The 230,686-nt window shown below is 52.4% G+C and carries 206 protein-coding genes, 8 tRNA genes and 3 pseudogenes (1 of these 217 only partly in view); 87 read left to right on the forward strand and 130 right to left on the reverse strand.

Annotation, left to right across the window (positions count from 1 at the left end):
• The 3 genes in view from AL515_RS07545 to AL515_RS07555 are tightly spaced (at most 19 nt apart) and all read right to left on the reverse strand, a layout consistent with a single transcriptional unit that may run on beyond the window.
• Positions 1 to 1,140 carry the 5' portion of a hypothetical protein gene (locus tag AL515_RS07545; RefSeq protein ID WP_061067451.1) on the reverse strand. The gene continues 1,005 nt to the left of window position 1, outside the view, so the window shows 1,140 of its 2,145 coding nt (coding positions 1-1,140); it begins with the start codon at positions 1,138 to 1,140; the stop codon falls past the left edge of the window.
• Positions 1,141 to 1,159: 19 nt separating this feature from the next.
• Positions 1,160 to 1,618, reverse strand: coding sequence for an NfeD family protein (locus AL515_RS07550; RefSeq protein WP_061067452.1), 459 nt, complete (start codon positions 1,616 to 1,618; stop codon positions 1,160 to 1,162).
• Positions 1,615 to 2,532, reverse strand: coding sequence for an SPFH domain-containing protein (locus AL515_RS07555; protein WP_003021835.1), 918 nt, complete (start codon positions 2,530 to 2,532; stop codon positions 1,615 to 1,617). Before AL515_RS07555 ends, AL515_RS07550 begins: the two co-directional genes overlap by 4 nt.
• A 330-nt stretch (positions 2,533 to 2,862) precedes the next feature.
• Here AL515_RS07555 and fetA point away from each other — a divergent pair, with 330 nt between their 5' ends.
• Both fetA and fetB read left to right on the forward strand, forming a co-directional pair.
• Positions 2,863 to 3,540 (forward strand): iron efflux ABC transporter ATP-binding subunit FetA, encoded by a 678-nt coding sequence (gene fetA / locus AL515_RS07560; RefSeq protein WP_061067453.1) that lies wholly within the window; start codon positions 2,863 to 2,865, stop codon positions 3,538 to 3,540.
• Positions 3,527 to 4,306, forward strand: a complete 780-nt coding sequence (gene fetB / locus AL515_RS07565; protein WP_003835795.1) for an iron efflux ABC transporter permease subunit FetB — start codon at positions 3,527 to 3,529, stop codon at positions 4,304 to 4,306. The genes fetA and fetB overlap by 14 nt, the downstream gene beginning before the upstream one ends.
• Before the next feature lie 45 nt (positions 4,307 to 4,351).
• On the opposite strand, the gene AL515_RS07570 is transcribed toward fetB, so the two are convergent.
• From AL515_RS07570 to tesA, 3 genes are read right to left on the reverse strand one after another with little or no spacing between them, the layout of a single operon-like run.
• Complete coding sequence (locus AL515_RS07570) at positions 4,352 to 5,206, reverse strand: co-chaperone YbbN (protein ID WP_048226259.1); 855 nt, start codon at positions 5,204 to 5,206, stop codon at positions 4,352 to 4,354.
• Positions 5,207 to 5,264: 58 nt separating this feature from the next.
• Complete coding sequence (locus AL515_RS07575; RefSeq protein WP_061067454.1) at positions 5,265 to 6,035, reverse strand: SDR family oxidoreductase; 771 nt, start codon at positions 6,033 to 6,035, stop codon at positions 5,265 to 5,267.
• A gap of 28 nt (positions 6,036 to 6,063) precedes the next feature.
• Entirely contained in the window at positions 6,064 to 6,690 is a 627-nt protein-coding gene (gene tesA / locus AL515_RS07580; protein WP_101741825.1) for a multifunctional acyl-CoA thioesterase I/protease I/lysophospholipase L1, read from the reverse strand.
• Between tesA and ybbA the strand changes: the two genes are divergently transcribed.
• The 6 genes from ybbA (at position 6,658) to AL515_RS07610 (ending at position 13,896) form a co-directional block, all read left to right on the forward strand.
• Positions 6,658 to 7,344, forward strand: coding sequence for a putative ABC transporter ATP-binding protein YbbA (gene ybbA / locus AL515_RS07585; protein WP_048233212.1), 687 nt, complete (start codon positions 6,658 to 6,660; stop codon positions 7,342 to 7,344). The genes tesA and ybbA overlap by 33 nt on opposite strands.
• Positions 7,341 to 9,755 carry a putative ABC transporter permease subunit YbbP gene (gene ybbP / locus AL515_RS07590; protein ID WP_061067455.1) on the forward strand — a complete coding sequence of 805 codons (2,415 nt, stop codon included), beginning with the start codon at positions 7,341 to 7,343 and terminating at the stop codon, positions 9,753 to 9,755. Before ybbA ends, ybbP begins: the two co-directional genes overlap by 4 nt.
• 188 nt (positions 9,756 to 9,943) lie before the next feature.
• Positions 9,944 to 11,077, forward strand: coding sequence for a porin (locus AL515_RS07595; RefSeq protein ID WP_048212385.1), 1,134 nt, complete (start codon positions 9,944 to 9,946; stop codon positions 11,075 to 11,077).
• Between the two features lie 256 nt (positions 11,078 to 11,333).
• Positions 11,334 to 12,164: a MetQ/NlpA family ABC transporter substrate-binding protein gene (locus tag AL515_RS07600; RefSeq protein WP_040232652.1), complete on the forward strand. Its 831-nt coding sequence runs from the start codon at positions 11,334 to 11,336 to the stop codon at positions 12,162 to 12,164.
• Between the two features lie 63 nt (positions 12,165 to 12,227).
• A complete protein-coding gene (sfbB, locus tag AL515_RS07605; protein ID WP_061067456.1) occupies positions 12,228 to 13,244 on the forward strand; it encodes a virulence-associated ABC transporter ATP-binding protein SfbB in 1,017 nt (338 codons plus the stop codon).
• On the forward strand, positions 13,237 to 13,896 hold the full coding sequence (locus AL515_RS07610) for a methionine ABC transporter permease (RefSeq protein ID WP_003021866.1): 660 nt from the start codon (positions 13,237 to 13,239) through the stop codon (positions 13,894 to 13,896). The genes sfbB and AL515_RS07610 overlap by 8 nt, the downstream gene beginning before the upstream one ends.
• Here the strand turns inward: AL515_RS07610 and mnmH are convergent, their stop codons facing one another.
• The 5 genes from mnmH to ppiB form a co-directional block, all read right to left on the reverse strand.
• Positions 13,897 to 14,982 (reverse strand): tRNA 2-selenouridine(34) synthase MnmH, encoded by a 1,086-nt coding sequence (mnmH, locus tag AL515_RS07615; protein ID WP_061067457.1) that lies wholly within the window; start codon positions 14,980 to 14,982, stop codon positions 13,897 to 13,899.
• A 96-nt stretch (positions 14,983 to 15,078) separates the two neighbouring features.
• Complete coding sequence (gene purK, locus AL515_RS07620) at positions 15,079 to 16,146, reverse strand: 5-(carboxyamino)imidazole ribonucleotide synthase (protein ID WP_061067458.1); 1,068 nt, start codon at positions 16,144 to 16,146, stop codon at positions 15,079 to 15,081.
• Complete coding sequence (purE, locus tag AL515_RS07625; protein ID WP_005125240.1) at positions 16,143 to 16,652, reverse strand: 5-(carboxyamino)imidazole ribonucleotide mutase; 510 nt, start codon at positions 16,650 to 16,652, stop codon at positions 16,143 to 16,145. The genes purK and purE overlap by 4 nt, the downstream gene beginning before the upstream one ends.
• Positions 16,653 to 16,770: 118 nt before the next feature.
• Positions 16,771 to 17,493 carry a UDP-2,3-diacylglucosamine diphosphatase gene (lpxH, locus tag AL515_RS07635; protein ID WP_061067459.1) on the reverse strand — a complete coding sequence of 241 codons (723 nt, stop codon included), beginning with the start codon at positions 17,491 to 17,493 and terminating at the stop codon, positions 16,771 to 16,773.
• 2 nt (positions 17,494 to 17,495) lie between these two features.
• The gene (gene ppiB, locus AL515_RS07640; RefSeq protein ID WP_003021875.1) at positions 17,496 to 17,990 is read right to left on the reverse strand and encodes a peptidylprolyl isomerase B; all 495 of its coding nucleotides are present in this window, start codon (positions 17,988 to 17,990) and stop codon (positions 17,496 to 17,498) included.
• A gap of 173 nt (positions 17,991 to 18,163) precedes the next feature.
• On the opposite strand from ppiB, the gene cysS reads away from it, so the two are divergent.
• Entirely contained in the window at positions 18,164 to 19,549 is a 1,386-nt protein-coding gene (gene cysS, locus AL515_RS07645; protein ID WP_061067460.1) for a cysteine--tRNA ligase, read from the forward strand.
• Between the two features lie 91 nt (positions 19,550 to 19,640).
• On the opposite strand, the gene AL515_RS07650 is transcribed toward cysS, so the two are convergent.
• The 3 genes from AL515_RS07650 to folD form a co-directional block, all read right to left on the reverse strand.
• Complete coding sequence (locus tag AL515_RS07650; RefSeq protein WP_061067461.1) at positions 19,641 to 20,165, reverse strand: metal-dependent hydrolase; 525 nt, start codon at positions 20,163 to 20,165, stop codon at positions 19,641 to 19,643.
• Between the two features lie 124 nt (positions 20,166 to 20,289).
• Complete coding sequence (gene ybcJ, locus AL515_RS07655) at positions 20,290 to 20,502, reverse strand: ribosome-associated protein YbcJ (protein ID WP_048212377.1); 213 nt, start codon at positions 20,500 to 20,502, stop codon at positions 20,290 to 20,292.
• A gap of 1 nt (position 20,503) precedes the next feature.
• The gene (gene folD, locus AL515_RS07660; RefSeq protein ID WP_005122057.1) at positions 20,504 to 21,370 is read right to left on the reverse strand and encodes a bifunctional methylenetetrahydrofolate dehydrogenase/methenyltetrahydrofolate cyclohydrolase FolD; all 867 of its coding nucleotides are present in this window, start codon (positions 21,368 to 21,370) and stop codon (positions 20,504 to 20,506) included.
• Between the two features lie 574 nt (positions 21,371 to 21,944).
• Between folD and fimA the strand changes: the two genes are divergently transcribed.
• From fimA to sfmF, 6 genes are all read left to right on the forward strand, one after another.
• Complete coding sequence (gene fimA / locus AL515_RS07665) at positions 21,945 to 22,499, forward strand: type 1 fimbrial major subunit FimA (protein ID WP_005122056.1); 555 nt, start codon at positions 21,945 to 21,947, stop codon at positions 22,497 to 22,499.
• 76 nt (positions 22,500 to 22,575) lie between these two features.
• Positions 22,576 to 23,109 (forward strand): type 1 fimbrial protein subunit FimI, encoded by a 534-nt coding sequence (gene fimI / locus AL515_RS07670; protein WP_048212376.1) that lies wholly within the window; start codon positions 22,576 to 22,578, stop codon positions 23,107 to 23,109.
• Between the two features lie 41 nt (positions 23,110 to 23,150).
• Positions 23,151 to 23,843 (forward strand): type 1 fimbria chaperone FimC, encoded by a 693-nt coding sequence (fimC, locus tag AL515_RS07675; protein WP_005122054.1) that lies wholly within the window; start codon positions 23,151 to 23,153, stop codon positions 23,841 to 23,843.
• 7 nt (positions 23,844 to 23,850) lie between these two features.
• A complete protein-coding gene (locus AL515_RS07680) occupies positions 23,851 to 26,472 on the forward strand; it encodes a fimbrial biogenesis usher protein (protein WP_061067462.1) in 2,622 nt (873 codons plus the stop codon).
• Between the two features lie 4 nt (positions 26,473 to 26,476).
• Positions 26,477 to 27,484: a type 1 fimbria D-mannose specific adhesin FimH gene (gene fimH / locus AL515_RS07685; protein ID WP_061068803.1), complete on the forward strand. Its 1,008-nt coding sequence runs from the start codon at positions 26,477 to 26,479 to the stop codon at positions 27,482 to 27,484.
• Between the two features lie 10 nt (positions 27,485 to 27,494).
• On the forward strand, positions 27,495 to 28,013 hold the full coding sequence (sfmF, locus tag AL515_RS07690; RefSeq protein ID WP_048212618.1) for a fimbria assembly protein: 519 nt from the start codon (positions 27,495 to 27,497) through the stop codon (positions 28,011 to 28,013).
• A gap of 50 nt (positions 28,014 to 28,063) precedes the next feature.
• Here sfmF and fimZ read toward each other — a convergent pair whose 3' ends face one another.
• From fimZ to fimW, 4 genes are all read right to left on the reverse strand, one after another.
• Positions 28,064 to 28,696, reverse strand: coding sequence for a fimbria biosynthesis transcriptional regulator FimZ (fimZ, locus tag AL515_RS07695; RefSeq protein ID WP_005122050.1), 633 nt, complete (start codon positions 28,694 to 28,696; stop codon positions 28,064 to 28,066).
• 589 nt (positions 28,697 to 29,285) lie between these two features.
• Positions 29,286 to 30,008, reverse strand: a complete 723-nt coding sequence (gene fimY, locus AL515_RS07700; protein ID WP_061067463.1) for a fimbria biosynthesis regulator FimY — start codon at positions 30,006 to 30,008, stop codon at positions 29,286 to 29,288.
• A gap of 23 nt (positions 30,009 to 30,031) precedes the next feature.
• On the reverse strand, positions 30,032 to 30,760 hold the full coding sequence (locus AL515_RS07705) for an EAL domain-containing protein (RefSeq protein ID WP_075551397.1): 729 nt from the start codon (positions 30,758 to 30,760) through the stop codon (positions 30,032 to 30,034).
• A 167-nt stretch (positions 30,761 to 30,927) separates the two neighbouring features.
• Positions 30,928 to 31,521 (reverse strand): fimbria biosynthesis transcriptional regulator FimW, encoded by a 594-nt coding sequence (gene fimW / locus AL515_RS07710; RefSeq protein ID WP_048212373.1) that lies wholly within the window; start codon positions 31,519 to 31,521, stop codon positions 30,928 to 30,930.
• Positions 31,522 to 31,557: 36 nt separating this feature from the next.
• On the opposite strand from fimW, the gene AL515_RS07715 reads away from it, so the two are divergent.
• Together AL515_RS07715 and AL515_RS07720 are read left to right on the forward strand one after the other, a co-directional pair.
• A complete protein-coding gene (locus AL515_RS07715) occupies positions 31,558 to 31,737 on the forward strand; it encodes a hypothetical protein (protein WP_040232627.1) in 180 nt (59 codons plus the stop codon).
• 39 nt (positions 31,738 to 31,776) lie between these two features.
• Positions 31,777 to 31,853, forward strand: a tRNA-Arg gene (locus AL515_RS07720).
• A gap of 148 nt (positions 31,854 to 32,001) precedes the next feature.
• Here AL515_RS07720 and uspF read toward each other — a convergent pair.
• From uspF to cusR, 5 genes are all read right to left on the reverse strand, one after another.
• Positions 32,002 to 32,430 (reverse strand): universal stress protein UspF, encoded by a 429-nt coding sequence (uspF, locus tag AL515_RS07725; protein WP_061067464.1) that lies wholly within the window; start codon positions 32,428 to 32,430, stop codon positions 32,002 to 32,004.
• Between the two features lie 145 nt (positions 32,431 to 32,575).
• Positions 32,576 to 33,379, reverse strand: coding sequence for an MBL fold metallo-hydrolase (locus AL515_RS07730; RefSeq protein ID WP_048212370.1), 804 nt, complete (start codon positions 33,377 to 33,379; stop codon positions 32,576 to 32,578).
• A gap of 161 nt (positions 33,380 to 33,540) precedes the next feature.
• On the reverse strand, positions 33,541 to 33,867 hold the full coding sequence (locus AL515_RS07735) for a hypothetical protein (RefSeq protein ID WP_061067465.1): 327 nt from the start codon (positions 33,865 to 33,867) through the stop codon (positions 33,541 to 33,543).
• Between the two features lie 143 nt (positions 33,868 to 34,010).
• Positions 34,011 to 35,462 (reverse strand): Cu(+)/Ag(+) sensor histidine kinase, encoded by a 1,452-nt coding sequence (locus tag AL515_RS07740; protein ID WP_061067466.1) that lies wholly within the window; start codon positions 35,460 to 35,462, stop codon positions 34,011 to 34,013.
• The gene (gene cusR / locus AL515_RS07745) at positions 35,452 to 36,135 is read right to left on the reverse strand and encodes a copper response regulator transcription factor CusR (RefSeq protein WP_048212367.1); all 684 of its coding nucleotides are present in this window, start codon (positions 36,133 to 36,135) and stop codon (positions 35,452 to 35,454) included. Before cusR ends, AL515_RS07740 begins: the two co-directional genes overlap by 11 nt.
• Positions 36,136 to 36,317: 182 nt before the next feature.
• Between cusR and AL515_RS07755 the strand changes: the two genes are divergently transcribed.
• The 4 genes from AL515_RS07755 to AL515_RS07770 all read left to right on the forward strand — a co-directional run bounded on the left by AL515_RS07755 (position 36,318) and on the right by AL515_RS07770 (position 42,605).
• Positions 36,318 to 37,700, forward strand: a complete 1,383-nt coding sequence (locus AL515_RS07755) for an efflux transporter outer membrane subunit (protein ID WP_048212366.1) — start codon at positions 36,318 to 36,320, stop codon at positions 37,698 to 37,700.
• 32 nt (positions 37,701 to 37,732) lie between these two features.
• Entirely contained in the window at positions 37,733 to 38,080 is a 348-nt protein-coding gene (gene cusF, locus AL515_RS07760) for a cation efflux system protein CusF (protein WP_061067467.1), read from the forward strand.
• Positions 38,081 to 38,157: 77 nt separating this feature from the next.
• Complete coding sequence (locus tag AL515_RS07765; protein ID WP_061067468.1) at positions 38,158 to 39,450, forward strand: efflux RND transporter periplasmic adaptor subunit; 1,293 nt, start codon at positions 38,158 to 38,160, stop codon at positions 39,448 to 39,450.
• Positions 39,451 to 39,461: 11 nt separating this feature from the next.
• A complete protein-coding gene (locus AL515_RS07770; protein WP_061067469.1) occupies positions 39,462 to 42,605 on the forward strand; it encodes a CusA/CzcA family heavy metal efflux RND transporter in 3,144 nt (1,047 codons plus the stop codon).
• Between the two features lie 40 nt (positions 42,606 to 42,645).
• Here the strand turns inward: AL515_RS07770 and rclR are convergent, their stop codons facing one another.
• Complete coding sequence (rclR, locus tag AL515_RS07775) at positions 42,646 to 43,500, reverse strand: reactive chlorine-specific transcriptional regulator RclR (RefSeq protein WP_048212362.1); 855 nt, start codon at positions 43,498 to 43,500, stop codon at positions 42,646 to 42,648.
• Positions 43,501 to 43,736: 236 nt separating this feature from the next.
• Here rclR and rclA point away from each other — a divergent pair, with 236 nt between their 5' ends.
• The 6 genes and pseudogenes from rclA to AL515_RS07805 all read left to right on the forward strand — a co-directional run bounded on the left by rclA (position 43,737) and on the right by AL515_RS07805 (position 48,320).
• Positions 43,737 to 45,062 (forward strand): reactive chlorine resistance oxidoreductase RclA, encoded by a 1,326-nt coding sequence (rclA, locus tag AL515_RS07780; protein WP_048212361.1) that lies wholly within the window; start codon positions 43,737 to 43,739, stop codon positions 45,060 to 45,062.
• Between the two features lie 50 nt (positions 45,063 to 45,112).
• Positions 45,113 to 45,262, forward strand: a pseudogene (locus AL515_RS07785) (YdgH/BhsA/McbA-like domain containing protein); the annotation flags it as partial.
• Positions 45,263 to 45,327: 65 nt separating this feature from the next.
• Positions 45,328 to 45,567 (forward strand): annotated as a pseudogene (locus AL515_RS07790) (DUF417 family protein); the annotation flags it as partial.
• 584 nt (positions 45,568 to 46,151) lie between these two features.
• Positions 46,152 to 46,847 carry a flagellar brake protein gene (locus AL515_RS07795; RefSeq protein WP_061067471.1) on the forward strand — a complete coding sequence of 232 codons (696 nt, stop codon included), beginning with the start codon at positions 46,152 to 46,154 and terminating at the stop codon, positions 46,845 to 46,847.
• Between the two features lie 21 nt (positions 46,848 to 46,868).
• Entirely contained in the window at positions 46,869 to 47,450 is a 582-nt protein-coding gene (locus AL515_RS07800) for a helix-turn-helix transcriptional regulator (protein WP_170927356.1), read from the forward strand.
• A gap of 102 nt (positions 47,451 to 47,552) precedes the next feature.
• Positions 47,553 to 48,320, forward strand: coding sequence for a putative bifunctional diguanylate cyclase/phosphodiesterase (locus tag AL515_RS07805; RefSeq protein WP_048212357.1), 768 nt, complete (start codon positions 47,553 to 47,555; stop codon positions 48,318 to 48,320).
• 194 nt (positions 48,321 to 48,514) lie between these two features.
• On the opposite strand, the gene AL515_RS07810 is transcribed toward AL515_RS07805, so the two are convergent.
• The 3 genes from AL515_RS07810 to AL515_RS07820 form a co-directional block, all read right to left on the reverse strand.
• Entirely contained in the window at positions 48,515 to 57,853 is a 9,339-nt protein-coding gene (locus AL515_RS07810; RefSeq protein WP_061067472.1) for an autotransporter outer membrane beta-barrel domain-containing protein, read from the reverse strand.
• A 196-nt stretch (positions 57,854 to 58,049) separates the two neighbouring features.
• Positions 58,050 to 58,628 carry a helix-turn-helix transcriptional regulator gene (locus AL515_RS07815; protein WP_061067473.1) on the reverse strand — a complete coding sequence of 193 codons (579 nt, stop codon included), beginning with the start codon at positions 58,626 to 58,628 and terminating at the stop codon, positions 58,050 to 58,052.
• A gap of 737 nt (positions 58,629 to 59,365) precedes the next feature.
• Positions 59,366 to 60,541 carry a DnaJ family molecular chaperone gene (locus AL515_RS07820; protein WP_061067474.1) on the reverse strand — a complete coding sequence of 392 codons (1,176 nt, stop codon included), beginning with the start codon at positions 60,539 to 60,541 and terminating at the stop codon, positions 59,366 to 59,368.
• 300 nt (positions 60,542 to 60,841) lie between these two features.
• Here AL515_RS07820 and AL515_RS07825 point away from each other — a divergent pair, with 300 nt between their 5' ends.
• The 3 genes from AL515_RS07825 (at position 60,842) to pheP (ending at position 65,702) form a co-directional block, all read left to right on the forward strand.
• On the forward strand, positions 60,842 to 61,924 hold the full coding sequence (locus tag AL515_RS07825) for a YncE family protein (RefSeq protein WP_061067475.1): 1,083 nt from the start codon (positions 60,842 to 60,844) through the stop codon (positions 61,922 to 61,924).
• A 59-nt stretch (positions 61,925 to 61,983) separates the two neighbouring features.
• Complete coding sequence (locus AL515_RS07830) at positions 61,984 to 64,182, forward strand: TonB-dependent receptor (protein ID WP_061067476.1); 2,199 nt, start codon at positions 61,984 to 61,986, stop codon at positions 64,180 to 64,182.
• 125 nt (positions 64,183 to 64,307) lie between these two features.
• Positions 64,308 to 65,702, forward strand: a complete 1,395-nt coding sequence (gene pheP, locus AL515_RS07835; RefSeq protein ID WP_061067477.1) for a phenylalanine transporter — start codon at positions 64,308 to 64,310, stop codon at positions 65,700 to 65,702.
• Between the two features lie 54 nt (positions 65,703 to 65,756).
• On the opposite strand, the gene AL515_RS07840 is transcribed toward pheP, so the two are convergent.
• The 4 genes from AL515_RS07840 to AL515_RS07855 all read right to left on the reverse strand — a co-directional run bounded on the left by AL515_RS07840 (position 65,757) and on the right by AL515_RS07855 (position 68,788).
• Entirely contained in the window at positions 65,757 to 67,001 is a 1,245-nt protein-coding gene (locus AL515_RS07840; protein ID WP_061067478.1) for a mechanosensitive ion channel family protein, read from the reverse strand.
• A 64-nt stretch (positions 67,002 to 67,065) separates the two neighbouring features.
• Complete coding sequence (nfsB, locus tag AL515_RS07845) at positions 67,066 to 67,719, reverse strand: oxygen-insensitive NAD(P)H nitroreductase (protein WP_061067479.1); 654 nt, start codon at positions 67,717 to 67,719, stop codon at positions 67,066 to 67,068.
• Positions 67,720 to 67,838: 119 nt separating this feature from the next.
• Positions 67,839 to 68,207 carry an MmcQ/YjbR family DNA-binding protein gene (locus AL515_RS07850; RefSeq protein ID WP_048212349.1) on the reverse strand — a complete coding sequence of 123 codons (369 nt, stop codon included), beginning with the start codon at positions 68,205 to 68,207 and terminating at the stop codon, positions 67,839 to 67,841.
• Complete coding sequence (locus tag AL515_RS07855; RefSeq protein ID WP_048212348.1) at positions 68,207 to 68,788, reverse strand: TetR/AcrR family transcriptional regulator; 582 nt, start codon at positions 68,786 to 68,788, stop codon at positions 68,207 to 68,209. The genes AL515_RS07850 and AL515_RS07855 overlap by 1 nt, the downstream gene beginning before the upstream one ends.
• A 191-nt stretch (positions 68,789 to 68,979) precedes the next feature.
• Here AL515_RS07855 and AL515_RS07860 point away from each other — a divergent pair, with 191 nt between their 5' ends.
• Positions 68,980 to 70,092: an MBL fold metallo-hydrolase gene (locus AL515_RS07860; RefSeq protein WP_061067480.1), complete on the forward strand. Its 1,113-nt coding sequence runs from the start codon at positions 68,980 to 68,982 to the stop codon at positions 70,090 to 70,092.
• A 17-nt stretch (positions 70,093 to 70,109) separates the two neighbouring features.
• Positions 70,110 to 70,451 (forward strand): RamA family antibiotic efflux transcriptional regulator, encoded by a 342-nt coding sequence (locus AL515_RS07865; protein ID WP_005122005.1) that lies wholly within the window; start codon positions 70,110 to 70,112, stop codon positions 70,449 to 70,451.
• Positions 70,452 to 70,473: 22 nt separating this feature from the next.
• Here the strand turns inward: AL515_RS07865 and AL515_RS07870 are convergent, their stop codons facing one another.
• Together AL515_RS07870 and AL515_RS07875 are read right to left on the reverse strand one after the other, a co-directional pair.
• Positions 70,474 to 70,722, reverse strand: a complete 249-nt coding sequence (locus AL515_RS07870; protein ID WP_061067481.1) for a DUF1158 family protein — start codon at positions 70,720 to 70,722, stop codon at positions 70,474 to 70,476.
• A gap of 66 nt (positions 70,723 to 70,788) precedes the next feature.
• Positions 70,789 to 71,907 carry a YbdK family carboxylate-amine ligase gene (locus AL515_RS07875; protein WP_061067482.1) on the reverse strand — a complete coding sequence of 373 codons (1,119 nt, stop codon included), beginning with the start codon at positions 71,905 to 71,907 and terminating at the stop codon, positions 70,789 to 70,791.
• Positions 71,908 to 72,050: 143 nt separating this feature from the next.
• Between AL515_RS07875 and AL515_RS07880 the strand changes: the two genes are divergently transcribed.
• Positions 72,051 to 72,755 carry a GNAT family N-acetyltransferase gene (locus AL515_RS07880; RefSeq protein WP_061067483.1) on the forward strand — a complete coding sequence of 235 codons (705 nt, stop codon included), beginning with the start codon at positions 72,051 to 72,053 and terminating at the stop codon, positions 72,753 to 72,755.
• A gap of 79 nt (positions 72,756 to 72,834) precedes the next feature.
• Here the strand turns inward: AL515_RS07880 and AL515_RS07885 are convergent, their stop codons facing one another.
• Genes AL515_RS07885 through AL515_RS07900 form a run of 4 tightly spaced genes read right to left on the reverse strand, consistent with a single transcriptional unit; the run spans position 72,835 to position 77,599 of the window.
• A complete protein-coding gene (locus AL515_RS07885) occupies positions 72,835 to 74,343 on the reverse strand; it encodes an FGGY family carbohydrate kinase (RefSeq protein WP_048212344.1) in 1,509 nt (502 codons plus the stop codon).
• 32 nt (positions 74,344 to 74,375) lie between these two features.
• Positions 74,376 to 75,794, reverse strand: coding sequence for an L-fucose/L-arabinose isomerase family protein (locus AL515_RS07890; protein ID WP_048212343.1), 1,419 nt, complete (start codon positions 75,792 to 75,794; stop codon positions 74,376 to 74,378).
• A gap of 34 nt (positions 75,795 to 75,828) precedes the next feature.
• Positions 75,829 to 76,776, reverse strand: coding sequence for a transketolase family protein (locus AL515_RS07895; protein ID WP_061067484.1), 948 nt, complete (start codon positions 76,774 to 76,776; stop codon positions 75,829 to 75,831).
• Positions 76,769 to 77,599, reverse strand: coding sequence for a transketolase (locus AL515_RS07900; RefSeq protein WP_061067485.1), 831 nt, complete (start codon positions 77,597 to 77,599; stop codon positions 76,769 to 76,771). The genes AL515_RS07895 and AL515_RS07900 overlap by 8 nt, the downstream gene beginning before the upstream one ends.
• A 316-nt stretch (positions 77,600 to 77,915) precedes the next feature.
• Here AL515_RS07900 and AL515_RS07905 point away from each other — a divergent pair, with 316 nt between their 5' ends.
• Positions 77,916 to 78,866 carry a sugar-binding transcriptional regulator gene (locus AL515_RS07905; protein WP_061067486.1) on the forward strand — a complete coding sequence of 317 codons (951 nt, stop codon included), beginning with the start codon at positions 77,916 to 77,918 and terminating at the stop codon, positions 78,864 to 78,866.
• 127 nt (positions 78,867 to 78,993) lie between these two features.
• Here AL515_RS07905 and AL515_RS07910 read toward each other — a convergent pair whose 3' ends face one another.
• From AL515_RS07910 to AL515_RS07935, 6 genes are all read right to left on the reverse strand, one after another.
• A complete protein-coding gene (locus AL515_RS07910; protein WP_048212339.1) occupies positions 78,994 to 80,082 on the reverse strand; it encodes an ABC transporter permease in 1,089 nt (362 codons plus the stop codon).
• 1 nt (position 80,083) lies between these two features.
• Positions 80,084 to 81,610 (reverse strand): sugar ABC transporter ATP-binding protein, encoded by a 1,527-nt coding sequence (locus AL515_RS07915; RefSeq protein WP_192575275.1) that lies wholly within the window; start codon positions 81,608 to 81,610, stop codon positions 80,084 to 80,086.
• Positions 81,610 to 82,218: a DUF2291 family protein gene (locus tag AL515_RS07920; RefSeq protein WP_048212338.1), complete on the reverse strand. Its 609-nt coding sequence runs from the start codon at positions 82,216 to 82,218 to the stop codon at positions 81,610 to 81,612. Before AL515_RS07920 ends, AL515_RS07915 begins: the two co-directional genes overlap by 1 nt.
• Positions 82,219 to 82,229: 11 nt before the next feature.
• Positions 82,230 to 83,171 carry a D-ribose ABC transporter substrate-binding protein gene (locus AL515_RS07925; RefSeq protein ID WP_048212337.1) on the reverse strand — a complete coding sequence of 314 codons (942 nt, stop codon included), beginning with the start codon at positions 83,169 to 83,171 and terminating at the stop codon, positions 82,230 to 82,232.
• A 117-nt stretch (positions 83,172 to 83,288) separates the two neighbouring features.
• A complete protein-coding gene (entD, locus tag AL515_RS07930; protein WP_061067487.1) occupies positions 83,289 to 83,951 on the reverse strand; it encodes an enterobactin synthase subunit EntD in 663 nt (220 codons plus the stop codon).
• Positions 83,952 to 84,001: 50 nt separating this feature from the next.
• The gene (locus AL515_RS07935; RefSeq protein WP_061067488.1) at positions 84,002 to 86,293 is read right to left on the reverse strand and encodes a TonB-dependent siderophore receptor; all 2,292 of its coding nucleotides are present in this window, start codon (positions 86,291 to 86,293) and stop codon (positions 84,002 to 84,004) included.
• A 252-nt stretch (positions 86,294 to 86,545) separates the two neighbouring features.
• On the opposite strand from AL515_RS07935, the gene fes reads away from it, so the two are divergent.
• Genes fes through entF form a run of 3 tightly spaced genes read left to right on the forward strand, consistent with a single transcriptional unit; the run spans position 86,546 to position 91,899 of the window.
• Entirely contained in the window at positions 86,546 to 87,763 is a 1,218-nt protein-coding gene (gene fes / locus AL515_RS07940; RefSeq protein ID WP_082759572.1) for an enterochelin esterase, read from the forward strand.
• A gap of 30 nt (positions 87,764 to 87,793) precedes the next feature.
• Positions 87,794 to 88,012 carry an MbtH family protein gene (locus AL515_RS07945; protein ID WP_061067489.1) on the forward strand — a complete coding sequence of 73 codons (219 nt, stop codon included), beginning with the start codon at positions 87,794 to 87,796 and terminating at the stop codon, positions 88,010 to 88,012.
• Positions 88,009 to 91,899 (forward strand): enterobactin non-ribosomal peptide synthetase EntF, encoded by a 3,891-nt coding sequence (entF, locus tag AL515_RS07950; protein WP_061067490.1) that lies wholly within the window; start codon positions 88,009 to 88,011, stop codon positions 91,897 to 91,899. The genes AL515_RS07945 and entF overlap by 4 nt, the downstream gene beginning before the upstream one ends.
• A 33-nt stretch (positions 91,900 to 91,932) precedes the next feature.
• Here the strand turns inward: entF and fepC are convergent, their stop codons facing one another.
• Genes fepC through fepD form a run of 3 tightly spaced genes read right to left on the reverse strand, consistent with a single transcriptional unit; the run spans position 91,933 to position 94,729 of the window.
• The gene (fepC, locus tag AL515_RS07955; RefSeq protein WP_005123456.1) at positions 91,933 to 92,736 is read right to left on the reverse strand and encodes an iron-enterobactin ABC transporter ATP-binding protein; all 804 of its coding nucleotides are present in this window, start codon (positions 92,734 to 92,736) and stop codon (positions 91,933 to 91,935) included.
• On the reverse strand, positions 92,733 to 93,725 hold the full coding sequence (gene fepG, locus AL515_RS07960) for an iron-enterobactin ABC transporter permease (RefSeq protein WP_048212332.1): 993 nt from the start codon (positions 93,723 to 93,725) through the stop codon (positions 92,733 to 92,735). Before fepG ends, fepC begins: the two co-directional genes overlap by 4 nt.
• Complete coding sequence (gene fepD / locus AL515_RS07965; protein WP_048212331.1) at positions 93,722 to 94,729, reverse strand: Fe(3+)-siderophore ABC transporter permease; 1,008 nt, start codon at positions 94,727 to 94,729, stop codon at positions 93,722 to 93,724. Before fepD ends, fepG begins: the two co-directional genes overlap by 4 nt.
• A gap of 109 nt (positions 94,730 to 94,838) precedes the next feature.
• On the opposite strand from fepD, the gene entS reads away from it, so the two are divergent.
• Complete coding sequence (entS, locus tag AL515_RS07970; RefSeq protein ID WP_061067491.1) at positions 94,839 to 96,074, forward strand: enterobactin transporter EntS; 1,236 nt, start codon at positions 94,839 to 94,841, stop codon at positions 96,072 to 96,074.
• 61 nt (positions 96,075 to 96,135) lie between these two features.
• On the opposite strand, the gene fepB is transcribed toward entS, so the two are convergent.
• The gene (fepB, locus tag AL515_RS07975) at positions 96,136 to 97,092 is read right to left on the reverse strand and encodes a Fe2+-enterobactin ABC transporter substrate-binding protein (protein WP_061067492.1); all 957 of its coding nucleotides are present in this window, start codon (positions 97,090 to 97,092) and stop codon (positions 96,136 to 96,138) included.
• A 188-nt stretch (positions 97,093 to 97,280) separates the two neighbouring features.
• On the opposite strand from fepB, the gene entC reads away from it, so the two are divergent.
• The 7 genes from entC to AL515_RS08010 all read left to right on the forward strand — a co-directional run bounded on the left by entC (position 97,281) and on the right by AL515_RS08010 (position 104,714).
• On the forward strand, positions 97,281 to 98,456 hold the full coding sequence (gene entC, locus AL515_RS07980) for an isochorismate synthase EntC (RefSeq protein WP_061067493.1): 1,176 nt from the start codon (positions 97,281 to 97,283) through the stop codon (positions 98,454 to 98,456).
• Between the two features lie 54 nt (positions 98,457 to 98,510).
• Positions 98,511 to 100,121, forward strand: a complete 1,611-nt coding sequence (gene entE / locus AL515_RS07985; protein WP_061067494.1) for a (2,3-dihydroxybenzoyl)adenylate synthase EntE — start codon at positions 98,511 to 98,513, stop codon at positions 100,119 to 100,121.
• A gap of 13 nt (positions 100,122 to 100,134) precedes the next feature.
• Positions 100,135 to 100,992: an isochorismatase gene (locus AL515_RS07990; RefSeq protein ID WP_061067495.1), complete on the forward strand. Its 858-nt coding sequence runs from the start codon at positions 100,135 to 100,137 to the stop codon at positions 100,990 to 100,992.
• Complete coding sequence (gene entA, locus AL515_RS07995) at positions 100,992 to 101,747, forward strand: 2,3-dihydro-2,3-dihydroxybenzoate dehydrogenase EntA (protein WP_048212325.1); 756 nt, start codon at positions 100,992 to 100,994, stop codon at positions 101,745 to 101,747. The genes AL515_RS07990 and entA overlap by 1 nt, the downstream gene beginning before the upstream one ends.
• A gap of 2 nt (positions 101,748 to 101,749) precedes the next feature.
• Positions 101,750 to 102,163, forward strand: a complete 414-nt coding sequence (gene entH / locus AL515_RS08000; protein WP_048212612.1) for a proofreading thioesterase EntH — start codon at positions 101,750 to 101,752, stop codon at positions 102,161 to 102,163.
• A 184-nt stretch (positions 102,164 to 102,347) separates the two neighbouring features.
• The gene (cstA, locus tag AL515_RS08005; RefSeq protein ID WP_016152202.1) at positions 102,348 to 104,453 is read left to right on the forward strand and encodes a pyruvate/proton symporter CstA; all 2,106 of its coding nucleotides are present in this window, start codon (positions 102,348 to 102,350) and stop codon (positions 104,451 to 104,453) included.
• A 63-nt stretch (positions 104,454 to 104,516) separates the two neighbouring features.
• Positions 104,517 to 104,714: a YbdD/YjiX family protein gene (locus AL515_RS08010; RefSeq protein WP_003022064.1), complete on the forward strand. Its 198-nt coding sequence runs from the start codon at positions 104,517 to 104,519 to the stop codon at positions 104,712 to 104,714.
• 98 nt (positions 104,715 to 104,812) lie between these two features.
• Here AL515_RS08010 and AL515_RS08020 read toward each other — a convergent pair whose 3' ends face one another.
• Positions 104,813 to 105,901: an oxidoreductase gene (locus AL515_RS08020; protein WP_061067497.1), complete on the reverse strand. Its 1,089-nt coding sequence runs from the start codon at positions 105,899 to 105,901 to the stop codon at positions 104,813 to 104,815.
• A gap of 132 nt (positions 105,902 to 106,033) precedes the next feature.
• On the opposite strand from AL515_RS08020, the gene AL515_RS08025 reads away from it, so the two are divergent.
• The gene (locus AL515_RS08025; RefSeq protein ID WP_048212323.1) at positions 106,034 to 107,194 is read left to right on the forward strand and encodes a pyridoxal phosphate-dependent aminotransferase; all 1,161 of its coding nucleotides are present in this window, start codon (positions 106,034 to 106,036) and stop codon (positions 107,192 to 107,194) included.
• 13 nt (positions 107,195 to 107,207) lie between these two features.
• Here the strand turns inward: AL515_RS08025 and AL515_RS08030 are convergent, their stop codons facing one another.
• The 4 genes from AL515_RS08030 to dsbG form a co-directional block, all read right to left on the reverse strand.
• Positions 107,208 to 107,825, reverse strand: a complete 618-nt coding sequence (locus tag AL515_RS08030) for an IbrB-like domain-containing protein (RefSeq protein ID WP_048212322.1) — start codon at positions 107,823 to 107,825, stop codon at positions 107,208 to 107,210.
• Complete coding sequence (locus tag AL515_RS08035; protein ID WP_061067498.1) at positions 107,810 to 109,033, reverse strand: phosphoadenosine phosphosulfate reductase; 1,224 nt, start codon at positions 109,031 to 109,033, stop codon at positions 107,810 to 107,812. Before AL515_RS08035 ends, AL515_RS08030 begins: the two co-directional genes overlap by 16 nt.
• Positions 109,034 to 109,164: 131 nt before the next feature.
• Positions 109,165 to 110,097 carry a DNA-binding transcriptional repressor CitR gene (gene citR, locus AL515_RS08040; RefSeq protein WP_061067499.1) on the reverse strand — a complete coding sequence of 311 codons (933 nt, stop codon included), beginning with the start codon at positions 110,095 to 110,097 and terminating at the stop codon, positions 109,165 to 109,167.
• Between the two features lie 225 nt (positions 110,098 to 110,322).
• A complete protein-coding gene (dsbG, locus tag AL515_RS08045; protein ID WP_061067500.1) occupies positions 110,323 to 111,069 on the reverse strand; it encodes a thiol:disulfide interchange protein DsbG in 747 nt (248 codons plus the stop codon).
• A gap of 374 nt (positions 111,070 to 111,443) precedes the next feature.
• On the opposite strand from dsbG, the gene ahpC reads away from it, so the two are divergent.
• Both ahpC and ahpF read left to right on the forward strand, forming a co-directional pair.
• Positions 111,444 to 112,007: an alkyl hydroperoxide reductase subunit C gene (gene ahpC, locus AL515_RS08050; protein WP_061068806.1), complete on the forward strand. Its 564-nt coding sequence runs from the start codon at positions 111,444 to 111,446 to the stop codon at positions 112,005 to 112,007.
• 187 nt (positions 112,008 to 112,194) lie between these two features.
• On the forward strand, positions 112,195 to 113,760 hold the full coding sequence (ahpF, locus tag AL515_RS08055) for an alkyl hydroperoxide reductase subunit F (RefSeq protein ID WP_061067501.1): 1,566 nt from the start codon (positions 112,195 to 112,197) through the stop codon (positions 113,758 to 113,760).
• Between the two features lie 122 nt (positions 113,761 to 113,882).
• Here ahpF and uspG read toward each other — a convergent pair whose 3' ends face one another.
• Together uspG and rnk are read right to left on the reverse strand one after the other, a co-directional pair.
• Positions 113,883 to 114,311 carry a universal stress protein UspG gene (gene uspG / locus AL515_RS08060; RefSeq protein WP_003022101.1) on the reverse strand — a complete coding sequence of 143 codons (429 nt, stop codon included), beginning with the start codon at positions 114,309 to 114,311 and terminating at the stop codon, positions 113,883 to 113,885.
• A gap of 183 nt (positions 114,312 to 114,494) precedes the next feature.
• On the reverse strand, positions 114,495 to 114,905 hold the full coding sequence (gene rnk, locus AL515_RS08065; RefSeq protein ID WP_005120853.1) for a nucleoside diphosphate kinase regulator: 411 nt from the start codon (positions 114,903 to 114,905) through the stop codon (positions 114,495 to 114,497).
• Between the two features lie 732 nt (positions 114,906 to 115,637).
• Between rnk and AL515_RS08075 the strand changes: the two genes are divergently transcribed.
• Complete coding sequence (locus AL515_RS08075) at positions 115,638 to 116,468, forward strand: alpha/beta fold hydrolase (RefSeq protein WP_061067502.1); 831 nt, start codon at positions 115,638 to 115,640, stop codon at positions 116,466 to 116,468.
• 96 nt (positions 116,469 to 116,564) lie between these two features.
• Complete coding sequence (locus AL515_RS08080; RefSeq protein ID WP_061067503.1) at positions 116,565 to 117,188, forward strand: flavin reductase family protein; 624 nt, start codon at positions 116,565 to 116,567, stop codon at positions 117,186 to 117,188.
• Positions 117,189 to 117,229: 41 nt separating this feature from the next.
• Here AL515_RS08080 and rna read toward each other — a convergent pair whose 3' ends face one another.
• From rna to citC, 8 genes are all read right to left on the reverse strand, one after another.
• Positions 117,230 to 118,036 (reverse strand): ribonuclease I, encoded by an 807-nt coding sequence (rna, locus tag AL515_RS08085; protein WP_105242154.1) that lies wholly within the window; start codon positions 118,034 to 118,036, stop codon positions 117,230 to 117,232.
• Between the two features lie 110 nt (positions 118,037 to 118,146).
• Positions 118,147 to 119,610 carry a citrate/succinate antiporter CitT gene (citT, locus tag AL515_RS08090; protein ID WP_048212313.1) on the reverse strand — a complete coding sequence of 488 codons (1,464 nt, stop codon included), beginning with the start codon at positions 119,608 to 119,610 and terminating at the stop codon, positions 118,147 to 118,149.
• A gap of 23 nt (positions 119,611 to 119,633) precedes the next feature.
• Positions 119,634 to 120,539 (reverse strand): triphosphoribosyl-dephospho-CoA synthase CitG, encoded by a 906-nt coding sequence (citG, locus tag AL515_RS08095; protein ID WP_061067504.1) that lies wholly within the window; start codon positions 120,537 to 120,539, stop codon positions 119,634 to 119,636.
• Positions 120,508 to 121,062, reverse strand: a complete 555-nt coding sequence (gene citX / locus AL515_RS08100; RefSeq protein ID WP_061067505.1) for a citrate lyase holo-[acyl-carrier protein] synthase — start codon at positions 121,060 to 121,062, stop codon at positions 120,508 to 120,510. Before citX ends, citG begins: the two co-directional genes overlap by 32 nt.
• A 3-nt stretch (positions 121,063 to 121,065) precedes the next feature.
• Positions 121,066 to 122,598, reverse strand: coding sequence for a citrate lyase subunit alpha (gene citF / locus AL515_RS08105; RefSeq protein ID WP_061067506.1), 1,533 nt, complete (start codon positions 122,596 to 122,598; stop codon positions 121,066 to 121,068).
• 9 nt (positions 122,599 to 122,607) lie between these two features.
• Positions 122,608 to 123,516 carry an aldolase/citrate lyase family protein gene (locus AL515_RS08110; protein ID WP_048212309.1) on the reverse strand — a complete coding sequence of 303 codons (909 nt, stop codon included), beginning with the start codon at positions 123,514 to 123,516 and terminating at the stop codon, positions 122,608 to 122,610.
• Complete coding sequence (citD, locus tag AL515_RS08115; RefSeq protein ID WP_005120843.1) at positions 123,513 to 123,809, reverse strand: citrate lyase acyl carrier protein; 297 nt, start codon at positions 123,807 to 123,809, stop codon at positions 123,513 to 123,515. Before citD ends, AL515_RS08110 begins: the two co-directional genes overlap by 4 nt.
• Positions 123,806 to 124,882, reverse strand: coding sequence for a [citrate (pro-3S)-lyase] ligase (gene citC, locus AL515_RS08120; protein ID WP_048212308.1), 1,077 nt, complete (start codon positions 124,880 to 124,882; stop codon positions 123,806 to 123,808). Before citC ends, citD begins: the two co-directional genes overlap by 4 nt.
• Positions 124,883 to 125,271: 389 nt before the next feature.
• On the opposite strand from citC, the gene dpiB reads away from it, so the two are divergent.
• Together dpiB and dpiA are read left to right on the forward strand one after the other, a co-directional pair.
• On the forward strand, positions 125,272 to 126,933 hold the full coding sequence (dpiB, locus tag AL515_RS08125; RefSeq protein WP_061067507.1) for a sensor histidine kinase DpiB: 1,662 nt from the start codon (positions 125,272 to 125,274) through the stop codon (positions 126,931 to 126,933).
• Positions 126,902 to 127,582, forward strand: a complete 681-nt coding sequence (gene dpiA / locus AL515_RS08130) for a two-component response regulator DpiA (protein WP_005120841.1) — start codon at positions 126,902 to 126,904, stop codon at positions 127,580 to 127,582. The genes dpiB and dpiA overlap by 32 nt, the downstream gene beginning before the upstream one ends.
• 149 nt (positions 127,583 to 127,731) lie before the next feature.
• Here the strand turns inward: dpiA and dcuC are convergent, their stop codons facing one another.
• Positions 127,732 to 129,114: an anaerobic C4-dicarboxylate transporter DcuC gene (gene dcuC, locus AL515_RS08135; RefSeq protein ID WP_061067508.1), complete on the reverse strand. Its 1,383-nt coding sequence runs from the start codon at positions 129,112 to 129,114 to the stop codon at positions 127,732 to 127,734.
• A gap of 457 nt (positions 129,115 to 129,571) precedes the next feature.
• On the opposite strand from dcuC, the gene pagP reads away from it, so the two are divergent.
• Complete coding sequence (pagP, locus tag AL515_RS08140; protein WP_048212304.1) at positions 129,572 to 130,135, forward strand: lipid IV(A) palmitoyltransferase PagP; 564 nt, start codon at positions 129,572 to 129,574, stop codon at positions 130,133 to 130,135.
• A gap of 172 nt (positions 130,136 to 130,307) precedes the next feature.
• Positions 130,308 to 130,517: a transcription antiterminator/RNA stability regulator CspE gene (gene cspE, locus AL515_RS08145; RefSeq protein WP_000034825.1), complete on the forward strand. Its 210-nt coding sequence runs from the start codon at positions 130,308 to 130,310 to the stop codon at positions 130,515 to 130,517.
• Positions 130,518 to 130,568: 51 nt separating this feature from the next.
• Here cspE and crcB read toward each other — a convergent pair whose 3' ends face one another.
• Entirely contained in the window at positions 130,569 to 130,952 is a 384-nt protein-coding gene (gene crcB, locus AL515_RS08150; RefSeq protein WP_043015566.1) for a fluoride efflux transporter CrcB, read from the reverse strand.
• 90 nt (positions 130,953 to 131,042) lie between these two features.
• Here crcB and AL515_RS08155 point away from each other — a divergent pair, with 90 nt between their 5' ends.
• Positions 131,043 to 131,831, forward strand: a complete 789-nt coding sequence (locus AL515_RS08155) for a deaminated glutathione amidase (RefSeq protein ID WP_061067509.1) — start codon at positions 131,043 to 131,045, stop codon at positions 131,829 to 131,831.
• Positions 131,832 to 131,959: 128 nt separating this feature from the next.
• Positions 131,960 to 132,163: a twin-arginine translocase subunit TatE gene (gene tatE, locus AL515_RS08160; RefSeq protein ID WP_048212302.1), complete on the forward strand. Its 204-nt coding sequence runs from the start codon at positions 131,960 to 131,962 to the stop codon at positions 132,161 to 132,163.
• 97 nt (positions 132,164 to 132,260) lie between these two features.
• Here tatE and lipA read toward each other — a convergent pair whose 3' ends face one another.
• The 10 genes from lipA to AL515_RS08210 all read right to left on the reverse strand — a co-directional run bounded on the left by lipA (position 132,261) and on the right by AL515_RS08210 (position 141,728).
• Positions 132,261 to 133,226, reverse strand: a complete 966-nt coding sequence (lipA, locus tag AL515_RS08165; protein WP_003022702.1) for a lipoyl synthase — start codon at positions 133,224 to 133,226, stop codon at positions 132,261 to 132,263.
• Positions 133,227 to 133,432: 206 nt separating this feature from the next.
• The gene (gene lipB / locus AL515_RS08170; protein WP_061067510.1) at positions 133,433 to 134,074 is read right to left on the reverse strand and encodes a lipoyl(octanoyl) transferase LipB; all 642 of its coding nucleotides are present in this window, start codon (positions 134,072 to 134,074) and stop codon (positions 133,433 to 133,435) included.
• A 113-nt stretch (positions 134,075 to 134,187) separates the two neighbouring features.
• Complete coding sequence (gene ybeD / locus AL515_RS08175; protein WP_000850547.1) at positions 134,188 to 134,451, reverse strand: DUF493 family protein YbeD; 264 nt, start codon at positions 134,449 to 134,451, stop codon at positions 134,188 to 134,190.
• A 106-nt stretch (positions 134,452 to 134,557) separates the two neighbouring features.
• On the reverse strand, positions 134,558 to 135,769 hold the full coding sequence (dacA, locus tag AL515_RS08180; RefSeq protein WP_048212300.1) for a D-alanyl-D-alanine carboxypeptidase DacA: 1,212 nt from the start codon (positions 135,767 to 135,769) through the stop codon (positions 134,558 to 134,560).
• Between the two features lie 142 nt (positions 135,770 to 135,911).
• A complete protein-coding gene (gene rlpA / locus AL515_RS08185) occupies positions 135,912 to 137,015 on the reverse strand; it encodes an endolytic peptidoglycan transglycosylase RlpA (protein ID WP_061067511.1) in 1,104 nt (367 codons plus the stop codon).
• 10 nt (positions 137,016 to 137,025) lie between these two features.
• Entirely contained in the window at positions 137,026 to 138,138 is a 1,113-nt protein-coding gene (mrdB, locus tag AL515_RS08190) for a peptidoglycan glycosyltransferase MrdB (protein WP_003022718.1), read from the reverse strand.
• Positions 138,139 to 138,140: 2 nt separating this feature from the next.
• Complete coding sequence (mrdA, locus tag AL515_RS08195; RefSeq protein ID WP_048212298.1) at positions 138,141 to 140,042, reverse strand: peptidoglycan DD-transpeptidase MrdA; 1,902 nt, start codon at positions 140,040 to 140,042, stop codon at positions 138,141 to 138,143.
• 30 nt (positions 140,043 to 140,072) lie between these two features.
• On the reverse strand, positions 140,073 to 140,540 hold the full coding sequence (gene rlmH, locus AL515_RS08200) for a 23S rRNA (pseudouridine(1915)-N(3))-methyltransferase RlmH (protein ID WP_003022725.1): 468 nt from the start codon (positions 140,538 to 140,540) through the stop codon (positions 140,073 to 140,075).
• A gap of 3 nt (positions 140,541 to 140,543) precedes the next feature.
• Entirely contained in the window at positions 140,544 to 140,861 is a 318-nt protein-coding gene (rsfS, locus tag AL515_RS08205; RefSeq protein ID WP_003022728.1) for a ribosome silencing factor, read from the reverse strand.
• 255 nt (positions 140,862 to 141,116) lie between these two features.
• The gene (locus tag AL515_RS08210; protein WP_061067512.1) at positions 141,117 to 141,728 is read right to left on the reverse strand and encodes an adenosylcobalamin/alpha-ribazole phosphatase; all 612 of its coding nucleotides are present in this window, start codon (positions 141,726 to 141,728) and stop codon (positions 141,117 to 141,119) included.
• A gap of 97 nt (positions 141,729 to 141,825) precedes the next feature.
• Here AL515_RS08210 and cobD point away from each other — a divergent pair, with 97 nt between their 5' ends.
• The gene (gene cobD / locus AL515_RS08215) at positions 141,826 to 142,920 is read left to right on the forward strand and encodes a threonine-phosphate decarboxylase CobD (protein ID WP_061067513.1); all 1,095 of its coding nucleotides are present in this window, start codon (positions 141,826 to 141,828) and stop codon (positions 142,918 to 142,920) included.
• On the opposite strand, the gene nadD is transcribed toward cobD, so the two are convergent.
• Genes nadD through leuS form a run of 4 tightly spaced genes read right to left on the reverse strand, consistent with a single transcriptional unit; the run spans position 142,895 to position 147,759 of the window.
• Positions 142,895 to 143,536, reverse strand: coding sequence for a nicotinate-nucleotide adenylyltransferase (gene nadD / locus AL515_RS08220; RefSeq protein ID WP_086523834.1), 642 nt, complete (start codon positions 143,534 to 143,536; stop codon positions 142,895 to 142,897). The two genes, cobD and nadD, sit on opposite strands and share 26 nt — an antisense overlap.
• 1 nt (position 143,537) lies before the next feature.
• Complete coding sequence (gene holA / locus AL515_RS08225) at positions 143,538 to 144,569, reverse strand: DNA polymerase III subunit delta (protein ID WP_061067514.1); 1,032 nt, start codon at positions 144,567 to 144,569, stop codon at positions 143,538 to 143,540.
• A complete protein-coding gene (gene lptE, locus AL515_RS08230) occupies positions 144,569 to 145,162 on the reverse strand; it encodes an LPS assembly lipoprotein LptE (protein WP_048212293.1) in 594 nt (197 codons plus the stop codon). Before lptE ends, holA begins: the two co-directional genes overlap by 1 nt.
• A gap of 14 nt (positions 145,163 to 145,176) precedes the next feature.
• Entirely contained in the window at positions 145,177 to 147,759 is a 2,583-nt protein-coding gene (gene leuS / locus AL515_RS08235) for a leucine--tRNA ligase (RefSeq protein WP_105242155.1), read from the reverse strand.
• Positions 147,760 to 147,994: 235 nt separating this feature from the next.
• Here leuS and AL515_RS08240 point away from each other — a divergent pair, with 235 nt between their 5' ends.
• Positions 147,995 to 148,477: a zinc ribbon-containing protein gene (locus tag AL515_RS08240; protein ID WP_005121423.1), complete on the forward strand. Its 483-nt coding sequence runs from the start codon at positions 147,995 to 147,997 to the stop codon at positions 148,475 to 148,477.
• 96 nt (positions 148,478 to 148,573) lie between these two features.
• On the opposite strand, the gene rihA is transcribed toward AL515_RS08240, so the two are convergent.
• The 10 genes from rihA to miaB all read right to left on the reverse strand — a co-directional run bounded on the left by rihA (position 148,574) and on the right by miaB (position 158,878).
• Positions 148,574 to 149,509 carry a pyrimidine-specific ribonucleoside hydrolase RihA gene (gene rihA / locus AL515_RS08245; RefSeq protein WP_061067516.1) on the reverse strand — a complete coding sequence of 312 codons (936 nt, stop codon included), beginning with the start codon at positions 149,507 to 149,509 and terminating at the stop codon, positions 148,574 to 148,576.
• A gap of 116 nt (positions 149,510 to 149,625) precedes the next feature.
• Entirely contained in the window at positions 149,626 to 150,351 is a 726-nt protein-coding gene (gene gltL, locus AL515_RS08250; RefSeq protein ID WP_003022754.1) for a glutamate/aspartate ABC transporter ATP-binding protein GltL, read from the reverse strand.
• Positions 150,351 to 151,025 carry a glutamate/aspartate ABC transporter permease GltK gene (gltK, locus tag AL515_RS08255; protein ID WP_003022757.1) on the reverse strand — a complete coding sequence of 225 codons (675 nt, stop codon included), beginning with the start codon at positions 151,023 to 151,025 and terminating at the stop codon, positions 150,351 to 150,353. The genes gltL and gltK overlap by 1 nt, the downstream gene beginning before the upstream one ends.
• Entirely contained in the window at positions 151,025 to 151,765 is a 741-nt protein-coding gene (gene gltJ, locus AL515_RS08260; RefSeq protein ID WP_003022759.1) for a glutamate/aspartate ABC transporter permease GltJ, read from the reverse strand. The genes gltK and gltJ overlap by 1 nt, the downstream gene beginning before the upstream one ends.
• A gap of 162 nt (positions 151,766 to 151,927) precedes the next feature.
• Positions 151,928 to 152,836, reverse strand: coding sequence for a glutamate/aspartate ABC transporter substrate-binding protein GltI (gltI, locus tag AL515_RS08265; protein ID WP_048212290.1), 909 nt, complete (start codon positions 152,834 to 152,836; stop codon positions 151,928 to 151,930).
• A 356-nt stretch (positions 152,837 to 153,192) separates the two neighbouring features.
• Positions 153,193 to 154,731, reverse strand: a complete 1,539-nt coding sequence (gene lnt / locus AL515_RS08270) for an apolipoprotein N-acyltransferase (protein ID WP_061067517.1) — start codon at positions 154,729 to 154,731, stop codon at positions 153,193 to 153,195.
• A 24-nt stretch (positions 154,732 to 154,755) separates the two neighbouring features.
• A complete protein-coding gene (corC, locus tag AL515_RS08275) occupies positions 154,756 to 155,634 on the reverse strand; it encodes a CNNM family magnesium/cobalt transport protein CorC (RefSeq protein WP_003847383.1) in 879 nt (292 codons plus the stop codon).
• A 96-nt stretch (positions 155,635 to 155,730) separates the two neighbouring features.
• The gene (gene ybeY / locus AL515_RS08280) at positions 155,731 to 156,198 is read right to left on the reverse strand and encodes an rRNA maturation RNase YbeY (RefSeq protein WP_048212287.1); all 468 of its coding nucleotides are present in this window, start codon (positions 156,196 to 156,198) and stop codon (positions 155,731 to 155,733) included.
• A complete protein-coding gene (locus AL515_RS08285; RefSeq protein ID WP_061067518.1) occupies positions 156,195 to 157,241 on the reverse strand; it encodes a PhoH family protein in 1,047 nt (348 codons plus the stop codon). The genes ybeY and AL515_RS08285 overlap by 4 nt, the downstream gene beginning before the upstream one ends.
• Before the next feature lie 206 nt (positions 157,242 to 157,447).
• Positions 157,448 to 158,878, reverse strand: coding sequence for a tRNA (N6-isopentenyl adenosine(37)-C2)-methylthiotransferase MiaB (miaB, locus tag AL515_RS08290; RefSeq protein ID WP_005121416.1), 1,431 nt, complete (start codon positions 158,876 to 158,878; stop codon positions 157,448 to 157,450).
• Positions 158,879 to 159,023: 145 nt separating this feature from the next.
• Between miaB and ubiF the strand changes: the two genes are divergently transcribed.
• On the forward strand, positions 159,024 to 160,199 hold the full coding sequence (gene ubiF / locus AL515_RS08295; protein WP_061067519.1) for a 3-demethoxyubiquinol 3-hydroxylase: 1,176 nt from the start codon (positions 159,024 to 159,026) through the stop codon (positions 160,197 to 160,199).
• A 5-nt stretch (positions 160,200 to 160,204) separates the two neighbouring features.
• On the opposite strand, the gene AL515_RS08300 is transcribed toward ubiF, so the two are convergent.
• From AL515_RS08300 to nagB, 13 genes are all read right to left on the reverse strand, one after another.
• A complete protein-coding gene (locus tag AL515_RS08300; protein ID WP_061067520.1) occupies positions 160,205 to 160,777 on the reverse strand; it encodes a hypothetical protein in 573 nt (190 codons plus the stop codon).
• Positions 160,778 to 160,897: 120 nt separating this feature from the next.
• Positions 160,898 to 160,972, reverse strand: a tRNA-Gln gene (locus AL515_RS08305).
• 36 nt (positions 160,973 to 161,008) lie between these two features.
• A tRNA-Gln gene (locus AL515_RS08310) sits at positions 161,009 to 161,083 on the reverse strand.
• Positions 161,084 to 161,126: 43 nt separating this feature from the next.
• A tRNA-Met gene (locus AL515_RS08315) sits at positions 161,127 to 161,203 on the reverse strand.
• 21 nt (positions 161,204 to 161,224) lie between these two features.
• A tRNA-Gln gene (locus AL515_RS08320) sits at positions 161,225 to 161,299 on the reverse strand.
• A 37-nt stretch (positions 161,300 to 161,336) separates the two neighbouring features.
• Positions 161,337 to 161,411 (reverse strand) — tRNA-Gln (locus AL515_RS08325).
• A 23-nt stretch (positions 161,412 to 161,434) separates the two neighbouring features.
• Positions 161,435 to 161,519, reverse strand: a tRNA-Leu gene (locus AL515_RS08330).
• 8 nt (positions 161,520 to 161,527) lie between these two features.
• A tRNA-Met gene (locus AL515_RS08335) sits at positions 161,528 to 161,604 on the reverse strand.
• A 223-nt stretch (positions 161,605 to 161,827) separates the two neighbouring features.
• Positions 161,828 to 163,492 carry an asparagine synthase B gene (gene asnB / locus AL515_RS08340; RefSeq protein WP_003835552.1) on the reverse strand — a complete coding sequence of 555 codons (1,665 nt, stop codon included), beginning with the start codon at positions 163,490 to 163,492 and terminating at the stop codon, positions 161,828 to 161,830.
• A 300-nt stretch (positions 163,493 to 163,792) separates the two neighbouring features.
• Positions 163,793 to 164,545 (reverse strand): ribonucleotide monophosphatase NagD, encoded by a 753-nt coding sequence (gene nagD, locus AL515_RS08350; RefSeq protein WP_048212284.1) that lies wholly within the window; start codon positions 164,543 to 164,545, stop codon positions 163,793 to 163,795.
• A 151-nt stretch (positions 164,546 to 164,696) separates the two neighbouring features.
• Positions 164,697 to 165,917, reverse strand: a complete 1,221-nt coding sequence (gene nagC, locus AL515_RS08355) for a DNA-binding transcriptional regulator NagC (RefSeq protein ID WP_061067521.1) — start codon at positions 165,915 to 165,917, stop codon at positions 164,697 to 164,699.
• An 8-nt stretch (positions 165,918 to 165,925) separates the two neighbouring features.
• Entirely contained in the window at positions 165,926 to 167,074 is a 1,149-nt protein-coding gene (nagA, locus tag AL515_RS08360; protein WP_061067522.1) for an N-acetylglucosamine-6-phosphate deacetylase, read from the reverse strand.
• Positions 167,075 to 167,134: 60 nt separating this feature from the next.
• Positions 167,135 to 167,935, reverse strand: coding sequence for a glucosamine-6-phosphate deaminase (gene nagB / locus AL515_RS08365; protein ID WP_003022803.1), 801 nt, complete (start codon positions 167,933 to 167,935; stop codon positions 167,135 to 167,137).
• A gap of 350 nt (positions 167,936 to 168,285) precedes the next feature.
• On the opposite strand from nagB, the gene nagE reads away from it, so the two are divergent.
• The 4 genes from nagE to chiQ all read left to right on the forward strand — a co-directional run bounded on the left by nagE (position 168,286) and on the right by chiQ (position 174,318).
• Positions 168,286 to 170,235 carry a PTS N-acetyl glucosamine transporter subunit IIABC gene (nagE, locus tag AL515_RS08370; RefSeq protein WP_061067523.1) on the forward strand — a complete coding sequence of 650 codons (1,950 nt, stop codon included), beginning with the start codon at positions 168,286 to 168,288 and terminating at the stop codon, positions 170,233 to 170,235.
• A gap of 187 nt (positions 170,236 to 170,422) precedes the next feature.
• The gene (gene glnS, locus AL515_RS08375) at positions 170,423 to 172,090 is read left to right on the forward strand and encodes a glutamine--tRNA ligase (RefSeq protein WP_061067524.1); all 1,668 of its coding nucleotides are present in this window, start codon (positions 170,423 to 170,425) and stop codon (positions 172,088 to 172,090) included.
• Between the two features lie 439 nt (positions 172,091 to 172,529).
• Positions 172,530 to 173,936, forward strand: a complete 1,407-nt coding sequence (gene chiP / locus AL515_RS08380) for a chitoporin ChiP (protein ID WP_048212279.1) — start codon at positions 172,530 to 172,532, stop codon at positions 173,934 to 173,936.
• Between the two features lie 49 nt (positions 173,937 to 173,985).
• Entirely contained in the window at positions 173,986 to 174,318 is a 333-nt protein-coding gene (gene chiQ, locus AL515_RS08385) for a ChiQ/YbfN family lipoprotein (protein ID WP_005121405.1), read from the forward strand.
• Positions 174,319 to 174,369: 51 nt separating this feature from the next.
• Here chiQ and tcuB read toward each other — a convergent pair whose 3' ends face one another.
• The 8 genes from tcuB to ybfF all read right to left on the reverse strand — a co-directional run bounded on the left by tcuB (position 174,370) and on the right by ybfF (position 180,636).
• Entirely contained in the window at positions 174,370 to 175,482 is a 1,113-nt protein-coding gene (tcuB, locus tag AL515_RS08390) for a tricarballylate utilization 4Fe-4S protein TcuB (protein WP_061067525.1), read from the reverse strand.
• Positions 175,469 to 176,872 carry an FAD-dependent tricarballylate dehydrogenase TcuA gene (tcuA, locus tag AL515_RS08395; protein ID WP_061067526.1) on the reverse strand — a complete coding sequence of 468 codons (1,404 nt, stop codon included), beginning with the start codon at positions 176,870 to 176,872 and terminating at the stop codon, positions 175,469 to 175,471. The genes tcuB and tcuA overlap by 14 nt, the downstream gene beginning before the upstream one ends.
• Positions 176,873 to 176,969: 97 nt before the next feature.
• Positions 176,970 to 177,896: a tricarballylate utilization LysR family transcriptional regulator TcuR gene (tcuR, locus tag AL515_RS08400; RefSeq protein WP_048212276.1), complete on the reverse strand. Its 927-nt coding sequence runs from the start codon at positions 177,894 to 177,896 to the stop codon at positions 176,970 to 176,972.
• Between the two features lie 128 nt (positions 177,897 to 178,024).
• Positions 178,025 to 178,471 carry a ferric iron uptake transcriptional regulator gene (gene fur / locus AL515_RS08405; protein WP_003022836.1) on the reverse strand — a complete coding sequence of 149 codons (447 nt, stop codon included), beginning with the start codon at positions 178,469 to 178,471 and terminating at the stop codon, positions 178,025 to 178,027.
• A complete protein-coding gene (locus AL515_RS08410) occupies positions 178,464 to 178,550 on the reverse strand; it encodes a ryhB-regulated fur leader peptide (protein WP_100247215.1) in 87 nt (28 codons plus the stop codon). Before AL515_RS08410 ends, fur begins: the two co-directional genes overlap by 8 nt.
• A 210-nt stretch (positions 178,551 to 178,760) precedes the next feature.
• A complete protein-coding gene (gene fldA, locus AL515_RS08415) occupies positions 178,761 to 179,291 on the reverse strand; it encodes a flavodoxin FldA (RefSeq protein WP_003022839.1) in 531 nt (176 codons plus the stop codon).
• 155 nt (positions 179,292 to 179,446) lie between these two features.
• Positions 179,447 to 179,734, reverse strand: coding sequence for a LexA regulated protein (gene ybfE, locus AL515_RS08420; RefSeq protein ID WP_005121400.1), 288 nt, complete (start codon positions 179,732 to 179,734; stop codon positions 179,447 to 179,449).
• 128 nt (positions 179,735 to 179,862) lie between these two features.
• Positions 179,863 to 180,636 (reverse strand): esterase, encoded by a 774-nt coding sequence (ybfF, locus tag AL515_RS08425; RefSeq protein WP_061068807.1) that lies wholly within the window; start codon positions 180,634 to 180,636, stop codon positions 179,863 to 179,865.
• A gap of 196 nt (positions 180,637 to 180,832) precedes the next feature.
• On the opposite strand from ybfF, the gene seqA reads away from it, so the two are divergent.
• A complete protein-coding gene (seqA, locus tag AL515_RS08430) occupies positions 180,833 to 181,375 on the forward strand; it encodes a replication initiation negative regulator SeqA (protein ID WP_061067527.1) in 543 nt (180 codons plus the stop codon).
• 24 nt (positions 181,376 to 181,399) lie between these two features.
• Positions 181,400 to 183,040, forward strand: a complete 1,641-nt coding sequence (pgm, locus tag AL515_RS08435; RefSeq protein ID WP_061067528.1) for a phosphoglucomutase (alpha-D-glucose-1,6-bisphosphate-dependent) — start codon at positions 181,400 to 181,402, stop codon at positions 183,038 to 183,040.
• Between the two features lie 99 nt (positions 183,041 to 183,139).
• On the opposite strand, the gene kdpE is transcribed toward pgm, so the two are convergent.
• From kdpE to kdpF, 6 genes are read right to left on the reverse strand one after another with little or no spacing between them, the layout of a single operon-like run.
• Positions 183,140 to 183,817 carry a two-component system response regulator KdpE gene (gene kdpE / locus AL515_RS08440; protein ID WP_005121396.1) on the reverse strand — a complete coding sequence of 226 codons (678 nt, stop codon included), beginning with the start codon at positions 183,815 to 183,817 and terminating at the stop codon, positions 183,140 to 183,142.
• Positions 183,814 to 186,498, reverse strand: a complete 2,685-nt coding sequence (gene kdpD, locus AL515_RS08445; RefSeq protein WP_048212273.1) for a two-component system sensor histidine kinase KdpD — start codon at positions 186,496 to 186,498, stop codon at positions 183,814 to 183,816. The genes kdpE and kdpD overlap by 4 nt, the downstream gene beginning before the upstream one ends.
• 10 nt (positions 186,499 to 186,508) lie before the next feature.
• The gene (gene kdpC, locus AL515_RS08450; RefSeq protein WP_061067529.1) at positions 186,509 to 187,075 is read right to left on the reverse strand and encodes a potassium-transporting ATPase subunit KdpC; all 567 of its coding nucleotides are present in this window, start codon (positions 187,073 to 187,075) and stop codon (positions 186,509 to 186,511) included.
• An 8-nt stretch (positions 187,076 to 187,083) separates the two neighbouring features.
• Entirely contained in the window at positions 187,084 to 189,132 is a 2,049-nt protein-coding gene (gene kdpB, locus AL515_RS08455; RefSeq protein ID WP_061067530.1) for a potassium-transporting ATPase subunit KdpB, read from the reverse strand.
• A gap of 20 nt (positions 189,133 to 189,152) precedes the next feature.
• Positions 189,153 to 190,832, reverse strand: coding sequence for a potassium-transporting ATPase subunit KdpA (kdpA, locus tag AL515_RS08460; protein ID WP_061067531.1), 1,680 nt, complete (start codon positions 190,830 to 190,832; stop codon positions 189,153 to 189,155).
• Positions 190,832 to 190,921, reverse strand: coding sequence for a K(+)-transporting ATPase subunit F (gene kdpF / locus AL515_RS08465; RefSeq protein WP_061067532.1), 90 nt, complete (start codon positions 190,919 to 190,921; stop codon positions 190,832 to 190,834). Before kdpF ends, kdpA begins: the two co-directional genes overlap by 1 nt.
• Before the next feature lie 308 nt (positions 190,922 to 191,229).
• On the opposite strand from kdpF, the gene AL515_RS08470 reads away from it, so the two are divergent.
• The 4 genes and pseudogenes from AL515_RS08470 (at position 191,230) to AL515_RS08485 (ending at position 194,612) form a co-directional block, all read left to right on the forward strand.
• Positions 191,230 to 191,436, forward strand: coding sequence for a YbfA family protein (locus AL515_RS08470; protein WP_005122569.1), 207 nt, complete (start codon positions 191,230 to 191,232; stop codon positions 191,434 to 191,436).
• A gap of 97 nt (positions 191,437 to 191,533) precedes the next feature.
• The gene (locus tag AL515_RS08475) at positions 191,534 to 192,088 is read left to right on the forward strand and encodes a DUF1722 domain-containing protein (RefSeq protein WP_048212269.1); all 555 of its coding nucleotides are present in this window, start codon (positions 191,534 to 191,536) and stop codon (positions 192,086 to 192,088) included.
• Between the two features lie 18 nt (positions 192,089 to 192,106).
• Positions 192,107 to 193,525, forward strand: a complete 1,419-nt coding sequence (phrB, locus tag AL515_RS08480; protein WP_061067533.1) for a deoxyribodipyrimidine photo-lyase — start codon at positions 192,107 to 192,109, stop codon at positions 193,523 to 193,525.
• Positions 193,526 to 193,685: 160 nt separating this feature from the next.
• Positions 193,686 to 194,612 (forward strand): annotated as a pseudogene (locus AL515_RS08485) (Rpn family recombination-promoting nuclease/putative transposase).
• Positions 194,613 to 194,662: 50 nt separating this feature from the next.
• Here the strand turns inward: AL515_RS08485 and dtpD are convergent.
• Positions 194,663 to 196,144, reverse strand: coding sequence for a dipeptide permease DtpD (gene dtpD / locus AL515_RS08490; RefSeq protein ID WP_048212266.1), 1,482 nt, complete (start codon positions 196,142 to 196,144; stop codon positions 194,663 to 194,665).
• Between the two features lie 289 nt (positions 196,145 to 196,433).
• Between dtpD and ybgI the strand changes: the two genes are divergently transcribed.
• The 8 genes from ybgI to nei are packed head-to-tail and all read left to right on the forward strand — an operon-like array spanning position 196,434 to position 202,727.
• Positions 196,434 to 197,177: a radiation resistance protein YbgI gene (ybgI, locus tag AL515_RS08495; RefSeq protein WP_105242157.1), complete on the forward strand. Its 744-nt coding sequence runs from the start codon at positions 196,434 to 196,436 to the stop codon at positions 197,175 to 197,177.
• A 15-nt stretch (positions 197,178 to 197,192) separates the two neighbouring features.
• A complete protein-coding gene (pxpB, locus tag AL515_RS08500; RefSeq protein ID WP_061067534.1) occupies positions 197,193 to 197,849 on the forward strand; it encodes a 5-oxoprolinase subunit PxpB in 657 nt (218 codons plus the stop codon).
• Positions 197,843 to 198,775 carry a 5-oxoprolinase subunit PxpC gene (gene pxpC / locus AL515_RS08505; RefSeq protein WP_061067535.1) on the forward strand — a complete coding sequence of 311 codons (933 nt, stop codon included), beginning with the start codon at positions 197,843 to 197,845 and terminating at the stop codon, positions 198,773 to 198,775. Before pxpB ends, pxpC begins: the two co-directional genes overlap by 7 nt.
• Positions 198,765 to 199,499 carry a 5-oxoprolinase subunit PxpA gene (gene pxpA, locus AL515_RS08510; protein ID WP_061067536.1) on the forward strand — a complete coding sequence of 245 codons (735 nt, stop codon included), beginning with the start codon at positions 198,765 to 198,767 and terminating at the stop codon, positions 199,497 to 199,499. Before pxpC ends, pxpA begins: the two co-directional genes overlap by 11 nt.
• 53 nt (positions 199,500 to 199,552) lie before the next feature.
• On the forward strand, positions 199,553 to 200,275 hold the full coding sequence (locus tag AL515_RS08515) for a DUF969 domain-containing protein (RefSeq protein ID WP_005122560.1): 723 nt from the start codon (positions 199,553 to 199,555) through the stop codon (positions 200,273 to 200,275).
• Positions 200,272 to 201,267, forward strand: coding sequence for a DUF979 domain-containing protein (locus tag AL515_RS08520; protein WP_048212260.1), 996 nt, complete (start codon positions 200,272 to 200,274; stop codon positions 201,265 to 201,267). Before AL515_RS08515 ends, AL515_RS08520 begins: the two co-directional genes overlap by 4 nt.
• Before the next feature lie 9 nt (positions 201,268 to 201,276).
• The gene (pcp, locus tag AL515_RS08525) at positions 201,277 to 201,921 is read left to right on the forward strand and encodes a pyroglutamyl-peptidase I (protein ID WP_061067537.1); all 645 of its coding nucleotides are present in this window, start codon (positions 201,277 to 201,279) and stop codon (positions 201,919 to 201,921) included.
• A 14-nt stretch (positions 201,922 to 201,935) separates the two neighbouring features.
• A complete protein-coding gene (gene nei / locus AL515_RS08530) occupies positions 201,936 to 202,727 on the forward strand; it encodes an endonuclease VIII (protein ID WP_061067538.1) in 792 nt (263 codons plus the stop codon).
• Here the strand turns inward: nei and AL515_RS08535 are convergent.
• From AL515_RS08535 to AL515_RS24085, 3 genes are all read right to left on the reverse strand, one after another.
• Positions 202,724 to 203,770, reverse strand: coding sequence for an AbrB family transcriptional regulator (locus AL515_RS08535; protein WP_061067539.1), 1,047 nt, complete (start codon positions 203,768 to 203,770; stop codon positions 202,724 to 202,726). The genes nei and AL515_RS08535 overlap by 4 nt on opposite strands.
• A gap of 174 nt (positions 203,771 to 203,944) precedes the next feature.
• Entirely contained in the window at positions 203,945 to 205,228 is a 1,284-nt protein-coding gene (locus tag AL515_RS08540) for a citrate synthase (RefSeq protein WP_048212256.1), read from the reverse strand.
• A 206-nt stretch (positions 205,229 to 205,434) separates the two neighbouring features.
• On the reverse strand, positions 205,435 to 205,488 hold the full coding sequence (locus AL515_RS24085; protein ID WP_418135082.1) for a hypothetical protein: 54 nt from the start codon (positions 205,486 to 205,488) through the stop codon (positions 205,435 to 205,437).
• Positions 205,489 to 205,925: 437 nt separating this feature from the next.
• Between AL515_RS24085 and sdhC the strand changes: the two genes are divergently transcribed.
• The 9 genes from sdhC (at position 205,926) to AL515_RS08590 (ending at position 216,819) form a co-directional block, all read left to right on the forward strand.
• Entirely contained in the window at positions 205,926 to 206,330 is a 405-nt protein-coding gene (sdhC, locus tag AL515_RS08550; protein ID WP_003831406.1) for a succinate dehydrogenase cytochrome b556 subunit, read from the forward strand.
• Positions 206,324 to 206,671 (forward strand): succinate dehydrogenase membrane anchor subunit, encoded by a 348-nt coding sequence (sdhD, locus tag AL515_RS08555; protein WP_061067540.1) that lies wholly within the window; start codon positions 206,324 to 206,326, stop codon positions 206,669 to 206,671. Before sdhC ends, sdhD begins: the two co-directional genes overlap by 7 nt.
• Positions 206,671 to 208,437 (forward strand): succinate dehydrogenase flavoprotein subunit, encoded by a 1,767-nt coding sequence (sdhA, locus tag AL515_RS08560; RefSeq protein WP_003022919.1) that lies wholly within the window; start codon positions 206,671 to 206,673, stop codon positions 208,435 to 208,437. The genes sdhD and sdhA overlap by 1 nt, the downstream gene beginning before the upstream one ends.
• Before the next feature lie 15 nt (positions 208,438 to 208,452).
• A complete protein-coding gene (gene sdhB, locus AL515_RS08565) occupies positions 208,453 to 209,169 on the forward strand; it encodes a succinate dehydrogenase iron-sulfur subunit SdhB (RefSeq protein ID WP_032948848.1) in 717 nt (238 codons plus the stop codon).
• 364 nt (positions 209,170 to 209,533) lie between these two features.
• Entirely contained in the window at positions 209,534 to 212,335 is a 2,802-nt protein-coding gene (gene sucA, locus AL515_RS08570; protein WP_061067541.1) for a 2-oxoglutarate dehydrogenase E1 component, read from the forward strand.
• A 14-nt stretch (positions 212,336 to 212,349) separates the two neighbouring features.
• Positions 212,350 to 213,573 (forward strand): 2-oxoglutarate dehydrogenase complex dihydrolipoyllysine-residue succinyltransferase, encoded by a 1,224-nt coding sequence (odhB, locus tag AL515_RS08575; RefSeq protein ID WP_003022925.1) that lies wholly within the window; start codon positions 212,350 to 212,352, stop codon positions 213,571 to 213,573.
• Between the two features lie 90 nt (positions 213,574 to 213,663).
• Positions 213,664 to 214,830, forward strand: coding sequence for an ADP-forming succinate--CoA ligase subunit beta (gene sucC / locus AL515_RS08580; RefSeq protein WP_003022927.1), 1,167 nt, complete (start codon positions 213,664 to 213,666; stop codon positions 214,828 to 214,830).
• Positions 214,830 to 215,699, forward strand: coding sequence for a succinate--CoA ligase subunit alpha (gene sucD, locus AL515_RS08585; protein ID WP_003022929.1), 870 nt, complete (start codon positions 214,830 to 214,832; stop codon positions 215,697 to 215,699). The genes sucC and sucD overlap by 1 nt, the downstream gene beginning before the upstream one ends.
• 226 nt (positions 215,700 to 215,925) lie before the next feature.
• A complete protein-coding gene (locus AL515_RS08590) occupies positions 215,926 to 216,819 on the forward strand; it encodes a PocR ligand-binding domain-containing protein (protein WP_061068808.1) in 894 nt (297 codons plus the stop codon).
• Here the strand turns inward: AL515_RS08590 and cobA are convergent.
• Complete coding sequence (cobA, locus tag AL515_RS08595) at positions 216,798 to 217,586, reverse strand: uroporphyrinogen-III C-methyltransferase (protein ID WP_061067542.1); 789 nt, start codon at positions 217,584 to 217,586, stop codon at positions 216,798 to 216,800. The genes AL515_RS08590 and cobA overlap by 22 nt on opposite strands.
• A 404-nt stretch (positions 217,587 to 217,990) precedes the next feature.
• Between cobA and AL515_RS08600 the strand changes: the two genes are divergently transcribed.
• Positions 217,991 to 218,893: a LysR family transcriptional regulator gene (locus AL515_RS08600; RefSeq protein WP_048212250.1), complete on the forward strand. Its 903-nt coding sequence runs from the start codon at positions 217,991 to 217,993 to the stop codon at positions 218,891 to 218,893.
• Positions 218,894 to 219,012: 119 nt separating this feature from the next.
• On the opposite strand, the gene cobO is transcribed toward AL515_RS08600, so the two are convergent.
• From cobO to glmS, 10 genes are all read right to left on the reverse strand, one after another.
• Positions 219,013 to 219,615 (reverse strand): cob(I)yrinic acid a,c-diamide adenosyltransferase, encoded by a 603-nt coding sequence (gene cobO / locus AL515_RS08605; RefSeq protein WP_048212249.1) that lies wholly within the window; start codon positions 219,613 to 219,615, stop codon positions 219,013 to 219,015.
• A gap of 9 nt (positions 219,616 to 219,624) precedes the next feature.
• Positions 219,625 to 221,277 carry a class I fumarate hydratase gene (locus AL515_RS08610; RefSeq protein WP_061067543.1) on the reverse strand — a complete coding sequence of 551 codons (1,653 nt, stop codon included), beginning with the start codon at positions 221,275 to 221,277 and terminating at the stop codon, positions 219,625 to 219,627.
• 93 nt (positions 221,278 to 221,370) lie between these two features.
• Positions 221,371 to 222,372 carry a glutaminase A gene (gene glsA, locus AL515_RS08615; protein WP_061067544.1) on the reverse strand — a complete coding sequence of 334 codons (1,002 nt, stop codon included), beginning with the start codon at positions 222,370 to 222,372 and terminating at the stop codon, positions 221,371 to 221,373.
• Between the two features lie 124 nt (positions 222,373 to 222,496).
• Positions 222,497 to 223,801, reverse strand: a complete 1,305-nt coding sequence (locus tag AL515_RS08620; RefSeq protein ID WP_048212246.1) for a dicarboxylate/amino acid:cation symporter — start codon at positions 223,799 to 223,801, stop codon at positions 222,497 to 222,499.
• Between the two features lie 167 nt (positions 223,802 to 223,968).
• Positions 223,969 to 224,286 carry a DUF4387 domain-containing protein gene (locus AL515_RS08625; RefSeq protein ID WP_005122536.1) on the reverse strand — a complete coding sequence of 106 codons (318 nt, stop codon included), beginning with the start codon at positions 224,284 to 224,286 and terminating at the stop codon, positions 223,969 to 223,971.
• Entirely contained in the window at positions 224,283 to 225,653 is a 1,371-nt protein-coding gene (locus AL515_RS08630; RefSeq protein ID WP_003022951.1) for an acyclic terpene utilization AtuA family protein, read from the reverse strand. The genes AL515_RS08625 and AL515_RS08630 overlap by 4 nt, the downstream gene beginning before the upstream one ends.
• A gap of 3 nt (positions 225,654 to 225,656) precedes the next feature.
• Positions 225,657 to 226,898 carry a methylaspartate ammonia-lyase gene (locus AL515_RS08635; RefSeq protein ID WP_005122534.1) on the reverse strand — a complete coding sequence of 414 codons (1,242 nt, stop codon included), beginning with the start codon at positions 226,896 to 226,898 and terminating at the stop codon, positions 225,657 to 225,659.
• Positions 226,898 to 228,343, reverse strand: a complete 1,446-nt coding sequence (locus AL515_RS08640; RefSeq protein WP_048212243.1) for a methylaspartate mutase subunit E — start codon at positions 228,341 to 228,343, stop codon at positions 226,898 to 226,900. The genes AL515_RS08635 and AL515_RS08640 overlap by 1 nt, the downstream gene beginning before the upstream one ends.
• A gap of 12 nt (positions 228,344 to 228,355) precedes the next feature.
• Positions 228,356 to 229,750, reverse strand: a complete 1,395-nt coding sequence (glmL, locus tag AL515_RS08645; protein WP_061067545.1) for a methylaspartate mutase accessory protein GlmL — start codon at positions 229,748 to 229,750, stop codon at positions 228,356 to 228,358.
• The gene (glmS, locus tag AL515_RS08650; RefSeq protein WP_003022963.1) at positions 229,750 to 230,199 is read right to left on the reverse strand and encodes a methylaspartate mutase subunit S; all 450 of its coding nucleotides are present in this window, start codon (positions 230,197 to 230,199) and stop codon (positions 229,750 to 229,752) included. The genes glmL and glmS overlap by 1 nt, the downstream gene beginning before the upstream one ends.
• Between the last annotated feature and the right edge of the window lie 487 nt (positions 230,200 to 230,686).

Consider the following 230,686-nt stretch of genomic DNA (forward strand, 5'->3'; position numbering starts at 1 on the left):
TTTGCTGGCATCGAGCTGCGCCTGGGTCAGCGTGGGTTTACTGTTGTTATCCAGACGCAGCGCGCGCAGCAGTTCGATATAGCTGACATGCGGTGCATCGGGGAATGCTTCTACCACGGACTGTTCGTAGAACGCCATACCGTAGACATTATCGTATTCGATGACAATTTCACGCAGTTGCCGAGCGTCAGCCGACTGCTGGAGCGTCTGCTCATACAACCCGGCCAGCTGCGGCCACGCCTGTAAATACCAGTTGATGCGACGCAGCATACCGCGCGCGGAGTCGGCATACAGGCCTTGCGGGTAACGTTGCAGATAGGCTTGCGCCTGCATCTGAGCCTGAGTCGCGTCCTCGCGGTTAATTTTTGCAATATCAAAATCGCCGTACTCGCCCACGCTGTTCTGGCTGCTCTTGTTCAGGGCCGCACGCATCAGCATGTATTGCGCGGTCTCTGCCAGCCACGGACGCTCACTTTTGGCAAGCTGAGTGAAATCCCGTTCGGCGCTGGCATAATCACCGGCATAGAAACTGGCGGCTGCGGCCAGATAATTTTTATAGGCCTGAGCGGGTGAATCCGCCGGGAGGGGGGCAAGCGAAGACTCAATTTGCTCGCGGGTTGCCCCGGATAGCAGCCCCGTACGTGCCTGGGCTAAGGCCTGGCGCTGTTCCGTCGTTAACGTCGAGTCGGCCAGCAGTGCGGCAAAAAACGCGCTGACGCTCCCGGTGTTATTCGAAACATGACGGTTCTCAAGCTCAGCGTCGTTGACGTTTATTTCGTCTGCGCTAATGTTCAGTTCGGCCATCTGTCGGGAGAGTGGGCTGTTTTCGCCGGATACTGGAGTAGCGGCTGGCGGCGGGGCAACGTCATCCCACTGCGGATGATAGGCAAAATAGAAATCCCGGGAGCGGGTGATATCCGCTGGCATTGATTGCACCGGCAGAGCAAATGATTTTTCCTGGCTCAGCAGCCGCAGCAGGTTATCGCGGCTGTCGTTTTCCGGATTAAAGGTCGGCGTGCCTTTCAGCAGGCAGCTGTCGTCGCTCCATTTGCAGTCTTCCATATCGAAAGAGGCGAATGCCTGCGGGGCGGCGGTCAGTAATGTGCAAAGGGCAAAGGCAAGGGGTGTCTTCCTGACCATAGTCTTATTTCCTGTCTTTTTAGTGTGATACCGCTTTAATAATCAGGGTTATCCCTTCAACGGCTATGACTTCAACCTGCGTTCCGGCGCTCAAATCGTCGCGGGCGCTGACGGGCCATGAGCTATCGCCGACGCGCATATGTCCACGGCCATTGACCAGGCCAGTGTCCAGAATAAATCGACGGCCAACCAGCTGCTGCCCGCGTTGGTTAAGATGGCTGTCGGCGGGTTTCTGCTCCTGAACGCGCCTTGCCAGCCATTTCCACCACAGCCACGCCGCCAGCAGGGTGAGGGCGGCGAACATCGCCCCCTGCCACGCCCAGTCAAGCGGGACCAGCCACACCACCAGGCCGGTAATTACCGCCGCTACGCCGCTCCACAGCAGATAGCCGTTACCGCCCAGCATCTCGGCGGCGAGTAGCAAACCGCCGAGGCTGAGCCAGAAGATGTGGGGGTGCACCAGAATCATCGCTATCATGATTTTTTCCGCTCGCTGGCGCTGTCCTTAACCAGTTCGGCAATCCCGGCAATGGAGCCCATCAGGCTGCTGGCATCCAGCGGCATCATCACCACTTTGCTGTTATTTGACGAACCGATGTGTTGCAGCGCTTCGGTGTATTTCTGGGCCACGAAGTAGTTCACGGCCTGAATATCCCCGGCGGCAATAGCCTCAGAAACCATCTGCGTTGCGCGAGCTTCGGCTTCTGCGGAACGTTCACGCGCTTCAGCCTGTAAAAACGCGGACTGGCGTTCACCTTCCGCTTTAAGGATCTTCGACTGCTTCTCACCTTCGGCCTTGACGATTTCTGCCTGACGGATCCCTTCGGCCTCAAGAATGTAGGCGCGCTTGGTACGTTCGGCTTTCATCTGCGCGTTCATCGCGTCGATAAGTTCTGCCGGAGGACGCACGTCGCGGATCTCGATACGGGTGATTTTGATGCCCCAGGGATTCGTGGCTTCATCAACAATATGCAGCAGGCGCGTGTTGATGTTGTCGCGCTGGGAGAGCATTTCATCGAGTTCCATCGAACCGAGAACGGTACGAATGTTGGTCATGGTCAGGTTGATAATCGCCAGTTCCAGGTTGCTAACTTCATAGGCCGCTTTCGGCGCGTCGATCACCTGAATAAAGCACACGGCATCAATGGCGACGTTGGCGTTATCTTTGGAGATGACTTCCTGAGAAGGGATATCAAGCACCTGTTCCATCATGTTGATCTTACGACCAATGCGGTCCATGAACGGCACAACAAGGCTTAAACCCGGTTGCAGGGTTTTGGTGTAACGGCCAAAACGCTCTACCGTCCACTGATATCCCTGCGGGACGATTTTGACGCCAGCGCCGACGATGACCAGCGCGACAAAAATAAGAATAGGAATAAAAATGAGCATTGATGAAACCTCCTGTTGTGCTGTCCTTTACTGCCTCATTAATCAAATTATACCCGATTAATCAAGGGGGGTTCCCTTATAATAAATTACAGGCATATACCCTTCATACTTCAAGTTGCATGTGTGTTAGCTACGTTAGCTCACCCCAGTCACATAGTTAGCTATGCTCCTGGAGATTAATGAGGGACATCCATGTCCCTCACCGGAGGCCAGCCTTAAGCTGGTCAAATTCGTTCCTGACGAATTTGTCGCTCACTTGCCGCCTTCATGCAACTCGAATTATTTTGGGTATAGACTGTCTGCATGAAAGAGGTAAAAAAGGGATATGTAATGGAAGAAAGCAGCATTCTGCTTCAGTTAAAAAATGTCGCATGGCAGGCAGGGGAGACGCAGGTTCTCAATAACGTCTGTTTTGATCTCCGCGCCGGAGAATTTAAGCTGATTACCGGCCAGTCTGGCTGCGGGAAAAGTACGTTACTCAAGATTGTGGCGTCATTAATGAGTCCGACTGCCGGTGAGATTCTGTTTGAGGGCAAGGATATAACCACCCTCAAACCCGAAGTGTATCGCCAGCAGGTCTCTTATTGCGCGCAAACGCCCGCTTTGTTTGGTGACACCGTTTACGACAACCTCATTTTCCCCTGGCAAATCCGTAATAAACGTCCGGAGCCGGATGCGTTTCTGAGCGATCTGGCCCGTTTTGAACTCCCCGAGACGATCCTCAGAAAAAGCATAAATGAGCTGTCCGGTGGCGAAAAGCAGCGCATCTCGTTAATTCGTAATTTGCAGTTTCTGCCCAAAATCCTGCTGCTTGATGAAATCACCAGCGCGCTGGATGAGGCTAATAAACGTAATGTGAACGAATTAATTCACCACTATGTTCGCGATAAGAATATTGCGGTGCTGTGGGTGACGCACGACAAAGATGAAATTACGCATGCGGATAATGTCATAACCCTTCAACCGCACGCCGGAGAAATGCAGGAAGCACGCAATGAACGAGCATAATATTACCAATGAGTCCCTGGCATTAGCGATGATGCTGGTGGTGGTGGCGATCCTGATTAGTCACAAAGAAAAACTGGCGCTGGAGAAAGATATTCTCTGGAGCGTTTGCCGGGCAGTGGTTCAGCTTATTATCGTCGGCTATGTGCTGAAATATATTTTTGGCGTTAACCACAGTATTCTGACCTTACTGATGGTGCTGTTTATCTGCTTTAACGCGGCTTATAACGCACAAAAACGCAGTAAATATATTGATAAAGCTTTCCTCTCGTCGTTTATCGCTATCACGGTGGGGGCGGGATTAACGCTGGCGGTGCTGGTTTTGTCTGGCTCTATCGAGTTCACGCCGATGCAGGTCATCCCGATCTCCGGCATGATTGCAGGCAATGCGATGGTGGCGGTGGGGCTGTGTTACAACAATCTGGGGCAGCGGTTTAACAGCGAACAGCAGCAAATTCAGGAAAAACTCAGCCTCGGCGCGACGCCGAAAGTGGCCTCCGCGCCGCTGATTCGCGACAGCATTCGCGCCTCGCTGATCCCAACGATCGACTCTGCTAAAACGGTAGGGCTGGTGAGTTTACCGGGGATGATGTCCGGGTTGATCTTCGCCGGTATTGATCCAGTAAAAGCAATTAAGTATCAGATTATGGTGACGTTTATGCTGCTTTCTACCGCCAGCCTGTCGACCATTATTGCCTGCTACCTGACCTATCGGAAATTCTATAATTCGCGCCACCAATTAGTCGTAACGCATTTGAAGAAGACGTGATGTGATGCCGGATGGCGGCTAGCGCTATCCGGCAAATGCGGCAGATTAGTACAACAGCGCGTACAGCTGGCGGCGGTATTTTGAGGCCAGCGCATCGCCGGTTCCGAGTGCGGCAAGGATCTCCTGGAAGGTCTTACGTGCCTGACCGTCGGCAGCAGTGAGATCTTTCTTCAGGTGGCTGAACAGCAGTTCCAGTGATTCCTCGTTACGTCCGACCTGATGTAACTGGATGGCCAGTTGAGTTGCCAGCGCCGCATCCTGCGGATTGCTGGCGACCTGCTGCTGCAGTTGCTGGATTTCCGGTGTATCCGCCGCCTGCTTCAGCAGTTCGATCTGTGCGATCAGCCCCTGATAACGGGTGTCCTGATCCTGCAACGGAATGGTTTTCAGCACCGCTTCGGCTTCGTCAGAGCGGTTCAGGGCGATTTGCGTTTCCGCCAGCAGCAGGCCAATTTCGCTGCTCTGGTTGGAGATCTGCCAGGCTTCTTTCAGCAGCGGCAGCGCGTCGGCGTGATTACCGGCTTCGATGAACTCGATTGCCTGACGCGCTTTCAGCTCTTCTTCGCTCGGCAACACTTTTTCCAGCAGCGCGCGGATAACCTCTTCCGGCTGCGGGCCCTGGAATCCGTCTACTGGCTGACCGTTCTGGAACAGATAAACCGTAGGGATGGCGCGTAGGCCAAACTGAGAAGCGATCATCTGCTCGGCGTCGCAGTCGAGCTTGGCGAGAATAAACTGGCCGTTGTACTGGGCGGCAAGGCTCTCCAGTACCGGCGTCAATTGCAGGCAGTGCTGGCTGCGCTCAGACCAGAAATAGAACAGGACCGGCGTGGTCATCGACTGTTCAAGGGTCTGCTGCAGGTTAGATTCGTTAATGTTAACAATATTCTGTGTGGACATGGAGTTACTCTCTTTTGTCGATTTCTTGTTACATGGGGGCTGACGCGCGCGCTTCAACTCAACCCTGTAAAATTTTGTCCATTATGCGGCCTGGCAACAGGCGTTTAAGTAGCATCACTGCCCAGGTCACCAGTGTAACCGGATAACGGAGCTTCGGTTTGTCGCTCTCAAACGCATGACGCACTTTAGCGACGACCGCTTCTGGTCCCAGCGTAAAACGCGCGGCAATGCCGGGGTTTTCCACGGGAGCATCGCTCTGGGTCTGGTTGACGTTTTCGGTAAAACGGGTGCGAATAGGGCCGGGTTCAATCAGGCTGACCTTAATGCCGCTGTGGCGCAGCTCCATACGCAGCGCGTCGGACCAGGCTTCCAGCGCATATTTGCTGGCGGCATAGGCGCCGCGTCCCGGCGTTGAGATCAATCCCATCACCGATGAAGTCATCACGATACGTCCTTCGCCGTGAGGGAGCATGGCAGGCAACAGGCGCATGGTAAGCTGATGTGCGCCAAAGAAGTTGGCGGAAAATTGCTGCTCCATTTGCTCGCGGCTAATGGTGGACAGCGGGCCATAGACGCCGTATCCGGCGTTGTTAAAGATCCCATACAAACGATTATCGGTCAGGGCGATCACCTCGTTGGCGGCGCGATCCACGCTTTCGGGTGAATCCAGATCCAGCAATACGCCAGTGAATCCCATACTGTTCATACGCGCGACATCGTCAGGTTTGCGACAGCCTGCCAGAATTTGAAAACCCTGGCGTTTAAGCTCAAGCGCACTTTCCAGACCGATTCCGCTGGAACATCCTGTTATTAAGACCGATTTTTGCATAACTTTACCTGTCAGGATCTCCGTTGAATTACGAGTCGTGATTTACTAAAGGGGTCAATTGTTTCGCCATCCAGTCGGCAATAAACGGCTGGGCGTCACGATTAGGATGGATACCATCATCCTGCATCCATTGGGGTTTCAGATAGACCTCTTCCATAAAAAAGGGCAGCAGAGGAATATCAAACTCTTTGGCAAGCTTGGGATAAATCGCGCTAAAGGTTTCATTATAACGGCGACCGTAGTTAGCTGGCAGATGAATTTGCATCAGTAGCGGTTCGGCATTTGCCGCTTTCACGTCTTGCAAAATGGTACGCAGGGTTTGTTCAGTTTGGGCTGGTGCAAACCCGCGCAGGCCATCGTTGCCGCCAAGTTCGACCAGCACCCAGCGCGGCTGGTGCTGCTTGAGTAATGCGGGTAGGCGGGCCAGACCCTGCTGAGAGGTATCACCGCTAATACTGGCATTTACCACCGGTGTTTTGCTGTGCCATTTATCATTAAGCAGTGCAGGCCACGCGGCGCTGGCGGACATACGGTATCCGGCGCTCAGGCTGTCACCCAGAATTAATAACGTGTCCGCTGCGGCGGCGCGGAAAGTTAACAGAACCAGGAACAGGAAAGGCCAATGCCAGCGGAAAACATTGTTGAAGTTCATCATCTTAAGAAATCCGTCGGTCAGGGTGATCAAGAGCTATCCATCCTTACCGGAGTTGAACTGGTTGTCAAACGCGCCGAGACCATTGCGCTGATAGGCGAGTCGGGATCGGGGAAATCCACGCTGCTGGCGATCCTCGCCGGGCTGGACGATGGCACCAGCGGTGAAGTCAGCCTGGTGGGGCAGGCGCTGCACACTATGGATGAAGAAGCCCGGGCGCAGCTGCGGGCGCGACACGTGGGTTTTGTCTTCCAGTCATTCATGTTAATTCCAACCCTCAACGCGCTGGAAAACGTCGAACTGCCCGCGCTGCTACGCGGCGAAAATAGCGGAAAAAGCCGTGACGGGGCAAAAACGCTGCTGGAGCAACTGGGGTTGGGAAAACGCCTTGATCATCTTCCGGCCCAGCTTTCCGGCGGGGAGCAGCAGCGCGTAGCGCTGGCGCGGGCGTTTAACGGACGCCCTGATGTGCTGTTTGCCGATGAACCAACGGGCAATCTGGACAGGCAGACCGGAGACAAAATCGCCGACCTGCTGTTTTCTCTGAACCGGGAACATGGCACCACCCTGATTCTGGTGACTCATGACCCGCAGCTGGCGGCGCGTTGCGATAGGCGTTTACGCCTGGTGAACGGACAGTTGCAGGAGGAGGCATGATTGCACGCTGGTTCTGGCGCGAATGGCGCTCGCCTTCATTACTGATTGTCTGGCTGGCGTTAAGCCTGGCGGTGGCCTGCGTACTGGCGCTGGGCAATATCAGCGATCGCATGGAAAAAGGGTTGAGCCAGCAAAGTCGTGAGTTTATGGCGGGCGATCGGTCGCTGCAAAGTTCGCGCGCCGTACCGAAAGCGTGGATTGACGAGGCGCGACAGCGTGGTCTGAAGGTGGGTGAACAGCTCACCTTTGCCACCATGACCTTTGCCCGGGATACGCCGCAGCTGGCGAACGTCAAAGCGGTGGATGATGTGTATCCGATGTACGGCACGCTGCAAACCAATCCGCCGGGGCTGAAACCGCAGCCGGGCTCAGTGCTGCTGGCCTCGCGTCTGATGGCGCTGCTCAACGTAAAAATCGGTGATTCCATCGACGTTGGCGATGCCACCCTGCGCATCGCCGGGGAAGTGGTGCAGGAACCGGATTCCGGTTTTAATCCTTTCCAGATAGCGCCGCGCCTGATGATGAACATGGCGGATGTCGAAAAAACGGCGGCGGTCCAGCCGGGAAGCCGGGTGACCTGGCGCTATAAATTTGGTGGTACGCCACAGCAACTGGAAGCCTATGAAAAATGGCTGCTGCCGCAGTTAAAGCCGGAACAGCGCTGGTATGGGCTGGAGCAGGATGAAGGGGCGTTGGGGAAATCTCTGCAGCGTTCGCAACAGTTCCTGCTGCTGTCGGCATTGTTAACGCTACTGCTGGCGGTTGCTGCCGTTGCCGTGGCGATGAATCATTACTGCCGTAGCCGTTACGATTTGGTGGCGATATTAAAAACGCTCGGCGCGGGCAGGGCGCAGCTGCGCAAGCTGATTATCGGCCAGTGGCTGATGGTGCTGGCGCTGTCTGGCGTGACCGGCGGCCTGTTCGGGCTGTTATTTGAGCGGGTGCTGGTGGTATTACTGAAGCCAGTTCTGCCCGGTGAGCTGCCGCCCGCCAGCCTGTGGCCGTGGCTGTGGGCACTCGGTACGATGACCGTCATTTCTCTGCTGGTGGGGCTACGCCCTTATCGCCTGCTGCTGGCGACACAACCATTGCGGGTACTGCGTCGCGACGTGGTGGCAAACGTCTGGCCGCTTAAGGTCTATCTGCCCGTAGCAACGATAGTTGTGGTTGCGCTGCTGGCCGGATTGATGGGCGGAAGTATGCTGCTGTGGGCGGTACTGGCCGGGGCTGTGGTGCTGGCGCTGCTGTGCGGCGTGCTGGGCTGGATGCTGCTCAACGTACTGCGTGGCCTGACGTTAACGTCGCTGCCGCTGCGTTTGGCGGTCAGCCGGCTGTTGCGCCAGCCGTGGTCAACGCTGAGCCAACTGTCGGCATTTTCGCTGTCCTTTATGCTGCTGGCGCTGTTGCTGGTGCTGCGCGGCGATCTCCTCGACCGCTGGCAGCAGCAAATGCCGCCGGAAAGTCCAAACTATTTTCTGATCAACATTGCCACTGAGCAAGTGGCTCCGCTGAAGGCTTTCCTTGCTGAGCATCAGGTGATCCCTGAGTCGTTCTATCCCATCGTGCGGGCGCGTCTGACGGCAATCAATGACAAAGCGACCGAAGGTAATCAGGACGAGGCGCTTAATCGTGAATTGAATCTGACCTGGCAGGATACCCGGCCGGATCATAACCCGATTACCGCCGGAAGCTGGCCGCCAAAAGCGGGTGAAGTGTCGATGGAAGAGGGGCTGGCGAAGCGGTTAAACGTAAAGCCTGGCGATCGTGTGACCTTTATGGGCGATACCCAGGATTTCAGCGCCACGGTCAGCAGTCTGCGCAAAGTGGACTGGGAAAGCCTGCGACCGAATTTCTTCTTCATTTTCCCCTCCGGTGCGCTGGACGGGCAGCCGCAAAGTTGGTTAACCAGCTTTCGTTGGGAGAACGGCAACGGCATGCTGACGCAGCTTAACCGCGAATTCCCGACTATCAGCCTGCTGGATATTGGCGCTATTCTCAAACAGGTGAGTCAGGTGCTGGAGCAGGTGAGCCGCGCGCTGGAGGTGATGGTGGTGCTGGTTACCGCCTGCGGTATGTTGCTGCTATTGGCGCAGGTGCAGGTGGGGATGCGTCAGCGTCATCAGGAACTGGTGGTCTGGCGTACGCTGGGCGCGGGCAAGAAGCTGCTGCGTACCACGCTGTGGTGCGAGTTCGCGATGCTCGGGATGGTCGCCGGCCTGGTGGCGGCCATCGGGGCGGAAACGGCGCTGGCGGTGCTGCAAACCCACGTGTTTGATTTCCCGTGGGAACCAGACTGGCGGCTGTGGGTTGTGTTGCCGCTTTGTGGGGCATTGCTGCTCTCTCTCTGCGGCGGATGGCTCGGTTCACGTCTTCTTAAAGGCAAAGCGTTGTTCCGTCAGTTCAGCAGTTAATTCATATTCGTGATGATTACGCACCGGTTTTTTTAAATCGGTGCGTTTTTTTATCTATGTAGCACAAATTGATAACTACTTGATATTTAACAGCACAAATCAATAAAAACCCGACAACACGAGTGTATTAATAAACGTTAATATTTGTATGCTGAATAATTGGCAGGCTATCTATCAAGGTACAAATAATGACTATAAAAAAAACGGCGCTGGCAGTATCGATCGGCGCAGCAGTGGCATTAACGACTTTCGCCTCCCAGGCGGAAATCACGGTCCTGAAACAAGATCCGCAAGCGGGCAATCCGCTGAGCCGTCTTAATTTCACCGTCGGCGGGAGTATTCGTCCGCAGTTCCAGAATATGGCTGGTGACGATGGGAAGAATGGCTACAAACGTAATGGCTTCGACGGCGGGACGCGTTTCCGCTTCGCCGCTGACTACTATCTGTTTGATGACATCAGTTGGGTGAGCTACTACGAGCTGGGTGTTAACTTCCCGGCGATGTTCAACTGGGACAATCACTATGCTAACGGTGCCAACGATACCACGCGTCGTATGCTGTACACCGGTCTGAAGAGCGCGACCTGGGGTACGCTGACCTTCGGTCAACAGAACAGCATTTACTATGATGTGGTGGGTGCGAAAACGGATATCTGGGACTACGACATGATCGGCCAGGCGCCAGGTAACGGTATCAATGGCGACTACGACGGTTCCTATCGTACACGTAAGTCACTGAAGTATAAAAATACGGTAGGCGATGTTGATCTTTACGCGTCTTATCTGTTCAGCGATGACTACAACCCGAATAACGGCCTGCGTTACAAACGTAAAGGCGGCGGCTCGCTGGGTGTGGATTATCACATTACCGATGACCTGACCTGGGGTACGGCGTGGAACTACACCCGCGCGGAAATGCGTGGTAACACCAGCAAAACCTACGATCAAAACATCGTCGGTACCGCGCTGAGCTGGAAACCGGACAACTGGACCTTCTCAATGGGCGGCGGCTGGTATCAGAACTTCATGACCACCAAAAAAGTCTCGGTTAACGACTACTTTGCCGGTGATGCCTGGGGTCTGGAATACTTCGCGGGTTACACCTTCCCGGTTGGTCAGTATGCGCTGAAATCCGTTCAGCCATACTTTATGGGTGATCGTATTGAATACGTGAATGGTCGTAACTACCTGCGCACCGACAACGGTGTGGGTATCAGCTTCCAGCTGGATTACGGTTTCCGTGTGGATTACGAACACGTCTTCACCTCCAGCACCGACAATCTGGGTGATATGAACCTGGTTCGTCTGCGTTACGATTTCTAATCAAACGCCCGCCGCCCGATGCGCTTATCGGGCCTAAGAAAGCTGTTGTAGGCCGGATAAGGCACTTGTGCCGACATCCGGCTTTTTCATGCCTTCTCTCATTTGAAAACACATTCTGCAACATCATGAATTAATTTCAAGGACAGCAGGTTGTGATCTGTGTCATGTTAACAATCAGCCTGTTAAACAGGTTAACAACAACAACGCCGCAAGAACGGCGTGAGACATGACACCACAACGTTAAAATGGAGAGATTATGGGATTGCGTCAGAGTTTACGCGTCGCGACCGGGGCGCTGTTACTGGCCTGTGGATTACAATTTGCTCATGCGAACAGTGATCCGCACACCATCGTATTTGGCGTCGCGCCTGGGCCGTACGGCGATATGGTAAAACAAGCCATTGCCCCTACGCTGAAAGAGAAAGGCTATAAGGTCGTGGTGCGCGAATTCAGCGACTACGTGCAGCCTAACATGGCGCTCTCCAACGGCAGCATTGATGCCAACCTGTTCCAGCACTCGCTTTACTTTGACAAATTCACCGCCGATAAAGGCCTGAAGCTGAGCAAGCTGATTGTGGTTCCAACGGCCGGGATGGGGTTTTACTCACATAAAATCAAAAGTCTGGATGAGTTGAAAAAAGGGGATGTGATCACGCTTTCCAACGATCCCACCAACCTGGCTCGCGGTCTGCGTTTCCTGCAGTCAATTGGCCTTATCACCATCAAAGATAACATCGACCCGACTAAAGCCTCTGAGCGCGATATCGCCAGCAACCCGAAAGGGCTGGTGTTTAAACCGCTGGAAGCGGCACAGCTGCCGCGCACGCTGGACGGCGTGACCGGCGCGCTGGTCAACGGCAACTTTGCCGTAGCGGCAAAACTGGATCTTGCCAGCGCCATCAAGCAAGAGCATCTGGATGAAAATCTTAAAAATATCATTGCGGTACGTAGTGAAGATGCGGATAAACCGTTCGCCAAAGATATTGTTGAGGCGGTGAAATCTCCGGCATATCGCGCCGTGATTGACGACCCGAAAAATATCTACAGCGCCTTCCAGAAACCGGAATGGATGTCGGCAGCCCAATAATCGCTGCGCACAAGGGTTAACAGGGGCAGCGACGACTGCCCTTTTCGCATTTCTGAGGTGGCTATGATTGAGATAGAAAAGGTTTGCGTGGACTTCGCCGCAGGCCGTGGACCATCAACCCGGGCGGTTGATGACGTCAGCTTGCGCATTGGCGCAGGTGAAATATTCGGTATTGTCGGAACCAGCGGTGCGGGAAAAAGTACGCTGCTGCGCACCCTGAACGCCTTAACGCGACCGAGCCAGGGAAGCGTGAAGGTGAACGGCGTAGAAATTTCCGCACTGGAAGGCGCGCATCTACGTAAAGCCCGTCAGCGTATAGGGATGATTTTTCAACATTTTAATCTGATGCATACCCGCACTGTGGCGCAAAACGTTGCTTTCAGCCTGAAGGCTGCGGGCTGGGAACGCAGTAAAATTGGCCCGCGCGTGAGCGAAATCCTGTCGCTGGTGGGGCTGTCAGACAAGGCGAACCGCTTTCCGGTTCAGCTCAGCGGTGGGCAAAAGCAGCGCGTGGGTATTGCCCGTGCGATTGCTAATCACCCGGATGTGTTGCTGTGTGATGAACCGACTTCCGCATTGGATCTGGAAACGTCAGCCACGATTCTGACGTTGCTTAAGCAGATCAACCAACAGTTGGGGATCACGATCGTGCTGATCACCCATGAGATGAACGTGATCAAATCCATTTGCGATCGCGTGGCGGTGATGTCCGGTGGCAAGGTAGTGGAGTCTGGTGAGGTGTTTGATGTTTTTGCTCACCCGCAGCACGCTTTCACTCAGCAACTGGTGTCGCATACTCTCAATCTGACGCTACCCGACCGTCTGCGCCAGCATCTGCCCGGTCAGTTGCTAAAAATTCTGTTCATCGGTGATTCGGCAGAACAGCCGGTGTTGTCAGAAGTGGCGGTTAAATTTGGCGTGGCGGTGAACATTCTGCACGGCAAAATTGAATATATCGGCGAACGTGCGCTGGGGATTCTGGTGGTGCAACTCACCGCGCCGCATAACCCTTCTGCGGTGGATGTCGCCGTGGAACATATTCGTCAACGTACTGCACAGGTGGAGGTGATTCGTGGATGATTTATTGCCGGATTTGACGCTGGCGTTCAATGAAACCTTCCAGATGCTGAGTATCTCTACGCTGTTGGCGATTATTGGCGGTCTGCCGCTCGGTTTTCTTATTTTCGTTACCGACCGGCATTTATTCTGGCAAAACCGTTTTGTGTATCTGCTCAGCTCCGTGCTGGTGAATATTATCCGTTCGGTGCCGTTTGTGATCCTGCTGGTTCTGTTGTTGCCGCTCACCCAGTTTTTGCTCGGCAATACCATTGGACCCATCGCGGCGTCGGTCCCACTTTCGGTAGCAGCAATTGCTTTCTATGCCCGTCTGGTTGATAGCGCGCTACGTGAAGTCGATAAAGGCATTATCGAGGCGGCGGAAGCCTTTGGCGCCAGCCCGATGCGCATCATCTGCACCGTTCTGTTACCGGAGGCGAGCGCGGGTCTGCTGCGTGGGTTGACGATAACGCTGGTGAGTCTGATCGGTTACTCCGCGATGGCCGGGATCGTTGGCGGCGGTGGAGTCGGCGACCTGGCGATTCGCTTTGGTTATTACCGCTACGAAACCCAGGTCATGATAGTCACCGTGGTGGCGTTGATTATTCTGGTGCAGGTCGTTCAGGTGCTGGGCGACTGGTTGGCGAAACGCGCAGACAAGCGCGACAGACATTGATTACTGTACGCTAAGCCAGTCAGCCACCTCCTGCCATGAGCCGCGAAAGACGATTTTCGCGGCTTTCTTTTCCAGCTGATAGCGATACATCGGGTCGTAATACTCGTTGAGCAACGGCACCAGCCAGCCCATATGAGCGTCGGTGCTGCCCGTTGCCTGCTGTTCGCGCAGAGCCACGTCGAGCAGGGTGGTCAGCTCGGCAAAACGCTGTAAACCCAGACGGCGGCGGATAGCAAACAGGCCGTGATGCAAATATTCACAGTACTCCTGCCAGCCCTGACTCTCGCCATAAGCGTGAGTGAAATCGTGGTGCATGCGTACAAAATACTCTTCGCGCAGCCGCTCCAGCCGTAGCTCAAAAGGATCGTCCACCACCGCAATAGATGCCTGGGTCATGCGCTCGCGCAGGCATTCGGGCAGATGATTAGCGCCGATCATGCGGCCTTCGTCCTCAAGTACCCACAGACGCAGATCCTGACGGCTGTCGGTTTTCAGCATTTCGACCGCCAGCAGGTTTTCAAAGCTTGCCTGGCTCAGCTGCGGCTCAACGGTGCGACCAAACGAGGAACCGCGATGGTGCGCCAGACCTTCAAGGTCAATGCCGTTCGGCTGCTGTTGCACCAACTGTGTTTTACCGTTCCCGGTACAGCCGCCAATTAAGACAATCGGTTTTTGCACCAGTTCTTCCGTCAGTTGAATCGCTGCCTGGCGCAATGCTTTATAACCGCCTTGTATTAGCGGGTAGTCAGTACCGGACTCGTGCAACCATTGCTGCACAATGTGCGAACGCTGGCCGCCGCGCGCGCAACATAAGTAGCCCGCAGGATTTTGACGACAGGCATTAAGCCATGCCTTCAGGCGTTGCTGGCGAGTCTCGCCACAAACCAGTTGATGGCCAAGCGCGAGGGCGGCCTCAGGCCCCTGACGTTTATAACAGGTACCTACGGCGGCACGTTCGTCATCGTTCATTAAGGGAAGGTTTATTGCGCCCGGCATTGCGCCCTGCTGAAATTCGACGGGGGCGCGTACATCGATTAAAGGCGTACCGGCGAGCAGAATCGCGCGATAGTCCGTTCCATCGTTCATGTTCAGTCCTGAAAATACAAAACAGCAATGGAGGGGATTTTACGCGCCAGGGGAGGGGCCGGGGAAGGATAAAATCCATTACCCGGCATTAATGGCTTATTTCAGCTTTGACTGCGCCCAGATAATGCCGCTGGCGTATTCCGGTGGCAGCAGGGGGATAAGCGCCTCCAGCGTCGCGCTAAGACGTGCAGTATCGCTGTCGCTCAGGTTCAGATGACCCACCTTACGACCTTCACGCACTTCTTTGTCATACCAGTGCAGGTGTACCAGCGGCAGCTTCAGCCAGTCGTAGTTCAGGTCGCTACCAATCAGGTTTACCATCACCGAAGGATTATTCACCACCGGAGTCGGTAATGGCAGGCTGGTAATGGCGCGCAGGTGCAGCTCAAACTGGCTGATGCTGGCGCCGTTTTGCGTCCAGTGCCCGCTGTTGTGCACGCGAGGCGCCAGTTCGTTGATCAACAGACCTTCCGGGGTGATGAAACACTCCATCGCCATCACGCCGACATACCCCAGTTCCTGCATGATGGCAGAGAGCATCGCTTCGGCCTGTTCTTGCTGTCTGGCGTTAGCCTGCGGGAAGACCACGCTGGTGCGCAGAATACCGTCCTGGTGCAGGTTATGGGTCAGCGGATAGAAGACGGTGCTGCCGTCGTGCGCACGAGCGCCTACCAGCGACACTTCACCAGAGAAATTGATTCCCTGCTCGACAATACACTCGCCGTAGCAATCATCCGGCAGTTGTTCGGTTTCATTGGCGCGTAAACGCCACTGTCCACGACCGTCGTAGCCGCCGACGCGACGCTTGACGATAGCCAGCGCGCCCAGTTTGTCGAATACCGCAGGCCACTCGCTTTTATCCGCCAACAGTTGCCACGGCGCAGTTGCCAGGCCGAGCTTGTCGAAAAGCTGCTTTTGCGTGAGACGGTCGGCAATAATCGGGAAAACGTCGCGGTTAACAAACGCCGGGTGGCGCGCCAGTTCGCGGGTTAACGCGGTTTCCGGCCAGCGCTCGATCTCAGCGGTAATGACGCTTTGCTGAAAGGGGACGGCGGCGGGCTCTGCATCCAGTCCGACGGGCCAGACCGCAATGCCCAGCGGCTCGCCGGCCTGACGCAACATGCGCCCTAACTGACCGTTACCGAGTACGCAGACCTGCTTCATGCCGCACCTCGCGGGTCCGGGTTCTCCAGTACCTCATCGGTTTGCGCTTTACGCCAGTCGCTCAGACGCTGATGTAATGCTTTGTCGTGTGTTGCCAGAATTTGTGCTGCCAGCAGGGCCGCATTGGCCGCACCCGCTTTGCCGATCGCCAGTGTTCCAACGGGAATACCGCGAGGCATTTGAACAATGGAGTAGAGGCTATCTACACCGCTCAACGCTGCGCTTTGCACCGGAACGCCTAAAACAGGCACCAGCGTTTTCGCCGCAATCATGCCAGGCAAATGCGCTGCGCCGCCAGCACCGGCAATAATCACCTGATAACCGTTTTCTTCAGCGCTTTCGGCGAAGCTGAACAGTTTATCAGGGGTACGGTGAGCGGAGACGACTTCAACATGATGCGGAACGTCCAGCATTTCGAAGATTTCGGCGGCGAACTGCATGGTAGCCCAGTCGCTTTTGGACCCCATCACGATGGCGACACGCGCCGGATTATTGCGGGAAGACATGCGTCTGAAAACTCCTGTGGTGCACTACACTCGACTTTTGAGGCCACCGAGAATAGCATAATTAACCTTCAAGGAAAACGATTGCGTCTATTCTGCGGCAGGTGTTTTTAAGCAGGAATTAAAAGGGAAAAGCGATCAGTTCAACGTCGTCAGGTGTGACTTTCACCATTGAGCCTTCGGTATGCCAGGCACCTAACACCACGCGGAAAGCGGGTTGCGCATTGGCCGTTACTTCGTGGACAGCAGGACGGTGTGTATGTCCGTGAATTAACCACTGGACCTGATGTTTTTCCATCTCGTTAATCACGGCCTGCGGATTCACATCCATGATTTCCAGCGATTTACTGCTGTTGGCGGCTTTACTGTTGGCACGCATTTTTGCGGCAATGCGCTGGCGAACAAACAGGGGCAGGGCGAGAAACAGCTTCTGTAGCCAGGATTGATGTACTTTGGCGCGAAATGCCTGATAGCCAGCGTCGTCGGTGCACAAGGTGTCGCCATGCATGATCAGTACCTTGCGACCATACAGGTTGAGCACTTTTTCCTGAGGTAACAGGGTCATGCCGCTCTCACGGGCAAAACGCTTGCCGATCAGAAAATCACGGTTGCCGTGAATAAAAAAGCAGGGAACGCCGGAATCCGTCAGCGCTTTTATCGCTGCGGCCATTTCACGATGTAGGGGATTGGGATCGTCATCGCCTATCCAGGCCTCAAACAGATCGCCAAGAATGTACAGCGCATCAGCCTTTCGTGCATCGCCGGCTAAAAAACGCAGAAAACCGGCGGTGATCGCCGGTTCTTCCGTGCAGAGATGAAGATCTGCAATAAACAGTGTTGTCACGATTACTCGCTGACGGTCACGTTTTCGATGATAACGTCTTCTTTTGGTACGTCCTGATGCATACCGCTGCGACCGGTGGAAACGCCTTTGATTTTATCAACGACATCCATACCTTCGACAACTTCAGCGAACACACAGTAACCCCAGCCCTGCATGCTTTCGCCGGAGAAGTTCAGGAAGTCGTTGTCGGCAACGTTGATGAAAAACTGAGCAGTCGCGGAGTGCGGAGCCTGAGTACGCGCCATTGCCAGCGTTCCACGGGTGTTTTTCAGACCGTTGTTGGCTTCGTTTTTGATAGCCTCTTTCGTGGCTTTTTGCTTCATGCCCGGCTCAAAACCGCCGCCCTGGATCATGAAACCATTAATAACACGGTGGAAAATGGTGTTGTTGTAAAAACCTTCGCGGCAGTAGTCCAGGAAGTTTTTAACTGTTTCAGGCGCTTTATCATCAAACGTTTTGATTACGATATCGCCGTGATTAGTGTGGAAAGTAACCATTTTTGCATCCTGTTCCGATAGAGTGGTGCTTCGACCCTGGTCAGGGTCACATGATAGGGGCTTGTTATAGCATAACCGCAAGGTTCGATCACCTTGCAAAGTGTGCTGCTTCGGGGCCAATTTATAGGTATTATAGGGCTTTGTTATCCACACACGTCTACACGGAATCTTCGATGTTAAAAATCTTTAATACACTGACGCGCCAAAAAGAGGAATTCAAACCCATTCATGCCGGGGAAGTCGGCATGTACGTGTGTGGCATCACCGTTTACGATCTCTGTCATATTGGACACGGGCGTACCTTTGTTTCTTTCGACGTTGTTGCCCGTTATCTGCGTTTCCTCGGCTACAAGCTGAAGTATGTGCGCAACATTACCGATATCGACGACAAAATCATTAAGCGCGCGAATGAAAATGGCGAGAGCTTTGTGGCGCTGGTTGATCGCATGATTGCGGAAATGCACAACGATTTCGATGCGCTGAATATTCTGCGCCCGGATCTTGAACCGCGCGCGACGCACCATATCGCCGAGATTATCGAAATCACCGAACAGCTGATTGCCAAAGGTCACGCTTACGTTGCTGATAACGGTGACGTGATGTTTGACGTGCCGACTGACCCGAACTACGGTCAACTGTCCCGCCAGGATCTGGATCAGCTGCAGGCGGGTGCGCGTGTTGATGTGGTTGATGTGAAGCGCAACCCGATGGACTTTGTGCTGTGGAAGATGTCCAAAGAGGGTGAGCCGAGCTGGCCGTCTCCATGGGGCGCAGGTCGTCCTGGCTGGCACATTGAATGTTCTGCGATGAACTGCAAACAGCTGGGTAATCATTTCGATATTCACGGCGGCGGCTCCGACCTGATGTTCCCGCACCATGAAAACGAAATTGCTCAGTCCACCTGTGCGCATGACGGTGAATACGTTAATTACTGGATGCACTCCGGGATGGTGATGGTTGACCGTGAGAAAATGTCCAAATCGCTGGGCAACTTCTTTACCGTGCGCGACGTGCTGAAATACTACGACGCCGAAACCATTCGCTACTTCCTGATGTCCGGCCATTATCGCAGCCAGTTGAACTACAGCGAAGAGAACCTGAAACAGGCACGCTCTGCGCTGGAGCGTCTGTACACCGCGCTGCGCGGCACTGACAAGTCCGTTGCTCCAGCCGGTGGCGAAGCCTTTGAAGCGCGCTTCATTGAAGCGATGAATGACGACTTCAACACGCCGGAAGCCTACTCCGTGCTGTTTGATATGGCGCGTGAGGTTAACCGTCTGAAGGGCGAAGATATGGCGGCAGCTAACGCTATGGCTGCGCATCTGCGTAAGCTGTCCGGCGTGCTGGGCCTGCTGGAACAGGAGCCAGAAGCCTTCCTGCAAAGCGGTGCGCAGGCGGATGATGGTGAAGTTGCTGAAATTGAAGCGTTAATCCAACAACGTCTGGATGCCCGTAAGGCGAAAGACTGGGCGGCAGCTGACGCCGCGCGCGATCGTCTCAACGAGATGGGCATCGTGCTGGAAGACGGTCCGCAGGGCACCACCTGGCGTCGTAAGTAAATCTCTATATTGCCGGATGGCGGCTAGTGCCTTATCCGGCCTACGATGGAATGATCGGTAGGCCTGATAAGCGTAGCGCCATCAGGCACTATTAATGACGTCTGTACCACCACAACACACCCATCATGACGGCTCCCGGCAGCCATACCCACATTAGCTCCGAAAGAATAACCTGATGCCCGTACGGCGTGGCGTAGCGTGATAGCGCAAACGGGGCGACCTTAATGACCTGCCACGGTGCGAAGAAGCGTTCATCTGACCACGGCCACAGCCAGCCGACGCCTTTTCCCCCGGTAGTGACAGAATCCAGCAGGCTGTGCGACAGCAGTGAAACCGTCAGGAATAACCAGCAGCGAATCAATCCCGCCTTAAACCATCGTCTGCCAATCAAAACACAGAGTAGTGGCACGACAAAGGCGAACAGCAGCGAGTGGGTAAAACCACGGTGACCAAATACGTTGCCGTAGGCGATGCCAAGCTTAAACGACAACACGTCGGCATCCGGCAACATAGCCAGAATGACGCCAGTAAACAGTAAGCGCGGGGGGATGACTTTAAGCCCGAGACCTAACCCTAAGCAGAGTGGCACGGCCGCGTGGGTAACAATTGTTGGCATGATGATCGCTTCGTATGGAAAAACGACATGCTAACAATTCACTGTGAAGTGGTGATGAAGTGATTATCTGAAAATGAGAGAGGAAGTGGCCGGACAGGGGGTTAGCCTCATCCGGCACCGGGGATCACGCCACGACGGTAATACTTTGGCCTTCAAAGCTTACGGTCTGTCCGGCAACGATTTTGCAGCGCTTACGCGTTTCTACTACACCATCGACCTTCACCAACCCTTCGCCAATGGCGATTTTTGCCTGGGCGCCACTTTCGCTCCAGCCTTCCAGCTTCAGCAGATCGCAGAGTTCAACATGTGGGTGTTTACCCAGTGAAAATGTGGCCATCTTAAACGTCCTTTACATCATGATATTCAACACACGCCTGCAGCGTGTTTTCGATAAGCGTGGCGACGGTCATAGGGCCAACGCCTCCCGGCACTGGCGTGATATATGACGCGCGTGCGGCAGCATCCTCAAAGACCACATCGCCAACAACCTTACCATTCTCCAGACGGTTGATGCCGACATCAATCACAATCGCACCTTCTTTAATCCACTCACCGGGAATAAAGCCTGGTTTACCGACGGCGACGATCAGCAGGTCAGCATGCTCAACGTGGCGACGCAGATCTTTGGTGAACCGGTGGGTAACGGTGGTGGTGCAGCCAGCCAGCAGCAGTTCCATGCTCATCGGGCGACCAACAATATTGGAGGCGCCAATCACCACGGCGTTCAGGCCATACGTGTCGATGTTGTAGCGTTCAAGCAGGGTCACGATACCGCGTGGGGTACATGGACGCAGGCGCGGCGCGCGTTGGCACAGGCGACCGACGTTATACGGGTGGAAACCGTCAACGTCTTTATCCGGTGCAATACGCTCCAGCACTTTGACGTTGTCGATACCCGCCGGCAACGGCAGTTGTACCAGGATACCATCGATGGTGGCATCTGCATTGAGCGTATCGATCAGCTCAAGAAGTTCCGCCTCGCTGGTGGTTTCAGGCAGGTCCCAGGAGCGGGAGACAAAACCCACTTCGTCACAAGCTTTGCGTTTACTTGCCACGTAAATCTGCGAAGCCGGGTTGCTACCTACCAGCACAACAGCCAGTCCTGGGGCGCGTAATCCAGCCGCTAAACGCGCCTGAACTTTTTGAGCAACCTCAGAGCGCACCTGCTGCGCAATCGTTTTACCGTCAATAATCTTTGCTGCCATCAGAGAGAGGATTCCGTCTGTTACGTTAAGTCGAAGGGGATGTCACTATTTTGTCAGAAGCGGGGCGTGCTGTCAGTTTTCGTTTGCGTTTTTACGTGCGGTGGAGTGTTTCGCATAGCCCGTGAGCGCGGCAACAGGTGTTGGACGTTGGTACGTAATTCATAAGCATGCTAACGAAACTTAACCTAAATGAAACAACTCATCACCCTGCTATTTTCATGGGTAATATCTCAGAAACCAGACTGTTACGTCTTGTTATGGCCGTTTTTGCCTCATTTCCATCCGGAATTTTCTTAGAGTCCAATAAGAATAAGCCAGGGTCATTAAAAGGAATTGCAGGTATTTTTCATTAATTGAAATGTTTAATTTATCCCGGTGACGAATTGTCATATTCGTGAAGATTAATTAGTGAATCAAATACTCAGGAGAGTGGGAGTACACGTTTCGCTAATTCTCTCTCGATATATATCTTTACAGGATGCAGAGATAATTTGCCTGACATTTAATGTCGATAATGATTCAAACGGATCCCGCAGGACGCTGGAGCCGGATGTGTGTAATTCAAGGGAAATCCATGAAACGTAAATTAATGACCTCTTCTGTTTTTGCCAGCATGATGTTAATGGCGGGCGCAGCGGTGGCGGCAGATCCGGTAAGCGTGAGCGGCGGTACGGTTCACTTTGAAGGTGAACTGGTCAATGCAGCCTGTGCAGTGAGCACTCAGTCAGCCGACCAGGTTGTCACATTAGGCCAATATCGTACCGCCAGCTTCACCGCAGTCGGTGACACCACGGCGCAAATTCCGTTTTCCATAGTGCTGAACGACTGTGACCCGAAAGTTGCTGCGACTGCTGCTGTTGCTTTCTCGGGCCAGACGGACCTCACCAACAACAGCCTGTTGGCTCTCTCCTCTTCGGATAACAGCACCACAGCGGGCGGCGTAGGGATCGAAATCCTGGACAACACCTCTACCGCACTGAAGCCAGATGGCGCGACCTTCTCAACCGCTCAGGCGCTGGTGGAAGGCACCAACACCCTGCGTTTCTCCGCGCGTTATAAAGCCACAGCAACCAGCGCCACGCCGGGTCAGGCAAATGCGGATGCGACCTTCATCATGAAGTACGAATAAGCCGTTTGATTCTTGCAGGGAAGACTACCGCCTCATGGGATGAGGCACTATCCGGGGATGATGAAGGATGTGGCAGATGATAGGGAAAGGCGTAGCGCTGGCGGGAATGGTCTGCGTAATGCCGGCGTTTGCTCACACCGTGATACTGGAAAGTGGCCGTCTTCATTTACGTGGGCAACTGGTTAATGGTGCCTGTACGGTTGCCACAGACAGCCAGAGCTTACGGGTGCAGATGGGGCAGTACCGCACTAACGCGTTTTCCGGGACGGGAAGTTTTGCTTCTACCAGCGTACCGTTTTCGCTGCGACTAACGTCGTGCAGTGCTGATGTTTATGACCATGTGGGGATTGCCTTTGCGGGCGTTACGCCAGCCGAAGATCCACAGGTCTTTCTTGCCAGCGGCGATGCGTCTGCGGTTTCGGGTATTGGTCTGGCGTTGTTTGATGAGCGACAGCGACAAATAATTCCGAATGCGCTGCCGCTTCATTATGCCCCGATTTTAACGCAAGAGATGACGTTTCATTTCACTGCTCGCTATCGGGCTGTCTCGGAATATATAACGCCGGGAACGCTTCGTTCAGATGTGTGGTTTACGTTGGTGTATCCCTGATTTATTTCCTAACGATAATCACGCCAAAGGTATTTGTAGCTATGTTTAATTATCTAAAATCAGGCTTTATCATTTTACTGGCCTTATTTTCTGCCACCAGTGTGCAGGCATCTGGTGGAATTGCATTAGGTGCAACTCGCGTTATTTATCCTGCCGAGGCTAAACAAACGTCCCTCGCCATTAGTAATAGTGATACCAAAGAACGTTTCCTGATTAATTCATGGATAGAGAACAGCGCAGGCGTCAAAGATAAATCGTTTGTGGTCACACCGCCGCTGTTTGTCAGTGAACCTAAAAGTGAAAACACGCTGCGTATCATCTACGCGGGCGAGCCGCTGCCCAAAGACCGTGAATCGCTGTTCTGGATGAATGTGAAGGCTATTCCGTCGGTCAATAAAAATAGCCTTGAGGGGAAAAACGTTCTGCAACTGGCGATTTTGTCGCGCATCAAACTCTTTGTCCGCCCAAATAATCTGCCACAAATCGCGGAAGATGCGCCAGGCATGCTGCAGTTTTCCCGTACCGGCAACCACCTGAAAATCACCAACCCGTCAGCGTATTACGTCACGCTGGTCAATCTCAATGTCGGAAATACGAAGATTGATAACGTTATGGTTGCGCCAAAAAATGACACGCAGGTCCTGTTGCCGACTGGCGTTCAGGGAAACGTTACGTTCCAGACGGTGAACGATTATGGCGCAGTCACCACCGCTAAAACGGTTAGCGTGCGTTGAGAAAACGATGAATAAGACAACGTATTTTCCTGGCCTGTTACCGGGGGTTACGCCACCGCTGGCGGGGGTGGCGTTGTCCACGCTGGCCGCGCTCTTTCCCTCCTTCAGCCAGGGTGAAAGCTATTTCAATCCGGCGTTTTTATCTGCCGATACCGCTACTGTGGCGGATTTGTCTCGTTTCGAAAAAGGGAATCACCAGCCTGAAGGCGTTTATCGTGTGGATATTTGGCGCAATGATGAGTTTGTGGCCACCCAGGATATTCGTTTCGCCACCAGCGCGGGGAAAGCCGGAGAAAAATCCGGCGGGCTGATGCCGTGCTTTGATCTCGACTGGGTTAAACGCCTTGGCGTCAATATCACTGCGTTTCCGGCACTCAGTCAGGATGCGAACAATACCTGTATTAATTTGCCAGAGGCGATTCCTGGTAGCGAAATTGCCTTCGATTTTTCTACACTGCGTTTAAATGTCAGCCTGCCGCAAGCCTCAATGTTGAACAGTGCGCGTGGCTATATTCCGCCAGAGGAGTGGGATGAAGGTATTCCGGCGGCGCTGGTTAACTACAGCTTTACCGGCAGTCGCGGCAGCGATACCGACAGCTATTTCTTAAGCATGTTAAGCGGCCTGAACTATGGCCCATGGCGGCTGAGGAATAACGGTGCATGGAACTACTCGAAAGGTGACGGCTACCATTCGCAAAGCTGGAAAAATATTGGCACATGGCTTCAGCGCGCGATTATTCCGCTGAAGGGTGAGCTGGTGATGGGGGACAGCAACACCGGCAACGACGTTTTTGACAGCATCGGTTTTCGTGGTGCTCGTCTCTATTCGTCCGACAGCATGTATCCCGACAGCTTACAGGGCTATGCGCCAACCGTCCGTGGGATTGCGCGTACCGCAGCGAAACTGACTATTCGCCAGAATGGCTACGTGATTTATCAAAGCTATGTTTCGCCAGGCGCTTTTTCGATAACCGATCTTAACCCCACCTCGTCGAGTGGTGACCTGGACGTAACGGTTGATGAGAAGGACGGCAGTCAACAGCGCTATACGGTGCCGTATTCCACGGTACCTCTGCTCCAGCGTGAAGGACGTTTCAAATATGACGTTGTCGCCGGGGATTTTCGCAGCGGTAATAGCCAGCAGTCTTCGCCATTCTTTTTCCAGGGAACGTTAATTGCCGGGTTACCAGAAGGTTACACCGCATATGGCGGCACGCAGTTAGCTTCACGCTACACCGCACTGGTGTTAGGTACTGGCCGCAACCTGGGTGACTGGGGAGCCGTCTCTGTCGATTTAACGCATGCCCGGAGCCAACTGGCGGATGACAGTACGCATCAGGGGCAATCGCTGCGTTTTCTGTATGCAAAATCACTGAACAACTTCGGTACCAACTTCCAGCTGTTGGGGTACCGCTATTCGACGCGCGGGTTTTATACCCTCGATGATGTGGCGTATCGCAGTATGGAAGGTTACGAGTACGAATATGACAGCGAAGGGAATCGCCACGATGTTCCACAGGTGAAGAGCTACCACAATCTGAGCTACAGCAAAAAGGGACGTTTTCAGATCAACATTTCGCAGAACCTTGGCGATTACGGATCACTCTATGTATCGGGTAGCCAGCAAACGTACTGGAACACCTCAGATACCAATACCTGGTACCAGCTGGGGTATGCCAGCGGCTGGCAGGGGATTAGCTATTCACTCTCCTGGTCATGGAATGAATCGGTCGGGATCTCTGATACCGACCGCATCCTGGCCTTCAATGTGTCTGTACCGTTCAGTCTGCTGACCGGGCGGCGCTACTCGCGTGATAACGCACTCGATCGCACCTACGCCACTTTCAATGCGAACCGTAACAGCAATGGACAAAACAGCTGGCAAAGCGGTATTGGCGGCACGCTGTTAGATGGACGCAATCTCAGCTACAGCGTTAATCAGGGACACAGCAGCTCCAACGGATACAGCGGGAGCGCTAACGCGAACTGGCAGGCGGCCTATGGCACGCTGGGCGTGGGTTACAACTATGACCGTGACCAGCATGACTATAACTGGCAACTCTCCGGTGGCGTCATCGGACATGCGGACGGCATTACGCTCAGCCAACCACTGGGCGATACCAACGTACTGATAAAAGCACCTGGGGCCCAGGGGGTGCGGATAGAAAACCAGACCGGCGTGCAGACCGACTGGCGTGGCTACGCGGTCATGCCGTATGCCACCGTTTATCGTTACAACCGCGTCGCGCTGGATACCAATTCAATGAATAACAACACCGATGTGGAAAATAACGTTAGCAGCGTCGTGCCCACGCAGGGGGCACTGGTACGTGCGGCGTTTGATACACGCATTGGCGTGCGGGCGCTTATCACGGTTAACCGGGATGGAAAACCGGTGCCATTTGGGTCGGTGGTTCGCGAAACCACGAGCGGCGTCACCAGCATGGTCGGTGAGGATGGACAAATTTATCTGAGTGGTCTGCCGCTCAAAGGCAACTTGTTGATCCAATGGGGTGAAGGCGCAAACGCACGCTGTGAAGCGCACTATACCTTGCCTGAAGAGAGCCTGAAACAGGCTGTAACGCTCACCAACGTGATGTGCCAACGACCGTCGGCACGACAGGGATAATATGATGAAACGACAAACCGGTTTGCTACTGGGAAGCGCTTTAATGCTTATAGCTAATACGTCATGGGCGACGGTCTGCCATAACTCGAACGGAACGCCAACGGACGTTTATTACGATCTGTCGAATGTGTTTAACAGCAGCAATAACCAACCGGGCCAGGTAGTGACATTGCCTGAAAAGTCAGGCTGGGTTGGGGTGAATGCAACCTGCCCGGCAGGGACGACGGTGAATTACACCTACCGAAGTTATGTGACAGAACTCCCCGTGCAAAGTACGGAAAATAACTTTCAGTATCTGAAACTCAATGATTACCTGTTGGGGGCCATGAGTATTACCGATAGCTACGCGGGGTTGTTTTATCCTCCACGTAATTATATCCGCATGGGGAATCACCCAAACGTTTCCAAACAGCAGCCTTTTGGCGTGATGGATTCGAAGCTGGTGTTTAAATTAAAAGTGATTCGTTCATTTATCAACATGGTGCCGATCCCGCGACAGACGATGTTCAGCGTCTATGTCACTACCAGTACGGGAGATGCGCTGAGTACGCCGGTTTACACCATAAGCTACAGCGGCAAGGTGGAAGTTCCACAAAACTGCGAGGTGAATGCCGGGCAAATCGTGGAGTTTGATTTTGGCGATATTGGTGCCTCGCTGTTCAGCAAGGCGGGAGCCGGTAACCGGCCCGAAGGTATCAATACGCAAACGAAAACGGTCGCCATAAAATGTACAAATGTTGCCGCGCAAGCTTATCTGACCATGCGGGTCGAGGCCGAAAAAGCGTCCGGGCAAATGATGATATCGGACAACCCGGATTTAGGTTTTATCGTGGCCGACAGCAGCGGTAAACCGCTGACACCCAACAATCTGTCCAGCACCATTCCCTTTCAGTTGGATGATAACGCTGCCGCGCGGGTTGGCATTAGAGCATGGCCAGTCAGCGTGACGGGCAATAAACCAGCGGAAGGGCCTTTCACCGCCCGTGGCTATCTGCGAGTTGATTATGAATAAGCAGAAAACAATGAGACGCCGTGCACTTTTCGTATTGATATCAGCAGTGTCAGCCAGTTCACTATGCCAGGCGGATACCTCGCTGGGTGAGATTAATATCGAACTGCACGGTAATATTGTGGACTTTACCTGTGCGGTTATTGCCAGTGACAATAATAAGTTGGTTGAACTAGGCACCTGGCCAACAAAACAATTAAAGACCACCGGGGATACGACCCAACCGGTTCCCTTCACGTTGAAACTTGAAGGCTGCCCGCCGGGGTCGGCCTCGATAACCTTTTCCGGCACGCCGGCAGCGGGTACCACGTTGTTGGCGCTGGACGATGCCGTGATGGCACAAAAGGTCGCGATTGAATTGCACGATAGCGACCGTACGCGATTACCGCTTGAACAAGCCAGCCAGACAGTAAGTATTGATGAAAATGGCAACGCTATGCTGACTTTTTTTGCCAACTATATTGCGCTGGCAGATGGCGTTCAACCGGGGATCGCGAAAGCAGATGCTACGTTTATGATTAACTACAATTGACATCATGCGCTGATAACGCACTCCCGAACGACGCCTCGCCGGGAGTGCGATCACATTAATTCATGCATCTTTGCATAATCAATTAGCTCAACAATGGTATGTAGTCCGAGCTTGGAATAGATGTTAGCTTTGTGAGCGCTGATTGTTTTATTACTCAATAAAAGTTGCTCAGCAATTTCTTTATTAGATAACCCATTCGCCAGATAACGTAAAACCGTTACCTCGCGGTTCGATAACGGCATGTCATTCAGCACACCTTTACGTATATTAATATTATTAATAAAGTTAAGCGTGTCTGAAGGGAAAAATGAATATCCTGATAAAATCATTTTCACCGCGTTATAGATATCATTGAGATCCTTTCGTTTGCTGACGAAGCCATTGGCACCGGCACGGATCGCCCGTCCGGCATAAAATGATTCAGACTTTGAGGATAGAAACAGTACCCGAGTTTTTTCCTGCAGAGATTTTATTCTCTTGAGTAATGTAAACCCATCGGAGCCAGGTAGTTCAATATCCAGAATGACCAGATCGACTGGATAAGTCCGTAGATGATCTATTGCTGCGCGGCTGTCATCGGTTTCCAGAACAACCTGAATATTACTATTCTTTTCGAGCAGTACTTCTATCGACATTCTGACAATAGGGTGTTCGTCCATAATGATAACGGATGCTGGTTTCATTGTTGTATGCCTCAAACTGTTTGTGTATCTTGCGATTTTGATAAAACATCAGGCGTTATAATATTGTCAAATAGCCAAGGATTGCTCTGGAAGAAGAACCGAATAAATATTATGTCATCCTTGTTTATTCGGTTGTTCTACGTCAGAACAATGAGTTTGTGGAATATCCATTTCACACCAGGGAAAACTTACAATTAATCAGAAAACAGTGAGGATTATACCTGCTCTGCACTTTCGGAAAAGGCTTACAGCACGTAAGTTCATAATGTCTGTTAGGATATCCTGAAAGATCAGGGCATGGTAATGACTATTGATATTAATCTCCTGCTGTTTGAATTATGGCAGATTGAAAAAATTTTTTAAATAGTAAAAACGACACAATGGACTAATTGTTTAGGTTTTGTTAAGGCGGCGAGGCAATTCTTTTTTGTCGAAATGTACTGAATCTGTCAGCTAAAGCAGGATACCTGCGCGACATATAATACCAGGAATAGTTGTAAATATTAAATGTTTGTAAAAATCACATTCGTTTTCTCAGTTGAAAATAAGTAATTTCCTATAAATTCTTATATCACAGAGGGTTAGGGTGTTAAATTAAATGGGGATAGGTAACGCTGAGGCGATGTATCAGATGCAAAAAACGCTGACGATGTGGCAACCCCAGCAGCGTGATCAGTTGGTTCAGGCGATAGATAACGCGGTGATAGGGTTGAGCCTGCAGCAGAGCAATCTTCTTTAACGATTTACCTTGTGACAGTAATGAGATCATCTCCCAGTCGGCCTGATTTATGTGCCCGGAGTGAATATGGTCCGGCGGCATAGATAATAAAGCATGGCGCATCTCCGGGAGGCGCTGACGGCGCGACAGGATATAGAATGGCCCAGCCATCGCAATAAAGTGCCTGAGCGCTTCGTGGCGACTGGGAAGTAATATGAAAATTTGAATATTATCCTGTTCTTTAATGAGTCGGCGAAGATATTCCAGAACATCGAAATATGAGCTTGATGCACCATCCATATCAACCACTAACTGACTCGCTTCAGACTCTTTCAACAGTGGCAGGGCCGATTCAATCGTCTGGAAGATGGCCGTGTGTGTACCAGAAAATAAATAGCGATTTAACGTATAGCCGAGATAGTTGTCTGTTGTGATAATCGCTTGAGATATTGTGTCGCCCGGTAATGTGTAATCAAGTTTTTGAGCCAGATACTCAATTCTGTCAAATTCCTGCGGCGCACAGTGATCATATTGCCAGGTACAGTGGGTGTTTCGTAAACGGCGATGCCGTTCCCGGCGTTTTACACTGCGCATCCTTCCTTTTTCCCTGTCCGTATCTATTGCGCCTGCTCTGGATAAATGGCTGGCCACAAATATCCCTGACCCAAATTTGCGCCAGCGCGCAGGGCAATTTCCTGCTGTTTTTGCGTTTCAATTCCTTCAACTACCACCAGGCTGGCGATTGCGCGCCCCATCTGAATAACCTGGCGGAGTTTTTCCGGCACATGACTGAGTGTCCAGAACGTATTTTTATCTAACTTCACCCCTGACAAATGCCAGTTGGCTGCGGTGAATGTGCCAAGCAGTTCCTCATTGACGTCATCCAGCCATATTGGGATACCATGGTCTTCAAGATGTTGAATTACGCCATAGACGATCGCCCGCTGGGGTGTACTTAAAGAATAAAACGTATTTGGATCTTGTATTTCGATAATCAAGCTGGACGGAGAGGGCGTAATCAGGGAATGGAATAGCGGCCAACTCAGAAAGGCTTGCATCGGTAAATTCAGTGAGTAGCGCAGTCCCTGTTGGTAGCACTTAATTTTGTCAATTTGCTGATAAAACAGATGCTGTCGATGCTGAACCGACAGTTGGTGAAAATATTTCTCACTGTTTATATTGGCGGGAAGATGTGTGAGGACCTCACAACCGTATCTCAACGCGGTAGACAAATCGACAATGGGCTCGAATTTAAGTGCGAATTGCAGGGGTTCTGCATCGCTGTTTTTGGCGGTAAAGACCGAGTACTCAGATTTATCATTCCATAATAGCAGGCTCGGTGCCACGATATCCCCCCTGGCGTCAGAGCAAATATTACCGAGTGTGTCTATTTGTTTCCCCGGAAATAATATACATAGGGTATTCTGGCAGCATGCGATTAGGTACAGTAGGTGCCGATACTTAATTGATGATGAGACATTTCTCAATAAAATGCCCGACCGCAAGATTCACTCTACTGTTGCAGAAAACTCAGGTGCGCCCTGATATACCTTAAAAATTGCTGATCATTTTTCACATCCAGCTTTTTCATAATACGGCGGCGAGTTGCTCTGGCCTGGATATCGCTGATGGAGAGAAGATGTGCTGTTTCAGCGAGCGTGTTACCGCTGGCAAGTAGCATTAAAAACTGGCGTTCCTCCACTGAAAAGTGGCGGGTGGTACAGTAATGGCAGATGGTTGCAGGCACACTGTGGCGGAGCGCGCGTTTTTGCAGAATCAGAATCAATTTTTGGGTTATCGCTTCAACATTATCTTCGCGATAGATCAGCGGCAGCATATACAGGCAGGGACGAAACATCAGCTTATCTTTATCGCCTCCGTTGCAGATGATAACCCGATGCTGGCGTCTGGTGTGGACGGGAACCTGATAACATCCTGCGCTGAGCCAATCGTCATCCAGTGAAATAAAGGCGATGTCTGCGCGATCGATATCTTCGGTAGGTAAAAAGCAGATGTCCTGATGCCACTCATTTGCCAGGCGGGAGATGATGATTTTCAGCCCATGTTCGAAATGACTATTTTCTTCCTTGATAGCGATACTTAACATTGACGAGGTCCTGAACAGCAGGGAAGGGGTTGGGGAATGTTAAGCAAAATCATTAATTTTCTAAATACTTGTAACCTTAAATCCCGCATTATGCTGGCTGAGTTATTACCAGGTGATTTCCTGGAACCCCATGAACGACCAGAAAAAAACAACATTCGTACACTTCGTCAGCAACCGGAACAAAAGGCATTGACTCAGCAGGCGCTGACCGTATAATTCACGCGTTTCATCTGCATGAAGTCATCACTTCTCTATGCGCCCTTAGCTCAGTTGGATAGAGCAACGGCCTTCTAAGCCGTAGGTCGTAGGTTCGAATCCTACAGGGCGTACCATTTCGATAAAATATCCTCCCGGCAAAGTTTTATTCCAGTAGGCATAACGTCTACATCAGCGGCTCTGAATTTAACTTTTTCTGCAGCGTTTTGGGGATATAAAAACGGGAGCCTGATCGCTCCCGTTTTCCTGTTTTTCTAACCAATATCACCGCACAACAAGTACGGGGCATTTGGCATGACGTACTACGGCAGCGGCGGTTGACCCCAACAGATAGGTGCTGAAACCCGGTTTATGGGATGCAATGACGATCAATTCGGCGTCCACGGCATCTGCCAGTTTAAGGATCTGATCTTTCGGTGGGCCATAAACCACATGGGTCTGCGTTCTGCCGGCGGGGATATTGAATTGCTTAACAATGTCGTCGAGCTTTTCGGTGGCTTTCGCCTGTATACCACTTCTGTCCGGGAACTCGTTGGAGTAGGCAAGCCCGAGTGATGCGTAGAACGGAACGGTAGGAATGACCGCTAAAAAATGGACCTTAGCGGTTTTTGCATGCGCTTCAACCTGCGGAATAACATGGCGAGTTAAATCGGCTTCAGAGATATCAATGGGCACCAGAATAGAGCGATACATATTCACTACCTCCTGTTTGTTTACCTCTGTCCTGAGTGTAGCGAACTTTATTTCTGTATAATAAGTGACCAGATCAAGATTGTGCGCGCATTTTGATATTCATGAATGTTATGTGATGAAGATACAACAACCACAATGGTGATTATTATTCGGCCAGCACAATAACATCTCCTGTCGCGGGGGCTTCTTGTCCTGGTAACCACAAACGTCCCCACGCGCCGGTGCAGTGGCAGCCGAGAAGTTTTTCTGGCTGCTGTTGTTTAATAAATCGTCGGGTTTGCCATAACGTATAGGGCGATGCGCAGCGTAAATGGAAGCCGCCGACCAGGGCATGAATTTTGCTGATGCCCGTTATTTGCTGGCAGTGAGCGACGATATTGGCGATGCCCCGGTGTCCGCAGCCGGTAATGATGACTAATCCACGGTCTGACTTGTAGATCAATACCCCTTCGTCAGTGATGTAGTCGCGTTGGGGAGGATTCTCATTGATGACACCGTAGGCCTGCGGTGCGGATACGGATATTTCTCCTGACCACAGAAAGCGTTCGCTAAGGGGCAAAGGCTCACGGGAGTACGCCATCTGCAGACGAGAGTAATCATTATCGCGCGATAATTTCTTGATTTTACGGGTATATCCTGCAAGCGTGAACGCAGCGTAACGTTCGCAGGCAATGTGTGGATGACAGATTATGCGGCTGTTATCGGGAAGCCACGGGACGCCGCCACAGTGATCATAGTGACCATGTGAGAGCACGACAGCGGTTAACTGAGACAAGTCTACGCCCATTAATGCGGCATTGTGCCTAAAACTGTCATCAGGCCCGGTATCAAATAATATCGTGGTAGTTTCATCCTGAACTAACAGACTTAATCCAGGTTTTGCCCGTAGGACTTTTTCTGCACCGCGGGCGCGCCTGTTTTCAAGTAACACCGTAAGGGTTAAAGCCATGCCTGACTCCAGCGTTAAAGCAGCATACTGTAACGCACGGAATGTAAGAACGCTGTGATCTCAGCGCTCTTTGGGACAGTTCAAATTGACACTAACCACGGGAAAGCGCGCAGGCTATGTTGCTATCCAGGCCCGCACGCGTGTCTTGGTGGAGAGATGGATTACCCTTGCGTTGCTGCCTGTTCGCGATGTTTTTTCGCCTGCAGCTCATGTGAATATGAATGACTGTTATTCATTGACTGATGAACGACCATCGCTTTTTCATGTTCATTCATTTGCGAAAAAGACGGTGCACTAGCCCGCGTGGATTGGCTATTCTGCACCTGTGCTTTATGTGTTTGTGCCATTTGCTGATGGGCAGGTGTATCGCTGTTATTCATCATCTCGTGAGCCATAGCTGCCTGCTGATGCGTTGTGGATGTTTCTGCCGCATTAACGCCAGCTGAGATAAAAAAGGCGATAGCTAAAAAGGAAGATATCTTATTCATCATATTTCTCCAGTGTCGGTTTACAGGAGAATTATAATAATCAGGGGCTGTCAGTGAGGTGACAGGATTATGACGATGATGTCAGAGAATAATAATATTAATATCAGGTTTAATCGATGGCGCATTAGCGCCACCAATAATTATTAAGCGGCATATTTGGGTAATGTCAGAATAAAGCGGGTAGCGCGAGCGTCGGATGTCACGGAGACTTTTCCCTGGTGGGCAATCACAATCGATTTCACTATCGCCAGGCCAATACCGCTACCTTCGCCTTTACGCTGTCGTGAGGGATCGACGCGATAAAACCGGTCAAAGAGTCGTGGCAGATGTTCCGCGGCTATTGGCGTACCAGGATTTTCCACAATAATATGCACGAGATCATCAGCCTCTTTCACTCGCACGGTGACAGATTCGCCTTTGGGCGTATAGCGCATTGCGTTAGAGAGCAGGTTGCTCATTGCCCGGCGTAACATTAACGGGTCGCCAGAAACCCGGCATGTCCGACCTTCAAAGCGCAGGCTGACTTCGCGTTCTTCCGCCCAGGCTTCGAAAAAGTCGAACACTTTACTGACCTCATCCGCAAGATTCAGCGCTGTTTTTTCCGGGATCAACTGATTATTGTCTGCCTGTGCCAAAAACAACATATCACTCACCATCTTCGACATACGCCCAAACTCTTCGAGATTAGAGTAGAGCACATCTTCCAGCTCTTTCGTGCTGCGGGGATGGCTGAGGGCAATTTCTGTTTGCGTGACCAGGTTGGTGATTGGCGTGCGGATTTCGTGAGCAATATCAGCAGAAAAATTGGACTGACGTTTAAACACATCTTCGATTCGTTCGATCATATGATTAAATGACTCGACCAGTTGCTCAAGCTCAATCGGCACGGCCTGCGGGTCCAGGCGAACATCGAGATCTTTAGAGGTGATATTTTGGATGCGCCGACTGACATTACGGATCGGTTCATGACCTTTATAGACGGCGAACAGCACAATAAAAACAATCATCATGCTAATTAACGATGCTGTCATGATCAGTTTGTTTTTCAGATCGTTAATATAGTGCAGATGAAAATCAATCGATAACGCCATAAACAACGTATAGGCCGGTTTTCCGTCTGGCAACTGCCCAATGGGTAAACGAATCATTCGCCAGTTGGAGGACGCGTTTTTCCCGTGCGCATGTTCTGATGTTTGCAGCGTTGGGCCGGAAATTAAAAAGACATTACGGGTATGTGCATTTTTATCCGGCGTTGCCGAGGCGATAAACTGACGAAGATCCGGCGCATTAGGTGAATGGAAAATGGCCCTCTGATTGGCATCTTCCAGAGAAATAATGACGTTAGAATAACCCGAAACTACGTTTTTTAGTGTTTCCAGCCGACGCGATTCCGGTTCGTTCGGGTGGTTAATAATACGCTCCAGCGTCGCGCTGATCTCTTTTAAATCATTGATATCCTGCTCTGCGAAATGGACTTTCACCGAGTGGATCATTATCCATGCGAAAGCGAAAAATGAGGCGATAGTCGCCAGACTGATAAAAAAGGTTAACCGTGTTGCCAGCGAAAAAGGGCGCTGTAATCGTTTAGTTGCCATCCGGCACCTCAAGCATGTACCCCACGCCACGCACGGTCTGAATCAGTTTCGGCTCAAAGTCATTATCGATTTTGGCCCGCAGACGCTTCACGGCGACATCAATCGCATTGGTGTCGCTGTCAAAATTCATATCCCAAACCTGAGAGGCAATCAGCGAACGCGGCAACACTTCTCCCTGATGACGCAGGAAAAATTCAAGCAGCGTAAACTCTTTACTGGTCAGGGTGATGCGTGTGCCGTTGCGGGTGACCTTTCTGCTGACCAGATCGACCATTAAATCCGCGACCTGAAACTGACTTTCGACAATGACCGCGGCTCCCCGTCGCAGCAGCGTTCTGACCCGCGCCAGCAATTCTGCAAAGGCAAACGGTTTAACCAAATAATCATCAGCCCCCAGCTCCAGACCTTTGACCCGATGCTCAATGGTACCCAGTGCGGTGAGTAGCAGAATGGGCATGCCTTTATTGGCGGTGCGCAGCATCCGCACGATATCCCAGCCGTTTACATCGGGCAGCATGATGTCGAGAATGAGCAGGTCATAATCACCGGTCATTGCCAGGTGATATCCGTTCAGACCGTTGTCCGCCAAATCCACAACAAAACCCGCTTCCGTCAGGCCTTTCGTCAGGTATTCGCCGGTTTTTTTTTCATCTTCGACAATCAAAATCTTCATGACATTCTCCATCACGCACTGGCTGTGCGGATTTTCAATTCTAGAGAAGGCGGATCGGATAGCAATCGGTTATTGGGAAAATGACAGTTTTGTCATTTTCCTGTCACCGCTTAAACAGAGTCATTCAGGTATAAATTCACACATCTTTTATGGTTATCAGTCCGGTCTGGACGAGAAGAACTATGTACAAATTTAAGCTTCTTACCCTCAGCGCTATTTTTGTTCTGGCTGGCTGCTCGTTGGCTCCGGACTATCAACGTCCGGCATTGCCGGTTCCGCAGCAATTCTCCTTAAGTCAGCACACGCTGGTTTCGGCCCCGACGGGATATCAGGATACGGGCTGGCGTAACTTTTTTGTTGACTCCCAGGTGAAGGCGTTGATTGGTGAGGCGCTGGTCAATAACCGTGATTTACGCATGGCGGTACTGAAGGTTCAGGAAGCGAAAGCGCAATACGGTGTGACGGATGCCGATCGTTACCCACAGCTTAACGCTGGCTCCAGCGGTACCTATAGCGGGAAATTAAAAGGCGATAGCAGCACCAACCGGGAATTTGAAGCGGGACTGAATCTCAGTTTCGATCTGGATTTCTTTGGTCGACTGAAAAATATGAGTGAAGCCGATCGGCAGAATTTTTTCGCCAGTGAAGAAGCGCGTCGAATGGTGCATATCTCATTAATTTCTAATGTGGCGCAAAGTTATTTCAACCAGCGTCTGGCTTATGCGCAACTGCAAATTGCCGAAGAAACGTTGCAAAACTACCAGCGCTCTTATGCGTTTGTCGAGAAACAGTTGATGACCGGCAGTACGAACGTGCTGGCACTGGAGCAGGCTCGCGGCGTGATTGAAAGCACACGCAGCGATATTGCCAAACGTCAAGGCGAACTGGCGCAGGCGAACAACGCACTGCAACTATTACTGGGGACGTACGGGAAATTACCGGACGACCGCGTGCGCAGTCGCGGTGATATAAAACCCGTGACACTGCCCCCCGCACTCCCATCGCAAATATTATTGCAGCGCCCGGATATTATGGAGGCCGAACATGGATTGCTGGCGGCGAACGCCAATATTGGCGCTGCACGAGCCGCATTTTTCCCATCGATTACGCTGACCAGCTCTGTATCCAGCAGCAGTGGCGATCTCTCCAGCCTCTTTAATGCGGCCAGCGGCATGTGGAATTTTGTCCCGAAAATAGACATTCCGATCTTTAACGCTGGACGTAATCAGTCAAATCTCGATTTAGCAGAAATCCGCCAGCAGCAATCGGTGGTGAATTACGAGCAAAAAATTCAGAACGCATTTAAAGAAGTTGCGGATGCACTGGTGTTGCGTCAAAGCCTTGCCGATCAAATTACCGGACAACAGCGTTATCTGGACTCATTACAAATCACGCTGCAACGCGCTCGTGCACTCTATCAACATGGTGCGGTTAGTTATATCGAAGTACTGGACGCCGAGCGTTCTTTATTCACTACACAGCAATCGTTGCTCGACCTTAACTATGCCCAACAGGTTAATGAAATTAAGCTGTTTGCTGCCTTAGGCGGTGGCTGGGTTGAATGATCTTTAATCTTAAATTCTCAGGAGTATATTGCATGAAAACTACCGCTAAAGCCGCTTTGTTTACTGTGTTATCTGTAGTCATGTTTAACGCTCAGGCCAATGAACATCAGCATGGCGAGATGATGAATATGGCGCCTGCGGCCCAGCAGGAGCAAGTGATTAGTGCGACAGGCGTGATTGAATCTATTGATATGGATAGCAAAAAAGTCACGATTAAACATGAACCTATTCCCGCAGTGAACTGGCCGGCAATGACGATGCGTTTCACGCTGGTATCTGATACCAGGGCCGACGATATTCAGCCAGGCGATAAAGTTGCATTTACGTTTGTTCAGCAGGGAAATCTCTCTGTCTTACGCGATATTCACATCAGTAAATAACGGATCTCGCTGGTCTCTTTTATTCTTGCCCGGGTTTTCCTGGACACGGGCGAGACTATCGCGCAATGGAAATCACTATGGCGTCTTTAAATATTAAAAATACCGCGCTTATTCTCGGCAGCATGATTGTCGGCGGAATTATTTCTGTCGGTGTGTATACCTATTATTCATCCGCAAAAGTATCGGCCGATACCGGCGCTGCTCAAAAAAAAGAAGAGCGTAGAGTTTTATTCTGGTACGACCCCATGTATCCCAATACGCGGTTTGATAAACCGGGTAAATCTCCGTTTATGGATATGGATTTGATCCCGAAATATGCCGATGAAGAGACGGCGAGTACATCCGCACCGGGTGTGCGTATTGACCCGACACAGACTCAGAATCTGGGGCTAAAAACCGAACCCGTGCGCCGTGGGCCATTGCAATATGCACAAACTTTCCCGGCGAACGTCAGTTATAACGAATATCAATTTGTCATTGTCCAGGCGCGTTCGGCAGGCTTTATCGAGAAAGTTTATCCGCTGACTGTGGGCGACAAAATTAAGCAGGGCTCGCCGCTTATCGATCTGACAATTCCTGACTGGGTAGAAGCACAAAGTGAATATTTACTGCTGCGGGAAACGGGCGGCAGCGCGACGCAGGTTGAAGGTATTCTGGAGAGATTACGCCTGGCGGGAATGCCGGAGGCGGACATTCAACGCTTGAAAGCGACGCGGAAAATTCAGACCCGCTTTACCCTGAAGGCCCCTATTGATGGGGTGATTACCGCGTTTGATTTACGTACTGGTATGAACATCTCAAAAGATAATGTGGTCGCGAAAATTCAGGGAATGGATCCGGTTTGGGTCAGTGCTTCAGTCCCGGAATCTATCGCCTGGCTGATTAAAGACGCCTCGCAATTCACCATTACCGTACCTGCCTGGCCGGGTAAATCCTTCACCATTAGCAAATGGAGTATTTTGCCGAGTGTGGATTCCACGACGCGCACGCTCCAGCTTCGTCTACAGGTTAATAACCCGGATGAGGCCCTTAAGCCGGGAATGAATGCCTATCTGCAGCTAAAAACGCAAAGCGAGCCGATGCTGCTGATTCCGTCTAAAGCGCTGATTGATACCGGTACCGAACAGCGGGTTATCACCGTCGATAATGAAGGACGATTTGTACCTAAGCAGATTGCCGTATTCCATGAGTCTCAGGGGTTAACGGCCATTCGCTCTGGTTTGAGCGAAGGTGAAAACGTGGTGTCCAGCGGTCTGTTTCTGATCGATTCCGAAGCGAATATTTCTGGCGCCCTGGATCGTATGCGCGCCCAGGCAAACGGGACGCTCGCTGTACCCGCGATGCCAGCCCAGGCGACCCATTCACACTGAGGACATGATAAATGATTGAATGGATTATTCGCCGCTCGGTGGCAAACCGTTTCCTGGTGATGATGGGGGCGCTGTTTCTCAGCATCTGGGGCACCTGGACCATTGTGAATACGCCGGTTGACGCACTGCCCGATCTCTCTGATGTGCAGGTGATCATCAAAACCAGTTATCCGGGGCAAGCGCCGCAAATTGTTGAAAATCAGGTGACCTATCCGCTGACCACCACCATGCTGTCGGTGCCGGGAGCGAAAACGGTGCGTGGTTTCTCGCAATTTGGCGACTCTTACGTATATGTCATTTTTGAAGACGGGACCGATCCTTATTGGGCGCGCTCCCGTGTCCTGGAATATCTCAACCAGGTGCAGGGGAAATTACCCGCTGGCGTCAGTGCTGAAATGGGACCGGATGCGACAGGGGTCGGCTGGATATTTGAATATGCGCTGGTGGATCGCAGCGGCAAACATGATCTTGCCCAATTACGTTCCCTGCAGGACTGGTTCTTAAAATATGAATTGAAAACTATCCCTAACGTGGCGGAAGTTGCCTCGGTGGGTGGTGTGGTCAAAGAGTACCAGGTTGTCATCGATCCGATGAAGCTGACGCAATATGGCATCAGTCTGGGTGAGGTGAAATCGGCGCTGGATGCCTCAAACCAGGAAGCCGGTGGTTCATCTGTCGAAATGGCAGAAGCGGAATATATGGTCCGCGCCAGTGGGTATCTGCAGTCCCTTGATGACTTTAATAATATCGTGCTGAAAACTGGCACAGATGGCGTTCCGGTCTATCTGCGTGATGTTGCCCGCGTACAAATTGGGCCGGAAATGCGCCGCGGGATCGCCGAGCTGAATGGCGAAGGCGAAGTGGCAGGCGGCGTAGTGATCCTGCGCTCCGGTAAAAATGCGCGCGAGGTGATCTCCGCGGTTAAGGCTAAACTTGAAACGCTGAAGAGCAGTCTGCCGGAAGGCGTTGAAGTAGTTACAACATATGATCGCAGTCAACTGATCGATCGCGCGATTGATAACCTGAGCTACAAGCTGCTGGAAGAGTTTATCGTTGTGGCGCTGGTGTGCGCGCTGTTCCTGTGGCATATCCGCTCGGCGCTGGTGGCCATTATTTCTCTGCCGCTGGGACTGTGTATCGCGTTTATCGTGATGCATTTCCAGGGACTGAACGCCAACATTATGTCGCTTGGGGGGATAGCCATCGCGGTCGGGGCGATGGTCGATGCCGCAATCGTGATGATTGAGAACGCGCATAAGCGGCTGGAAGAGTGGGGGCATCAGCATCCGGGTGAAACGCTGGATAACGAAACTCGCTGGAAAGTCATCACCAACGCCTCGGTGGAAGTCGGTCCGGCGCTGTTTATTAGCTTACTGATTATCACGCTGTCGTTTATCCCTATCTTCACCCTTGAAGGGCAGGAAGGGCGGTTGTTTGGTCCGCTGGCGTTTACCAAAACCTACGCTATGGCAGGTGCTGCGTTTCTGGCCATTGTGGTGATCCCGATCCTGATGGGATTTTGGATCCGTGGCAAGATCCCGGCGGAAAGCAGCAACCCGCTTAACCGTTTCCTGATTCGTATTTACCACCCGTTATTGTTGAAAGTGCTGCACTGGCCGAAAACGACCCTGCTGGTGGCGGTGCTGTCGATCCTGACCGTCATCTTCCCGCTGAATAAGGTTGGGGGCGAATTCCTACCGCAGATTAACGAAGGCGATCTGTTGTATATGCCTTCAACCTTGCCGGGGATTTCCGCAGCGCAGGCGGCAGATATGCTGCAAAAAACCGATAAGCTCATCATGACGGTTCCTGAAGTGGCGCGCGTGTTTGGTAAAACCGGTAAAGCTGAAACGGCGACCGACTCCGCGCCGTTGGAAATGGTGGAAACCACCATCCAACTGAAGCCGCAGGATCAGTGGCGTCCGGGGATGACGATGGACAAAATCATTGAGGAACTGGACAAAACCGTTCGTTTACCGGGGCTGGCGAATCTGTGGGTCCCGCCAATTCGTAACCGTATCGATATGCTCTCTACGGGGATTAAAAGTCCTATCGGTATTAAGGTTTCGGGTACCGTGTTGTCGGATATTGACGCCACGGCAGAGCAAATCGAAGAAGTCGCAAGAACGGTGCCTGGCGTGGCATCCGCATTGGCTGAACGTCTGGTCGGCGGACGTTATCTTAGCGTAGATATTCATCGTGAAAAGGCCGCCCGTTATGGGATGACCGTCGGCGATGTGCAACTGTTTATCACCTCAGCGGTAGGCGGTGCCATGGTAAGTGAAACGGTTGAAGGTATCGCCCGCTATCCGATCAATCTGCGTTATCCACAAAGCTATCGCGATAGCCCGGAAACGCTACGGCATCTGCCGATACTGACGCCAATGAAACAGCAAATCACGCTGGCTGATGTTGCAGATGTGCAGGTGGTTTCGGGGCCGTCGATGTTGAAAACCGAGAACGCGCGGCCAACCAGTTGGATCTATATTGATGCCCGCGATCGCGACATGGTGTCGGTGGTGAACGATCTGAAAAAAGCGATTGCTGAAAACGTCCAGCTAAAACCGGGAACCAGCGTGGCATTCTCCGGGCAGTTTGAGCTGCTTGAGCGCGCCAGCCACAAGCTTAAACTGATGGTGCCGATGACGCTGATGATTATCTTCGTGCTGCTGTATCTGGCATTCCGTCGTTTTGGTGAAGCACTGTTGATTATCACCAGTGTGCCCTTTGCGTTGGTAGGCGGAATTTGGTTTCTCTACTGGATGGGATTCCATATGTCGGTCGCGACCGGGACCGGATTCATCGCACTGGCAGGCGTGGCTGCCGAATTTGGCGTGGTGATGCTGATGTACCTGCGCCACGCCATTGAAGCAGAGCCTGCGCTGGAAAACCCGCAAACCTTTACCGTAGATAAACTGGATGAGGCGTTGTACCACGGAGCGGTACTGCGTGTGCGTCCTAAAGCAATGACTGTCGCGGTCATCATTGCGGGTCTGCTGCCGATTTTATGGGGAACGGGAGCCGGGTCTGAAGTCATGAGTCGTATCGCTGCACCGATGATTGGCGGCATGATCACGGCACCTTTGCTGTCACTGTTCATCATTCCGGCAGCGTATAAGCTGATGTGGCTACACAGGCATCGCACCCAGAAATAGCCCCTGGTAGCGCTCGCCTTCAATCCTTTGAAGGTGGGCGCTATGATTCCAGCGCCTTCACCCGTTTACGGTACTCACCAGGCGTACAGCCGAATTCACGCAGAAAAACTTTGTGAAAAGATGACTCGCTGGCATATCCCACCGATTCGGCAATCACGACCAACGGCTGGGCGCCGCGCGACAGCATCTGGGCGGCGAATTGCAGACGCAATGTAGTGAGTACGGCGAGCGGCGTGGAGTTTGAAACCTCGCGAAACAGTTGAGCAAAACTGGCCCGGGACATATGCGCGCGCTGCGCCAGTTCTTCAACACTCCAGGGATGTGCGGGTGATTCCAGCATCTGGAACACCACCGCTCCCAGTCGGGGATGTAATAGCAGATTCAGCACATTTTTAGCAGGGGGGGCCTGAGATAACCATTCGCGAACGGCAAGCGTGAACAGCGTGGCGCATTGCTGGCTGCACACAACGTTGGAACCGGGCAGCATGCTCAATGATTCCTGCTGCATCAGCCCGATCATCGCCTTAAGCCAGTGGTAAACGGGGCTATTTTCGCCAGGTGCCAGCAGCAAAACTTCCGGCAGCGCGGTTAAAAAATAGCGGGAGGATGTCTGTAGTTGCAGACTTCCGCAGACAATATGCGTTTGCTCTTCACCTGACTGGCACAACCGATGCGCGGAGTTTTGCGGCAAGATGACTACCGTACCAGGACGCAGTGTATAAGTGTTGCCATCAGGCATCTCCAGTAAAGCGCTACCCTGGGTTACCGTATGCCAGCGGATCACGGATAACTCACCTGCTGCATGAGGGAGTTGCCAGTCTCTGCTCAATACGCAGTTTTGATCAATAGAACCCTGCGGATCGTTAAGCATTAGCAAGCGGCTAAGTGCATCCATAAAGACTCCTGAACAATTTTTATTGTTGTTGATAGAACCGTAATTATCGCCATATTTTTATATTAAATTAATTTTATCAAATAGTTACTTTTTGTTTTGTTTGGCAGATTTTTGGTTTTTATTATTTGGTCTTAGACGATTGAACAAAAAATTGCGCGTTATGGATATGCTGGCCTGACAGGGCACTGCCTATAATCCAGAGTAACAAATGAACAATGACTTTGCGGAGAGGCAGCATGAAACAATATCAGGCGATCATTATTGGATTTGGCAAAGCAGGTAAGACGCTGGCGGCTACGCTGGCAAAGACGGGCTGGCGGGTAGCAATTATTGAGCAATCCAACACCATGTATGGCGGAACATGCATTAATATCGGCTGTATTCCAACCAAAACCCTGGTACACGATGCTGAGCTGCAGCATGACTTTGCAACTGCGATGCAGCGTAAGGCTTCCGTGGTCAGTTTTCTGCGCGATAAAAACTTCCATAATCTGGCCAATCTGGAAAATGTGGACGTGATTGAAGGGCGTGCTGAATTTGTCGACAACCATACCGTGCGGGTAATGCAGTCGACAGGAACGCTTGAGCTGAGCGGTGAGAAAATTTTTATTAATACCGGTGCACAGTCGACGATTCCTGATATTGAGGGATTATCCAGTACGCCGGGCGTCTTTGACAGCACCGGGTTGCTGAATTTGACCCAACGCCCACAGCGCCTGGGTATCCTGGGGGGTGGCTATATCGGCGTTGAGTTCGCGTCGATGTTTGCCAACTTCGGCAGTCAGGTCACTATTTTTGAGGCTGCACCGCTGTTTTTGCCCCGTGAGGACCGGGATATCGCCGATGCGATCGCTGATATTTTACGCGATAAAGGCGTAGAGCTGATCCTCAATGCTAAGGTGCAGTCGGTTTCGTCTCATGATGGCGCGGTGCAGCTACAGATGCCGGAAGGGGAACAGGTTGTTGACGCACTGCTGGTCGCATCAGGCCGCAAGCCGGCGACGGAACAGCTGCAACTGAAAAAAGCCGGTGTCGATGTGAACGATCGTGGCGGCATTATTGTGAATAAATATTTGCGGACGTCGGCGGATAACATCTGGGCTATGGGAGATGTAACAGGGGGGCTGCAATTTACCTATATCTCACTGGACGACTTCCGTATTGTGCGTGATGGCCTGTTAGGCGAAGGGGTGAGAAACACCGGCGATCGGCAAAATGTGCCATATTCCGTCTTTATGACACCACCACTTTCCCGCGTGGGGATGACAGAAGAGCAGGCCCGTGCCAGCGGTGCGGCGGTACAGGTGGTGACGCTTCCCGTCGCTGCGATTCCACGGGCGCGAGTCATGGATGATACGCGTGGTGTACTTAAAGCTGTGGTGGACACGGATACGCAGCAGATATTAGGTGTCTCACTGCTGTGTGTGGATTCGCATGAGATGATTAATATCATTAAAACTGTGATGGATGCTGGGTTACCTTATACCGTGTTGCGTGACCAAATATTTACCCATCCAAGTATGAGTGAGTCATTAAACGATCTGTTTTCTCTCGTTCAATAATAAATATAGAGTCTGCATCTTTGCCCCACCTGTGTGGGGGTTTTTTGGCCCACGTCAGTGTATCCGCTATTTCAGCGGCACCTTCTGATGTCGAAGAGGACATTGCTAAACTGGCGCAAGAAAAGCTGGCATCATCATGGAAAATTACTTCGATGAGAATTGATAGCAGTACTTATGTCACTGCAATTTTGTACAAGTAGGATTGCCGTCATGGAAAAATATCTTCGTTTACTGGGGCAGGGGGATCGAATTGGATTAACCTTGACCGATTAGCCGTTGGTCAGGATTGATGGGGGAAATTCTGGCATTTGCAACGCCGGTGGTCACCTTGTCGCTTTTAATTACCACACCAGAAGTATGGGTTATGCCATTGGGTGATTTACACTACGGCTTTCCGTATTTATCGGGGGCGGGACGTCTGGTGCTAAAAAACACGTTAATGTTGGCTGGGGCAGTGATGATAATTGCTGATTCTGCCCGGGCAATCGTTAAACAACGGTATTGAATTTTTAACGCTGTATCCTCTGTAAGAGAGTTTGCCACTCTAATTTAATTCGGTATTTACCGGGGCCAGCATCATGCTGGCCTTTTTATCACTTAAGTTAAATTACGATTAATATACCTGAATGATACATTCATTCCTGTGAAATGAGACGTAATGGTATTGGTATCAGTTGGCTAATGACCACCTGCTGGATATTGTGCCTATAGGTTCAGCACCCCCCGTCCACGCTCTGTATTGTCAACTCCTTAGTTTTACAGCATTTTTTCTATTTTATTTCTATACGATTATTGCTATTTATTATCTCAAAATCGCATTTTGAAAAGTCTTGTTATTCGCTTTTGTTATAGCTATTGCGTAGGTTTGCATGGTTTTAGGCATGGCTTAAGCTAAAATTAATTCTGATTAAATGTTTTTACGTATCAATAAGTGACGAAAGATAGTTAAAAACTTAAGTTTTAATCAACTGTTCGACATGGAATCCACTATGGTAATTAGGCACCAGGGGTGGATGCTGATCTCGCGTTTTTGTCTGTCATCAGACCGGGGTCGAGACATATCTTAAATATGGAAATAAGGGTTTTAGAATGAACTTTGGATTAGCAAAGGACAACAAGTTTGAGATCATAGCTATCCTTCGTGAAGAGCTGCATAAGAAGACGAAGCTGGAAGTTTTATGTGAAAACACCAGCGTCATCACGCAGTTAGAAAGGATCGATTTCGAACGCTTTGTGGTCACCGGTCATGAAGACATCATTCCTGAAAAGATCCAATACTTTATCCTGCACAGTGACAGCGGGATTATAAAATTTAGCGCCAGATTTGAAGCCACCCCATCAACAGGTGCTGAGGCAGGATTATCCTACCTCATCCCGGATATGATTTTCTTTGCCCAACAGCGACAGAATCAGCGGTTTTCTTTTCTGAAGGGGTTCGATTTTTTCTGTTTTGGTCGTTACAAAAACGGAGAGAACTACTCACTTAAGATTAAAAACATCTCTCAGGGTGGTTGTGCGTTAATCGCTAAAGATGTTAATGCCCGTTTTCTTTACAAGGATGCAGTGATTAAAAATGCTGCTCTGGATTTTGATACGTTCGGCAGTTTTCAGCTTGATCTAAAAGTCATTGATGTCGTCGCGATCAACGAATTTGATGAGGATAATCAATTGTATTCCTGTCATCAGGTTTCTTGCGAGTTCGATTTTAAGAACCGTCGTGAAGAGGCTGAAGTTGAGAAAACCATTATTAAATTTTTAATGAGTAATAAAATTAGAAGCTTATAAGGAGCGGTGAACAGGATGTTGATGTGTGGCAGTGATAATTTTGTGGGCAACGGTATGTTTGCCTACCTGACAAGCAAACATGTGCCGATAAAAACATTCCAGTTTGAGGATATGTTGCAGCAGTCGTCATTATGCCAGCATCAGACAATGGTTTTTAATATCATTAACAATGAACAGCCTTGTTCTGCCATTGTGCAGTTTTTGAATAAAAACCGGTTCAAGTTTTATAATAGCGTTGTCGTTATCGTTGCTGATAGTTTGGTGGCGAAATTATGTGTTGAATTATTATACGTTGAAAAAACCATAGTATTGACTGAGAAATCCTCATTGCGTGATTTTGCTCAGTTGGCTACGTTGTCGGTCGGGAAATGGAATCCCCGACTGTATCGTTCGCAGAAGAGATTGACGGAAAGAGAACAACAAATCCTCAATCTATTGGTAAGTGGTTATTCTGCCAAGGAAATCTCTGAGTTGGTTAGTCTGAACTATAAGACTATTCAGGCGCATAAGATGAGAGTTGTCGCCAAGCTGGGACTGACTAATACCTCTGATCTGAATAAACTGATTGTCAGATTTACCCACAGCATGTCTTTTTTACCCTAACCTGGCTATTCTTTTCTGATGTAACGCATTTAACAGCAGGTACAACTCGGGAGTGACTTTGACTGGTTTTTAATTTATATGATTTGTAGAGGGAGAGGGGGAATGTTTAATTCCGATGAGGTGCTCACCGCGCTTGAAAAGGCATTGAATACCAGTCAACTTTATATGGTTTATCAGCCTATTTTTAATTTACATACCGAGTGTATTAGCGGATTTGAAGCATTAATGCGGTGGAACAGCCCTCAGATGGGTATGATTTCTCCTGATGTATTTATTACGTTACTGGAAGACAGCGGCAATATATTTTCAATTGAAGATATGGTTGCCAGCCCGCCGTGGAATGTTGCGAGTACCTGGCCCGAACCTCTTGTATTATCAGTAAATATTTCTGCGCTTGAATTCTGCGATCCTCTTTTACCTCAACGAATCAGACAAAACCTGGCCGCTTCCGGCCTTCCGGTTCATCGCTGCCAGATTGAAGTAACGGAAACATCGCCGCTGTGTGACAGCCAAATAGCGGCGAAAAATATGACGGAACTGAAGGCAATCGGGGTCAAGTTAGCGCTTGATGATTTTGGTACCGGGCACGCTAATCTTAATTATCTGTTGAAATATCCTTTTGATACCTTAAAAATTGATAAAGAGTTTGTCACCGAAATAGAGCCCGACACTAAATCGACAAGGATTATTGAGGGTATCATTTCTTTAGCGCACAATTTTGGCATTGAAGTCCTGGCCGAAGGGGTTGAAACCCAGTCTCAACTTGATCGCCTGACGCAGATTGGCTGTGACAAAATTCAAGGCTTCTTCATTTCTCCCCCGGTGTTGGCAGAAGAGATTCCTTCACTCTTAGCGCAATATAGCCGTTAATCTCATCCCTCTTTGTTGTTCCCCTTAGTCTGAATTCTTTCGCGTTGTCGGGTGGCGGTGCCTGTGCCTTATCCGACCTGCAAGAACGAACACTAATCCGTAGGCGTGATAAGTGCAGCGTTTCAGGCAGCGCTGTATTCTGGAGCGACAAAAAAAGCCCCCTGTGAACAGGGGGCTTGCGAGTTTATGCCTGCTTAAAACGATTTCTTAAAGCCAATCGACGCATTGACCGGGGCTTCAACCTGCGATTTATTGCTGCCGTTGCTGAACTGTGTCCCCAGTTCGCCGTAGACCTGCAGATTACGGTCGATAGACCACGACAGACCCGCTGCAACCTCGGTGCTGGAGTACTGCTGTGAAGATTCCAGCGTGGTGGTGGCGACCGCGTTGCTGAAGTGCGTTTTATCTTTGGAACCCAGACCCTGCCATACGTTGACCCGGCCGTACGGCTGGAACTTGCCATGGTTGGTGTCGTAGTCCGCGACCAGACGCACGCCCAGACGCGCGGTAAACGAATCGGCGGTATCCATTTTCACTTTCGTTTGGGTCACACCATCCAGCGTGCTGTTATCAAAGTTGCTGTACTGATAGATCAACTGGGCCTGCGGTTCCAGGCTCCAGGCGCTGGCACCTAAACGGAATGCTTTACCCACTTCAGTTGAGGCCGTCAGCGTATTGCCTTTGACGGTGTAAGAGCCGTTGTTACCCGATGCTGACAGGCGGGATTTATGGTTCCCGTATTGCAGGACGTTATCGACATACATACCGTCACCAGAGAACCAGGTAGCATAACCGCCAACGTAAAATGCGTTGTCGTCGATGTTGCCGCCTTTGCCGTTGCTGCCCGTTTTACTGCCTTTTACATTGCTGTCGATATCCAGAATGCTGGTATACATACCGGCTTTCCAGCTTTCATTGGCGTACATATCGACGCCGACCTGAATACCCATGGTATGGGAACTGGTTTGCGTACCGGCTGCATCATCCAGTTTGGTTTTACCGGAATAACCAATCATTCTCGCCCAGGCGCGATTGTCTTCATCAATACCCGGTTTAACCTCATCACCCATACGCTGGTGCATGTTGCCCAACAGACTGATGTCCCCCTGGCGAACCACGCTGGCGAGACCGGAATACAGCATGGTTTCCGGACGATATTCACTCCTCAGGTACCAGTTTTCGCCCTGGCCCTGAGCGTTTCCGGCGTGGAGCTGATACTCAAAGGCACCCGCAGCCATACGTTCAGCGACAAGATGGAAGGCATCCCGTGAGGTTTGTGCCGTCGTCGTTGCACCGTTAAGCGCCGTGACCACTTCGATACCGTCACCCACGGTCGGTGCGCCAAGGCCGGAGCCGTCGACATCCAGCAGCGTGCTTCCGCTGGCTTTACCGCCATCAATAATCAGGCGATCAGCAATACCTGTGCCGCCGGCATTCTGCCGGGCAGCCATGTTGATAGTGCCTTGTTCGCCGCTGTAATCCCCTTTAACCGTTAAGGTTGTGCCTGGTTGCTGGCCGGTGAGCGACACATCGCCACCGTTGCTCAGCCCTGCGACTGTCTGGTTATAACCCTGGGTATTCAGGGTGGTGCCCGCGACAACATAGTGGTGCGAGGCGGCGCTCAGAGTATTGTTATCACCGGCTTGCAATACCCCGCTGGTGATGAGCGTTGCACCGCTGTAGCTGTTTTGGCCTTGCAGCTCCGTTGTACCGCTACCGGTCTGATGCAGTTGGCCTGCACCACTGATGTTTCCGCTTAACGCCAACGTATCGGCGCGATTAACGTTGAGCACGCCGTTATCAACGATATCCCCTTCAATACTCCCTATCGTACCGCCCGTGCCGAGCTGCAATACACCTTGTTCGATGGTGGTGCCACCGGTGTAGGTGTTATCCAGCGTCAGCGTCAGTGAACCTTTACCGGTTTTGGTCAGTTGACCGTTACCTTCGACTTCCGTCAGCAGGGACACATCATGTCCGTTGGTGTCGAATGTCCCACCACCAGATTCCAGCGTCACCTGACGGGCGGTATCAAACGCTTCACCATATTTCAGCGTACCGCCGTTAAAGGTGATTCCGGTCTCTGCTGCGCCGAGGTTGGTATCGCCTGCAACCTGAAGCGTCCCTGACGTGATAGTCGTGCCGCCGCTGTAGGTGTTGTTGCCCGTCAGAATTAACGTACCGAGGTCGCCTTTATTCAGACCACCGGTACCGCGGATCACGCTGTCAATGGTTGCGGTGTAGTTGACGCCATCGACCGTACCATCACCGACGCGAATCAACGTATTGGCGGTATCGGTAGTAATGGCTTCACCGCCGACGCGATAACCATCGGTAGCGAACTGCGCGCCGCTGATGATGACATCGCCTTTACTGTTATCGACGGTCACATTACCGGCTTCCCCCTGGAAGACGGCAAATGCGGCATCGGTAAACGGTGCATTCAGCGCGCCTTCTGGTGTCGATTCATCGGTGGTCCAGTTGTCGTTCCCCTGGCTGGATTGCCAGATACCGTCGCCGCCGTTGATGACGCCGTTGTTTTTCAGCTCGCCATTCTCACCGCCGGTGCCGTCCCAGAAGCGCAGCGTCAGTCCGGCATGGTTGACCAGGTTGACCTGATTTTTCACCGATGTTTGTACATACAGGCTGTCAGCCGCTTCCGGCGCGTTAGCAATATCCATCACATTGTTAGTCAATGTGCCGGTGTAGTTGATGACGCGATAGACACCAACATCAAAGCTACCGCCCGGTGAGGTTTCAATGTTGAGCTTACCGTCGAGCGTCAGGGAGCCATTCACGTCGATCAGGTCGTTGAAAGCACCGCCCGGGGTATAAGCCTGACCAAACTGATAATCCAGTTGGGCGTTATCGCTCAGCGTCAGTGAACCGGTGGTCAGTTTGCCCACGCTGTTGATGGCGGCACCGGCGGTAATATGACCGTCGTCCAGCACATCAACCGCGCCGCCGATAATACCGTTTCCGCCGAGGGTGGCACCCGATTTCACTGTGACCTGACCGGTAGAAGCAGACTGATTGCCGTTGACCAGCAGCACACCTTCGTTGACGTCCGTGGTGCCGGTGTAGGTGTTGTCGCCGGTCAGGATCAGTGTACCGTTACCGATTTTCACCAGGCTGCCGTCGTTGCCGCTGATAATGCCGCTGATGGTGTCAGGCTCCGGAAGCACCAGATTCCCCAGCGACAATTCTTTATTGCCCAGTTCGACATTACCCGCACCGGACAATGAACCGATGGAAGTCGCGCTGTTGACTGCGCTGACATCTACCAGACCGCCTGCAAGGTTTTTGACGACGGTATTCTCTGCCATTGCCTGGTCAGCAAAGGTCATCAGCCCGCTGTTAGTTACATCGGCATTGCCGCCGTTGGCGTTTTCTTCCAGCGCCAGTGTGCTGTCTTTTGCCACGCTGACCGTCGCGTTGCCCGCAGTGGCGTTATTGGTTAACAGCGCTTTCGCTGTGCCCGTCAGGTTCAGTTTGGCGCGGGCGGCTGTGACGGTATCCGCCAGCGTTAACAGGCTGTCGGCAATGTTCATGGTCAGTGATTGTAGACGGGTGTCTGCGCCGCTGATGTTGAGCGTTGCCCCATTATTAACCGTGATGGTGCTGCTCTCGTTGCTGCCGAACACGCCGGTTTTGCTGGCATTGACCGTCACATTGTTGCTATTACCGGTACCGGCAATTTCTGTGTCGCCTTTGTAGCTGTTGGCACGGTCGAGCGCCAGAATACTGCCGGCATCGCTTGAGCTACTGGTGACTTTCAGTTTGCCATCACCGGTAATCTCCCCGGTCGGCGTGAAGTGGTGCGAATTGAGATCGAATACGGCCGCATTAGCATTGGCGCCCAGCTCGATGGTGCGATTGCTGATCAAATCCGCGCCTAATTGTAGCGTCGAGGCGTTGTTAATCGCCAAATCGGTTCCGCTCTGTCCGAGGTTATTATCGGAGGAGATCTGCAACGTACCGCCATCAATGCGCGTCCCGCCGCGATACGCGTTATCACCACTGAGGATCAGACGACCGAGGTCGGTTTTCACCAGTGTCAGTTTGTCGTTGGTGCTGGCTTCACGAAGGATTGACTCAATGGTTGCCGTAAAGTTTTGTCCCGCACCGCCGGCGCCTACGCGCAGCAACAGTTCACCGGTCCCCGGCGTCTGCCCCGCATGGGTGGCATTTTCTGTGGTGGCCCAGGCGTTAAGTGCATCGCCTTTTACGACGTAACCATCGGCATCAAACTGCGCCCCGGAGAAGTTAACTTCACCTGCAGCGTTATCCACGGTAACGGTACCGCCTTTGGTGGTGAAGACGGCAAATGACTTCTGCGCCCACGGGGCGTTGCCCTCACCGGTGGATGTTGTCCAGTTGTTGTCGCCCTGAGCACCGATCGCCATCCATTCACCGTCGCCGCCGTCAATCTTGCTGTTGCCTTCGATGCCGGATGCGCCGTGACTCTGATTGACGGTTGCGCCGTCCCAGAACTGCAGGGTAACGCCGTTGGCATTCACCAGGTTGACCTGTTTGTCGATAGAGGTCTGGACAAAGATGTTGCTCTTATCCTGAGTGTCCGGTACAGCACCTAACTCCAGCGTCTGGTTATTCAGCGTACCGCCATAGTTATAAATACGGTACACACCAGGCCCGAAATTCCCGCCCGATGACGTGGTGACATCCAGAGTCCCGTCCAGTTGCAGATCGCCTGTGACGTTAATCAGGTCATTCAGCTTACCGCCCGGCGTATAGGCCTGGCCCAGTTCGAAGGCGGAAGTCGTTTTGCTGCCAAGCTGCAGATTACCGTTAATGGATAACGTACCCGCACCGCCGTCACCAGCGCTAATCGTTGTGGCGTCGTTCATCAACACGTTGCCGCCGATAATGCCATTCCCACCCAGTGTGGAGGTGCCGCTGACGGTGGTTGCGCCACGTGCCGCGCTTTGATCGCCATTCACCAACAGCGTGCCATGGGTGACAGTTGTGTCGCCGGTATAGGTGTTGTTGCCGGTCAGACGGGTAATGCCGCCACCTATTTGCTGCAGTGCCCCAATGCCGGAGATCACGCCATTGAGCAGCACGGTGTTAGCGCGGTTAATCGCCAGCACGCCGTTGTCGATGATGTCAGACACTTTGCTGACTTCACCTTCATTTCCGCCGTCACCTAACTGCAACGTACCTGTTTGCGCAATGGTGGTAGAGCCTGTGTAGCTGTTGTTGGCGGTAAAGACCGTGGTGCCGCCCGCCGCACGTTCAAACTTCCCGTCACCGCTGATAGTACCGTTATAGATTTGCGCCGCGGTGTTATCACCCAGGGTATCGAAGATAGCCCTGCTGCCTGCGCCCTGGGTTGTGACATTGTAGTCGCCAATACTGGCGGCAGTACTGGTTGGCTCGACATGGTCGCCGGTGCGCAGCGTTGCACCATTGTTTACAGCAATAGTTTTGCTTGCCAGACTCAGGTTTTCAACGATGCGGACATCCGCGTTTGACCCGCTGAGTGTCAGCGAATCCCAGCCGGTGCCAATATTCGTGCCGGTAGTCAGGTTGTCGCTGACCAGCGTTCCAATCTTCGCATCTTTTGTATCGGTGAAGGTGAGGGCGTTGCCCGTACCGGCAGCGGTAATGATGTGGCGCGTGTTCTCCAGCGTCACATTGCCGATGTTGGCTTTATTGTTACCGCCAGTACCGGCGAAATTCACTTCACCGGCATAGGTGCCGCTACGCCAGTTGAAGGTGTCCATACCTTCACCGGTATTGATTACGCCGCTGGTGACACCGCCGCTGATATCAATGGTGTCATTGCCTTTACCAGACTGAATGGCCACCGCAGTGTCGGTGATGGCCTGCAGGGTGCCGGTGTTGGTAATGGCTTTACTGCTGTCACCGCTGGCGTCGATTACCGGGGAGGTGGTGCTGGCAGAGATAATCTTGCCACTGTTGGTTAACGCGCTGACGTTTTTCGCGATGATTGCCGAACCGCCAGCGCTGTCGTGCACGTTAATGTCGGCCTTGGTGTCGATGCGGCCATCAGTATTGGCGCGGATACCGCTGCCTTCGCTGTTCAGTACCTCAATGGTATAGCCTTTGCCGATGGTCAGATTGCCCGTTACTGCGTCACCATTGCGCTGTTCAAAGGCGAAGCCGGTACCTTTACCGTTAACGTTAAGGATGTTGTTAAGCCCATCTTTCATGTTCAGGGCTACGCTGGTGCGGATCCCCGCGCCGTCGTTGGAATCGATGGTCACATTTTGCAGTGTGATATTGGTGTTGTTAGCATCGTTTTGAATGCCTGCGCCCGTGCCATCAGCACGGATCTTCACATGCTGCGCTGACAGGTCGCCGGCTTTATCTGCCAGGCGAATGCCATCAGCAGTACCGTTGGTGGTAATGCTGTCGCCACTAATGCCGTTAATCTGCAGGCTGGCCCCTTCCGTCAGTAATACGCCAGCGGTGCCATCATCAACCTTAACCTGGCCCAGTTGATTAATTTGCGCACTGGCACCCGACGCGCGAACGCCGATGCCGTTGCTGACATGCAGGGCGCTGGAGGAGTTGTTGGTTAAGCTACCGCCTTGTTGAACGTCCACGCCGATACTGTCGATGCTGGCCAGATCGATAATTGATTTGGTATCGAGGATCAGGTTACCCAGATTTCTCGCTATATAGGCGATCACTTCATTGCCACTGGCTTCAGAGGTGATCTTCGCGTTTGAAGTAAGCGTAGTGCTGGTGGCATTACCCTCTGCGCTGCCATTCAACCGATGCGCCTGGCCATCAACCACCCCGGCAACGGTACGTTCACCTGTTAAATTAATGGTGGTTTTGTCGCTGATATTACCGCTGGCGCCGCCTTCGATGACCAGTGCTGCGGAATCGCTACCCTGCACGGTAAATGTGGCTTCACCAGTATCGACTTGACTGCCTGCACCGGTAGCGAGAACGCCAACGGAGTTCTTACCGCTGAGGGTAAGGTCAAGGTTGGAGCTGGCCTGGCCGCCAGGAGGGGTGGTGTTACCGGCCAGCAATGCGCCATTGGCGATACGGAAAATGGTGGTGCGATCCTGACCGTTGTCATTCATCACCGCCTGACCAATATTGGCGATCGCGTCTTTCCCATACAGATAATAGCCAATCTGATCGGTGTTGTTGAACACCGGGCTACTCAGGCTATCAACGTTAGCAATGGCGTTATCACGCACGTGTACGCCGATGTTCCCGGCCTTGTCCAGCGTAATGTTGGAGTAGACGTTGACCACGGCCTGACCTTTGGCGCCTCCTTCAGCCCAGATGGCGTAGTTACGATCGTTGATGCCACCCGTACCGCCCACGATAATAGAGCCTGTGGCACTGGTGGTTACTTCGGCATTTTTGTTATTGGCGCTGACGTGGATCCCCACGTTATTCGTGCCGTTGACGTTAATCTTGCCGTCGTTGCGGATTTCCTGATTATTTTCCGTGCCGCTGTCACGCACGGAGATGCCGTAGTTCTTGTTGTTCCCCGCATCCCCATTACCATTGATGACGATGTTGCCCGTATTCAGTACGTTGCCTGTTGCGTTGCCGATCAAAATTCCTGCCGCGTTACGGACACCGGTACCCAACGTGATGAGACCGTTGTTAATCACCTCTTTGGCGCTTTTGGTCATAATTCCGGCGCTCAGGCTGGCACCACCTGGCATGATGACATCCTGGGTCAGGTTACTTGCGTCACGACCAAGGTAAATAGCGGCATCAGCACTGTTGGTAAAGGTCGCATTTCCGGCGACTTCCACGCCAAAGGCGGTGCCGTCACCGTAAGACGCGCCGTTTTTACGTCCGTCGACGACGTTAATATTGCCGTTATTGACACCTTTTGCCTCGCCGGACAACTGCATACCAATAGCCAACGTCAGCGAAGTATCAGGTTTATCCTTGCTCCAGGGATCGGCGGCAGATGCGGTGCCGAAGTTATCGGTGGTGATCGCCTGGTTGATGGTGCCTTCGTTGGTGATAACGCTGGTACCTTGTCCCTGCATACCGAATGCGCCGTAGCTGTTAACGTTCTGATTACCATCTTTATCAATGAACAGACCTGAGTTGATAGTCCCGCGGTTGGTTGCCTCGGCGTTTTGCGCCAACATGCCAATCGCCAGGCTTTGCCCGCCAGAACTGCGTAGCGCGTTCAGCTCGCCGAGGTTGTTGATAACTCCACCGTCAATGGCTTTCATGACGCCATTGATACTGCCGTCAACGGCAATTATCGCCTCTTTGTTCAGAGTACCGGTGGTGCCAGCGCCGTTGGCATAAATGGCATGCAACTCACCGCGGGCGGCAGTGGCGTTGTTGATATGTGACTTTCCATCGGTCCAGACTTTGTAGTCCCAGGTGAGTTCATCAGACGGCTGACTGGAATTAATTAAGCTATCGATATACCCGGCATACTTTGCTTGTGCTGCTGTGACGGTGGTGACCTCTTCAGCCTCCAGCCACAATTGGATTTGGCTGACCTTATCGCCATTGGCATTTTCTGCGGCGTCGGCACTTCTGCCCAACAGGAAGTCGTTAAAATCAGCCAACTCCTGCGTACTGGTAATGGTGAATGTGCGCACCCCGGTTTCGATAACCTTGCCATCTGCATCATAGCCATAAGTCATCAGCGACACATCATCGCCAAAGACAGAGGTTTGCGCTGAGCCGGTGAACGTTTGTGTGGGGATCACGGGTGCTGCGTTAAATTTTATATAGTTGTCAGACTGCCAGTTTACCTGGCTGTTGGCGCCTTGTGCTTCCAGTAAGGAGGAGTCTTTGGCCAGTAACTCGATGGTATTGGCTTTGTCGCGTACATTGAGGGTGTCATTACCTATGTTCAGGTTGGCCGTAGCACCATCGGTTGCCAGCGCGATACCAAACTGCTTATAGATTTCAGACCTGGTTGCATCATAAGTATTTAATACGGAATCGCCGATTTGCGATTTAGTAAGAAAGCTACTTAACACATTGGTATCATAGACCTTAATGGTTTCTGTGCCGTCCGGGAATGCCGGGTCAACCACCTCGAAGTTTTCGCTTTGAGAAGGCGTAGCCGATTGGTTATACGTCAGGTATTCCGCCAGCTCTTCTGCTGTGGTGATTGTTTTTGCACCCTGGCCTGGGCTGGTAGCCTGCAGCGTGATTTTTCCTGTTCGCAGTAACTCACTGATGGTGGTTGATTCTACAACGCCGCTTTGACCCGGATTAATCGTCGGGATTGCGCCGCTGATATTGAGTGTCTGACTGGCAGTATTATTTTCATATAAGAAGCCGTAGTCGTGGGGAACCTGATAAACGCCCGCAGAAATACCGTTCTGGAAGTCGTCAGAAATATTTCGATCGCCCGTAGTGGTAATCTGCGCAGCTGAGGCCATCATCGTAGCGCCACTTAATGCGCTGGCGGCCAGTACCGCAACAGTTTTACGTGAACTGCTTTTTTTCTTACCTCTGGTTAATTCAGAGACGACAACCCAGATGCCGAGTGCCGCGTTCCAAATAATGCTGTAAACCTTATTCATATATAACCCTCGTTTACATTCCTGTTATGTATGTGTTAATGCGTTGAGTTGTTGGCGATGGTTGGCACGCGGATGTGCTACCCGGTATGTCGATTTTCGAAAATAGCGATCCCTTCCGGGCCAGGCGGAATTAAAAAATGAGCCGAAAGAAAATCTGTTAATAATTAACTGTGATTACTATCCTTAAATAAGTCAGTTACGGCTGGCTATAGTGAGAAATGGTGTACTTGAGCCGGGTATTACTTTTACCCAGCTTTCTGGCAATGTTGCTTTTGTACGCCCCGATTGTTTTTTCGCTTTTTTGCGATACTCCGGCGATTTGTGCCAGTGACCACCCGCGGGCTAGCATCATCATCACATTGAATTCGTTGGTCGTTATTTTTGTTTGTAGTTCTTTGATATTGCGTGGATTTTTTCTGTCGATGATACGAGTGATTGTTTGCAATAGCTGATCAAGACTGGTGTCCTGATCGAGGAACTGCAGGGCCATTCCGCACACTGTTTGAAAAATAGAAAAAGTGGCTTCATCGGCTAACACGATGATCGTTGTGGATGGTCGTATAGCCATGTTGCGGATAATCCTGGCATATTTTAAAAAATCTGACTTGTCAGGATTAATAATGATGCAATCCGTTTCATAAGATAGCGTTTGGACGGCAGAAAGCGTCTGGGAGGAATGGTACGCGATATCAATATATAATGATGAGCCACGTAGGATTTCTCGCATGCCTAGCCAGGGGTAAATTGAGTCACCCAAAAAAATAGCTTTAGACATAACGATCTCCTTGAAATTTTGGTGCAAGCAGTCGCCTCTTTTTTTGGTTAAAAAAGAGTTTCTCGCGATGCATGAAATGTTAATTAATTCTCGTATGCCCTAAATAATTCAAGTTACAGGAAGTCCGGGGAGAGAATTCCCTGGCGTACAGATACTATGTGGCTGAGGTGAATTAACGCAGCCAACGCATATGTAACTTGAAGTATGACGGGTATATTTCGCTCTTTGCTTTGAACGTATCCTTATTTATTCGGATATCAACAGATAATATCTGTCTTTATTTAAATCATTAACTATTCTTAAAGTGGATATTACACTTTGTTAAAATTTAAGATAAATCGTTTATATCACCTCTGTGAAGATGATTGATAGATTTCGCTTATTGATCGGCGAAGTTTTGTGTCCGTCGATTCGATAATGACAGGGGATTCCTATAGGTTTAGAAGGGGAATACTGTTAATTGTTATTAATTTCAAACAGATATGTGGTTTTCTTAACGGGGTAGGAAACAACCAGGAGAATTCTTAATCAAAGGCCGGGCAGGGAAGGAGCTAAATGTTTGGAAGGAGAAAATAGTGTTTAATTTGAATTAATGGGCTGAAAATGAAAATAATTTAGATTTATATTCTTGTTTTGTTAGTGTTTTAAGGTGTTTAATCTGAAATAAGCTTTTTGTGCTTAATCTGAAAATCAGTCTTGCAGCCGCTTTTTTGTCTGCTTTTTGTACGCGCATTTTCTCAGCCAGCCAATAGTTCTTGCTCCACTTGTTGTACCTGCATTTCCAGCGTAGTGCGGATTTCGGTCAGTGCCCGTTGCTGATCGGAGAAGTAGGCTTCTTTGTCTGTCACTGAAGTAGCAAGACGCCAGGCGTTTTCCGCTTCCAGATCGCTAATCTCTTTGAGCAGCGCATTAATTTGCTCCCTGAGCTGATGAATCTTGCTACGTAAATGCTGCAGATCGTTTAATCGATCACTTGCCATCATCGGTTCGAGTCCGCTTTGTAACTGGGTCAGCAATGCCCGAACTGCGGCCAGATCGGCATTTTGTCGTGCCTGATTAAGCTGCACCATCATCTGATGGGCTTTCTCTTTCAGGTCATCCGCTACCACGTCCGGGTGACAAAGGCGACTGGCCTGACGCCACAGGCGTTTTAACTCATTACGTTCATCCGCTGAAAGCCGCTGGTCGCGGGTGTAGCGGTGCTGCGCATCCTGCTGTTGTTCCTGATATTCATCATATTCGTGGCTGGCTTCCTCCTGTGCCTGACGGGTCGCGCTGTCGTCCTGGCGAGAAAAGTCGTTTTCCAGTTCACGAATTTCCGCCAGCAGGGCGGTGATAAGCTCAGTCTGTTGCTGAATGCGCTGGCGAGTTTCCACGGATTCGCGGGAGTCCGAACTCAGATTTACCCAGTGCTGCTTGAGTTTCGCCAGTTGATCAACGGCCTGTGAAATATAGTGCAGACAGGACTGATAATCTTTTTCGCGACGTTTTCGTTCTGCTTCCTGCTTACGTTGTGCGCTGGCGGCCAACTGCTTACGCAGTTCGAGAATTCGGCTCATTAACGGTCCGAGGCGAAGATGATACAGGTCATTGAAATCATCGAGGATTTGAATGCGCGTGTTGCGCTTATCAATCAGATCACGCAGTTGGGTTTCAAGCGCTTTCAGTTCGAGCTTACTGGCGGCAATGCCGGGGTCCTGCCACGTTGATACTGCGCGCTGGGATTGTAGCCAGTGCGTAATTTCACGCAGGGCATCGCCGAAACGCCGTTCTTCAATCGCCTGCACGATGACGCCGGGAATGACTGGCAAAGGTTCATTTTTCAGATGCGCCAGCTGCTGGAAAATAATCTCTTCATCTTCCAGTTCGATGGCGCTTTTGACGATCTCAAGTCGTTTAATGATCTTATTCATGACAGTCGTTGCCTGGCGTGGTTCAAAAACGAGTGACTGAACCACGACAGGTTCACCCGTTTGAAAATGTTGGAAAAACAGTAAAGTGCATTCTGTGGCCTGCGATGCCTTTTCGTCCAGAATAATTAACTGTAATTATGAAAAAGCGGTACTGGCGCGCACTTCTTCATGTCTTTAAACCCTCGTTTCATCTTTTTTATTCACCGGCTAATTATTCTTGATCTGATAAAGATAATGCGTATAGTTCTCATTCTCTTTTGATATTAACAATCTGCGTGAATTCTGGTAAGGATCCTGACAATGAAAAAAACAACATCCGCTCTGGCATTGTTGGCTGCCGTTGCATTGAGCGGCTGCACAGCTAACGCCACGCCAGCCAGTAACCCGCTGGCACAGGAAAAAGCAATCGCACCGGCAGCAACGGATATTCAGCAACGCGCACTGGCTGACGGCTTGTATGAAATGGCGCTGAGTCCTGCGGGTGATGCGCTGTACGTCGCCAGCGCGGAAGGGTTCAAAGATGTTCAGGGTGGGGTGGTTTACAAGCTGGATCCGCAAACGCTGAAGACCATCGGTCTGAGCCACACCGATCTGAAAAACTTTGGTATGGCTATCTCGCCAGACGGTAAAACGGTGTATGTCACCAACTCTCTGGATGGTGGTCTAAGCGCGCTGAATGCCGCAGACGGCAAAGTGAAGAATCGCGTGCTGTTCCCGGAACGTAACCCGCAAGGTTTCCCATACGGTGCGCGTCAGGTACTGCTGCATAACGGTCTGCTCTATATTGGCGCCGTTGCCGATCCGGCGGTGATCTGGGTGGTTGATGCCGAAACGCTGAAACTAAAAACCCGGATTAAAAATACCGGTAAATGGATGACCGGACTGCATTACTCAGAAATGACGCAGCGTATTTATGCGGCAAATGGCGGCGGTGAAATCCTGGTTATCAACCCGCGTACTCAGCGCGTTGAAAAACGCTGGCAGCCGCTGGGCGATAAACCCGCGTTGCTGTTGAATATGGCGGAAGACCCGCAAACCGGTCGCCTGTTTGTCACCGACAATTCCAAAGCGAAAACGACATTGGTGTTGGATATTCATACGGGCAAGCTGCTCAAACAACTGGATATCGGGGATTCTCTGGCGGTGAAATTCAATGCGAAGCGTAATGAAATCTATATTACCCAGCGTGATTCCGGAAAATTGCTTAGCCTGAACGCAACGGATTACAGCGTGAAGAAAAGCTGGGAGCTCCTCCCCAATCCAAACAGCCTGTTGCTCTCTGCTGATGGCCAAACCTTGTTTGTCACCGTGAAACAGAAATTCAATAAAGACCACTCCACCTCCGCGCCAGATAACGTGGTGCGTATTGATCTGAATAAATAATAACAACATGTTGCCGGGGCGCTCTCCGGCAACGTCGTCAGACTTTTAATGGCATGGCTATGGACAAGACTAAAACATACGCACAATTAATGAGAAAAACTGTGCTGGCCGCTACTATTGGCGCGCTTTCCGGCACGGTGAATGCTGCTGAAACCCCGACAGAAGCGGAAGATACCATTGTCGTACAGGCTGCAGAGGGACGTGATTTTAAACCCGGTGGCGATACGTTACTGCCTGCTTTCCTCGACGGCCAGGTCGCCAATGGCGGCAGGCTGGGGATGCTTGGTCAGCAAAATGCCATGGATGTGCCATTTAACGTTATAAGCTACACCTCAAAACTGGTCGAAGATCAGCAAGCTAAGACCGTAGCCGATGTTGTCGCCAATGACGCGAGCGTGCAGGCGGTGCAAGGCTACGGTAACTACGCAGAGACATACCGTATTCGCGGTCTGAAACTTGACGGCGATGATATGACCTTTGGTGGATTATCAGGTGTGCTGCCGCGCCAGGTGGTGGATACGCAGATGATCGATCGCGTTGAAATCTTTAAAGGCGCGAATGGATTGCTCAATGGCGCGGCCGGTAGCGGCGTTGGCGGAATGATTAATCTTGAACCCAAGCATGCAGACGATACGCCGATCACACGCCTTGGTATGGACTATACCAGTGACTCACAGGTGGGAACGTCGCTCGATGCCGGACGTCGTTTTGGTGACAATAACCAGGTCGGTGCCCGTGTGAATCTGTTGCATCGTGAAGGGGAGGGGGCGGTTGACGACGATAAACGTCGTACCACGCTGGCATCGCTGGGACTGGATTACCGTGGCGACCGTTTCCGCAGTTCATTAGACGTCGGGTATCAAAAAAAGACGTTTCACGGCGGTAACATGGGGATCAATGTCTACTATGTGCCATTTGTCCCCGATCTGCCGAAAAATACGCACAACTATAGCCAGAGATGGGGTTATAGCGATATTGAAAATGAGTTCGGAATGGCGCGCACGGAATATGACCTGACCGATAACTGGACCGCTTATGCTGGTTTAGGTGCGCAGCACGCGCATGAAATTGGTTTGTACAGTGCCCCGGAAATATACAACCAGGCCGGTGACGCCAAAGCCGGACGCCTTGATACCAATCGTATTATTGATGCGTTCAGCGGGATGGCAGGGCTGCGCGGGAATTTTGATACGGGTTTTGTGTCACATAAGGTTAATGTAGGCTATTCCGCCGTCACTAAAGAAGACAAAATCGCCTGGCGCATGGGGTCACGTGCCGCACGTCCGGACGTCAATATCTACGATACGCAAGCTGTAGCAAAACCAGCGGTGACGGCGACGGGAGGTAACTACAGCGATCCGTTAACCAGTGGACGTACGCGTAGCCAGGGGTGGTTACTCAGCGATACGTTGGGCGTGCTTGATGATCAGCTTCTGTTTACCGTCGGTGCCCGCCACCAAAAGGTCGTGGTACGTGATTACAACAAAGAAACAGGCGCTGAAAACGTTAAGAACAGTTTTGATGACAGCCGCTGGATGCCGACGTACGGTGTCGTATATAAGCCGTGGCAGGAACTTTCTCTTTATGCGAATCATACCGAATCGCTACAGCCTGGCAGCACCGCGCCAAGCAGTGCGGTGAACTACGGTCAAAGCACCGGAATCATCCATGCAAAACAGAATGAGGTTGGGGTCAAAACAGACTTTGGGCGTGTAGGCGGTTCACTGGCGCTGTTTGAAATCAAAATGCCGGTTGCGCAGTTGGATAGCCAGACCCGGTATTACGCAATCAACGGTGAGCAGCGTAATCGTGGCGTGGAGCTGAATGTATTTGGTGAACCGGTGTTAGGACTGCGGCTGAACGCCAGTGCAACGTGGCTGGATGCGACGCTCAGTAAAAATCAAAACGGTGTCAACAACGGTAAGACGGCAATCGGCGTACCGGACTTCTATGCGGTGCTGGGGGCTGAATATGATATTAAACCTGTTGAAGGACTCACCGCGACGGCACGGCTGAACCATTCTGGCGCTCAGTATGCCAACGCGGCAAATACCAAGAAACTCGACAGTTTTACCACACTGGATTTAGGTGTGCGTTACCGTATGTCACTCAATCAAAATCAGAACCAGATGATTTTGCGTGCAGGGGTCGATAACGTCACCAACGAGAATTACTGGTCAGGTATTGATGATACCGGGACTTATCTGTTCCAGGGCGAGCCACGCACGCTGAAGGTTTCCGTCAGTTACGACTTCTGATTTTTTTCCTGGGCCTCGGTGCGTTGGGCAAGGATGCCCGGCGTATCCAAACGATTGCGCCTTGCGACAACCAGGTTGAAATGTTAAAAGAAGCCCCTTCAATAAAAACCACACAGGGGTAGGGCGTGAAAAACGCGTCAACTGCATCTGACACCAGCGTGTCTGATGCCGCGTCGACGAATGAACCGACGCTTCAGCGGGGGTTGCAAAACCGCCATATTCAGTTAATTGCGCTGGGCGGCGCAATTGGTACAGGCTTGTTTCTGGGAATCGGCCCGGCTATTCAGATGGCGGGACCTGCTGTATTACTCGGTTACGGTGTTGCCGGGATTATCGCGTTTCTGATCATGCGTCAGCTGGGCGAAATGGTGGTTGAAGAACCCGTTTCCGGATCGTTTGCCCACTTTGCCTATAAATACTGGGGTCCGTTCGCGGGTTTCTTGTCTGGCTGGAACTACTGGGTGATGTTTGTGCTGGTTGGCATGGCAGAACTCACCGCAGCCGGAATTTATATGCAGTACTGGCTGCCTGATGTTCCAACCTGGATTTGGGCCGCGGCTTTCTTCGTGATTATCAATGCGGTCAACCTGGTCAACGTGCGTCTGTATGGCGAAACGGAATTTTGGTTTGCGCTGATCAAAGTTCTGGCGATTATCGGCATGATTGGCTTTGGTATCTGGATGCTGGTTTCCGGCAACGGCGGCGAACATGCAAGCATCGATAACCTCTGGCGTTATAACGGCTTTTTCGCGACTGGCTGGAATGGACTGATCCTGTCGTTGGCGGTGATCATGTTCTCGTTTGGTGGTCTGGAACTGATCGGAATTACCGCTGCCGAAGCGCAGGACCCGCAAAAAAGTATCCCGAAAGCGGTAAACCAGGTGGTGTATCGTATTTTGCTGTTTTACATCGGCTCATTGGTGGTGCTGTTGGCGCTGTATCCGTGGGTGGAAGTGAAATCCAACAGCAGCCCGTTTGTGATGATTTTCCATAATCTTGACAGTAACGTGGTGGCTTCTGCGCTGAACTTTGTCATCCTGGTGGCTTCGCTGTCGGTGTATAACAGTGGCGTCTACTCTAACAGCCGTATGCTGTTTGGTCTGTCGGTACAGGGAAATGCACCGAAGTTCTTAACCCGAGTCAGCCGTCGTGGCGTACCGGTAAACTCATTGATTCTGTCCGGCGCGATTACGTCGCTGGTGGTGCTGATCAACTATGTGTTGCCGCAAAAAGCCTTCAGCCTGTTGATGGCGCTGGTGGTTGCGACGCTGCTATTGAACTGGATTATGATCTGTCTGGCACACCTGCGTTTCCGGGCGGCAATGCGTCGTAAGGGGCGTGATACTCAGTTTAAAGCGTTGTTGTATCCAGCGGGTAACTACGTGTGCATCGCCTTCCTTGGTATGATTCTGGTGCTGATGTGCACCATGGATGATATGCGCCTGTCCGCTATCCTGCTGCCGGTGTGGATCCTGTTCCTGTTCGTGGCCTTCAAACTGCTGCGTCGCAAGTCCCGCTAATATCTAACCGATCTCATCCTGGTGATGAGATCGGTCCTTTCTTCATGCTACCGATTAACGCTGAAAGACACCTGCCAGGGCGCGAATATCATTTCCGGTAGGGGATTGATGAATGCGTAAACCAAACTCTTCGACGACGGCAAAAATATGGTCGAAGATATCAGCCTGAATACTTTCATATTCCAGCCACACCACCGTATTGGTAAACGCATAAATTTCAATCGGTAAACCGTGGTCATCTGGTGCAAGTTGGCGCACCATTAATGTCATATCTTTGCGAATACGCGGGTGGTGGCGTAAATATTCGTTCAGATAAGCGCGGAAGGTGCCGATATTGGTCATCTGGCGATGATTCAATACGGACTCAGGCGCATCTAATTGCTGGTTCCACTCGCTGATTTCCTGGTGACGCGTGGTTAAATAGGGTTTCAGCAGATGCGCTTTATGCAATCGCTGGCGTTCATCTTCATCAAGAAAATGAATGCTGGTGGCATCGATGCTGATGCTGCGTTTAATTCTCCGACCACCGGAAGCCGACATCCCGCTCCAGTTTTTAAACGAGTCTGATACCAACGACCAGGTGGGGATCGTGGTGATGGTATTATCCCAGTTGCGCACTTTTACGGTGGTTAAGCCAATATCAATAACCGCACCATCTGCGCCGTATTTCGGCATTTCCAGCCAGTCGCCAAGCTTAAGCATGTCGTTGGCTGAAAGCTGTATTCCGGCCACCAGGCCGAGAATCGGGTCTTTAAACACCAGCATTAATACGGCAGCCATGGCACCCAGACCGCTTATCAGTATTGCCGGCGATTGGCCTATCAGCAGGGAAATCATCAGGATCCCGACGAGGATGGCGGCAATCAGTTTGATACCCTGAAATATACCTTTCAAGGGTAACTGGGATGCGGCAGGGAGTTTTTGCGACAGGTTGAGAATAACGTCCAGCAGAGAAAACAGGGACAGCAGGGCGTACATCATGATCCACAGCTGTGCGCAAGTCACTAATATATCTGCCGCTTCACTGCCTTTTTGTAGCCAGAGTGTGGCCTGTATATTGACGATGATACCTTGTAGCGTAAACGCCAGACGGTGGAATAATTTGTTCTGCGTGATAATTTGCAACCACAGACGGGAACTGGTGCTGGCACGTTTTTCAAATGCGCGTAATACCACCCAGTGCAAAATAACGTGAACAATAATGGCGGTGATAAAAATAATGCCAAAAATCATCACCAGCGAGGTGGTGTGATTTATTTCAATGCCGAGTTCTTCTACCTGAGATATCAATTCCTGCATAATGTCTCCTTAATAAACAGCGGTCTATGATGACCGCTGCGTGGAGCTTATGCAAATATGGGGATCAGACTTCTGTCAGCGTCGTTTCTTGCGGCAGACGTGATTTTGGCAGGGCGGCGTTGAAGTCTTCTACGCTGTGATGACCCACCGGGACCACGACAACGCTGGTGTAACCTTTTTCTTTCAGACCAAACTCTGCATCCATCACTGCCGCATCAAAGCCTTCAATCGGCACTGCATCCAGACCCATTGCTGCAACGCCCAGCAGGAAGTTACCGACGTTCAGGTACACCTGTTTTGCCATCCAGTGGTTGTCATCTTTCAGTTCTTTGCGATGCATATCAGCAAAGAAGGTACGACCTTTGTGGTTTGCGGCTTTGGCTTCAGGGGTGGCGAAGCGTCCATCGCGCTCTTCTTGATCCACCACGCGCTCCAGCCACGCATCGTCCATCGCCGTTTTGGCGCAGAACACCACGACGTGGGAAGCATCCAGCATTTTACGTTCGTTGAACACGAAGCCGCCGGCTGCGGATTTAGCCACCCGCGCTTTTCCCTCGTCAGTGCTGGCAACGATAAAGTGCCATGGCTGAGAGTTGGTACTGGACGGACTAAACTGCAGCAGTGTTTTTAATTTTTCGGCCTGCTCAGCGGTCAGTTTTTTAGTCGGATCGAATGCCTTAGTGGAGTAACGTTTTAAGGCGACAGAAACAATATCCATAACTACTCCTGGTGGTTTTTTATACCCTGCGGGTACGTTTTGTTTCAGCAGGGTACAGGGTTAGCGGGAAAATGATAAGACCGAAAAATGCAAAAACACTTATCGACGCTAACGATAAATCAGCCAGGCCGCAGGCGTTTTTGATCCCGCTTAGGCAGGCCGTCTACCACCCGATGCCATGAGTCGTTCACCAGGTCAGTCAGTAATGACTCGCTAATATCATCGCCGGGGTAGACGGATATCCAGTGCTTTTTATTCATGTGATAGCCCGGTTCGATACTGCGGTAAATCTGCTGATTCAGCAGTGATTTTTGTGGGTCTGATTTCAAATTAACCAACGGACGACCGCGCTGCTCTGAGACAATCATAAAAATCTTACCGCCGACTTTGAAGACATCGTATTCCGGGCCGAACGGCCAGCATTGCTCAGTAAAAGGCAGTTCGAGCGCAATACGTTTAGCACAAGCATGCAGCGTTTGGCCGTCCATTATTTTTCCTCGCGGGTCAGTGCGCGCCACATGGCCTCAAACCCCATCGAAATATATTCATTCGCGCGGGCAGGATCGCGGGCGGCAAATTCCATGGTTGTTTCTGCCAGTGAAAGAAAAAGCCCATCACCGAAGGCACGATATTCGTCAGACATAAATTCAGGGCGAACGGAACGATGACATAAATCGCGCAGTTCCGGGAACATATCATCAGCCTGCTGTTCGGTTTCTTTGCTGATCTTTTCGCTGACGGCCAGTTGGCGGATAGTGCGATGTCCACAAGTATGGTCCAGACCCCAACTGATGTAGCTGTTCCAGATGTAGTGAGTCATGGTTTTGGCATCGGTCACTGAGCGATCCAGATTTGCCATCATTGACTGGCAGAGGTCTTGCTTTAAATGGAGGTAAAGCTCGTTGATCAGATCATCTTTTGTTGCGAAATAGCGAAACAATGTTCCCTCTGCGACACCTGCATTGCGGGCAATTACGGCGGTAGAGGCCGCAATGCCTGATTGTGCAAATGCTGCGGTTGCAGCTTCCAGTAATGCCTGTTTTTTGTCTTCACTCTTCGGACGAGCCACTACACTTTACCCCTAAGTCTGTAAAAAAATAGGATTGAATCACGGCCTTTGCAGCACCGCAACGGCGAATGTCAAAGATTGAAAATCATCTTGACGACAAACTTTCGATTTCTATAATGAGTGCTTACTCACTCATAATCAAGAGTCAGTCGCGCAACCCAGCGGAAAGGGGGCGCGTTTAAGGTCAGGATATGAAGCGTCTCACAGTTTGTGTGGTTGTTATTATGCTCATTGCCGCAGCAGCAAGTTTACCGTTTGTCCTCAATGCCGGATTTGGTCAGGCGCCGCAAGGAGCACAACTGAGTCAGGTTGAACAGTCGCCACACTATCGTGATGGACAGTTTCATAATCAGGTCCCGACCCCGGGCTATACCGGCAACAAAGGTATGCTGGCGGCCTGGTGGGAGTTTCTGATCGCGAAGCGAGAAAACGCGCGACCCGCGCAGCCGTTACCACTGGTTGCGACCGATCTCGCCAGTTTATCGCCAGAGCAGGATACCCTTGTCTGGCTGGGACATTCCTCGTGGTATTTACAGTTGGCGGGCCAGCGTATTCTTATTGATCCGGTGTTGAGCAATTATGCCGCACCGTTTTCATTCCTGAATAAAGCTTTTGCTGGTGAGTATCCGTGGACCGCGCAGACGATGCCGGAGATCGATCTTCTTATTATCTCGCATGATCATTATGACCATCTGGATCTTGCCACCATCAAGGCCCTGATGCCGAAGATTAAGCGCGTGATTACGCCACTTGGCGTGGGATCGCACCTGCGTTACTGGGGAATGAACAGCGAGATTATTGAGGAACGTGACTGGAATCAATCCGTCAAAGTGACGGACTCGCTGATCGTCCATGTCCTGCCGGCCCGCCATTTTTCTGGCCGGGGGATTAAACGTAACCAAACGCTGTGGGCCAGTTTCATGTTTGAAACGCCGGAACAGAACGTTTACTACAGCGGTGACTCCGGCTACGGGCCGCATTTTAAAGCGATTGGCGAGCAGTTTGGCAAGGTCGATTTGGCAATCATGGAAAATGGTCAGTATGACCAGGACTGGAAGTTCATTCATATGATGCCGGAAGAAACCGCCCAGGCCGCGGCCGATCTCCACGCGAAAGCGGTATTACCCGGACATGCGGGTCGCTTCGTTCTGGCAAAACACACCTGGGATGATCCCTACAAAAGACTGGCACTTGCCAGTCGCCGCCAACATTACCGATTGCTGACGCCGATGCTGGGTGAGCCGGTAGCACTGTCCGAACCGGACCAACAGTTTACGGCCTGGTGGCAGCAGGCAACGCAATGAACAGAGGGGAGAGCATGATGACGATTTCTGCTCAGGTAATTGATACGATTGTTGAATGGATTGATGATAATTTGAACCAACCCTTGCGCATTGATGATATTGCGCGCCATGCGGGGTATTCAAAATGGCATCTGCAACGCCTTTTTCTGCAGTACAAAGGCGAGAGCCTCGGGCGTTATATCCGTGAACGTAAGCTATTATTAGCGGCACGCGATCTGCGAGATACCGACCAAAAAGTTTACGATATCTGTCTGAAGTATGGCTTCGATTCGCAGCAGACTTTCACGCGTATTTTTACCCGTACGTTTAGCCAGCCGCCTGGGGCGTATCGTAAAGAAAATCACAGCCGCACACATTAACGGTATACGGGTTCTCGCGGGTCTATTCTGCCAGCGAGAACCAACGCCGCCAGATGAAGCGCAGTACAAAATATTCAATCACCCCGAGAAGCAAGAACCACAGACAAAACAACAAAGTATAAAACTGATTAAGATCCATTAAATGAAAGGTTGTGACTAACTTTTGCGCCAACGCCAGGCCAAGCGAAGGGGCGGGCAGCAGCAGGCAGGAAAGCAGAGCCAACAGCAGTATCCCGGCGGCGGTCATCAGTGATTCAAGCGGGTGTTTCATGGCATTGTTAAACTTGAGTTAAAAAGCCATTGTCCGGGATCTCGTTGGTTAACGCAAACGTCGCGCTTAATGCCCCGCCCAGATCTCACAGTGTTTTTTCACCAGTCCACTCAGCGAGCCACCGTTTGCCACAAAATCACGCATGTGCCGCACCTCATTGTGACCCTTTTTCACCTGCTGATGTAAGGTGTGAACGGCACTCGCTGCCCCCACTTTTTCAGCCGACGCAGTGACAGTGTTCAGTAAGCGTAGCGTGTCATCCGCCAGGCAGTGGTGATCCCCGGTATTCACGTCGGTGAGTATTCCTTCCATACCAAAACGACAGGCCTGAAAACGGTTGAACTTGTACAACAGATAATCATTTTCCTGATGCCTGAATGGCCGTTCGGTGAGTAACCAGTGGGCGGTAGCCTGAATTAGACCGGCTATGTTGAGAGCATGCTCAAGGGTCAGCGGGGTATCCATCACCCGTACCTCTACCGTGCCAAAATGCGGACTGGGGCGGATGTCCCAGTGCAAATCTTTAATGCTGTCAATCATGCTGGTATACGCCAGTCGGCGAAAGAGCCTGGTAAATTCCTGCCAGTTGCTTACCCACGGCATCGGGCCATTATCGGGAAATCCGGAGAAAATGTTCAGCCGTGCGCAGGCAAAGCGTGTATCGGCAGCCTGCATATAGGGTGAGGCCGCAGAGAGCGCAATAAAGTGGGGGACAAATCGCGACAGGCCGTGCAGCAGGTAAATCGCATCGTCACCGTTGGCACAACCGATATGAACATGCTGACCGAAAACCGTTGCCTGCTGAATAAGGTAGCCGAAGTTCTCCAGGTTCCGCCGATAGCGTTCGTCATCACACACTTCCTGACGCTGCCATGTCTGAAATGGGTGCGTACCACCACCGCAGATTTCGAGGTGAAGCGTTTGGGCTGCGCGCAAAACAAGGTGTTGTATGGTGGAAAACTGCGCGGCCGCCTGGTCAACATTGCAACACACCCCGGTCGCCATTTCCAGCATACTTTCGGTGATATCGTGCTTCACCTCGCCGACAGTGAGTTCTGACTTCACGGCGTCAATCAACCTGGACGCGTCCTGACTCAGATCGTAGCCCGGAGGATTGATTACCTGCATTTCCAGTTCAATACCTAGCGTAAAGGGGTCTGAGACATGAAAATCGGGAAGTGACATAGTGTTCCCCTGAGCGTTGATTTTTAATCAGTATAGAAGGGCGGCGATTTTCTGTTCCGCGTGAGAAATCCCTGACCAGTGCTTTGAAGGTGAAATGGCGGGTGCTATAAATTGGTTTTTGCTTGCATAACAGGGGTTGAACAGTGCCAGAGATAAATCTGTATGGGCAAACGGTGGGTGATGCCCTACCGGACTGGAATGGCGCAACTGCGCTGCCACGGAGTGTGCTTATCGGACAATATTGCCGTCTGGAGCCCCTGAATGCTGACCGCCATGCCGCCGATTTGTTTGACGCCTACGCGCAGGCACCTGACGAACGTGACTGGACCTGGCTTGCCTGCACGCGTCCGGCGAGCGTAGAGGAGGCCGTGCGCTGGGTCACGGGTAAATCAACGGATGCCACTTTGGTTCCCTATGCGGTGATTGATTTACAATCCGGGCGCGCCGTGGGGTTAGTCTCATTTATGGCGATCGACCTTGTAAATGGCTCGGTCGAGATAGGCCATGTGACCTGGTCGCCACGAATGAAGAATACGGTGCTGGGTACTGAAACCGTCTGGCTGTTGCTGCGCCAGGCGTTTGCGCTGGGCTATCGCCGCGTGGAGTGGAAATGTGATTCCCTGAACATCGCATCCCGACGTGCGGCGGAGCGTTTAGGGTTTATCCATGAAGGGCGCTTTCGCCAAAAGATGGTGCGCAAGGGCCGTAATCGCGACAGCGACTGGCTATCAATGATTGACGATGAGTGGTCACAGTGTGACGCTGTTTTGCAGCGTTGGCTGGCTGTCGACAACTTTGATGAAAACGGGCTGCAGCGCCAGTCATTGGCGGCATGTCGGCAGCAATAGTACGCTTCAGAAAAATTAACGATGCGCCCGCAGTCAGTACAGTCATGGCATGGGCGCATTTATTATGGGTGCTGATTCACTAACGGGTTTGCCAGCGGGTACGTTCGACGGCGCTTTGCCATTCATGCCAGCGTTTTTGCAGTCTTCCATGGCGTACCATATCGGGCTGGAACGACACGTGATCGGGCAGGTAGTCGTGTAACTGGCTGGTTGCTATACCCAGCAGGTTCTTGCGTGCCAGCAGTCCTGCACCTATCGCGGAAAGTTCAGGGATATCGCTGCGCATGACCGGACAGCCCAGCAAATCAGCCTGATACTGCATCAGCCAGTCATTTTTTGTTGGTCCACCGTCAACCATTAACGCACTGAGTTGAAAGCCTTTGTGCTGGCGCATCGCGGATACAACATCGGCAATCTGATAGGTAATGGACTCTAGTGCTGCACGTACCAGATGTGCGCGCTTTACTCCGCGGCTAAGACCGTGAATCAATCCTCTGGCATCTTCATCCCACCAGGGGGCGCCCAGTCCGGTCAGTGCCGGAACAAAATAGACGCCCAGTGTCGAGTCAACCGTAGCAGGCAGTGTATTGAGCTCGTGCAGCAATTGCGCGTCCGGTAATTCGCTAAGACCTGTGCTATCGGCCATCCATGCGACGGCGTCCCCGGTATGCGGAATATTGCCCTCCAGACCGTAGACCAGGGTATCACCATCATGCCAGGCGATGGTCGTTGCCAACGCGTTCACCGCAGACTGTGTCGTGAATACAGGAGCCATAACGGAAGATCCGGTGCCATAGGTGGCTTTGACACAGCCTTCGGTCCCCAGTCCATGAGCAAACAGCGCGGCATGAGAGTCGCCGATCATCGCCAGAATAGGGATGCCATCAGGTATCGTCGCCAGGCCTTGTGTGACGCCAAAAGGGTAGCTGGAAGGGCAAATTTCAGGCAGTGCCTGTCGTGGGATACCAAACAGCGCCAGCATCTCGCTATCCCATTGGCCACTGTTCAGATTGAGCAATTGCGTACGCGAAGCGTTCGAGATGTCGCAACGAAATGACTGGCCGTGTGTCAGGTTCCACAATAACCAGCTATCGATGGTTCCGAGACATATTTCGGCTTGCTGTGCGAGCGCCATACCGTTGGGAACAGACTCCAGTAGCCAGCGCATTTTAGAGGCAGAAAAGAGCGGGGCGACGGGTAATCCGGTGGCGGATTTTATGTGTGCCTCTCGGCCCTGTTCACGTAATGCACGACAAAAATCGGCCGTCCGCGAACACTGCCAGGTGATGGCAGGGCCGATGGGGCGTCCGCTGGTACGATACCAGCCGATCGCCGTTTCACGTTGATTGCTGATCGCCAGCGCGGCGACGCGATGTGCGCCAACGGCAGCAATGGCTTGTGCTACCACAGCCAGCGATGCTTCCAGCAGCGCATCGCCCGACTGTTCAACCCAGCCTTCGCGGGGCGTGTGGATCGCCAACGCCTGGGAGAATTTCGCGACCACATTTCCCTGGCTATCCAGCGCGACGGCTTTGGCATTGGTGGTGCCTTCATCGAGCGCAACAATAATGTCTTTTTGTGCTGACATTGTTTTCTCCAGCCCCTCTGATTCCCTGAGCATTAGCGATGGAAAAAGGTGTCCACCCCGAGATAGCGGGTGAAAGCTTCATGCAGCACCTCGGCGCTGGCAGAATGGTTCATGGCCACGTGATGCTCAAAGCCGTTGCGACAGATCCAGGACAGTAGATCCTCCAGATGAGGCACCTGAATTACCGCGCGGCAGCCAACCGTATCCAGTGGATCGTCAACCGATTGCCCTTCCCCGACGTAGGCTTTGATTTCACCGGTTAAATCGTCGGTGCTCAGGCGGAAGTAGGTCAGCGCACCGCTTTTCATGCGTCCATGTACCGCACCACAGGTGTTCTCTTTTCCCACCGTGGTGCCGATGATATCTGCCGTGCCCATCTTCGGGTTATCCAGACTGGCTGATGCGAAGTTACCGCAGTGAAACAGGACACATTTGTCACGATCGTCGCCGAAATTATTATTCCAGTCAGCAATCGATGCAGGGCTTAAATTACTGCTGGCGAGCGCGTACATTGACAATGCACCCATCACGTCCACTTCGCAGGCGCTGGGCATTAACTGCCCGGACATTACGCTCATGATCGAACAGACATTGATACCCAAATTTTCCTGCAGCGAGGTCCAGCACTGGATGGCTGTCGTATCAATATCGTTGGCAACAACCCATTCGCTGATAACGACAAACAGTTTTGCCATTGTGACCAGTTTGTCAGTTGGAATGGTGCTGGCGTCGGCGTTATCCAGCAACAGACGTCGCTTCTCATCCACGCGAATATCGTCGTCGCGCAGTCGTTTGATGCGGGTAAAGACTTCAGACAGGTCCAGTGTTTCCACGGCGATCCCCAGCCTTTCGAGTAATTTTTCGCTGTAGCGGACGGTATTAAACCCGGCCGGACGTGCACCGATTGCGCCGACGCGTACACCGCGCATGCTGGTAACAACCCGGCAGATTTGTTCGAAGCGTTTCAGATCCTGTTCAAACACTTCGCCTGACAGATCGCAGACATGCTGAGTGGTCAGCGTAAACGGTATACCGTACTGGCGCAGGTTATTGCACAGGGAGATCTTGCCGCAGAAGCTGTCACGGCGGGTGGCCAGTCCCATTTTATCAAGATTGTCCTCCTGCGCCTGTACCAGCACCGGCACATTTAAACCAGAAAGACGCAGCGTTTCCGCTATCGCTTTTTCGTCGCCAAAGTTAGGCAACAGTACCACCACACCGTGAATGTCATCGCGGTGTGTGCGGAATAATTCAGCACAAATTTTCGCATCCTGACGGGTTTCAACCCCACCGAGCTCGGTCTGCGTATCGTCGAGCATAATGGTTTTAATGCCCAGCCGGTCAAAGAGTGCGCTGGCCTGTTCGCGGGCTTCAGCAACCAGATAGCTCGGGAAAAATCCCCGATTGCCAATGATGACAGCCATGGTCAGTTGTTGAGGAATTCGGGACATAGCTTTCTCCAGTAAGTGTTCTGTTATTATTGTTTTATCGTGTTGCCTGTAACAGCGTGGTGGCGTTTTTCACGACGCCCGCTGCGTCAATTTCGTGGCGCGCGCGTGTTGCCGCACGATCGGCGGCGATGGCATATTGGCCATCGCCAATGCCTAATCTACGCAGTGGAATAGCACTGCCTGCTTCTGCCAGCACTTCAGCCACCAGACTACCCACGCCACCATTCACGTTATGTTCTTCTACGCTGACCACAGCCTTGCAGTGGGCTAATGCCGCCAGCAACTGTTGGGTATTACAGGGGCGAATTGACGGTACACTGATTACGCTGGCATCAATACCAGCCTGTTCCAGCTGTGTGGCAGCCTCGACAATTTCATGCACGGTTGAGCCCATCGCGACCAGCGCAACATCTTTTCCTTCCCGCAGAATATCGATATTCCCCGGGGCGAAGCGGTAGTTTTCGTCGTGCAATTCGGGCAAGGCTTTGCCATCAAGGCGAATATAAACCGGACCAACGTGGCTTAAGGCATAGTCGATAATTTGTCGGCATTCCACTGGACAGGATGGGGCGTAAATCTCAATATTGCCAAAACCTCGCAGCACGGAAATGTCATCAATGCTGTGGTGCGTACTGGCGAGCGGGCCGTAGCTGGCCCCCGCGTTCAGACCAATCAACTTCACGTTGGTATTGTTGTAGCAAATGTCGACTTTAATTTGCTCATTAGCCCGTGAAATCAGGAAGGGCGCGGCGTTACAGGTGACGGCGATTTTACCGCCCAACGCCAGACCAGCAGCGGCGCCGACCAGCGTCTGTTCGGCAATACCTACGTTGACCAGACGGCCGGGAAATTCCTGCATAAATGGGGCGATTTTAGCTGTTGATGTTGAGTCGGCCACGACGGGCACAACATCCATCCCGCGTTTGACTGCGGCAATTAACGTGTTCACCATCACGGTGGCGAGGTGTTCGCTATTACGCATCTTTCAGTTCCTCCAGCGCCAGTTCAATTTCTTCTCCTTTTGGCACACGGTGATGCCATTCCGGGCGGCCCTGAATAAAGGAGATCCCGGCCCCTTTGGTGGTGTGTGCAATGACAACGTGCGGTTTGCCTTCGGGTGTTAATCCTTCCAGCGTGCGCACCACATCATTCATATCGTTCCCACGGCACTCTGTAACCTGCATGCCGAAGGCACGCCATTTTTCATCCAGCGGATCGGTGTTCATGATCTCTTTGGTTGCTCCGGCGAGTTGGAGGTTATTTTTATCGTTGATAATAATGAGGTTATCGAGTTTATAGTGGGCGGCGACCAGGGCCGCTTCCCAGTTACTGCCTTCGGCCAGTTCTCCGTCACCGGTGACGACAAATACCCGGCGCTTGCTATTGCTACGTTTAGCTGCCAACGCAATCCCTACTGCAACCGGTAGGCCGTGGCCAAGAGCCCCTGTGTTCAGTTCGATTCCTGGTGTTTTATGTTTTACCGGATGGCCTGGCAGATGCGAATCGGCGTGTTGGTAGGTCGCCAGCCAGTCCACCGGAATAAACCCCGCTTCTGCCAGTACACAGTAGTACCCCCCCACGGCATGACCTTTCGACTGGATGTAGATATCACGCTCGTCGCTCTCTTTAAGCGCCACAGAGCAGTTCAGGATGCGAAAATAGAGTGCTGTCAGCAGTTCAACCTGCGACAGGTCAGCGCCAGTGTGCCCGCCAGCCGGGCTTTCAGCATTCAACACGATTATGCGGCGACGCACGGCACGTGCTTTCTTTTCTAGCTCTGGTATTGAGAGCAAAAACGGATTCATAAGACACCTCTTGAATGTTTAATCTTAGTTGAATAAATATTCCGTGCGGGTGCAGTAGTGCAACTGTCTCTCTATTCACTGCGTAATCTGCAGATAAAACAGTCTGTCGTTATTGGTTAGAATAAATATTCACTACTGATTTATTATTCATTATTGAAGATATGCCTTGTCTGGCAGTTTGTCTACGGCTTGTGCCACCAAATTTTGGAGAAAAGAGAAAAGGATCACACTAACGAGTTAACAGGAAAGGTGCAGATGGCTTGTTATCTATTCAGGTATGAATAAAAATAACAGGTAGTTTACCAGGGGGAATGCCATGTCAAAGCAGGATGAACAGCGGTTGCTGGTTAAGATAGCCACACTCTACTATGCCGAAAATAAAAAACAGTCTGAGATCGCTACGCTGCTGCACTTGTCGCAGTCCTTTGTCTCCCGTGCGTTGACGCGTTGCCAGAAAGAAGGGCTGGTGAAAATCACCGTCGTACAGCCGACCAATATCTTTGTGGAGCTGGAAAAAGCCATTGAAGAGCAGTTTGGTATTCGCCAGGCGATTGTCGTTGATGTTGGAGATAACTCCAGCAGTACGCAAATCAAACATGCTATTGGCAGCGCGGCGGCACACTATGTTGAAACCCGCCTGCGTGCCGAGGACCTGGTTGGGATTTCCTCCTGGAGTAGCACCATTCGTTGCATGGTTGATGAGATGCACCCGCAAAATATCCGTGCAGCGGGCGTCATTCAGTTGCTGGGGGGCGTAGGGCCGAACGGCAACGTGCAGGCCACGATTCTTACCCAGCAGTTGGCGGCGCACCTTGGCTGTCCGGCCTGGCTACTGCCTTCACAAAGCATTGAACATTCGGTGGAGGAACGTACGCGGTTGGTTAACAGCCCGGACGTTGCTGCTGTGGTTGAAAAGTTTGCCGAAGTGGATGTGGCCATCGTCGGCATTGGTGAACTCGAGCCTTCTCAACTGCTGAAAAACTCAGGCAACTACTACAACGAAGAAATGTTGCGGCTGCTGGCCGAACGCGGCGCGGTCGGGGATATCTGTCTGCATTATTACGATGCAGCGGGAAATCCGGTACTTAACCATGAGGAAGATCCGGTCATCGGCATGGAGCTTTCGCAGATCCGCGACTGCAACCATGTGATTGCGCTGGCGGGCGGAGTGGAAAAACAGAATGCGATTCGCGGCGCACTGCAGGGAAATTATATTGACGTACTGATCACAGACTACCCGACAGCGCGTAGTCTGGTAAAAGGGTGATGTCGCGGCGAGTTCAGTTATAACCAGCCCCAGGGGCTGGCTATAGCCATCAGCGTTTTGTTAAGCGTAGTTTATCAGGCCTACTGTCATACGCGACGTAGGCCTGATAAGCACGGCACCTTGAGGGCTACTGCGTTTCCATCGCTGCTTTTTGCGCGACCACGGCGGCTTTTTGCTGCATGCGATTTTGCATCTGGTCGATGATGACTGCGACAATAATCACGATGCCTTTAATCACCATCTGCCAGAATTCGCTGACCCCCATCATGACCAGACCATCGGCCAAAAAACCGATGACGAAGGCACCAATTAATGTCCCTAAAATCGTGCCCCGCCCACCCGCCAGCGACGTACCACCAAGTACAACGGCGGCAATGGCGTTCATCTCAAATGCCGTACCGTTCGCCGGATGGCTGGCGGAAAGTTGCGCTGAGACCACAATACCGGCAATGGCGGCACACAGTCCTGACAGGGTATAGACCCAGATTTTCACCTGTTTTACTTTTACTCCTGACAGCTCAGCAGCGCGTTCGTTATCGCCGATGGCGTACACGTGGCGACCAAAAGGCAGGCGACGGGCGACGTAAGCAATGACCAGGGCCAGCGCTATCATCATCCAGATGGCCCATGGAATGCCAAACAACGTTCCAGCACCAATCTCATCAAAACCGGTATTACCGAGCTGAGGATTACCGGAAAGCCCTGGGAAGGTTTGCCCATCGGAGGTCAGCATTGCCGCGCCGCGCAAAACGTACATGGTGCCAAGCGTACAAATAAACGGCGCAACGTTATACCGGGTGATGATCCAGCCATTCGTCGCGCCAATCAGTCCACCAATCAACAGAACGACAGGTACAATTACCCAGACACTGGGAAAAATTGCTATGCCGAACATCGGTAATACAATACCTTTGGTGATAAGCCATCCGGCAATCATGCCGCACAGCCCCAGCGTAGCGCCAATCGAGAGATCAATCCCGGCGGTAATAATGACAAACGTGATCCCCAGTGCCAGAAATGCGTTAATGGCAATGTGCTTGATCATAATGACCATACTGCCGCCAGAAAGGAATCCCGGTACGGTAAAAGCAAAAAAGCCGACTATCAAAAACAGTGCAATAAAGGTGCGTAATTTTAGGATCAACAGCAGGATATTTTCCCGTGAGAAAGCGACTGTGGAGCGAGGCGCGACGACAGCAGATTGTAGTGTTTTCATGTCAGAACCCCTGAGCACTTGCGGTTACCAGCGCCGACTCTTCGGCACGATCGCGGGCGATATCGGCCGTTAGCTTGCCGCCGGACATCACCAGAATGCGGTCAGAAACCGCCATAATTTCTTTTAAATCCGAGGTGGAGAAGACCACAGCAATCCCCTGCTGTGAAAGTTGGACCATCATGCGGAACACATCGGCTTTTGCCCCGACGTCGATGCCACGTGTCGGTTCGTCAAGAAATAGAATTTTGGGATTGGTGAGCAGAGAGCGACCAATCACCACTTTTTGCTGATTACCGCCGCTCAGCGCCTGAATTTCCACATCGGGTGAGGAAACTTTTATCGACAGATTACCAATTGTGCTGGCGACTACCGCCTCTTCATCTTTACGGGCAATGGCAAAGCCGCGCTGCAAACGGCGCCACAGGCTGGCAATGGTCAGATTGGTGGCAACGGATGAAATAGGGAAAATCCCCGTGCGTTTGCGGTCCTCTGGCACCAGACTCATCCCCATACGGATGCGATCGGCGGTCGTTAAGCGTTGCGGGACCGGTTTGCTGTCGAGCCACAGTTTGCCGAGATAGTTGCGCTCAGTACCTAACAAGCACTCGAACAATTCAGTTCGTCCGGCTCCCATCAGCCCATAGATACCGACAATTTCACCCGCGTGAATGTTAAAGGTGACATCATTGACGACCGCGTTGCCCGCAGTATTGACGCAGGTAATATGTTCCGCTTCCAGAACCGGGGCGCCAAACGTGCGGCCAGGTTCGAGAAAGTTGCTCACCGGATCGCTGCCCAACATCTCGCGCACAATCCATGGCACATCGATCTCGCTCACCCTGGCTTCGGCCTGAAATTTACCATCGCGTAAAATGGTGATCACATCGCCAATCGACATCAATTCTTCGAGACGATGGGAAATGTAGATAATTGACACCCCCTGGCGGGTCAGTTCACGAATGACACGGAACAGGATCTCGACTTCAGTTTTACTGAGCGCTGAGGTGGGTTCGTCAAGGATCAGGATATCCGCATCTTCAGCCAGGGCCTTCGCGATTTCGACCAGTTGTTGCTGTCCCACTTTGAGATTGCCAACCAGATCGCGTGGTGATATTGGCTGATCGAGTCGGGTTAACAGTTCGGCGGTACGTTTTTCCTGTTCGGCCTCATCAATGGGAGCCATGCCCGTTTGAATTTCCCGACCGAGGAAAATATTTTCCGCGACGGTGAGGTTCTCAAACAGGTTTAGTTCCTGATGCACCATGCCAATTCCGTGTGCCGCTGCGTCCCGGGTATTGGCGAAGCGCACGGGATTTCCATTAAGCGACATCTCGCCGCTGCTGGGCTGCTGAACACCCGCGAGGATCTTCATCAGTGTGGATTTTCCCGCGCCGTTTTCACCAATAATCACGTTCACTTTGCCGCGCCAGACCTGATAATCCACGCTGTCCAGCGCAATCGTGCCAGGAAACAACATGGAAATAGCATGGGTGCGCAGGATGATGTCATCAGCTGAGGTATTGCGCATTAATGAGTCTCCTGTTCAAGCGTCAGCGCTGCCGCGTTTTCCGCTTTTCCAGCATTCAACGTCACGGCGAACAGCACTGTCGCAGTCTTCCCTTGCCAACTCGTGTCTACGGCGGATAAGTGTTTTGCCGCTTCGCGGTTATAGGCCCGTGAAAGTTGGGCAAACTGAACCTGATTAGTAAAATCTTCGAACTTGAAACCGCTGGCATCACGAATAGCATTGCCGCGCATTACCGGACCAATCTGGACTGTGACGGGCATGTCATTGACCTTCACCACGATGGTGCGTTCACGCCCATTGGTGGTGTCGATGCTATCAATCGTGCTGGTCAGGCGTACAAACACGCTTTCGGGAGCGGGTGAGGGGGCCTTCAGGCGAGTGGTCAGCGCTGAAGCATCCAGAGCATGTTGCTGCGCCGCCTCCAGAACACGGGATTGCCAGGTTTGTTGCGCGATCTGATCGGGAGTTTGGTTGTCGAAACTGGCTTTGGCCTGTGGATCGGCCGGGATGATGGGTTTGCCGTTTTCGTCGAGGTCAACTACCGTGCAGGCCGTCAGCAACAGGGCGGCGCACCCAACCAGTGCGGCACCCCATTGTGTTAACGACATAGTGCCTCCGTTTAGTGGCTCAAATTAAACGAGTTCAGCTTGCTGGCATTGGTTTCATCAATCAGCACGCAATCCATAAGCTGTTTTTCCTCTTTCTGGGCTTTGCCGTTTTTCAGGTAATAATCTGCCTGCTCAACCGCCATTTGTGCCTGTTGCCAGCCGGGTTGCAGCACGGTCGCTTTGATATTGCTTTTATTGATGATTGAATCGCGGGTGTAGTCGCTACCATCAAAACCGACCACGATGACATTATTTTTCCCGGCAGCCTTCAGTGCGGCCTCGGCACCCAGCGCCATAGTGTCATTCCCTGAGATCACCCCTACGATATCCGGGTTGGTTTGCAGAATGGATTCCATGCGGGTAAAGGCTTCGGTTTGGCTCCAGTTTGCCGTTTGTTGGGCCACCATTTTCATGTCCGGGTAATCGTCGAGTACATCGTGATATCCCTGCGAGCGTACATGAGCGTTGGTGTCGGACTGACGCCCCAGTAGTTCAACGTACTTCCCTTTTCCGTCCAGCAGTTTGGCGAACGTCTCCGCACCGAGCTGTGCGCCTTGATAATTATTCGACACGATTTGTGCGACGGCGATGCCGGTTTTATTGATTTCGCGATCGATCAGAAAGGCAGGCACGCCTGCTGCTTTGGCTTTTTCCAGCGGACCCACGGTGGCATCCGCACCCGCATTATCGAGAATGATTGCTTTCGCTTTACGGGCAATGGCGGTTTCAATCAGCTGGTTTTGTTTATTGACGTCATCATCATGAGAGGCAACCAGCGTGGTGTATCCCAGCGCTTTTGCTTTGGCAACCGCGCCGTCGGCCTCGGCTTTAAAGAACGGGTTGTCGTGGGAAGGGGTAATAATCGCAATCAATCCGTTGTCAGCAGCATACAGCGAACCCGAGGCGGTCAGGATCGAGGCCAGTAATACGGATTTAACCAGGGTCTTGTTCATCTTTTTCTCCACTTTGAATATTTATTCAAATATGATTTATTATTCAAGTTAACGATAAATCGAGATAATCGAACTGTCTACGATTTGCGCAGCTAATTTCTTAAAAGGAGAAAAGGATCACGATCCTGATGGCGAGGCCGGGCACAGCGTAATGATGTTGTTACCACGCTGAAACCAACGCACGTTGACGTCCTGATTGCCGAGGTTTGCCGAAAATGATGGCATAATTTGCAGGGTTATATGCTGAGTCGTGAGGGCGGTAATTTTTGCGCTGGCGAAACCAGGTAACCCGCTTGCCTGGGTGGAGAATGCCTTATACAGACTCTCTTTGGCGCTGAAGGCCAGGGTTAAGGCAAGTGGAAAGGGGAGTGACGCATGAAGCAAAACCTTTCTCTCAGTGTTGTCTATAATGCTGTCAGCCAGCTCAGCTGCGACCTGCGGCGAAAAAATAGCCTCAATATCCAGTCCGACGGGGTGGCGTGAGACGACAGCCAGTGCCGTTGTCGCGCTATGACTGATACTGCCAAAGAGGCCATGTGGCCACAGCGGTTGTCGCTGCTCGCCGATGCCGGGCACCGTTTTGATACCGTATTCACGTAAAGCATGTATTGCGGCGATACGTCCTGCCAGGTGCTCTGCTTTACGTTTACGTGCGCCAGCGGTTAGCTGGGCATGGTGAGGGAGCCAGAGCAGATCGTGCTCGTGAAAGCTGTTGGGATCAAATTCGATGATCTGCAGCGAATAGTCTGCGAAAGGCAACGATGTGTGTGTTGTACGCATGATTTTGTATCGTTTCCCTCTCCCCACCGGGAGGAGAGGGAACAACGCTATCAGAAGTGTGTATTCACGCTCATGAACCACGTACGACCCGGTTCGTTATAGGTGTACGCGCCAGCGCCCGCCATATAATTACCGGTAACGATATCGCCAGTGGTCTGGGCATTGCCTTCACGCCACAGACGTTTGTCAAAGACGTTATCCACGCCGCCGGTCAGGCTGACGTTTTTGGTCACGTCCCAGGTCGCGCTCAGGCCGACGATGCTGTAAGGACTCACTTCTTGTGCCGAGCTGCCGGTTACCGGTTTACCCTGGTAATCGTATTTCTTCGGCTGCTGTTTGCCGTACCAGGTAAAGGTGGATTGCAGTGACAGATCTTCACGCGCCTGCCAGCTCAATGTTGAGTTCAGCGTGTACTCAGGAATAATCGACAGACGTTCGCCAGTCTCTTTATTCTTGCTTTGCAGCATGTAGGTGATGTTGTTGGTCCAGGTAACGGTTTCGCTAACCGGCACGTTCAACGTTCCTTCCAGGCCTTCTACCACCGCTTTAGGAATGTTTTCCCACTGATAGATATCGGTGTAGGTTGTTGTAGTCTTGCCCGTTGTAGCGTTTTTCTTGCTGATAGAGGTTCTGTCAAACGGTACCGTACCCGCTTCAATCTTGTTTCGGTAATCGTTGCGGAACCAGGTGACGCCAGCCAGCCAGCCATCACGTTTGAACTCGAGACCAATCTCTTTGTTGATGCTGGTTTCAGCTTTCAGGTCATCGTTACCCATCATGTAGCAGCCAATACCGCTGGCAGAACCGGTGGCATAGCAGCCCTGGCCTTTACTGTACAGAATGTAATTCGGGTTGAGTTGGTACAGGCTTGGTGCTTTATAGGCGCGCGCGATACCCATTTTCAGTGTAAAGTCGTCGCCCAAACCTTGAGACAGGTTCAACGACGGGCTCCAGTTGTCGCCCACAATGCTGTGGTGGTCGAAACGCAGACCCGGTGTCAGCATGGTGCTGTCGGTCAGCTCCATGTTGTTTTCGGCAAACAAAGAGAAGATCTCGGCTTTTGAATATGGGCTGCGATCGGTGCTGCTGTAGCCTGGAATATTACCGCCCATAAAGGTCTGCGAGTTAGACAACATGTCCTTCATGCGCTGCTGGTTCCATTCAGTACCCAGCGTCAGGTTTTGATTGACCAGTAGATCCAACGGAATGCTGATCTCACTGTGCAGCATGACGTCATTCAGGTCGGCATCGACATATTTTTGTGAAGCAGTCGGGTCGAAGATCCCCTCTGTTCCACCGGCCAGACCTTCCGGCGTGCGAGAGTTCCGCGTATGTTCGTACTGCACCCAGTTGCTGGTGGTGACACCATTATCCCAGCCGCCGTTCCAGGTCAGCGAGTAGTTCTGACGGTACAGACGGTTAGTTTCTTTACCGTAGTTATCTTTCACCAACTGGTTAGTGTTGGTATTTTGCGTGTCGCCCGCGTACAGGTTGCCCTGGCGGCTATAACCCGCTTCCAGTTCAAGTGACTGAAGTGGGGCAAAATCCCAACGCACAATACCGTTGATGTCTTTGTTGATCACCCCTTCACGACCGGCGGGTAAGGTATTTGAATATGTGCCGGTACGTTCTGACTGATGACCCTGGTTGATGTCCCATGCGTCGGCCTGGGTTTTATCGAGATTACCGTACAGACGGAAGCTGAAATCTCCGCCCATTGGGCCGTTCAGGCTAAAGTTGGTGCGTTTGGTCGAACCTTCGTCTTTGTGTTCCGGGGCATTGAAATAGGTATCCCAGGAGCCGTGCCATTCACTGCTGCCTTTTTTGGTGATGATATTCACCACGCCACCCGCAGCACCGTTACCGTAGCGTGCCGCGGCTGGGCCGCGCAGCACTTCAATACGCTCGATCATTTCCGGCGGCACCCAGGCGGTATCGCCACGGGTATCACGCTCGCCGCGCCAGCCCTGACGCACAGAGTTGCGGCTGGTGACCGGCTTGCCGTCGATCAGAATCAGGGTGTTTTCCGGGCCCATGCCGCGAATGTCTATCTGACGGTTGTTGCCACGTTGACCGCTGGTTGAGTTACCGGTCAGGTTAACGCCTGGCATGGTACGGATGATTTCCGACACGTCGCGAGCCGGAGGGTTCTTACGGATTTCATCTGCGGTGATGGTCGAAACGCCTGGAGCCTGCAGGTTCTGCTGAGCGGCGGTGACGACGATGGTGTCTTCATGAGAGACGGCGGCGCTATCGGTTTTATCTTCTGCCATCGCGGGCAGGGCTACCCCGTAAATCCCTAAATTGACCAATAAGGCCAGTGAATGAATCTTGTTGTTCATTGTATGTCCTGCTTTCTTTTAGCCACGAGTACCCGTGTGCCGTTTTGGGCACCAGGCCTGATGTCGCCCGCATCTGCGTAAACCCCTCCGTTCCAGAAAAAGTACGCAGCGCCAGGTCGGTTTATAAGTGGTGAAAAACTGTGCGCGCTTCCCACAGCGCGTCAATACGCTATTGCAAATGCAAATAGTTATCAATAATATTATCAATATATTTCACGCTCAGATATAAAATTTCACAATAAACATGGGGTTATGGCGGTGACGACGTTAATGATGGGAAGCGAGGCGTGGTGGCAGTCGAAAAAAGGCCCGGAGTGGGAGCGTGAAGACAACGGAAATTATCGGGTAACGTTCTGGTGGCGTGACCCGCAGGGAACGGAAAAAGAGTCCGCCATTCGCCGCGTGTGGGTCTATATCACCGGCGTCACCGATCATCATCAAAATGCCGTACCTCAGTCGATGCAACGCATTGATGGAACAAATGTTTGGTGCTGGAGCATTTCTCTGAGCGCCAACTGGCGCGGCAGTTACTGTTTTATTCCAACAGAACGGAACGATATTTTTGCTACGCTGGCACCGGGTGAAACACCCGATCGCACTGTGCTACGCGAAGGCTGGCGACAACTGCTGCCACAGGCTATTGCGGATCCTCTCAATACTCAAAGCTGGAAAGGGGGCCGGGAGCATGCGGTGTCCGCGCTGGAGATGCCAGATGCTCCCGTACAGCCAGGATGGGATCGCCCTGAAAATCCCGACTTGCCCGCAGTATGCCTGCAATGGCACAGCGATCGGTTGGGTAATACGCGCCGGGTGTGGGTTTTCACCACCGGTGAAGCCAACCCGCAAGAACGTCCCCTGGCTATTCTGCTGGACGGACAATTTTGGGCACACAGTCTGCCTGTCTGGCCTGCGCTGACCTCACTCACTCATCGTGGCCAGCTTCCTCCCGCGGTATATCTCCTGATTGATGCCATTGATACGCCGCATCGCAGCCATGAGTTGCCGTGTAACGCTGATTTTTGGCTGGCAGTTCAGCAGGAATTATTGCCGCTGGTCAAAACCACGACGCCATTCACCGATGACCCGCAGCGTACGGTGGTTGCCGGGCAAAGTTTTGGCGGTTTGGCTTCGCTGTATGCTGGCCTGAACTGGCCGGAACGGTTTGGCTGCGTACTCAGTCAGTCCGGATCTTATTGGTGGCCGCATCGCGGTGGTCATCAGGATGGCGTGATTATTGAACAACTGAAGGCCGGAACGGTAAGCGTTCAGGGTCTACGTATTGTGCTGGAAGCCGGGACCCGCGAGCCGATTATTTTTCGTGCTAATCAGGCGCTATTCGCCCAATTTCCCTCTGCACCACAGTCTATTTTCTGGCGTCAGGTTGAGGGTGGTCATGATGCGCTTTGCTGGCGCGGCGGCTTAATGCAAGGGCTGATGACGCTCTGGCAACCGCTCACCGACACGCTTTAACCGGACGATGTTCCACGACAGGAGTTGAGTATGGAATTCAGTAACCCCTTCGATAACCCGCAGGGACAGTTTTACATTCTGCAAAACCCACAACGTCAATTCAGCCTTTGGCCTCAGCAGTGCTCACTTCCTGCTGGCTGGACGGTTGTGTGCGAACCGCAGTCGCAGGAAGTCTGCCAGCAATGGCTGGATGCGAACTGGACCACGCTGACGCCAGCGAACTATGTCGATGTACAGGAGGCGCAATGACTCAGCGCTTACCTTTAGTTGCGGCCCAGCCGGGGATCTGGATGGCAGAAAAGCTCTCCACATTGCCCTCGGCGTGGAGCGTTGCACACTATGTCGAATTAACCGGTGAACTGAATGCACCACTGCTGGCAAAGGCAGTCGTGGCCGGTCTGGAGCATGCGGATACCCTGCGGATGCAGTTCACTGAGGATAACGGTGAAATCTGGCAATGGGTTGATCCTACGCTCACCTTTGCTGAACCTGACATTCTCGATTTACGCAATGAATCCAGTCCGCACGAGGCGGCACGTGCGTTGATGCGGGCGGATCTGCAACAGGATCTGCGCGCTGACGGTGGCAAGCCGCTGGTCTTCCATCTGCTCATTCAGGTGGGAGATAAACGCTGGTACTGGTATCAGCGCTATCATCACTTACTGGTTGATGGCTTTAGTTTCCCGGCTATTACCCGCCAGATTGCTGCAATTTACACAGCGTGGCTGCGCGGTGAATCCACGCCAGCCTCGCCATTTACGCCGTTTGCCGAGGTCGTGGAAGAGTATCAACAGTATCGTCAAAGCGATGCCTGGCAACGTGATAGCGCATTCTGGGCTGAGCAACGCCAACAACTGCCGCCGCCGGCTTCATTGTCGAACAAACCGCTGCCAGGTCGCTCAGCCAGCGCGGATATTATTCGCATGAAGTTAACTGCACCTGAAGGTTCATTCCGCCAGCTTGCGTCACGTATGCCAGATGTTCAGCGTGCGGATCTGGCGCTGGCGCTGGTTGCATTGTGGCTCGGTCGTTTATGCAGCCGAATGGACTATGCTGCCGGGTTTATCTTTATGCGCCGTATGGGATCAGCTGCGCTTACCGCTACCGGACCGGTGTTAAATGTCCTGCCCTTTGGCGTGAGACTTGATGCAGCAGAAAGTCTCCCTGCGCTTGCGCAACGGCTGGCCGGGCAGATGAAGAAAATGCGCCGACATCAGCGCTATGATGCCGAACAAATTGTCCGTGACAGCGGGCGTGCGGCCGGGGCTGAGCCACTGTTTGGCCCGGTACTGAACGTGAAAATATTCGATTATCAGCTGAATATTCCCGGCGTACAGGCGCACACCCATACGCTGGCGACAGGACCGGTGAACGATCTGGAGCTGGCGCTGTTCCCGGATGAAAACGGTGGGCTGAGCATTGAAATTCTGGCGAATAAGCAGCGATATGACGCCGCTACGTTGGCGCAGCATGCCTCGCGTTTAATCGCGCTTATCGAGCAGTTTGCCGACAATCCGTCGCTATGCTGCGGCGACGCCGAAATGTTGTTACCGACAGAACATGAGCGGCTGGCGAAGATTAACGACACGAGCGTGGAGATCCCGTCCACTACGCTTAGCGCACTGGTGGCGCAACAGGCCGATAAAACACCGGATGCCCCGGCGCTGGCCGATGCCCGCTATCAGTTTAGCTATCGCGAAATGCGTCAGCAGGTGGTGGCACTGGCAAAACTGCTGCGCGAACGCGGTGTGCGCCCGGGGGACAGCGTGGCGGTTGCCTTACCGCGCTCCGTTTTCCTGACGCTGGCGCTGCACGGCATCGTCGAAGCGGGCGCAGCTTGGTTACCGCTGGATACCGGATATCCGGACGATCGTCTGCGGATGATGCTGGAAGACGCCAAACCTACGTTGCTTATCACCACTGATGAACAACGGATTCGTTTTAGCGGTATCCCTGGGCTGGAAAGCCTGTGCTACACCGCTCCGCTGCCAGAGCAAGATGACACACCATTCGCTTTATCACGACCAAATCATACGGCCTATATCATCTTCACCTCCGGATCGACGGGCAGACCAAAAGGAGTGATGGTGGGGCAAACCGCAATCGTTAACCGTCTGCTATGGATGCAGAATCACTATCCGCTGACGGCCGACGATGTGGTGGCGCAAAAAACGCCATGCAGTTTTGATGTTTCGGTCTGGGAATTTTTCTGGCCTTTCATTGCCGGCGCAAAACTGGTGATGGCTGAACCAGAGGCACATCGTGACCCGCTGGCGATGCAACAGTTCTTCGCGACGTTTGGGGTGACGACAACGCACTTTGTACCGTCGATGCTGGCGGCATTTGTGAGCTCACTGACGCCAGAAACGGCGCGGGAAAGCTGCTCCACGTTGAAACAGGTGTTTTGTAGCGGTGAAGCGCTGCCGGCAGAATTGTGCCGCGAATGGGAGCAACTGACCCACGCGCCGCTGCACAATTTGTATGGGCCAACCGAGGCGGCGGTAGATGTAAGCTGGTATCCAGCCTGGGGTGAGGAGCTCGCTGCCGTAACCGGCAACAGCGTACCCATCGGCTATCCGGTCTGGAACACCGGTTTGCGGATCCTCGATGCCATGATGCGTCCAGTGCCCATTGGTGTCGCCGGTGACCTGTACCTGACGGGGATCCAACTGGCGCAAGGTTATCTGGGGCGTCCGGATCTGACGGCGAGCCGTTTTGTTGCCGATCCCTTTAGCCCAGGCGAACGTATGTATCGTACCGGAGACGTGGCGCGCTGGCTGGAAAATGGTGCGGTGGAATATCTTGGGCGCAGTGATGACCAGCTAAAAATTCGTGGGCAGCGTATTGAACTGGGCGAGATTGATCGGGTGATGCAGCAACTACCAGATGTGGAGCATGCTGTTGCCCATGCCTGCGTATTCAATCAGGCGGTAGCGACAGGCGGCGATGCGCGCCAGTTAGTGGGCTATCTGGTGTCACAATCGGGTTTACCGCTGGATATTTCGGCATTGCGCGAGAGTCTGCGCGCAACCCTGCCTGCACATATGGTACCGACAGTGCTGCTGCAACTGGCGGAGCTCCCGCTCAGCGCCAACGGCAAGCTGGATCGTAAAGCGTTACCAATGCCACAACTGACGTCACGTCAGGAAGGGCGGGCGCCGCGAGCAGGGACTGAAACCACTATTGCTCAGGCGTTCACGGCCTTGCTGGGCTGCGAGGTCAATGATGTTGAAGCGGATTTCTTTGCGCTTGGCGGGCATTCGCTGCTGGCGATGAAGCTGGCCGCGCAGTTGAGCCGCATTTTTGCGCGCCAGGTAACGCCTGGGCAGATTATGGTGGCCTCGACCGTCGAACAGCTCAGCGCATTGCTGGATAGCAATGATGACGAGCAGTCGCAACGGCTGGGATTTGAAACGCTGCTGCCGCTGCGTGAAAGCGATGGTCCTGTGCTGTTCTGCTTCCATCCGGCATCGGGTTTCGCCTGGCAGTTTAGCGTGTTGTCACGCTATCTTCCTCCACAGTGGTCGATTATGGGTATCCAGTCACCGCGACCGGATGGCCCGATGCAGACAGCAGAAAACCTGGATGCGGTGTGCGAACAGCACCTGGCAACGATACTTCGTCAGCAACCTCATGGACCTTATTATCTGATTGGGTACTCGTTGGGCGGTACGCTGGCGCAGGGCATTGCTGCCCGATTACACGCGCGTGGAGAAACGATCGCGTTTCTCGGCCTGCTGGATACCTGGCCGCCGGAAACGCAAAATTGGTCGGAAAAAGAGGCCAATGGACTCGATCCGGAAGTGTTGGCGGAAATTGATCGTGAGCGGGAGGCGTTTCTGACTGCTCAGCAGAGCAATGCATCCGACGCATTGTTTAGTGCCATTGAAGGTAACTACGCCGATGCGGTTCGACTGCTGAGTACGGCACATAGCGTACCTTTTGCGGGACACGCGACGCTGTTTGTTGCTGAACGCACGTTACCGCCGGGAGTCAGCCCGGAACGCAGTTGGTCGCCGTGGATTTCCAGTCTGGATGTTTATCGCCAGGACTGCGCGCACGTTGATATCATTACGCCAATGGCTTTCGAGAAGATTGGGCCAGTCATGCGTGACTTGCTCAGCGATATCCAATAAATAGACTCGCCACCTCTGCGGAGGTGGCGCGATTTACCTGTTTGCAGTGCGTCCTAACGGAACCACTAACGGCGTTCCGGCAACCGGATCGTCGATAATCATACACCGTAGCCCATAGATTTTTTCAATGAGCTCTGCCGTGACAATCTCTTTCGGCGCACCCTCGGCGACGATCTTTCCATCACGAAGTGCAATCAGATGGGTGGCATAGCGACACGCCTGATTCAGGTCGTGCAGAACGGCGGCCAGCGTGTAACCTTTCTCCCGGTTTAGCTCACTCAACAGCTCCAGCAGATCAATCTGATGGCTGATATCCAGCCAGGTGGTCGGTTCGTCGAGCAGCATAATCGACGTTTCTTGTGCCAGTACCATCGCTATCCACGCGCGTTGTCGTTGACCGCCGGAGAGGGTATCCACACTTTGCGCCGCCAGATGTGTGATCCCCGTGGCCTGCATCGCGTGGGTTACCGCGATTTCATCTTCTTTACGCCAGCGGGTAAATAAAGGTTGATGTGGATAACGCCCACGAGCAACCAGCTCCTGCACGGTAATATCGCCCGGCGTGGTGGCATTTTGCGCCAGCAGACCAATTCTGCGTGCGACCTCTTTACTGGGGTAATGTTGAATATGTTCACCATCGAGCCAGACTTTGCCGTGCGCGGGCGTCATCAGACGACTCAATGTACGTAGCAGCGTGGACTTTCCACAACCGTTGGGGCCAATAATGGCAGTGAAGTGACCATCGGGGATCGAGACATTAAGGTTTTCTGCCACGGTAAACTTGCCATAACCCAGCGTTAACTGGTCGCCACGCAAACGGGCTACTGATTCGGTCATTTTTTGCGGGACTCCTGAATTAACAAGACGATAAGGTAAATACCGCCGAGGCTTACGGTGACAACGCCAACCGGAAGCTGATAAGGCATAAATAGCTGCTGAGCGCATAAATCGGCCATCAGCAGTAGCAGGGCGCCGCACAGCGCCGACTGCGTTAATCCCCAACGTGCCGTGCCGCTAAGCCGACGCGCGATGTGTGGGGCGACAAGAGCAATAAACGAGATAGGTCCTGCCAGCGCGGTGGCCGCAGCGGTCAACACCACGGCGACCAGCATCATCATTAAACGTGAACGCTCTACGCTGACTCCAAGCGCGCAGGCGCTGTCATCACCCATTTCCAGTAAACGCAGGCGGCGTACCAACAGCGCGGCGCACCCCAGCATCACGATAATTAGCGGCGCAGAAGGCCAGGTCTTCGCCCAGGTCAGACCGTTGAGCGATCCGGCGTTCCACAGCCCGGCGGTCAGCGCGGTTTCTAAGGACGCCTTCAGCAGCAGCCAGGTGTTGAAGGCCACCAGCATAGCGCGAATGCCGATCCCGATGATGATCAGCCGGAAGGTGTCGATGCCGTTGCGCCAGGCCAGCGCCCAGACCACCAGCGAAGTCAGGATCCCACCGAGCATTGCCGCCAGCGCGATGGCGGTAAGATGCTGACCAAACAGCACCATTGCCACCAGTACGCCGCTCCAGGCACCGGTATTGAAGCCCATCACGTCCGGGCTACCCAGCGGGTTACGCATCAATGACTGGAATATCGCGCCGCTAACGCCCAGCGCCGCGCCAATCAGCAGCGCCATCAACACGCGTGGTAATCTCCACTCGGTCACCACCAGCGTAATGCTACGCGGTGCATCACCGAACAGGGCGGCAATAATTTGCGGGGTCTCGAGCATAACGGCACCGCTACGCAGGCTCCACAATCCAACGGCCAGGCAACCGACGACCAGCAGCAGACAACTGACAATCAGGCGACGGGAGAGGTGCATCATGCGCCACCCCCGCGCGATTTACGGCGTACCAGAAAGATAAGCACCGGCGCGCCGATAAACGCGCTGACGACCGAGACGCGCAGCTCGCCGGGCACAATCAGACGACCGATGATATCGGCAATCAACAGCAGAGAAGGGGTGGCCAGCAGAGTGACGGGCAGCGACCAGCGATGATCTGCGCCCACCAGCCAGCGTGCCATATGCGGCATCATCAGGCCGATAAAGGCGATAGGGCCGACGATGGCGGTCGCACTTCCGCACAGTACGGTAATCACCAACAGGCCAATAAACTGGGTACGCGCAACTTTGCTCCCCAACGCCGTTGCGGTGTCGCTTCCCAGACTGAGGCTATTCAGAGCACGGCTGAGGAACAGCGCGACAGCACCGGCCATCAGGACCGGGATCAGCACGACTTTCAGCGTCTGCAGGCTGCGGATATCCAGTGAACCGGCTTGCCAGAAACGCAACTGGTCGTAGACGTCCGGGTTGAGCAGGGCGATGCCTGTGGATAATCCTTCCAGAACAGCACCCAGCGCAACACCGGCCAATGTCAGACGTACCGGGCTGAGCTGCCCGCCGCCCTGACTGCCGGTAAATGCCACGATCAGCGATGCGACCAGCGCACCGGCAAAAGCCATCAGCAGTTGTTCTTGCGCAGAGGAGAAGCCGAACAGTGCGGCCCCCAGCACAATAGCAAAGCTGGCACCAGAGTTGACGCCCAGAATACCGGGATCGGCGAGAGGGTTTCGCGTGAGCGTTTGCATCAGCGCACCCGCCAGGCCCAGTGCACCACCTGCGAGGAGCCCTGCCAGCGTACGCGGGAGTCGCGCGTCCAGCACGATGGTGCAATCGGCGCTTTGACAACTGCCGGTGAGTGCATCAAATACCACGGAGGTGGGCAGCGACTTTGCGCCAATAACCAGACTTAATGCCGTGGTGAGAACAAGTAGTAACAACAGTCCGGGCACGGCGAAGGCGCGTGTCACGGAAATAGAGCATGACATATCAACTTCCCTGATAATGATAGTAATTATCGTTATCGATCTTATTTGGATATGTTAGCATGTGCAGCCATTGAATGGATATTGAAAAAGTACCTGGTAAGGCTCTGTAATGAATCGACAATCCTGGCTGCTTAATCTCAGCCTGTTAAAGACCCATCCTGCATTTCGCGCCGTCTTCCTCGCCCGTTTTATTTCCATTGTCTCTCTGGGGCTATTGGGGGTTGCGGTCCCGGTACAGATCCAGATGATGACGCAGTCGACCTGGCAGGTCGGTTTGTCGGTTACGCTGACCGGGAGCGCCATGTTTATTGGTCTGATGGTGGGCGGCGTACTGGCCGATCGCTATGAGCGCAAAAAGGTGATCCTGCTGGCTCGCGGAACCTGTGGGATCGGTTTTATTGGCCTGTGTCTGAACGCGCTGCTGCCCGAACCGTCGTTGCTGGCTATCTATGTTCTTGGTTTATGGGATGGCTTTTTCGCCTCGCTGGGTGTCACTGCGTTGCTGGCGGCGACGCCGGCGCTGGTCGGGCGTGAAAATCTGATGCAGGCCGGGGCGATTACCATGCTGACTGTGCGTCTGGGATCGGTGATTTCGCCAATGCTTGGTGGGGTGTTGCTGGCGACCGGTGGCGTGGCCTGGAACTACGGCCTGGCGGCGGCGGGTACATTTATTACCTTGCTGCCGTTGTTGAGCCTTCCCGCATTACCGCCTCCGCCGCAGCCGCGCGAGCATCCTCTGAAATCGCTGCTGGCAGCATTTCGCTTTCTGCTTGCCAGCCCGCTGATTGGCGGCATTGCGCTGCTTGGCGGTCTGTTGACCATGGCGAGCGCCGTGCGCGTGCTGTATCCGGCGCTGGCGATAAACTGGCAGATGTCGAGCGCACAGATTGGGTTACTGTATGCGGCTATTCCCCTGGGCGCGGCCATCGGGGCTTTAACCAGTGGGCAACTGGCACACAGCGTGCGTCCGGGTCTGATTATGCTGGCATCAACTGTGGCCTCTTTCCTAGCTATCGGTCTGTTTGGCTTGATGCCCGTTTGGCAGCTCGGTGTGGTTTGTCTGGCGCTGTTTGGCTGGCTGAGTGCGGTCAGTTCTTTGTTGCAGTACACCCTGTTACAGACGCAGACGCCGGAAGCGATGCTCGGGCGAATTAACGGTTTGTGGACCGCACAGAACGTCACCGGCGATGCGATTGGCGCGGCGCTGTTAGGGGGGCTGGGGGCGATGATGACGCCTGCGGCCTCGGCAAGCGTCAGTGGATTTGGGTTGGTGATTGTCGGTCTTTTACTGCTGCTGTTGTTGGGAGAAGTGCGCCGATTCCGGCAGGTTCCCGTGAATGTCTGATCGCGTTATGCTCTACGGATTGTAGGCCGGATAAGGCGTTAGCCGCATCCGGCACTGACCATTAAAACAGAGCCGACAGACGTTGCAGCAGCAGCGTTGCGCTGTAGTAGTCGAGACGGAAGGTTTCCGTGCCCAGCGCATAGACGCGTCTGTTTTGCACAGCAGGCAGATGCGCCAGCAGTGGATTAGCGTAAATCGCATCGGCATCTTTGCTGTCGCCTGCAAACAGGAACAGCGCTTCGCCATTCAGACCCGCCGCCAGGTTTTCACCACCAAGCTGGATAATATCGTGACGTTTACCCTGGCTCTGGCTGGTATGTAGTCCGGCAGGTAGTGGTGCCAGCGTGAAACCGAGCTGTTCCATCAGCTTGCCTTGCGCGGACTCCGGCGTCCACAGGTTGGCGCTGTGTGCGGCTGCGGTATACACCAGCGCACTGACTGGCTGTGGCGGCAGGGTGATACGTTGCTTTACCGCGAGCAGTTGCTTATCAAACTCAGCAATACGCGCCGCTGCCTGTTGCTCCTGCCCGGTGATTTCACCTAATTGTGTCAGCAGTGACTGCCAGCTTTTGTCGTCGTAATTAATGATAAGCGTAGGGGCTATGGTGGACAGTTGATCGTACAGTGCAAGCGCGGAATCTCCCCCGGTGGCGCTGACCAGAATCAGATCCGGCATTTGTGCTGCAACGGCTTCGGCGCTCGGCTCGCCAATATACAGGCGGCTCAGTTTGCGTTCTTTGGCGACGTCGCTCCACTGGCGTAAAAAGCCCTGAGCATCACCAATACGGTTATTCGGTGTCGTGGCACCGCTGGCAATGATAGGCGCATCAATAGCGAGCAGAGAACCGGTGAGCGTGACGCTGGTGGACACAATGCGCAGTGGCTTATGTTCCAGCGTGTGCGTGCCGCGGCTGTCGGTAACCTGGCGTGGCCAGTCAGCGGCATGGCTTAAAGAAATTCCTGAAATAACGAGTCCAACCAGTAACAGCGCAGTGCGGTAAAACGCGGAAAATCTCACAAATAAGCTTCCTGTTATCAATGTGGTTAATGCTTCTCATTTTCATTGTTACGCGTCAGGGATGCAAGCCTAAGTCGCACATTGTGTTACCACAAGAGTTGACATACTGACGCTTTGCTTTTAGGTTAGCGACCGAAAATATAAATGATAATCATTATTAAAGCCTTTATCATTTTATGGAGGATGATATGGACACGTCACTGGCCGAGGAAAAAACGCAGACTATGGCAACTCTCGCTCCCGACAGTTTTTTCTTTATGTCGCCGTATCGTAGTTTTACGACGTCAGGATGCTTCGCCCGCTATGCGGAACCGGCAATTGATGGTGATTCACCAGACAGCCCATTCCAACAGAAAATGCACGCACTGTTTGCGCAGGCCAAATCGCAGGGCATCGCAAACCCCATTATGGTAGGGGCCATTCCCTTTGACACCCGCCAGCCCTCGTCGCTGTTTATTCCTAAATCATGGCAAAGCTTCTCACGCACGGCAAAGCAGCAATCAGCACGTTACTTTACTGCCCATCAGTCGCTGAATGTCGTTGAGCGTAAATCGATTCCTGAGCAGGATTTTTTCGAAGATATGGTCGCCAGAGCAGCGGCGCTGACGGCAACCCCGGAAGTCGACAAAGTGGTGCTGTCTCGCCTGATTGATGTGACCGCCGACGCCAATATCGACAGTGGTGCGCTGCTGGAGCGGCTGGTAGCGCAAAACCCGGCAAGCTACAACTTCCATGTGCCCATCGACGATGGCGGTGTACTGATCGGCGCCAGCCCAGAATTGCTGTTACGCAAAGAAGGCGACCATTTCAGTTCGCTGCCGCTGGCGGGATCTGCGCGTCGCCAACCGGACGATGTTCTGGACCGGGAGGCTGGGATCCGTCTGTTAGCTTCCGAGAAAGATCGCCATGAACACGAACTGGTCACCCAGGCGATGAAAGCGGTTCTGCGTGATCGCAGCAGTGAGTTGCAACTTCCTTCGTCTCCGCAACTGGTCACCACGCCCACGCTCTGGCATCTCGGTACCCCGTTTGAAGGTAAAGCCAATGCCCAGGAAAACGCACTGACGCTGGCTTGTCTGCTGCATCCAACACCGGCGCTAAGTGGCTTCCCGCATCAGGTCGCACGTAAACTTATCGCCGAACTGGAGCCGTTCGATCGCGAACTTTTCGGCGGCATTGTTGGCTGGTGTGATTCGCAGGGCAACGGCGAATGGGTCGTGACGATCCGCTGTGCGAAACTGCTGAGTAATCAGGTACGTTTTTTCGCCGGAGCCGGCATTGTGCCCGCCTCGTCACCGATTGCGGAGTGGCGTGAAACAGGTGCCAAGCTATCCACCATGTTGAATGTTTTTGGACTGCATTAAGCGCCTGGTCTACCAGGCTATTCAGGCCTTATCGACAGGCTCTAAGGAGCAATAATGAGTATTCCTTTCACCCGTTGGCCGGAAGAGTTTGCCCGCCGCTACCGTGAAAAAGGCTACTGGCAGGATTTGCCGCTGACCGACATTCTGACCCGCCACGCCGATTGCGACCAGACGGCGGTGATTGACGGGGAACGCCATCTTAGCTACCGCCAGTTAAATCAGGCGACGGATAATCTTGCCTGTAGCCTGCGTTGTCAGGGGATCAAATCCGGCGAGACCGCACTGGTGCAGTTAGGCAACGTGGCTGAGCTGTATATCACTTTCTTCGCACTGCTCAAACTGGGCGTGGCTCCCGTATTGGCACTGTTTAGCCATCAGCGTAACGAACTCAACGCCTACGCAGCGCAAATTAAACCGGCGTTACTGATTGCCGATCGCCAGCATGCGTTATTCAGTGACGACGAGTTTCTGAATACCTTTGTTGCCGAACACAATTCAGTGCGCGTGGTCCAGTTGCTCAATGATGACGGCGAACACAATCTGCAAACGGCTATAAGCCAACCCGCAACGGCGTTTACCGCCACGCCATCGCCTGCCGATGAAGTGGCGTATTTCCAGCTTTCCGGCGGCACGACCGGGACGCCAAAGCTGATCCCGCGTACCCACAATGATTACTACTACAGCGTGCGCCGCAGCAACGAGATTTGCCATTTCACTGGAGAAACGCGCTATCTGTGCGCTATTCCAGCGGCGCATAACTACGCCATGAGTTCGCCTGGCGCGCTGGGCGTTTTCCTCGCGGGTGGAACAGTGGTGCTGGCGGCAGACCCGAGCGCGACGTTGTGCTTTCCGTTGATTGAACAGCATCAGGTAAACGTTACGGCGTTGGTACCGCCAGCGGTGAGTCTGTGGCTGCAGGCAATTCAGGAGTGGGGCAGTAACGCACAACTGGCTTCGCTGAAACTGTTGCAGGTGGGAGGCGCGCGGCTTTCGGCTTCGCTTGCCGCTCGCATTCCGGCGGAAATAGGCTGCCAGTTGCAGCAGGTCTTCGGTATGGCGGAAGGGCTGGTGAACTACACCCGTCTGGACGACAGTCCCGAGCGCATCATCAATACCCAGGGCCGTCCGATGTGCCCTGACGATGAGGTTTGGGTGGCAGACGCTGACGGTAATCCTTTACCACAGGGCGAGACCGGACGCCTGATGACGCGTGGCCCGTACACCTTCCGGGGTTACTTCAATAGCCCTGAACACAATGCCAGCGCGTTTGATGCTAACGGATTCTATTGCTCTGGTGATCTGATCGCCATCGATCGGGATGGTTACATCACCGTGCAGGGGCGCGAGAAAGATCAGATTAACCGCGGCGGGGAGAAGATCGCTGCCGAAGAAATCGAAAACTTGTTACTGCGCCATCCGGCGGTGATTCATGCGGCATTGGTCAGTGTGGATGACGAACTGATGGGCGAGAAAAGCTGCGCCTGCCTGGTGGTGAAAGAGCCGCTGCGCGCGGTACAGGTGCGTCGTTTTCTGCGCGAACAGGGCGTGGCGGAATTCAAATTGCCGGACCGTGTCGAGTGCGTTGAGTCATTGCCGCTGACCCCGGTAGGCAAAGTGGATAAAAAACAATTACGTCAGTGGCTGGCATCACGTTCACCGGCCTGAAGGAGAAGAAGAAATGGCAATCCCTAAACTGCAGGCTTATGCGCTGCCAACGGCGCTTGATGTTCCGGCAAATAAAGTTGACTGGGCATTTGAACCAGAACGCGCCGCGCTGCTAATCCACGACATGCAGGACTATTTTATCGGCTTTTGGGGCGAGAACTGCCCGATGATGGAACAGGTAGTGGCCAACATCGCCGCGCTGCGTCAGTACTGTAAAGCACATAATATTCCGGTCTATTACACTGCGCAGCCGAAAGAACAAAGCGATGAAGACCGTGCGTTGTTGAACGATATGTGGGGACCCGGCCTGACGCGCTCGCCTGAACAGCAAAAAATCGTCGATGCGCTGGCACCGGACGAAGCGGATACCATTCTGGTTAAATGGCGTTACAGCGCGTTTCATCGTTCACCGCTGGAGCAGATGCTAAGAGACACTGGACGTAACCAGCTGATCATCACCGGCGTGTATGCGCATATTGGCTGCATGACCACCGCGACTGATGCCTTCATGCGTGATATTAAGCCGTTTATGGTCGCAGATGCGCTGGCGGACTTTAGCCGTGATGAACACCTGATGTCGCTGAAATACGTGGCGGGGCGTTCCGGTCGCGTGGTGATGACCCAGGAGTTACTGCCGACGTCTGTTCCGGACAGTAAAGATGCGCTGCGCAGCGTGATTCTGCCGCTACTCGATGAGTCTGAAGAGCCAATGGATGACGAAAACTTAATCGATTACGGTCTGGACTCAGTACGTATGATGGCGCTGGCGGCCCGTTGGCGGAAAGTGCATGGCGATATCGACTTTGTGATGCTGGCGAAAAAACCGACCATTGACGCCTGGTGGACGCTGCTCTCCCGCGAGGTGAAGTGATGGCCGGATTTGACTTCACAGGGAAAACCGTCTGGATAACCGGCGCGGGAAAAGGCATTGGCTACACCACGGCGCTGGCGTTTGTTGATGCCGGGGCACAGGTTACGGGCTTCGACCGCGAGTTCGCGCTGGCAGAGTATCCCTTTGCCACTGAGGTGATGGACGTGGCGAACGCGCAGCAGGTGGCGCAGGTATGCGAGCGTTTGCTGGCGAATACCGGGCGTCTCGACATACTGGTGAACGCCGCAGGGATCCTGCGTATGGGACCAACCGACGCGCTGAGCGTGGAGGACTGGCAGCAAACCTTTGCCGTCAACGTGGGCGGAGCATTCAATTTGTTTCAGCAGACGATGGCGCAGTTTCGTCGCCAGCGGGGTGGGGCAATTGTCACCGTCGCATCGGATGCGGCGCACACGCCGCGTATCGGCATGAGTGCTTATGGGGCGTCAAAAGCCGCGCTGAAAAGCCTGGCGCTAACCGTGGGACTTGAACTGGCGGGCAGCGGCGTGCGCTGCAATGTGGTTTCGCCAGGCTCGACCGATACCGACATGCAGCGTACGTTGTGGGTCAGTGATGATGCGGAACAGCAGCGTATTCGAGGGTTTGGCGAGCAGTTTAAGCTCGGCATTCCGTTGGGGAAAATCGCCCGGCCGCAGGAGATCGCCAACACGATTTTATTCCTCGCCTCCGATCTGGCCAGCCACATTACGTTGCAGGATATTGTGGTGGACGGCGGCTCCACGCTGGGGGCATGACGATGATCTGGAAACGTCATTTAACGCTGGATGAACTGAATGCCACCAGTCAGAACACCATGGTGGCGCATCTGGGCATGGTTTATACCCGACTGAGTGATGATGTGCTGGAAGCCGAAATGCCGGTGGATGAGCGTACGCATCAGCCGTTTGGTTTGCTGCACGGCGGCGCGTCGGCGGCTCTGGCGGAAACGTTGGGGTCAATGGCGGGTTATCTGATGACTCGAGACGGGCAGTGTGTGGTGGGAACTGAGTTGAACGCCACGCATCACCGCGCAGTATCGCAGGGGAAAGTGCGCGGTGTGTGCCAGCCGTTGTATCTTGGGCGACAGAATCAAAGCTGGGAAATCGTCATCTTTGATGAACAGGGGCGGCGCTGCTGCACCTGCCGTTTAGGCACGGCGGTGATGGGGTGAAGTCACCCGGCAAAGTAAAATGAAATTGCAGGGTTAACAGGTAAATGAAGTGATCTAGTTAACAATGCAATGTAAATACTCAGTGATACTTCGGGTTTGCATGGTTGTCAGGTTGTTAAATCTAGAAAAGATGTTATAGAAACAAAATGTAACATCTCTCTGGATAGGACAACGGATAACAACTATGAATAAATCAGGGAAGTACCTCGTCTGGACAGTGCTCTCCGTAATGGGAGCATTTGCCCTCGGCTATATCGCATTAAACCGTGGTGAACAGATCAACGCGTTGTGGATAGTCGTGGCGTCGGTCTGTGTCTACCTTATCGCTTACCGTTTCTATGGCCTGTACATCGCGAAAAATGTACTGGCGCTGGACCCGACGCGTATGACGCCAGCCGTGCGTCATAACGACGGTCTGGACTATGTTCCCACCGATAAAAAAGTACTGTTTGGTCACCATTTTGCAGCGATTGCCGGAGCGGGTCCGTTAGTAGGACCGGTGCTGGCGGCGCAAATGGGCTATCTGCCGGGGATGATCTGGCTGCTCGCCGGGGTAGTGCTGGCCGGCGCGGTGCAGGACTTTATGGTGCTGTTTGTTTCTACCCGTCGCGATGGTCGTTCCCTTGGCGAACTGGTGAAAGAAGAGATGGGCCCAACGGCAGGCGTCATTGCGCTGGTGGCCTGTTTTATGATCATGGTGATTATCCTCGCGGTACTGGCGATGATTGTCGTGAAAGCGCTAACCCACAGCCCGTGGGGAACTTACACCGTAGCGTTCACTATCCCGCTGGCGATTTTTATGGGGATTTACCTGCGTTATCTGCGCCCGGGTCGCATTGGCGAAGTGTCGGTCATCGGTCTGGTGTTCCTGGTATTTGCCATTATTTCCGGTGGCTGGGTGGCGGAGAGTCCTACCTGGGCCCCTTATTTTGACTTTACCGGTGTACAGCTGACCTGGATGCTGGTGGGTTACGGTTTCGTGGCTGCCGTGCTGCCGGTCTGGCTGCTGCTGGCACCGCGTGATTACCTTTCTACCTTCCTGAAAATCGGCACCATTGTGGGTCTGGCGGTAGGGATCCTGATAATGCGCCCGACGCTGACCATGCCTGCGTTGACCAAGTTTGTTGACGGTACCGGCCCGGTCTGGAGCGGTAACCTGTTCCCGTTCCTGTTTATTACCATCGCCTGCGGCGCAGTCTCTGGTTTCCACGCGCTGATTGCCTCCGGCACCACGCCGAAGATGCTGGCGAATGAAGGTCAGGCCTGTTTTATCGGCTATGGCGGGATGCTGATGGAATCCTTTGTCGCCATTATGGCGCTGGTAGCGGCCTGTGTTATCGATCCGGGCGTCTACTTTGCGATGAACAGCCCGATGGCGGTACTGGCACCTGCCGGAACCACCGATGTGGTTGCGTCAGCGGCACAGGTCGTGAGCAGTTGGGGCTTTGTTATCACGCCTGATACGCTGCATCAGATCGCGAACGATGTCGGCGAACAATCCATTATCTCCCGTGCAGGCGGCGCGCCGACGCTGGCGGTGGGCATGGCGTATATTCTGCACGGTGCGCTGGGTGGCATGATGGATGTGGCATTCTGGTATCACTTCGCCATTCTGTTTGAAGCCCTGTTTATTCTGACGGCAGTAGACGCCGGTACGCGCGCCGCGCGCTTTATGCTGCAGGATCTGCTGGGCGTGGTGTCACCAGGGCTGAAACGTACCGATTCGCTGCCAGCGAACCTGTTGGCGACGGCGCTGTGCGTACTGGCCTGGGGTTACTTCCTGCACCAGGGCGTGGTGGATCCACTGGGCGGTATTAACACCCTGTGGCCGCTGTTTGGTATCGCCAACCAGATGCTGGCCGGTATGGCGTTGATGCTCTGTGCGGTGGTGCTATTCAAGATGAAACGCCAGCGCTACGCATGGGTGGCGCTGGTGCCAACCGCCTGGCTGCTGATTTGTACCCTGACTGCCGGCTGGCAGAAAGCGTTTAGCCCGGATGCGAAAATCGGCTTCCTGGCTATCGCCAACAAATTCCAGGCGATGATCGACAGCGGTAACATTCCGGCGCAGTACACCCAGTCGCAGCTGACGCAGCTGGTGTTTAACAACCGCCTGGATGCGGGTCTCACCATCTTCTTCATGGTAGTCGTTGTGGTGCTGGGTCTGTTCTCCATCAAAACTGCGCTGGCAGCGTTGAAAGAGGACAAACCAACGTCGAAAGAGACGCCGTACGAGCCGATGCCTGAGAATGTCGAAGAGATCGTGGCGCAGGCGAAAGGCGCGCACTAATATTCTCTTAACCAATGAGCCCTCTCCTGAACGGGGAGGGCGTTTGTACGACAGGGAATCACTATGTTTGAAACACTCGCCAAAGCCGGGAAGTATTTAGGTCAAACCGCCCGGTTAATGATCGGTGTGCCGGATTACGACAACTATGTTGAACATATGCGCGTCACGCATCCGGACCAAACGCCAATGACCTACGAAGAGTTTTTCCGCGAGCGCCAGGATGCGCGCTATGGGGGGAAAGGCGGCGCGAAGTGCTGTTGATTTTTTGCCGGATGGCGTTAACGCTTATCCGGCCTACAACAATGCTTTGACCGTAGGCCTGAAAAGGCGAAGCCGCCATCAGGCAACCTGCACCATAGTCATACCGTAAACGACTCTACCTTTTCGAATGCTGCGCGCAGTGTCTCCGACGTTAACGTTACCGGCAGGGCGTGAATGGACTCCACCGGGCGCAGGGTGTGCGCAATCACTTTGTCGATTTCTGCGCGATTATTGATATCCACGTCCAGTTGAGCTAATCGGGTTGGCAGATTGAAGCGCTGATAGGCGGTAATTAACTGCGCCAGCACAGCATCTTGTCCCAACAACGCACTCTGCACCAGGATGCCGTACGCCACTTTAGTGCCATGTAAAAACTTCTCTGTTTGTGGGAGGACGGTCAGGCCATTGTGAACAGAATGCGCCGCCGCCACGCGGGTGTAGCGCTCGCCCAGACCACCAACCATACCACCGCCAGCAATGATCGCATCCACCACGTCGCAAAACGCACGGGTCAGTTCACCACGCTGCTTATCTGCCAGCGCCTGCTCGCTGCTTTCCAGTAGGATGTCGCGGATCGTCTGTGCGGCATTGATACCCAGACGAACAGTTAATGGCAGGTTTTCCGGCTGAGGCGCAAGTACGACGGCCTCGTACCACTTCGCTAGCGTGTCGCCGATACCTGCCAGTAGATATTCCTCTGGCGCATTGAGAACGATCTCGGGTTCGACCAGCACGAGGAAATTGGCATCAGGGAAAATTTCAAAATGCAGCGCCTGACCTGCATCGTTGTACCACACGGACAGCGGCGTCCAGGCAGCGCAGGTCGCCGCAATCGTAGGAATACCGACAAACGGCAAATCCAGACGACGGGCCAACGCTTTAGCGGTGTCGAGCAATGTTCCTCCACCCACGCCAATCACCACGCTGCGATTCTCTCCCGACTCTTTTGCCAGTTGAGTAACATCGGTTTCGCTGCAATGTCCCGTAAACAGTAGGCGCTTAGCCTCGGCAAGATGAAAGGCCTCTGGCAGATAAGGCCGGGCTGCATTGATGGCGCGCTCACCATATACCCAGACGGCGCGTGAGAGTTGATCCTTTGTGAAAAAATCGTTGAGTCTCGACAGGCTGCCGCGATGGGAAAAATAGTTAGCCGGGCCGGTGACGACGCGAATCTCGGTATTACTCATGTTGTGTTGTCCTTTTGGCTGTCCTGTCCAGGCAGGTTATTTTTATATGGACGTCTGAACGTCTTGATTGCCAAATACTAGCATCGTGCTATAGTGGCTTCAACCACAACATTACACGCTGGGATAACAATAATGAGTAATAACCCGCTGATTCCGAAAAGCAAACTGCCTAATCTGGGCACCACTATTTTCACGCAAATGAGCGCGCTGGCGCAGCAGCACCAGGCCATTAACCTCTCGCAGGGATTTCCTGATTTTGATGGTCCACTCTTTTTACAAGAACGTCTGGCGTATCACGTCGCGCATGGCGCAAACCAGTATGCGCCGATGACGGGCGTACAGCCGCTGCGAGAGGCCATTGCGGATAAAACCGCGCAGTTGTACGGCTATAGACCCGACGCAAATAGCGAAGTGACCGTTACTGCGGGGGCAACGGAAGCATTGTACGCCGCGATCACGGCACTGGTACGGCCTGGCGATGAGGTGATCTGTTTTGACCCGAGCTACGACAGCTATGCGCCCGCGATCGAATTATCCGGCGGCGAGGTTAAACGCATCGCGCTGCAACCGCCGTCTTTTCGCGTCGACTGGCAGGAATTTGCTGCGCTAATCAGTGACCGCACCCGGCTGGTGATCCTAAATACACCGCATAACCCCTCGGCTACGGTATGGCAGAAGGCGGACTTTGAGGCGTTATGGCAGGCTATTAACCGGCATGAGATTTATGTTGTCAGTGACGAAGTCTACGAGCATATCTGTTTTGCCACGCATGGGCATGCCAGCGTGCTGGCGCATCCGCAACTAAGGGCGCGCGCAGTTGCCGTTTCATCATTTGGCAAAACCTATCATATGACGGGCTGGAAAGTGGGGTACTGTGTTGCGCCACCGGCTATCAGCGCGGAGTTACGTAAGGTCCATCAGTATTTAACCTTCTCGGTCAACACGCCGGCACAACTGGCGCTGGCGGATATGCTGCGCGAAGATCCGACGCACTACCGTGAGCTGCCCGCGTTTTATCAGAGAAAACGTGATGTGCTGGTGAATGCGCTGCGTGACAGTCGGCTGGAAATACTACCCTGCGAAGGGACGTACTTTTTGCTGATTGATTACAGTGCTGTTTCTGATCTCAACGATGTGGCGTTTTGCCAATGGCTGACTAAAGAGGTCGGCGTGGCGGCGATACCGCTGTCCGTTTTCTGCGCCGATCCTTTCCCACATAAGCTGATTCGCCTGTGTTTTGCTAAGCAAGAATCGACGCTGCTGGCAGCGGCAGAACGCCTGGTTACGCTGTAGTGACGCGATTTCGCTACTTCACCGTCCAGGCTTTAGAGAATCGACGGTCGGCAAATAATTCTTGCAGACCGTTGATTTGCTTCAAACGTAAGACTTCGTCGCTATCCATTCCCAGTTCTTTACCGATTTTCTCTTCGCTCCAGCCTAATTGTGATAATTCACGAACGATTTCCGACATAGCATGGATTTGATGCCGCCCACGGGCACGATTGTGGCGGATTGTTGCCGCCATGCGCTCATGACGCCCGCGTTGCAGACAGGCAACGGGCAGATAACCTTTCAGGCGTGATTTTAGTGATGATTTGTTTTTGCCGATTTCATGTCGATGGAATCCGTCGACGATTTCATATTCTTCCGGGGTTGATTGAACCACGACGATCGGTTGTGTGAAGCCATCGGCTTCAATGGATTTCAGCAGTAGCTTTTTCTCCGGCGGCGCAACGTTATTTGGGTTGTAATCATTTGGCGAAATAGCGCTGTTTTTGATCCACAGAACGCAGTCTACCGGTTCTTCACGGAAAGGGCTGACGCTATGGATTGCCATCCTGAATTCATTGATTGCTTCAATTCGTTCTTCTTCTGAAAGGCCAGAAAGAAAACCGGTGAGTTCCTGAGTTAGTCGTCGTTGCATAAGATCCCCCATTCCTGGCGTTTGGTTTTCATACGTTCGTTATAACGCTGATAGTTTTTCATTTTTGTGGGACTGAATGAGAGTGCCCGACACCAGTAGTCATTATTCAGCAGTACTTTGCAGATCCGTCTCCATGAGGGGATATCTTTAGAACCAATATCGTTTTCCTGGGTTTGAGGAATATTATCGATCCCATTTTTCTTGTACCACTGTAAATAGACGGCAATTTTGTTGCGGTAGTGCTCTGCGGTCTGTTGCGGCATGCTGTCTAATAGCAGCATGGCGTACGCTTGCCAGCTTAAATGCTCAGGTTTTAATATTTTCCGGTGGCCGTAAAAATGGTTGTCATGGCCGGCGTATATTCCGCCGCTTTTAACGCCGCTAACCCGGGTGCACATGGCTGCCCATCGCTGTGGCTCAATAACATGATACAGCCACAGTCCCTGGCGTTGTTCCGGGCCAAAGGGTTCGCAAATGCGCATATATCGTGTTGGCACGCCAGCCTGGTACATCAGGTTATACAGGGGGTTGCATGGCATTTTTGTTTTCGCAAACCATGTCCATATATCGGCTGTTTTCCAGTCATACACCGGATAGATATACCAGGTGTGTCCTCCCGGTGCGGCGGTAGTCCACGGTTTGTCATCGGCAAAACGTTGCTTACGTGAATGGGCAATGGCGACAAAACGGTTATATGATTCGTCGGCACGGATGCCCACCATCATTGCCGCAGGACGTTTTTCTGAAAACCAGTCAGCGAACTCACGAACGAATTGTTCAAAGGTCATGCCGGGTTGGTAGAAATGAAAGAAACTGGGATCGGTAATCGCATCTGCTGGTGGTTGCCGCACCCATTGTGTATTGGGTTCCCAACACTGCCATTCCGGTTGAAATTGTGAGAGAGAATTTTGGGTGGTGAGCGGTATTGCTACCCAATAAAAACGTTCTATAACGTCAGAATAGTGTTCTCGTAGCGCTTCAACATAGTCGATAGTACAAGAGAACTGGGCTTCCCAGTCAATAAACAATACGCTTATTTTTTTATGTAACTGGCGTGCAAGAGTGGCGGTGAGATGCATCATGAGCCCGGAGTCTTTCCCTCCAGACAGTGAAACGCACACGCGAGGCAGTGTTTCCAAAGTCCAGGTAATGCGTTCCTGAGCGGCTTCCAGCACGCTCTGACTCAGAGGGATTTTGTAAACAGACATAGCAAGTCCATACTGAAAGAATAAAAGAGTAACATCTCTAATGTATACTTTGAATAAGATATGCCAATTTACGAAGCGTGCAACCTTTAAATACATTCACTTAATGTATTTAAAAAATTTTTTTATTTAGTTCATGTATAGTTCTTTGATGTGTCGCTTTTTTCGGTTTTTTTATTTATTTTTGCTATGGAATTCTCAAAGTTTTTGTTGTTAAGTGAGGCCCGGTTGTACATTAAAAATAGATTCATTGATGGTGGCTTAATATCTGTTTTGATTTTCTTTAAATTGAATAATGGTGAATATAATTCAAAGGTTGATTTAGGAATGAAACCAATGATATCTGTAATGGATATAATGTTGATAATTGACATCAGTGAATCACTAGAGAACCCGGTTTTACGATTGGCGAGAAAAGCATTTGTTTCCGACTGGTACTCTTTTACACCTGCATCGTCAGAGAGAAACCACGAAAACTGTTCTTCCAGTATTTCATTTAACGTTGTTTTTTCATTTATTCTGGGGTGGTTTTTGCCACAGACCAATACGGTCTCAATTGTCCTGAATGGGGTGCATATAATTGAGCGGTTAACGATCGGTGATGTCGTGATGACAACATCCGCTTTACGGTAGGCGAGTAAGTCTTCAGCGGTTTCCGATGTTATCAGAATATCACGATGTTCAATTTCAACATATTTGTCTTCCCTGATAGATTTAATTAACTCACTTATGTAGGCATTGTTGATAATTTGCGGACTGTAAATGACGAATTTTTTCTTCAGACTGGAGCTGTGCATGATATTTATTGTTTCTTCCAGACTGTTGAGATTGTTCTCAAGGTGATGGTGTAGATTGACCGCCGTTACGGTAGGCGTAATACCTTTCCCTGCCCGAATAAACAAAGGATCATTGAATTGAGTGCGAAGCCTTTGTAGCGACTGGCTAACGGCTGAGGGGGTAATAAACAGCGTTTCGGCGGCTTTGCTTATGCTCAGATTCTGATAGATACACTCGAAAATAACCAGCAGGTTCAGATCGAATTTTTTGAGGTCGTAAAGGTTAGCCATACGCTAATTCCTGTTTTAGTTTAGTTGTGAAATATTTCATTTTGTTATGTATAAGTTGTAATGCATTATCGTTTCATATACATGTAAAACTTAATGAATAGTTTACTACTACTTAAAATAGCACAGGCAGGGTTATTTTTTCGGTAAAAAGTGCTAACGGGTTAATTGATATAGAAAAGAAGAATGATTGATATGAAAATAATATCAATCATTCGTTGCGTATATTTATTTGGCTCCCATGATAATATCCAGCTTCTCTTTATCGGGCAAACCTACTGCCTGTTGCAGGGTATTATCTTTGCTCATGTAATAAATGGCGGGTGTGACATTGGCGCCTAAATCGTCCATTAGTTTTTGGTTGATATTCAGCGTCTTCATTTGCTCGGCAGGCGGGTTTGCTGGCAGTGCCAGCGTCATTTTGCCGCCGGAGGCTTCATAGTCGTACCAGGTTTTAGCGGGGTCCTTGCTTGCCAGAATGGCCGCAGCGGTTGCCGGGCTTTCGGGTTTTATTACGCCAACCAGCAACGTGCGCAGTTGGACTTTACCGGCGTCCACCCACGGGCGCGCCTGCTGCCAGAACTGTTTACAATAGGGACAGAAGGGATCGGCAAACACATACACAATAACTGGCGCGTCTTTTTTGCCATCCAGAATCCACGACGCTTTTTCCATGCGTTGCCACATCTCGCGCCCGGCAGGGGCATAGATCTCTTTTTCTATCAGCGCATTACTCAGGTTTTCACCTTTCTCGTTATACATATAGCCGGAGATCGCCTGTTTTCCATCAGGCGTCACATAGATAGTGACCCCCATGTCCTGATATTTGCCCAGATAACCTTTCATGCCTCCCGGGGCGTCGAACGACTTCAGAATCGTAATGCCCTGTTTCTCAATCGCTTTCACGGGGGCAGGAAGCTCTTCAGCGTGGACGACTGCAGGGAGCAGAGCTAAGAGTAATGTACGTTTAAACATTGATTTTCCTTATAAAATTAGAAGGAAAGGGAGTTAAGTTGCAAAACCTATCGCAGCCATAGGTAAGATCGACAGTCTGTCGATTGCCCTTTCGGTAGTTGGGTGATGTAATCCCAATCGCTGTTACGACCTTGGTTAAGGTAATGTAGAGCGCAACACATAGCCAGTTCTGCTGGCACTGAAGTTACTTGCGGGTAACTCGGGTAATGAGGCTCCCTGCAAAGGGAGCCTTTTTTACTTTTAGAATAGGGTTTACACCATGCGGTTGAGTCGGTTGTTAGTTAACGCTTATTGATTTGATAAAGGAAACGCATTAGCCCTTATCAATGATTTTCGTTAACTTATCCCTCAACGAAAACACGGAGGAAGTACAGATGTCTTTGATTAATACCAAAATTAAACCTTTCAAAAACCAGGCGTTCAAAAACGGTGAGTTCATCGAAGTAACCGAGAACGATACCGAAGGTCGTTGGAGTGTCTTCTTCTTCTACCCGGCTGATTTTACGTTCGTATGTCCGACCGAGCTGGGCGACGTTGCTGACCATTACGAAGAACTGCAGAAACTGGGTGTGGACGTTTACTCTGTTTCTACTGACACTCATTTTACTCACAAAGCATGGCACAGCAGCTCTGAAACCATCGCGAAAATCAAATATGCGATGATCGGCGACCCGACTGGCGCCCTGACCCGTAACTTCGACAACATGCGTGAAGATGAAGGTCTGGCTGACCGTGCAACATTTGTTGTTGACCCGCAGGGTATCATCCAGGCAATCGAAGTTACCGCTGAAGGTATCGGCCGTGATGCGTCTGACCTGCTGCGCAAAATTAAAGCTGCACAGTATGTCGCTTCCCACCCAGGTGAAGTTTGCCCGGCTAAGTGGAAAGAAGGCGAAGCGACCTTAGCGCCATCTTTAGATCTGGTCGGCAAGATCTAAGTCTGTTTTGCCTTGCGGCGCTGCGCTTGCATAGGCCTACGAAACCGTAGGCCGGGTAAACGAAGTGCCACCCGGCAATCAATGGGCGCAGACGCGCCCATTTCATTCCAGCACCATGACGCAAGTTGCATTGATGCGGCCCCGCGAATTCGGCTTGCATGATGATGTTTTCAGAGAGGGAAGAATAATGCTCGACACAAATATGAAAACCCAGCTCAAGGCTTATCTTGAGAAACTGACCAAACCTGTTGAGCTGATTGCTACGCTGGATGACAGCGCTAAATCGGCAGAAATCAAGGAACTGCTGACTGAAATTGCTGAACTGTCAGAAAAAGTCACCTTTAAAGAAGATAATACTCTGGCCGTACGTAAGCCATCGTTCCTGATTACCAATCCTGGTTCTCACCAGGGGCCGCGCTTTGCCGGTTCTCCGCTGGGGCATGAGTTTACCTCTCTGGTTCTGGCGCTGTTGTGGACCGGTGGTCATCCGTCAAAAGAGGCACAGTCACTGCTGGAGCAGATCCGCGACCTCGACGGGGACTTTGAGTTTGAAACGTATTATTCACTGTCCTGCCATAACTGCCCGGATGTGGTGCAAGCGCTCAACCTGATGTCTGTACTTAACCCACGCATCAAGCATACGGCGATTGATGGCGGTACATTCCAGAACGAAATTACCGATCGTAACGTCATGGGCGTTCCGGCGGTCTATATGAACGGCAAAGAGTTCGGCCAGGGTCGTATGACGCTGACTGAAATCGTAGCGAAAGTGGATACCGGTGCAGAAAAGCGCGCAGCGGAAGAGTTGAATAAGCGTGATGCTTACGATGTGCTGATCGTCGGTTCGGGTCCTGCCGGGGCAGCGGCTGCGGTGTACTCTGCACGTAAAGGTATTCGCACCGGTCTGATGGGCGAACGCTTTGGCGGTCAGGTTCTTGATACCGTTGATATCGAAAACTACATCTCTGTACCGAAAACCGAAGGCCAGAAACTGGCTGGCGCACTGAAAGCACATGTTGATGATTACGATGTTGATGTTATTGATAGCCAGAGTGCGAGCAAACTGGTTCCGGCAGCTCAGGAAGGTGGTTTGCATCAGATTGAAACGGCTTCCGGCGCGGTGTTGAAAGCACGCAGCATCATCATTGCTACCGGTGCAAAATGGCGCAACATGAATGTTCCGGGTGAAGATCAGTATCGCACCAAGGGCGTAACCTACTGTCCGCACTGTGATGGCCCGCTGTTTAAAGGCAAGCGTGTCGCGGTGATAGGTGGCGGTAACTCGGGTGTTGAAGCGGCTATCGATCTGGCGGGTATCGTCGAGCACGTGACGTTGCTGGAATTTGCCCCGGAAATGAAAGCCGATCAGGTTCTGCAGAATAAAGTCCGCAGTCTGAAAAACGTCGACATTATTCTGAATGCGCAAACCACAGAAGTGAAAGGCGACGGCAGTAAAGTCACCGGTCTGGAGTATCGTGACCGCGTCAGCGGTGATATCCACAATGTGGAACTGGCGGGTATCTTTGTGCAGATTGGCCTGTTGCCAAATACCAACTGGCTGGAAGGCGCCGTTGAGCGTAACCGCATGGGTGAAATCATCATTGATGCCAAGTGCGAGACCAGCGTGAAAGGTGTTTTCGCTGCCGGTGACTGCACCACCGTACCCTATAAGCAGATTATCATTGCGACTGGCGAAGGTGCCAAAGCATCATTGAGCGCGTTTGATTATCTGATTCGCACGACAACCGTATAAGAAAGTAAGACTCACCTGCAAAAGAAGCGAAATGCCCGATAGCACAAGCATATCGGGTCTACAAATGGGATATCATCGGTTTGTAGGAGAAAGAGGCTACCGGAAGGTAGCCTCTTTTTTTATTAGCGAACGACCAGCACCGGTAAGGTAGCGTGGCGGACAACGCTGGAGGCGTTAGATCCGAGCAGATGGGTGCTGATTGATGGGTTACGCGACCCAATGACAACGACATCTGCATTCAACTCTTCACCTAACTCGTTGACCACGTCACGGACGCTGCCAAAGCGGACGTGTTGCTTAATACGGGAAGGATCGATGCTGAAGTGACCGACCATCGTTTGCAGACGGGTTTCCGCTTCGTGTTGCAGATGCTCTTCAAAACGACGAACGTCAGCCGCAAAGCGGTGCAAACTTAGGCTCGCTGAGCCTGGCAGCACATGCAGCAGATGGATAACCCCTTTATCCTGGGCCAGAAATTCTGCATGGCGAATAGCCTTGTCGCTCAGTTCCATTTCGAATACATCAACAGGCATTATGATCGTGTTGTACATAAACATTCTCCTTGTCATTACATGAACACATAACAGCATAGTATTAAAAATGATTCTGTCAGTCACGACACAGATTTGTGTTTTGCGAACAGGAAAGAAAGCGAGGAGCAGGGAGATCTAACCGGAAAGAGGATGCGGATGCATCCCCTGTAAGATAAAGCGAGTCGCTTTGATAAGACAGAGTTAGCGCAGGTAGTCGCCTGCAGCTTCAGGCTGGTACTCAAGCTCGATGACTTCGAGGTGGGTCGATGTACCGCCCGGTAATTCCCAATGGATCGTATCGCCAACGCGCAGGCCCAGAAGCGCTGCACCGACTGGCGCCATTACCGAAAGCTGTGTACTGCTGTCAGTCATATTGGCCGGATATACCAGGGTACGTACACGCACTTCGCCATCGCTCAGATTGCGGAATTTCACGCGGCTGTTCATGGTCACCACGTCGTGCGGCATGGTTTCCGGGGAACACATTTGGGCGCGATCCAGTTCAGCGTTTAATGCGTCCGCTATCGGTAAACCAGCAAACGCAGGTTGCTCCAACAGGCGGTCAATGCGTTCCGCATCGAGGTCGTTAATGATAATAGTTGGTCTGGACATTTATTACTCCATGTCGTCGATACTGCGGATGCGCAGGTAAATAATCCCAAAAGAAAACCCTCACCGTCAGGCGGCAAGGGTTTAGCTTTTATGATGATACTGAGACTTACCCCATGTTTGAAGTGATTTAGTTCACATTCAGGCAAATCATCAATATTGTCGCGTATGGTGTAATGTCAGCCAGTTAAGCATTATAGGGAACATGTGATTCCGGCTCAGGGTTCCGTTCACTTCAGCGGCATCACTTTTCTGCGGCACAGCCCCCGTGAACGGGCAAGGGAGGCTCGCCGCCGCCTCCCTTGCAACCCAGGCTCCCGGCGGGAAAATCGTCGCTACGCGATGTATTCGTCTTATGCCGTCTGCCTGTCGGGTCGGGGCCGAGCCTACGTCCATGCAGGCCGTCCCCTCTGTCCGCATCCCTGCGGACAGACCCGGTCAGCCGTCAACGCCTCATCGATTTTCCGCCGGGAGCCGGGATTGTTAAGGGTACAGCGATAGTACCCTTAACACGTTCACAGGCAGTATGGTTTCAGAGAAGTGAAAAACATAAGGTGAACGGAACAATACACCAGAGGCAACAGGTTCATTACCTTTAGTTCGTAACTGACAAGCATTACGCGTATGGTGTGATTTTAGCCGAAAAACGTGATCGTTCTCAAATTTGCATTATGCTTTTTAAGCGCTCGCTGCGGGCGCGTCACGACAACTCAGTGTTCCTCGACAGGAGATCTCATGAGCCAGTACGACAAACTTACCTTAAAAGATGGCAGCTATTTGCATTTCAAAGACTGGGGAAGCGGCCAGCCCATTGTGTTCAGCCATGGTTGGCCGCTAACCGCAGATGCATTTGAAGATCAGATGCTGTTTCTCGGGTCGAAAGGATTTCGTGTGATAGCCCATGACAGACGAGGGCACGGGCGTTCGGCCCAGCCCTGGGATGGCCACAATATGGATCAGTATGCTGACGATTTGGCCGAACTTACCGCGTATCTCAATCTCAAAGATGCTGTGCATGTCGGGCACTCTACCGGCGGTGGCGAAGTTGCTCGTTATATTGGCCGCCATGGGACGCAGAGGGTCGCAAAAGCGGTACTCATTGGTGCGGTAACACCCATCATGATTAAAACCGACTTTAACCCGAATGGTGTACCGAGGGAGGTGTTCGATAGCATTCGTGAAGGCGTTGTGAACGATCGTGCCGCCTTTTTCTATGAGTTGACGGCCGCATTCTATGGCTACAATCGACCGGGCGCAAAAGAGTCGAAAGCCGTCAGGGAAAGTTTTGTTGAACAGGGTTTACAAGGCTCCATCAAAGCGTTGTACGACTGTATCCACGCGTTTTCGGAAACAGATCTGCGTGAGGACCTCAAAAAGATGACTATCCCGACGCTGGTGATCCACGGTGACGACGATCAGATTGTCCCGTTTGAAACCTGCGGCAAGGTTGCGGCAGAAATCCTACCAGATGCACAGTTGAAGGTGTATGCCGGAGGGTCTCACGGTATTTGCACCACCCATAAACAGCAGATCAACGCCGATCTACTCGACTTTATTCAGTCGTAATCGTTCGTGGATTGTTCTACGCTGATCCTCTTCCGTCAGGGGGATGAGCGAAGCACAATTTATGCTTAGCAGAGGTTAACTTCACCAGGGAAAACTATGTATTTCTATCAACCGTCACAGGGACACGGCCTGCCACATGACCCGCTCAATGCCATTATTGGGCCACGCCCTATTGGATGGATTGCGTCGAGTGACAGTAACGGTCGGCATAATCTGGCGCCGTACAGTTTCTTTAACTGTTTTAACTATCATCCGCCGATTATCGGTTTTGCCAGCAGCGGCTGGAAAGACAGCGTGCAGAATATTATCGAAACCGGTGAATTTGTCTGGAACCTGACGACTCTTGAGCTGGCCACTGCGATGAACGAAACGTCGGCCAGTCTGCCGCACGGCGAGGATGAGTTCTTTGCCGCAGGGCTTTGCAAAGCAGAGAGTCGGTTAGTTAACGTGCCGCGCGTGGCACAAAGTCCCGTCAATTTTGAGTGTCGTTTATCACAGAGCCTGCAACTGACGGCCGCAGATGGCTCACCGGTTGATACCTGGCTGGTATTGGGGGAAGTGGTGGGCATCCACATCGATGAAACGCTGCTGGAAGACGGCATCTATCAGACGGCGAAAGCGAAGCCGGTACTGCGCGCAGGTGGGCCAACGGCATATTATTCGATCAGTGAAACACACCGTTTTGATTTAGTTCGCCCGGACGCCCGAGCAAAACGCTAAGCTTACGGACCGACGCCGGCTTGCAGCGTCGGTCGCAAGTTTCAATATCCCACTTTGTCGATAATAAACTGTTTACCACAGCTACCTGGATGTGGTTGCGGTAAGAATGACTGTGCAGATAACGTCTGGTTGATGTTGTCGGCTTTCAGGGATAACTGGATCTCAGTGAGATACGCTGGATTGCCGTGGCAGCTTAGCTTCACAGCTTTGACGTTCTCTTTGCCCCAGCTTTTGGCAACTGCAGCGTCAAATGCGTTACGGCTGACGGTTTTGCCGTAGTTTTCCGCCAGGAATTTGCCCACCTCGCTGTTCTTAACCTCATTATTCAGCCGTACCATCGTGCCAAAGTACGCGTCGGGATCAAAACCGAAACACGCGCCATGTTTGGCATACTCGTAACGTTCCAGACAGGATCTCCCTCCAGCGCCGGGCATTACAGCGCTGAGTTTTGCTGCGCTTTCCAGCGACAGTCCGGTTTCGGGGGCCGCGCATTTACGGCTGGCACGTGCTTCAGGCAGGTTGGGAATTGGTCGCGTTGCGCAGCCAAAACGCATCCAGCGGCGGTTGTCTACTCCACGGGCGGCAATGGATTTAGGCAGGCTGGGCCATAAACCGTGAACGGTCAGGAAATCCGCTTTGTCTGCGCTCTCTTTTTGTAAACGACATTCGTCAGGCTCCTGACGATTACGCTCGTGTTGGCTCTGACAAAATCCGGTTTGCCAGGAGAGGGCCAGCACGTAACAGTCAAAATCAGCGTACTGTTTTGCCTGAAGTTCATCGGCCTGAGCTGCAGAAACTGGCAGCAGAAGCGCTGCCAGTAATGAAGAATAACGCCATGTTGATGTCATGATGATTTCGAATACTTATATAAATTATGAATATCATCTATTTAATCATAAAAAATGCCAGTCAGGTTTAGCTGACTGGCATCATTTTCATCAGGCGTGAACCGAAATGATTAGCTCCACATTGCCAGAATCGGCCAGCCGACCAGCAGAAGCATAGAGATGTAGATAACGCCGAAGATAGCACCCAGACGCCAGTAGTCTTTAGACTTCACATAACCACAGCCGTAGATGATAACGCCAGGGCCTGTTGCATACGGAGTCAGACAGCCCATGATACCGATGGACAGTACCAGCAGGATACACAGGTGTTCCATCGGCACGCCCGGGATACCTTTACCTACAGCCAGAATAACCGGCAGCATGGTGGCGGTGTGCGCAGAAAGGCTGGCAAACAGGTAGTGAGCAAAGTAGAACACCAGCACCAGCACGATTACTGTCGCGTTAGGCGAGAAACCTTCCAGATGCGTACTCATGGTGTTGGCGAACCAGTCGATAAAACCGGAACGGGTTAAACCGTTGGCCATTACTACCAGAGTGGCAAGGTTGACCAGGGTGTTCCATGCGCTGTTATAGCGGGTAATATCTTTCCACGGTACCACGTGCAGCGCTAGCATCAGGGAGACCGCCAGCAGACCCACTGCGGTAGCGTCAATCAGCTTGCCACCGAAAACCCACAGACCCAGGCTGAGCAGAACCAGACCGATCAGCGTTATCTCTTTACGGGTCAGTTTACCCATGGTTTTCAGTTCATCACCGGCCCATGCGGCAACTTCAGCACTGTGAGTGACTTCTGGTTTGTACAGAACGTATGACAACCACGGAGCAACGATCAGCAAAATAATACCGACCGGCAGGAAGCTGAGGAACCACTGCAACCAGCTGATTTGAATTCCGGCGATTTTGTTAACGAATTCCAGACCCAGTACGTTTGGCGCAGCGCCGGTCACGAACATAGAGGAGCTCAGGCTGGTACTGATAACCATCATCCACATCAGATATCCGCCGATACGGCGCGCGGAAGGATCGTTAGGGAAGGATTTAAACAGCGGCGGCAGGTTTTTGATAACCGGGAATACAGTACCACCGGTACGCGCGGTGTTGGACGGTGTAAACGGCGCCAGCAGAATGTCGATGATAACAATCGCATAGCCCAGAGTCAGGGTACGTTTCCCCATGAATTTCACCAGGAACAGCGCGATACGACGACCCAGACCGGTGACCTCATAACCCAGCGCGAAAATAAACGCACCAAACACCAACCACACGGTGGTGCTGGAGAAGCCCGCCAGACCCCATTTCAGCGCTTGCTTACCCGCTTTAAATGCCGGGTCGGCCAGTTCTGAAGCATCAAACAGCAGATAGTTGCTGCCGATAACGCAGATCGTTACGGCGATAAAGCTGATCGCTGTTGCCGGAATTGGCTCCAGGATCATACCGACGATCATCGCCACAAACACGGCAAAGTAGTGCCAGGCCTGTGGAGGCATTCCATCAGGGACGGGGATAAGAAACATGACGCCCATTACAACCAATGGGGCCAGTAACTTCCATATTTTATCTTTTGCTAAAGACATGTGTGATTCTCCGGAAAGGATCTTTAATTGTGATAATGATGAACTTGTGAAATCTGAGCTAAGAACCAGGTGACGATCAGCAGATCGGCGCAGCCTCCGGGACTGAGGTTGCGTTCAATGCACTGTTGGTCGAACTGGTGTAGGTATTCGAGATCGGCAGGGGTACGAATCCCCCCTTGCTGTATCAGGGCGGTGGCCTGCTGCTGTAGCCAGCGCAGACCTTCTGCGCCGCCACGTGAAGCCACGTTGGTGTCGCCGTTGATAGACATCAGCAGCAATAAAGTGTCGAGTAACGCCAGTTCAGGGTCGCGGCCCTGAGTCAGCAGTGCGCGGTAGTGCGGCAGGGCATGCTGGATGACGAGCGGGTATCCCGCTTCGGCTTCGCCCCGTGCGCCGGTTAATCCCAGTTGCTGATAAAGACGTTGGCCAGCCGTGAGTTGTTGATTGTTCTGGCGCAGTTCGCGCTCGGTCAGGCCCCGGCAAAATGTTGCTGCCGTAGAGCAAATGGTTTCAGCGGTAACAGTCAGTTGGAGCTGGTGCAGGCGGCCAATGGCGGCACACAGCAGTCCCAGAGAAAAGATGCTGCCTTTGTGGGTATTTACCCCAGCAGTGGCGCGAAACATATCAGCTTCGCAGGCCATACCCAGCGGACGCAGTCCTTTCAATACATCCTCAGGCGACAGCTGTGCGCTAAACGCCCCATATTCAATAAAACGTGGCAGCCAGGCCTGAATCGCTTCGGCGCTGCGATGAAAATCTTCCAGCGCCATATCTTTATGCGCACCATTATTAATGCGATCCACCAGACCTGGCTTGGGCGATAAGTTGACTTCAGTCAGCATGGCGCGCCAGGCAAGTGTTGCGTAGGCGTCGGGCAGATCCAGAGGAAGGACTGCGTTATTCGTCGATGTTGCGGGAATCGGCATCATGCAGCAGTGCCTCCATTTGAATGAGTAAGTCGGAAAGCGCGTGGGTTTTACCCCGCGCACATTCTGCAGCGCTTTGCTCGCACAACAGACAGCGGCGGGCAGGAAGCGCGAAATGACGCCGGGACAGAATTTCCCCTTCAGGGGTCAGGACATCGATGTCCCATAACCGTCCCAGCGGATGTGAATGCTCAAGCTCGATAGTGGCAAGCTTGAGGTCGTGGGCTGGTGCCTCGATGGACAACAGACCTTCCGGACCGCTGGCGGAGACCAGCGCAGTTTGCTCCCTGACAATCCAGGATGATTGTTTCGCCAGCGCAAGCAGGGCGATGACGCCGTGATTAAAGATGCGACGGGTTAATTCGCTGTCTTTGATCGGACCTGGCGCTACCACGGTAAAAGAGACCAATGGCGCGTGGTGACGCGTGAGCCAGGCATGTTGCCTCGCTTGTCTCTCATCACGGCTGGCGAGCAGCTCGGGAATGGAAACCGCGTGGCAGGTGGCGTGTTCAGGGAGCAGGTGCATGGCTTATTCCTTCACCTGATGCACAACGTCAATCACTGAACCGTCGCGATAACGCACAACGGCAATTACGCGGTCAGTAAATTCGATAGCGCGTGGCTGACCGGTAAGCTGCTGTGCACGTTCGCGCAACCATTCAATGGACACGACTTTCATACCCGCTTCTTGCAGACGTTCTGCCAGCTCAGGGCGCGCAGGGTTGACGGCGATACCGTGGTCAGTGACCAGGATATCAACGCTGGAACCTGGGGTTACGCAGGTCAGGACGTTATCAACCAGCGTCGGGATGCGCCCGCGAACCAGCGGTGCGACGATGATGGAAAGCGCTGCGGCAACAGCTGTATCACAGTGACCACCGGATGCGCCGCGCAGTACGCCGTCAGAACCGGTCAGTACGTTCACATTGAAGTTGGTGTCTACTTCTAATGCGCTCAGCACCACGACGTCCAGACGATCGACAGAGGCGCCTTTTGAGCCCCAGTTGGCATACTGGTTAGCACTGATTTCAATGTGATTTGGATTGCGGGCCAGGGACTCAGCCGCATTACGGTCGAAGCTCTGTACATCCAGCAGTTTGCGGATTAAACCTTTCTCATGCAGGTCAACGATGGTGGCAGTGATACCGCCCAGCGCAAAGTCAGCACGGATGTCGCGGCTGCGCATTTTGTCTTCCAGGAAACGGGTAACGGCCAGAGACGCGCCGCCGGTGCCTGTCTGCAGTGAGAAGCCTTCATTGAAGTAGCCGGAGTTAGCAATAACCTCTGCTGCGCTGCGGGCGATCAGCAATTCGCGCGGGTTGGTGGTCATGCGAGTGGCATCAGCACCAATTTTGTCCGCATCACCGACCTGATCGATCTGCACGATCAGATCCACCTGATCCTGGGTAATGCTGGCTGGATTATGCGGGTAGGTCAGCAGCTGTTCGGTCAGCAGGACAACCTGTTTTGCGTTTTCGGCGTCTACGCGGGCATAGCCCAGTGAGCCGCAGCACGCTTTACCGGTATAACCGTTGGCGTTACCAAACGGGTCACAGGACGGCACACCGAGGAAAGCGACATCAATGTTGAGCTCGCCGCTTTGTACCAGATGTACACGACCACCGTGAGAGTGGACCTGAACAGGTTCAGCCAGCAGACCGCGAGAGATCTCTTCTGCCAGCGGGCCACGCAGACCAGAAGTATAAATACGGCTGACGACACCCTGACGAATGTGTTCAACCAGCGGCGCATGGCAGTCGCTCAGGGAGCTGGAAGCCAGCGTCAGGTTTTTAAAGCCCATTGCAGCGATGGTATCCATCACCAGGTTGATCGTCAGATCGCCACCACGGAAAGCGTGGTGGAAGGAGATGGTCATGCCATCCTGTAAGCCTGAACGGCGAATGGCCTCTTCCAGGTTAGCGCACAGTTTTTTGTTGCGCGGTTTTTGCGCCTGTAATTCAACTTTTGCGGTGCTCTGATAAGCGGAAAGCTCGCTTTCTGCATGACGGCTCCAGGTCGCCACGCGATCCTGGCGTTGAGACTGTTCGATTTTCTGCGTCATTTTTTTGCCTTATTCTTCGCGAATGCCGGAAAGTTCTGCACGGGAGATAACCAGAAGGGCGCGCTCGATAACCGGGCTGTCGACCATCTTGCCGTTGAGGGAAACTACGCCACGGCCTTCACGGGCGGCGGCTTCAGCGGCTTCTACCACCAGACGTGCGTGAGCCAGCTCTTTGCGCGTCGGGGCATACAGGTTGTGCAGGAGTTCAATCTGACGCGGGTTGATGAGCGACTTACCATCGAAACCCAGTTGCTTGATGTGTGCGGCTTCGTGCAGGAAACCCGCTTCGTTATTGGCATCGGAATAGACGGTATCGAACGCCTGAATGCCAGCAGAACGCGCAGCCTGCAGAATTGAGCAGCGGGCAAACAGCAGTTCAGTACCTTCCGGGGAGCGTTCAGTGCGCAGGTTACGCACGTAGTCTTCTGCGCCGAGCGCAATACCGATCAGACGCTCGGAAGCATGGGCAATTTCTACCGCGCGGGTAATACCTAATGGTGATTCGATAGCGGCCAACAGACCGGTGCTGCCGGGTTCACGACCACAGGCTTTCTCGATGCGCAGGATTTCGCTTTCGATGTCGATGACATCCTGGGCGGTATCCGTTTTGGGTAAACGTACGATGTCAGCACCACCGCGTACCACGGCTTCAAGATCGTTGATGCCCCATTCGGAGTCGAGGGCGTTTACGCGCACGATAGTTTCAACGTCGTGATACAGCGGATGCTGCAGCGCGTGATAGACCATGCGGCGCGCGGTGTCTTTCTCACGCAGTGCGACGGAGTCTTCCAGGTCGAACATCAGCGCATCTGCCGGGTAGATGAATGAGTTGCTGACCATCGCGGCGTTAGCGCCTGGTACGAACAACATGCTGCGGCGTGTGCGGGATTTACGTTGTTGTAAAGAATCGGAAATCATTGGCAATCCTCCCATGGCAGTGCCGGAATGCCGCTGGCGCGGGCCAGTAATGCTTCCAGTCGCGCACGTAAAATGCAGTCCAGTGCGCCTTTATCATCAACATTTAATTGCACGCCGCGGACGTTATAGCGGGACAGAACGTCCAGAATGGTGGCCCTGATGGCATCACCGAACTGCTTTTCGACGCTACTGTTAACCTGCAGGTCAATATCCTGCGTATCGAGCGGGGCGATGCGGATCATCACATCACCGGACTCGAGAGTGCCTGCGACGGCTGCCTGGTTTATTTTCATTTTTCACCTGTTGCTAATGCGGGGGTATTTTGGCGGACTGCCGCAGCCGATGAGGTTCGCTCAACCATGCTTTGCAAGTAGTGCAGCGTGGCTTCGGGTACCAGGGATGCGATAGCCGTGAGATCTTTTTTAACCAGCAGCTTGCGCACCCAGGAGGCGGAAATCGGCATCTCCTGGAAACACAGCCGCTCAATTTCCACCAGTTCAATCGGCGGGGCGGGAAGTGTTGGGGTCTCCAGCCAGTAGCGCATATCGTTGTTGTACTGGGAGGTGACGGTGCAATATGGCTCAGTACCGACGAAACGGTGCGTAACGCCGAGTGCCGGGGCCAGGTACTGACGGAAAATTTTCAGGTCTATTTCGGTGTAGCAGTGGTTAATAACGCTCTGCTCTTTAATGAAGTAGCACGGGAACGTGGCGCGAGAGATGATGTATTCCGAACCGCGGTGTACGGTTAAACGTGGAATATCTTTTGTCCCTTTGAGGACCAGGTCCAGTCGGTCTTCATACGGGAAACGCGAAGTATCTTCTTTCACCAAAAACAGATGCAGCCAGTCGCACTGTGCGGCGGCTTGTTGGATCAGAAAACGGTGCCCGTTGGTGAAGGGGTTGGCATTCATCACGATACAGCCAATTTTTTTCCCTTCACGGCGCTGTTTTGCCAGTGATTCAGCGTAACGTTTCAGGCGAGTGGTGCTGTTTTCCATCAGTACCATAATGCCGGGCACGCTGGTCAGCGTCGAAAAGCCGCACTGCTTAAACAGTGACTCATACTCGGTTTTGGTATAGATGAAGAGATGGGTGCAATGCCGCTCGTAGGCGAGGTTGATTAACTCAGTCGCCAGCGTCAGCGCTAAGCCTTCACCGCGTACGGATTCACAGATCGCGACGCATTTAATGATATTGCCGGCGATGCCGCCACAGGCGATCAGACGATCGTTACGGGTGACGGTGATAAATACTTCGACGGTGGTGTCAACGCTCAAATCGTTCTCTTTCAGAAATTGAGCGATAACCGCCATCTTTTTATTTTCTGAGCGTTTAACTTGCGTGAATATATTATTACCGAACATAGTAAATAGAGCCCCGATGGTATATTTGTTACTGGGTTTCTGTTTTTGTTGCTCTGTTTAGCAACTTGATAACGTTTTGTTTGCAATTGAAGGGAATGTTTTTTTATTACGGAGTATTTCTTTTTTTCCCTGTTGCATACATCGTAAGGAGTATTTTGGCGGCAAATTTTGATTTATTTCACAATAAGTTAGATGGTTTTAATGTGTTTTATGGTTTTAAGTTTTTTAATTAATTTAACCCGAAAATAGCGTGTGGTTTTTATTTGTTTAATTGATTTAAGGTGGGGAATCTGTAACGATCCTATTTTAGGCCGTGACTTGTAAATAAAACATTTTTATTACATATACAACGAAAAATAAGTTTCGGTTAACGTCGGTGAGGAAAAAACATGTCAAAAAAGAAAAATAAAACACGGTTTCCTTTTTTTCGCAGCCTGGCGTTTCCGTTGCGTATTTTTCTACTCATTCTGGTCGTTTCTGTTTTTATCATCGCGGCGTTAGCACAATACTTTACCGCCAGCTTTGAAGATTATCTGACAACGCATGTCCGCGATATGGCAATGAATCAGGCGAAAATTATCGCTTCCAACGACAGCATTATTGCTGCCGTAAAGCACCGTGATTACGAGCGTCTGGCAACGATAGCGGATAAGTTGCAGAGCGGGACTGACTTTGACTATGTGGTTATTGGCGATACCCACTCGATCCGTCTTTATCACCCTAATCCGGATAAAATTGGCTACCCCATGCAGTTCACCAAACCCGGCGCGCTGGAGAAAGGGGAAAGCTACTTTATTACCGGTAAAGGATCTATCGGGATGGCGATGCGCGCCAAAACCCCTATCTTTGATGATGATGGTAAAATCATCGGTGTTGTCTCAATTGGCTACCTGATCAGTAAAATAGACAGCTGGCGCTCGGATTTCTTACTTCCGATGGCTGGGGTGTTCATTCTGTTGTTACTGGTGCTTATGTTACTTTCCTGGTTTTTTGCCGCCCATATTCGGCGTCAGATGTTGGGTATGGAGCCTAAACAAATTGCGCGGGTGGTACGTCAGCAGGAGGCGCTGTTTAGCTCAGTCTACGAAGGCTTAATTGCTGTTGATCCTGACGGGTGCATTACGGCGATAAACCGCAGTGCGAGAAAAATGCTGGGGCTCTCGTCGCCTGGACGTAAGTGGTTGGGTAAGCCGATTGCGGACGTCGTTCAGCCAGCAGACTTTTTTACCCAGCAGATTGCGGAAAAGCGCCAGGATGCGATGGTTAACTTTAATGGGTTGAGTGTTATTGCCAACCGCGAGGCTATCCGCTCAGGCGATGAACTGCTCGGGGCAATCATCAGTTTTCGTAGTAAAGATGAAATTGCTACCCTTAATGCGCAATTAACGCAGATCAAACAGTATGTAGAGAGCCTGAGAACGCTGCGCCATGAGCACCTGAACTGGATGTCGACCATCAATGGCCTGCTGCAAATGAAAGAATATGACAAGGTTCTGGCCATGGTGCAGGGAGAATCCCAGGCGCAGCAGCAACTCATTGATAGTCTGCGCGGCGCTTTCGCCGATCGTCAGGTTGCAGGCCTGCTGTTTGGCAAGGTACAGCGTGCGCGGGAACTTGGTCTCACAATGACCATTGTGCCTGGCAGTCAACTGCATAAACTTCCTGAGGGGTTGGATAGCACAGAGTTTGCAGCAATTGTTGGCAATCTGCTTGATAATGCTTTTGAAGCCAGTTTGCGTACCCAGCAGGGTAACAAGGTCGTTGAACTCTATCTGAGCGATGAGGGCGATGAGGTGATCATCGAAGTCGCCGATCAAGGTTGTGGCGTACCGGAAGCATTGCGCGAAAAAATATTTGAACAGGGTGTGAGCACTCGTACCGATGAACCAGGCGAACATGGCATCGGTTTGTATCTGATTGCAAGTTATGTGAGGCGCTGTAATGGGGTTATTACGCTCGAAGATAACGCCCCCTGCGGCACCTTATTTTCTTTATTTCTTCCGAAAGTGAAAAAAAACAATGACGGAACCATTAACGCTGTTAATCGTTGAGGATGAAACGCTACTGGCGGAAATGCATGCTGAATATATCCGCCATATACCCGGTTTTAGCCAGATATGGCTGGCGGGTAATCTTGCGCAGGCAAGAATGATGATTGAGCGTTTTAAGCCCGGTTTGATTCTTCTTGATAATTACTTGCCGGATGGCAAGGGCATAACTCTGTTACACGAGCTAACTCAGGCACGTTACCCTGGCGGCGTGGTGTTTACCACGGCAGCTAGTGATATGGATACGGTCTCCGAAGCCGTACGCAGCGGGGCGTTTGATTATCTGGTTAAACCCATAGCCTACGAGCGACTGGGGCAGACGCTTACCCGCTATCAGCAACGCAGAAGAATGCTGGCCGGTAATGACAGTGCCAGCCAAAAACAGATTGATGAAATGTTTAATGCCTATGCGCGCGGTGAGCCGAAAGGGGATTTGCCGACGGGGATCGACGCGCTAACGCTGAATGCTGTACTGAAGTTATTTGCTGATCCGACGGTACATCATACTGCGGAAACGATCGCCCAGGCGCTAACCATCAGCCGTACAACATCCAGACGCTACCTGGAGTACTGTGCCAGCCGCCATTTGATCATTGCAGAGATTATTCACGGGAAGGTAGGTAGACCGCAGCGTATTTACCACGGCGGCTAATACACGTCATCCTTTAAGCTGCCTCTTTGTTGGCTGCGTGCAGAAACCCCAGTCACATAGTTATCTATGCTCCTGGGGATGTCTTCACTTGCCGCCGCGATGCAGCATAAATGATTTTGTGTATTAAGGTCAGGTATTAACAGGTATCGTTAACCGCTAATCAGGGCAGACGTTGCCGGTACCATCACTTCAGTGGCGATAATCACAATCAGCAGTCCGACCATTACCGGAACAGAAGTTCGTTTTACGACTTCAAACGGTGAAATCTTCGCCATCCCCGCGACAGCCACAACCACACCGGATACCGGGGAGATTGTGCGTCCGAGGTTTGACGCCTGCAGCATTGGGATCGAAAGGTAGGCAGGATTGATACCGGAAGAGTGCGCCAGTTTTGGGATCATCTCAACGAAGGCGTAGAAAGGCGCGTTACCGGAGCCTGTGGTCATTGCGGCCAGCATGGTCAGAATCACCAGGACCAGCATCAGAATAATGCTCGCAGAACCAAATGAGGTGGCGATAGAGATCAGACTCTGAATAAAGCCAATGGTGCTCAGACCCTGAGCAAATACACCGGCTGCAACTAACAACATGACGACGTTAGCAAAGGCATCTGCCATTCCGCGGTAGGCGACTTCCAGACCTGAGAAAACCTTCTGGGTGTTGAATCCGCGGATGAACTCCAGCACTGCGGCAATAAGCATGCACAGCACCAGAATCGTGATAATGTGCAGTTGCGGGCCCCATTTACCATCAAAAATCAGTACACCGACGATCGGGGTAAACGGCAGAATGGCGTAAAACGAGGGAGCCGTAGTGGTGATTTCTGCCACATCTAACATTTCGTGAGAGATGTTCTCTTTTTTATCCAGATAGCGCTGCCAGAAGTAATGAGCAATCGCCATACCAATAATGGCAGCAATGGAAATCGGCAACGTGGTTTTAAACGCGAAGTCGATCAGTGGCATTTCCGCTGCTTTTGCAGCCAGCACGACATCCCCGGAAGTTGGAGAAAGAATGATTGCGGCAGGGGAGGCGCAAATGGCCGCCGCAGCACCACGACTGATCCCAACGTTAACCATGACTGGAAAGAGTGTCGCCATCAACAGCACGCCCAGCCCGGTTGCCGAAGAGACTGCCAGTGACATCAGGCAGGCAACAAAATAGGCGGCAATCATTAGCATGTAAGGCGAGTTGATATATTGCAGGGGCCTGGAGGCCAGCTTAACGACCATATCGTTCGCGCCGATATGCGTCATGTAGGCGGCAAAACCACACAGCATCATAATCATCATGCCGAGGTCGCCGCCGCGGCTCATCAGCAAAATTTTAATATATTCAACAATATCTGTCGCGGTGTAGCCGGTACTTTCGGCACTGCCGGGCAGAACTTTATGTCCCATCAGGGCGCTGATAATCAATAAAACCAGGCCCCCGACAAACAATACGCCGGTCGCGGAATAACCTTTAATGATGTAGCGAGCCACACCCACAATAACAACGACTCCAATAAGGAGTTCTATAAATGTCAACATTGTTTCCCCTGTCATATTGACGCCCAGAAAGTAAAAAAACTAAAAAAAGCATAAAGCGGTGTGAGAATGTGCCTAATAAACACCTGCCTCTTGCTGATTAAAATCAATAAAAATACGGATTCAACCGATGGCGCAGGCGTTTTTTCAACATAGCGGATGAAAAGGGAGTACGGCAATCAAAAACTGTGAAACACTCTGGTTTTATGTGTTATTTTGTTTTGTGATGATGCATTGATGTTAATTAATTGTAATTTATTTGGTGTTTTTGCGTAAGAGAAACCGGTTAATAGAAATAAGAGAACATGTCACATATAAAAACCACAATAAATATAATGACAACGATCTGAAATTTATATGTGGAGAATATTCTGATTTTTTATTAGCGCATCTTTGTTAAGCTAACATTAAGGTTTTGTTTGCTACAATTAATACTAACTCCCAGGATGGTAATTAAGTCGTGATTGTCGCTAAACGTTATTTTCTCATTTTTTCATTTCTTTTTATTCAGTTAGCCTTTATTCCTCAGGGTTTTGCTGAGGATAAAGGGTGGTTTGATACTTTTAAAGATAATGTCAGTGAAACCTGGCAGCAGCCTGAGCATTATGATCTGTATGTGCCGGCCATTACCTGGCATGCGCGTTTTGCCTACGATAAAGAGAAAACCGATCGCTACAACGAACGTCCCTGGGGGGCAGGATTTGGCCAGTCCCGTTGGGATGATAAAGGTAATTGGCACGGGCTCTATATTATGGCCTTCAAGGATTCCTTTAATAAATGGGAGCCGATTGGCGGCTATGGCTGGGAAAAAACCTGGCGACCGCTGGCCGATGATAATTTCCGGCTGGGGCTGGGCTATACAGCTGGTTTCACCGCGCGCGATAACTGGAACTATATTCCCGTGCCATTGATCCTGCCGTTGGCATCGATAGGCTATGGGCCGGCAACGTTCCAGATGACCTACATTCCGGGTACGTATAACAACGGAAATGTCTACTTTGCCTGGATGCGTTTCCAGTTTTGACAGGTAGATTATTATAAACCTGTTTAAAAACATATGGATACATTGTTTGTCCGAAAAATAACGCGACATTTATCACTTTTTGACAAAGTTCGACTGGACAAAGTGCATCACAATTGTTGTACTGATACCCGACACAGCATTTGTGTCTATTTTTCATGTAAAGGTAATTTTGATGTCTAAGATTAAAGGTAACGTTAAGTGGTTTAATGAGTCCAAAGGATTCGGTTTCATTACTCCGGAAGATGGCAGCAAAGACGTGTTCGTACACTTCTCTGCAATCCAGACCAATGGTTTTAAAACTCTGGCTGAAGGTCAGCGCGTAGAGTTCGAAATCACTAACGGTGCCAAAGGCCCTTCTGCTGCAAACGTAATCGCTCTGTAAGCATACGACAGCAAGCATTCAAAACCCGCTTAATTGCGGGTTTTTTTTCGCCTAGTGTGCAGGAGAGGCAGAAACCAGCCAGAATGCCAGAGCCGTCATCGCAAATGAACCCAACAGGTTAACCAGCACATTCACCATTGCCCAACCAAAGCGTCCCTCTTGCAGCAAAAACACGACTTCTGCCGAGAAGGTTGAAAACGTCGTCAGTCCTCCGCAGAAACCGGTGGTAATGAGCACTTTCCACATTGGATCAATGTTTGTCATGCGGTTAAACCACGCCAGCCCCATGCCAATAATAAACGCGCCAATCAGATTTGCTGCCAGCGTACCGAATGGGATGGCCTGATGCAGCGGATTGAACCGCATGCTTAACATCCATCTTGCTACGCTTCCTGTACCGCCACCGATAAAAACTGCTAAAAGGAGTTGTAACACTGCATAATCCTGCTATTTGATTGTATATAGCGTGAGTGTAACGCTGAATAATCGTTGTTGGCGAGCTTAACCCATTTTTCTGGAGGGAATATGTTTGTTGCAGCAGGGCAATTTGCCGTGGGCCCCTCGTGGGAAAAAAATGCGGAAACGTGTGTCAAGTTGATGTCTCAGGCCGCAGGAGAAGGCGCATCTCTGTTGGTGCTGCCGGAAGCGCTGTTGGCCCGTGACGATCTCGACCCCGATCTATCGGTGAAGTCAGCCCAGCTACTGGAAGGCGGTTTTCTGACGCGGTTACAGCAAGAGAGTGCGCAAAATGAGATGACGACGATTCTGACGATTCATGTTCCCTCTGTACCTGGCCGGGCGTTGAACATGCTGGTTGCGTTACGGAGAGGTCGGGTTATCGCCCATTACGCAAAATTACATCTCTATGATGCCTTTTCGATTCAGGAGTCGCGGAATGTCGATGCAGGTGAGGCTGTAGCGCCATTGCTGGACGTAGACGGATTAAAGGTAGGGTTAATGACCTGCTATGACCTGCGCTTCCCTGAGCTGGCATTGGCGCTCGCGTTACAGGGGGCTGAAATCCTGGTCTTACCGGCGGCCTGGGTGAGAGGATCGCTCAAAGAGCATCATTGGACAACGCTGTTGGCGGCAAGAGCTCTGGATGCAACCTGTTATGTGATTGCTGCGGGGGAGTGTGGTAACAAGAATATCGGTCAAAGCCGGGTTATCGATCCGTTTGGCGTGACGATTGCCGCTGCGGCGGAAACGCCTGCGCTGATAATGACGGAGGTTTCTGCTGAGCGGGTGAGGCAGGTCAGGGCGCAACTTCCTGTGTTACGTAACCGCCGCTTTGCGCCACCGCAATTATTATGACGTTTTTTTAAACAAGGCTTGATTCACCTTGTTACAGATTGCTATTGTGTGCGCGCGTCGAAAGGCCGTTAATATTCTCAGGTTAATATGGCGCTTTATGCAGCCTGGTTTAAGTTAAGAAGGTATCTATGGGTGAGATTAGTATTACCAAACTGCTGGTGGTTGCCGCACTGGTCGTTCTGCTGTTTGGTACCAAGAAGTTACGTACACTGGGTGGAGACCTGGGAACGGCAATTAAAGGCTTCAAGAAAGCGATGAACGATGATAATGCCGATGCTAAGAAAGATGCTGACGGTAGCGTTCAGACTGAGAAGCTTTCCCATAAAGAGTAATGTCAGGAGCACGATGCTCATACTGCATACTCTGCATGAAAAAAAACCGGCAATTGCCGGTTTTTTTATTGCTGAAATGTAAGTGAGTATTACACGATTACTTCACTTCCAGCCCTTTCGCCTGCATGTCCGCATGATAAGAAGAACGAACAAATGGGCCGCAGGCTGCATGGGTAAAGCCCATTGCCATGGCTTCAGCCTTCATCTCATCAAACTCGTCCGGGCTTACATAGCGCTGAACCGGCAGGTGGTGACGGCTTGGCTGTAAATACTGCCCCAGCGTCAGCATGGTCACGCCATGGCTGCGCAGGTCACGCATAACCTCAATGATTTCAGCATTGGTTTCACCCAGACCCACCATCAGACCGGATTTGGTTGGGATCTCAGGGTGCGCTTCCTTGAAACGTTCCAGAAGCTTCAGTGACCAGTTGTAATCAGCCCCAGGGCGTACGTTACGGTAAATACGCGGAACGTTCTCGAGGTTATGGTTAAACACGTCTGGCGGGGTGGCCGTGAGGATATCCAGCGCACGATCCATACGACCACGGAAGTCAGGTACCAGCGTTTCGATTTTAATCGACGGGCTTTTCTCACGGATTGCGGTGATACAATCCGCAAAATGCTGAGCGCCACCATCGCGTAGATCGTCGCGGTCAACGGAGGTAATGACAACATAGCGTAGCGCCATGTCCGCAATCGTCTGGGCCAGTTTTAACGGTTCGTTAGCATCAGGGGCAACCGGGCGACCATGGGCAACGTCACAGAATGGACAGCGGCGAGTACAGATTGCGCCGAGGATCATAAAGGTCGCGGTCCCGTGGTTGAAACATTCTGCCAGGTTAGGGCAGGACGCTTCTTCGCAGACAGAGTGCAGGCCATTTTTGCGCATCGCTGCTTTGATACCCTGGATGCGAGTGGAGTCCGCTGGCAGTTTTATTTTCATCCATTCCGGCTTACGCAGCAGGGCTTCGCGCTCTGTTGCTACATTTTTTACCGGGATAAGAGCCATCTTATCGGCATCGCGGTATTTAACACCGCGTTCCATCACAATGGGTTTACTCATAGCTTGCGTGTTCCAGTTGCGAATTACGAAGGAAAGCGTTTCAATTCAAGGGAATGTTGCATTTATCAACTATTTTTGAATTAGTGATACGCAGTATATCATTGAAACGGGCCAGAAAGCAGCCTGACAGGCTGGCAAAATGTAAAATAGTTGTTGTTTTGTGCCATTTGCCACAACATATGCTGCGGCAAACGATAACCTGTTTTTCAGTCTGCGATGTACTCGTGGGGGGGATTGCCCAACAGCGCTAAAATGTTAGCCAGCAGACGAGGACGCACGCTCTCGGTCGTGGCTGCGCTATCCCACTGCGATACTTTCGCCATCTCCATTCCGGCGTAACCACAAGGATTGATACGCAGGAAAGGCGACAAATCCATATCCACGTTGAGCGCTAAGCCGTGAAACGAACATCCTCTACGAATACGTAATCCCAAAGAGCAGATTTTCTTCTCCCCGACGTATACGCCAGGCGCATCAGCGCGCGGATGGGCGTCAATACCTATCTCCGCAAGCGTATTCACCACGGTTTGTTCCAGCAGTGTTACCAGTTCACGCACGCCCAGTTTGCGGCGTTTGAGATTCAACAGAACATACATAACCTGCTGGCCGGGTCCGTGGTATGTCACCTGACCGCCCCGATCGCTCTGGATAACGGGAATATCACCGGGCATCAGTACGTGCTCTGCTTTACCGGCCTGACCCTGGGTAAAGACAGGATAATGCTCTACCAGCCAGATTTCATCATGACTATTTTCATCGCGGGTATCGGTGAATTCGTGCATGGCCAGAGAGACTGGCTCGTAGGGCTGAAGACCGAGCTGGCGGACAAGAATTTTATCCTGATACAAAACGGCATCTCCGTAGATACTCACATAGAGTAGAGAATGTTAAAGAGGGGAAAAGTATATCACAGGGGGGAGGGGTTACCCGAGCGGGGATGCAGCGGGTAACCGACAGGCTTTTACAGCACCATACGTACGATATCGATATTACCTAATTCTTCGTACAGTGTTTCAACCTGCTCAATGTGTGTCGCATTAATAGTGATAGAGACCGAGTGGTAATTGCCTTTGCTGCTCGGTTTTACCGTTGGGGAGTAATCACCTGGCGCATGGCGCTGTACCACTTCAACCACCTGATCAACCAGCTCAGGCAACGCCTGCCCCATTACTTTGTAAGTAAATGGAGTAGGGAATTCAAGCAGTTCGTTAAGTTTGGTTTTCATGTCAGCTCCGGCGTTACATCAAAAAATAATAACTCCCACGGCGCGTGGGAGTTATCTGGATACCTAGTATATGGGGACGTAAATCACACTTTCAAGTGTTCGATTTTTAGCCAAACCAGTGATGGAACATTAATTTAATGTAATCAATGATTTTACCAAAGAAGTTGCCTTCCGGGATTTCCTGCAGAACCACCAGCGGACGCTGTTCAATGGTTTTGCCATCAAGCTGGAAGTTGATGGTGCCGACAACCTGGTTTTTCTGCAGCGGTGCATGCAGTTCCGTGGTGTTCAGAACATAGCTGGCTTTCAGATCTTTCATGCGGCCGCGTGGAATAGTCAGGTACACGTCTTTATCGACACCTAATGACGCACGATCGGTATTACCAAACCAGGCCGGTTCTGAAGCAAACTCTTTGCCGACTTTCAACGGGTTCACGGTTTCAAAGAAACGGAAGCCCCAGGTCAGCAGTTTTTTACTTTCAGTTTCGCGGCCTTTATAGGTGCGACCACCCATCACGGCGGAGATCAGACGCATCTGGCCTTCGGTTGCGGATGCAACGAGGTTGTAGCCAGCTTTGTCAGTGTGGCCGGTTTTGATACCGTCAACATTCAGGCTGTTATCCCACAGCAGACCGTTACGGTTGAGCTGGCGGATACCGTTAAAGGTGAACTCTTTTTCTTTATAGATAGAGTATTCGTTGGGCACGTCGCGAATTAGCGCCTGACCAATCAGTGCCATGTCACGGGCCGAGCTGTACTGACCGTCAGCATCGAGACCATGAACGGTCTGGAAGTGGGTATTTTTCAGGCCCAGCGCATTCACATAGCTGTTCATCAGACCGACGAAAGCATCCTGGCTTCCGGCTGCGAAGTCCGCCATTGCCACGCAAGCATCGTTCCCTGATTGCAGGTTAATACCACGGATCAATTGAGAAACAGGAACCTGCATGCCAGGTTTGAGGAACATCAGCGATGAACCTTTAAACACCGGGTTGCCCGTAGCCCAGGCGTCGTTGCCGACGGTGACCAGATCGGTTTCTTTGAATTTCCCGGCTTTCATCGCCTGGCCGATGACGTAGCTGGTCATCATTTTGGTCAGGCTGGCGGGGTCACGGCGAGAGTCCGCATTTTGTTCTGCGAGAACTTTGCCTGAATTGTAGTCAATCAGGATATACGACTCCGCATCGATCTGCGGAACACCCGGGATCATGGTTTTAATATTCAGGTCATCTGCATGGGCAGCAGAAAGAGAGGCTGCGCAGAGAGCCGCGGTGAGCGCCATGCGCTGCACGAAACGAGCGGAAAAAGTGGTCTTCATGGTCTGAACTACGACGTCCGTGGTGAAATTAAAAAAAGTGCCCTACTATAGCAAATGCATAACTGGCAGGCATCTGACTTTCCGCGTGACTTTGTTAATGTCATTTACAGAAATTGACAATTCAGATGCCTGGTTTACGTTATTACACGCCGGTGATGAAGGACTGTAATTGCGCCTCGGATTGCAGACGCTGCTGCAGTGTGGAGGCTTCAGCCTTGCTGGCGAATGGCCCCATCTGAATACGCCAAACGGCACCGTTTTGCACAACCCGGCCCGGAACGCCAAACTGCTGACTTAAACGCTTTTGATACTGCTGTGCACGCGCCTGCTCGCTTACCGCACCAACCTGAACGACGTAACGACCGTTGGCTGCAGCTGCCGGAGTGGCAACGGCGACGGCTGGTGCTGCTGCGACAGTCGGTGTTGTGGCTGGGGCAGTCACAGGGGCAGCCGGTTGTGGCGCTGGCGTCGGTTCGCTACCTTCAAGCACGCCGGAAGCGAGCGTAGTCGGCGCACCGAGGAATCCACCGCTGTTTACTGGTGCTCCGGTAGGGTCATCGCTTTTCAGCGTGGAATTGCTGATCGGGCGGATATCTCCTTGCGGCTGACCCGCATCCGGTGTAGCAGGCATGCTGCCACCGCCGCTTAAATCAGGGCGAGAGGGCAGGGCATAGGTTTGTTTGGCCACTGTCGTACAGGCCATACCTGGGCCGGACAGAGAACCATCCTGTGCGACAATGATAGGATCGATACGCACTTTCGTGTTGTTAGATGTGTTCAGACGATCGGCTGCTGCTCGCGACAGCGAAACGACGCGATCGTTGCCATATGGGCCACGATCGTTAATGCGTACGACGATCATTCGACCGTTTGCCAGGTTAGTAATTCTGGCATAGCTTGGAATGGGCAGCGTCGGGTGCGCAGCAGTCAGCTGCATCGGGTCGAACGCTTCACCTGATGCGGTCAAATTACTTCCTGGCTCCGCATCGTAAATGGCGGCCAGTCCAGCCTGGCTAAAGCGGGAGGGATCCTGGACTATCTTGTAGCTCTTACCGTCACGCTGATAGTCCTGATTCGCCGTTGGGTTCAGGGGTTCAAAACGCGGATCGGCTCCGCTGATTTCAACAATCGGACCATTACACACCGCAGGTTGCGGCGCGACGGCAGCCTGTTGCTGACCATCATCACTTGAACACGCCGCGAGCATTCCTGCTGCGATGCAGATTCCAATCCACTGCTTACGCATTGCGTACCCCTTACACGCTTTTTGACAACATTTTTCTATGGGTGTGGATCGACATGACAATCCCGAACCCGGCCATCAGCACGATCAGTGCAGAGCCTCCGTAACTGACCAGTGGGAGTGGAACCCCAACTACAGGCAGAATACCGCTCACCATACCAATATTTACGAAGACATAAACGAATAATATCAACATTAAACCACCGGCCATGACGCGACCAAAGGTCGTTTGTGCGTGGGCGGCGATCCACAATCCGCGCATAATCAGCAAAATGTACAGGGCAAGCAGAATTAAAATCCCTACCAGACCCAGCTCTTCCGCCAGTACTGCAAAGATAAAGTCAGTATGACGTTCGGGCAAAAACTCCAACTGCGACTGCGTACCATGCAACCAGCCTTTGCCGCGTAGCCCACCTGAACCAATAGCAATTTTAGACTGAATAATGTGATAGCCCGCGCCCAGCGGATCGGTTTCCGGGTCGAGAAGCATCATCACGCGTTGTCGCTGGTAATCATGCATCAGGAAGAACCACAGTATTGGAATAAATGCGGCCACCAGAACCACAGCAACGCCGATTAAACGCCAGCTCAAGCCGGAGAGGAACAAGACAAACAGGCCGGAAAGCGCAACCAGGATTGAGGTGCCGAGGTCAGGCTGCGCGGCAACCAGCAGCGTGGGCATAAAAATGAGCACCAGCGCTATAGCCGTATTCTTCAGCGAAGGTGGGCAGACATCGCGGTTGATAAAGCGCGCCACCATCAGCGGGACGGCTATCTTGGCGATTTCCGAGGGCTGAAAACGCACGATTCCCAAATCCAGCCAACGTTGTGCGCCTTTGGAAATGGCGCCGAAGGCATCGACAGCAACCAACAGTATGATACAGAAGATATAGAGGTACGGCGCCCAACCTTCATAGACTCTGGGAGGAATTTGCGCCATCACCACCATGATGACCAGCCCCATAGCGATCTGGCCGACCTTACGTTCCATCATGCCAATATCCTGGCCGCTGGCGCTCCAGATGACCAGCGAGCTGTAGACCAGCAGAGCCAGCAAGATAAGCAACATTGTGGGATCGATATGAATTTTGTCCCAGAATGTTTTTTTGTTCGGATTATCCGTCACGATTATTGGTCCTCACCTGCTGCAACCGCCGGGTTTTCAGCAGGCAGATTGGTGTTGTTGTCACCCAACATAATGTGGTCAAGGATCTGGCGCATGAGTGTACCTACAGCCGGACCGGCCCCACCGTTTTCGAGGATCATCGCGACAGCGACCTCGGGTTTGTCATAGGGCGCGAATGCAGTCATCAGTTTGTGGTCACGTAAACGTTCGGCGATCTTATGTGCGTTATAGGTTTCATTGGCTTTCAGGCCAAATACCTGCGCGGTACCGGATTTCGCCGCAATTTTGTAGGGTGCGCCAGCAAAATACTTGTGCGCAGTCCCATTAGGGCGATTCGCTACACCGTACATACCGTCTTTGGCGATTTCCCAGTAGCCAGAATGAATGTCACCGACAGGAGGCTCATGTGGCTGTACCCACGGCACTTGCTTGCCGTTTTCCGCTGTGCTCATCAGCAGATGAGGGACTTTCACCATGCCGTCGTTGATGAGGATCATCAGCGCTTTACTCATCTGGATAGGTGTTGCTGTCCAGTAGCCCTGACCGATACCGACAGGGATTGTATCACCCTGGTACCAGGGCTTTTTAAACCGTTTTTGCTTCCACTCGCGGGTTGGCATGTTACCGGCGCGCTCTTCAGCGAGATCGATGCCCGTATAATGGCCGTAACCAAACTTGCTCATCCACTCAGAAAGACGGTCAATCCCCATATCATAGGCGATTTGATAGAAAAACGTATCAGCGGACTCTTCCAGAGAACGGGTGATGTTCAGATGACCGTGACCCCATTTTTTCCAGTCACGGTAACGTTTCTCTGAACCGGGTAATTGCCACCAGCCCGGATCAAATAGCCCGGTATTGCGGGTAATAACGCCTGCGCTTAACGCAGAGACCGCAACATAAGGTTTAACCGTGGACGCCGGAGGGTAAACGCCTTGCGTGGCGCGGTTAACCAGTGGGGTATTGGGGTCATTGAGTAACCCGGAATAATCTTTGCTGGAGATGCCGTCCACGAACAGGTTCGGGTCATAGCTTGGCATAGAGACCAGTGCCAGGACACCGCCAGTACGCGGGTCTGTGACCACGACGGCGGCACGGCTACCCGCCAGCAGCGTTTCAATGTATTGCTGGAGTTTCAAATCAAGCGTCAGATAGATATCGTGCCCGGCCTGCGGCGCCACTTCTTTAAGCTGGCGAATAACGCGGCCGCGGTTATTGACTTCAACCTCTTCATAACCGGTTTGACCATGAAGTACGTCTTCGTAATAACGTTCAATACCCAACTTACCGATGTCGTGCGTCGCCGCGTAGTTGGCCAGCTTGCCGTCTTTATCCAGGCGTTCAACGTCTTTATCGTTGATCTTCGATACGTAGCCGATCACGTGGGTCAGTGCAGAGCCGTAGGGGTAATAGCGGCGTTTATAGCCTTTAACTTCGACGCCAGGAAAACGATACTGATTCACGGCAAAGCGTGCGACCTGAACTTCAGTCAGGTTGGTTTTTACCGGAATAGAGGTGAAGCGGTGTGAACGGGCGCGCTCTTTTTTGAAGGCGGCAATGTCATCGTCCGTCAGATCGACGACGTTACGCAGCGCGTCGAGCGTATCCTGAATGTTGTCGACCTTTTCCGGCATCATTTCTATCTGATAAATGGTGCGGTTAAGGGCGAGGGGAATTCCGTTGCGGTCATAAATGATGCCGCGGCTGGGGGCGATAGGCACCAGTTTGATGCGGTTCTCGTTCGAACGGGTCTGATAATCAGTAAAGCGAACGATTTGCAGATTATAAAGATTGGCGATTAGCACGCCAGTGAGCAGCAAAATCCCCAAAAAAGCGACCAGCGCCCGGCGCACAAACAGCGCAGACTCAGCCGTATAGTCGCGAAAAGAATTCTGTAGTTTCATCCGCTGCTTAATCTACTCAAGAATCAATGATCACTCACGGTGATAAGGATGGTTGGTGGTAATGCTCCACGCCCTGTACAGACTCTCTGCGACCAGCACCCGGACAAGAGGGTGGGGAAGGGTTAATGCAGAGAGTGACCAGCTTTGCTCCGCTGCCGCTTTACAGGCGGGGGACAGTCCTTCCGGTCCGCCAATCAACAGACTGACGTCACGACCATCCAGTTTCCAGCGTTCCAGCTCGGTCGCCAGTTGTGGCGTGTCCCAGGGTTTTCCTGGGATATCAAGGGTGACGATGCGGTTTTTGCCTGCGGCGGCCAGCATCTGTTCACCCTCTTTGTCGAGAATGCGCTTAATGTCCGCGTTCTTGCCGCGTTTTCCTGCCGGGATTTCGATCAGCTCAAAGGGCATGTCTTTCGGAAACCGGCGCAGGTACTCCGTAAAACCGGTTTGCACCCAGTCAGGCATTTTCGTACCCACAGCGACAAGTTGCAGCTTCACGCATTAACTCCAGAGTTTTTCCAGTTCATATAGGCGACGGCTCTCTTCCTGCATAACGTGGACAATCACATCACCAAGATCGACGACGATCCAGTCAGCTACGTTTTCGCCTTCTACGCCAAGCGGCAGCAGACCGGCGGTGCGAGACTCCTGAACAACGTGATCGGCGATAGACATGACATGGCGGCTGGACGTGCCAGTGCAGATAATCATGCAATCGGTGATACTGGATTTGCCCTGAACATCTAAGGCGATGATGTCTTGACCTTTCAGGTCATCAATTTTGTCGATTACAAAATCCTGGAGTGCTTTACCCTGCAAGTGTTCCCCCTGGGTGAAAAAGAGTTAAAAACGTCTGTTAGTATACCTGAACCAGAGGCGATATCGGGACAAATGTCTCCGAAAGCGCTTTTGAGGTGCGCTATCATCCCACCCCACGCAACAGAATGCATCGCCATTTTTGTAAAACAATTTCTGCAAAGCTCTGAAAGGCGGGAAAAGTCAGGTTGCGGAGAATAGCAGCCTGTCATAGGGTGTCAATGGGAGAGAGGCCCTTCGGCAGAAAAAACAGTGCATTCACTCACCCTCGTGCCACACGGCGCGACTATTGAGAACTTTCAGAACTGCAAAGTCGTCACAAAAATCAATGGCACTCCAGCATCCCTGTTCGATGCGAAAGTGCCACATGGCGGCCGTGGGCATGGACAGCAGCCGGGCCACCAGTACGCTCAGCACGCCCTGATGACTTACCACCAACAGATTTTTACTGTCTTTGTATTCAGCAAGCTGAGCAATGAAACGTTCAACACGCTGTGAAAATGCCTGAAATCCTTCGCCATTAGTTGGGGTTGCGTTCTGCCAGTCGTTACACCATACGGCATAATTTTCAGCGTCTTCGCGCGCAAGATCGCGATGATGGCGCATTTCCCAGTCGCCAAAGAACATCTCATTAAGTTCAGGCATGACACGCACAGGAACATCGCGTTCCGCCAGAATCAGTTGGGTTGTATGGCGGGCGCGTTCGAGTTCGCTGCACAGAACGTTGTCGAAAGGGACATTGCGTAGCAGCCCACTCAGTGATTGCGCCTGAACAATCCCCCGTTCCGTTAGCGGTGTGGGGGCATGACCGCTGTATAACCCAGCGACATTGGCTTCGGTTTCTCCGTGACGTACTAACCAGAGTCTCATTTTTTCCTCTTGGGGCTATTCGCACAAAATATGATGCTTGCCCTGATTGCGCAGAGATTTTTTCAATAAAATACCCCTTTTTAACTGGAGCGGCACGATGTCTTTATTGAAGAGCGCGCACGGCGGTAATACCCGAGAAGCCGCCGCATTGTTGGGCATCCCGCCTGAGCAATTGCTGGATTTTAGCGCGAATATTAACCCGCTGGGTATGCCCGCAACCTTAAAATGCGCGCTTATCGACAATCTGGACAGGGCTGAATGCTACCCGGACGTTGACTACACCCAGTTGCATGCGGCGCTGGCGCAGCATCACCAGATACCTGTTTCGTGGATCCTCGCGGGGAATGGCGAAACAGAATCTATCTTCACCCTGGTTAATGGGCTCAAGCCGCGTCATGCGATGATTGTTGCCCCTGGATTTGCTGAATACCGCCGGGCGCTGGAATGGGGAGAATGTGCGATCCATGAATTTGCGCTGCGCGAGGAGGATGGCTGGCAGCTCACCGCCACGATCCTTGATGTGTTAACGCCAGAGCTGGACTGCCTTTTTCTCTGTACGCCCAACAACCCTACAGGGCTATTGCCCGATGGTCATCTGCTTGCTGCGATAGCAACGCGCTGCGCTGAATTGGGGATTACCTTGATTCTGGATGAAGCCTTTATCGATTTTATTGCCGGGGAGGAGGGTTTTATTCCGCGGCTACAAGAGAATCCGCACATTTGGGTTCTTCGCTCGCTGACCAAGTTCTATGCGATACCGGGGTTGCGACTGGGTTATCTGGTCAATAGCGATGAACAGGCCGTGGCACGGATGCGCAGCCGACAAATGCCGTGGTCAATTAACGCATTTGCCGCGCTGGCGGGAGAGATGATTCTTAGCGATAGCGCCTACCAGCAGGCGACGTGGCAATGGCTGGCACAGGAAGGACAGCGATTTGATCAACAATTGCAAACACTGCCCGGCCTGACAGTCTATCCCGGTCGGGCTAACTATCGGCTGTTACGCTGCGATCGACTGGATATCGATTTGCAAAAATCACTGCTGGAACAACATGTTTTGATCCGCAGTTGTGCCAATTACCCTGGCCTGGACGCGCGTTATTACCGGGTTGCTGTTCGCAGTAAGGACGAAAATGACCGCCTGTTGGCGGCATTAAACAACACGCTTAGCGGTACAAACCCTGCTGGTTGATATAGTCGAGCACGGCGCGTGGCAGTAAGTCGTCGCACGGCTCGCCTTTTTCCAGGCGTTCGCGGATAAGCGTGGCGGAGATATTGAACCACGGCGTTTCGGCAAGGTAAATCTTACCTGCCGGCAGGTTATGCAGATCATCTGCCGTATGGGTCAGATGATTTTCCAGCCACTGCTGGTGCTGTTCCTGTGCCATTTCGAGCGGGTAACCCGGGCGTCGACACACGATAAGATGGGTGTTGTCCAGAATCGTGTCGTAGTCATGCCAGGAAGGAAAGGTCAGCAGTGAATCCTGACCAATAATGAATGCCAGCGGTGCATCCGGGCCTTGTTCCACACGCCACTCTTGCAGCGTTTGCGCGGTGTACGAGGCGGTATCGCGTTTTAGCTCGCGTTCATCCAGTGAAAACAAAGGTTTGTCGGCAATGGCCAGCTCAAGCATATGTTTACGCTGAGCGCTGGAGGCTTCCGGTTGCGCACGATGTGGTGGCACGTTATTGGGCATGACAATGACCCGAGAGAGGCCAATCAGATTAGCCAGAATTTCAACGGGTTTCAGATGACCATAATGCACCGGATCAAAGGTGCCACCGAACAGAGCCTGCAATGATTTCATATCAACCATCAATAAAAACATCTGCCAGTGATTTATGGCAAAGCAACAGGGAAAGTCCCTCAAGCTCTGCCCACACTGACTGACCATAGTCTTGTTTAAGCGTAATTTCCGTACGTGTTAACAGCGTGACCGCCTGACGTAACTGCGTGGGAGTCAGCCGGTTTAACGCTTCTCCCATCATGCCACGGCGATTTTGCCATACCCGATGTTTGTCAAACAATGCCCGTAATGGGGTATGGGCCGACTGCCGTTTCAGGTTCACCAGCAGTAATAATTCCCGCTGCAGAGTACGTAACAAAATAACGGGTTCACTGCCTTCAAGACGGAGCTGTTGCAGAATATGCAGCGCGCGTTTGCTTTTGCCCATCAGCAGCGCGTCCACCCAGTGAAACGGGGTAAAGTGCGCGGCATCGTTAACGGCTTGCTCCACACGAGGCAATGTTAATTTACCGTCAGGCCAAAGTAGCGACAACCGCTCCAGCGCCTGCGCTAACGCTAGCAGATTGCCTTCGTAGCAATAGCATAAGAGCTGGTTGGCGGCGTCATCCAACTGCAGATTATGATGTTTCGCCCTTGCGGCTACCCAACGCGGAAGCTGTGCCTGTTCAGGTGTCTGGCAACTGACCAGAACCGCGTTATTCGCCAGTCCGGTATACCATGCGGCGTTTTCCTGGGCTTTGGTCAGCTTGTTACCACGAACAATAAGCAGCAGATCGTCATGTAGCAGTGTGACGAGCGAGGCAAGTTGTTCGTTAATGGCGGTATTGGGGCCATTTTCTGGCAGCTGCAGGAGTAACGTTTGACGGCTGGCAAACAGGCTCATCGCCTGGCAGAGTGAAAAAATTTCCCCCCAGTCGGTGCTGTTGTCCAGGGTGAAAGCGTGGTGTTCTTCGAACCCTTGCGTTGCGGCAGCCTGGCGGATGGCATCCTGGCTTTCCTGCAATAAGAGGGGATCGTTACCTAAGAGTAAATACGCCGCGCGCAGCCCTTCATTGAGCTGTGCGCGGAGTTGTTCAGGGTACAACTTGAGCATCAGTTACCCAGCGTGGTGGAAACACGCGCCGGAGAGGAGGACGCTGGCGCTGCAGTTTTCACTGCAGGCTCGACGTCATCGCCGGATGACTGAACATCAGCAATATGTACGCTTGGCAGTTTACGAATCAACTGCTCGGCCGCCTTGTCGTACATCTCTTTAACGATCATCTCCTGCTCGTTATCCTTCGCCAGTGCCGCTTGCGGGTTGTCGAAGAATGAACGATAGACTTTAGCGCTGATCGGGTAAATATCATGGCCCGGGATCAGGACTGAAGCACTCACGGACATCACCATCTGGTATTCAGCGGTTTGACCGTTCTGGAACACGGAGGCGGTATCCTGCGAAATGCTGACCGCGCCAAGGCGTAAGGACGGAACGTCTTTGCGCGTTGAGCTGTCTTCCAGCAGTGTAACGCCATTCAAACGCAACTGATTACGCACCGCCCGGCTTAACGGGCCGTTCGGATCACCCGTGACCAGAATCATGGTTTTCATCGTGGGGGGAACCTGCGTAGTACTACGCAGATGCCAGCCACACCCGGCGGTGACCAGCACCGCCAGAGATAACAACAATGTTGTCAGAAATCGCACGCTTCCTCCCGCGCTTAGCCAACGACCAGATTGAGGAGTTTACCCGGTACATAGATCACTTTACGTACGGTAACGCCATCAAGATATTTTGCCACCAGAGGCTCCTGGCCAGCACGTTCACGAACCTGCTCTTCAGTGGCGTTTACCGGAACGGTGATTTTGCCACGTACTTTGCCGTTTACCTGAACCACAACCAGCGTTGAGTCTTCAACCATTGCGGCGTCATCAGCTACCGGCCACGGCGCATTGTCGATATCGCCTTCGCCTTTCAGCGCCTGCCACATCGTGAAGCAAACGTGTGGGGTGAACGGGTTGAGCATGCGTACAACGGCCAGCAGCGCTTCCTGCATCAGGGCACGGTCCTGCTCGTCTTCCTGCGGTGCTTTCGCCAGCTTGTTCATCAGTTCCATAATCGCCGCAATTGCGGTGTTAAAGGTCTGACGGCGACCGATATCATCAGTCACTTTAGCAATGGTTTTGTGCACGTCGCGACGCAGCGCTTTTTGATCTTCCGTCAGTGCAGCAACGTTCAGCGCCGGAGCATCACCCTGTGAAGTGTGCTCATAAACCAGTTTCCAGACACGCTTCAGGAAGCGGTTTGCCCCTTCTACGCCGGATTCCTGCCATTCCAGGGTCATATCAGCCGGAGAGGCGAACATCATGAACAGACGCACGGTGTCCGCGCCGTAGCGCTCAACCATGACCTGCGGGTCGATACCGTTGTTTTTGGACTTGGACATTTTGCTCATGCCGGTATACACCAGTTCATGGCCTTCAGCATCCTTCGCCTTAACGATACGACCTTTTTCGTCGCGCTCAACGATGGCGTCAACCGGAGAAACCCAGTTGCGTTCGCCGTTTGCGCCAACGTAGTAGAACGCATCGGCCAGCACCATTCCCTGACACAGCAGCTGTTTAGCCGGTTCGTCAGAGTTGACCATGCCCGCGTCGCGCATCAGTTTGTGGAAGAAGCGGAAGTAGAGCAGGTGCATGATGGCGTGTTCAATACCGCCAATGTAGATATCAACCGGCAGCCAGTAGTTTGCCGCTTCTGGGTCCAGCATGCCTTCGTTGTACTGCGGGCAGGTGTAGCGCGCGTAGTACCAGGAGGACTCCATAAAGGTATCGAAGGTGTCGGTTTCACGCAGGGCAGGCATACCGTTAACGGTGGTTTTCGCCCACTCCGGATCGGCTTTGATCGGGCTGGTGATACCGTCCATGACGACATCTTCTGGCAGAATTACCGGCAGTTGATCTTCTGGTGTCGGCAGTACGGTACCGTCTTCCAGCGTCACCATCGGAATTGGCGCGCCCCAGTAACGCTGACGGGAAACACCCCAGTCGCGCAGACGGTAGTTAACTTTACGCTCACCGACACCCAGAGCGACCAGCTTGTCGGCAATGGCGTTGAACGCGTCTTCGAAGGCCAGGCCGTCAAACTCACCGGAGTTAAACAGCACGCCTTTTTCGGTCAGTGCCTGCTCGGACAAATCCGGCTCTGTGCCTTCAGAAGTCAGAATTACCGGCTTGATGGACAGGCCATACTTGGTGGCAAATTCGTAGTCGCGCTGATCGTGACCCGGAACGGCCATCACCGCACCGGTGCCGTATTCCATCAGGACGAAGTTTGCCGCCCAAACCGGGATTTCTTCGCCAGTCAGCGGATGAACCGCTTTAAAGCCGGTATCGACGCCCTTTTTCTCCATGGTCGCCATTTCGGCTTCAGCAACCTTGGTGTTACGGCATTCGTCAATGAAGGCAGCCAGTTCCGGGTTATTTGCCGCCGCTTTTTGCGCCAGCGGGTGACCTGCGGCAACGGCCAGGTAGGTCGCACCCATAAAGGTATCCGGACGGGTGGTGTAGACGGTCAGCGTGTTGTCGTAACCGTTCACGTTGAAGGTGATTTCTACACCTTCAGAGCGGCCAATCCAGTTGCGCTGCATGGTTTTAACGGTATCAGGCCAGTGATCCAGGTTATCCAGATCACGCAGCAGTTCGTCTGCGTAAGCGGTGATTTTGATGAACCACTGTGGGATCTCTTTACGCTCAACTTTGGTATCGCAGCGCCAGCAGCAGCCGTCAATAACCTGTTCGTTCGCCAGTACGGTCTGGTCGTTAGGGCACCAGTTCACCGCAGAGGTTTTCTTGTATACCAGACCTTTTTTGTACAGTTCGGTGAAGAACTTCTGTTCCCAGCGGTAATATTCCGGGGTGCAGGTCGCCAGCTCACGGCTCCAGTCGTAACCAAAGCCCAGCATTTTGAGCTGGTTTTTCATGTACGCGATATTGTCGTACGTCCACGGTGCTGGCGCGGTATTGTTTTTTACCGCCGCACCTTCCGCAGGCAGGCCGAACGCATCCCAGCCAATGGGCTGCAGTACGTTTTTGCCCAGCATGCGCTGGTAGCGGGCGATCACGTCACCGATGGTGTAGTTACGTACGTGGCCCATGTGTAGTCGACCAGAAGGATAGGGAAGCATAGACAGGCAGTAATACTTCTCTTTGCTCTCGTCTTCGGTAACTTCAAATGTGCGCTTCTCATCCCAGTGAAGCTGTACTTTGGATTCTATCTCTTCCGGGCGGTATTGCTCTTGCATGGCAGCCAGTGGTCCTGTTTTCAATACAGCTACAAACGTAGCTCTAGATGTGGTGTTTCAGATCCGCATAGCATAGCCCAAACGCCCGCGTCAAAACAGCCTTTCGCGCATTCAGCGTTGAATTCCCGCAAGGATAATTCTGACACGAATTTACACACTCTGTGGACAGTCTTGCAAAGCGTAGCGTAAATAACGTCTATTATTATAGACAGTTAACGACCCAGGAGGCGAAGCGATGAACAAGGTTGCTCAATATTACCGTGAACTGGTGACGTCACTCAGCGAACGTCTGCGTAACGGCGAACGCGATATTGATGCGCTGGTGGAGCAGGCGCGTCAGCGAGTTATGCAGACCGGGGAGTTAACCCGAACCGAGGTGGAGGAACTCACAAGGGCCGTCAGACGCGACCTGGAAGAGTTTGCACTCAGTTATGAAGAAAGTCTCGATGAGGAGACAGACAGCGTCTTTATGCGGGTTATCAAGGAGAGTATCTGGCAGGAACTGGCCGATATTACCGATAAAACGCAGCTCGAATGGCGCGAAGTGTTCCAGGATCTCAGTCATCATGGGGTTTATCACAGCGGCGAGGTGGTTGGGTTGGGGAATCTGGTCTGCGAGAAGTGTCACTTCCATTTAGCGGTGTACACTCCGGATGTGCTGCCGCTGTGTCCGAAATGCGGACACGATCAGTTCCAAAGACGGCCATTTGAGCCGTAATCGCTTATTGCCGGATGGCGACGTGAAGCGTCTTATCCGGCCTACAAATTGCACGATTTTGTAGGCCGGATAAGCGTTAGCGCCGTCCGGCGTGTATCAGGCGTAAAACTTCAGCCGTTCCGCCAGCAGATCGACAAATCCCTGGCGATCAACGTCCACCATCACGGTGGCGTTTGGCTTATTGCCGCTCAGGAAGTAGTAGTCCACCACGGTCATGCCCTGCGTGTATTTGCCCTGAGTTTCCACACCAACCCAGCGATCAACGGTGGTAAACAGTTCCGGTTTCAGCAGCCAGGCAATAGTGCAGGGGTCGTGCAGCGGCGCGCCGATGAATCCCCATTTTTCGTCTTTGTGATATTCAAAGAAGAAGTCGAGTAGTTCAGCAACGATCGTTGAAACAGGATTGCCAATAGCGCGGAACCGTTCGGTATCTTCGCGATGTATTTGCGCTTTATGCGTCACATCCAGACCCGCCATTACCACCGGAATGCCCGACTGGAATACGATTTCAGCGGCTTCAGGATCCACGAAAATGTTGAACTCAGCGGCGGGCGTCCAGTTTCCGAGACCCATCGCACCACCCATTATCACGATACGGGCGATTTTAGCGTGCAGTTCAGGATGGCTATTCAGTAGCAATGCCACGTTGGTTTGCGGCCCGGTGGAGACAATGGTCACTGGTTCCGGGCTGTCACGCAGGGTTTTCGCCATCAGTTCCACAGCGGTACAGGTCTGTGGGGCAAAGGCGGGTTCCGGGAGCGCCGGGCCATCTAACCCACTCTCGCCGTGGACGTTATCGGCAATAATCAGATCGCGCATCAGCGGTTTCACAGCGCCACCGGCGACGGGAATATCACTACGATTGAGCAGTGTTAGCATGCGTAATACGTTACGCAGCGTTTTGTCGGGCGTCTGGTTCCCGGCTGACGAGGTTACCGCTTTCACATCCAGTTCAGGTGAGGCGAGGGCGAGAACAATTGCGATAGCGTCGTCATGACCTGGATCGCAATCAAACAGGATCGGAAGTGCCATTGTTGCTCCTTGTAAGTGGGACTCTGTGACAAGGTTAACGCTGGGCTGTATCTGTTTCGAGAAGTGAAGAGGTAAATCGTGAGGTGGCGCGCACATGGCGATGCGCGCCAGCAAGATTAGTGCAGGATTTTCGCGAGGAAGTCTTTGGCGCGGTCCGATTTCGGATTGGCGAAGAACTCTTCTTTCGGTGAGTCTTCAACAATTTTCCCTTCATCCATGAAGATCACCCGGTTCGCCACTTTACGCGCAAAGCCCATTTCGTGGGTTACCACCATCATGGTCATCCCTTCATTGGCCAGTTCAACCATGACGTCCAGTACTTCGTTGATCATTTCAGGATCAAGCGCCGATGTCGGTTCGTCAAACAGCATGGCGATAGGATCCATACACAGCGCCCGGGCGATAGCGACACGCTGTTGCTGGCCCCCGGATAGCTGGGCCGGGAACTTCTCGGCATGTGCTGACAGACCAACGCGTTCCAGTAACTTTTGCGCTTTGTCGCGGGCCGGCTTTTTATCGCGCTTAAGCACTTTTACCTGCGCCAGAGTCAGGTTCTCAATGATCGACAGATGCGGGAACAGTTCAAAGTGCTGGAACACCATACCAACACGAGAGCGCAGTTTGGCCAGATCGGTTTTTTTATCATTTACCACGGTGCCATCAACGGTGATGACGCCCTGTTGCACTGGCTCCAGGCCGTTTACCGTCTTGATAAGCGTTGATTTACCGGAGCCTGACGGGCCACAGACAACCACCACCTCACCTTTTTTCACTTCCGTGGAGCAGTCGGTCAGCACCTGAAAGTGACCATACCATTTAGAAACATTTTTCAGGGTAATCATTAAACTGTCCTTTTCTTCAAATAGCTGACCAACAACGATGCGCTCAGACTGAATACAAAATAAACGGCGCCAGCAAACAGGATCATTTCAACCTGCGTGCCGTCACGCTCACCAATGGTGGAGGCGGTACGGAAGAAATCTGCCAGACTCAATACATAGACCAGCGAGGTATCCTGGAACAGTACGATGCCCTGGGTAAGCAGCAGCGGCACCATTGCGCGGAATGCCTGTGGCAGAATGATCAGCTTCATCGACTGCCAGTGGGTCATCCCCAGCGCCAACGCGGCGCTGGACTGCCCACGAGAAATACTCTGGATACCGGCACGGATAATTTCGGAATAGTACGCGGCTTCAAACATCGAAAACGCCACCATCGCCGAGATCAGGCGAATATCGGTTTTTGGCGACAGGCCCAGCACGTTTTGCAGGAAACCGGGCACAATCAGGTAGAACCACAGCAGCACCATCACCAGTGGAATGGAGCGGAATACGTTGACGTAGCCCTTCGCAAACCAGGCAATCGGCGCAAAGCTCGACAGTCGCATGACGGCAAGGATGGTCCCCCAGACGATACCAATGACGACCGCTGTAACGGTGATTTTCAACGTGATGATCAATCCGTCCAGCAGATACGGCAGGGAAGGGACGATAGAACTCCAGTCAAATTCGTACATTATTTGCCTCCCAAATTGCCAGGCAGGCGGATTTTGCGTTCGACGAGATTCATCACCAGCATGATGACGGCGTTAATCAGGACGTAGGCCAGCGTGATGGCGGTAAACGATTCCCATGCGTGGGCGGAGTAATCCAGCAGCTTGCCCGCCTGCGCCGCCATATCCACCAGACCGATGGTGGAGGCGATTGCGGAGTTCTTCACCAGGTTCATCATCTCTGAGGTCATTGGCGGAACAATCACGCGATAAGCGTTTGGCAGCAGGACGTAGCGATAGGCTTGCGGCAGCGTCAGGCCCATCGCCAGCGCGGCGTTTTTCTGCCCGCGAGGCAGGGACTGAATCGCGGCACGAACCTGCTCACAGACGCGCGCGGCGGTAAACAGCCCCAGACAAAGCATGGATGAGAGGAAGAACTGAATGTTGGGATCCAGTTCTGACTTGAACCACATGCCAATGTTTTCCGGCAGCAGTTCAGGAATGACCAGATACCAGGTAAAGAACTGGACGATGAGTGGAACGTTACGAAACAACTCAACGTACAGCGTGCCGATTCCGGAAAGGAAACGATTTGGTACGGTACGTAAAATGCCGAATAAAGAGCCTATGAGGAAAGCGATAATCCAGGCGGTGATAGATAACGCGACCGTGACCTGGAAACCACTCCAGAGCCAGCCGAGATAGGTGGTGTTGCCGAACGGGGCCTGTTGTAAAAAAATACCCCAGTTCCAGTCTATAGACATAAATCTACTCCAGAAAAAAAAGGGTAGCAGCGCTACCCTCGAAGATTGTTATTCGGCGTTTTGCGGTTTTCAGGCCTGATGGGGAACGACCATCAGGCTTATAGTCTGTCCGTGCCAAGTAACAATCGAGAGGGCAAGGTGAACTCGCCCCATTTATTTTAGTTAGTTAAGCGCTTTATCATTCGGTGATTTGAACAGAGCCTTCATTTCGTCTGACAGTTCGAAATTCATGTTCAGGTTCTTCGGTGGAATTGGATTTTTAAACCACTTATCAAACCATTTCTCAGCTTCGCCTGAGGTCTGAGCCTGGGCAATGGTGTCATCCATCAGCTTTTTGAACTCAGGGTCATCTTTGCGCAGCATACAGCCGTAGGCTTCCTGAGATTGCGGCTTGCCAACGATCTCCCAGTTGTCTGGTTTCTTCGCTTTCGCGCGTTCGCCAGCCAGCAGGGCGTCATCCATCATAAAGGCAACGGCGCGGCCGCTTTCCAGAGTACGGAAAGAGTCACCGTGGTCTTTCGCGCTGATGATGCGCATATCCATTTTTTGTTCTTCGTTCAGCTTGTGCAGCAGGACTTCTGAGGTGGTACCTGAAGTCACGACCACGGCTTTGCCTTTCAGGTCAGCGAAATCTTTGACGTCACCGCCTTTTTTCGCCAGCAGACGGGTGCCGACAACGAAAATAGTGTCAGAGAAGGCTGCTTGTTTCTGGCGCTCAACGTTGTTGGTGGTGGAACCACATTCAAAGTCGAAGGTACCGTTTTGCAGCAGCGGAATACGGTTCTGAGAGGTAATTGGGATCAGTTTCACCTGCAGGTCAGGCTTGTTCAGCTTTTTCTTCACCGCTTCAACAATTGCGTTGGAGTAATCCTGTGAATAGCCGACCACTTTTTGCTGATTATCGTAGTAAGAAAACGGTACCGAGGATTCACGGTGTCCGACGACGATTACGCCATTTTTAGCGATCTTATCCAGCGTACTGCCTGCCGCTGGTGCTGCGTCTTCTGCGTGCGCCAGACCAGCGGACATTCCCATGACCAGCATGGCTGTGGCGAGCTTACGTAATTGCATATCCAACTCCTTTATCGTCTGCGCCGGTGACGCATTGATACCCATTGTGATGTTGTTATTGTTTGCTACTTAAACGTGCAGTCTTGTATATGTTTGTTAACATTTAGTTTGGATGAATGTAAAGAATTTGCTGTGTTATTGTTTATTTTTGCGAAGTGCGCCGCACCATTTGGGGGCAAAAATATCCTGTTGCACTTTTCGGGTGCTACCTTCGCTCAACTTTGGTGCGACCAGGTTGCACATTCAGCCAAAACAGCGTTTGCCTTGTAGAACAAAGCAATAGACGTGCCAGAATGAGATGTGGGAAATGTTTATGGGCCGGATAAGCAAAGCGTTATCCGGCCGGGGAGGGGAGGTTACTTACGACGTTGACGCAGGCTCATGACCACCGCACCAAAGCCAAACAGTGCGGTCAGCAGCCACAGCGGCCAGTTACCGGTACGGGCATAAGGGGTTAAGCCCGTGGTCGGCGTAACGCTGGTGGTCAGAACCTGACGGGTAAACTGCGGGATCATCGCCTGAATTTCACCCTGCGGGCCAATCACCGCGGTAATACCGTTATTGGTGCTACGCAGCAGCGGGCGTGCCAGCTCCAGAGAACGCATCCGCGCCATCTGGAAGTGCTGCCACGGACCAATGGACTTACCGAACCAGGCATCGTTGGAGATAGTCAGCAGGTAGTCAGTATCCGGACGGAAGTTATCCCGAACCTGTTCGCCAAGAATGATTTCGTAGCAGATGGCAGCCGTCAGCTTAAAGCCGTGCGCATGCAGCTGTGGCTGTACATAAGGTCCACGGCTGAACGAAGACATTGGCAGGTCAAAGAACGGCGCTAACGGGCGTAGGATCGATTCCAGCGGGACAAACTCACCAAATGGGACAAGGTGATTTTTGTTATAGCGATTGGTCGAGTCATAACTGTACGGACTGTCTTTACCCAACGTGATGATGGTGTTGTAGGTGTCGTAACGATTCTGTTTGTTCAGGCGAGCATCTACAATCCCGGTAATCAGCGTGCTGTTTTTCGATTTCAGCAGGTCATCCATCATGCTCAGAAAACGCTGCTGGTTAATTTCCAGATCCGGAATAGCAGATTCTGGCCAGATGATGAGCTGTGATTTACCCATCTCGGGCTGGGTGGCGTCGAGATAAATTTTCAGAGTGTTGAGTAACTGACCTTCATCCCATTTGAGCGACTGTGGAATGTCGCCCTGCACCATCGACACCTGCGTGGTTTTTTCCGGCTCCAGCGTATACCACTGGATATAGCGTAGCGGGAAGGGCAGCGCGAAAAGTATCACGGCCACGACCAGCGGACGCCAGTTACGGCTGACTAACGCCAGCACCAGCAGGCCGCTAACCATCATCAGCAGGAAGTTGATTGCCTCTACGCCCATTACCGGTGCAAGCCCTTTTAGCGGGCCATCAATTTGGCTGTAACCAAACTGCAGCCATGGGAAGCCGGTCAGGACCCAGCCGCGCAGGAATTCAGTTATCTGCCAGATAACCGGCGCGGCAATCGCTACCCGAATCCAACTGGTTTTCGGCCACAGACGCGACAGAATGCCAGCAAACAGACCGGTGTAGAGGGAAAGGTAGGCGGCAAGCAGAACCACGAGAAAAACGTTTACCGGCCCCGGCATGCCGCCAAATTGCGCGATGCTGACGTAGACCCAGTTGATGCCTGAACCAAACAGGCCCATTCCCCAGAAATAGCCAATGGCAGCAGACTGGAGAGGACGGCGGTTGAGGGTAAGAGCCTGCAGACCCATCAGCGAAATAATCGCGGCGGGCCAGATATCATACGGAGAGAAAGCCAGCGTCCCGCAGGCACCGAATAATAACGCCAGCAGCAGGCGCATGCGCTGGCGTTCAATTAATGGGGCAAATGCCATGTAGTCTATGATCCAGTTTCGGGTTTATTCGTCCAGTTTGGGCTGGGGTGAGTCGTCCGGAATTCTGACATGAACCTGAATAATACGACGGCTGTCAGCCATCGCCACTTTGAACTGGTAACCATCAATGTCGATGGTCTCACCGCGAGCGGGTAAATGACCAAAGGCCTGCATAACCAGCCCGCCAATGGTATCGACTTCTTCGTCGCTAAAGTGGGTCCCGAAAGCTTCGTTGAAGTCTTCAATCGACGCCAGCGCGCGAATAGTCCAGGTGTGGCGACTGAGCTGACGGAAATCAATATCGTCTTCTTCGTCGTACTCATCTTCAATTTCACCGACAATCAGTTCAAGGATGTCCTCAATGGTCACCAGACCTGAGACACCGCCAAACTCGTCGATGACGATAGCCATATGATAACGCTGGGAGCGGAACTCTTTCAGCATGCGGTCAACCCGCTTGCTTTCAGGTACGACAACCGCCTGGCGTAACACTTTCTCCATGCTGAAGGCTTCGGCATCGCTGCGCATAAACGGCAGCAAATCTTTGGCCATCAGAATCCCTTCAATGTGATCTTTGTCTTCGCTGATCACCGGAAAACGCGAGTGGGCAGACTCGATGATCACATCGAGACATTCGTCCAGGGTCTGGTTGCGTTTCAGGGTAATCATCTGAGAGCGAGGGATCATAATGTCGCGTACGCGTTGGTCCGCAATATCCATCACCCCTTCGAGCATATCGCGCGTATCTTCATCGATAAGGTCGTTTTGCCCGGAATCACGGATCAGCTCCAACAGTTCGTCACGGTTTTTCGGTTCACCGTGGAAAAGTTGGCTCAGTAACAGGGAAAAAAATCCCTTTTTGCTGTTTAAGGTGTCACTACTGTGTGAATTGTCGTCGCTCATGGCGTCGTATGGGTTCTCATGTTAGTTAATAGGTCGCTCAATGCGCGTAAACTCAGCGCACGGCTTTATGGGAAGCCCGGGCAGATGCCCGACGGCTTATTCCTTCTCGGCAATGTACGGATCCTCATAGCCCAGAGCAAGCATAATCTCTGTTTCGAGGGATTCCATCTCTTCCGCTTCATCGTCTTCGATATGGTCGTAGCCGAGCAAATGCAGGCTACCATGCACCACCATGTGCGCCCAGTGGGCTTCAAGCGGCTTACCTTGTTCCTGCGCTTCTTTCTCAACGACCTGACGGCAGATGATCAAATCACCCAGCAGCGGCATCTCAATGCCCGGCGGGGCTTCAAACGGGAAAGAGAGTACGTTGGTTGATTTATCTTTCCCGCGATAGGTCAGGTTCAGCTCGTGGCTTTCAGCATCGTCGACCAACCGAATCGTGACCTCTGACTCTTCCTGAAACTGCGGGATCACGGCATCCAGCCATCTCTGAAACTGACTTTCTGGTGGTAAGCCGGATTCGTTTTCGCATGCCAGCTGTAAATCGAGGATAACCTGACTCATTTTTGTTCCTGCTCCTGAGCTTCGCGCTTGCGTTCTGCAGCCTGCTCGGCTTTGCGTTTCTGTTCTGCTTCTTCCCAGGCTTCATACGCCGTGACGATACGAGCCACCACCGGATGGCGAACCACGTCTTCGCTATGGAAGAAATTAAAACTAATTTCGTCGACTTCAGCCAGCACTTCAATGGCATGACGCAGACCGGACTTGGTGCTACGCGGCAGATCAATCTGGGTGATATCGCCGGTGATAACCGCTTTGGAGTTAAAGCCGATACGGGTCAGGAACATTTTCATCTGTTCGATGGTGGTGTTCTGGCTCTCATCAAGAATGATGAACGCATCGTTTAACGTACGGCCACGCATATAGGCCAGCGGCGCAACTTCAATGACGTTACGTTCAATCAGCTTTTCAACCTTCTCAAAACCGAGCATTTCGAACAGCGCGTCATACAGCGGTCGTAAATAGGGATCGACTTTCTGGCTCAGATCGCCTGGCAGGAAACCCAGTTTTTCACCGGCTTCAACCGCTGGACGGGTTAGCAGAATACGGCGGATCTCCTGACGCTCTAGTGCATCGACCGCAGCGGCAACCGCCAGATACGTTTTACCTGTACCCGCAGGGCCAACACCAAAGGTGATGTCGTGGTCGAGGATATTCGCAATGTACTGTGCCTGATTCGGCGTGCGCGGTTTAATCACTCCGCGCTTGGTTTTGATATTCACCGCTTTGCCAAATTCCGGCACGCTGTCTGCGCTTTGCTCAAGCACACGCGCTTCTTTAATCGCAAGGTGAATTTGTTCTGGCTCGATGTCCTGTGTCTGGCCGCGCATTGGGGCCGTATCGACATACAGGCTGCGTAAAATATCTGCCGCAGCGGTGACACAAATTGGACGACCAGTCAGTTTGAAGTGGTTATCGCGGCGGTTAATTTCGATGCCGAGACGACGCTCCAGTTGTTTTATGTTGTCATCAAATGGCCCGCAAAGGCTCAACAGGCGGGCGTTGTCTGCGGGTTCAAGGATAATTTCGCGAGTGTCTATGTTCAAACTGTTCCTCTTATGCATGTCTCGCCGGACGCTGAACATTTACCGGCATCTAAGGAAATTATTCACGCCATGGGGGAAAGGCGCAAGCATTGCAATAAATATGGGGGTACCAGGGCAAATTACAAGGCCCGCCGGAGCAGCGAGCCAGGAAGTGTAGGCCCGATAAGCATGGCGCCATCGGGCATTGTTTGCGTTTTTCAGCAGGATTAAGGCTGATAAGTACCCACGCCCAGATCGTTTTCTTTGCGGGTACGCGCAATGACCGACTCAGGGGATTCTGCGATGCGCAGGCCCATTTCGTCTTCGGTACGCACCACTTTGCCGCGCAGTGAGTTGGTCCAGACATCGGTAATTTCAACATCAACAAACTTACCGACCATATCCGGGGTACCTTCAAAGTTCACCACGCGGTTATTTTCGGTACGCCCTGACAGTTCCATCACGCTTTTCCGTGACGTACCTTCGACCAGAATGCGCTGGGTCGTGCCGACCATACGACGGCTCCAGGCCATGGCTTGCTGGTTAATACGCTCCTGCAGGATGTATAAACGCTGTTTTTTCTCTTCTTCCGGTACGTCGTCAACCATATCGGCGGCAGGGGTGCCAGGACGCGCAGAGAAGATAAAGCTGTAGCTCATGTCGAAATTGACATCAGCGATCAGCTTCATGGTCTGCTCGAAGTCCTGGGTGGTTTCACCCGGGAAGCCGACGATGAAGTCGGAGCTAATCTGGATATCCGGACGTGCTGCGCGCAGTTTACGGATGATTGCTTTGTATTCCAGCGCGGTATGGGTACGACCCATCAGGTTCAGTACACGATCCGAACCACTCTGTACCGGCAGGTGCAGGAAGCTCACCAGCTCTGGCGTATCGCGATAAACTTCAACGATATCATCGGTGAATTCGATCGGATGGCTGGTGGTAAAACGGATACGGTCAATGCCGTCGATCGCTGCGACCAGACGCAGCAGATCGGCGAACGAGCCGGTGGTGCCGTCGTAGTTTTCACCGCGCCAGGCGTTGACGTTTTGCCCCAACAGGTTTACTTCACGCACACCTTGGGCTGCAAGCTGGGCGATTTCAAACAGAATATCATCCGCCGGACGGCTGACTTCCTCACCGCGGGTGTAGGGAACCACGCAGTAAGTACAATATTTATTGCAGCCTTCCATGATGGACACAAACGCGCTTGGCCCTTCAGCACGCGGTTCTGGCAGGCGGTCGAATTTTTCGATCTCCGGGAAACTGATATCAACTACCGGGCTACGGGTGGTGCTTCCACGCACTTTGTTGATCATTTCCGGCAGGCGATGCAGGGTTTGCGGCCCAAAAATAATATCGACGTAATGCGCGCGTTGGCGAATATGATCGCCTTCCTGAGACGCAACACAGCCACCAACACCAATGATGAGCTTGGGATTCTTCTCTTTTAACAGCTTCCAGCGACCTAATTGATGGAAGACTTTTTCCTGAGCCTTCTCGCGGATTGAGCAGGTATTCAGCAGCAGCACATCCGCTTCTTCCGCCACGTCGGTCAGTTGATACCCGTGAGTGGCATCCAGCAGATCGGCCATCTTCGATGAATCGTATTCGTTCATCTGACAGCCCCAGGTTTTAATATGGAGTTTTTTGGTCATCGACTTGCTCTTGCGAAATTGTGGCTGAAATGCAGGGCGCATAGTGTACTGCTTTGGCGCGGTTGTGACCAGTATGACGGATGTCAGCCTCAAGGGGGAAAAAATCCTGTAAACTTACACAATACATGTAACAGGATGATTGACCATGACAAATCAACCAACGGAAATTGCCATTGTCGGCGGGGGGATGGTCGGCGGCGCGCTGGCGCTGGGACTGGCGCAGCACGGATTTACGGTAACGGTTATCGAGCATGCCGTGCCCGCGCCGTTTGTGGCTGACGGACAGCCGGATGTCAGAATTTCGGCCATTAGCTCCGCCTCCGTGTCGTTGCTGAAAGGGCTGGGCGTCTGGGATACGGTTCAGGGAATGCGTAGCCATCCTTATCGTCGACTGGAAACGTGGGAGTGGGAAAATGCCCATGTGATGTTTGATGCCGCCGAGCTTAAGCTGCCTTTACTGGGCTATATGGTGGAGAACACGGTCCTGCAACAGGCGCTCTGGCAGGCGCTGGAAGTTCACCCTAAAGTTACGCTGCGCGTGCCGGCGTCGCTTCTCTCTTTGCATCAACATCACGATCGGCATGAACTTGAACTGGCAGACGGTGAAAAAATTAGCGCGAAGCTGGTCATCGGCGCCGATGGTGCCAACTCTCAGGTGCGAAAAATGGCCGGGATTGGCATTCATGCCTGGCAGTATGCGCAGTCCTGTATGTTGATTACCGTGCAATGCGAGAATTCACCGGGAGACAGCACCTGGCAGCAATTTACCCCTGACGGTCCGCGCGCGTTTTTACCGTTGTTCGATAACTGGGCCTCGCTGGTGTGGTACGACTCACCAGCTCGCATCCGCCAATTGCAAGCGCTAAATATGCCGCAACTGCAGGCGGAGATCGCTAAACATTTCCCTTCACGACTCGGTAACGTTACGCCTGTGGCGGCGGGGGCATTCCCACTTACGCGTCGTCACGCGCTGCAATATGTGCAACCGGGGCTGGCGCTGGTAGGTGATGCCGCGCATACCATTCACCCACTGGCGGGGCAGGGCGTTAATCTGGGTTTTCGTGATGTCGATGCGCTGATTGATGTTCTGGTGAGCGCCCGCAGCTATGGTGAGGCGTGGGCCAGTCAACCGGTACTGAAGCGTTATCAGAATCGTCGTATGACCGATAACTTCATTATGCAAAGTGGGATGGATTTGTTCTACGCCGGTTTTAGCAACAACCTGCAGCCGCTGCGTATTATGCGCAATCTCGGGCTCATGGCCGCAGAGCGCGCAGGTGTGCTGAAGCGTCAGGCGCTGAAGTATGCGTTAGGGTTGTAGTGCCGTTAAACCAGGCGCGAAAACAGTGTTTCTCTACCTTCTTTGCCTGGAAAAAATCCCTGATACCAAACACTTCCGGTGTTGGTTGTCAGGGTTTCACATTGCCATTGATGGGTGGCAACGCAATACAACGCTCTGGCGCTAATACCTGCGAAGATGAGCAGGCAAGCCAGCACAAACAGCGCCGCAACCGTATTTCCCCCATTGGCATAATCATGCGTCAGTATGGCAATACAGGCAATTTGCAGGCAGAGCTTGCCGCTAAACCCATAGATAAAAAACTGGCGAAGCCGTGCTTGTGAAAAGAAGCAGGGATTTTTCAGTACAGATCGCTGTTCCTGAGCGGGAAAACCGTGGATATAGACCATCCACTGAGTATTCTCCGTCAGCGTTAAGGCCGTACCGGCTTCATTAAGTCGGTGAAGATGCATTGACACAATAATCGGGAATACGATGCCAATCAGAACGAAGTAGGTTATCAGTGACGAAATGCCGATAAAGCTGAGACCAACCGCGAGAAGAAAAAACAACAGGGCAGTTATTCGCATGAATAACAGTGGGAAAATTTGATAATTCATCACAAGCTCCTTTTGCGCAAAAGCGGATTCTAGCATTAAGCTTTTGGGCGCTTGTGCAGGAGAGGGAGTTTTTAGGATTTTATAAAAGCAAAAAGCTCGCCGAAGCGAGCTTTTTTAATATGGCTGGGGTACGAGGATTCGAACCTCGGAATGCTGGTATCAGAAACCAGAGCCTTACCGCTTGGCGATACCCCAACGGGTGCACCCACAGAGTGGACGACTTTTTGAAATTGGCTGGGGTACGAGGATTCGAACCTCGGAATGCTGGTATCAGAAACCAGAGCCTTACCGCTTGGCGATACCCCAACAATTTTTTGGATTTACCGAACGAGTCGATACGTCCTTAATATGGTGGCTACGACGGGATTCGAACCTGTGACCCCATCATTATGAGTGATGTGCTCTAACCAGCTGAGCTACGTAGCCTGATACTATCATATTCTTCGATGGCTGGGGTACCTGGATTCGAACCAGGGAATGCCGGTATCAAAAACCGGTGCCTTACCGCTTGGCGATACCCCAATGACCGTCGCGGTGAACCGCTATATCGAAGAAAAAATGGCTGGGGTACCTGGATTCGAACCAGGGAATGCCGGTATCAAAAACCGGTGCCTTACCGCTTGGCGATACCCCATCCGTGCAACGCTTACGGGTGAATGGTGCGGGAGGCGAGACTTGAACTCGCACACCTTGCGGCGCCAGAACCTAAATCTGGTGCGTCTACCAATTTCGCCACTCCCGCAAAAAAGATGGTGGCTACGACGGGATTCGAACCTGTGACCCCATCATTATGAGTGATGTGCTCTAACCAGCTGAGCTACGTAGCCATCTTTTTTTCGCGTAACCTTATCGGCGTTGCGGGGCGCATTATGCGTATTGAGCCTTGAAGCGTCAACCCCTTTTTCATTGAAAATAGCTGGAATGTGACTGTTTGGTTAGGTTGCGAACAGTATGACGCAATATTCGGCAATTATTAGTTATTAATTGTTTTTTAGCACAGAAAACAGACATAAAAAAAGAGCCCCGCAGGGCCCTTTTCTAAGGATTAACTTATTTATAAGCGGACTGGTGTACGCCAACCGCGCGACCAGACGGATCGTTCATGGTTTTAAACGCTTCATCCCATTCGATCGCTTTGGCGGAAGAACAGGCAACAGAAGGGCCGCCCGGAACACATTCCGCAGCGCTGGCAACCGGGAACAGTTCTTCGAAAATCTCACGGTACAAATACGCTTCTTTCGACGATGGCGTGTTGTACGGGAAACGGAAGCTGGCGGTTTCCAGTTGTTGGTCGGAAACTTGCTCTGCAGCGACTTCTTTCAGCGTGTCAATCCAGCTGTAACCGACGCCGTCAGAGAACTGCTCTTTCTGCCGCCATGCGACGCTCGCCGGCAGGTAGGATTCAAAACATTCGCGCAGAACATGTTTTTCCATTTTGCCGTTGCCGCACATTTTATCCTGCGGGTTGATGCGCATCGCCACATCAAGGAATTTTTTGTCCAGGAAGGGCACGCGAGCCTCCACGCCCCAGGCTGACATGGCTTTGTTGGCACGCGCACAGTCGAACATGTGCAGCGCCTGCAGTTTACGCACGGTTTCTTCATGCAATTCTTTCGCGTCTGGCGCTTTGTGGAAGTAGAGATAACCGCCAAACACTTCGTCTGACCCTTCGCCCGACAGCACCATTTTAATGCCCATTGCTTTAATCTTGCGCGACATTAAGTACATCGGCGTCGAGGCACGAATGGTTGTAACATCGTAGGTTTCGATGTGATAAATCACGTCGCGGATAGCATCCAGACCTTCCTGCACGGTGAAGTGGATCTCGTGGTGCACGGTACCCAGATGGTTTGCTACTTCTTGTGCGGCTTTCAGATCCGGTGCGCCTTCGAGGCCGACGGCGAAGGAGTGCAACTGCGGCCACCAGGCTTCACTGCGTTCCTGATCTTCAACACGACGCGCGGCGTATTTTTTGGTGATTGCGGAAATGACCGAAGAATCCAGACCGCCGGACAGCAATACACCATAAGGAACATCTGACATCAGGTGGCTTTTCACCGCATCTTCCAGCGCCTGACGCAGCTCGTTTTTATCGGTAACGTTGTCTTTTACCGCATCGTATTCAAACCAGTCGCGCTGGTAGTACTGACGAATTTCGCCGTCTTTACTCCACAGATAGCTACCGGCCGGGAATTCTTTAATCGTACGGCAAACAGGAACCAGTGCCTTCATTTCAGACGCAACATAGAAGTTACCGTGTTCGTCGTAGCCCATATACAGTGGGATGATCCCGATGTGATCGCGGCCAATCAGGTAAGCGTCCTGCTCGCTGTCGTACAGCGCGAAGGCAAACATGCCTTGCAGGTCATCCAGGAACTCTGGGCCTTTTTCCTGATACAGCGCGAGGATAACTTCACAGTCGGAACCTGTCTGGAACTGATAGCGATCGCCGTATTCAGCGCGCAGCGCCTGGTGGTTATAAATTTCACCGTTAACCGCCAGGATATGCGTTTTCTTCACGTTGTACAGCGGCTGAGCACCGGCGTTGACGTCGACGATGGACAGACGTTCGTGTGCCAGAATGGCGTTATCACTGGCGTAAATACCCGACCAGTCCGGGCCGCGATGGCGCATCAGACGAGACAATTCCAGGGCTTTTTTACGCAGTTCAACTGCGTCAGTTTTAATATCGAATACGCCAAAAATAGAACACATAACCTTCTCCGTTAACCTGTTGCGTGATGCTTTTTATGTTTGCTTGATAAAGAAAATGCCGCAAAGCGGGAGAGGGCGCAAGCGAATTGCGGGTCAGAAAATAAAAAATGCAATGGTCATTGTGGATTGGTGAAAAAAGATTATGCAATGAACATTGTTATTGATGAATCAGCAATGAAATGGTGATTTTATTGAATGGATGAGATTCTGTAGGCTGGATAAGGCGTTTAGGTCGCCATCCGGCAATAACGCTGTAGAATTGCCGGATGGCGACGCGGGGGCTCTTATCCGGCCTACGGATTAAATGACGTCAATCTCGGCAACGGAGGGATAGATCCAGCTTGGTCTGAATGGCATGTTGTCAATATCGTCAAGTTTGGATACGCCAGACAGTACCAGGATAGTTTCCAGACCCGCCTGGAAACCTGCCAGAATATCGGTGCGCAGGTTGTCGCCAACAATGACAGTTTCTTCTGAGTGCGCCTGCATTTTGTTGAGTGCCGCGCGAATAATCCACGGGCTGGGTTTGCCGACATAAAACGGTTTACGGCCGGAGATCTTCTCAATACCGGCGCACAGCGCACCACAGGCCGGGTAAAAGCCGCGACCATGGGTATCCGGGTTAGTGGCGATAAAACGTGCGCCGTTAGCCACAAAGTATGCCGCTTTATGCATCATGTCCCAGTTGTACGAACGGGTCTCTCCGACAATGACAAAATCAGGGTTAACGTCGGTAATAGTAAAGCCAGCTTTATACAGCTCATGGATTAACGCACCTTCACCCACCACGTAGGCTTTTTTCCCTTCCTGACGACGGAGAAAATCAGCAGTAGCCATAGCGGAAGTATAAAAGACGCTATCGGGGACATTCACACCCGCGGTGGCGAAGCGGTTTGCCAGATCTTGCCCGGTCTGCGAAGGGTAATTCGTCAGCAGGACTAACGGTAAACCTTTCTCCAGAATGCCGGTCAGAAAGTCTGCCGCACCTGGTACGGCAACATTGTCGTGCATCAGCACGCCGTCGATATCACAAATTACATTCTTAATGGTCATGGACAATCCGACATTAAAAAAAGAAGGCATTACTATACACAAAATACACTACATCATTCGAGTTGCATCAAGGCGGCAAGTCTGCGAACTCCTGGAGCTTACTGAAATAAGTGACCGGGGTTCGCAGATGCAGCTTGAAGGATGACGTGTATTAGCTTTCCAGCAAACGCTGCAGCAATGTCCCGTTGAGCATTGCGCGTTTCACCAGCGCAAATGCACCAATCGCTGAACGGTGATCCAGCGTGGAACGTACCACCGGCAAATTGTGGCGAAACGCCTTCAGTGCCTGATTATTAATGCAGCTTTCTATTGCCGGAAGCAGGACTTTATCTGCTTCGGTAATCTCACCGGCAATGACGACTTTTTGCGGGTTAAACAGGTTAATTGCAATCGCGATGGTTTTACCCAGGTGTCGACCAACGTGCTCGATAACTTCTGCTGCCAGATTGTCACCTTTGTTGGCTGCCTTACAGATAGCTTTGATACTGCAATCATCCAGCGTGAGCCGACTTGGATAGCCTTGTTTTAGCAAGTTTTGTACGCGGTGTTCGATAGAAGCATTGGCCGCAATGGTTTCCAGACAGCCGAAATTACCGCAGTGACAGCGCTCACCCAGCGGTTCTACCTGAATATGACCAATCTCACCCACGTTGCCATTGCGACCGATAAAAATGCGGCCATTGGAGATAATCCCTGCGCCGGTTCCGCGGTGAACACGCACCAAAATGGAGTCTTCGCAATCCTGACTTGCCCCGAAATAGTGCTCAGCCAGCGCCAGGCTGCGAATATCGTGACCAACAAAGCAGGTGACTTTGAAGCGTTTTTCGAGCGCTTCGACCAGCCCCCAGTTTTCGACCTGAATGTGTGGCATATAGCGGATGACGCCGCTTTCAGGATCGACAAGGCCTGGCAGGATGACAGAAATTGCGATCAACTCGCGGATTTTCCGCTGGCAACTGTCAATAAAGGTGGCAATCGTATTGAGCAGCGCATATTCCAGCGTTTCCTGGGTGCGCTCCGGGAGAGGGTAGTGCTCTTCGGCGACCACTTTGCTGCTCATATCATAGAGCGTCAGCGTGGTGTCGTGGCGGCCAAGACGCACGCCAATTGCGTGGAAATTACGGGTTTCGGTGACGATGGAGATAGCGCGGCGGCCCCCCGTGGAGGCCTGCTGATCGACTTCTTTGATCAGCCCGCGTTCGATCAGTTGACGCGTAATTTTGGTTACGCTGGCGGGGGCAAGCTGGCTTTGCTCGGCAATCTGAATTCGCGAGATTGGCCCATGCTGGTCAATCAGGCGATAAACCGCCGCGCTGTTAAGCTGTTTTACGAGATCAACATTACCTATTTGAGCTTGTCCGCCTGGTGTCATTCTTTCTCTTACTCAGTAACGACCTCGTTGCCATTAACGATGGTCTTGATAATTTTAAAGTCGTGCGTGAACGCGGTCAGGTTGGCTACTTTGCCTGGCGCGATGCTGCCGAGTTGTTTGTCGACGCCAATGGCGCGAGCAGGGTAGAGCGTTGCCATGCGCAGGACTTCGTCCAGTGCGATACCGCAATGTTCAACCAGATTGCGTACACCTTCGATCATGGTTAATGATGAACCGCTCAGCGTGCCGTTCTCATCAACACACAGTCCATTGCGGTAGTATATTGTTTTACCAGCGAAAATGAACTGCTCAATGTTTGCCCCCGCCGGCGCGGTCGCGTCGGTGACCAGGCACAGCTTGTCGCCTTTCAGGCGTTTAGCATTGCGGATGTTGGCATAGTCAACATGCATGCCATCGGCGATGATACCGCAATAAATATCTGCCTCATCCAGAATCGCGCCTGCCAGACCTGGTTCGCGACCGGTAATATAAGGCATCGCGTTGAACAGATGTGTTGCAAAGGAAATGCCTGCACGGAAACCGATTTTTGCTTCCTTCAGCGTCGCGTTAGAGTGGCCCGCAGACACCACGATACCGGCATTCACCAGTTGGGTGATCACTTCGACAGGAACCATTTCAGGCGCCAGCGTCACTTTGGTGATGACATCCGCATTATCGCACAGGAAATCGACAAGTGCAGCGTCCGGTTGACGCACAAATCCCGGATTATGCGTACCTTTTTTCACCAGGTTCAGCCACGGACCTTCAAGGTGTAGCCCTAATGCTTGATTTGGATGCTTAGCGAGGTATTCACGCATCACGCGAACGCCCTGCTTCATCAGGTCATCGCTGGTGGTGATTAGCGTTGGCAGATAGTTGGTGCAGCCAGATTTTTCATTGGCTTTTTGCATGATTTCCAGCGTCTCAACGGTAACGGCTTCTGCCGTATCGTTAAACTGTACACCGCCACAGCCGTTTAACTGCACATCAATAAAACCGGGGGAGACAATGGCTCCATTTAGCGAGCGCTGTTCAATCCCTGACGGCAATTCAGACAGTGGGCAAACGCTATCGATCAGGCCATTGGCGACAACAATCGCATGGTCATCAAGAATTTCGTGACCGGTAAAAATCCGGCCCTGGGTTAAAGCATACATTCCGACCCCCGATTTCAAAAAAATGCCGCCCTGCACGTTTTCGACAGGGCGGAGACATCATTACAGACCTTTAATATTTTCCGCTTCTAACTCGTTAAAGTATTTCAGCGTCTTCACTTTCAGTTCCATAGTGGAAGGTTCATCGCAGACCACAACTGCTTTCGGATGAAGCTGCAGACAGCTGATGGTCCACATATGGTTAACGTTGCCTTCAACAGCCGCCTGCAGCGCCTGTGCTTTCTGGTGACCCAGCACTAGGATCATTACTTCTTCAGCATCCAACAGGGTGCCCACGCCTACGGTCAGTGCATATTTAGGCACCTGGCTTACGTCGCCGTCAAAGAAGCGTGAGTTAGCTACGCGGGTGTCGTGGGTCAACGTTTTGATACGGGTACGGGAAGCTAAAGAAGAAGCGGGTTCGTTGAACGCAATGTGTCCATCGTTACCTACGCCGCCCATAAACAGATGGATTTTACCGTAAGAACGGATTTTCTCTTCATACTGACGGCATTCTGCATCAATATCCGGCGCGTTACCATTGAGGAGGTTGATGTTTTCTGCTGGAATATCAACATGATCAAAGAAGTTACGGTGCATAAAGCTGTGATAACTTTCCGGATGTTCCTTCGGCAGGCCAACATATTCGTCCATGTTGAAAGTGACAACATGTTTGAAGCTCACCTGGCCCGCTTTGTGCATTTCGACTAATGCTTTATAGGCAGTCAGCGGAGTGCCGCCAGTCGGCAGGCCCAGAACGAACGGACGATCTGCCGTTGGTTTGAACGCGTTAATGCGGTTAACGATATGGCGAGCAGCCCATTTGCCGACTTGTTCAGCGGTATTCAGGGGGATCAGTCTCATTCTTCACCTCAAAAGTAAATGTAAGCAGTTGGCGGATTGAGTCTCTGTGCAGTATTAAGCGTAACCTGGTTTTGCATCGGTAAGGATCAATCCGTTTCGATTTTTTGAATGATAAAATAAGTTTTCGTAGTTAGCCAGTTTAAGGGAGGGTTAATAACGATATTTGGTGATTGGAATCACAAAAAACACGCTTTTAATTTGCGATACGAATTAATTTTTCACACACTCTGAATGTAGATGAATGGTTAATGTTGTTGTCCCAAAATCTCTTGCTGTTGCAGTTAGGAATGGTCGCACAATAAAAATATGGCTTCAAAGGAGCCTAATCGGGGTCTCGTAGGGGGAATAAAATGAATATTTTAGGTTTTTTCCAGCGGCTGGGTAGGGCGTTACAGCTCCCCATCGCGGTGCTGCCAGTCGCGGCACTGTTGCTGCGATTCGGCCAACCAGATTTACTGAACGTACCCTTCATCGCGCAAGCGGGTGGGGCTATCTTTGATAACCTCGCGTTAATTTTTGCTATCGGTGTGGCTTCCAGCTGGTCTAAAGACAGCGCGGGTGCGGCAGCGCTGGCAGGTGCGGTTGGTTATTTCATATTGACCAAAGCAATGGTTACCATTAACCCGGCGATCAACATGGGCGTGCTGGCGGGTATCATAACCGGTCTGGTCGGCGGTGCTGTGTATAACCGTTGGTCTGGCATCAAACTGCCTGATTTCCTGAGCTTCTTCGGCGGCAAACGTTTTGTACCCATCGCCACTGGCTTCTTCTGTTTGATACTGGCTGCTATCTTCGGCTACGTGTGGCCGCCGGTGCAGAATGCCATCCATGCGGGTGGTGAGTGGATCGTGGGCGCTGGCGCGCTGGGTTCTGGTATTTTTGGCTTCATCAACCGTCTGCTGATCCCAACCGGTCTGCATCAGGTGCTGAACACCATCGCCTGGTTCCAGATTGGCGAATTCACTAACGCTGCAGGTACCGTATTCCACGGTGATATCAACCGCTTCTACGCGGGTGACGGCACTGCGGGTATGTTCATGTCTGGCTTCTTCCCGATCATGATGTTTGGTCTGCCGGGTGCGGCTCTGGCGATGTACTTCGCCGCGCCGAAAGCGCGTCGTCCGATGGTCGGCGGTATGCTGCTGTCCGTTGCTATCACCGCATTCCTGACCGGTGTTACCGAGCCGCTGGAATTCCTGTTTATGTTCCTGGCTCCGTTGCTGTACCTCCTGCACGCCGTTCTGACGGGTATCAGCCTGTTCGTTGCGACGCTGTTGGGGATCCATGCGGGCTTCTCTTTCTCCGCAGGTGCTATCGACTACGTGTTGATGTACAACCTGCCGGCTGCAAGTAAGAACGTCTGGATGCTGGTCGCCATGGGTCTGGTGTTCTTCGTTATCTATTTTGTGTTGTTCAGCGCGGTTATTCGTTTGTTTAACCTGAAAACGCCGGGCCGCGAAGATAAAGAAGACGAGATTGTTACTGACGAAGCAAACAGCAATACCGAAGAAGGTTTAGCTCAACTGGCAACCAACTACATTGCTGCGGTTGGCGGTACGGATAACCTGAAAGCGATTGATGCCTGTATCACCCGTCTGCGTCTGACCGTTGGCGATTCTGCCCGCGTCAATGATGCGATGTGCAAACGCTTAGGCGCATCGGGTGTGGTTAAGCTGAACAAACAAACTATTCAGGTTATCGTGGGTGCGAAAGCTGAATCTATCGGCGACGAAATGAAGAAAGTTGTGGCACGCGGCCCGGTTGCGGCAGCGTCTACTGACAATGCCCCGACAGCGGCTGCCCCGATTGCAAAACCGCAGGCTGTCGCGAATGCGGTCGCCATTGAAGCGCTGGTTTCTCCGATTACCGGTGATGTGGTTGCACTGGAGCAGGTGCCTGATGAAGCCTTCGCCAGCAAAGCAGTGGGTGACGGCGTGGCGGTAAAACCAACGGATAAAATCGTGGTTTCTCCGGCAGCGGGTACTATTGTGAAAATCTTCAACACCAACCATGCGTTCTGTCTGGAAACGGAAAAAGGCGCGGAAATCGTGGTCCATATGGGTATCGATACCGTGACGCTGGAAGGTAAAGGCTTTAAACGTCTGGTTGAAGAAGGTGCGGTTGTTGCAGCAGGTCAACCGATTCTGGAAATGGATCTGGAATACCTGAACGCCAACGCACGTTCCATGATTAGCCCGGTTGTGTGCAGCAACAGCGATGATTTCGGTGCGCTGGTTATTAAAGCCGAAGGTCATGTGGTTGCCGGTCAGACACCGCTGTATGAGATTAAAGGTAAATAACTGCTCCTGAGTAAAGTGAGTTAAGTGCCTTAAGCGGCGGGGGAGATTCCTCCGCCGCTTTTTTTTGCAGCAAATACCCTCATATATCCTGTTGAAACACCTTTTTTGTGCAACTAATAGTTGTCTCCTGACGTCGCTTATAAGATCATGTTCCGTTATACGTTGTTTACGCTTTGAGGAATCCACGATGAGTGAGGCTGAAGCCCGCCCGAGTAACTTTATTCGTCAGATCATCGATGAAGATCTGGCCAGTGGTAAGCACACCACTATCCATACACGTTTTCCGCCGGAGCCAAATGGCTATCTGCACATTGGCCACGCGAAATCCATTTGTCTGAACTTTGGCATTGCGCAAGATTACCAGGGCCAGTGCAACCTGCGTTTTGATGATACGAACCCGGTTAAAGAAGATATCGAGTACGTTGAATCGATTAAAAACGACGTTGAATGGTTAGGTTTCCACTGGACTGGCGACATTCGCTACTCTTCGGATTACTTCGATCAGCTTCACGCCTATGCGGTAGAGCTTATTAATAAAGGCCTGGCGTACGTTGACGAACTGTCAGCGGAAGAAATTCGCGAATACCGTGGCACGCTGACTCAGCCAGGCAAAAACAGCCCGTACCGCGATCGCAGCGTTGAAGAAAACCTCGCGCTGTTTGAAAAAATGCGTAACGGTGGTTTTGAAGAAGGTAAAGCCTGCCTGCGTGCGAAAATCGATATGGCTTCGCCGTTTATCGTGATGCGCGATCCGGTGCTGTACCGTATTAAGTTCGCTGAACACCACCAGACCGGCAATAAGTGGTGCATCTACCCGATGTACGACTTTACCCACTGCATCAGCGATGCGCTGGAAGGCATCACGCATTCACTGTGTACGCTGGAGTTCCAGGATAACCGTCGTCTGTACGACTGGGTGCTGGACAACATCACTATTCCGGTTCATCCGCGCCAGTACGAATTCTCGCGCCTGAATCTGGAATACACCGTGATGTCCAAGCGCAAGCTGAACCTGCTTGTGACCGACAAGCACGTTGAAGGCTGGGATGACCCCCGTATGCCGACGATCTCTGGCCTGCGTCGTCGCGGTTACACCGCTGCCGCGATCCGTGAGTTCTGCAAACGCATTGGCGTGACCAAGCAGGACAACACTATTGAGATCGCTTCTCTGGAATCCTGTATCCGCGAAGATCTGAACGAAAACGCCCCGCGCGCGATGGCGGTTATCGATCCGGTGAAACTGGTTATCGAAAACTACCCGCAGGGCGAAAGCGAACTGGTCACCATGCCTAACCATCCGAGCAAGCCGGAAATGGGCAGCCGTGAAGTGCCGTTCAGCGGTGAAATCTGGATCGACAGGGCCGATTTCCGCGAAGAAGCGAACAAGCAGTACAAGCGTCTGGTGATGGGTAAAGAAGTCCGTCTGCGTAATGCTTACGTGATCAAAGCTGAGCGTGTCGAGAAAGATGCAGAAGGGAAGATCACCACCATTTTCTGCACCTACGATGCTGACACCCTGAGCAAAGATCCGGCCGATGGTCGTAAAGTTAAAGGCGTTATTCACTGGGTGAGCGCGTCCCATGCGCTACCGATTGAAATCCGTCTGTACGACCGTCTGTTTAGCGTGCCAAACCCGGGGGCAGCGGAAGACTTCCTGTCCGTTATTAACCCGGAATCGCTGGTTATTAAGCAGGGTTACGGTGAGCCTTCGCTACAGGCCGCTGTTGCTGGTAAAGCGTTCCAGTTCGAGCGTGAAGGGTATTTCTGCCTCGACAGCCGCTACGCAACAGCTGACAAATTGGTGTTTAACCGCACCGTGGGTCTGCGCGATACATGGGCTAAAGTAGGCGAATAAACCGTCGTTACGCATCATCTTTTCAAACGCCGCACTCTGCGGCGTTTTTTTTCGCCTGAAAATGGTTAGCAGACTCTATTTGCGCAGCGAAATAATTGTTATTCAGGAATGGTTTTTGCCGTTTATATTTTTCTAACAAAAACCTTGTTTTATCAGCCACTCTGGACTGAAACCGATTTCATCTTCATGGAAAACAAGCCTTTTTTCAATTTTTCAACGCTTTTTTAACTCCCAATGAAAATGTAACAGAAAGCAATGAAATATGTGCGGTTGCTCATGTTCTTACATACTGGTTACAAAAAGAGATTGATAATTCGCATCGCGAAAAATAGTCTATTCATTGTAGTCAATGAGGTTTTCTCAGCGCTACTTTTTTAATTTTTGCTTTTTCGCTGTCCGCTTTTATCGGCAGCATTTTTATGTCAAAGAGGATTAACATATGCGTACGTTTAGTGGCAAACGTAGTACGCTGGCGCTGGCTATCGCCGGTATCACAGCAATGTCGGGTTTTGTTGTCGCTCCACAGGTTCACGCCGAAGGTTTTATTGATGACTCTACCTTAACTGGCGGCATCTATTACTGGCAGCGTGAACGTGACCGTAAAGATGTGACCGACCACGACAAATACAAAACCAACCTTTCTCACTCCACCTGGAACGCTAACCTCGACTTCCAGTCCGGTTATGCGGCCGATATGTTTGGTATTGATATCGCAGCATTCACTGCTATTGAAATGAACGAAAGTAGCGAAAGCGGCCATCCAAACGAAATCGCATTCTCTTCAAAAAATAAAGGCTATGACGAAGATTACTCCGGCGATAAGAGCGGGATTAGCCTGTATAAAGCGGCAGCCAAATTCAAATTTGGCCCAACCTGGGCGCGCGCTGGTTATATTCAGCCAACCGGGCAAACTCTGCTGGCACCACACTGGAGCTTTATGCCTGGTACCTATCAGGGTGCTGAAGCCGGTGCCAACTTCGATTATGGCGATGCGGGTGCGCTGAGCTTCTCCTATATGTGGGCCAACGAATATAAAGCACCGTGGCATACCGAAGTCGATAAATTCTATCAGGCCGATAAAAAGACCAAAGTTGATTACCTCCATTCAATCGGCGCAAAGTATGACTTCAAAAATAACCTGCTGTTGGAAGCAGCATTCGGTCAGTCTGAAGGCTACGTCGATCAGTATTTCGCCAAAGCCAGCTACAAATTTGATTTAGGCGGTAACCCGTTTACCACCAGCTACCAGTTCTACGGTGCCCGCGATAAGGTTGATGACCGCACAGTTAACGACATTTATGATGGCACGGCCTGGCTGCAGGCACTGACCTTCGGCTACAAAGTGGCAGAAGTCGTTGATCTGCGACTGGAAGGGACCTGGGTTAAAGCTGACGGGCAGCAGGGCTACTTCCTGCAGCGTATGACCCCGACCTATGCGTCTTCAAACGGTCGTCTGGACGTTTGGTGGGATAACCGCTCTGACTTCAACGCCAACGGTGAAAAGGCCGTGTTCTTCGGCGCGATGTATGACCTGAAAAACTGGAACCTGCCTGGCTGGGCTGTGGGTGCATCATACGTTTACGCGTGGGATGCTAAACCGGCTACCTGGCAGCTCAACCCGGATGCGTACTACGACAAAAATCGTACTATTGAAGAGTCGTCTTACAGCCTGGATGCGGTCTATACCCTGCAGGATGGCCGTGCGAAGGGCACTATGTTTAAACTGCACTTCACCCAGTACGACAACCATTCAGATATTCCGAGCTGGGGCGGTGGTTACGGTAACATCTTCCAGGATGAGCGTGACGTGAAATTCATCGTTATTGCTCCGTTCACCATCTTCTAATGCCGACAGAGGCAGGCCGCAAGCCTGCCGTTTTGTTGAGGAATGTGTTATGAAAAAGCTGATACTCATCGCCGTCATGGCATCAGGGCTGGTTGCCTGCGCGCAATCACCCGCGCCGAAAGAAGATAGCCGTCTTAAGGAAGCCTATAGCGCGTGTATCAATACCGCGCAGGGTTCGCCGGAGAAAATCGAAGCCTGCCAAAGCGTGTTGAATGTGCTGAAGAAAGAAAAACAGCACCAGCAGTTTGCGAATGAAGAAAGCGTGCGCGTACTGGATTACCAGCAGTGTATCCAGGCAACGCGTACGGGTAACGATCAATCCGTTAAGGCCGATTGTGATAAGGTCTGGCAGGAAATTCGCAGTAATAATACGGCGAAATAAAACGTGGTATGAACAAGAACGGGCGGAGAGATTTCTTCGCCCGTTTGCATTTTAGCGTCGTTTCTCAATTGCCCACTTGAGTAATGCCGCACAACGGTAAAATCCGTGGGCAAATTTTCCGTATGGGATGGTCAGAAATAGCGCCATCACGACACCAAGATGAATAGCAAGCAAAATAGCCATCCCTGAGGTATCTCTGCCTGCCAACAACGCTAAGCCCGTCAGACTCGTCAGTAGCAGCAACAGGATAAAACCGCGATCCATCGGTTTTTGCCGTGCGTCGCCCTGTAGCGGTGAGCGCTTAAGGTTCAGCCATAACAAACCCGCTGGGCCGACAACCAGGCCAATGCCGCCTAATGTGCCCAGCATGACCGGAACGCTGAGGAACGGATAGGGCGCTTCTATGTCGGCAAAGTAGTGATAGCCCGTTGCCACCACGGTGGCGGCAAAGCAGAGCAGAAAACCGTAGAAGGTGAAGTGATGGAAACGGCGGCGCATCAGGGTGAAGGCATCATCTGCTTCGTTACACCCTTTGCCGTGCCCGCCATCGAGATATTTCAGCGTCAGCGCATTGTGAGAGGCTTCAGCAATGTCAGAGGAACGCGGCATCCCCGGAGAAATCTCCCGCCAGAAGCGGATAACGCCCGCCATCAGCAGACCCATCGCCAGAATAAAGACTGAACCAAACATCCATGCCAGCAGGTTATGCGGGAAAATTTGGTAGAAATCTCCGGCCAGCGGGGGATGGAGTAACGTGCCTGTTAAACCTATAGCGAGGAGTAAAAACAGGATCAGACCGAAAACCAGCGACAGCGTCACGGTGACGCCTGCACGACGATAAAGCGCGCCAAAGGCGGCGGGTTGCGCGTAGTGCTGATAGGTTTCCAGCCTTACTTCTGCCATTGCTTTCGGTACATTGATAGCAAATTCATGGGGCGGTGCGTATTGACACGCGTGCAGGCAGGCGCCGCAGTTATGGCACAAGTTGGCCAGATAGTTGATATCCGCTTTACCGAATTCCAGACGCTGAGTCATCGCCGGGAACACGGCGCAAAAACCCTCGCAATAGCGGCAGGCATTGCAGACTTGCATAACTCGTTCAACTTCCGCTTCCGGCTCGGTTAGCATTTTCGCTTCGATAATTAATTTCTCAAGCGGTTTCATGATGTGCCTCCTCACGTGCTGCCAGAGCGGCTTCTTTTCCGGCAATACGGCCAAAGGTGGTCCCAATCGACATGCCTACACCTGCGGTGTAGCCTTTTCCCAGCACGTTGCCCGCCATCATCTCCCCGGCGACGAACAGATTGCGACTTGGACGCCCGGCAAAATGCACTGCGGCGTGTTCATTCACCTTTAACCCCAGGTAGGTGAAGGTGATCCCCGGACGTAAGGCATAGCCATAGTAAGGTGGCGTATCCAGTGGTCGCGCCCAATGTGTTTTTGCCGGTGTCAGATTTTGTGTTGCACAGTTATCCAGAGTGGTGTGGTCAAAGTGGCCTGGCAGGCAGGCGCTGTTGTACTGCATGACAGTATGGGTAAAGCGCTCAGTATCCAGTCCCAACTGGCGTGCCAGCTCTGCTAACGTAGTGGCCTGTGCGCCTGGAAAAACCGGGGGCATGAAGTGACCGATGGCTTTACTGTCGATAATGGAGTAACCAATTTGCCCGGGCTGGTGGGCGACCAGACGTCCCCAGATGGCATAACGTTTGGGCCAGAAATCCTCGCCTTCATCATAAAATCGTTCTGCATCGCGGTTCACTACGATGCCAAGCGAAACACAGTCCACGCGGGTGCAAATCCCGCCGTCATATAAGGGGGCCCGGGCATCAATCGCCACGCAGTGTGACTGGGAGGGGTCGCCGATGATGTCCGCGCCGGCATCGATCATAAATTTGAGCAGTACGCCCTGATTAAAGCGCGTGCCACGAATGAGGAAGTTATCCGCAGGCCATTCACCGCGGGCGTTCTCACCCCAGGCTTCTCGCAGCCATTCGCGGTTAGATTCAAACCCGCCAGCGGCAAGCACGCAGGTCTTTGCCGGAATGCGCTCTGCACCAGCCAGCGCCGCTACGAACTCGCCGTTGTGCAATTCAAGCGCCTGTACCGGGGTGTTATAGCGGATTTGCACGCCTAACTTTTCTGCGCTGCGATAATAGGCATTCACCAGGGCTTTCCCGCCGCCCATAAAAAAGGCATTGGTTCGCGCCACGTGTAGAGCGCCTGAGAGTGGAGGTTGAAAATTGACGCCGTGCTGGCGCATCCAGTCGCGACACTGTGATGAGGTACGGATCACCAGACGTGCCAGGGCTTCGTTGGTATTTCCTTCCGTTACGCGCAGCAGATCTTGCCAATACTCCTCTTCTGGATAGCTCTCCACCAGTACATCCTGTGGCGCATCATGCATACAGCGTAAATTACGCGTGTGTTGGGAGTTTCCTCCGCGCCATTCACGCGGGGCTGCCTCAAGCAACAGTACCGAAGCGCCTTGCTCCCGGGCGGTTAAGGCGGCACATAGTGCAGCATTGCCGCCGCCAATCACCAGAACATCAACCATCGCATACTCCATTACCACTTAACCAATTGTTAAGTTTGTAATTAAAATGTATACGAGTAAGTTGTGTGGACGCTATGACGCGATGCTAAACAGCCCTTTAATTATTGTAAAGGATCGCACCTGGCCAGTGTCCAGATTCCACCAGTTGATGCATCACTTTGGCTAGTACCACACGGGCAGCGAGACCTGCTGGGGTGAGTTCATCGTCAGAAAGGCTGACCAAAAAGTTGGGGCGGCTAAGTATGGGATTATGGATGCCAATCACTCTTAATGTCTCTTTATCGAGATGGGAAATTGCCGCACCGGGCTGAAGTGTTGCACCGATTCCGCTGCGAACGGCGTGCATCAGTAGCGTCAGGCCGTCAATTTCTGTCGCGATCTCAATGTTCAGCGCATGCTCCTGGCTGATAGCATCCAGTCTGCCGCGCAGACCATGTCCTGGGCTTGGCATTATCAATGGAATACGTGCCAATTGGGCTGGAGCAATATTGTCATCGGTAATATCAGCCAGTAGGGCATGAGTACCAATTAAAAATAGCCGTTCTTCGAGAATCGGTCTGGCGCTCCAGCGCAGGATCTTTTCTTTTTGAAATACCACCGCCAGATCAATCTGGCGGGTATTAATCATTCGTTCCAGGTTACCAGAGAGGCTTTCCACCACATGCAGGCGGACATCACTATAGCTTTCCCGCATGGCGTTGATGAAAGGCATCCCAAGAACGGAAGCAGTACTGGGGGCCATGCCGACGCTGACGTGCCCGGAAAGTCTGGCCTCCCGTGCGGCGAGGATCGCATCGTCTGCGTGACGGAGCGCCAGCTGTGCCTGGGCGTAAAATGCCAGTCCAGCGCTGGTGGGCGTCACGCCACGCGAGGTACGTTGCAGCAGACGTATGGCGAGTTCGTTTTCCAGGCGGGTCATTTGCTGGCTGAGCGCCGAAACACCGATACTGAGGTCGAGCGCCGCGCTACCCATGCTGCCGGTTTCTACAATGCGCACAAAATAACGTAGCTGGCGAAGTTCCATTTCGACTCTCCGGAAGGGACAATTGCTTTTTACATTAAAGCAACACAAGAGTGGAGGGAAGGGGAAACACGCTGATAACGCGCATAAAAAAAGCCAACCGGATGGTTGGCTTTTCAGAGAGCATTACATTACTTGCCGTCGTGCGCGTGCTCATCTTCGCGGCAATCGCCTTCAGCGCAGTGACCGTACAGATAGAGGCTATGGTTAGTTAAACGAATGCCATGTTTAGCCGCAATCTCACGTTGACGCGCTTCGATGGAGTCATCGCTGAACTCGACCACTTTGCCGCAGTCAAGGCAAATCAGGTGATCGTGATGATGCTGTTGAGTCAGTTCGAAGACGGATTTACCACCTTCAAAATTATGGCGGGTCACGATACCGGCATCATCAAACTGGTTCAGCACGCGATACACGGTCGCCAGACCAATTTCTTCACCCATGTCGATCAGGCGTTTGTATAAGTCTTCCGCACTGACGTGATGGTTATCCGGTTCCTGAAGAACTTCCAGAATCTTTAAACGAGGAAGCGTTACTTTCAGGCCAGCCTTCTTTAATGCGGTATTGTTGTCAGTCATGCGGAATCTGTCCTGTAGCTAAACGGTTCACTTCATTAACAGAAGTGACAGAAATTGCACTTGAGATAATGCGTATCATTATAGAACTGCCATGCCTAAATGAAAACTGCAAGTCTCTGGCAAATATTGTTAATCAAAACGTGGTATCACCAACAAACACACTGTGCAATACCCGATTGGCATCCAGCCATTGTACAGGGTCAGGCGAAAAAGTTACAAATTTGTAGCAATTATTTTGATTGGTTCTATCTATTGATGCGGCGCAGATGAATATCTACGCCGCACGAAATCAGGCATTGATGATTTCGTCGAGGTGCAGCTCTTCAGAGATCTGCTTAACCCATTTTTCTACGCGTTCAGCGGTCAGTTCCGGCTGGCGATCTTCATCGATAGCCAGACCGACAAAGTGGTCGTCATCTGCCAGACCTTTAGACGCTTCAAAATGGTAACCCGCCGTTGGCCAGTGGCCGACGATGGTGGCGCCGCGCGGCTCAATGATGTCACGGATGGTGCCTAACGCATCACAGAAATATTCTGCGTAATCTTCCTGGTCGCCACAGCCGAACAATGCCACCAGTTTACCGTTAAAATCAATGTCTTCGAGAGTAGGGAAGAAGTCGTCCCAGTCGCACTGCGCTTCACCGTAGTACCAGGTTGGGATGCCGAGCAGCAGAATGTCATACCCTTCCAGGTCTTCTTTGCTGCTTTTTGCAATGTCATGTACATCGGCAACGTCTTTACCAAGCTGTTTTTGAATCATTTTTGCGATATTTTCGGTATTACCGGTGTCGCTGCCGAAAAAGATGCCAGTGATTGCCATGAGTAAAATAACCTCTTGAAACTTATTGAAATGGTGGTGGCGCATTGCCCACGGATAAGGGCAATCATAGCAGAACAGTCAGGCATGCGGAAACAGCAAACACGCAGGACTGCACTCTGTGCTACACGATTTATGATTTAGAGCAGAAATTCAGACTAAGCCTGACCGCGCAATGCGGTGAGTTGGTTCATCAGCATCTCTTCGATGAGTTCACTGCGACTCATGTTGCGTGCCTCGGCCAGCTCGTTCAGAGCGTCAACGGCATCGGCGTTCAGTTTCAGTTCGACACGCTTAAGCCCGCGAACTTTGTCGCGTTTAAGCTGATTACGTTTGTTAATACGTAACTGTTCATCACGCGAGAGCGGATTAGTTTTGGGTCGTCCCGGGCGACGCTCCTGCGCGAACAGATCTAATGTCGTACGGTCCGTTTGTTCTTTGGCCATGATCTTGGTGACTTCGGGGAAACAATCAGCCAGGCGTCCGCCCGGATGGATAGCGCGCCATAATACATCAGCAGGGGAGGCGCGCCAACGCCCACGCGCGTAATCACGCGCGGACGCTGAGTTTTTAATCAGTTAACCTGCTCGCTCAGATAACGACGGATGGCGCGCAGCACCGCATCGGGTTTTTCCGCATGTACCCAATGGCCTGCGCCGGCAATAACGTGTGCGCGGGCCTGCGGGAATTGCGCCAGTAGCTGTTCGCGATATGCTTCGGTCACATAAGGTGAATTACCGCCGGGGATAAACAGCGCCGGGTGTTCCCACGCCGGAATGGTCTCCCAACCGACGATATGAGGATATTGATCCCACAATACGGGAACGTTAAAGCGCCACTCGCCGTCAACAAAGGATTTCAGCAGAAACTGGATAACACCTTCCTCTTGCAGGTGCTGACGCATAACGCTCGCCGCCTGCTGGCGTGAGGACGCTTGTGCATCGGTTACGGCATTGATTGCCGCAAAAATCTCATCGTGGCGGCGAACATGGTAGTCAACGGGAGCAATGTCGATGGCGACCAGCCGTTCGACACGTTCAGGAGCCAGCGCAGTCAGCGCCATAACGGCTTTACCGCCCATCGAGTGGCCAATAAAGATCGCTTTTTCAATCTGCCTAGCGTCCAGCGTATCCAGCAGATCTTGCGCCATGGCCGGATAATTCATCTCAGGTGAACGAGGGGAGAGACCATGATTTCGCATATCAACCTGGATGATGTCGTGATCGGCCACGAGATCGCGTGCCAGGATCCCGAGGTTATCCAGACTGCCAAACAGGCCGTGAACCAGGACGATGGGAGAATTATTGTGCGGGTTTTGCGCAGATTGCGCTCGGATATTCAATTTCATGGCAAAGTTCTTTTTTTCACACTGACGGGTTAGGGTATCATGTTGACCATTCTGCCACATGGCTGCAACAACTACGGTTACTCCGAGTTTTGCTGGTCACCAGGCTTGACGCTATCCGCTGTTAGGATTTGCCTTTACACTACAGCGTGTAAAGTCCTGACAACTTGTATTCAGCCAAACATTGCACTGGATTAAGATGAAAACGATTGAAGTTGATGATGAACTCTATAGCTATATTGCCAGCCACACCAAGCATATTGGCGAGAGCGCATCCGACATTTTACGGCGTATGTTGAAGTTTTCCGCCGCATCACAGCCTGTCACTCCGGTAGTAAAAGAAGTCCGCGCGGTACAACCTGTCGTGGAAGCCAAGCCGGTCAACCCTACGAAAGACAAAGTGCGCGCCATGCGTGAACTGCTGCTTTCCGATGAATATGCGGAACAGAAAAAAGCAGTGAATCGCTTTATGCTGGTGCTGTCTACACTTTACTCACTGGATAACAACGCGTTCGCCGAAGCAACGGAATCGTTGCACGGACGTACGCGCGTTTATTTTGCAGCGGATGAACAGACGTTGCTGAAAAATGGTAATCAAACCAAACCGAAACACGTGCCAGGCACGCCATATTGGGTGATCACCAATACCAATACCGGCCGTAAATGCAGCATGGTTGAACACATCATGCAGTCAATGCAATTCCCCGCGGAGTTGATTGAAAAGGTTTGCGGAACAATTTAATCCTTGCATTAGAAGGACCAGGCAATGGCAATCCACAACCGTGCAGGTCAACCTGCGCAACAGAGTGATTTGATTAACGTCGCCCAACTGACGGCACAGTACTATGTACTGAAACCAACAGCAGGGAACGCTGAGCACGCCGTTAAGTTCGGTACGTCCGGACATCGCGGTAGTGCGGGTCGTCATAGTTTTAATGAGCCGCATATTCTGGCTATCGCTCAGGCGATTGCCGAAGAACGTGCGAAAAACGGGATTACAGGCCCGTGCTATGTGGGCAAGGATACCCACGCGTTGTCTGAACCGGCTTTCATCTCTGTGCTGGAAGTGCTGGCAGCGAACGGTGTTGATGTCATTGTGCAGGAAAACAACGGCTTTACGCCCACCCCTGCCGTGTCGAATGCTATCCTGGTCCACAATAAAAAAGGCGGTCCGCTGGCTGACGGCATTGTGATCACGCCGTCCCATAACCCACCAGAAGACGGCGGAATTAAATACAACCCGCCAAACGGTGGCCCGGCAGATACCAACGTCACCAAAGTCGTAGAAGACAGGGCTAATGCACTGTTGGCTGATGGTCTGAAAGGCGTGAAGCGTATTCCGCTGGATGCCGCGCTGGCGTCCGGTCATGTTAAAGAACAAGACCTGGTTCAACCCTTCGTGGAAGGGCTGGCAGATATCGTCGATATGGCGGCAATCCAGAAAGCGGGTCTGACGCTGGGCGTTGATCCACTGGGTGGTTCCGGTATCGAATACTGGAAACGTATCGCTCAGCACTACAACCTGAATCTGACCCTCGTTAACGATCAGGTCGACCAGACTTTCCGCTTTATGCATCTCGATAAAGACGGCGCCATTCGTATGGACTGTTCCTCCGAGTGCGCGATGGCCGGTCTGCTGGCGCTGCGTGACAAATTCGATTTGGCATTTGCCAATGACCCGGACTATGACCGCCACGGTATCGTAACACCGGCTGGACTGATGAATCCGAACCACTATCTGGCGGTAGCGATCAACTACCTGTTCCAGCATCGTCCGCAGTGGGGCAAAGATGTTGCCGTCGGTAAGACGCTGGTGTCATCGGCGATGATTGACCGTGTAGTGAATGAGTTAGGGCGTAAACTGGTTGAAGTGCCGGTTGGCTTTAAATGGTTTGTTGACGGTCTGTTTGACGGCAGTTTTGGCTTTGGTGGGGAAGAGAGCGCGGGGGCATCTTTCCTGCGTTTCGACGGTACACCGTGGTCAACCGACAAAGATGGCATCATCATGTGCCTGCTGGCAGCGGAAATTACGGCAGTGACAGGCAAGAACCCGCAGGAGCATTACAACGAACTGGCGGCGCGCTTTGGCGCACCGAGCTATAACCGAATTCAGGCTGGGGCCACCTCCGCGCAGAAAGCGGCGTTGTCTAAGCTCTCTCCGGAAATGGTGAGCGCCAGCACGCTGGCGGGCGACCCGATCACTGCGCGTCTGACGGCAGCGCCAGGCAACGGCGCATCGATTGGCGGCCTGAAGGTGATGACCGATAACGGCTGGTTTGCTGCGCGTCCTTCTGGTACCGAAGATGCTTACAAGATCTACTGCGAAAGCTTCCTCGGTGAGGAACACCGCAAGCAGATCGAGAAAGAAGCGGTCGAGATTGTCAGCGAAGTGTTGAAAAACGCATAAATCACCTGCCGGATAAGACGCTAGCGTCGTCATCCGGTATGAATGATGAAAAAGCCGGATAGCGTATCAGCTGATCCGGCTTTTTTATTCAGTGCATATTCACGGCATAAACCGATAGCCAATTCCGGTTTCGGTGAGAAAATGACGCGGGCGGGCCGGGTCCAGTTCCAGCTTCTGGCGCAGGTGTCCCATATAAATACGCAGATAGTGACTGTGTTCGACGGCGTTTGGTCCCCAAACCTGATTCAATAACTGACGTTGCGTCAGCACCTTCCCGGCGTTATTCAGCAATACCGCTAACAGGCGAAACTCAATCGGCGTCAAATGAATTTCTTCGTCACCCCGGTGTACGAGGCGGGCGGCGATATCCACTTTAACATTAGAAAAATGCACGACCGGTTCGGGAGACGTCCCGCTGGCGTGGCGACGCAATGCCACACGCAATCGCGCCTGCAGCTCGCCAATACCAAAAGGTTTGCTGAGATAGTCATCGGCTCCGGCATCCAGCGCGGCGATTTTATCGCTTTCCTCACTGCGGGCTGAAAGCACAATCACCGGGATCGCGCTCCATTGACGCAGGTCGCGAATAAAATCAATGCCGTCGCCATCCGGCAGGCCGAGATCGAGAATGATGAGATCGGGTTTTCGCGTGGCGGCTTCCAGCAGACCACGTTGCAGCGTTTCCGCTTCAAATACACGTAGCCCATCGGCCTCCAGCGCGGTGCGTAGAAAGCGGCGAATGGCCTGTTCATCTTCAACAATCAGTACGTTCGTCACATATCCTCATGAAAATCTTCAAGTTCAGGGGGAATTTCCTGGGGCAGTGTAACACGAAAACATGCTCCTCCCTGCGCGCGATTGTGGACAGAAATAGTCCCGCCATGCACGTCTACAATGGCCTGACAAATTGCCAGCCCCAGCCCAACGCCTGGCACCGATGACTCTTTATTTCCCCGAGAAAATTTGTCAAAAACGCGCTGTTCCATACCCGATGGAACACCCGGCCCATTATCCCAGACGTCCAGTTGCAGGTGTTCGCCATCAACGCTGGCATCAATACCGATCTGCGCCTGTGGGCCCGCGTATTTGACGGCATTTTCCAGCAGATTAATCAGCACCCGTTCAAAGAGCGGGCCATCGACGTGAATCAATGTCAACGGTTCTGGTAACGACAGATTTATCGGGGCAGAGAGACCTGGCTCCAGCATCTGCAGGGCGCTGCCGACCACCTCTTCCAGCGTTAACCACTCCTTCTTAAGATTAAAGCCGCCAGACTGAATTCGCGCCATATCCAGCAGGTTATTCACCAGTCGGGTCGTGTTCAGGACGTGCTGGCGAATTTCGCTGGCCTGACGTGCGTGCGGCGATCCTTCGCTTGCCAGATCCAGCGTTAAGATTTCTGCCTGGCCGAACAACACCGTCAATGGCGTGCGCAAATCGTGGGACAGAGCAGCGAGCAGGGCGTTGCGAATACTTTCGCGCTCGCTGGCAAATCGGGCCTGCTCTTCGCTGGCGGTTAGCGTCAGGCGTTCCAGCGCACTGGCGACCAGTAAAGTGAAGGTTTCCAGCAGGCGTTGCTGTTCGGGGATCATCAACTGGCGTAAATTTCCCGGTTCCACGACCAGCAGCCCATGCGTTTTGTCGGCGCTTTTTAACGGTAAAATTTGATACGGCACGCCGGGTAAGGTGTCAGTGCCTGCGCCGGCGGGTTGCCCTTTATCAAAGCTCCATTGGGCAATAGCGTCATCCCAAGGCGTCATGCCCTGTTGATGGGTGAGAGGGGCCAGCTTACCGTTCTCGCCGGGCAGTAAAACCTGGCTACGGGCCTGGAACGTTGAGGCAATAAACTGTTCGCTGGTGGCGGCGATATCCTGTTGGCTGCGCCCTACAGCCAGTGCTTTCGACATCTCATACAAATGACGCGTACGCTGTTCACGATAACGTGCAACCCGGGCCTGATAACGCACCCCGGCGGTCAGATTACCAATAACCAGACCTACCGTTAGCATCACGGCAAAGGTAAGCAGGTACTGGACGTCGGAAACGGCAAGCGTGCCGCGTGGCGCAATAAAGAAGAGATCAAAGCTGGCGACGTTGATAAACGTCGCCACCACCGATGGCCAGCGCCCGTAGAACAGGGCGATCACCACCACGCCCAGTAGATAGAGCATCACCAGGTTGGCTGCGTCAAATGCAACCAACCACTGCATGGCAATCAATGTCGTAACAGCACACAATGCAGCAGCGACCACACAACCCTGGATTTGTACCCGCCATTTATCCTTAAAGGTGCGGTTATCTGCGGTTTGCAGCACAGGGCGTGCAGGGGGCTCATCGAGGGCTACAATCATCAGATCGAGATCCGGTGCGCGATGGGCCAGCTTGTCAGCAAAGGAGTCGCTGCGCCACCAGCGACGTGTAGTTGGACGCCCGAGGACAATTTTCCCCAGATTATGCTCACGGGCATAGCGGATCACCGCTTTATCTTCGGCAGGGTCGGAGAGAGTGGCCGTTTCAGCCCCCAGTTCCTGTGCCAGTCGCAGCGCGCTTAAGATTGCCCGCCGCCGTTTTTCGGGTAGCCGGTGTAGCGCAGGTGTTTCAACATATACCGCATGCCAGACGCTACCCAGACGCGCCGCCAGGCGTGCAGCCGCTCGCACCAGTTTCTCGCTGCCGGTGTTGTGTCCAATACACAGTAAAATGGCATCGCGGGTATGCCAGACTTTTTCTTCTCCCGGACGCCCCCGCCAGGCACGCATCTGATCGTCCACCCGATCGGCGGTGCGTCGCAGCGCCAGTTCACGTAGTGCAATCAGATTCCCTTTGCGAAAGAAATGCTCGATGGCTCTTTCCGCCTGACCGGCGATATAGACCTTGCCTTCGTTCAGGCGCTGACGCAAATCGTCGGGGGGGAGGTCGACCAGTACCACGTCGTCAGCGGCATCGAAAAACGGGTCAGGAACGGTTTCGCGTACCTGAATACCGGTGACGCCGCTGACCACATCATTCAGGCTTTCCAGGTGCTGAACGTTAACGGTGGTAAAAACATCAATCCCGGCTTCCAGCAGTTCTTCAATATCCTGCCAGCGGCGGGGGTGGCGTGAGCCTGGCGCATTGCTGTGTGCCAGTTCGTCCATCAAAATCAGCGCCGGGCGGCGGGCGAGGGCGGCATCAAGATCGAACTCGCTGATATGCCGCCCACGGTGTGCCTGACGTTTCAACGGCAGCACGGTGAGACCGTCAAGCAGTGCGGCGGTCTCCTTGCGCCCGTGGGTTTCCACCACGCCAATCAGCACATCCAACCCCTGCGACCGCAGTCGCTGGGCCTCCGCCAGCATGGCCCAGGTTTTCCCCACGCCCGCACAGGCGCCGAAGAAAATTTTCAGTTTTCCCCGGTGCGGCGCGGTGGTCTGCTCCAGCAGGCGATCGGGGTTAGGACGTAGGGGTTCGCTATGCATGTCCTTTTTCTCAGTGCTTATCCAGCGCTAAATTAAGTTCTACCAGGTTAACTACCGGCTGGCCGATAAAACTGACCAGTGGCTTTTGCGTGTATTGTGCAACCAGGCGCGTGACCTCTTCAACGCTGAGGTTGCGAGCCTGCGCCACGCGGGGGATTTGCCAGGCCACCGCAGCTGGCGTCAGGTTGTTATCCAGCCCGCTGGCGGAAGCTGTTACCAGCTCTACCGGAACGGCAGGATTTGCCTGCGGGTTGGCGGCACGCAGCGCGGCAATCCGGCTTTGCAGCTGTTTATCCAGTTCCGGGTTGCTGGCTGCCAGATTACTGCCGCCTGAAGCCATTGGATTATAGGGCATTTCCGCTGTGGCTGAGGGGCGTCCCTGAAAATAACCGGCAGCGGTAAACTGTTGCCCAATGAGCTTGGAGCCGCGAACAATCTGACCTTCGCGGAGAAGCGACCCGTTAGCCTGGTGGGGGAACCACCACTGCCCCAGCGCGGTGGTCAGCAGCGGATAAACACCGCCGGTGATAAGCATCAGGAAAAGCAATGTTGATAATGCAGGACGTAATCCACTCATCTGAAACCTCACACCAGACCCAGCAGGGTCAGCAGTAAATCAATTACTTTGATACCGATAAACGGCACAACCAGGCCACCCAGGCCGTAGATCCACAGATTGCGGCGCAGCATCGCGGAAGCGGATAACGGCTTATAGCTCACGCCTTTCAGCGCCAGTGGGATCAGGAAGACGATGACCAGCGCATTGAAGATGACGGCGCTGAGGATCGCCGAATCCGGCGAATGCAGTCGCATGACGTTCAGTGCGTTAAGCTGCGGGTAAGTTGCGGCGAACGCAGCCGGGATGATGGCGAAATATTTCGCAACGTCGTTGGCGATACTAAAGGTGGTCAGCGACCCACGCGTCATCAGCATCTGTTTACCAATGTGCACCACTTCAATCAGTTTGGTGGGGTTGGAGTCGAGATCCACCATATTGCCCGCTTCTTTCGCTGCCTGGGTTCCGGAGTTCATGGCAACGGCAACATCGGCCTGCGCAAGGGCTGGAGCGTCGTTAGTTCCGTCTCCGGTCATCGCCACCAGACGACCTTCTGCCTGATACTGACGAATTAGCGCCAGCTTGGCTTCCGGTGTGGCTTCGGCTAAGAAGTCATCCACACCGGCCTCTGCGGCGATTGCTGCAGCAGTCAGGCGGTTATCGCCGGTGATCATCACTGTTTTGATGCCCATTTTGCGCAGTTGGGCAAACCGTTCTTTAATCCCACCTTTTACGATATCTTTCAGGGCAATCACACCCAGTACGTGGGAGCCTTCGGCCACCACCAGCGGCGTTGCGCCAAGGCGAGCAACGTTTTCGACCTTCTGCTCCACATCGGCAGGGAAGTGGCCGCCGTTAGCTTCGACGTGACGACGAATGGCATCAACCGAGCCTTTGCGGATCATCCGGTTGTCGATGTTGATACCGCTCATCCGACTCTGAGCGGTAAACGGCACAAAGGTGGCATGGAGCGACTGTACGTCACGAATACGCAGGTTAAAGCGCTGTTTAGCCAGGACAACGATGCTGCGACCTTCCGGTGTTTCATCGGCCAGTGATGAAAGCTGCGCGGCATCGGCCAGCGTTTTTTCGTCCACGCCCTGGGCGGGCAGAAAATCAGAAGCCTGACGGTTACCCAGCGTGATGGTGCCGGTTTTATCCAACAGCAGTACGTCCACATCACCAGCCGCTTCTACCGCACGTCCGCTGGTGGCGATAACGTTCGCACCCAGCATGCGGCTCATCCCGGCGACGCCAATCGCGGAGAGCAGCCCACCGATCGTGGTGGGGATCAGACAGACCAACAGGGCAACCAGCACCGTGATGCTGACTGCACTGCCGCCCCAGGCAGAGAACGGCCACAACGTGGCGGTTGCCAGCAGAAAGACGATAGTCAGGGCAATCAGCAGGATCGTCAGCGCGATTTCGTTGGGCGTTTTACGCCGCTGTGCGCCTTCAACCATGGCAATCATTCGGTCGAGGAATGTTTCTCCGGGGTTGACGCTACACGCGATCACCAGCCAGTCCGAGAGAATGCGTGTCCCGCCAGTGACGGAGGCAAAATCGCCGCCGGATTCACGGATTACAGGCGCGGACTCACCGGTAATGGCGCTTTCATCCACCGAGGCGCCGCCTTCGATAACTTCGCCGTCACACGGGATAATATCGCCAGCTTCCACCAGCACGATATCCCCTTTACGTAACTCTTCGGCTGGCACGTGATCCATTTGCGCACCATATTTCGGTTCACGAAGTTTGCGGGCAAAGGCGGTTTTTTTAACCCCTTTCAGGCTGTTGGCCTGCGCTTTACTACGCCCTTCAGCCAGCGCTTCTGCAAAGTTAGCGAACAGAACAGTCACCCACAGCCAGAGGCTTATCGCGCCGGTAAACAGTGGATTACCTGACATATGGCCTGTCGCCATCGCCACCGTTAACAGGGTGGTCAGCAGGCTGCCCAGCCAGACGATAAACATCACCGGGTTACGCCACTGAGTATGTGGACTTAATTTTTTCACGGCGTCCATCAGCGCTTGTGCGACCAGAGAAGGTTCGAACAGCGCCAGTTGCTTGCGACTCATAGTCATGTGCTCCGCATCACTCAACGTAAAGAGAGGTATTCTGCTACCGGGCCAAGCGCCAGTGCAGGAACAAAGGTGAGGGCGCCAACCAGCAACACGGTACCGATCAACAACCCAACAAACAGCGCACCGTGGGTAGGTAGCGTGCCGGGACTTGCTGGCTGGCTCTTTTTACCAACAAGTGAACCGGCAATCGCCATCACCGGGATAATGATGCCGAAGCGGCCGAAGAACATGCATAAGGCCAGCAGGCAGTTCCAGAACGGGCTGTTGGCGCTTAACCCGGCGAAGGCACTACCATTGTTGTTCGAGGCGGACGACACGGCATACAGCACTTCGCTAAAACCATGCGGCCCGGGATTGAGCATGGCGCTACGCCCGACATCGCTCATCATGGCTATCGCTGTCCCAAGCAGGACCAGCGCAGGGGTAACCAGAATCGCCAGCGCGGTCATTTTCATTTCGCGGACATCGATTTTTTTACCCAGATACTCTGGTGTGCGGCCAATCATTAACCCGGCGATAAATACCGCCAGCAGCACGAACAGCAGCATGCCGTACAGACCTGAACCCACGCCGCCGAAGACCACTTCGCCAATCTGCATCAACCACATCGGTACCATGCCGCCCAGCGCAGTGAAGGAGTCGTGCATAGCAATGACTGCGCCACAGGATGCGGCTGTCGTGACGATTGCAAACAGACTACTGACCAGCACGCCAAAGCGGCTCTCTTTACCTTCCATGTTGATATTGCTGTCTGCGCCAAACGCCATCAGATGCGGGTTACCCTGCACTTCGGCCCACATTACAACCGCTACGCAAACAACAAAAATAAGCGACATAGCCCACAGCAGGGTGCGTCCCTGTCGGCGATCGCCCACGACGTCGCCGAAGGCGAAACACAGCGCCGTGGGAATTAAGAAGATTGCCAGCATCTGGACCAGGTTGGTCAGTGCGGTTGGGTTTTCAAAAGGATGTGAGGAATTGGCATTAAAAAAGCCGCCGCCGTTGGTACCGAGCATCTTAATGGCTTCTTGTGAGGCGACAGGTCCCATCGGTAGCAGTTGTTTTGTCCCTTCGAGCGTGGTGATCGCCTGATAAGGCAGCAGGTTTTGCAGCGCACCTTGTTGGATGAAAAACAGCGCGATGAGCAGAGAAATCGGCAGCAATATCCACAGCGTAATGCGGACCAGATCCACCCAGGCGTTGCCCAGCGTGTTCATACTCTGGCGCGTAAAGGCGCGAGCCAGGGCAAAGATCACCGCAATACCGGTCGCCGCAGACAGGAAATTCTGCACGGTCAGGCCGGCCATCTGGCTGAAGTAGCTTAAAGTGGTTTCACCCGCATAGGACTGCCAGTTGGTGTTGGTCACAAAACTAACAGCGGTATTGAGCGCGAGATCCCACGATAGCCCCGGTAACTGTTGTGGATTCAGCGGCAGCAGGTTTTGCGCCATTAACATCGCAAACAGTATCAGCAGGCCGAGGATATTAAGTGCGAGGATCGCCAGCAAATAGTGCAGCCAGGTCATTTCCTGCTGCGAAATACCCAGCCCACGCCACAGCACACGCTCAACGCCGGCAAGACCGGGTAAGGATGTGTTGTTGATAAGACGCGCCAGCCCAAAGCCCAGCGGCCTGGCGAGAACAAACAGCACCAGCAGGAAACTGGCGATGAGTAAAAATCCTTGCGCTGCCATCAGAACGCCTCCGCATTAATCAAGGCATACACCAGATAACCCAGTAACAAAAAGACCAGCACAAGGCCGGTTATCACGCCTGCACTCACAGTGCACCTCCAGTGGCATAAATGTGATAACCAGAGCGTAGGTTTTTGGTTGCAAAGATTTCGCAAAAATCTGCGGGCGGGGTGTAAAAAAAGTATAAAAATGGCAAAGACCATTATTTAACTAATGATTAGTATTAATTTAACCTTTATGTAACTTAATTACGAATTTACGTTAAACGAAGCATCAATAGATAAAAATAAGTGGTCGGATGAGTAGCAAAATTACACACAAGGCGGTATTATTTTCATCAGTTAACCAAGTTTATTTTTCCGGTGCTATTCACCGAACAGATATATGGGAGAGGATTATGGACTTTTATAAAGAATATCCAGCACACATTGTTTTCTTGCGCCGTACCTTTGCCGTACTGGCTGGTGTTCTGGCGCTGCCGGTCATGCTGTTCTGGAAAGACCGTGCCCGTTTTTACAGCTACCTGCATCGCGTCTGGTCGAAAACCAGTGATAAGCCGGTGTGGATGGAGCAGGCTGAAAAAGCCACCTGCGATTTCTACTAAGTTACCGTTCAGGCTCAAAAAAACCGCCAACAGCAATGTGGCGGTTTTTTTATACGTCGCAGTCTACACTTACCTGTGTAACGGATAAGGAGTGGCGATGAGCAAGAGAGTTCCTGTTGGTGTCCGCGCCTGTCTGACCGCAGAAGCGAACGATAAATTTCTGTTTGACGAGAATACGCTGGTACGTATTTATGCCTTGCATGAATTGCACCGACTGCGCCAGAGCGGATTATCACGTGGCGCATTGATTGATTTTCACACCCGTTACAAGCTGGTGTTACTGGCACACTCCCAACCGGAGTATCGTGAGCTCGGCCCTTTTGTTGCCGCAATCCACGAATGGGCAAGCCTCGATGCTTTTTATACGGAGTACCGTTTACGGTTGATTCATCTGTTGTTTAATAACGCGACCCGACGCAACCATACCAATGTCCTGATGCATGTGCAGGGCTATTTCCGTAACCAGCTCAATCTTCGTCAACGTCAGGAACTGACCTCAATAATCGATAACTATCGACGTGAGATGCAGCCGCTGCTTGCGCCATTGATGCTCCTCCAACACTATATGACGGAGCACCCGAACAGCTGGTTGTCCGGGCAACGTTACTTTGAACTCTGGCCTGCGATTCTGCGTTTACACGGCAAAGCTTAATTTTTATTTGGGAGTTTTATGACCACTCATCTGGTCTGGTTTCGGCGAGATTTACGTTTGCATGACAATCTTGCGCTGGCAGCGGCATGTCGGGATCGTTCGGCACGGGTATTGGCGTTATATATTGCCACGCCCGCACAGTGGAAAGCGCATGATATGTCACCGCGTCAGGCGGCGTTTGTCGGCAAGCAGTTGAATGCGCTGCAAACGGCGCTGGCAGAAAAAGGCATCCCGCTGCTGGTTTATGACGTCGGGGATTTCACAGCCAGCGTAGAGATAGTCAAAAATGTCTGCGCACAGCATGACGTTAGCCGACTGTTTTATAACTATCAGTACGAAATCAACGAACGCCAGCGCGATGCTCAGGTTGAAAAATCATTATCGCAGGTGGTCTGTGAGGGTTTTGACGATAGCGTAATCCTGGCACCGGGCGCGGTAATGACCGGGAATCATGAGATGTATAAAGTCTTTACACCGTTTAAAAATGCCTGGCTGAAGCGGTTAAAAGACAGTATCCCGGAGTGTGTTGCGGCACCAAAAGCCCGCGAAAGCGGCGCAATTCCCCCCCCATCAACGCCAATTACGCTCAATTATCCACAGCAGGATTTTGATGTGGCGCTTTTCCCGGTAGAAGAAAAATCGGTTATCGCGCAATTACGTCAGTTTTGCCAGCAGGGCGCGGCAGAATATGAGCAACAACGTGATTTCCCGGCAAATGAAGGCACCAGCCGGTTGTCGGCAAGCCTTGCCACCGGTGGGTTATCACCGCGCCAGTGTCTGCACCGTTTGTTAGTCGAGCAACCGCAGGCGCTAGAGGGAGGCGCCGGGAGCGTTTGGCTAAACGAGCTCATCTGGCGCGAATTTTACCGCCATCTACTGACGTACTATCCCGCACTGTGTCGGCATCAGCCCTTTATTCGCTGGACTGATCGTGTGCAATGGCAAAATAGCGTGACGCATCTTCAGGCATGGCAGACGGGAAATACAGGGTATCCAATCGTAGATGCGGCGATGCGCCAGCTTAACGGCACAGGGTGGATGCATAATCGTTTACGCATGATCGCGGCTAGCTTTTTGGTGAAAGACCTGCTGATCGACTGGCGAAAAGGCGAGCAGTATTTTATGTCACAGCTGATCGACGGTGATCTGGCGGCGAATAATGGTGGCTGGCAGTGGGCTGCTTCTACCGGAACGGATGCTGCGCCGTATTTCCGTATTTTTAACCCCACCACGCAGGGGGAGAAATTCGACCGTGACGGTGATTTTATCCGCCAATGGGTACCGGAATTACGCGATGTACCGGGAAAAGCCATTCACGAACCGTGGCCGTGGGCGGAGAAAATGCAGGTGACACTCAACTATCCTCGTCCGATTGTCGATCATAAGCAGGCAAGGTTAGCCACGCTGGCAGCCTATGAGGCAGCGCGTAAAGGGTAAAGGCATGGTGGATTTTGCGTAATACCTTCCAACAGAATGAACATGTTGCAGTCGGGTGATTTTAGCGCTGAAGCGTGCGCTCAGTACCGTGAATACCCTGCTGCACAAGTTTTCTCTCAGCAGTAAATTTCCGTCATCTGAATGAAAATGACGGAAATTAATGACAACGCCAACGACCTCCACCCCGCATGATGCGGTGTTTAAAACGTTTTTACATCATCCCGAAACTGCACGAGATTTTCTCGACATTCACCTGCCAGCTGAACTGCGGATGCTTTGCGATTTGAATTCGCTGCAACTGGAGTCAGAAAGCTTTATTGAAGCGGATTTACGTTCGCGCTACTCCGACGTGCTCTGGTCTTTGCACACACGCAACGGTGACGGTTATGTCTATGTGGTGATAGAGCATCAAAGTTCAGCCGAGCCACATATGGCTTTTCGTCTGTTGCGTTATGCGCTAGCGGCGATGCAGCGCCATCTGGACGCAGGGCACAAGGAACTGCCGCTGGTGATACCGATGCTGTTTTATCATGGCTGCCGAAGCCCCTATCCGTACTCATTGTGCTGGCTGGATGCCTTTGCCGACCCCGTGGCGGCAAGACAGCTTTATTCCAGCGCATTTCCGTTGGTAGACATAACGGTGGTACCCGATGATGAGATCATGGCTCACAGGCGAATGGCGCTGCTGGAATTAATGCAAAAACATATCCGTCAGCGGGATTTGATGGGGCTGGTAGAGTAACTGACCACGCTACTACTTACCGGATGCGCTAATGACACGCAACTGCAGGCGATGTTTAATTACATCCTACGATCCGGCGATGAATCTCGCTTTAATGAGTTTATGCAAGAGATGGCACAACGGATCCCCCAACATAAGGAGAGGCTGATGACTATTGCGGAGCGGTTACGGTTAGATGGATTACAGGAAGGTTTACAACAAGGGCTACAACAAGGCAAAGAAGTAGGAAAGCGAGAAGCTGCATTACGTATAGCGCAAACTATGCTGGAGCAGGGAATAGATCGCGCAATGGTACTACTAGTGACGGGGCTTACTGAAGAGGAACTCGCTGCAAGTTATGCGTAATTACCCGAAAAAACAGGCCCGAATAGTATTACATCATCGGGCCCTTACACTCAGGATTCTACCGCCAGCGGACGGTTTCTGAACTTAAGCGACTGGTACAGCCAAATCATCAGCACCAACGCCACACAGGCCAGCGCGCCCCAGGTAATTTCGCTAAAGACATCAATATAGGCGTTGATGGAATAGTTGATAGCACCGGAAGCATCAAACGCGCCCTGTGATGTCTGGTCGGCAATCACACCCGCCAGGTAGTTGGCAATGGCCCCGGAAAGCAGCATATAGATGCCGGTTAATACGCCGGTTACCCCTGGGATCTCAATGCGTGTAATTTGTGACATGGCGACAGGGTCGATAAACAGTTCGGCAAAGCCCATGACCGCCAGCCCCAATACCATCAGCGGCATGGAAGAGTGGCCGTAAGCTGCGGACCAACGGGCGCTTAAGGTCAGAATACAGAAACCCGCACTCATTAACCCCAGACCGAGAGCAAACTTACCCCAGATACGAACGGTACGATTGCCACTCACGCTTTCTTTGACCACCCAGGCCAGCACGATACCGCACAACATAACGGCGAAGGCGTTTACCGACTGAAACATGGCAGTAGGGACTGAATATCCCATCACGTCGCGATTGACAAAGCGGTCGATATACAGGCTGATGGAGCTACCACCCTGCTGTGCAAAGGCCCAGAACAACAAGCTGAAGAAGGTCAGCGTGACGATAAGCCCCAGCTCTTTACGCTGTTTCTGCGTTTGCGCCTGACGGTAAATTTTTGCCAGAACAGCCAAACCAATGACGGTGGCGACAATCAGCGCGTACACGGACCACTCTTTCCAGAACAGGACGGTAATTAAAAGCGGTGCGGCGACCAGCAGAACCAGCAGCCAGGCCCAGTTCGGCAGAATGAGCGATTTGGCACACAGCACGGCTTTGTTGACGCCGGTGGTGTGAGCGAAATGACGATTCCCGCATAAGAAAATGACCAGCCCGGCCAGCATACCGATAGCGGCCAGCGCAAAGCCCATTGCCCAACTGTACTCTTCCTGCACATAGCCGCAGGCGATAGGGGCAATAATTGAACCAATGTTACCGGCGGCATAGAGCAGAGAGAACCCGCCGTCACGGCGCGGATCTTCTGGTTTATACAATTCACCCAGCAGGCAACTGATGTTGGATTTAAACAAACCGTAGCCACAGACAATAATGGCCAGAGATAAATAGAGAAACGCCGGAGCCATTTCACTGGCGCCCAGGACCAGATGTCCCACTGCCATCAAAAATGCGCCAATCATTACCGCCATGCGGTTACCGAGCACTTTATCCGCCAGGTATCCCCCGAGAATAGGCGTGACATACACCAGCGAACAGTAAGCACTGAACAGTTCATACGCGTGATTATCGTTGTACTTAAGCTGGTTAGTGAGATACAGGATCAGCAGTGCACGCATGCCATAAAAACTGAAGTATTCCCAAATTTGCAGCGCGACGACGTAATAAATCGCGCGCGGCTGAGATGCTTGTTTATTCATTATTTTCTCGAAGTAAATGCCTCACGACGGGAGGAACGTGCCGTGTGAGTGTGTTTCCTTAAAGTTGTAACTTTGATACAGATCTGATTATTTTTGCAATATGCTGTCTGATTGCATAAATATACATGAATAAAATCTCATGGTGGTAAGCAATTTACGTTTACAGGCCGCGTGATTGTTTCTTGATGTGTCAGCGAAATGGCTATCGACGAACGGAGATGAGGACGCTATTTTAACTGAAGCTGTGTTGCTGATTGGGCAGGCAGAATTTATGACAACGAGGACGATGATGAAAAACACCGAGCTGGAACAACTGATTAACGACAAGCTGAACAGCGCAGCCATAAGCGACTATGCACCGAATGGTTTGCAGGTTGAGGGCAAAGAAACGGTGCAAAAAATCGTGACCGGCGTAACCGCAAGCCAGGCATTACTGGATGAGGCTGTTCGCCTTGGGGCCGATGCGGTCATCGTTCATCATGGTTATTTCTGGAAAGGCGAATCTCCGGTTATTCGTGGCATGAAGCGCCGGCGTCTGAAAACGCTGCTGGAAAATGACATCAACCTGTATGGCTGGCATCTGCCGTTGGATGCCCACCCCGAACTGGGGAATAACGCACAGCTGGCCGCGCTCTTGGGGATCACGGTGATGGGGGAGATAGAGCCTCTGGTACCGTGGGGGGAACTCTCCATGCCGGTTCCTGGGCTGGAACTGGCATCCTGGATTGAAGCGCGTCTGGGACGTAAACCGTTATGGTGCGGTGATACCGGGCCTGAAAACGTTCAGCGTGTTGCCTGGTGTACGGGGGGCGGTCAAAGTTTCATTGATACCGCAGCCCGCTTTGGTGTTGATGCTTTTATTACCGGGGAAGTTTCTGAACAAACCATTCACTCTGCCCGCGAGCAGGGACTGCATTTCTATGCTGCCGGTCACCATGCTACCGAACGCGGCGGTATTCGTGCATTGAGCGAATGGCTGAATGAAAATACCGATCTGGATGTGACGTTCGTCGACATCCCTAACCCAGCCTGATAAAGAGGGACGAAAGTGCAGCGAGCGCGTTGTTATCTGTTAGGTGAAACCGCGGTGGTTCTGGAGCTGGAACCGCCGATTACGCTGGCAACTCAGAAACGCATCTGGCGTCTGGCCCAGCGTCTGGCTGATGCTCCGAATGTACTTGAAGCCATTCCGGGAATGAACAATATCACGGTGATCCTGAATTCCCCGCAGACGCTGGCGCTGGATGCCATTGAACGCCTGCAACGTTGGTGGGAAGAGAGCGAGGCGATGGAGCCGGATTCGCGCTTTGTCGAAATCCCCGTTATCTATGGTGGCGAATACGGGCCCGATCTGGCCGAAGTCGCCCGGCACAGTGGTTTGAGCGACAAGCAGGTCGTTGAATTGCATGCGTCAGTTGATTATGTCGTCTGGTTTTTAGGGTTTCAGCCGGGATTTCCCTATCTTGGGAGCTTACCGGAACCATTGCATACACCAAGACGAGCCGAACCGCGCTTACTTGTTCCGGCAGGGTCGGTGGGGATCGGCGGGTCACAAACCGGTATCTACCCGATTGCAACGCCCGGCGGGTGGCAACTGATAGGACGTACCGCCGTTAAGCTTTTTGATCCGCAGCGCGAGGAGCCGATCCTGTTACGGGCTGGAGATACTGTACGTTTTGTCCCGCAGAAGGAGGGCGTATGTTAAACATCATTCGTGCTGGCCTGTACACCTCCGTACAGGATGGGGGGCGTCATGGCTTTCGTCAGTCAGGGATAAGTCACTGCGGCGCGTTGGACAAACCGGCATTGAACGTCGCTAATCTGCTGGTAGGAAATGATGCGAATGCTGCCGCGCTGGAAGTCACGTTGGGTCAGTTGGTGGTGGAGTTTGACGCGGATGGTTGGTTTGCCTTGACCGGCGCGGGATGCGAAGCGCATTTGGATCGTACTCCGGTATGGAGCGGTTGGCGGTTGCCGGTTAAAGCCGGACAACGCCTGTCATTAAAACACCCGCATCATGGTATGCGCAGCTACCTGGCGGTGGCGGGCGGTATTGATGTTCCCGACGTTATGGGATCGCGCAGTACCGATTTGAAAGTTGGTATTGGCGGGTTTGAAGGACGTTTGTTACGTGATGGCGATAAGTTGGCGATTGGCGTTTCAACACGACAATTCAATGGCCCACAAGGGGTAAAACAGTTGATGTGGGGCAACCACATTCGTGCGCTGCCCGGACCTGAATATCAGGAATTTGACGAGGCATCGCAGGCATCGTTCTGGCGATCGCCGTGGCGACTGAGCCCACAGAGTAACCGTATGGGGTATCGCCTGCAGGGGCAGCCACTGACACGCGCGACAGACCGCGAGATGTTGTCACACGGTTTGCTCCCCGGCGTGGTACAGGTCCCGCATAACGGGCAGCCAATTGTACTGATGAACGATGCCCAGACCACGGGCGGATATCCGCGTATCGCCTGTATCATCGAGGCGGATATGTATCACCTTGCGCAGATCCCTCTTGGACAACCGATTCACTTTGTTCAGTGCTCGCTGGAAGAGGCGTTGAAGGCGCGTCACGATCAGCAGCGCTATCTGGAACAATTAGCATGGCGACTTAACGATGAAAATTGATTTGAATGCAGATCTCGGCGAAGGCTGTGCGAACGACGCGATGCTACTCCAGCTGGTGTCATCGGCCAATATTGCCTGTGGGTTTCACGCCGGTGATGCGCAGACCATGCTCTTAAGCGTGCGCGAAGCGCTAAAAAATGGCGTGGCAATAGGCGCGCATCCGAGCTTTCCGGATCGGGAAAATTTTGGTCGTAGCGCCATGACCCTGCCTGTGGAAACGGTTTATGCGCAAACGCTGTATCAAATTGGTGCGCTGGCGACCATCACGCGCGCTGAGGGCGGCGTGATGCGTCATGTCAAACCGCACGGCATGCTTTATAACCAGGCCGCAAAAGCTCCTGTGCTGGCCGATGCGATAGCCAGAGCGGTTTATGCCTGCGATCCGTCATTGATACTGGTAGGGCTGGCGGGAAGTGAGTTGATCCGTGCCGGAGAACATTATGGCCTGGTGACGCGTCAGGAGGTTTTTGCAGATCGGGGGTATCAGGCTGATGGTAGCCTGGTTCCGCGTAGTCAGCCAGGTGCACTGATCGAAGACGAAGAGCAGGCGCTGGCGCAAACGTTAGAAATGGTGCAGTCCGGGAGAGTAAAAAGCCACAGTGGAACATGGGCAAGCGTAACCGCGCAGACGGTATGCATTCACGGGGATGGTGAGCACGCACTCGCTTTTGCCCGTCGTTTGCGCAGCGCCTTTAATGCCTGCAATATTCAAATTAGCGCGTAAGTTTATTCATACAAAACAATAAGATATTACACAACAACATAAAGGATTTAACTATGGGAGAGGCTATTTCTCTCTGGCCATTGACGGGGATCGCCGTCATCGTGGTCGGATTTCTTTTACGTTTTAACCCGGTATTGGTGGTTATCGTTGCCGGGATCGTCACCGGGCTGGCTGCGCATATGCCAATCGCCACTATTCTCGAAAAGCTGGGTGAAGGCTTTCTCAACACCCGCAACCTGCCGTTTATACTGCTGATTCCGTTGGCAGTCATTGGTCTGCTGGAACGTCACGGTCTGAAAGAGCGTGCCCAGGCGTGGATCGCGAAAATCCGCAGCGCCACCAGTGGGCGTCTGCTCATTGTCTATCTGTTTATTCGTGAAGCGACCGCCGCGCTGGGCTTGACCAGCCTGGGTGGGCATCCTCAGATGGTACGTCCGTTATTAGCCCCGATGGCTGAAGGGGCAGCGGAGAAAAACCACGGGGAATTGCCGGGGGCCGTGCGTTATCGCCTGCGTGCAATGTCTGCGGCGACTGACAACGTTGGTCTGTTTTTCGGTGAAGACATCTTCGTTGCCTTTGGGGCAATCATTTTCATGCACAACTTTATGCTGGAGTCCGGTGGGATCCAGACCGAGCCACTGCATATTGCTTTGTGGGGGATCCCAACGGCAATTTGCGCCTTCTTGATCCACGGTACGCGCTTGTGGCGTCTGGATAACTATCTGCAGCGTGAGGTGGCGAAAGCCAATGCGGCAGCGAAAGGAGCAGCGCAATGAATTTTCAGCAAAGCTATCTCTACTGGCTGGCGGGTGCGGTACTGTTGATTGTGGCGGTGATGTCATGGCAGGACAAAGCGAACCCACGCCGTCTGAGCACGGGGCTGTTTTGGGGACTGTATGGTGTGCTGTTCCTGCTTGGCGACTGGACGTACTCGCTGTTTGGCGACAAACGTACGGTACATATCGCGGTCGGCATTGCGGTGGTCGTCCTGGCGCTGATTGCCGGGTTTGGCGGCGTGAAGCTGGGCAGCTACCATCAGCGTACACAACAACAGCGTGAAGAAAGCGCCAGTCGACTGGGTAATCGCCTGTTTTTCCCGGCGCTGGCTATTCCGGTGGTGACCGTTATCGGTGTACTGATGTTTAATCATATTCCGGGCTTGCAGGATGCGCTGTTTGGGCCAGGGAATCACGCCACACTGGTCACGCTCTTTTCGATGACCGCAGGTTCGCTGATTGGTCTGGCAATGGCGATAAAAATGACCCATGAGCGCGTCCATCAGCCCATTCAGGAAGCCCGTCGTCTGCTGGACTCCATCGGTTGGGCGTTCATCCTGCCGCAAATTCTGGCGACGCTCGGGCTGCTGTTTACGGCTGCAGGGGTGGGCAGCGGCATTTCATACCTGACCCAGGAATACCTCGCGGTAGATAGCCGTTTTATCGCCGTGGCGGTGTACACCATCGGCATGGCATTGCTGACCATGGTGATGGGCAATGCGTTTGCTGCTTTCCCGATTGTGACCGCCGGGATCGGTATTCCAATTCTTGTGTTGCAGCATGGTGGTAACCCCGCGGTGATGGCGGCTATTGGCATGTTCTCCGGTTATTGCGGAACCTTAATGACGCCGATGGCAGCGAACTTTAACATCGTGCCTGCAGCCCTGCTGGAGTTACCGGATAAAAATGCCGTGATTAAGGCGCAGGTGCCAACCGGGATACTGCTGTTGCTGGTTAACGTGTTCCTGATGTATTTCCTGATGTTCCTGTAAGGAGGAAGGATGAAAACGGTCTTAATCACCGGATTTGAACCCTTTGGCGGCGAGTCAGTTAACCCTTCCTGGGAAGTGGTCTCCGGGCTCGACAATGCTATCATCGCCGGGTGCCGCGTCGTTGCGCGTCAGCTACCGTGTATGTTTGGCGAGTCTCTGGCCGTACTTAATGCCGCGATTGACGCGCTGTCACCGTCGTTGGTGCTGGCGGTGGGGCAGGCAGGAGGTCGTACCGATATTACCGTTGAGCGTGTGGCGATCAACGTGGACGATGCGCGTATCGCGGACAATCAAGGCCAACAACCGGTAGATGTGCCGATTGTCGCCGAGGGCCCGGCAGCATGGTTTAGCACGCTGCCGATCAAAGCGATGGTGATGGCGATGCGCAACGCGGGAATTCCGGCCTCGGTTTCCCAGACCGCTGGCACTTTCGTGTGTAACCACGTGATGTATGGCCTGCTGCATAAACTACGCGACGCCCCGGCAGTGAAGGGCGGTTTTATCCATATTCCTTATCTGCCACAACAGGCCGCCGCGCACCCCGGAGCGCCAAGTATGGCGAGCGAAACGGTGCGCCGGGCGCTGGAAATTGCCATTGACACTGCATTGCAGGTGGACAGCGATATTGCGGTGACGGGCGGTGCAACACACTAACAAAGGACAGTATTATGCCTGAAGGCCCGGAGATCCGCCGCGCGGCGGATAACCTGGAGGCGGCAGTCAAAGGCAAACCCCTGACGGATGTCTGGTTTGCCTTTGAGCAGTTAAAACCGTATCAATCCCAACTCATCGGGCAGAGTGTTACCCAGCTTGAAACGCGGGGTAAAGCCTTGCTGACCCATTTTTCCAATGGCCTGACGCTGTACAGCCACAATCAGCTTTACGGCGTGTGGCGAGTGGTCGATACCGGCAACATTCCGCAAACCACGCGGGTGCTGCGCGTCAGGCTGCAAACAGAGGATAAAACTATCCTGCTGTATAGCGCGTCTGATATCGAGATGCTGACGCCAGAGCAGCTTACCACCCATCCGTTCCTGCAGCGGGTTGGGCCTGACGTACTGGATGTACGTTTAACGCCCGATGACGTTAAAGCACGTCTGCTTTCATCCCGTTTTCGCAATCGCCAGTTTTCCGGTCTGTTGTTGGATCAGGCATTTCTCGCGGGATTAGGTAACTATCTGCGGGTAGAAATTCTCTGGCAGGTGGGGTTGACCGGGCAACATAAAGCGTCACAGATTAGCGATGAACAGTTGGATGCACTGGCGCATGCGCTGCTTGATATTCCTCGTCTGTCCTACAACACCCGTGGGCTGGCGGATGAGAACAAGCATCACGGGGCGCTGTTTCGCTTTAAGGTTTTTCACCGGGACGGAGAAGCCTGTGAGCGCTGTGGTGGGATCATCGAGAAAACGACACTTTCCTCGCGACCGTTTTACTGGTGTCCGGGCTGCCAGCATTAGGTAGGCTGTCTTGGAGCATGCGCTGAGATAAACCGCGCCACCGCCGGACCGGTCAATAAGATACTGAACAGCCGCAGGGTTTGCATTGCCATGATTAGCGCCATATCGGCGTGGCTGCCTGCGGCAATTACCGCGACGGAATCCACGCCACCTGGGCTGGTCGCCAGATAGGCGGTGAGAAAATCGATTTGCATGTAATGCGCCAGACTCCAGGCCATAGCGGCGCAGATCGCCATCAGTGAAAAAATGGACAACAGGATCTGCGGCAAAGGGCGCAGCGCCATTAAAAAGATCTGCTTGTCAAAACCCAGGCCGATTTGCCAGCCGATGGCCATATACGCTATCGCCAGTAGCCATTCCGGCAGTTCAATTACCATCACACCACCTGCGTTCAGCAATGCCCCCGCCAGCATCGGCAGCAACATGACGCCAGAGGGAATACGCAGTAAGCGCCCGGCTATACCGGCAACTGCGGCCAGCAGTATGGTGCTCAACAGATTAATACTCAGCGGTGGAAACCAGACGATTTGCTGACCGACCGTTTGCGCCTGATCGCCCATGACAAATCGGGTTACCAGCGCGGCAGCGCCGACCACCAACAGTACCCGCAGATACTGCATAAAGGCAACCAGGCGGATGTCAGCGCCATAATCCTGCGCCATCGCAACCATCGCGGCTGCCCCACCAGGTGATGAACCCCACGCGCCGGTGTTCCCTGGTAGATTGCTGTAGCGAACCAGCAGCCAGCCGATTACCGCGCTGCTAATGAGGGTTACCAGCAGGATGACAATTACCATCGGCCAGTGTGCCGCAAGCGTGGTTAAAATAGATCCTGTGAGGTTTTGCGCAATCATACAGCCGAGAACGGCCTGCGCGGCAAGAAATGTGCAGCGGGGAGGGTGCAGGGAGATCCCGCGCATACTGAAAATGATACCGACGATCATCGAACCGAGCAGCAATGCGCCTGGGAGATGTATCAACAGGAAGAACAGGGAAAGAAGGAGCGATAGCAGAAACAACAGGCTCCACTGTAAAACAGGCATCCCATGCTCCTGAGTTAAATGACGGAATTCTCAGTAAATCATAGAGAAAGCGTGATGAGAATAAAATAATGTGGATCAATAAAAACAGGCCGGACTCTGGCTTCAACGCCTTGTCCGGCCTGGGAGAGTTGATTGCTGTAAGCCGGACAGGCGCTAACGCTATCCGGCAGACAATTAACGCTTAATATCAGACTTAAAATCACGCTTGTCGTAGCCGGTGTACAGCTGACGTGGACGGGCGATCTTCATGCCATCGGTGTGCATTTCGTTCCAGTGCGCAATCCAGCCAACGGTGCGCGCCATGGCGAAGATAACGGTGAACATAGAAGACGGAATACCCATCGCTTTCAGGATGATGCCGGAGTAGAAGTCGACGTTCGGGTAGAGTTTCTTCTCGATGAAGTACGGGTCGTTGAGCGCAATATGCTCAAGCTCCATGGCCACTTCCAGCAGATCGTCTTTGGTGCCCAGCTCTTTCAGCACTTCGTGACAGGTTTCACGCATCACGGTGGCGCGCGGGTCATAGTTTTTATAAACACGGTGACCAAAGCCCATCAGGCGGAAAGAATCATTCTTGTCTTTCGCGCGGCGAACAAATTCCGGAATGTGTTTAACAGAGCTGATTTCTTCCAGCATTTTCAGTGCAGCTTCGTTTGCGCCACCGTGAGCCGGTCCCCACAGGGAAGCAATACCGGCCGCGATGCAGGCAAACGGGTTAGCGCCAGAAGAACCCGCGGTACGTACGGTAGACGTTGAGGCGTTCTGTTCGTGGTCGGCGTGCAGGATCAGGATACGGTCCATGGCGCGTTCCAGAATCGGATTCACTTCGTATTTTTCGCACGGCGTGGAGAACATCATGTTCAGGAAGTTACCGGCGTAGGAGAGGTCGTTACGCGGGTATACGAACGGCTGTCCGATGGAGTATTTGTAGCACATCGCGGCCATGGTCGGCATTTTGGACAGCAGACGGAAAGCGGCGATTTCGCGGTGACGCGGATTATTCACATCCAGCGAATCGTGATAGAACGCAGCCAGCGCCCCGGTTACACCGCACATAACGGCCATCGGGTGAGAGTCGCGGCGGAAACCGTGGAACAGACGAGTGATCTGCTCGTGGATCATGGTATGGCGAGTGACCGTGGTTTTGAACTCGTCGTACTCTTCCTGTGACGGTTTTTCACCGTATAGCAGGATATAACACACTTCCAGATAGTTGGACTCGGTCGCCAACTGGTCAATCGGGAAGCCGCGATGCAGCAAAATACCTTCGTCACCATCGATGAACGTAATTTTGGATTCGCAGGATGCGGTAGAGGTGAAACCTGGGTCAAAAGTGAACATCCCTTTTGAACCGAGACTACGAATATCAATAACATCTTGACCGAGCGTACCTTTCAGCACATCCAGTTCAATAGCAGCGTCACCATTTAGAGTGATTTTTGCTTTAGTATCAGCCATTTACGGTCTCCTTAGCGCCTTATTGCTTAAGACTGCCGGAACTCACATTTGCCTTCGTACATCAATGAACCGTTACCAGTTTGTTATTTGGCTCGCCGCTCTGCGAAAGAGGGGATGACCTGGGTACAGAGCTATGGGCGCTTGCAGGTAAAACGGTCTTTTCATGGCGAATAAACTGCAAATCAAGAGCTTAGCAATCCGAATTATTAAACCTGTCTATCACTAATAACTGTCCTGACGGTATTGGTCAATACTTCCACACTGTTGCATAACTAAATCTCCGGTGAAAGAGTGACCCCATAACTTTTACGCATTATATGCTTTTTCTGGTGTCGTTTGTAACAACTTTGTTTAATGATTGTCAAATCAGATGATTAAAAATTAAAATAATGTTGTTATCGTGACCTATGTCACTGTTCGGGATAAAACCCGACAAACTATATGTAGGTTAATTGTAATGATTTTGTGAACGTCCTATACTGCCGCCAGGTCTCCGGAATACCCTGCAATCCCGAGCCAACCAGCGTTGTAACGTGTCGTTTTAGCATCTGGAAGCAGTGTTTTATATGACGCGTAGTTATAGTAAGGACGCTGTCTGACCCGCACGCAGACCGGAGGAAGGAAATCCCGTCGTCTTTCAGGCTACAGGTGTCTTCATCTTCTGTACCCGAAGTCCAAAGGGAATAATAAGAACAGCATGTGGGCGTTATTCATGATAAGAAATGTGAAAAAACAAAGACCTGTCAATCTGGATCTACAAACGATCCGGTTCCCAATCACGGCGATAGCGTCCATTCTCCATCGCGTATCCGGAGTGATCACCTTCGTGGCGGTCGGGATTCTGTTGTGGTTATTGGGTACCAGCCTTTCCTCCCCTGAAGGTTTCCTCACCGCGTCATCCATTATGAATAACTTCTTTGTGGAGTTAATTCTGTGGGGGATCCTGATTGCGCTGGCCTATCACGCCGTTATGGGCATTCGCCATCTGTTAATGGATTTTGGCTATATCGAAGAAACCCTCGAAGCAGGGACACGCTCCGCCAAAATTTGTTTCGTTATTATTGTCGTGCTTTCACTTCTCGCAGGAGTCCTCGTATGGTAAGCAACGCCTCCGCATTAGGACGCAATGGCGTACATGACTTCATTCTGGTTCGTGCTACCGCTATCGTTCTGACGTTATACATCATCTATATGGTCGGCTTCTTCGCCACCAGCGGCGAGCTGACGTTTGAAATCTGGACCGGTTTCTTCTCATCGGCATTCACCAAAGTCTTCACCCTGCTGGCACTTTTCTCCATCTTGATTCATGCCTGGATCGGCATGTGGCAGGTGTTGACCGACTACGTTAAACCTCTGGCTGTGCGCCTGATTCTGCAACTGGCTATCGTCGTTGCGCTGGTGGTTTACGTCATTTATGGATTTGTTGTGGTGTGGGGTGTGTAATGAAACTGCCAGTCAGAGAATTTGATGCTGTTGTGATTGGTGCCGGCGGCGCAGGTATGCGCGCGGCGCTGCAAATTTCCCAGAGCGGTCAGACCTGTGCGCTGCTCTCCAAAGTGTTCCCAACCCGTTCCCATACCGTATCTGCGCAAGGTGGCATCACCGTGGCGCTCGGTAATACCCATGAAGATAACTGGGAATGGCACATGTACGACACTGTCAAAGGGTCGGACTACATTGGTGATCAGGACGCTATTGAATATATGTGTAAGACCGGTCCGGAAGCGATTCTGGAGCTGGATCACATGGGGCTGCCGTTCTCTCGCCTCGATAATGGCACCATTTATCAACGTCCGTTTGGCGGCCAGTCGAAGAACTTCGGCGGTGAGCAGGCGGCACGTACCGCAGCGGCGGCAGACCGTACCGGTCATGCGCTGCTGCACACGCTTTATCAGCAGAACCTGAAAAACCACACCACCATCTTCTCCGAGTGGTATGCGCTGGATCTGGTAAAAAATGCTGATGGCGCGATTGTCGGTTGTACCGCGCTGTGTATCGAAACCGGTGAAGTGGTTTACTTCAAAGCCCGCGCCACCGTGCTGGCGACCGGCGGTGCTGGCCGTATTTATCAGTCCACTACTAATGCCCACATCAACACCGGTGACGGCGTGGGTATGGCTATCCGCGCTGGTGTGCCGGTGCAGGATATGGAAATGTGGCAGTTCCACCCAACCGGTATCGCCGGTGCGGGTGTTCTGGTAACAGAGGGTTGCCGTGGTGAAGGTGGCTACCTGCTGAACAAACACGGCGAGCGCTTTATGGAGCGTTATGCGCCGAACGCGAAAGACCTGGCGGGGCGTGACGTGGTGGCGCGTTCCATCATGATCGAAATCCGTGAAGGTCGCGGTTGCGACGGCCCATGGGGTCCGCACGCCAAGCTGAAACTCGACCACCTGGGTAAAGAAGTACTGGAATCCCGTCTGCCGGGCATTCTCGAACTGTCTCGCACCTTCGCTCACGTTGATCCGGTGAAAGAGCCGATCCCGGTTATCCCAACCTGCCACTATATGATGGGCGGTATTCCGACCAAAGTCACCGGCCAGGCGTTGACCGTAAACGAGCAGGGCGAAGATGTGGTGATCCCTGGGCTGTTCGCAGTAGGTGAAATTGCCTGCGTATCCGTTCACGGCGCCAACCGCCTGGGCGGCAACTCGCTGCTGGACCTGGTGGTGTTTGGTCGTGCGGTGGGTTTGCATCTGCAAGAATCTATCGCCGAGCAGGGTGACCTGCTGGATGCGACCGAAGATGAAATCGATGCTTCTCTGGCGCGTCTGAACCGCTGGAACGGTAACCGCAACGGTGAAGACCCGGTGGCCATTCGCAAAGCGCTGCAGGAATGTATGCAGCACAACTTCTCGGTATTCCGCGAAGGCGATGCGATGGCGAAAGGTCTGGAAGAGCTGAAAGCGATTCGCGAGCGTCTGAAAAATGCCCGTCTGGACGATACCTCCAGCGAGTTCAACACCCAGCGCGTTGAGTGCCTGGAGCTGGACAACCTGATGGAGACCGCGTACGCCACCGCAGTATCTGCAAACTTCCGTACTGAAAGCCGTGGCGCGCATAGCCGCTTCGACTTCCCGGAACGTGATGATGAAAACTGGCTGTGCCATTCCCTGTACCTGCCAGAATCGGAATCCATGACACGACGTCAGGTCAATATGGAACCGAAGCTGCGCCCGGCATTCCCGCCGAAGATTCGTACTTATTAATGCGGAGACAGGACAATGAAACTCGAGTTTTCAGTTTATCGCTATAACCCGGATGTTGACGACGCTCCGCACATGCAGGATTACACCCTGGAGGCGGAAGAAGGGCGCGACATGATGCTGCTGGATGCGTTGATGCAGCTGAAAGAAAAAGATCCGTCGCTGTCGTTTCGTCGCTCCTGCCGTGAAGGGGTCTGCGGCTCCGACGGTCTGAACATGAACGGTAAAAATGGACTGGCCTGTATCACACCTATTTCTGCGCTGAATCAGCCGGGCAAGAAAATTGTCATTCGCCCGCTGCCGGGCTTACCGGTTGTGCGCGATTTGGTGGTAGACATGGGGCAATTCTACGCACAGTATGAGAAGATTAAACCTTACTTGTTGAATAATGGGAAAAATCCGCCGGCTCGTGAGCATTTACAAATGCCTGAGCAGCGTGAGAAGCTCGATGGGCTGTATGAATGTATTTTGTGTGCATGCTGCTCAACGTCTTGCCCGTCATTCTGGTGGAATCCGGACAAGTTTATTGGCCCGGCAGGCCTGCTGGCCGCGTATCGCTTCTTAATTGATAGCCGCGATACCGAGACCGACAGCCGCCTGGAAGGTTTAAGTGACGCTTTCAGCGTATTCCGCTGCCATAGCATCATGAACTGCGTCAGCGTATGTCCTAAAGGGCTGAACCCGACGCGCGCCATCGGCCATATTAAGTCGATGCTGCTCAAACGTAGTGCATAAATAGTTGTTGTTGCCGGGGAAGTGATTCCCCGGTAGTGCAGGAAACCTCTAAAAACTGCCACATTGATAGCAATAATCGTAGCCTGAACAGCGACGATTATTAGACAGTTTTTAAAGGTTCCTTAGCGGACGCAGAAAACACGACAGTCCGCAACAAGTGAACCCCGGCACGCACATCGGTGTGCGTGGTAGTATCCACGGCGAAATACTCGTCATAGATCACGTTGCATGTGCGTTGGCTGCTCTTGCTCACCCCGGTCACTTACTGGATGTAAGCTCCCAGGGATTCGCAAGCTTGCCGCCTTCCTGAAACGTGATCTATTTAGAGTATTAAATAAGCAGAAAAGATGCTTAAGGGATCACGATGCAGAACAGCGCTTTGAAAGCCTGGTTGGACTCTTCTTACCTCTCTGGTTCTAACCAGAGCTGGATAGAACAGCTCTATGAAGACTTCTTAACCGACCCTGACTCGGTAGATGCTAACTGGCGTTCGACGTTCCAGCAGTTACCTGGTACCGGAGTCAAACCGGATCAACTCCACTCAAAAACACGTGATTATTTCCGTCGGCAGGCGTTGATTACCCCACGTTACTCTTCTTCTATTTCCGACCCTGATGCCAATGTGAAGCAGGTTAAAGTCCTGCAGCTCATTAACGCCTACCGTTTCCGCGGTCATCAGCATGCGAATCTCGATCCGCTGGGACTGTGGCAGCAAGAAAATGTGGCCGATCTGGATCCGTCCTTCCACGATCTGACCGATGCGGATTTCCAGGAAAGCTTTAACGTAGGTTCTTTTGCCGGCGGCAAAGACACGATGAAGCTGAGTGACCTGGTTGTCGCGCTGAAACAAACTTACTGCGGCCCGATTGGCGCCGAGTATATGCACATCACCAGCACCGAAGAAAAACGCTGGATTCAACAGCGTATTGAGTCTGGCCGTGCCGCGTTCAGTAGTGAAGAGAAGAAACGCTTCCTCAGCGAACTGACGGCAGCGGAAGGTCTGGAACGCTACCTGGGTGCGAAATTCCCGGGCGCAAAACGCTTCTCGCTGGAAGGTGGAGATGCGTTAATCCCAATGCTCAAAGAGATGATCCGCCACGCCGGTAACAGCGGTACCCGTGAAGTGGTGCTGGGTATGGCGCACCGTGGTCGTCTGAACGTTCTGGTTAACGTACTGGGCAAACGCCCGCAGGAACTGTTCGACGAATTTGCGGGTAAACATAAAGAACACCTCGGCACCGGTGACGTGAAGTACCACATGGGCTTCTCGTCTGATATTGAAACCGAAGGCGGTCTGGTACACCTGGCGCTGGCGTTTAACCCGTCGCACCTGGAAATCGTTAGCCCGGTGGTTATCGGTTCCGTGCGTGCACGTCTGGATCGTCTGGACGAGCCGAGCAGTAATAAAGTCCTGCCAATCACCATTCACGGTGACGCGGCAGTTACCGGGCAGGGCGTGGTTCAGGAAACCCTGAACATGTCGAAAGCGCGTGGTTACGAAGTGGGCGGTACCGTGCGTATCGTCATCAACAACCAGGTGGGCTTCACTACGTCTAACCCGCTGGATGCGCGTTCTACACCGTATTGCACCGACATCGGTAAAATGGTTCAGGCGCCGATTTTCCACGTTAATGCGGATGACCCGGAAGCGGTCGCTTTCGTGACGCGTCTGGCGTTGGATTTCCGTAACACCTTCAAACGCGATGTGTTCATCGATCTGGTGTGCTACCGCCGTCACGGCCACAACGAAGCCGACGAGCCGAGCGCAACTCAGCCGCTGATGTATCAGAAAATCAAAAAGCATCCGACCCCGCGTAAAATCTACGCTGACAAGTTGGAAGCGGACAAAGTCGCCACGCTGGAAGATGCGACCGAAATGGTCAATCTGTATCGTGACGCACTGGATGCTGGCGAATGCGTGGTGAAAGAGTGGCGTCCAATGAACATGCACTCCTTCACCTGGTCGCCATACCTCAACCACGAGTGGGACGAAAACTACCCGAACAAGGTTGAAATGAAGCGTCTGCAGGAGCTGGCAAAACGCATCAGCACTGTGCCTGAAGCCGTTGAAATGCAGTCGCGCGTCGCCAAAATTTACGGTGACCGTCAGGCCATGGCCGCAGGCGAGAAGCTGTTCGACTGGGGTGGCGCAGAGAATCTGGCTTATGCCACGCTGGTTGACGAAGGCATTCCGGTACGTTTGTCGGGTGAAGACTCCGGTCGCGGAACCTTCTTCCACCGCCACGCGGTGATTCATAACCAGGCGAACGGTTCAACTTACACGCCGCTGCAGCATGTGCATAACGGTCAGGGCACGTTCCGCGTATGGGACTCCGTGCTGTCTGAAGAAGCGGTACTGGCGTTCGAGTATGGTTATGCCACGGCAGAGCCACGCACGCTGACCATCTGGGAAGCGCAGTTCGGCGACTTTGCCAACGGTGCGCAGGTGGTTATCGACCAGTTCATCTCTTCCGGCGAGCAGAAGTGGGGCCGTATGTGCGGTCTGGTTATGCTGCTGCCGCACGGCTATGAAGGTCAGGGTCCGGAGCACTCCTCTGCACGTCTGGAACGTTATCTGCAACTCTGCGCTGAGCAAAACATGCAGGTTTGCGTCCCGTCCACCCCGGCACAGGTTTACCACATGCTGCGTCGTCAGGCGCTGCGTGGGATGCGCCGTCCGCTGGTGGTGATGTCACCGAAGTCGCTGCTGCGTCATCCGCTGGCAGTGTCTACGCTGGACGAACTGGCAAATGGCACCTTCCTGCCAGCCATTGGCGAAGTCGATGAACTTGATCCGAAAGGCGTGAAGCGTGTCGTGATGTGTTCTGGTAAGGTTTATTACGACCTGCTGGAGCAACGCCGCAAGAATGGCCAAAAAGATGTTGCCATTGTGCGCATCGAACAGCTCTATCCGTTCCCGCATAAAGCGGTGCAGGAAGCGCTGAAACCGTTTGCTCATGTACATGATTTTGTCTGGTGCCAGGAAGAGCCGCTCAACCAGGGCGCATGGTACTGCAGCCAGCATCATTTCCGTGAAGTAATTCCATTTGGGTCAGCTCTGCGTTATGCAGGTCGCCCGGCCTCTGCCTCTCCGGCAGTAGGATATATGTCCGTTCACCAGAAGCAGCAACAAGATCTGGTTAATGACGCGCTGAACGTCGATTAAATAAAGGATAAATAATGAGTAGCGTAGATATTCTTGTTCCCGACCTGCCTGAATCCGTAGCGGATGCAACGGTTGCAACCTGGCACAAAAAACCGGGCGATGCAGTACGTCGTGATGAAGTACTGGTAGAAATCGAAACTGACAAAGTGGTACTGGAAGTACCGGCATCAGCGGACGGTATTCTTGATGCGGTTCTGGAAGATGAAGGGACAACCGTCACTTCTCGCCAGATCCTTGGTCGCCTGCGTGAAGGCAACAGCACCGGTAAAGAAACCAGCGCTAAGTCTGAAGAAAAAGATTCTACTCCGGCACAGCGCCAGCAGGCGTCTCTTGCTGAGCAGAACAATGATGCCCTGAGTCCGGCGATTCGTCGCCTGCTGGGTGAGCATAACCTCGAAGCCAGCGCTATCAACGGCACTGGCGTCGGCGGTCGTATCACGCGTGAAGATGTTGAAAAACATCTGGCGAAAGCTCCGGCGGCGAAAGCCGAAGCCAAAGCGCCGGCCGCTGCGCCTGCGCCACAGGCTCAACTGGGCGCGCGTGGTGAAAAACGTGTTCCGATGACCCGTCTGCGCAAACGCGTAGCTGAGCGTCTGCTGGAAGCGAAAAATTCCACCGCCATGTTGACCACGTTTAACGAGGTCAACATGAAGCCAATCATGGATCTGCGTAAGCAGTACGGTGACGCGTTCGAGAAACGCCACGGTATCCGTCTGGGCTTTATGTCTTTCTACGTGAAAGCGGTTGTTGAAGCGCTGAAACGCTATCCGGAAGTGAACGCGTCCATCGACGGCGATGACGTGGTTTATCACAACTACTTTGATGTCAGCATGGCGGTCTCCACGCCACGTGGTCTGGTAACGCCGGTCCTGCGCGATGTGGATCTGCTGGGTATGGCAGACATCGAGAAAAATATTAAAGAACTGGCAGTCAAAGGTCGCGACGGCAAGCTGACGGTTGAAGATCTGACGGGCGGTAACTTCACCATCACTAACGGTGGTGTGTTCGGTTCCCTGATGTCCACGCCGATCATCAACCCACCGCAGAGCGCCATCCTGGGTATGCATGCCATCAAAGACAGGCCGATGGCGGTAGACGGCAAGGTTGAAATCCTGCCGATGATGTATCTGGCGCTGTCTTATGACCACCGTCTGATCGATGGTCGTGAGTCAGTAGGCTTCCTGGTAACCATTAAAGAGTTGCTGGAAGATCCAACGCGTCTGCTGCTGGACGTGTAGTTAATAAGAGTATCACCTGCCCCGTAGGTCTGGATGCTTATCAGACCTACGGGTAAAAGATAACGATTACCTGAAGGATGGACAGAACACATGAACTTACATGAATATCAGGCAAAACAACTTTTTGCCCGCTATGGCTTACCGGCACCGGTGGGTTATGCCTGTACTACTCCGCGTGAAGCAGAAGAAGCCGCTTCAAAAATCGGCGCTGGCCCGTGGGTAGTGAAATGTCAGGTTCACGCTGGTGGCCGCGGTAAAGCGGGCGGTGTGAAGGTTGTGAACAGCAAAGAAGACATTCGCGCTTTTGCTGAACACTGGCTGGGTAAACGTCTGGTTACTTACCAGACAGACGCCCATGGTCAACCGGTAAATCAGATTCTGGTTGAAGCAGCGACCGACATCGGTAAAGAACTTTACCTCGGCGCAGTTGTTGACCGTAGCTCCCGTCGCGTGGTCTTCATGGCCTCTACCGAAGGCGGCGTGGAAATCGAAAAAGTAGCGGAAGAGACCCCGCATCTGATCCACAAAGTGGCACTCGATCCGCTGGCAGGCCCAATGCCTTACCAGGGACGTGAGCTGGCGTTCAAACTGGGTCTGGAAGGTAAACAGGTTCAGCAGTTCACCAAGATCTTCATGGGTCTGGCGACTATCTTCCTGGAGCGCGACCTGGCGCTGATCGAAATCAACCCGCTGGTTGTCACCAAACAGGGTGACCTGATCTGCCTCGACGGCAAACTGGGCGCTGACGGCAACGCGCTGTTCCGCCAGGCTGACCTGCGCGAAATGCGCGACCAATCTCAGGAAGATCCGCGTGAAGCGCAGGCTGCGCAGTGGGAACTGAACTACGTAGCGCTCGACGGCAACATCGGTTGTATGGTTAACGGTGCGGGCCTGGCAATGGGTACCATGGACATTGTTAAGCTGCACGGTGGCGAACCGGCTAACTTCCTTGACGTGGGCGGCGGCGCGACCAAAGAGCGCGTGACCGAAGCGTTCAAAATTATCCTCTCTGATGACAACGTAAAAGCAGTACTGGTGAACATCTTCGGCGGTATCGTACGTTGCGACCTGATCGCTGACGGTATCATCGGCGCGGTAGCCGAAGTGGGTGTTAACGTTCCGGTCGTGGTGCGTCTGGAAGGTAACAACGCTGAACTCGGCGCGAAAAAACTGGCTGATAGCGGCCTGAATATTATTGCAGCGAAAAGTCTGACGGATGCAGCTCAGCAGGTTGTTGCCGCAGTGGAGGGGAAATAATGTCAGTTTTAATTAATAAAGATACCAAGGTTATCTGCCAGGGCTTCACCGGTAGCCAGGGGACATTCCACTCCGAACAAGCGATTGCTTACGGTACGCAGATGGTTGGCGGCGTAACGCCAGGTAAAGGCGGCACCACGCACCTGGGCCTGCCGGTGTTCAACACCGTGCGTGAAGCTGTAGAAGCGACGGGCGCAACCGCCACAGTTATCTACGTTCCGGCACCGTTCTGCAAAGATTCCATTCTGGAAGCAATCGATGCTGGTATCAAACTGATTATCACCATCACCGAAGGCATCCCGACCCTGGATATGCTGACCGTGAAGGTGAAGCTGGATGAAGCTGGCGTGCGCATGATCGGCCCGAACTGCCCAGGCGTTATCACCCCGGGCGAATGTAAAATCGGCATCATGCCGGGCCACATTCACAAGCCGGGCAAAGTGGGTATCGTTTCCCGTTCCGGTACCCTGACCTATGAAGCAGTTAAGCAGACTACCGACTACGGTTTCGGCCAGTCTACCTGTGTGGGCATTGGTGGCGACCCGATCCCAGGCTCTAACTTTATCGACATCCTGAAGCTGTTCCAGGAAGATCCGCAGACTGAAGCGATCGTCATGATCGGTGAGATCGGCGGTAGCGCGGAAGAAGAAGCGGCTGCGTACATTAAAGATCACGTGACCAAGCCGGTGGTTGGCTACATCGCGGGCGTCACCGCGCCGAAAGGTAAGCGTATGGGTCACGCTGGTGCCATTATCGCCGGCGGTAAAGGGACAGCGGATGAGAAATTCGCGGCTCTTGAAGCTGCAGGCGTGAAAACCGTTCGCAGCCTGGCCGATATCGGCGAAGCACTGAAAACCGTTATTAAGTAAGCCATAAAAATACAGCCCTGACTTTCTGCATGGTCAAGGGCTGGTCTAATTTCGACATGGTTGGCCATCTGATGATGGCCTTTTTTATTTTCTGCCATCCCGCATCATGCAATTTGATCACAATCATCTTCACAAATGAGATTATTTTTTGCGGCGAGCATCATTCTTTCTTTTGCCTGGATTTTGCATATTACCGCCTTTAGTCATATTAAGGTTGGAGGATGGCGTGTCGCTGAAAATTCAGGATGATTACTTACCATGTTTTTTCTCTATAGCAGAAGTATTCTCCAATGCGACGGGGTTAGCAACGGTAGTCGTTGATGTTACAGGCAGAGCTCTCTCTGATTGCCATAATTTTAATTCATTCTGTAAGCTGATGAGAGCGAATAAACGCTACAGTGTTGGTTGCCAAACGTGCGATAAACAGTGTGTTTTTGAGGCACTGAAACAGTGTAAGCCCAGAATATTCTGCTGCCATGCAGGGCTAAGTCTGTTCTCCATACCATTAATTTATGAGGAGAATCTGCATGGTTTTATTATCTGTGGTCAGGTTCGGGCTAAGTACCAGGAATATAAAACCATCATTGTTGAAGATGAATCACGATGGATGTGTGATCCTCAAATAAAAGCCGAGTGGGATCAGCTTGTTGCGGTTGATAATAATACGTTGGTGGCATCGGCTAATTTATTGCATTTTATTGTTAACAATTTTGAGGTGCAAAAAAAACAATCTGAAGTGGTATTCGATAAACCGACAAGTAACGTCCGGCACTATTTAACGGAGCTTTCTCGTCATGAGAAAAAACTACTGGCGGCACTGCGTTATATTGATGATAATCTGTATAGTGACTTATCTCTGGAGTCTGTGGCGGCACATGTCTGTTTAAGTGCAAATTATTTCAGCCGATTTTTTAAGAAGCGACAGGGCGTTAACTTTAAAACATGGGTGAGTCAGAAAAAAATGCAAAAGGCGGGGGAGTTATTACACGATCCGGTTCATTCAATAGACAGTATCGCCCGGAAACTTCAGTACGCACAAACCAGCTATTTTTGTCGCGTTTTCCGGGCGGCGCATCAAACATCACCCCAGTCTTTTCGTCACGCCAGACTCTCGCAGTAAAGATGTTCAGGGAGGTCGATAGCGGCAGGAATAAAAGACAGACGATCGCTCAGCGTGACGACATTGCCAATGACGATCAGTGCAGGCGGCGTAATGTTGGCTTCCTGCGCATTGCTCAGTAACGAGCCGAGGGTACAGGTCAGCCGGCGCTGATTCTCCCGGGTCGCGGACATGATGATGGCCGCGGGCGTCTCCGCCGGTTTCCCACCCATCAACAGTTCTTCACAAATAAACGCCAGATTCGCAATACCCATGACGATAACCAACGTACCGTTAAGTTTCGCCAGCTGGCGCCAGTCCTGCTGCTGGTTGCCTTCGCGTGTATGACCGGTCACCACGTGAAAACCAGAGGCGTAATCGCGATGTGTTACCGGGATCCCGGCACAGGTTAATCCCCCAATGGTTGAACTGATACCGGGGACGACTTCAAAAGGGATCCCCGGCTCAATAAGCCCTTCAACTTCTTCGGCCCCACGACCAAATACGTAGGGATCGCCACCTTTTAAGCGCACGATATTGTGATGCGTCTGGGCATACTGAACGAGAAGCGCGTTGATTTCATCCTGTGGCACACAATGAAATCCCGGATTCTTACCGACATTGATAAGCTCACAGTCAGCGGATGCCCATTCCAGAATCTTAGGATTGACCAACCTGTCGTAAATAATGACATCTGCTTGTTTAATGCACATCGCTGCTTTGAGGGTGAGTAATGAAATATCACCGGGACCTGCGCCAACGAGCCAGACCTTTCCGAAAGTTTTCACATTGTGTCCTTTATCACGTCTAACAAAAAAAGGCAGAACCACTCCGGAGAATGATTAAAAGCAGTCGTTTGCCTGTAAGTTATAACGCTGAATTTTCCTAAATTATCACAAGGATAATATTGATTAATCTCGCAAAGTTTTTTCCACAATAAACAAGATGACTTGAAAAATTATTAAGAACTTATTGGCGCTATGTGTCTGAATTTAACCTTAATTAAATTGTGTTTATTGTTGTGCTTGAGTATTATTGGTTAATATTTATCCGCCATCAGTATGAACAAATCATGGATTGGATCAATGACATCAATGCCTGAAATAAAATATAACACTCGATGTTTATTCGGGTGATATGAATTATTTTTTATAAATTAAACTATTTTTGTACGCTGCATATGGAAGAGGTTATGAGAGGAAAAATACCCAAAACGGAGTTGCTGGTAACTTTTGAAGTGGTTGCGCGTCACGAAAGTTATACCCGGGCAGCTGAAGAGCTGGCTTTAACACAAAGTGCTGTTTTCCGCCAGGTGAATGCGCTAGAGGATTTTCTTAATACAGCGCTATTTAATCATGCCAAAAAGCGCATTTTTTTAAATGCGGCAGGCAAACACTATTTAACTATTGTTAAAGAAACACTGAACAAGCTTGAACGAGATACGACGACGATCATGACATGGCAGCCGACCGTACAAGTGATCGAACTGGCGGTTAACCCGACGTTCAGTACGCACTGGCTGATCCCAAACCTGCGTGAGTTCAATAAACTCAATCCTGATATTATCGTTAATATTCATTCTCTGGCGAATATTGGTGATTTTCTTAACCGGGAATATGACGCAGCGATCATGCGGGAAGATTTTTACTCGCCGTGGTCGGGGGTCGAGTACCTGTTCGAAGAGGAAATTCTGCCAGTGTGCAGCCGTTGCTTGCTTGCTGAACCGGACCGGAAGCTGTCCGTCGATGAACTGCTGAACGAATACCCGCTGTTGCATCAAAGTACCCGCATCAAAGGCTGGCAGGAATGGTTTGCGCTGTCCGATGTCAGCAGTCCGCTGGTGAATAAAGGTCCGCGATTTGATCTGTTGTCGATGCTGATTGCGGCAGTACGTTCCAACCTTGGCGTCGCATTGCTACCCCGTTTTGCCATTCAGCACGATCTGGATAGTGGGGATATGGTGATTCCTTGCGATGTTCCAATGCGTACCGGGAATCGATTTATCATGACGTGGCGGGAGGAGAAATCAGAGTCCCTTCATTTGGAGATCTTCCGCAACTGGTTGCTAAATAAATCCGTGATGTCGGCTGCCTGATGGCGGCTTGCGCCTTATCAGGCCTACAGGTTTCGGTGTTCACCATAGGCCCGATAAGCGTATCGGTTTTGGGTAAATCGCCGGATGCGGCGTAAACGCCTTACCCGGCAAAAGAGCGATTACCAGTCGATCCCTGGCTGTGCCTGAATGCCGCTATCAAAAGCGTGTTTAACCGGGCGAAGCTCGCTGACCGTATCGGCAAGTTCAAGTAACAGCGCATGGCAACCGCGCCCGGTGACGATCACGCTCTGGTCGGCAGGGCGATTTTCGATGGCGCTGATTACCTCCTGCGTATCCAGATAGTGATAAGCCAACATATAGGTGAGTTCGTCCAGTACGACCAGATCGTAATGCGCATCAGCCAGCATGCGTTTACTTTCCTGCCACACTGCGGTGGCCGCCTCGATATCGGCTTCCCGGTTCTGGGTTTCCCAGGTAAAACCGGTACCCATAATATGAAACTCCACGCCGAGAGGGTGCAGTGTGTTGTACTCGCCATTATCCCACTGGCCTTTAATAAACTGCGCGACGCCAACGGTTTTTCCGTGACCAACCGCGCGTGTCGCCGTGCCGAAGGCTGCGGTAGATTTTCCTTTACCATTGCCGGTGAAGACAATCAGAATCCCTTTCTTCTCCGTTGCCGCCGCCACGCGGGTATCAACCTGCGCTTTCAGCTTCTGCTGACGCTGGCGATGTCGGTCATTGTTGGCTCGCGCTTCCATGATAGCTCCTTAATGTCCTGCCGGGCAGGTTGCGCAGCGATGCTGCTGCTCAAACTGACTGAAGAAGTTATTGCCTTTGTCATCTACTAATACGAACGCAGGCATATTTTTAACTTCCATCATCCACACCGCTTCCATGCCCAGTTCGGGATACTCAAGGCACTGCAGGCTCTTCACATACTGCTGGGCCAGCAGAGCCGCTGCGCCGCCAATGCTGCCGAGGCTAAATCCACCGTGTTTGTGACAGGCATCAGTGACCTGCTGACTGCGGTTACCCTTGGTGAGCATAATGAGGCTGCCGCCTTGTGCCTGGAAAGCATCGACATACCCATCCATGCGTCCGCCGGTGGTGGGGCCCATTGAGCCACAGGCCTGATTTTCCGGGGTTTTGGCGGGGCCGGCGTAATAAACGATATGTTTTTTCATGTATTCCGGCATCGGTTCGCCGTTATCCAGGCGCGCTTTGATGTTTGCGTGGGCGATATCTCGGGCAACAACAATTGGGCCGCTTAACGACAAACGAGTCCCGATGGGCAGGGCGGAAAGGTCATGCAGGATTTCGCGTAACGGACGGTTCAGATCCAGTTGAACTGTCTGGGCGCCATTTTCCACCCGCTGTGAATCAGGGATAAATTTGCCCGGGTTATGCTCGAGTTTCTCCAGCCAGATACCGTGTTTGTTAATTTTGGCTTTGATGTTGCGGTCGGCAGAACAGGAGAGGGCCATGGCGATAGGGCAGGAGCCGCCGTGGCGCGGTAAGCGAATTACGCGAATATCGTGGGCAAAGTATTTGCCGCCAAACTGCGCGCCGATGCCAAACTCGCGGCTGGCATTGAGCAGTTCGGCTTCCAGTGCTGTATCGCGGAACGCCTGACCCAGCTCGTTCCCGCTGGTGGGCAGGTTATCGTAATATTTGGTTGATGCCAGTTTGGCTGTCTTCAGCGCCTGATCGGCGGACAAGCCCCCAACCACGAAAGCGATGTGGTACGGCGGGCAAGCGGCGGTACCCAGCGATTTCATTTTTTCGATCAGGAAGGCTGTGAGCTTTTCCGGCTGCAGAATGGATTTGGTTTCCTGGAATAGCGCCGCCTTATTGGCAGAACCACCGCCTTTGTTGACGAACAGGAATTTATACTCATTACCCGGCGTGGCGCTGATGTCGATTTGCGCCGGCAGGTTTGTCTGTGTATTGACCTCGGTATACATGTCCAGCGGGGCATTTTGCGAGTAACGCAGATTGTTTTCGGTGAAGGTGGTATATACGCCTTTGCTCAAGGCTTCGGCGTCATCGCCGCCTGTCCAGACATGTTGTCCTTTGCAGGCCACAATGGTTGCCGTCCCGGTGTCCTGACAGTTAGGCAGGACGCCTTTGGCCGAAACCTCAGCGTTGCGCAGCAGTTGTAATGCGACGTACTTATCGTTACTGCTGGCCTGCGGGTCGTGCAAAATGCTGGCTATCTGTTTCAAATGTCCGGCGCGCAGAAAAAATGAAGCCTCATAAAATGCCTGCTGTGCTAATAAGGTTAACGCTTCAGGCGCTACCTTAATCACTTCCTCTCCGTCTAACTCCGTTACCGTTACGTGCTGGTTACTCAGTAATTCATACTCGGTATTATCTTTACTCTGAACAAAGAGTTCCTGCCAGACAAATGGTTTAGACATGTTTACTTCTCACCTCTTCATTTTTGCCGGATGACGGCGTAAATACGTGCGCTAATCGTAGGCCGGATAGCGCTTCGCTTATCCGGCAGAGTGTTATTTTGCTAAAAAGACATTGGCCTGCGTCGCTTCGGCGACATATTCGATAGTTTGCTGGGCGCGAACGCTGTTACCGGCTTCGTCCAACGGCGGAGAGTAGACGGCAATGGCATATTTTCCGGGCACCACCGCAACCATCCCGCCGCCGACGCCGCTTTTCGCCGGAATGCCAACGGTGTACAGCCATTTACCGCTGCCGTCGTACAGTCCGGCAATCGCCATTTCCGCCAGCACCTGCGGAACATATTTTTCATTCAGCAACTGCTTGCCGTTGAAGGGCGATTTCCCTTTGTTCGCCAGTACGGCACCCATTTTGGCCAGTTGCTCAACGGTGATATCCACCGAGCACTGACGGGTATAAATTTCGACGGCGTCGTCGGTGTTGCCATAGAAGCTGTTATAGGATTCCATCAGCTTCGCCAGCGCCTGATTGTGCTGGTTGGTCTCCATCTCAGATTTGTAAACCGGCTCATTAACCGTGAGCGTGGCATCGGCCCAGACGTTCAGGTTGTCGAGGATTTTGTTCCAGCGATCGGTTTTGTCTTTGGCTTCAATCAGACTAACGGTGCTCATGGCTCCGGCGTTTACCAGCGGGTTTTCCGGCGCGCCTTTGGTCAGTTCAACGGCTAAACCTGAATTAAATGGCATGCCAGTGGCATTGGCCCCGAGTTTATCCAGCACTACCTGAGGACCGTGCTGTTCCATGGCGAGCGCCATGGTGAAGACTTTACTCAGCGATTCCATGGGAAAGGGTTTGTTAACATCGCCAACCTGGTAGATTTTTCCGTCCACCGTAGCAATAGTGATGGCAAAATTATTTGGGCTGTAGCTCGCCAGGGCAGGGATGTAGTCGGCGACTTTTCCATCATTGTTACTTTTGTACTTTTGATGCGCCTGTTCTATCAGTCTGGCGTAGTCCGGCGCGGTTTGCGCGAATGAGGTAGCGCTAAACAAGACGCTGAAAGAAAAGAGACTCACGCCGAGCAGAGTTTTAGTCATGGTGCTTTCCTGTTGGGGTACTTATCATGCGCCGGATGGCGGCGTACCGCCTGATCCGGCTTACGGATAATTAAACGTTATGTAGGCCGGATAAGCGCAAGCGCCATCCGGCAATAACGAGGTATCAGGACAACGCGACTTCTGTTTCGGTGACCGGGCGGTCTTGCTCCGGTGTTTTGACTGGCGCTGTTCCGCGGCAGCCTGAACCAAAGTGTTCACCTTCCCAGCGACCTACAATGGCAGCGCCCATGGCATTACTCATGACGTTGGTGGCGGAACGACCCATATCGAGGAACGGATCGACGCCCATCAGCAGGATCAAACCCGCCTCCGGAATGTTGAACTGGTTCAGGGTAGCGGCGATAACGACCATCGAGGCACGCGGTACACCCGCCATCCCTTTAGAGGTCAGCATCAGAATTAACAGCATGGTAATTTGCTCGCCCATGCTCAACTCAATGTTGCACGCCTGGGCAATAAAGACGGTGGCAAAGGAGCAATAGGCCATGGAGCCTACGAGGTTAAAGGAGTAACCGATCGGCAGAACAAAGCTGGCAATTTTTGACGATACGCCGAATTTTTCCAGCTTATCCAGCGTGCCCGGGAAGGCTGCTTCAGAACTGGAGGTCGTAAAGGCCAGCAGTGCAGGCTCGAAGATTGATTTGGTCAAACGCGCGATGCAAGGCCCGACTATCATGGTTGACAGGCCAATCAGAATTGCCCACAGCATACCCAGCGTCAGGTAGAATTCACCCATGAAGATCCCGGCGCTGACCATTACACCCAGACCACGTTCGGCAATCAAACCTGAAATAGCGGCAAAAACGGTCAGTGGCGCAAACAGCATGACGTAGCCTGTCAGCTTCAGCATCACGTGTACCAGCGAATCCAGAACCTTAACGATAGGCTCGGCTTTTTCACCGATTGCGGCCAGGCTGCAACCAAGGAAAATGGAGAACACCACGATCTGCAGGATTTCGTTCCGCGCCATCGCGTCAACGATACTGGTTGGTACGGCATGTGAGATAAAGACTTTCAGCGTGAAGGGTTCAGACTTAACGGCGGCAACAGCGCCTGCGTCATGAGCAACAAAGTTGATGCCTGCGCCCGGCTGGAAGATATTAACGATAACCAGACCTAAGGCGATCGACAGCAGTGAGGCACAAATAAACAGGAAAAAGGTTTTAGAAAATATACGACCCAGCGTTTTGGCATCGCCCATCTTGGCAATACCGACAACCAGAGTTGAAATAACCAATGGCGCAATAATCATCTTCACCATACGTAAGAATATAGTGGTGAAAATGGAAATATCCTGTGCATATGATTTTGCTGTTTCAGCCGCGGCCATATTATTAATGGCCACCCCGGCAATCATGCCGAGTATCAGGCCTAATATGATCATCTTGGTTAAACTTATTTTCTTCATGTGTACTCCATCGGATAAAGGCTGGTAATTGGAATAATGTAGGGTGGCGTGTGCCTGAGCCTGGACAGCAGCTCAGACGCACGCCTGTTGTGACCAACCGCATGAATATTCGAAGCACTGTGATACAGCTGAACTCTGTGCTCCAATGGCTGTTATTGTGTTTTTTGTTACAGATCGAATTCAATACTTAATAATGGTGCGTGTTGCTGCGCGCCATAAACATCATTGTCACCGACATTGCCGGAAATAATATCGCGCGGCATGACAATTTTTACGGCATTTGCCGGATCGAACCACACAATATTGTGAATAAAGTCAGGTTCGACATTATATAACCCAGCAATAAGTTGCGGAGTTAATTGCTCTGAGCGTTTTACGCGCTGATAGTCTTCCCGGGTTTTAAACAAAATATCTAAAACCAGTTCGTACGGTCCGGCATTTTTTGAGCGAATGACCTGCGCCAGTGAACAAATTGACTGTTTCATGCCTGAACTCCTTCTGGCGTCACCTGCTCAATGTGGAAATCAAACCGCAGTGCATCGCTGGCTTCAATCAGGTGATAGATCGAGAACTCATACACCGGCCCACTCTGAATATCAGATGGCGAGAATGGGAAAGCGAGGTTACCCGCTGTCGCAATACGATTTTCATAGCCGTAGTGCAACAGGGTAGAGCGCACCAGCGAGCAAACGCTGTTGGCGATATCCTGCGTCGGCGCAACGACGTCCAGTAAAATCCCCAGTTCATGACCCGCGGTTTTCATCGGTTCATGGTTGCCCATCACGCCGTTCTTCCCGTACAGGTGGAACGTCATGCGGATGCTGTCGTCATTCAGGGAGAGGTTACGTGCTACGCTTGCCTGTACCTCTTCGAGAATGGTGTCAATTCCGGCAATCATAATCGGGTCGCGCGTTCCGGCGATGGTCAGGCAGCGGAAGCCAACCTGACGCGCGCCTTCCAGTTTCAACGCATACGGTGTTTCTTCATGACGTGAACCGCTGACATACACTTCGCCCTCGTTAACCTGGGTAAAGGTGCACGCTTTCAGGTTCAGCACACCGCCCGGTCCCGGCAGGAAGTACGGATCGGACTTCTCATACAGGGTGTGCGCCGCAGCAGACGTTTCAGTGAACTTACGCTTGGGATTGAACGCCTTCAGCGTAAAGCCGTTGTCGTCGATAATGCCCATCGCACAATCGGAGCCGGAGCCGGGGGTTGCTGCAATGGCAGCACACTCAAGGATCTTACCGCAGTGCAGCGCCAGACCTTCATCAAAGCCTTGCATAATCGGCAGCGCCGCGAAGCAGGCTGGATCGTAAGCGCGTCCGCCCAGAACAACCTGTGCCCCCGCTTTCAGCGCACGCTGGAAAGGTTCGACACCCATCTGCGCGACGATGTAGGTACTCTCTTCAATCGCCTCGTGAGTCAGTTCAGGCACAAAATCGAGCGCGGTGATTTTGCCGTTATCCAGCGCCTGATGAACGATTTCTTTGTCGACATCAGACGGGATCAGCGCCATTGAGAAGGACAGTTTTTCTTCCTGGGCAATCTCATGGATTATCTGGCGACACCACTCCAGATGCGGAGCGGCACCAGAACCACCGGCGGTACCGATCACGACCGGGATGTTGTTCTTAACGCCCGCCACGATCATATAGCGCAGATCGCGTTTTACCCCGGCTCTGTCGGTAAAGGGTTTACCTGCCCCCAGGTAGTGGGGGCCAGGATCGGAGGAACCTGCGTCAACAGCAATAAGATCCGGTGACTCTTCCATGGCTTTACGAAAACTTTCTTCCGGGAAGCCATAACCCAGGATAGCCGTCGGCGATAAGATCTTAAATGTGCGTGCCATCTCTTAATCCTTAGTTTGCAACAACGCGATGGTGCGATTCATCTCGTTAAACACGATGTTGAGACCTTCATCGAAACCCATACCCGGTTTAACCAGCATGCGCATCGGACGCGCGGCAAGCGCCACGTGTACGCAGGTGCGGGCACTGATCTCGGTTTCGTTACAAGTACCGCCCTGATAAGCTTCCATGGCGTGTTTGTTGCAATACAGCACCGCATCAACGATGTTGTGAATACCGCCAAGATCAGGGGTTTTGATCTGTACCATGTGGCAGCTGCCCGCATCGGTAAAGTCCACGATATCCTGATAGGTGTTACACCATTCGTCGGCGACAATTTTCACGCCGGAACCCAGACGGGTCAGTTCTTTGGTGATGGCAGTCAACATGCGGATCTGATCCGGCTTGTTACCCGCATCTACTGGCCCTTCGATATACAGCGGCAGGCCCTGTGCTTCGGCTTCCAGGCTGGCGATGTATTCGGCGCAGCGCACGGGATCCATATCGAAGATCAAACCGATCGTGCCGTACACATCAATATGCAGCGTTGGGTGATAACGTTCGCTGGTGCGCAGGCTTAAAATGCGGTCGGACAACCAACGTACATACTCACGCAGTTTTTCGCCTTTAAAGCCCAGTTTCTCTTCCACGTTGTTGATCAGCGCATGCGGCAGGACGTCCACCCCTTTGAGGATCATTTTGTCAACGGCGATGTAGCGGTCGTCGCCGCTCTGACCAAATAATGGAATGGCTTCCGGCACGCACGGCAGTTGCCATTCATCGCAAACCACTTCAGTTTTCAGACGACCGGTAGCCAGCGCTGCCGCGTCGAGCAGCGCCTGAGACAGACCATAGCGGACGGCGGTATGCAGCAGATGACCGTCAATACGCAGTTGATCAAAGAAACGGGCGTTTGGCAGGAACGCATCAACGTCACGGCCTTCCAGCAGCGGTTTGATGTGATCGTTGAGGAACGGAATGAAATTTTCTGCCAGGAATAGCGGATCACGGCCACCTGCACCTGAATATTGCACCGCTGCGCAATCGCCCACCGCTACCGCGCCATTTTCCAGAATCAGTTGCACGGAAACGCATTCACCCGCCTGACGAACAGAGGTAAATCCAGGTGTTACCGGATCGCCGGTATAGATAAACCCGTCATGACCGGCGCCATTTTTGATGGCCTGCTGATCGTCAAAATAAAATGAGGAGTAGCCAGCGGTGAAAAGGGCCTTTTTGATTTTCATTATGGTCTTCCTATTAATTTACTGTGGGATACGGCGTTGATGTCATCAATGACCATCTGGAAAGAAGGCTTGCGGCCTTCAAAATGTGCGCGCTCTGCGACATAGTCGTGGTGCAGGGCGAGAATATCTTTCGGCAGCGGAACCGCACCGGCTTCGAGAATACGGATGGCGCCTGTGTTATCGCGCACCGGCAGAATTTTGCCCGCATTGCAGGCGGCAGGTGCGAACGGCACATCCAGTACGCCAGCTTCAAAGGCCAGCACTGTACCGCGCGCAATGTCGCCATTACCCAGTTCGAAGACTTTTTTCAGTACTGCGCGGACTTCACTCTTAATCAGTTCGACTTCCTGCTCGACGGCAGCGCATTGCGGGAATTTCTGGTCGCTGACCATGTTGAGCATCTGGCGTGACGCTTTCAGACCCTGGGCGTTGGCTGCAGCCGTTGGGATACCGAACGCTTCGTGCGGGCTTTTGGTAATGACTTTCGTGGCACCGGACATACCGGCAACCGCCGCACCCCAGGCGATAACGGAGAAGGCTTTCGCTTCATCTTCCGGGAATCCGCCCATCCACTGGTGGAAAACGGTACTCAGTTCGTAATCGTCGAAGCCGTGGTTATGGAAGTATTCGTGGGACAGTTCACGCAGCGCCTGAATGGCGGCGATATCCTGCGTCAGGCTACCGACCTGGCCGTAGCCGACGGTAATGGATTTCACGCCTTGTTCCAGCGCCAGCAGACCTTCAATAATCGCCACCGAGTGGGACATAAACGGCGGGATCAGGGTACCGGTCAGCGGGCCAAACGGCTCACGGTTGATGCGAATGCCGTTCTCTTCGTACAGACCCATCAGACGGTCGCAGTACTGCCAGTCGCGAATGGATTTTTCCAGGGTGACGCGTTTGGCGTAAGGGATGTTGTAGGAGATACCGCCACCTTCGTAGCTGGTAAAGCCACTGGCCATGGCGATTTCAGCCAGCAGGCGCGCATCCGGCGTTCCGTGGCGGACCTGGATTGGTTTTTCCAGCGACTCAGTCATACGGCGGCAGGCAGCAACCCCATGATTGACGACGGGTAAACCATTCAGTTTGGAGGTGCCCGCCTCGATAGATTTTTGGATCCCGACAGCTGCTTCTTCATAGCGGTTCAGACGGGTATAGGCATCGATGGTACTTGGCAGGAGGTCACATTCTTCCTGCAATGTTTTAAGCAGCTCAATATGTTCATCCATGAGTGCGACGCCTGCACGCGGCTGGCTCAGTGTTTTACCTTCTTGATCGGCCTTCAACAGCGCGAGGGAGAAGCGTTTTGAATCTGGAATTGATTGCTGGTACTTCACGCCATCTTCGAATTTCTCAACGTCTTTGCCGGTTTCCCAGGTTTGCAACACCTGGTGCCTTTCGGTCATGAATTCGTCGTGGGTCAATTTTTTATTTCGAAGTTCCATTCGTAGCTGCCTTTAGTTTTGTAGGGTTAAACACTGAATGCTGGTGCGAGCAGCGGCTTGCGGGTACAGCCTGGCGACGTTTGCCAGTAGCGGGAGCAGGCCATTTGAATCGCGGTAATACTCAAACTGATTCGGTAACAGAATTCTTTTACCCTGGTCGTCCAGCTCCCGGTATTTAAGCCAGTTATGGATATCGAACTGGCTGGCGCGAGAGAGCCATCCCCCTGAACCGACGACTTTGCGTACGGTGGTGAGATCGCGACCCATCTGTAAATCCACGTTACCGACGCAGGTGCAAACCTGCTTCTTAGTGCCCGCGTGGCGCTCAGTGGCATAGCCCACGCACAAACCGGCTAACAAAGTGTCGAAATATTTCTCTTCCTCGTTGACCGGCAGGTAGTCCGGCTGCCCAACCAGATGGCGCAGGTAGCGATAAAACGCTTCCTCACGTTGTGGTTGTTGGGCGAAAACAACTTTCACCATATCCTGCGTGCTTTCTCCCACCACGACGGCGGAAACGCGCATGCCCAAATCACCTTCAACGGTACGTTTGACGAACGGTTCAGGGACACCATGCAGGACAGTATCGGGGGAGAGGGTATTCGCGCTGGCTGAATAGACATCCGTGGTGGCGCCACCCATATCAATCAGCATGAACTCCTTCCATGCGTTGTCGTAATCGCTAATGGCTTTGACTAACTCATAGACCGTCCATGGCGTCGGCATTGGCTCTTCGCCTGTTTCGCCAACAATGACGTCCAGACCTTTACCTTTGACAATGCGTGACAAGAACACATCGCAAATCGCCTGGCGCGCGGCAAACGGATTCGGGTGATCGAGATCCGGCAGAATGTTGTCTACCGTGGTCAGATCTTTGTGTCCCAGAATCGTTTGTATTTCGTCCTGAATGTCCCGGTTTCCGGCGTAGATAATGGCGCAATCAAGCTTTGAACCTGCCAGCGCGTGCGCATTCGCCAGGCCGTAGCTTTCTTCGCCGCCGTCTGTACCGCCGGTAAACAACAGAATATCTGGCGGTGCGGATTCCAGTTCCTGGATGTCATGACGGTTCAGTTTGTACGAATAATATTGCGCGATTTTCGCTCCTGCCGAATGGGCGGTAACTTTTGCCGATTCCAGCGTAATGGAAGGTACCAGCCCCATTGCTGCCACGGCGAGTCCACCTTTGGCCGAGGAGGAGTATTTCAACTGCACTTCACCACTTTTCAGTAACGGGCGAGCATCGGCAACGTTCAGCACCTGATTCAGGCTGGCAAAAAAACCGTCTGCCAGATGATGTGTGGTGGTTGGGGTCAGGACATGGTTTACCAGGGTTAATTCTTCACCTTCATGGGCGAAGAGGGCTGCCTTGGTCCATGTCGAGCCGATATCGACAGAAACTGTTTGCATCAGATGGCCTCTTCCAGGCAACGCTGCTCGAGGCCATTGTGTTGGTGAATATCATTAGTGATAAGCGCACAGACATCTTCCAGGTCGTGGCTCGGTGCGAAGACGCGGTTAAACCCCATCTCTTTAAATTTCACTTCGACATCGGCGAAGTCATGTTTTCCGACGACCAGGTTGCCGCCGACGTACAACAGGATGTCGCCGAGGCCACGTTCAATACAGCGCTCACGCAAGCCGAGGCAGTCAATGTCGCCGTGGCCGTAGATGGAAGACACCACGATGGCATCAGCGCCTGTTTCAATCGCGGCATCAATATATTCATCCTGGCTCACCATCACCCCGAGGTTGATTACGTGAAAATCATGAGCAGTAAAAACGCGATCCAGAACTTTATTGCCTACTGCATGGCAGTCAGCACCGATGACGCCAATAACAAGTGTAGATTTCTTCATGGGTAATCCTCTGTAGGGCTGATGGTCAATAAGTGAAAATTGTTTTCTAATATTTAGAGCATGGGTTTTGACAACCTTTTAATAGGGTTGGAGTTTCTGTGGAAGCGGAAAAGGAAGCAATTGATCTATTTTCAAAATATCCTGCGCAAAATGATTGTTATATTTTACCTTCATAAAAATTCATTTAAATCAATGTGTTATAAATTAATTTCCATTGGTTATTTTATTTATTAGCGAATTACCTAATAAACCACTTGCCATGTTTGTGATCGAAATCTTATTTTGTGGCGCAGGCTTTGTCAGGGGTGTTTTTAATAATTTCGAAAATGGTATTCGCTAAATAACTTGTGAACGGCATAACGGTTTTTTATTTATTAATCTTATATGTCGTAAATTTTTTTTGTTAAATTTAAGATAAAAATGATAATGAATTGTTCGGAATATATATATTCTTTGGCATAGAAGCGATGTTGTGGTGGGAGTGATA

Source organism: Citrobacter sp. FDAARGOS_156 (assembly GCF_001559235.2).
Lineage (GTDB): Bacteria > Pseudomonadota > Gammaproteobacteria > Enterobacterales > Enterobacteriaceae > Citrobacter > Citrobacter youngae.

What these genes read in the sequence shown, in the direction of transcription:
- AL515_RS07550 (WP_061067452.1), bottom strand. Translation starts at nt 1,618, where the DNA reads ATGATAGCGATGATTCTGGTGCACCCCCACATCTTCTGGCTCAGCCTC.
- AL515_RS07555 (WP_003021835.1), bottom strand. Translation starts at nt 2,532, where the DNA reads ATGCTCATTTTTATTCCTATTCTTATTTTTGTCGCGCTGGTCATCGTC.
- fetA (WP_061067453.1), top strand. Translation starts at nt 2,863, where the DNA reads ATGGAAGAAAGCAGCATTCTGCTTCAGTTAAAAAATGTCGCATGGCAG.
- fetB (WP_003835795.1), top strand. Translation starts at nt 3,527, where the DNA reads ATGAACGAGCATAATATTACCAATGAGTCCCTGGCATTAGCGATGATG.
- AL515_RS07570 (WP_048226259.1), bottom strand. Translation starts at nt 5,206, where the DNA reads ATGTCCACACAGAATATTGTTAACATTAACGAATCTAACCTGCAGCAG.
- AL515_RS07575 (WP_061067454.1), bottom strand. Translation starts at nt 6,035, where the DNA reads ATGCAAAAATCGGTCTTAATAACAGGATGTTCCAGCGGAATCGGTCTG.
- ybbA (WP_048233212.1), top strand. Translation starts at nt 6,658, where the DNA reads ATGCCAGCGGAAAACATTGTTGAAGTTCATCATCTTAAGAAATCCGTC.
- tesA (WP_101741825.1), bottom strand. Translation starts at nt 6,690, where the DNA reads ATGATGAACTTCAACAATGTTTTCCGCTGGCATTGGCCTTTCCTGTTC.
- ybbP (WP_061067455.1), top strand. Translation starts at nt 7,341, where the DNA reads ATGATTGCACGCTGGTTCTGGCGCGAATGGCGCTCGCCTTCATTACTG.
- AL515_RS07595 (WP_048212385.1), top strand. Translation starts at nt 9,944, where the DNA reads ATGACTATAAAAAAAACGGCGCTGGCAGTATCGATCGGCGCAGCAGTG.
- AL515_RS07600 (WP_040232652.1), top strand. Translation starts at nt 11,334, where the DNA reads ATGGGATTGCGTCAGAGTTTACGCGTCGCGACCGGGGCGCTGTTACTG.
- sfbB (WP_061067456.1), top strand. Translation starts at nt 12,228, where the DNA reads ATGATTGAGATAGAAAAGGTTTGCGTGGACTTCGCCGCAGGCCGTGGA.
- mnmH (WP_061067457.1), bottom strand. Translation starts at nt 14,982, where the DNA reads ATGAACGATGGAACGGACTATCGCGCGATTCTGCTCGCCGGTACGCCT.
- purK (WP_061067458.1), bottom strand. Translation starts at nt 16,146, where the DNA reads ATGAAGCAGGTCTGCGTACTCGGTAACGGTCAGTTAGGGCGCATGTTG.
- purE (WP_005125240.1), bottom strand. Translation starts at nt 16,652, where the DNA reads ATGTCTTCCCGCAATAATCCGGCGCGTGTCGCCATCGTGATGGGGTCC.
- ppiB (WP_003021875.1), bottom strand. Translation starts at nt 17,990, where the DNA reads ATGGTTACTTTCCACACTAATCACGGCGATATCGTAATCAAAACGTTT.
- cysS (WP_061067460.1), top strand. Translation starts at nt 18,164, where the DNA reads ATGTTAAAAATCTTTAATACACTGACGCGCCAAAAAGAGGAATTCAAA.
- AL515_RS07650 (WP_061067461.1), bottom strand. Translation starts at nt 20,165, where the DNA reads ATGCCAACAATTGTTACCCACGCGGCCGTGCCACTCTGCTTAGGGTTA.
- ybcJ (WP_048212377.1), bottom strand. Translation starts at nt 20,502, where the DNA reads ATGGCCACATTTTCACTGGGTAAACACCCACATGTTGAACTCTGCGAT.
- folD (WP_005122057.1), bottom strand. Translation starts at nt 21,370, where the DNA reads ATGGCAGCAAAGATTATTGACGGTAAAACGATTGCGCAGCAGGTGCGC.
- fimA (WP_005122056.1), top strand. Translation starts at nt 21,945, where the DNA reads ATGAAACGTAAATTAATGACCTCTTCTGTTTTTGCCAGCATGATGTTA.
- fimI (WP_048212376.1), top strand. Translation starts at nt 22,576, where the DNA reads ATGATAGGGAAAGGCGTAGCGCTGGCGGGAATGGTCTGCGTAATGCCG.
- fimC (WP_005122054.1), top strand. Translation starts at nt 23,151, where the DNA reads ATGTTTAATTATCTAAAATCAGGCTTTATCATTTTACTGGCCTTATTT.
- AL515_RS07680 (WP_061067462.1), top strand. Translation starts at nt 23,851, where the DNA reads ATGAATAAGACAACGTATTTTCCTGGCCTGTTACCGGGGGTTACGCCA.
- fimH (WP_061068803.1), top strand. Translation starts at nt 26,477, where the DNA reads ATGAAACGACAAACCGGTTTGCTACTGGGAAGCGCTTTAATGCTTATA.
- sfmF (WP_048212618.1), top strand. Translation starts at nt 27,495, where the DNA reads ATGAGACGCCGTGCACTTTTCGTATTGATATCAGCAGTGTCAGCCAGT.
- fimZ (WP_005122050.1), bottom strand. Translation starts at nt 28,696, where the DNA reads ATGAAACCAGCATCCGTTATCATTATGGACGAACACCCTATTGTCAGA.
- fimY (WP_061067463.1), bottom strand. Translation starts at nt 30,008, where the DNA reads ATGCGCAGTGTAAAACGCCGGGAACGGCATCGCCGTTTACGAAACACC.
- fimW (WP_048212373.1), bottom strand. Translation starts at nt 31,521, where the DNA reads ATGTTAAGTATCGCTATCAAGGAAGAAAATAGTCATTTCGAACATGGG.
- AL515_RS07715 (WP_040232627.1), top strand. Translation starts at nt 31,558, where the DNA reads ATGTTAAGCAAAATCATTAATTTTCTAAATACTTGTAACCTTAAATCC.
- uspF (WP_061067464.1), bottom strand. Translation starts at nt 32,430, where the DNA reads ATGTATCGCTCTATTCTGGTGCCCATTGATATCTCTGAAGCCGATTTA.
- AL515_RS07730 (WP_048212370.1), bottom strand. Translation starts at nt 33,379, where the DNA reads ATGGCTTTAACCCTTACGGTGTTACTTGAAAACAGGCGCGCCCGCGGT.
- AL515_RS07735 (WP_061067465.1), bottom strand. Translation starts at nt 33,867, where the DNA reads ATGAATAAGATATCTTCCTTTTTAGCTATCGCCTTTTTTATCTCAGCT.
- AL515_RS07740 (WP_061067466.1), bottom strand. Translation starts at nt 35,462, where the DNA reads ATGGCAACTAAACGATTACAGCGCCCTTTTTCGCTGGCAACACGGTTA.
- cusR (WP_048212367.1), bottom strand. Translation starts at nt 36,135, where the DNA reads ATGAAGATTTTGATTGTCGAAGATGAAAAAAAAACCGGCGAATACCTG.
- AL515_RS07755 (WP_048212366.1), top strand. Translation starts at nt 36,318, where the DNA reads ATGTACAAATTTAAGCTTCTTACCCTCAGCGCTATTTTTGTTCTGGCT.
- cusF (WP_061067467.1), top strand. Translation starts at nt 37,733, where the DNA reads ATGAAAACTACCGCTAAAGCCGCTTTGTTTACTGTGTTATCTGTAGTC.
- AL515_RS07765 (WP_061067468.1), top strand. Translation starts at nt 38,158, where the DNA reads ATGGCGTCTTTAAATATTAAAAATACCGCGCTTATTCTCGGCAGCATG.
- AL515_RS07770 (WP_061067469.1), top strand. Translation starts at nt 39,462, where the DNA reads ATGATTGAATGGATTATTCGCCGCTCGGTGGCAAACCGTTTCCTGGTG.
- rclR (WP_048212362.1), bottom strand. Translation starts at nt 43,500, where the DNA reads ATGGATGCACTTAGCCGCTTGCTAATGCTTAACGATCCGCAGGGTTCT.
- rclA (WP_048212361.1), top strand. Translation starts at nt 43,737, where the DNA reads ATGAAACAATATCAGGCGATCATTATTGGATTTGGCAAAGCAGGTAAG.
- AL515_RS07795 (WP_061067471.1), top strand. Translation starts at nt 46,152, where the DNA reads ATGAACTTTGGATTAGCAAAGGACAACAAGTTTGAGATCATAGCTATC.
- AL515_RS07800 (WP_170927356.1), top strand. Translation starts at nt 46,869, where the DNA reads ATGTGTGGCAGTGATAATTTTGTGGGCAACGGTATGTTTGCCTACCTG.
- AL515_RS07805 (WP_048212357.1), top strand. Translation starts at nt 47,553, where the DNA reads ATGTTTAATTCCGATGAGGTGCTCACCGCGCTTGAAAAGGCATTGAAT.
- AL515_RS07810 (WP_061067472.1), bottom strand. Translation starts at nt 57,853, where the DNA reads ATGAATAAGGTTTACAGCATTATTTGGAACGCGGCACTCGGCATCTGG.
- AL515_RS07815 (WP_061067473.1), bottom strand. Translation starts at nt 58,628, where the DNA reads ATGTCTAAAGCTATTTTTTTGGGTGACTCAATTTACCCCTGGCTAGGC.
- AL515_RS07820 (WP_061067474.1), bottom strand. Translation starts at nt 60,541, where the DNA reads ATGAATAAGATCATTAAACGACTTGAGATCGTCAAAAGCGCCATCGAA.
- AL515_RS07825 (WP_061067475.1), top strand. Translation starts at nt 60,842, where the DNA reads ATGAAAAAAACAACATCCGCTCTGGCATTGTTGGCTGCCGTTGCATTG.
- AL515_RS07830 (WP_061067476.1), top strand. Translation starts at nt 61,984, where the DNA reads ATGGACAAGACTAAAACATACGCACAATTAATGAGAAAAACTGTGCTG.
- AL515_RS07840 (WP_061067478.1), bottom strand. Translation starts at nt 67,001, where the DNA reads ATGCAGGAATTGATATCTCAGGTAGAAGAACTCGGCATTGAAATAAAT.
- nfsB (WP_061067479.1), bottom strand. Translation starts at nt 67,719, where the DNA reads ATGGATATTGTTTCTGTCGCCTTAAAACGTTACTCCACTAAGGCATTC.
- AL515_RS07850 (WP_048212349.1), bottom strand. Translation starts at nt 68,207, where the DNA reads ATGGACGGCCAAACGCTGCATGCTTGTGCTAAACGTATTGCGCTCGAA.
- AL515_RS07860 (WP_061067480.1), top strand. Translation starts at nt 68,980, where the DNA reads ATGAAGCGTCTCACAGTTTGTGTGGTTGTTATTATGCTCATTGCCGCA.
- AL515_RS07865 (WP_005122005.1), top strand. Translation starts at nt 70,110, where the DNA reads ATGACGATTTCTGCTCAGGTAATTGATACGATTGTTGAATGGATTGAT.
- AL515_RS07870 (WP_061067481.1), bottom strand. Translation starts at nt 70,722, where the DNA reads ATGAAACACCCGCTTGAATCACTGATGACCGCCGCCGGGATACTGCTG.
- AL515_RS07875 (WP_061067482.1), bottom strand. Translation starts at nt 71,907, where the DNA reads ATGTCACTTCCCGATTTTCATGTCTCAGACCCCTTTACGCTAGGTATT.
- AL515_RS07885 (WP_048212344.1), bottom strand. Translation starts at nt 74,343, where the DNA reads ATGTCAGCACAAAAAGACATTATTGTTGCGCTCGATGAAGGCACCACC.
- AL515_RS07890 (WP_048212343.1), bottom strand. Translation starts at nt 75,794, where the DNA reads ATGTCCCGAATTCCTCAACAACTGACCATGGCTGTCATCATTGGCAAT.
- AL515_RS07895 (WP_061067484.1), bottom strand. Translation starts at nt 76,776, where the DNA reads ATGCGTAATAGCGAACACCTCGCCACCGTGATGGTGAACACGTTAATT.
- AL515_RS07900 (WP_061067485.1), bottom strand. Translation starts at nt 77,599, where the DNA reads ATGAATCCGTTTTTGCTCTCAATACCAGAGCTAGAAAAGAAAGCACGT.
- AL515_RS07905 (WP_061067486.1), top strand. Translation starts at nt 77,916, where the DNA reads ATGTCAAAGCAGGATGAACAGCGGTTGCTGGTTAAGATAGCCACACTC.
- AL515_RS07910 (WP_048212339.1), bottom strand. Translation starts at nt 80,082, where the DNA reads ATGAAAACACTACAATCTGCTGTCGTCGCGCCTCGCTCCACAGTCGCT.
- AL515_RS07915 (WP_192575275.1), bottom strand. Translation starts at nt 81,610, where the DNA reads ATGCGCAATACCTCAGCTGATGACATCATCCTGCGCACCCATGCTATT.
- AL515_RS07920 (WP_048212338.1), bottom strand. Translation starts at nt 82,218, where the DNA reads ATGTCGTTAACACAATGGGGTGCCGCACTGGTTGGGTGCGCCGCCCTG.
- AL515_RS07925 (WP_048212337.1), bottom strand. Translation starts at nt 83,171, where the DNA reads ATGAACAAGACCCTGGTTAAATCCGTATTACTGGCCTCGATCCTGACC.
- entD (WP_061067487.1), bottom strand. Translation starts at nt 83,951, where the DNA reads ATGCGTACAACACACACATCGTTGCCTTTCGCAGACTATTCGCTGCAG.
- AL515_RS07935 (WP_061067488.1), bottom strand. Translation starts at nt 86,293, where the DNA reads ATGAACAACAAGATTCATTCACTGGCCTTATTGGTCAATTTAGGGATT.
- fes (WP_082759572.1), top strand. Translation starts at nt 86,546, where the DNA reads ATGGCGGTGACGACGTTAATGATGGGAAGCGAGGCGTGGTGGCAGTCG.
- AL515_RS07945 (WP_061067489.1), top strand. Translation starts at nt 87,794, where the DNA reads ATGGAATTCAGTAACCCCTTCGATAACCCGCAGGGACAGTTTTACATT.
- entF (WP_061067490.1), top strand. Translation starts at nt 88,009, where the DNA reads ATGACTCAGCGCTTACCTTTAGTTGCGGCCCAGCCGGGGATCTGGATG.
- fepC (WP_005123456.1), bottom strand. Translation starts at nt 92,736, where the DNA reads ATGACCGAATCAGTAGCCCGTTTGCGTGGCGACCAGTTAACGCTGGGT.
- fepG (WP_048212332.1), bottom strand. Translation starts at nt 93,725, where the DNA reads ATGATGCACCTCTCCCGTCGCCTGATTGTCAGTTGTCTGCTGCTGGTC.
- fepD (WP_048212331.1), bottom strand. Translation starts at nt 94,729, where the DNA reads ATGTCATGCTCTATTTCCGTGACACGCGCCTTCGCCGTGCCCGGACTG.
- entS (WP_061067491.1), top strand. Translation starts at nt 94,839, where the DNA reads ATGAATCGACAATCCTGGCTGCTTAATCTCAGCCTGTTAAAGACCCAT.
- entC (WP_061067493.1), top strand. Translation starts at nt 97,281, where the DNA reads ATGGACACGTCACTGGCCGAGGAAAAAACGCAGACTATGGCAACTCTC.
- entE (WP_061067494.1), top strand. Translation starts at nt 98,511, where the DNA reads ATGAGTATTCCTTTCACCCGTTGGCCGGAAGAGTTTGCCCGCCGCTAC.
- AL515_RS07990 (WP_061067495.1), top strand. Translation starts at nt 100,135, where the DNA reads ATGGCAATCCCTAAACTGCAGGCTTATGCGCTGCCAACGGCGCTTGAT.
- entA (WP_048212325.1), top strand. Translation starts at nt 100,992, where the DNA reads ATGGCCGGATTTGACTTCACAGGGAAAACCGTCTGGATAACCGGCGCG.
- entH (WP_048212612.1), top strand. Translation starts at nt 101,750, where the DNA reads ATGATCTGGAAACGTCATTTAACGCTGGATGAACTGAATGCCACCAGT.
- cstA (WP_016152202.1), top strand. Translation starts at nt 102,348, where the DNA reads ATGAATAAATCAGGGAAGTACCTCGTCTGGACAGTGCTCTCCGTAATG.
- AL515_RS08010 (WP_003022064.1), top strand. Translation starts at nt 104,517, where the DNA reads ATGTTTGAAACACTCGCCAAAGCCGGGAAGTATTTAGGTCAAACCGCC.
- AL515_RS08020 (WP_061067497.1), bottom strand. Translation starts at nt 105,901, where the DNA reads ATGAGTAATACCGAGATTCGCGTCGTCACCGGCCCGGCTAACTATTTT.
- AL515_RS08025 (WP_048212323.1), top strand. Translation starts at nt 106,034, where the DNA reads ATGAGTAATAACCCGCTGATTCCGAAAAGCAAACTGCCTAATCTGGGC.
- AL515_RS08030 (WP_048212322.1), bottom strand. Translation starts at nt 107,825, where the DNA reads ATGCAACGACGACTAACTCAGGAACTCACCGGTTTTCTTTCTGGCCTT.
- AL515_RS08035 (WP_061067498.1), bottom strand. Translation starts at nt 109,033, where the DNA reads ATGTCTGTTTACAAAATCCCTCTGAGTCAGAGCGTGCTGGAAGCCGCT.
- citR (WP_061067499.1), bottom strand. Translation starts at nt 110,097, where the DNA reads ATGGCTAACCTTTACGACCTCAAAAAATTCGATCTGAACCTGCTGGTT.
- dsbG (WP_061067500.1), bottom strand. Translation starts at nt 111,069, where the DNA reads ATGTTTAAACGTACATTACTCTTAGCTCTGCTCCCTGCAGTCGTCCAC.
- ahpC (WP_061068806.1), top strand. Translation starts at nt 111,444, where the DNA reads ATGTCTTTGATTAATACCAAAATTAAACCTTTCAAAAACCAGGCGTTC.
- ahpF (WP_061067501.1), top strand. Translation starts at nt 112,195, where the DNA reads ATGCTCGACACAAATATGAAAACCCAGCTCAAGGCTTATCTTGAGAAA.
- uspG (WP_003022101.1), bottom strand. Translation starts at nt 114,311, where the DNA reads ATGTACAACACGATCATAATGCCTGTTGATGTATTCGAAATGGAACTG.
- rnk (WP_005120853.1), bottom strand. Translation starts at nt 114,905, where the DNA reads ATGTCCAGACCAACTATTATCATTAACGACCTCGATGCGGAACGCATT.
- AL515_RS08075 (WP_061067502.1), top strand. Translation starts at nt 115,638, where the DNA reads ATGAGCCAGTACGACAAACTTACCTTAAAAGATGGCAGCTATTTGCAT.
- AL515_RS08080 (WP_061067503.1), top strand. Translation starts at nt 116,565, where the DNA reads ATGTATTTCTATCAACCGTCACAGGGACACGGCCTGCCACATGACCCG.
- rna (WP_105242154.1), bottom strand. Translation starts at nt 118,036, where the DNA reads ATGACATCAACATGGCGTTATTCTTCATTACTGGCAGCGCTTCTGCTG.
- citT (WP_048212313.1), bottom strand. Translation starts at nt 119,610, where the DNA reads ATGTCTTTAGCAAAAGATAAAATATGGAAGTTACTGGCCCCATTGGTT.
- citG (WP_061067504.1), bottom strand. Translation starts at nt 120,539, where the DNA reads ATGATGCCGATTCCCGCAACATCGACGAATAACGCAGTCCTTCCTCTG.
- citX (WP_061067505.1), bottom strand. Translation starts at nt 121,062, where the DNA reads ATGCACCTGCTCCCTGAACACGCCACCTGCCACGCGGTTTCCATTCCC.
- citF (WP_061067506.1), bottom strand. Translation starts at nt 122,598, where the DNA reads ATGACGCAGAAAATCGAACAGTCTCAACGCCAGGATCGCGTGGCGACC.
- AL515_RS08110 (WP_048212309.1), bottom strand. Translation starts at nt 123,516, where the DNA reads ATGATTTCCGATTCTTTACAACAACGTAAATCCCGCACACGCCGCAGC.
- citD (WP_005120843.1), bottom strand. Translation starts at nt 123,809, where the DNA reads ATGAAAATAAACCAGGCAGCCGTCGCAGGCACTCTCGAGTCCGGTGAT.
- citC (WP_048212308.1), bottom strand. Translation starts at nt 124,882, where the DNA reads ATGTTCGGTAATAATATATTCACGCAAGTTAAACGCTCAGAAAATAAA.
- dpiB (WP_061067507.1), top strand. Translation starts at nt 125,272, where the DNA reads ATGTCAAAAAAGAAAAATAAAACACGGTTTCCTTTTTTTCGCAGCCTG.
- dpiA (WP_005120841.1), top strand. Translation starts at nt 126,902, where the DNA reads ATGACGGAACCATTAACGCTGTTAATCGTTGAGGATGAAACGCTACTG.
- dcuC (WP_061067508.1), bottom strand. Translation starts at nt 129,114, where the DNA reads ATGTTGACATTTATAGAACTCCTTATTGGAGTCGTTGTTATTGTGGGT.
- cspE (WP_000034825.1), top strand. Translation starts at nt 130,308, where the DNA reads ATGTCTAAGATTAAAGGTAACGTTAAGTGGTTTAATGAGTCCAAAGGA.
- AL515_RS08155 (WP_061067509.1), top strand. Translation starts at nt 131,043, where the DNA reads ATGTTTGTTGCAGCAGGGCAATTTGCCGTGGGCCCCTCGTGGGAAAAA.
- tatE (WP_048212302.1), top strand. Translation starts at nt 131,960, where the DNA reads ATGGGTGAGATTAGTATTACCAAACTGCTGGTGGTTGCCGCACTGGTC.
- lipA (WP_003022702.1), bottom strand. Translation starts at nt 133,226, where the DNA reads ATGAGTAAACCCATTGTGATGGAACGCGGTGTTAAATACCGCGATGCC.
- ybeD (WP_000850547.1), bottom strand. Translation starts at nt 134,451, where the DNA reads ATGAAAACCAAACTTAACGAACTGCTTGAATTCCCTACTCCATTTACT.
- dacA (WP_048212300.1), bottom strand. Translation starts at nt 135,769, where the DNA reads ATGAAGACCACTTTTTCCGCTCGTTTCGTGCAGCGCATGGCGCTCACC.
- rlpA (WP_061067511.1), bottom strand. Translation starts at nt 137,015, where the DNA reads ATGCGTAAGCAGTGGATTGGAATCTGCATCGCAGCAGGAATGCTCGCG.
- mrdA (WP_048212298.1), bottom strand. Translation starts at nt 140,042, where the DNA reads ATGAAACTACAGAATTCTTTTCGCGACTATACGGCTGAGTCTGCGCTG.
- AL515_RS08210 (WP_061067512.1), bottom strand. Translation starts at nt 141,728, where the DNA reads ATGAGACTCTGGTTAGTACGTCACGGAGAAACCGAAGCCAATGTCGCT.
- cobD (WP_061067513.1), top strand. Translation starts at nt 141,826, where the DNA reads ATGTCTTTATTGAAGAGCGCGCACGGCGGTAATACCCGAGAAGCCGCC.
- nadD (WP_086523834.1), bottom strand. Translation starts at nt 143,536, where the DNA reads ATGAAATCATTGCAGGCTCTGTTCGGTGGCACCTTTGATCCGGTGCAT.
- holA (WP_061067514.1), bottom strand. Translation starts at nt 144,569, where the DNA reads ATGCTCAAGTTGTACCCTGAACAACTCCGCGCACAGCTCAATGAAGGG.
- leuS (WP_105242155.1), bottom strand. Translation starts at nt 147,759, where the DNA reads ATGCAAGAGCAATACCGCCCGGAAGAGATAGAATCCAAAGTACAGCTT.
- AL515_RS08240 (WP_005121423.1), top strand. Translation starts at nt 147,995, where the DNA reads ATGAACAAGGTTGCTCAATATTACCGTGAACTGGTGACGTCACTCAGC.
- rihA (WP_061067516.1), bottom strand. Translation starts at nt 149,509, where the DNA reads ATGGCACTTCCGATCCTGTTTGATTGCGATCCAGGTCATGACGACGCT.
- gltL (WP_003022754.1), bottom strand. Translation starts at nt 150,351, where the DNA reads ATGATTACCCTGAAAAATGTTTCTAAATGGTATGGTCACTTTCAGGTG.
- gltK (WP_003022757.1), bottom strand. Translation starts at nt 151,025, where the DNA reads ATGTACGAATTTGACTGGAGTTCTATCGTCCCTTCCCTGCCGTATCTG.
- gltJ (WP_003022759.1), bottom strand. Translation starts at nt 151,765, where the DNA reads ATGTCTATAGACTGGAACTGGGGTATTTTTTTACAACAGGCCCCGTTC.
- gltI (WP_048212290.1), bottom strand. Translation starts at nt 152,836, where the DNA reads ATGCAATTACGTAAGCTCGCCACAGCCATGCTGGTCATGGGAATGTCC.
- lnt (WP_061067517.1), bottom strand. Translation starts at nt 154,731, where the DNA reads ATGGCATTTGCCCCATTAATTGAACGCCAGCGCATGCGCCTGCTGCTG.
- corC (WP_003847383.1), bottom strand. Translation starts at nt 155,634, where the DNA reads ATGAGCGACGACAATTCACACAGTAGTGACACCTTAAACAGCAAAAAG.
- ybeY (WP_048212287.1), bottom strand. Translation starts at nt 156,198, where the DNA reads ATGAGTCAGGTTATCCTCGATTTACAGCTGGCATGCGAAAACGAATCC.
- miaB (WP_005121416.1), bottom strand. Translation starts at nt 158,878, where the DNA reads ATGACCAAAAAACTCCATATTAAAACCTGGGGCTGTCAGATGAACGAA.
- ubiF (WP_061067519.1), top strand. Translation starts at nt 159,024, where the DNA reads ATGACAAATCAACCAACGGAAATTGCCATTGTCGGCGGGGGGATGGTC.
- AL515_RS08300 (WP_061067520.1), bottom strand. Translation starts at nt 160,777, where the DNA reads ATGAATTATCAAATTTTCCCACTGTTATTCATGCGAATAACTGCCCTG.
- asnB (WP_003835552.1), bottom strand. Translation starts at nt 163,492, where the DNA reads ATGTGTTCTATTTTTGGCGTATTCGATATTAAAACTGACGCAGTTGAA.
- nagD (WP_048212284.1), bottom strand. Translation starts at nt 164,545, where the DNA reads ATGACCATTAAGAATGTAATTTGTGATATCGACGGCGTGCTGATGCAC.
- nagC (WP_061067521.1), bottom strand. Translation starts at nt 165,917, where the DNA reads ATGACACCAGGCGGACAAGCTCAAATAGGTAATGTTGATCTCGTAAAA.
- nagA (WP_061067522.1), bottom strand. Translation starts at nt 167,074, where the DNA reads ATGTATGCTTTAACCCAGGGCCGGATTTTTACCGGTCACGAAATTCTT.
- nagB (WP_003022803.1), bottom strand. Translation starts at nt 167,935, where the DNA reads ATGAGACTGATCCCCCTGAATACCGCTGAACAAGTCGGCAAATGGGCT.
- nagE (WP_061067523.1), top strand. Translation starts at nt 168,286, where the DNA reads ATGAATATTTTAGGTTTTTTCCAGCGGCTGGGTAGGGCGTTACAGCTC.
- glnS (WP_061067524.1), top strand. Translation starts at nt 170,423, where the DNA reads ATGAGTGAGGCTGAAGCCCGCCCGAGTAACTTTATTCGTCAGATCATC.
- chiP (WP_048212279.1), top strand. Translation starts at nt 172,530, where the DNA reads ATGCGTACGTTTAGTGGCAAACGTAGTACGCTGGCGCTGGCTATCGCC.
- chiQ (WP_005121405.1), top strand. Translation starts at nt 173,986, where the DNA reads ATGAAAAAGCTGATACTCATCGCCGTCATGGCATCAGGGCTGGTTGCC.
- tcuB (WP_061067525.1), bottom strand. Translation starts at nt 175,482, where the DNA reads ATGAAACCGCTTGAGAAATTAATTATCGAAGCGAAAATGCTAACCGAG.
- tcuA (WP_061067526.1), bottom strand. Translation starts at nt 176,872, where the DNA reads ATGGTTGATGTTCTGGTGATTGGCGGCGGCAATGCTGCACTATGTGCC.
- tcuR (WP_048212276.1), bottom strand. Translation starts at nt 177,896, where the DNA reads ATGGAACTTCGCCAGCTACGTTATTTTGTGCGCATTGTAGAAACCGGC.
- fur (WP_003022836.1), bottom strand. Translation starts at nt 178,471, where the DNA reads ATGACTGACAACAATACCGCATTAAAGAAGGCTGGCCTGAAAGTAACG.
- AL515_RS08410 (WP_100247215.1), bottom strand. Translation starts at nt 178,550, where the DNA reads ATGATACGCATTATCTCAAGTGCAATTTCTGTCACTTCTGTTAATGAA.
- fldA (WP_003022839.1), bottom strand. Translation starts at nt 179,291, where the DNA reads ATGGCAATCACTGGCATCTTTTTCGGCAGCGACACCGGTAATACCGAA.
- ybfE (WP_005121400.1), bottom strand. Translation starts at nt 179,734, where the DNA reads ATGGCCAAAGAACAAACGGACCGTACGACATTAGATCTGTTCGCGCAG.
- ybfF (WP_061068807.1), bottom strand. Translation starts at nt 180,636, where the DNA reads ATGAAATTGAATATCCGAGCGCAATCTGCGCAAAACCCGCACAATAAT.
- seqA (WP_061067527.1), top strand. Translation starts at nt 180,833, where the DNA reads ATGAAAACGATTGAAGTTGATGATGAACTCTATAGCTATATTGCCAGC.
- pgm (WP_061067528.1), top strand. Translation starts at nt 181,400, where the DNA reads ATGGCAATCCACAACCGTGCAGGTCAACCTGCGCAACAGAGTGATTTG.
- kdpD (WP_048212273.1), bottom strand. Translation starts at nt 186,498, where the DNA reads ATGCATAGCGAACCCCTACGTCCTAACCCCGATCGCCTGCTGGAGCAG.
- kdpC (WP_061067529.1), bottom strand. Translation starts at nt 187,075, where the DNA reads ATGAGTGGATTACGTCCTGCATTATCAACATTGCTTTTCCTGATGCTT.
- kdpB (WP_061067530.1), bottom strand. Translation starts at nt 189,132, where the DNA reads ATGAGTCGCAAGCAACTGGCGCTGTTCGAACCTTCTCTGGTCGCACAA.
- kdpA (WP_061067531.1), bottom strand. Translation starts at nt 190,832, where the DNA reads ATGGCAGCGCAAGGATTTTTACTCATCGCCAGTTTCCTGCTGGTGCTG.
- AL515_RS08470 (WP_005122569.1), top strand. Translation starts at nt 191,230, where the DNA reads ATGGACTTTTATAAAGAATATCCAGCACACATTGTTTTCTTGCGCCGT.
- AL515_RS08475 (WP_048212269.1), top strand. Translation starts at nt 191,534, where the DNA reads ATGAGCAAGAGAGTTCCTGTTGGTGTCCGCGCCTGTCTGACCGCAGAA.
- phrB (WP_061067533.1), top strand. Translation starts at nt 192,107, where the DNA reads ATGACCACTCATCTGGTCTGGTTTCGGCGAGATTTACGTTTGCATGAC.
- dtpD (WP_048212266.1), bottom strand. Translation starts at nt 196,144, where the DNA reads ATGAATAAACAAGCATCTCAGCCGCGCGCGATTTATTACGTCGTCGCG.
- ybgI (WP_105242157.1), top strand. Translation starts at nt 196,434, where the DNA reads ATGAAAAACACCGAGCTGGAACAACTGATTAACGACAAGCTGAACAGC.
- pxpC (WP_061067535.1), top strand. Translation starts at nt 197,843, where the DNA reads ATGTTAAACATCATTCGTGCTGGCCTGTACACCTCCGTACAGGATGGG.
- pxpA (WP_061067536.1), top strand. Translation starts at nt 198,765, where the DNA reads ATGAAAATTGATTTGAATGCAGATCTCGGCGAAGGCTGTGCGAACGAC.
- AL515_RS08515 (WP_005122560.1), top strand. Translation starts at nt 199,553, where the DNA reads ATGGGAGAGGCTATTTCTCTCTGGCCATTGACGGGGATCGCCGTCATC.
- AL515_RS08520 (WP_048212260.1), top strand. Translation starts at nt 200,272, where the DNA reads ATGAATTTTCAGCAAAGCTATCTCTACTGGCTGGCGGGTGCGGTACTG.
- pcp (WP_061067537.1), top strand. Translation starts at nt 201,277, where the DNA reads ATGAAAACGGTCTTAATCACCGGATTTGAACCCTTTGGCGGCGAGTCA.
- nei (WP_061067538.1), top strand. Translation starts at nt 201,936, where the DNA reads ATGCCTGAAGGCCCGGAGATCCGCCGCGCGGCGGATAACCTGGAGGCG.
- AL515_RS08535 (WP_061067539.1), bottom strand. Translation starts at nt 203,770, where the DNA reads ATGCCTGTTTTACAGTGGAGCCTGTTGTTTCTGCTATCGCTCCTTCTT.
- AL515_RS08540 (WP_048212256.1), bottom strand. Translation starts at nt 205,228, where the DNA reads ATGGCTGATACTAAAGCAAAAATCACTCTAAATGGTGACGCTGCTATT.
- sdhC (WP_003831406.1), top strand. Translation starts at nt 205,926, where the DNA reads ATGTGGGCGTTATTCATGATAAGAAATGTGAAAAAACAAAGACCTGTC.
- sdhD (WP_061067540.1), top strand. Translation starts at nt 206,324, where the DNA reads ATGGTAAGCAACGCCTCCGCATTAGGACGCAATGGCGTACATGACTTC.
- sdhA (WP_003022919.1), top strand. Translation starts at nt 206,671, where the DNA reads ATGAAACTGCCAGTCAGAGAATTTGATGCTGTTGTGATTGGTGCCGGC.
- sdhB (WP_032948848.1), top strand. Translation starts at nt 208,453, where the DNA reads ATGAAACTCGAGTTTTCAGTTTATCGCTATAACCCGGATGTTGACGAC.
- sucA (WP_061067541.1), top strand. Translation starts at nt 209,534, where the DNA reads ATGCAGAACAGCGCTTTGAAAGCCTGGTTGGACTCTTCTTACCTCTCT.
- odhB (WP_003022925.1), top strand. Translation starts at nt 212,350, where the DNA reads ATGAGTAGCGTAGATATTCTTGTTCCCGACCTGCCTGAATCCGTAGCG.
- sucC (WP_003022927.1), top strand. Translation starts at nt 213,664, where the DNA reads ATGAACTTACATGAATATCAGGCAAAACAACTTTTTGCCCGCTATGGC.
- sucD (WP_003022929.1), top strand. Translation starts at nt 214,830, where the DNA reads ATGTCAGTTTTAATTAATAAAGATACCAAGGTTATCTGCCAGGGCTTC.
- AL515_RS08600 (WP_048212250.1), top strand. Translation starts at nt 217,991, where the DNA reads ATGAGAGGAAAAATACCCAAAACGGAGTTGCTGGTAACTTTTGAAGTG.
- cobO (WP_048212249.1), bottom strand. Translation starts at nt 219,615, where the DNA reads ATGGAAGCGCGAGCCAACAATGACCGACATCGCCAGCGTCAGCAGAAG.
- AL515_RS08610 (WP_061067543.1), bottom strand. Translation starts at nt 221,277, where the DNA reads ATGTCTAAACCATTTGTCTGGCAGGAACTCTTTGTTCAGAGTAAAGAT.
- glsA (WP_061067544.1), bottom strand. Translation starts at nt 222,372, where the DNA reads ATGACTAAAACTCTGCTCGGCGTGAGTCTCTTTTCTTTCAGCGTCTTG.
- AL515_RS08620 (WP_048212246.1), bottom strand. Translation starts at nt 223,801, where the DNA reads ATGAAGAAAATAAGTTTAACCAAGATGATCATATTAGGCCTGATACTC.
- AL515_RS08625 (WP_005122536.1), bottom strand. Translation starts at nt 224,286, where the DNA reads ATGAAACAGTCAATTTGTTCACTGGCGCAGGTCATTCGCTCAAAAAAT.
- AL515_RS08630 (WP_003022951.1), bottom strand. Translation starts at nt 225,653, where the DNA reads ATGGCACGCACATTTAAGATCTTATCGCCGACGGCTATCCTGGGTTAT.
- AL515_RS08635 (WP_005122534.1), bottom strand. Translation starts at nt 226,898, where the DNA reads ATGAAAATCAAAAAGGCCCTTTTCACCGCTGGCTACTCCTCATTTTAT.
- AL515_RS08640 (WP_048212243.1), bottom strand. Translation starts at nt 228,343, where the DNA reads ATGGAACTTCGAAATAAAAAATTGACCCACGACGAATTCATGACCGAA.
- glmL (WP_061067545.1), bottom strand. Translation starts at nt 229,750, where the DNA reads ATGCAAACAGTTTCTGTCGATATCGGCTCGACATGGACCAAGGCAGCC.
- glmS (WP_003022963.1), bottom strand. Translation starts at nt 230,199, where the DNA reads ATGAAGAAATCTACACTTGTTATTGGCGTCATCGGTGCTGACTGCCAT.